Genomic DNA, 226696 nt, shown 5'->3' on the forward strand with positions numbered 1-226696 from the left:
GGTCGTGTTCGCCAGGGACGCCAGCGGCGCCGTCCACGAGAGCTTCCAGTCCGGGCCCGGGCGCACCGGGTGGAAGGAGTGGAAGGACCGCGGCGGCGACGTCGTCGAGCTCACCGCGGTGGCGCGGGACTTCTCCAAGCGGCTGTGCGTGTACGGCATCGGCTCGGACGGCTCGCTCACCCGCATCCGGCAGAGCGGCCCGGCCGCGGGCCCGTGGACCTCGTGGGCGACCGACCTCGCGGGCGACCTGGCCACCGGCTGATCACCCCGCGCCGGGTTCGAGGCGGTACCCGGCGCCCCACACGGTGACCAGGCGCCGCGGGCGGCTCGGGTCGTCCTCGATCAGCTCGCGCAGCCTGCGCACGGTGCACAGCACGGCCGCCGTGCCGTCGTGCTCCCCCACCCCGCGCGCCAGCTCGTCGCGGCGCCACGTCCGGCCCGGGTGGCGCATGAGGAAGGCGAGCAGGTCGAACTCCGGCTCCGCCAGCTCCAGGTCCCGCCCCGCCTTGCGCACGACCCGGGCGTCCCGGTCCAGCACCAGGTCGCCCACGGCGAGGACGTCGGTGGCCGGAGCCGCCTCGTCCGGCAGCGCCTGCCGCACCCGCGACACCAGCTCGCGCGGGCTGAACCGCCGAGGCGGGTCGTCCTCGGCACCACCGGCGAGGGGCAGCAGCAGCGAACCGGGGATCTCCCGCACCTCCTCCCGGAACCGGTGCACGACGATGCCGGGCAACGAGGTGTCGAGCACCACCAGGTCGGGCCGCAGCCTGCGGACCAGTTCCAGTCCGGCGGTGCCGCCGTCGGCGACGACCACCAGGTAGCCGGCCGCGCGGAGGTAGTCGCCGACCACCTCGGTGACCGTCGGTTCGTCCTGCATCACCAGCACGAGCCGCTTCTCGGCGGTGCTCGTGGGCGGCGACGCCGCGGGGTGCTGCGGCAACGGTGCGGCAGTGGTCACGCAGCGATTCCGCGCGCGGCGCCCGAGTCGAGGCGCCCGTGCAGGTTCGCGGCGACCAGCTCCACCCGGGAGTTGCAGCCGGTCCGGGCGAACAACCTGGTCAGGTAGCCCTCGACGGTCTTCTCGCTGAGGTTGAGCGCGGACCCGATCCGGCGGTTGGTGAGGCCGGCGCCGACCATCTCGACGATGCGGGCCTCGGTGCGCGACAGCGTGGGCGCCGGGCGCTCGGTGCGGGCCGCCGGTCGTCGCGGGCCGGGAACGCTGAGCCGGCTCACCGCGACCCCCGCGGCGCGCAGCGCTCGCGGCGCGTCCGGGTCCGCGGCCTCGGCCCAGGCGCCGAGCGCCGGGCACAGGCACGCCACGTCGTCCCAGCTGTCGCCGGTCAGCGCGCCCAGCTCGACGAGCCGGTCGACGATGCGGCCGCATTCGACGAGCTGCTCACCCAGGGCTTCGGCGACCGACGGCAACTCCTCGATGTCGAGCCCGTCCAGCGTGGCCGCGGCGGCGAGCATCCGCGGCCCGAGCGGGCCGAGCTCGCGGACCCGGCGCGGCAGGTCGTGCGCGGCGGGCAGCGCGATCGGCTCGGCCGGGTCGGCGAGCACGAGCCCGCCGCCGCCCCCGTCGACCAGGCGGCCGCGCTCGCGCAGCCCCCGCACCGCCGCCAGCACCGCGCCGGGGTTGCCGTAGAGCGGGCCCAGCGCCGCGCGCAGCGACCGGTGCACGTCCTCGCCCAGCTCGTCCCCGGTCACCGCGGCGACGTGCGCGCCGGACAGCGGCTCCAGGTCGAACACGTCGTCGGCCAGGGCGAGCAGCTCGGCGGCCGCCGGGGAGCCCGCCGCCTCGTCCCGCACCGAGGACAGCACCAGGCAGCCCGGCCTGCGGACCACGAGCATCAGCATCAGCGGGTCGGCGGCGGCCGCCGCGTCGTCGACGAGCACAGCGGTCGGCCCCAGCGCACCGATGCGTTCGAAGACCTCGCCGAACCCGGCGATGACGGCGGAGGCCCAGCCGGGGGCGTCGGCGGGGCTCGCGCACAGCCTGCTCAGCGCGGCGATCCGGTCGATCAGGCCCGCGTCACCGCGCAGCGAGGAGAACTCCCGGCGCACCGCGTCGAGGACCGCGTCGAACCCGTGCCGCGCACCGGCCGCGTTCCACCGCACGTCGATCACCCGGATCCCGTCGGTGCGCCAGCGCTTGCCCGCGGCCTCCATCAGCCGGGTCTTGCCGATGCCCGCCTGGCCGCGCAGGACGACCGACCGGCCGCGGGCGGCGCTGGCGCGCGGGCCGTCCCGCAGCGCCGCGAGCACGTCGTCCCGGCCTTCGACCGATCCTTGTTCGCGTCCCATGCTCCCCTCCCCGGCGCCGCGCGGGCACCACCGGTCCTGTCCTCGCCGGGTCGCAGGTTAGCCCGCGCCGACGGGGCCGGACCCGCACGGCAAGGGCTTCGACCGAGGCATTTAAGAACCGCGAAAGAACTCCGGAAGATCCCGGTCACGTTTAAGGATCGCGTAAGGAATTGATCAGCATCTGCACCCCGTTCCCGCCGGGAACGCCGGGAATACTCGTCTTCGTGAGCAATGCGACGCACCGACCCCGCAGCACGTCGACCCCACCGGAGCACCGCTCGGGCGCGGCGCTCCCCGGCCCGCACCCGCACGGGAGGGAAGAGGTCATCTCCCGGGTCCTCGACGCCTGCGAGTCGGCGACCCCGGTCGTCGCGATCACCGGTCCGCCGGGCATCGGCCGCAGCCTCGTGCTGGCGCGGGTGCGCGCCCTGCTCGCCGAGCAGCAGGTGACCACCGCGGAGGTGCCGCTCGTCCGGCCGGAGAACGACGTCGCGCACCTGGTCGCCTGGGTCGCTGACCAGATCGGGCTGCTGGACGCCTGCGGGCGCACCGCGCCCTCGCTGCACCGGCTGTGCGCCGCGCTCGCCGCGCGCCGCGACCCCGTGGTGGTCCTGGTCGACGATGCCCACCTCATCTCGCCCGAGGTGTTCGCCGCGCTGGCCGGGCCGGTCGGCGCGCTGGCCGGGACCCGGGTCACCTTCGTCTGCGCGTTCCCGACCCCGGTCGACGGCCCCGGCCCCGTCGCCGGGTCGCTGCGGGAACGCGGGCTGCTGCACGAGGAGCGGCTGCGGCCGCTGCGCACCACCGAGGTGGAGCGGATGCTCACCGACCTGCTGTGGTCCGCCCCCGCGCCGGGCCCCGTCGCCCGGCTGCGCGCGTGCTGCCGGGGCCTGCCCGCGCTGGTGCGCGCCGCCGTCGACGGGTTCGCGCGGACCGGGGGCCTGCGCGTCGTCGACCACCACGCGCACCTGGTCGACCAGCGGATCCCCCGGGTTCCGCTGACGCACCCGGTGTTCTCCGGTTTCGACCCGGAATCGTCGAGCTGGGCGGTGGTCAAGGCCCTGTCCCTGCTGCACCCGCTGCGCGGCGACGTCCCGGGCCTGATCGCCGAGTCGACCGGCCTGGAACCGGACCGGGTGCACGAGGCGCTGACCGCGCTGCGCGCCAGGGGCGTGCTGGCGCCGGGGCCCGGCTGGCGGTTGCGGGTGCCGATGCTGGCCACCTTGATCACCGCGTACCTGGGGCCCTACGAACGCTCCCGCACCGCGCAGCTCGCGGTGCAGGCGGTGTGGTCCGGCACCGCGACCTGCACGGACGGCGACCAGCTGGGCGAGCGGCTGGCCGACGCGGGCAAGCTCGTCGACCGGGACCGCGCGACGGCGGAGCTGCTGGCTCGCGGTACCGAGGTCGCGGGCCGGCGCCCCGACTTCGCCGACCGCTGGCTGCGCACGGCCGTCGAGCTGTGCACCGATCCCGCCGATCGGATCGCCGCGCTGCACCGGCACGCCACGACCTGCGCGCTGCTCCAGCGCTTCGCCTCCGCGGCGGGCAGCACCGAGCTGCTGCTGCGCGAACCGGACCGGCTGTCGGACCGGACCCGCCTGGAGGCGCTGCTGGTGCACGTGGTGGCGCTGGCGGGCGCCGGCGGTCCCGCCGCGCTGGAGGAGTTCATCGCCGCACCGTCCCCGTGGGCCGATGCCGCGGAGTGGCCCGTCGTCCGCGCGGTCGCGCTGTGCCTGCTGGACCGCTGGCGGGACGCGCACACCGAGCTCACCGCCGTCGGCGAGCTCGACGCGCTGCCGTTCGGCCGCCTGGTGCGGCGCGCGGCCGCGGCGCGGCTCGGTGTCGACGCTCCCGGGGCCGAGCCGGTCGAGGACGGGGACGTGCGGCGGGTGCTGCTGCGCGCGCTGCTCCCCGCGGTGGAGCGGTCGTGGCCGCAGACCACGACGGCGGCGACGATCGACGCGAGCCGCGCGGGCCGGTGGGACCGCGCGCTGCACCAGGCCCGGCTCGGCATCGCCACCGCCGCCGTGCACGGCAGCGCGCCGGGCGGGACCGCGGCGCTGCGCGAGATGGCGCGGATCCTCATCGCCCGCGGCCAGCTGAACCGGGCCCGCGCCGTCCTCGCCGACGCCCGCTCGCGGCACCTGCTGCTGCCGCACCTGCTCGTGCTGCCCGAAGCGGAGCTGGAGAGCGCGGTCGGCGACCACCAGCGGGCGCGGCACCTCATCGCGGCGGGCATCGCGGCCGCCGAGCGGCAGGGCGTGGTGGCCGGCACCGCCGAGCTGCACCTGTGGCTGGCCGAAGCCGAGTTCGCCTCCGGGCGGTTGGACGCCGCGCGCAACCGCGCCGAGCGGATCGCCGCGGTCGGTTCCCGGCGCCACCGGTTGCTCGCCCGGGTGCTGGTGCACCAGGACCGGGACGCCGCCGCGCGGCTGGTCGCGCTGAGCAGGAACGGCGGACGTTCCCGCGAACTCGCCGAAGCGCTGGTGGCCGTCGCCGTCGCGGGGCTGGGCGCGGAGAAGGCGTTCGTCGAGGCCTACGAGCTGTACGGCGAGCTGGACGCGCTGATCCCCCGGGCGCGGCTTCGGCTGCTGATGCGGGCCCGCAAGGTGACCGTGCCCGGCCGGAAGGCCACCGTCGCCGAGACCGAGCGGTTGCTGGGGGTGCTCATCGCCAACGGCCTCACCAACTCGCAGGTCGCCACCGTGGTCGGGTCCAGCGAGAAGGGCGTGGAGGCGCGGCTGACCAGGTTGTTCCAGCGCACCGGCTACCGCTCCCGCGCGGAGCTGACCGCGGCGACCCTCAGCGCGGAGATCGCGTCCGAGGTCGACGCGCCGTGATCCGGCCGTGCGGCGTCGCAACGGCGGTTCAGATGAGCCCGGCGCGCAGCGCGTGGGCGACCAGCTGCGGGCGGTTCCGCAGCTCCAGGCGGTTGGTCATGCTGTAGATGATGTTCTTGACGGTGCGCTCCGAGTAGCAGAGCTGGTTCGCGATCTCCTCGGTGTCCCGCCCGTCGGCCATCAGCCGCACCACGTCGATCTCGCGCGGGGTGAACCCGGCGGAGTTGAGGCCGCGGGGTGCCAGCACCTCCTGCTGGAGGGTCTGCACCTGCCGCAGGAGTTCGCCGAGCAGGTTCGGCGGCAGCGAACCACCTCCGGCGGCGGCAGCAGCGATGGTGCTGACCAGGCGTTCCTCGGTGGCCGCGGTGAGGTGCACGACGGCGACCACCCGGCATTCGACGACGCTCATCAGGTGGGCCCGCTCCAGTTCGCGCGTCACCAGGACCGCGGGAGCGGTGGAGCCGGCCGCCGTCCGCCGCATGCGGGCCACCACGTCGGAGGTGACCCGGTCGGTCGCGAACACCCACACGTCCACGTCCGACGGCTGGTCGGTGGACCCGACGAACACGTCGAGGCTGCTCACCAGCGTCTCGGTGAGGCCGACCAGCGTGATCGGGTCGGGGGCCCACACCGCCACGCGCGTTCGCTGCCCGCTCTCCCCCGCGGTCCTGGTCCCCGCAGCGTGGGGCTTCGCCTCGACCTCGGTCGCCATGATCACCCTCCGAACGCCCTCGGCCGCGGTGGTGGCGGCGGACCGGTGCGGCCCGACCCGCCGTTCCACGGCGTCGCGTGCTTGCTCCGCAATTCTGCGGCGGCGCGGCGGGCCGGCGGGGTGGTCCGGGGCCGGGTACGGGAATCCCCTCGGCTGCGCTGGTTCGGATGGCCGAGGCCGCACCACCGGTTCCTGCGGCTCGACCGTCCTGGGTGGACTCTTCGGTCGGCGCGGGCGCTCCCGCCGTCGGGTTCCGAGGAGTGCCCGGCCGGTCCGGCACCCCGCCTGCCGGATCGAGCGGAGCAGGGCCCCGCCGCTCGCCCGACTAGCCGGCGGGGGCTTCCACGGCCGGGAACCGCAGCCCGATCAGCTCTTCGGAGGTCGTCCAGATGCGCCGTGCCTCGTCGGTGCTGCGCAGGCCGGGGTACGGCTCCTGCTCGGCGGGCGGACCGGAGAAGTGGCGGAAACCGCTGGGTCCGTAGAACCGGCCGCCTTCCGCGCCGGGTGCCGTGGCGGCGTGCAGCGCGGGCAGCGACGCCGTGTCCACCGTCCCGAACAGGACGCCGCGCGCGGACAGGGCGCGGATGAACCGCGCCTTCGCGGTGTCCCGGCCGCGGCCGACCTCGAGCCGGGCGGCGAGGAGGTTCGTGGGGGACACCCCCGGGTGGCAGAGGTTGCTGCTGATGCCCCAACCGCCCTCCCGGCTGCGCCGGTCGAGTTCCAGGCCGAACAGGCCGAGCGCGATCTTCGACTGGCTGTAGGCCCGGTTCCCGCGGTAGTTCCGCTCCCACTGGAGGTCGTCCCAGTTGATGCCGTGCCGCCCCGCGGCGACGCTGAGCTGCGAGGTGACCCGGGCACGGCCCGCGCGCAGCAGCGGCAGCAATCCGGCGACGAGCGCGACGTGCCCGAGGTGGTTGGTGCCGAACTGGAGCTCGAAGCCGTCCTCGGTGGTGCGCCGCTCGGGCGGGGTCATCACCCCGGCGTTGTTCACCAGGACGTGGATCGGCCGCCCTTCCCCGGCGAGCCGGTCCGCGAGCGCGGCGATGGACGCGAGCGAGGACAGGTCGAGCTCGCGCAGCGACACCTCGGCCCCGGGGTGCCGGTGGCGGATCTTCGCGATCGCGGCATCGCCCTTGCGCGGGTTGCGGACCGGCAGCACGACCTCCGCACCGGCGCCGGCGAGCCGGGTCGCCAGCCCCAGTCCGACGCCGTCGCTCGCTCCGGTGACCACCGCGAGCCTGCCGGTGAGGTCGGGGGCCGGGATGTCCGGGGTGGTCGCCATGTTCGTGCCTCCTGCTGGTCCACGGTATCCTGACACCTGTCAGACACTACCTGACAGGTGTCGGGATTCCACTGCGGAGCGAAAGCGGGGAGGACGAGCGCATGGCGACCGAGGAACCGACCGGCGCGGCACGGCGGCCGGGACGGCCCGGGCCGGGCTCGCGGCCGGCACCGGACGAGGCCGAGGTCCTCCGGCGAGGCGTGGAGGCGTTCGCCGATCTCGGCTACGAGCGCGCCTCGGCGCGGGAACTCGCGCGACGCCTCGGCGTCAGCCACAACTTCATCAACGACCGCTACGGGTCCAAGTCCCGCTTCTGGCGGGCCGCGGTCGATTCCGTCCTCGAAGCCGACCAGCGGGAACGCGAGCGGCTGGCCGGGGCCGGATTGGACGATGCCGAGCTGGTCCGCGCCGTGATCCACCACTTCTACCGGTCCGCCGTCGAAGTGCCGCTGTTCGGGCGGTTGCTCGCCGACGAGTTCGGCCGGGAGTCCGAGCGCCTGGACCACCTGCACGAGAAGTACGTCGCGCCGACGCTGCGCCCGCTGCTCCCGGCGGTCGAACGACTCATGGCTGCGGGACGCCTGCCCCGGGTGCCGGTCGACGTGCTCTTCTTCGCCGTGATCAGCCCGGTCGCCGGGCTGGTGCAGCTGCCGCTGGCGCACCGGCTCGGCCGAGCCGAGCCGGTGACCCGGGACGGCCAGTTGCGCACCGCCCGCCAGCTCGCCGACCTGATCGCGGACGGCCTCCTCGGGCGGCACCCGGAGTCCTGAGCGGACCGAGCGGCACCGCGCGCCGGTCGCGCGGTGCCGGTGGCGGTCAGGCCGCGCCGGGCAGCGCGCAGTCCGGGAGGGAGAGATCGATGCCCGATCCGGGTGTGAGGCACGCGGGGATCGCCGCCGTCTGCTGCGCGTAGCGCCGCTGCGGGTGGACGGTGACCACGCCTTCCTCGTCCACCTCGCACGGGTTGTCCGCGGTGCAGACCTCGCCCGAGGTGTTGCTGGAGTTGTGGATCCCGACGACGGCACCGGTGGCCGGGTCGAGCAGCGGCGAACCGGAACCGCCCGCGTCGGGCAGGCAGTCCTCGGTGTACCGGATCGCCTGCCGCTGGGAGTAGCCCTCCTCGCGCAGCTCCGGCACGATGCCCGCGACGGCGCAGCTCCAGGTGTCCTGCAAGCCGCCCGAGACGACGTCGATCGCGTCGGCCTGCCGCGGGGCCCGGGCGGAGAGCTCGAAGACCTTGACGCCCTCGTCCGCGAGCTGCGCGTAGGTCTTGTCCAACCGGTACAGCGCGACGTCGGTGCCGGTCATGGTGGCGTACACCAGGTCGGTGGTCTTCGCGGTCGTCACCGGCCCGTCGGTGCCGAGGACGCCGACCATCTGCTCCTCGGGGCGTTCGACGACCACGTCGCCGGGCGCGGGACGTGCGCCGCTGGTGCAGTGCCCGTTGGTGAGCACCAGCGCCGGGTCCTGCGGCCTGGTCGCGCCGGTGCGGACGATGGAGGCGGAGCAGTCGCCGACGACCGCCGCCCCTTCCAGGGTGGGGTTGCGGTCGGCGGTCATGGACTCGATCCAGGACCGCATCGCCGCCACGTCCGTGTAGACGACGGGCTGCCCCTTCCCGTTGCTGCCGTGCACGGCACCGGCCAGCGCCCAGCCATCGCCGTCCGCGACGAGCGCGGGCCCGCCGGAATCCATGTTGGTCGCGGCGGTGCTGCCGTCGCGGGCCCCGACGCAGATCTCGTCCGCGCCGATCCCGGACCGTTCGCAGGCGTCGGCGGGCTGCACCTCGGTGTCGGCTTCCCGCAGGTGCGCGGGGAAGCACTCCGGGGCGTTCTCGTCGCAGGTCACTCCCCAGCCCATGATCCGGGTAGGCGTCCCGGCGGGCGGTGTCCGCGCCGCGATCGGGATCGGGGCGCCCTTCGCCGGGGTCCGCAACCGCAGCAGGGCGATGTCGTTGCCCTGCTGCCCGCTGGGGTGGGCGATGAACTCGTCGACGTCGATCAGCTCACCGCCCGAGGCGGGGTCGACCGACCCGAGCCGGACCCGCCAGTCCACCGGATGTCCCGTGGTGGCCTGGTCGTCGGTCCGCGCGCAGTGCGCGGCGGTGACCACCCACTCCGGCGAGATCAGCGTGACCCCGCAGACGTGCCCGTCCGGCCGGGGTGATTCGGGCCGCTGGAGCGACCCCGTGAACGGGTAGGCGTTCGGCGACTCCTCGCCACCGGTGATGGCTGTCGCGGCGGGTGCGGTCAACACCGCCACGGCCAGCGCGACGCCGGTCGCGGCTGCGGCACGGACGCGCATGGGTGGATCTCCTTCGCTTGTGCGGAACCGACGAGGACCACGGTTCCGCCGCGATGTCCGCGCTCCGACCCCGAAACGTCACGAGCGTGGAACAAGATCCGTCGCGGCCGGGGTCGCACGGGCGTTTCCCCGCCGCGAAGGCGGCCGGTCAGCCGAGAGTGCCGACGTTGCGCAGGTAGCAGTTCCCGCACATGGACTCGTAGCCGACTTCGCCGTCGATGGCGACCTGGCTGCCGTCCCGGGTGAACTCGCCGTCGAGGGTGCGCGCGTTGAACGTGGCCTTGCGCCCGCAGCGGCAGACGGTCTTGAGCTCCTCGATGGAGTGCGCCAGTTCCATCAACCGGAGGCTGCCCGGGAAGCCGCGGGTGCGGAAGTCGCTGCGCAGCCCGTAGGCGATGACCGGGATCCCGTCGAGCACGGCGAGCCGGAACAGGTCCTCGACCTGGGGACCGGTGAGGAACTGGGCTTCGTCGACGAGGACGCAGTCCGGTGCGCCCCCGGCGAGCACCGCGTCCCGCAGCAGGTCGTCCTCGCCGGGCACCACGTCGACCTCGCGGGTCACCATGATCCGGGACAGCACCACCGGGCTCTTGGTGTCGAGCTTCGGCTTCACCACGACGACGCGCTGCCCGCGCTCCTGGTAGTTGTGGGCCACCTGGATCAGCGCCGTCGACTTGCCCGAGTTCATCGCGCCGTACCGGAAGTAGAGCTTCGCCACGACCGGGAAGCTAACCACAGCCCCACCGGCCGAGGTCGCGGCACCGGCCGGACGCGGGATGCGGAGGACCGCGGTCACCGCCGCGGGCGGGCGCACGGCGCTGGACCGCGCGCGGCGCGCCCGCCCGGACCCGTTCCAGCGGGTCGCTCGCCCGCTCAGACGGGCTGGCCCACGGGCCGGATGGTCAGGGTGTTGAGGTCGACGCCGGCCGGCTGGTCGAGGGCGAAGCAGATGGTCTCGGCGACAGGTCGGGGCGGCAGGGCGAAGGGGGGAACGCCGGTGCCTTCCCAGAAGGGCGTGTCGACCATGCCGGGGTTGACGAGGGTGACACCGACGCCACGGGCCGTGGCGTGCAGGCGCACGTTCTCGGCGAGCCCGGTGGTGGCCCACTTGGTGGCCGAGTAGAGATTGCCCGGGGAGTTCTTCAGCCCGGCGACGCTGCCGATGAGCACCAGCCGTCCGCCCGCGGCCTCCAGGTGCGGCAGGGAGGCGTGGGCCAGCAGGGCGGGCCCGAGGACGTTGGTGAGGACCATGGGAGCCCACAGCGCCGGGTCGCCGGCGCCGATGGAGTCACCGGACATGAATCCGGCGTTGGCGACCGCCGCGTCGAGGCCGCCGAAGTGCTCCACCGCGCGGGTCACGACCGAGTCGGTGGCCTGCCAGTCCGCCGCATCGCCGACGAGGCCCAGCAGCCGGTCGGGGCAGCCCGCCTCGTCGAGGAACTTCTCCAACTTGCGCTCGTCGCGGCCGGTGACCACCACGCGGTGACCGCGGGCGAGGAGCGACCTCGCGGTGTGGGCGCCGATACCGCTGGTCGCGCCGGTGATCAGTACGGTCTTGCTCGCCATGTGGTCCTGCTCCTGTGCCGGGATCGGTGTGCCGCGGACGGCGTCCCGCGTTGCGGGATCGCGGTTCAGGTCCGCCGATCCCCATGTCACCGGCGCCGTCCGATGCGGGGAAGGTCGCGTTCATGGGGGGTACGAGCACGACCCCTCTTCCGGCCGCGTCACGGATACCCTGGCGCGATGGAATCCGCGTCCGAGAACCACACCGCCGGCCCCGGCGACAACCGCTCGGAGATCCGCGACTTCCTCATCAGCCGGCGGGCCAAGCTCGCCCCGGAACAGGTCGGAATGCCCACCAGCCGTCGCCGCCGGGTTCCGGGGCTGCGGCGCGAGGAGGTCGCGGTCCTCGCCGGGGTGAGCACCGAGTGGTACACGCGGCTGGAGAAGGGCCACATCGGTGGTGTCTCCGAGGAGGTGCTGGAAGCGGTCGCCGGTGCGCTGCTGCTCGACGAGGACGAGCGCACCTACCTGTTCCAGTTGGCCAGAGCGGCTCGGTCAGCCCGCCGCAGGCCGCACGGTTCGCACCGCCGCAAGATCGAGGAGATCCCGCCCTCCATGCAATGGGCGCTGGATTCCATGACCATGGCTCCCGCTTTCGTGCGCAGCGGCCGGTTGGACATCACCGCGAGCAATGCGCTGTGCAGGGCCCTGTACGCACCGATGTTCGACAGCGGCACCACCGTCGACCGGGGCCGGGCCAACTTCGCCCGCTACTTCTTCCTCGATCCCGGCTCGGCCGATTTCTTCGTCGACTGGGAGGAAGGTGCGCGGGCCACGGTCGCGATGCTCCGCGCCGAAGCCGGTCGTGAACCGCACGACCGGGCCCTGCGGGAACTCGTCGGCGAGCTGTCCACGCTCAGCGCCGACTTCCGCACCATGTGGGCCAGCCACGACGTCCGCATCCACCACGAAGGCGCCAAGCGGCTGAACCATCCCGAAGTCGGCCGGTTGGAGATGACCTTCCGCTCCCTGAACCTGCCGCTCTCCCGGCGAGCTGATCACAACCTGATCATCTACGCGGCCGAGCCCGGCTCCCCCGCGGCGGAGCGCCTCGCACTCCTCGCCAGTTGGACGGCGCCGCGGTCCGCGCCGACGGACCCTGCCGCGGCACCCGCGGGCACGCCCTCCGGCACACCGGGCTGACCTGGAGAGCCGATGCCTGGCGTTCCCGTCCACCACTTCAGCGGAACGGGGATCATCAGCCGGATACGAAAACCCCGCTCACCTCATGTTCTCGGTGGTGAGCGGGGTTTCAACGAGGGTGGAGCTGACGGGATTCGAACCCGTGACCCCTTGACTGCCAGTCAAGTGCGCTACCAACTGCGCCACAGCCCCTGATTCACTTGTGCGGTTCCCGGTTCCGGTGTTCCGGCCCCGTTCGCCTCGTGCCTGCATACAGTACAACAGGCCCGCGAAGCCCCCGCGAAGGGGGGTCCCCCTCGATCTTCGAGGGGCGGTCGCGGGACTGTGCGCTGCGCCGACGGTTCACCCGGCGCGGCCGTGCTCGGTGGGCAGGCCCCGGGTGTTGGCGGCCTTGACGAACGCGGACCGCGGGTCGTGGAGTTCGCCGAGGGCGACGGTCTGCCGCCGCAGCGGGATCTCCAGCAGCCAGTCGCCGAGGATGCGGGCCTTCAGCCGCAGCGTCGGCAGCTTCGCCAGGTGGTAGGCGCGGTGCAGCAGCCACGCGGGCAGGCCCTTGAGCTTGATGCCGTACACCTCGGCGGCGCCTTGGAACAGGCCGAGCCCGGCGACGGATCCGGCGTAGCGGTGCCGGTACTCCTGCTGCTTGTGGCCGCGCAGCAGCGCGACGACGTTGTCGGCGAGCACCCTCGCCTGGCGCACCGCGTGCTGGGCGGACGGCCCGCACAGCGCGTCGGCCTTGTCACTGGTCAGGTCGGGGACGGCGGCGCAGTCGCCGGCGGCGAACACGTCCTGGGTGCCGCGGACCTGCAGCTTCGCGGTGCACTCCACCCGGCCCTTGCCGTCGCGGGGCAGGTCGGAGTCCTCCAGCATCGGGTGCGGTTTGACCCCGGCGGTCCAGGCGATCGTGTCCGCGTCGAACTCGTCGCCGTCGGAGAGCACCACGTGCCCGTCGGTGAGGGTCTTCGCGGTGGTGTCGGTCTTCACCTCGATGCGGCGTTCCTCCAGGCGGCGGCGGGTGTACTCGCCCATCGGCGCGCTGACCTCGGGCATGATGCGGCCGGTCGCCTCCACCATGATCCAGCGCATGTCGCCGGGTTCGAGGGTGCGGTAGGCGCGGATCGCCTCCCGGGCCATGCTCTCCAGCTCGGCGATCGCCTCGATGCCCGCGTAGCCGCCGCCGATGAACAGGAACGTCAGCAACCGCCGCCGCAGCTCCGGATCGGAGGTGCTGGCGGCGATGTCCAGCCGGGACAGCACGTGGTTGCGCAGGTAGATGGCCTCGCCGATGGTCTTGAAGCCCACGCCCCGCTCGGACAGGCCCGGGATGGGCAGCGCCCGCGACACCGAACCGGGCACGACGACGAGCACGTCGTAGGTGAGGTGCTCCTCGGTGCCGTCGGCGAGCGTGGCGGTCAGCTCGCGGCTGCGGTGGTCGATGCAGGTGACCTGCGCGGTGAGGACCTCGCTGCGCCGCAACGCCTGCCGCAGCGGCACCACCACGTGCCGCGGTTCGACGGATCCGGCGGCCGCCTCCGGCAGGAACGGCTGGTAGGTCATGTGCGACTGCGGGTCGATGACGGTGATCCGCGCTTCGCCGGGTTCCAGCCGCTTCTGCAGCCGCAGCGCCACGGTCAGGCCCACGTGGCCGCCGCCGACGATGACGATCCGCGGCTTCCGGCCCGGCGAGCCCGGGACGGGCCGGTGGTCGCGGGACGGGTCCGTCTGGTCCGTTTCAGCTGCCATGAACCGGGTCTCCTCTCGCGCCCGCGCGGGTCCGCCGCGGATCCACCTGGCGGTCGGGATGCCTGCGCAGGTACTCCTGTTCCAGTTCGAACGACCGCGCGGTGTGCTCGCGCAGCGCGTCCGGCGCTCCGTGCAGGAACGTCTCGTTGCGGGTGCGGTGCAGCCGTTCCAGCTCGCGCAGCAGGTCCGGCTCGGCGAGCTCGTCGGCGGGCACTCCGGTGGGGGTCATGTCGGCCTCCGCCGGTCACGCCGCGGCGCGCGGCTTCGGCACCCGCTTCGCCAGCAGGTCCTGCCGTTCCCGTTCGCTGAGCCCGCCCCAGACGCCGTACGGCTCCTGCACGGCCAGCGCGTGCTCGCGGCAGGACAGCATCACCGGGCAGCGGTGGCAGATCTGCTTCGCCTGCTCCTCCCGGTTGCTGCGGGCGCTGCCGCGCTCGTTCTCCGGGTGGAAGAACGTGCTGGTGCTCAGGTCCCGGCAGGCGGCTTGCAGCTGCCACTCCCAGGTCTCGGCCACCGGTTTGGGCAGCCGCATGGTCGCCGTCATCGTGATCACCACCTCGCCGCGGGACGGCACTGCGTTCGCCAGCACCACAGACGTCATACCCACGGCCCCCGCGGCGGACACATGCGCCCGGCGCCACCCGGGCCACATCCGCACCAGGCGTCAGTCGAGCAGCTCGTCCACCCGCCGCGCGTAGGCGGTCACCGGGTAGACGGCCTCGAACCCGCACTCGTCGGCGAAGCGCTCAGCCGCTCCCCCTTCGTCGCCGTGCGCGGCGACGAGCCGCGCCCCGCGCGCCCGCACCTCGTCGACGACCTCCGCGACCAGGGACGAACCGATGCCGCGCCGCCTGCGCCCCGGCCGCACCACGACCTGCTCGACGAGGCCGACGCCGCGTTCCGCGAAGCCCTGCGCGAATCCGGCGATGCGGTCGGCTTCCGGGTCGTCGACGACGCGCAGCACGCAGCGGGGGTCGTCGCCGCGGTGCGCGAGGGTCCGCACCAGCCGCCGCTCCCCGTCGTCGGACAGGCCGGCGTCGTCGCCGATGAGCTCGGCGATGCCGCGCAGGTCGTCGTCGGTGGCGGGCCGGACGTCCCGGCTGGGCGTCTTGTCCTCGCGGTGCAGCAGCGCCATCTGCTCCTCGACGGCGCGCCAGCCGGAGTCGTCGGCGATGCCCTCGATCTCGGCGACCGTGGTCGGCGAGGCGTACACGATCGCTTCGGGCCGCCCGGCGTCCGCGAAGGACCGCTCCAAGGTGAGCAGCGTCGTGGCGACCTCGGCGAGCGTGCCCCACAGGCCGACGGCGTGGTTGCCCGCGGGCAGCGGGTCGTCCTGGTTGAGCACCACGGTGGCGGCTCCGACGCGGCCGATGCGGCCGTAGCGGATGGCGCCGGAGGCGAGGCGGGCGGTTTCGACGAGCCCGGCGAGTTCCCGCGCCTGTCGCGGGTCGAGCAGGGCTTCGTCGTCCGGATCGTGCAGCGGGTCCACACGTCCATTGTGGAGGTGGTGACGCCCGGTTTCGCACCGCCCTGCGACATTGAGGTGATCCCGCTTCGCAGGTCTCGTTTTCCGCGCGGAAGACCGTAATGTCGGTAGAGCACCTGCGTGCGAACCGGGGAGTCTCCGTGACAGGGACCTACGATCACCACCGCGAGCGGCTGCGGCGCGAGGCCGACGAGCAACTGCGCGCCCGACCCCCGTTGCCGAGCTGGCAGAAGCGGGTCGTGGAGCGGTTCGCGGTGGAACGCGGTTCCGGCTGGTACACGCTGCTGAACCAGTTCGCCCCGCACACCCCGGACAACCGGCCGGACGCGGTGCTGGTCGGGCCGGGCGGGGTGCTGGTGGTGCTGCTGTGCGAGCACGAACCGCCGGTGGCGGCGGCGCGGGCCGCGTTCGTGTGGACCGCGGAACTGCTCGCGGGCCTGGCCACGCCGCACGGGCTGCTCACCGAAGCGGTCGTGCGCACCGTGGTGGTGTTCCCGGAGGGCGGGCGCGCCACGGCCGAGGACGGCGAGCACGTGGTGGTCGCGGAGTCCGAGCTGGACCGGGTCCTGGTGTGCGCGGAACCGGTGCTGGACGGGGCGGATGCGCTGGCGGCGGCCCGGCAGCTGGACAACGGCACGTTCGACCTGACGCCGATCGCCTGGAACCCGCAGCGGATCCCGCGGCCGCGCGGCGCGGGCCAGGTCGGGGCCTCGGACCGCTCCTCCGGCCTGTTCGAGGTGCGGCGGCTGCGGGACGAGCAGGCCGAGCGGGCCCCGCACGTCGCGGTGCCGGACTGGCGCCTGTTCCTGGACGACGCGCAGCTCGGCGCGGTGCGCAGGCAGTACGGCGGCCCGGCGCGGATCTCCGGCCCGGCGGGCACCGGCAAGTCGACGCTGGCGCTGCACCGGCTGGCGCACCTGGCGCGGCGCGGCCCGGGGCGGCTGCTGTTCACCTCGCACCTGGAGTCGCTGCCGGAGCTGGCGCGGGAGCAGTTCCGCGCGCTGGCCCCGCAGGTCGCGCACCGGGTGGAGTTCCGGAACCTGCACGAGTGGGCCGCGGAGCTGCTCGCCGAGCGCGGCCGGGACACGGTGGTCGACGAGCAGCGGGTGGACGCGGCGTTCACCGCGGTGTGGGAGCGATCCGGGCGGTCCGGGCCGCTGGCGGCGGCACGACCATCCAGGCACTACTGGAAGGACGAGATCGACCGGGTGATCAAGGGCCGCGGGCTGGGCACCTTGGAGTCGTACCGGTCGGCGACGCGGCGCGGGCGCGGCGGTCAGCTCAGCCCCGCGTTCCGCGCGCACGTCTGGGAGTTCTACTGCGAGTACGAGCGGGAGCTGTGCGAGCGCGGCATCTACGACCGCAACGACGTGCTGATCCGCGCGCTCGACGAGCTCGGCCGCACGCCGCTGGGCCGGGTGTACTCGGGGGTCGCGGTCGACGAGGTGCAGGACCTGACGCTGGTCGGGCTACGGCTGGTGCACGCGGTCAGCGGGGACGGGCCGAACCGGTTGCTGCTGGTCGGGGACGGGCAGCAGCAGGTGTTCGCGGGCGGCTGGCGGCTGTCCGAGGCGGGGATCTCGTTGCGCGGCCGCAGCGAGGTGCTGCGGCGCAACTACCGGAACCGGCCGGCGATCGTGGAGGCCGCTGGCGAGCTGGACGCCGTGAACCGGTTCGACGACATCGACGGGGCCCCGGCGGTCACGTTGCGCTCCTCGCTGCCGGTGCTCAGCGGCGGTGAAGTGGTGCGCTGGAACGGGGCCGCGCAGCGGGACGCGGTGCTGGCGGCGCTGCGCGGGCTCGACGCGGGTGCGGGCACCGCGGTGCTGACCCGCTCCCGGGCGGCGGCGGAGGAGTGGACCGAGGTGCTGCGCCGCGGTGGTGTCCCGGCGCGGCGGCTGGCGCCGTGGTCGCCCGATCCGGCGGCGGTGCTGGTGGGAACCCTGCTGGAGGCGAAGGGTTTCGAGTTCCGGGCGGTGTTCCTGCCGGACGAGCGCAGGCCGATGGGCTTCTACCGCGACGAGCTGGAGGCGCTGCAACGCCAGCTCCTGGTCGCCACCACCCGGGCCCGCGACTACCTCTGGATCGGAGCCCTGGAGGAATCCGACGAGTGACGGCCGGCGGCCCATCCTGTCAGCGGCGAAGCCGCTGAGCAGCAACCACGCACGCACCCGGCACCGCCCCCTTCTCAGAAGGAGCCGACGGGCCGTTCACCCGAGCAGGTCGCGGAGTTGGGTCCTGGTGCTGACGCCGAGCTTCGGGAACGAGCGGTACAGGTGCGACCCGACGGTGCGGGGGGACAGGTACAGCCGATCGCCGATCTCCCGGTTGGTGAGGCCGCGGGCGGCGAGCCGGATGATCTGCTGCTGCTGCGGGCTGAGCCCGGCGAGCACGTCCGGCGCGGGTGCGGCGGGTTCGGCGCCGCCGGAGGCGCGGAGTTCCGCTTCGGCGCGGGCGGTCCACGGTTCGGCGCCGAGCCTGCGGAAGGTGTCGAGCGCTTCGGCGAGCGGCGCGCGGGCTTCGCTGATGCGGCGGGCCCGGCGCAGCCACGCGGCCTGGTCGAGCAGCGCGCGTGCCCGCTCGAACGGCCACCGGCCGGTGCGGGGGTCGGCGAGCGCCGCCGCGTAGTGCGGTTCGGGGTCGGTGGCGAGCTGCGCGCGGGCGTGCTGCAGCAGCGCCCGCTGCCGCGGGGACGCGCCGCCGCCGAGCCTGCGTTCCGCGGAGTCCACGACGTGCTCGGCGTCGTGCCCGGAGCCGAGGCGGTTCGCGGCGGCGGCCAGGTCGGGCAGGGCTGCGATGGACTGGTGGTAGTGCTCGAACCCGCCGTCCGCGGTGAAGGCGCGGCGCAGTTGCGCGTAGGCGGTGGCGTGGTCGCCGTCGGCCGCGGCGACGAGACCGAGCACGTAGCGGGCGCGGACGGCCACCATCCGGCTCACCGACGGGTCCACCGTGGACAGTGCTTCGGCGGCGAGTTCCCGCGCCCGCGCGGTGTCCCCGCGCAGCGCGAGCACCGCGGCGTCCATGGTGCGGGAGTCGGCGATGACGTGCGGGAGTTCGGCGCGGGCCCCGTTGTGCACCGAGTCGGCGGCGATGGCGCGCGCCTGCGTCCAGTGCCCGGCCTCGAACAGCGCCCACCCGTGGGCGCAGCCGAGCCCTTCGGGCAGCGGCCCGCGGACCCGCCACCGGTCGAAGGCCTGCTCGAACAGCCGCAGCGCGATCGGCGCCTCGTCGAGCAGCCAGGCGATGGTGGCGACGGCGATGGCCCGCCCGGGCCCGGAGTCGGCGTCGGCGAGCGCGGGTAGCCGCGGCAGCACGTCCTCGCGGCTGCCGATCGGGTCGGCGACGGCCCGCACCCACGCTTCGGTGACCGGGTCGTGCGGCCCGTCGATCTCGGGGAGGGCGGCGATGACCTCGTCGCCGCGGCCGGGTTCCGCCCAGTAGTAGGCGACGACGGCGGCGGTGCCGAGCGCGTCGAGCGCGGTCGCCGGGTCGCGGTGCGCGAGGTCGGTGGCGGTGCGGGTGAGCTGGGCGAACGCGGCGGCGTGCCGATGGCTGACGGTGAGGGCCTGCCCGGCGCGCAGCGCGGCGACGGCGAGCAGCCCGGGGTCGTCGGTGCGGTCCACGACGCGGGCGGCGAGGTCTTCGACCCAGCCGGAGCGGGCGGTGAACAGCGCGGAGTTCGCGGCGAGCACCAGCCGCCGGGCCTGGTCGGCGCGGTCGGGGCTGAGTTCGGCGGCGCGTTCCAGCGCGGTGGCGGCGGCCGCGTAGCCACCGCGCCGCCGGGCCCGTTCGGCGGTGTCCTCCAGGCGGGCGGCGACGTCCTCGTCGGGTCCGGTCGCGGCGGCGGCGAGGTGCCAGGCGTGCCGGTCCGGTTCGGCGCGGGTGGCGTCGGCGAGGACGAGGTGGGCGCGGCGGCGCTGCTCGAACGGCGCCGAGTGGTACAGGGCGGAGCGCACCAGCGGGTGCCGGAACCGGAACCGGGTGCCGTCCCAGCGCACCAGCCCGACGCGTTCGGCCGGGGCCCACCCGTCACCGGGCGCGTGCACCGGGTCGGGCGTGTCGGCGGCGGCGAGTTCCAGCAGGAGTTCCCTGGTGCGCTCGGGCAGTTCCTGCGCCCGCGCCGCGAAGATCTTCTCCAGCCGTTCGGTGGTGGCCAGCGGCCCGGGTCCGGTCTCCTGCGGCACGGCGGCGAGTTCGACGAGCGCGAGCGGGTTGCCACCCGCTTCGGCGAGGACCCGCATCCGCCGCGCGCCTGCCGGGGGCTGCGGCAGCGCGTTGAGGACGCGGTTCGCGTCGAGTTCGCCGAGCGGTTCGAGGTGCAGCGTCGGCAGCCCGTCCATGCCGGGCAGCGGTTCGTCCTCGCGGGCGCCGATGAGCAGGCTCAGCGGTTCGGTCCCGATGCGGCGGGCGAGGAACGCGAGCAGGTCGAGGCTGGCCCGGTCGAGCCAGTGCGCGTCGTCGACGACGAGCGGGCCGCCGTGCTCGGCGAGCAGTTCCAGCGCGGCGAGGCCCAGCCGCAGCACGTCGGGTTCGCCGTCGCCGCGGTCCATGCCGAACGCGCAGCGCAGCCGAGCGGTCTCCGGGCGGTCCGGGGCGCGGCGCAGCAGCGGCGCGAGCAGCCGGTGCAGCCCGGCGAAGGCCAGGTTCGCTTCGCTCTCGCTGCCCGCGATCCGCAGCGTGCCCGGTCCGGCGACGGCGTCGAGCAGCGTGGTCTTGCCCATGCCGGGGTCGCCGGTGACGACCAGCACGTGCCCGGCGCCGTGCGCGGTCCGGCGCAGCTGCGCGAGCTCCCGCTCCCGGCCGATGATCTCCTGCATCCGCGGCCTCCCGGCCTCCGACTCTAGCCCCGCCCCGGCAGGTGCAGTCACGTGACGGATACCCCGCGACCTGGTGCGCGGCGCATGGTCGACGGCATGGAGAGCATCATGCTGGGAGACGTCGAAGTCACGCGCGTGCTGGAGATCAACGGCCGCGCGATGGGCATGGACGAGTTCTTCCCCGACATCCCGACCGAGGTGTTCGAGGCCGAGCGGGATCTGCTGGATCCGGACTTCTGGTCGCCCGCCGACAACGGTTTCATGGCCGCGGTGCAGACCTGGGTGCTGCGCAGCGCGGGCCGCACGATCCTGGTGGACACCGGGGTCGGCAACCACAAGGAACGGCCGTACTCGCCGCACTGGCGGCACTTGAACACCGGCTACCTGGACGCCCTGCTCCGCGCCGGGGTGCGGCCGGAGGACGTCGACATCGTGATCAACACGCACCTGCACGTGGACCACGTCGGGTGGAACACGCGGCTGGTGGAGCGGGACTGGGTGCCGACGTTCCCGAACGCCACCTACCTGCTGCCGCGGGTGGACTTCGAGTTCTGGAACCCGCTGGGCGAGCACCGGCCGAAGAGCGCGCGCAGCCACCAGAACGTGTTCGAGGACAGCGTGGCGCCGGTGCACCGGGCGGGGCTGGCGGAGCTGTGGGAGGGCGAGCGGGTCATCGACGAGAACCTGCGGCTGCTGCCCGCGCCGGGCCACACCCCGGGTTCGTCGGTGCTGCACCTGGAGTCGGGTTCGGACCGGGCGGTGTTCATCGGCGACCTGCTGCACACCCCGGTGCAGCTGCTGGACCCGGCGCACAACTGCGGTTTCGACGAGGATCCGGCGGCGGCGCGCGCGTCCCGGCGGCGGCTGCTGGAGTTCGCGGCGGACCGCACCGCGCTGGTGGTGCCCGCGCACTTCGGCGGGCACGGCGCGGCCGAGGTCAGCCGGGACGGGGACCGCTTCGCGATCGACGCCTGGGCGGCGTTCGAGCGGCCGCGCTGGACGAACCGGTGAGCGCCGTGGTGCGCACCGGCGCGGGCCGGGTGCGGGGTGCGCGGACCGCGGAGGGCCTGGTGTTCCGCGGCATCCCGTACGCGGCGGCCCCGCTGGGTCCGGCCCGGTTCGCGGCACCGAAGCCCGCGCCCGGCTGGGACGGGGTGCGGGACGCGACCGCGCCGGGTCCGACGGCGCCATCGCCGCACCGGGACTTCGGCGGGCTGGACATGGGTCCGTTCTTCGGCCCGGGCTGGGTGCGCGGCGACGACTACCTGTCGGTGGACGTGTGGACGCCGGACGCGGCGACGGGCGGGCTGCCGGTGCTGGTGTTCGTGCACGGCGGCGGTTTCGTGTCGGGCGCGGCGCAGGCGTCGCTGTACGACGGGACCGGGTTCTCCCGGGACGGCGTGGTGCTGGTGTCGGTGGACTACCGGATCGGGGCGCCGGGCTGGTTGTCGCTGCCGGGAGCGCCGGACAACCGGGGGCTGCTGGACGTGCTGGCGGCGCTGCGCTGGGTGCGGGCGGAGATCGGCGCGTTCGGCGGCGATCCGGACAACGTCACGGTGGCCGGCCAGTCGGCCGGGGCGACCGTGGTGGGCGCGGTGCTGGCGGAACCGGCGGCGCGGGGCCTGTTCCGGCGGGCGGTGGTGCAGAGCGGCAACGGGCTCGGCGCGTTCGTGCCCGCGCAGGCGGAGCTGGTCGCGAATTGGCTGGCCGGGGTGCTGGGCGTGCCGCTCGCCGAGGTGCCGGAGGTGCCGGACGAGCGGCTGGTCGACGCGGTCTCCCGGTTGGGCAAGCCGGATCTGCGGGTACCGGGGCACCACGATCCGCTGCTGCGGTTGACGCCGCTCGGCGTGGTGCTGGAGCGGCAGCCCGCGGTGTCGGTGGCGGCCGGGGACGGCGCCGAGGTGGAGCTGCTGATCGGGAACAACACCGAGGAGGGCAACCTGTACCTGTCCGCCGCCGAGCTCGATTCGTCCACTGTGGAGGACGCGCTTTCGGTTGCGGCGCAAGCACATCCGGAGCCGGAGCGGCTGGTCGAGGCGTACCGTCGGCAGCGCCCGGCGGCCTCCGGCGGCGAGTTGCGGTCGGCGGTGCTCGGCGACGCGTTGTTCGGGGCAGGCACCCGGGCGCTCGCCGACGCGCACGCGGGGCGCGGGCTGCCGACGTTCCGCTACGAGTTCGCGTGGCGGTCGACGGCGCTGGGCGGGCGGCTCGGCGCGGCGCACGGGGTGGAGCTGCCGTTCGTGTTCGACTCGGCGGACGGCCCGCGGCTGCGCGGGGACGGCGCCCTGCTGGGCGACGGCGCTCCGCCGGAGCTGGTGCGGGAGGTGCACGCGGCGTGGGTCCGGTTCGCTGCCACCGGCGATCCGGGCTGGGAGCGCCACATCGCACCGCAACGCCGCGTCCGCCGCTTCGCGACCCCGTCGGCCACCGTCACCGACCCCCGCCCCCTGGAACGGGAGGCGTGGTGACGCCCGGGTGAACGGCCCGCGCCTCGGGCGACCGGGCCGTCCACCCGGGAGGTCACCCGTCCGCCGCGAGGGACAGCGCGGCGCTGGGGCAGATCTGCACGGCGGTCCGCACCTGCTCCACCCGCTCCCCGTCCACGTCCTCGGCGAGCAGCACCACGAGGCCGTCGTCGTCCTGGTCGAACACGTCCGGTTCGGTCAGCACGCACTGCCCCGCCCCGATGCAGCGCCCGGTGTCCGCGTTGATCCGCACGCCGGCCCCCGTCACCAGGTGACCGGCAGCGAGTACACGCCGTAGATCACGGCGTCGTCCTTGAACGGCAGCTCGGCGCGGGGTCCCGCGAGCGCGAGCGTCGGGATCCGGCGGAACAGGGTGTCGAACACGATCTGCAGCTCCAGCCGGGCGAGGTTCTGCCCGAGGCACTGGTGCGGCCCGTAGCCGAAGGCGACGTGGTGGCGGGCGCCGCGGCCGATGTCGAACTTGTCCGGATCGGAGAAGGCGCCGGGATCGTGGTTCGCGGTGTGGCCGAGGGCGATGACCCCGTCGCCCTCGCGGATGAGCGTGCCGCCCACTTCGACGTCGGCGGTGGCGACCCGCGAGGTCACGGTCTCGACGATGGTGAGGTAGCGCAGCAGTTCCTCCACCATCCCGGGCGTGCGCTCCGGGTCCGCCTTGATCGCGGCGAGGTCGTCCGGGTTCTCCAGCAGCGTCAGCGTGCCCAGCGAGATCATGTTCGCGGTGGTCTCGTGCCCGGCGACGAGCAGCAGCGTGGCCATCGCGACGAGGTCTTCGACGTCCTCCTCGCCGTTGTCGCGCATCTTGACCAGCTGCCTGCCGAGCAGGTCGTCGCCGGGGTCCTCCCGCTTGGCGAGGATCAGGTCGTGCAGGTAGCCGCGGACGGCACCGGCGCTGCGCAGCCGCTCGTCCGCGGGGGTGTTGCGGCTGAGCATCGCGGTGGAGCAGCGCTGGAAGAAGTCGTGGTCGTCGTAGGGGACGCCGAGCAGTTCGCAGATCACCAGCGACGGCACCGGCAGCGCCAGCGAGGCCACCAGGTCGGCCGGGTGCGGTCCGGTCAGCAGCTCGTCGATGCAGTCGTCCACGATCCGCTGGATGCGCGGGCGCAGCGCCTGCATCCGCCGCACGGTGAACTCGCCGAGCACGGAGCGGCGCACCGGGCCGTGCTCGGGTTCGTCGAGGGACAGCATGTTGGGCCGGAACTCGCTGATCGATTCCTGCTGGCCGGCGACGAAGAACGGGAACGCGGGGTTGCGCCGGTCGGAGCTGAACCTCGGGTCGGAGAGCACGAATCGGACGTCCTCGTGCCGGGTGAGCACCCACGCTTCGCCGCCGATCGGTGTCCGGACGCGGGAGATGGGGTTGGTCTCGCGCAACCGCACGTACTCCTCGGGCGGGGCGTGCGGACACCGCCTCGCGACCGGGAAGTCCCGCACGGCTTGTTCGGTGGTGTCGGGCATGGGCGCTGCCTCCCAGGCGGAGATACGGAAGGAAATCTTCCGGTTATGGCTCCCACGGTACTGAAGCGGAAGATTTCCGTCCACCTCCGATCGGGCGGATGCGACAATACGAGCCGTGACCACGGACTTCTCGGCTTCGCCGGGCGAACCACCGCTGCGCGCCGACGCCCGCCGCAACCGGGACCAGATCATCGGCGCGGCCAAATCGCTGTTCACCTCGGACGGCCCCGAGGTGCCGATGGAGGAGATCGCGCGCAGCGCGGGCGTCGGCGTCGGCACCCTCTACCGGCGGTTCCCGGACCGCGAATCGCTGATCCGGGCGGTGGCCAGGGACAACTTCGCGAACACGCTCGCGCAGGCCGAAGCGGCGGCCGTGGAAGAACCCACCGGCTGGGACTCGCTGGTCCGGCTCCTCAAGAGCTCCGACGAGCTGCAGCTCAGCGTGCACCTCGGCATGTCCTCGCCGCGCGCCTGGGAGATCGTCAAGGGCGACGAGATCACCCAGCGGCTGCGGAACTCGTTGCTGGCCACGCTCGACTCGGTCGTCGCCACCGCGCAGGCCGAGGGGTCGCTGCGGGCCGACGTGGGCGCGGGTGACATCGCCGCGATCTTCGCGATGCTGCTGCGGCGTCCCGGGCCGGACCACCCCGACTCGCAACGCCTCGCCGAACGCGCCCTGCAGGTCATGCTCGACGGGCTCCGCACGCCCGGACGCCCCGGCGCCGGGCTGCCCGGCGAACCGATCTCGGTGTCCGAGATCCCCCTCCTCAAGCGCGACAAGCGACCCGCCCGCGACGGGTGAGCCGCACCCGGGTGGAGACGGATCTCCACCCGGAATACGGTTCGCGCCCCACGACTCCGGCCGCCGGAATTCCTAACGTCATCGACGACACGAGGAACTCCGAACGGGGAGGTGCGGATCCGTGAGCGGTCCCATCGAAATTATCTTGATCGTCGCGCTGATCGGCTACGTGCTGGTCCGACGGTTCACCGGAGAACCGGTCGAGGGCAAGCGGATGCTGCTGGTGCCCGCGGTCATCGCGGTGGTGGGCGCGGTGAACCTGCGGGAGGTGCCGCACTCGCCCGCCGCCATCGGGATGCTGGTGGCCACGGCCGTGATCAGCGTGGTGCTGGGGGTGCTGCGCGGGTTCAGCGTCCGCATCTACGAGCGGGACGGCCACGCGATGATGCGCTACACCTGGGTGACCGCGGTGCTGTGGGTGGTGAACATCGCCGTGAAGCTCGGTTCGGGGCTGCTCGCCGGAGCCGTGGGGCTGCACGCGGGCGGCGGCATCACGTTCAGCCTCGGGCTCACCGTGCTCGCCGAGGGCGTGGCGATCCTGGCCAAGGGCGTGCGCGGCACCGGGCGGATCCCGTGGTCGCGGGGGCGCGGCGACGCGGCACCGACCCCCTCGCCGATGCTGGACTCGATGCAGCGCAAGGCGCGGGACGCGGGTGACCTGCGCGGGATGCGGAGCTTCGCCCCGGTGCTCGACGGACTCCGCGACGCCGCCGCCGACCGGCGGAACGCGCACCCCGGTGCCCGGCGGTGACGAGCCCCGGAGGAACATCGCGGCCGATGACCACGACCTCGCCCGGCCAGCGCGCGCTGCGGGCCACCGATCAGCTGCTGCGCCCCCTGGTTGTCGTCTTCCTCGCCGCGCTGCTGGTGGTCCAGCTGCGGGAGGCCCCGCCCGCCCACTTCACCGGCCTGGTCTGGGTGACAAGCGCGGTGACGGTCGTGGCGGCGTGCGCGGCGGCGGTGCCGTGGCGCGGCGGACCCGAGTGGGCCCGGGTGGCGCTGGTGGCGGTGTACGCGCTGGCGGGCGCGATGGTGTTCGCGCTCGCGCCCCGGACCGTCGGCGCCGCGTTCGTGTTCATCGCCTGCGCGACCGCCGGGGACAAGCTGAGCTCGCGCCGCGCCGCGCTCCTCGTCGCCGTGGCGAGCACGGTGGCCGCCGCCGCGGCCACCTGGACGCTGGAGTTCTGGTTCCAGGTGCCCGACGGCCCGCCGTGGTGGCTGGCGCTGATGGTGAGCCTGCCGCTGTACATCGGCATGGCCCGCCGCGAGCGGGTCAACGCCCGCGCCGCGTCGCTGCTGGCCGCCGAGCAGACCCGGCGCGCCATCGCCTCCGAAACGCGGGAAGCCGCCCTGGAGGAGCGCAGCCGGATCGCCCGGGAGATCCACGACGTGCTCGGCCACTCGCTGTCCGGCGTCGCCGTGCAGCTGGACATGGCCGACGCCCTGCACGTCGGCGGCCGCTCCGACGAGGCGAACGAGGCGGTGCGCCGGGCCAGGGCGCTGGCCGTCACCGGGCTCGGCGAGACGAAGCGCGCGGTGCACGCGCTGCGCGAAGGCGCGCTGCCGCTGGCGGACACGCTGACGCGGCTGGCGCAGGACGGTGCCGCCGAGCTCGCGGTGCGGGGCGACGCCGAGGACGTGCCGGTCGAGATCGGGCAGGCGGTCATCCGCACCGCGCAGGAAGCGCTCACCAACGCCCGGCGGCACGCCCCCGGATCCCGGGTGGAGCTGCTGCTGGAGTGCACCGCGGACTCCGTCCGGTTCACCGCCACCGACGGCGGCGCCACCGGGCAGGCCCCGGACGGCGACCAGGGCAGCGGCATGGGCCTGGTGGGGATGCGGGAACGCGCCGAGCTGCTCGGCGGCACGCTGCGGGCCGGACCGCGCACCCCGCCCGAAACCGGTTGGACCGTGCGGATGGAGCTGCCGCGATGAACCCGATCAGACTGCTCGTCGTCGACGACCAGGCCGCCGTGCGCGACGCGATGGCGGTGATGCTCGGCCTGGACCCCGGCATCGACGTGGTCGGCACCGCCGAGAACGGCGAACGCGCCCTCGCCGCCGCCGCGGAGCACGCCCCGGACGTGGTGCTGATGGACCTGCACATGCCGGTGCTGGGCGGGGTGGAGGCCACCGGGAAGCTGCGCGCGACGCGGCCCGGCGTGCCGGTGGTGGTGCTGACGACCTTCGAGGACGACGAGTCGATCCTCGCCGCGCTGCAGGCGGGCGCGCAGGGCTACCTCACCAAGGACGCCGACCGGGCCACCATCGTGCAAGCGGTGCGCAGCGCGCACGCCGGGCATTCGGTGCTGGACCCGCAGGTGCAGTCCCGGCTGCTGGAGCTCGCCACCCGCCGGGCCGCCCCGGCGCCGGAACCGCCGATCGCGCTGACCGCCCGCGAACGGGAAGTGCTCGACCTGATCGGGCAAGGCCTGCGCAACGGGGAGATCGCCCGGCACCTGCACATCAGCGAGGCGACGGTGAAGACCCACATTAACAACCTGTTCGGCAAGGCCGACCTGCACTCCCGGGCCGACGCGGTGCGGCTCGCGCTGACCCTGCGCGGCTGACGGGCGCTGCCTGGGTCCCGGCCACCGGGTCATCCGGCGCGGAGCAGCACGGGACTGCCGGTGACCTCCATCCGCTCCCCCGGCCGCAAGCGGTCGCGGGAGCCGTCCAGCCGCTGCACCACCGCCATGCCCGGGTCCGGCGCCATCTCCGCGGTCCCCTCGTGCGTCCAGCGGATGACGAAGGCCCGGCCGCCCCGGTCGAACCGGCACTGCCAGACGTTGTCCGGCAGCAGCGCCTCCGCCCCGTGCCCGCAGGAGCTGATCCGCGCACCGCGCAACCACTCCCGCAGCTCACCGACGTACCGGCCGGCCTCGGTCGGCTGGAAACCGGCCACCTGCAACGGGATCGGCACCTCGTCGCCGCCCCAGCCGTCGAAGTAGACGCGGTCGTAGTCCATCCACAGCCCGATCAGGTACCAGCGGACCGCGAAGTCGGCGGCGAGCTCGGCGGGGACCTGCGGCTCGTACGGGTCGTCGGAGCCGGCCCCGGTGTTCCACATCCGCGGGCTCGCGCCGCCGCGGTGCAGGGTCGCCTCCACGCGGGTGGCGAGCTCGGTCGTGGTCTCCGGCGGGTCGCTCGTCCGGCGCGGGCGCAGCTCCACCGGTGCCGCGTCGCAGTGGTCGTAGCCGTGCAGCGCCGCGAACCGCTCCAGGTGCGCGTCGGCGGCCGGATCCCACAGCTCGCCGAAAGCCGGGCAGACCACCTGCGCGCGCGGGTCCAGCTCCCGCACCACCCGGCTGCCGATCTCGGTCATCTCCACCAGGACCTCCGCCGTGCCGTCGAAGTGCGGCGGCCCGAGGTCCCACAGCTCGTAGGCCTCCACCCGGCCCGCGGCACGGGTCGCGACGGCGGTGACGAACCGCTCCCAGTCGGCGAGGTCGTCGGGCGGTCCGGTGCGCGCATCATCGCGGTAGGCGGAGCGCTCACCGCGCGGACTCGCCCAGCTCGGTGTCCCACCGAAGGTGAACACCACTGGCAATCCCGCGTCCTGGGCGGAGTCGAGCAGCCGGTCGAGGGTCCGCCAGTCGTAGCGCCCGCGTTCCGGTTCGAGGTCCTGCCAGCGCGTCCCCGAGTCCCACAGCCGCACGGAATCGACCGGGAAGCCGGGCATCCCGCCGGTGGAACTGCTCACGGTGACGCCCACGAAGTCGGGATCGATCTCCGCGGGCACGTCGGTCCAGTTCGGCGGGAGGCTGTGCAGCGGCTGCGGCCCGGGCCCCGCGCGCAGCGAGTACGCGAGCAGCGCGAGCACCAGCAGCGCCGCGACCGCCGATGCCGGTAACCACCAGCGGCGGAGGCGTCGCGCGAGGGTCGTGGTGGCGGCAGCGGGCTCGGCGCGGGCGGACTGCGCCTCGGAAACGGGGTCCCGGCGCGGCACCGGACCGGTCGCCGAGCCGGTCGCCGAGCCAGTCGCCGAGCCGGTCGCCGAGCCGGTCGCCGGGCCAGTCGCCGGGCCGCCGCGGGTTGCCGTGCCCGCCGGAGGCCCCGCGGTGCTCGGCGCCTGCCAGGCGGCCGATCCTCCGGCGGGCGCCGGGACTCCGTCGGCGTCACCGGTCCCCGTCGCTCCGGGATTTCCGGCGTCTCCGGAACTTCCGGCCGCTTCGGAGCTTCGGGCAACTCCGGAGCTTCCGGCCGCTTCGGGACTTGCGGTCACTTCCGGACTGCCGGTCATTTCAGGGCTGCCGGGTGCTTCGGGACTCCCGGGTGCGCCTGAGCTTCCGGTTGCGCCCAGACCCCCGAAAACTCCTGGACTTCCGGCTGCGCCCAGGGCCCCGGTGGCGTGCGTGATCCCGCTCGCTTCCGGAATCCCGGTCGTGCCCCACCCGGTCGCATCGGAAATCCCGGCCGCTTCCGCACTTCCGGCCGCCACGGCGTTCCCGGGGGCGACGGTGGACATCGCGGCCCGCACCCCGCGCGGCACCGGATCCGCCGCTCTCGCCCGGCGTTCCGCTTCCCAGCAGCGGTAGAGCCGGTCGAGCTCCGACCCGGTCGCGCCGCAGGCGGTGGCGATCGCTTCGACCGCGGCGAAGGTCTGCGGTGCGCTCTGCCCGCTGCAGTACCGGTGCACCGTCGATCTGCTCAGGAAGGTGCGCGCCGCGATCTGCTCGTAGCTGCGACCGCTGCGCCGCTTGAGCTCGTCGAGCCGCCGCGCGACCTCCCCGCCGAGTCCGGCCATCCCCCAGGCTCCCCTCTGCTTCCGATGGCCGGGAAGTCTTGCACGGGACGACGTCCCGGTGATCCCGATTCGTCCCAAGATGACCCGATCAATCCTGGTCACGAAGGCCCTTTCATCCCAACGTCCCAGGGACGTCCCACCCGGTTGTCCCAACGCGGACGATCTCGCGAACCTGGGTCCACGCGGCTCGACGCCGCGCACCGGGGGTCGCTGGGGGCGGGGCCGGGTGATCGCGGGACGTGTCGTGCACGCCGCGGTCGCTCGGCCGGGATCCGCTGCCGTTCCTCGGCAGGGACGAACGACGGGACATTCCCGCGGGAACAGGGGGAACACCATGAACAAGACGAAGCGCCTGCTCGTGGCCGGGGCCATGATGGCCGGTTTCGCGGGCACGCTCACCGCTCCGGCGGTGGCCGCGCCGGCACCGGCGGACGACGCCTCGATCGCGGCCGTGTGCGGGAAGACCTACACGGCACGGACGTCGTGGGCCACGACCACGTTCCGGGTCACCTGCAAGTCCGGCAAGATCACCGTTCGCGGCACCGTCACCGACACCAAGGCGGACGGCAAGTGCGTGCGGGTCAGCGGCAAGGCGGGCAACAAGTCCTTCCGCAGCGGCAAGGCCTGCCCGAAGGGCACGTCCAAGAGCTACGGCGCCACCGGCACGGGCAACTCGGTGCGGATCACCTTGGAACGGCTCTGACGGACGAGTGCCGCCCCTTCCGCGCGGAAGGGGCGGCACTCCACCGCGGTGCTCCGATCACGGGGTCAGTGGATGTCCATCCGCTCGGACAGCTGCGGCAGCAGCGGCTGGTTCTCGTCCACCGGGATCTCCGGGTCGGCCGGGGCCTGGTCGGTGCTCCCGCAGTTCGGCTCGGTGGGCTTGCCCGCGACCCGGTCGTCGATCCACTGGAACGCGCGCGGGAAGGAGGCCACCGCGCCACCGATGTGCGTCGGGCCGAGGTTCGGCGCGAACTGCACGTCGGCGCCGGCACCGCACCAGTCGTCGGCCAGCGTCTTGGACTGCTCGAACGGGATCACGTCGTCCAGCCGGCTCTGCGAGACCAGCACCGGGAAGTCCGGGGCGGTGCGCCCGATCCGCTGCTCGGCGACCACGTCGGCGAACGGTGCCTCGTCGAGGTAGTCGGTCACCGGCCTGCCGTCGGCGCTGTAGTCCGCCGACTTGGCGAAGGCGAACTTGGCGATGCCGTCGATGGTGCAGGAGTTCTCGACGTCCTCGCGGAACTGCTTGCCGGTGTCGTTCAAGTACGGGTCGAGGTCGATGTCGTAGCCGGCGGCGACGCCGACCAGCGCGTAACCGAGGAACGCGGCGTAGGGGCCGCCGTCGAGGTTCTCGCCCACCCCGCCGAGCTCGGCGGGCACGGCACCGGCCGCGGCGCCCTTGATGTCGAGTTCGGGGGCGTAGCTCCCGGCGAGTTCGGCGGCCGACGCCGAGCCCCCGCCGCCCTGCGAGTAGCCGTAGAGGACCACCGGTCCGTCGTCCGGCACGTCCGTGTCGGGCAGCCGCTGCGCGGCCCGCACCACGTCGAGCACCGCGTTCCCGGTGACCTCGCGGTTGACGTAGGTGTGCGAGCCCGGCGTCCCGAGGCCTTCGTAGTCGGTCATCGCGACGGCGTAGCCCTTGCTGAGCATGGCTTTGATGAAGAAGCCCTCGTACTCGGTGCCGTTGGCGAGCTGCCGGGACGGCGCGCAGTGGTCGGCCATGCCCTGGGTGCCCGGCGCGTAGCCGATGACGGGGCGCTCGCCGTCGCCCTTCCAGTCGTCCTTCGGCGTGATGACGGTGCCGGTCACCGCGATCGGCCCGCCGTCGCCGTCGGTGGAGCGGTACATGACCCGCTGCACGTCGGCGTCGACGGGGATGGTCTTCAGCGGGTCGAGGAAGTACTCGGACGGTTCGGATCGGACGACGTCACCGTTGCCCCCCGGCAGTTCCGCGGGTGGCTCGTAGAACGGTGGCCGCTCCTCGGCGGACGCGGCGGACGCGGTCGCGACGGCGAACGAGACCCCGACCACGGCTGTCAGCGCGGTCGTGGCCGCGCGGTGGAACGGACGGAGGTTCACGGGCTACTCCTCGTTGAGTGGCGAACCGAATCGACCTACCGCTGAGTAGGTCGACGTCGAGCGTGACCCGCGACACGAAGTAATGACAATCACTCCGACTACCCGAAGGTAACTTCGCAACCTCTTCGCAACCGAACATGCACCCACCGTGACGTCAGCTCACGATCAGTGCTCCCGGGGAAGCCGGCTCCCGGATCACCGAGCCCCGTCGGCGACCGCCGCGTCCACCATGGCAATGAGGTCGGCCTCCAGCCGCGCCCGCGCCCGCGGCTCCAGTTCGGAGGCCCACAGCGGCCGGTCGCCGACTCCGTCGGCCGCGGCGATCACGAGCACCTGGGTCGCCTCGGGCACGCCGTCGGCGTCGAGGTCCCGCTGCCAGCGCAGGTCGTCCTCCTTCGCCAGCTCGACCACCTCGGGCACGACGTAGAGCTGCGCGATCAGGCTGAACCGCTCGCGGATCTCCTCGCCGTCGACGGCCGCGGTGCTCGCGCGCACGTAAGCGCGGGTGAGCCGGCCGGGAACACCCTCGGGTTCGACGAGCTGCGCGTCCACCTCGCCGCGGAAGAGATCGATCTGCTCCTGCGCGAGCGCCACCAGCAGGGCCTGCTTGCTCGCGAAGTGGTACACGAGGCCACCTTTGGACACCCCGGCCTCGCGGGCGATCACGTCGAGCGTCGCGCCGATGCCGTGCTCGCGGATCACCCGCTTCGCCGCGTCGAGCAGGATCCGGCGGGTGTCCTCGGGTGCGCGCCCGGTTGTTCGCCCCATGCCGCCCATCCTTCCGCACGCCCCGCGGAGAGCAGCACCACCTGAGAACTGCACCGACTGGTCAGTACAGTAATGCTCATGCAGCTGGATTCGGAAGCGCGACCGCAGGTGCGTTTCCCGCGCGGGCGGTGGGCGGCGCTGGCGGTGCTGGCGATCGCGGTGCTCGTGCTGGCGATCGACAACACCGTCCTGTACCTGGCGGTTCCCGCGTTGACCGCGGACCTCGCCCCGTCGGCCGCGCAGGTCCTGTGGATCGGCGACGTCTACTCGCTGGCGCTGGCCGGGCTGCTGGTGGTGATGGGCTCGCTGGCGGACCGGGTGGGCCGCAAGCGGCTGCTGCTGGTCGGTTCGGCCGCGTTCGGGGCGGCGTCGCTGCTGGCGGCGCTGTCGACGAGCGCCGCGATGCTGATCGCGGCGCGGCTGCTGCTCGGGGTGGCGGGGGCGACGTTGATGCCGTCGACGTTGTCGTTGCTGCGCAACATCTTCCCGGACCCCGTCGAGCGGACCAGGGCGATCGCGGTGTGGTCGGCCGCGGCGGGCGGCGGCGCGGCGGTGGGCCCGCTGGTCGGCGGGGTGCTGCTGGAGAACTTCGCCTGGGGATCGGTGTTCCTGATCAACGTGCCGGTGATGGCGGCGCTGGTGGTGAGCGGGATGTGGCTGCTGCCGGAGTCGCGGGATCCGCACCCGGGCCGGTTCGACCTGGTGTCGGCGGGGCTGTCGATGGTGGCGATCGTGCCGGTGGTGTGGGCGATCAAGCACACCGTGGCGTCCGGCGCCGACGCCGCGGGCGGGTGCGCGCTGCTGGCCGGACTGGTGGGCGGCTGGGCGTTCGTGCGCAGGCAGCGGCGGCTGGAGGTGCCGCTGATCGACGTGTCGTTGTTCGCCCGCCCGGCGTTCAGCGGGTCCGTGTTCGCCGGTTTCATGGCGGTGTTCGCGTTGATGGGCCTGTTGTTCTTCTTCTCGCAGTACCTGCAGCTGGTGCGCGGCTTCGGGCCGCTGGCGGCCGGCCTCGGGGAGCTGCCGAGCACGGTGTCGGCGATGGCCGCGGTCGCCGTGGTGGGCTGGGCGTCGCGCCGCCTGGGCGCCGGCCGGGCGATCGCGGTGAGCCTGCTGCTGGTGGCGGCCGGGCTCGTCGCGGTGGCGGTCGCGGAGGGCGCCGGTTCCTACTTCTGGCTGGGCCTGGCGCTGGTGCCGACCGGGCTGGGCGTGGGGATCGCGCAGACGCTGACGACCGACGTGGTGGTGTCGGCGGTGCCGCCGCACAAGGCGGGGGCGGCATCGGCCATCTCGGAGACCGCGATGGAGCTGGGCGTGGCGCTGGGGATCGCGATCCTCGGGTCCCTGGTGTCGCTGCTGTACCGCTCGGCGCTGCCGCCGGCCGAAGGGCTCTCCGCCGCGGGGCGGGCGGCGTTCGCGGATTCGCTGGCGTCGGCGTCGTCGGTGCTGCCACCGGATTCACCGCTGCTGGCGGCCGCGCGCGACGCGTTCACCGGGGCGATGCAGACCACGTCCCTCGCCGCGGCCGCGATCACCTTCGCGGCGGCGCTGGTGGCGGTGCGGACGATCCCGCGAGGCTGAGCGCGGCGAAAACGCCTGGGATCCCGCGGAGGTTTCCGGAAGCATCCCCGGCATGGGCGACGAGTTCGCGGTGAAGGCCACCTACGGCCAGGTCTTCGCGGTGGCGCAGTTCCGCGCGCTGTTCGCGGCCCGGCTGCTCGGCGTCCTGTCGGACGTGGTGCGGTCGGTGGCGCTGGCGGTGCTGGTGCACGACCGGACGGGTTCGCCGCTGCTGACTGCGGTGGCGTTCACGATCGGTTTCCTGCCGCAGGCCGCGGGTGGGCTGTTCCTGGCCGCGATGGCGGACCGGTTCGCGCCGCGCACGCTGATCGCGACGGGCTACGGCGTGCAGGCCGCGGTCGGGTTGCTGCTGGCGTTCGGGCGGCTGCCGGTCGGGGCCTGCCTGCTGCTCGTCGCGGCCGCCGCCTGCCTGACCCCGGTCACGACGGGCGCCGCGGCCCGCGTCCTCGCGGCGGTCCTGGCCGGGGACGTCTACGTGCTGGGGCGCTCGCTGTCGTACCTGGTCGCGGTCGCGGCGCAGCTGGTGGGCATGGCGGCGGGCGGTGCGCTGGCGGCGTGGCTGGGCGTCGAGCGGACGATGCTGCTCACCGCGGGGGCGCACCTGGTGGCCGCGGTGCTCAGCGCCCTGTTCCTGGCGCGCAGCGAGGTGGTGCGGCCGCGCGGGTCGATCGTGCGCGACACCGTGCGGGGCAATGCGGCGCTGCTGGCCGCACCGGGCGTGGCGAGGCTGATCGCGGTGCAGTGCCTGCCCGCCGCGTTCCTCGCCGCGGGCGGCAGCCTGATCATCCCGTACGCCGCCGAGCGGGGGTTCACGCCCGCGGAGACGGGTGTGCTCCTGGCCGCGATCTCGGCGGGCATGCTCATCGGGGACGTGGTGGTGGGGAGGGCGTTCGACCCGCGCACCCGCGAGCGCCTGGTCCGCCCGCTGCTGCTGGTCATGGGTTCACCGCTGATCGTCCTGGCGGCGGACCCGCCGCACCCGGTGGTGGTGGCCGCCTACGTGTTCACCGGCACCGGCTCCGCCTACCTGCTGGGCTTGCAGCGCCGCTACTTGGCGGCCGTCCCCGAAGCCCTGCAGGGCCAGGGCTTCGCCCTGCTCAACATGACCACCATGACGGTCCAGGGCGTGGGCCCCCTCCTGTTCGGCCTGGCAGCCGAACACCTCCCCCTGAACCACACCCTCGCCCTCATAGGAGCAACGAGCACCCTGACCGCCCTGCTCCTCACACCCCCACACCCCCACTGACCACCCAACCCCCACCCACACCCACAACCCCAAACACCCGAAACCCACCCCAAAACAACGCCCGAAAACCGAGCAAACCAACCCCGAAGACCAAAGGCCAAACCCCCGCATCGATGGCCGAAGGCCGAGCCAACCCCCGATGGCCGAAGGCCGAGCCCCGCACACGATGGCCGAAGGCCGAGCCCCCACACCGATGGCCGAAGGCCAAGCCACACCCCGAAGGCCGAAAACCGAGCCCACACCCCGAAGACCGAAGGCCAAGCCCACGCACCGATGGCCGAAGGCCGAGCCCCGCACACGATGGCCGAAGGCCGAGCCAACCCCCGATGGCCGAAGGCCGAGCCCCGCACCGGCTGGTCCCCACCCAGCCCAACCCCCACCCGAGGCAAGGAGCCCCACGATCCGCACCACCGCACCGTGGGGGCCTACGGGGGCTCGGCCCCCGTACAGATGAAAAGGAGCCGGGAAGACGCCAAAAGCGTCAACCAGGCTCCATGTGGAGGTGCCGGGAATCGAACCCGGGTCCTCCGTCGCTTCACCAAGACTTCTCCGTGCGCAGTCCGCTATGCCTCTGCTTGGCTCCCTCGGTCTCGCGAACTAGCCGAGGTGACGAGCCCAGCCGCTGTTCGATGTCCCACCAGGTCCCGCGGCCGGACCTGGCGGTAAGAGCCCCCTAGTCGATGCCGGATTCCGGGACGGAGGCGTTCCCGGTCCGACAGAGTCGCTCCTCGCTCAGGCGGCGAGGGCGAACTCGCGCTGACTCTTGTCGGCGCTTATTAGATTGCGGCGACGCTCTCGGTGGTCTCCCGCCTGCACCGGCACGCTTCCCTTGGATCACCGTACGGAGTCGAAACCGTTCACCCCCTCGTTGCGGCCGTTCCTTCTCGACCGCGCGGTCCGTACAGCATAACGTCCGCTCCCCCGCGGATCATTCCACTATCGGCCTACGAGATTTCCGCAGGTGGGAGCTTCAGCAGCCGGGCGGGTGCGTCGTGCAGGACGCTGCGCAGGAACGGGGTGCCGAGCCGTTCGTCGGCGGCGGCCCACCCGGCGATGGCGGCGAGCTGCTCGGCGTACGGGTAGGGGATGTTGGGGTAGTCGGTGCCGAGCACGACGCGGTCCTGCACGGGCACGAGCCGGGCCGGCCAGTCGGCGGGCAGCGGGCTGAACCGCTCGGTGAAGGCGACGCCGACCATGGTGGTGTCCAGGTGCACTCGCGGGTGCTCGTGGACGAGCCGGAGCGCGGTGTCGTACTCGGGCATGCCCGCGTGGGCGAGGACGGCGGTGAGCAGCGGGTGCCTGCGCAGCACTTCGCCGAACACGTCGAGCCCGGTGTGGTCGCCGCGGATGGGTCCGTGCCCGCAGTGGATGACGACGGGAGTGCCCGCTTCGGCGAGCACGCCCCAGGTCTCGTCGAGCAACGGGTCCCGCGGGTCGAACTTCCCGACCTGCACGTGGACCTTGATGCAGCGCGCCCCGGCCGCGAGGGCGTCGCGCATGGCGCGTTCCATGCCGGGTTCGGGGTAGAGCGTCGCGGTGGGCACGGCGCCCGGCGTGCGGTGCCCGAAGTCGAGGGCCCACTCGTTGAGCCAGGCGGCCATGCCGGGCTTGTGCGGGTAGACGAGCGGCGCGAACGCGGTCACCCCGAGGTCGCGGAGCAGCCGCAGCCGGGTCGGTTCGTCGTGCCGGTAGGTGACGGGCCAGTCCATGCCGTAGTGGGTGCGTGCCTGGTCGAAGTAGGCCCACACCTTGTGCAGCACGCGTTCCGGCAGGAAGTGCGTGTGCAGGTCGACGAGTCCGGGGAGGCCGAGCCGGTCCAGCCAGGGCCGCACTTCCGCGTCGGAGGCGGGCCCGGCCGGGATGCTCACCGGCGGCCCTTGCGGATGCGGCCGATGTGGCGCTGCATCTCGCGGTCGGCGTCCCGCTTGGCCATGTCGTGCCGCTTGTCGTGCGCCTTCTTGCCGCGGGCGAGGGCGAGTTCGACCTTGGCCTTGCCGTCGGAGAAGTACATGGACAGCGGGATGAGGCTCAGCCCGCTCTCCTTGATCTTCCCGACCAGGCGGAGGATCTCGCCGCGGTGCAGCAGCAGTTTGCGGGAGCGCCGTGGTTCGTGGTTGGTCCAGGTGCCTTCGGTGTACTCGGGGATGTGCGCGTTGCGCAGCCACACCTCGCCTTGGTCGACGGTGGCGAAGGCGTCGACGAGGGAGGCCTTGCCCTGCCGCAGGCTCTTCACCTCGGTGCCGGTGAGCACGATCCCGGTCTCGTAGGTGTCCAGCACCGACCAGTCGTGCCGCGCCTTGCGGTTCTGCGCGATCTGCTTGCGCCCGCGTTCCTTCACCATGCTTGCAACCTTAGCTACCCGTGTCTCGTGCGCGGCGGGACCGCGGCACGGCGCCGGTCGTGCTCGGCCCGCGCCGGGCGTAGAGCGAAGCAGCCGCCGAGCCTCGTGGTCAACCGGGTTTTCCCGGTCTGGAACGCGAGGAGCGGCCGCGCTCGACGAGCACGGCCGCTCCTCGCGGTGGTCTCCGGGGTCAGAGCCGCACGTACAGCCGCAGCGTCACGTACCCGGTGGTCGCCGAGATCGCGGCCGCGACCAGCAGCATGATCGGCGAGACGGCGGCGATGTCGCCGTAGCCGATCTCCGGGATGATGCCGGTGCCGAACACCGGCGACATGACCCTGTCGATGAACGCCGCCTTCGAGATGAGCAGCCCGATGATCGCCAGCAGCGCGCCGATCAGGCCGGACACCATCGCTTCCAGGAGGAACGGCAGCTGGGTGTACCAGCGGGTGGCGCCGACGAGCCGCATGATGCCGGTCTCGGTGCGCCGGGTGAACGCGGAGAGCTGGATGGTGTTGGAGATCAGCAGCAGCGCCGCCATCGCCTGCACCAGCGCGATCGAGAAGGTCGCGTTGCGCACGCCGTTGAGCACGCCGAACAGCCGGTCCAGGTAGTCGGCCTGGTCGACGACGCTGTCCACGCCGGGCTGGCCGTCGAACTTCTGCTGGATGGCCCCGAACCGCTCCTGGTCGGTGAGCTTGATCCGCAGCGAGGCGGGCATCGCTTCGACGCGGGCCACGTCGCGCAGTTCCGGCATGGTCTCGAAGACCTTGTTGAAGTTCTCGAACGCCTGCTCGCGGTTCTCGAACTTGACGGATTCGACGCCGGAGGAGCGGGTCAGCTCGGACTTGAGGTTCGCGCAGGGCTGCTGCGTGCAGTCCGCGTCGTTGGCGCTGACGTCGTCGGTCATGAACACGACGACCTCGACGCGGTCCTGGTAGACCTCCTGCATCCGGTCGATCAACCGGACGACCAGCAGACCCCCACCGAGCAGGCCGACCGAGATGGCCGTGGTGAGGATCATGGCGATGGTCATCGTGACGTTGCGCCGAAGGCCGTTGACGACCTCGCTGAATACGAAGCTCGCGCGCATCTTGGTGTGTGCTTCCTGGCTGGGTTCGGGGGTGCGGGGCTGCTCAGCGACCGACGCCGTAGACGCCGCGGGCGTCGTCGCGGATCACTCTGCCGAGGCTGAGCTCCACGACGCGGCGCCGCATCGAGTCGACGATCGAGTGGTCGTGCGTCGCCATGACCACCGTGGTGCCGGTGCGGTTGATCCGCTCCAGCAGCAGCATGATGTCCTGGCTGGTGTCGGGGTCGAGGTTGCCCGTGGGCTCGTCGCACAGCAGCACCAGCGGCCGGTTCACGAAGGCGCGCGCGATGGCGACGCGCTGCTGCTCACCACCGGAGAGCTCGTGCGGCATCCGGTCGGCCTTGCCGTCGAGGCCGACGAGCTGCAGCACCTCCGGCACCACCTTGCGGATGGTGTGCCGGGGCTTCCCGATGACTTCGAGCGCGAACGCCACGTTCTCGGCGACCGTCTTGTTGTTGAGCAGCCGGAAGTCCTGGAACACGCAGCCGATCCGCTGCCGCAGCCTCGGCACCCGTCGTCGCGGTAGCTTCGCGACGTTCCAGTCGGCCACGAACACCCGGCCTCGGGTGGGCACGTCCTCGCGGAGCAGCAGCCGCAGGAACGTGGACTTCCCCGAGCCGGAAGGGCCGATGAGGAACACGAATTCGCCCTTGCCGACGCTCACCGAGACGTCGTCGAGCGCGGGACGGGTCGAGGTCTTGTATCCCTTGGACACGTGCTCAAGCCGGATCACGGGGCGTGAGTTTACCTGCGACCTTTCGGGGGACCGGCGCTCACCCGGACCAGTCACCAGGAGCGCCGGTACCGGGTCCATCTCCGCTGGTCAGCTCGTGATCAGCTCACGCACCGCAGCTTCCGGACGGAGCAACGCCCTCACCCGTGCGGGCGGCACGCGTCGCGGTCCGCCCGGCGGCCTCAGGCCGCGGAGTCCTGCTGGCGGCGCCAGCGGATGCCCGCTTCGAGGAACCCGTCGATCTGGCCGTCGAGCACGGCGTCCGGGTTGCCGACCTCGAACTCGGTGCGCAGGTCCTTGACCATCTGGTACGGGTGCAGCACGTAGGAGCGCATCTGGTTGCCCCAGCTGGAGCCGCTGTCCTTGAGCGCGTTGAGCTCGGCGCGCTCCTCCTCCCGCTTGCGGGCGAGCAGCTTGGACTGGAGCACGCGCAGCGCGGCCGCCTTGTTCTGCAGCTGCGACTTCTCGTTCTGGCAGGACACCACGATGCCGGTGGGGATGTGCGTGATGCGCACGGCGGAGTCGGTGGTGTTGACGCTCTGCCCGCCGGGACCGGAGGAGCGGAACACGTCGACGCGGATGTCCTTCTCCGGGATCTCCACGTGGTCGGTCTCCTCCACTACGGGGAGGACTTCGACGCCGGCGAAGGAGGTCTGCCTGCGACCCTGGTTGTCGAACGGCGAGATCCGCACCAGCCGGTGGGTGCCCTGCTCGACGGACAGCGTGCCGTAGGCGTAGGGGGCGTTGATGCGGAAGGTGGCGGACTTGACGCCGGCTTCTTCCGCGTAGGAGGTGTCGTAGACCTCGACGGGGTATTCGTGGCGTTCGGACCAGCGCACGTACATCCGCATGAGCATCTCGGCGAAGTCGGCGGCGTCGATGCCGCCCGCTTCGGCGCGGACGGTGACGACGGCTTCCCGCTCGTCGTACTCGCCGGAGAGCAGGGTGCGGACTTCGAGGGCGTCGAGCTCCTTCTTGAGCCGCTTGCGCTCCTCGTCGGCCTCGTCGAGCCCGGCCTGGTCGCCTTCGTCCTCGCTGAGCTCGTAGAGGACTTCGACGTCCTCGACCCGCTGCCGCAAGTCGCTGATCTTGCGCAGTTCGGCCTGCCGGTGCACCAGCTGGCTGCTGATCTTCTGCGCGTACTCGACGTCGTCCCACAGGTTCGGCTTGGCCGCTTCGGTTTCGAGTTCGGCGATCTTCGCCCGCAACGCGTCTAGGCCCATGACGCTCTCGATGCCTTCGAGCGTGGTGGACAGGTCCTTGATATCTGCGGCGACGTCGGGATTCACAGTGTTCGAGGGTACTTCACCGGCGGGCGGCTTCCCACGAGGACGGCCCCGGTCGGCGCCGGTGTCCCCGCCCAGGGCTGCGGTGGTGCTCGCGGGCGGGGTTCCGGATCATTCCCCAGTGCTCATTCCGGAATGCTGTCGAGCAGTTTCACGATGGCCCGGTTGTGGGCGACGGTGAAGTCGGCCGCGGCCTTCTCGTAGGGGTCGGTGGCGGCCTTGGCGGCGTTCTTCGCTTCGTCGAGCCGGGCGGTGTACTGCTCGCGGGCGGATTCGACGAGGGCGGCGCGCTGCTTGGGCGTGAGCGATCCGGCGTGGACGAGCCGCAGGATCAGCGGGCTGCGCACGTTGTCCGGGCCGGGTTCGGTGTTCAACCAGGACTTGAAGGCGCGCTTGCCGGCGGCGGTGATCGCGTACTGCTGGCTGGAGCGCGGTCCTTGCTTGCCGAGGCGCAGCAGCCCGGATTCGGTGAGCGCGGGAAGTTCCCGGTACACCTGGCTGCGGGTCACGCTGAAGAATCCACCGAATCGTTCGGTGGCGGCAGCGACGAGCTGCCCCCCGGTCTTCGGGCCGTCGTGCAGCAGCCCCAGCAGTGCGGCGGATGTCGAGTTCAGCTCAGTCACGAATCCACCGTGCCACGGCCCTCGCAGGCTGTCCACAATGGTCGGCCTCTCTGTCCACTGTGGTTGCAATGGGCTGGTCCGAGTGGACCATCCGTTGTGGCGCAGCGTGAGCGGGTGCCGCCGTTCCGGCGTGCTTCAGCGCACATCGCTCTGCCATCGAGGGGAACGTTCGTGGGCGCGGGCGCCGTGGCGGGCCGCGCCGGGTGTCGCGCGCGGTGGTGATCGCTACCTGATCGTGCGGTCTACCTGCACGAAACGGTGCGTTGCCGCGGCGGGGCCGCCGATTACCGGGAGTGACGTCCATGCTGCGGCGGTGCGCCGGCGCCCGCCGGTCGCGTTCGGACGGAGGTCGTGCTGCCCGGAACCGAGCCCCACCAACGCTTTTCCGCTTGCCCCGGCAAGGATCCCCCCGCTCGCCAGCCCCGCTGCACCGTCTGCCGTCCCCCGTACTCCCCTCCCCGGCACCCCACCGAGCAACCACCCCCGCTCCCCCACCCACCAAAACCCCGGCAACCCCCCAAACCACTAACCGCAAGCCCCCACCCCCACCGCGACGCGCGAAGCGCGAGCCCCACCCACCGCAAAGCGCGAAGCGCGAGCCCCCCCCCCCCCCCCCCCCCCACACAAAACACAAACCCCACCCACCACGACCAACCGCACCAACCGCACCAACCCACCCGACCCCACCACCGCACCGTGGGGGCCTACGGGGGCTCGGCCCCCGTACAAAACGAGGACAAACGGAAAGAGGCCCCCTCTCGCCAGAGAGGGGGCCTCGAACACACCACGAGTAGCGGGGACAGGATTCGAACCTGCGACCTCTGGGTTATGAGCCCAGCGAGCTACCGAGCTGCTCCACCCCGCGCCAAGCACGACCATCAACTTCAGCCCGTGCCGTATTTCCTTGTGAACAGAACTCTACACCCCCCCGAAACCACCCCCGAACCCACCCCCCACAAACCACCCCCACCAGCCAAAACCCACCCACCCCCACCGCGACGCGCGAAGCGCGAGCCCCACCCACCGCAAAGCGCGAAGCGCAAGCCCCCACCCACCGCAAAGCGCGAAGCGCGAGCCCCACGAAACACAAACCCCACCCACCACACCAACCACGATCAACCGCACCAACCCACCCGACCCCACCACCGCACCGTGGGGGCCTACGGGGGCTCGGCCCCCGTACAAAACGAGGACAAACGGAAAGAGGCCCCCTCTCGCCAGAGAGGGGGCCTCGAACACACCACGAGTAGCGGGGACAGGATTCGAACCTGCGACCTCTGGGTTATGAGCCCAGCGAGCTACCGAGCTGCTCCACCCCGCGCCAAGCACGACCTTCAACTTCAGCCCGTGCCGTATTTCCTTATGAAGAGAACTCTACTGGAGGGGTCCGGCACCGCCGCAGGCGGGGTCCCTTGAGGACGTTTCCGCTGGTGGCGGCGCGGGCCGGCCGCGTCGGGCCGGCCCGCGGCCGATCAGCCGCCGTTGCCTTGGAGTTGTTCGAAGCGTCCGACGGCGCCTTCGAGCCGCTGGAGCGCCCCGCCGAGGTTGCCGAGGTCGCCGGACTGCTGCGCGGTCCGCACTTGTTCGAGCGCGCTCTGGATGTCGTTGACGGCGCTGCGGAGTTCGGGCGTCGGCTGCTGCCCCGGGGCTTGGGGCTGCCCGCCGGGCTTCTGCTCCGGCGGTTTCTGGGCCTGGCCGTCGCCGGTGGCGTCGCCCGCGCCCGCGCCGAAGACCTGTTCGAGTGCCTTGGGGAGGGTTTCGGCGAAGCCGACGTTGCCGCCGAAGGAGACGAGCACGCGGGCGAGCTGCGGGTAGGAGTCCTGCTCGTTGCGCTGGATGTAGATCGGTTCGACGTAGAGCAGTCCGCCCTTGACGGGCAGGGTCAGCAGGTTGCCGAAGATCGCGTTGACGTTGGGGTTGTTGAACAGGGTCCGGTTCTCGGTGACCTCGGGGGTGGACTCCATCTGGTTCTGCACCTGGTTGGGCCCGGGGGTCTGGGTGTTGGTGGGCAGGCGCAGGACGGTCAGCTTGCCGTAGTCGCGGGGGTCGGAGGACGCGGAGACCCAGGCGGCGAGGTTCTGCCGCCGCAGCGCGGTGAGGGCGCTGGTGAGCTGGAAGGTGGGCTGCTGCTGTCCTTCGACCTGGGCGAGCACGTAGTACGGCGGCTGCTGGTTGCCTTCGTCGGCGGCGCCGCCCTGGCCTCCGCTGGTGGGGTCCGGGGGCACTTCCCAGAAGGTCTGCGTGGAGTAGAAGTCGGACGGGTCGTCGACGTGGTACTCGGTGAGCAGGGAGCGCTGCACCTTGAACAGGTCTTCGGGGTAGCGGAAGTGGTCGCGCAGCTGCGGGCTGATCTCGGAGCTGGGCTTGACGACGCCGGGGAACACGCCTTCCCACGCCTTGAGGACGGGGTCGGGCTTGGTGTCGTCGGTTTCGTAGAGCTCGACGTTGCCGTCGTAGGCGTCGACGGTGGCCTTCACCGAGTTGCGGATGTAGTTGATCTGCTGGTTGGGCTGCCGCTGGACGCCGGGGAGGGTGTCGTTGGTGGCTTCGCCGAGTTCGGTGAGCTCGGAGTACGGGTAGTTGTTGAGCGTGGTGTAGCCGTCGACGATCCACTTGATGCGGCCGTCGACGACGGCGGGGTACGGGTCGCCGTCGACCTTGAGCCAGGGCGCGACCTTCTGCACGCGGTCGCGCGGGTTCCGCTCGTAGATGATCTTCGAGTTCTCGCCGATGGCCTGGTTGAACAGGATGTTGCGCTCGGTGTAGTGCGCGGCGAACACGAGCCGGTTGAACCAGTTGCCGAGGGGCACGCCGCCCTGGCCGGTGTAGGTGTAGGCGCTGCTGTCGGTGTCGTACTCGCGGGGCGCCTCACCGGGGTCGCCGCCGACGATCGCGTAGGTCGAGGCGAGCTCGCCGAAGTAGGACCGCGGCTGGTCGACGGGGATCTCGCCGCGACCGTCGTTGGCGACGTCGCTGACGGAGAACACCGGGTAGCCGCCCTGGGTGCGGCCTTCTTCGAGCGTGGAGTCGACGCGGTCCGCGGGCGCGCTGACGAACCCGTTGCCGTGGGTGTAGACCATGTGCTGGTTGATCCACGACTGCTGGTTCGCGGCCAGCCCGGCGGTGTTGATCTCGCGGAGGGCGACGAGGTAGTCCTGCAGCTCACCCTTGGCGTCCCGGTACCGGTCGACGTCGAGCTTGTCGGGGAAGCCGTAGAAGTTGTACTGCTGGGTGAGCTGGGTGAATGTGTCGGACAGGACGCTGGGGTCGAGCAGCCGGATGTTCGGGATGGTGCCCGCGTCGTCGGCGACCTGTTCGGGCCGGAGGTTGGTGACGCCCGGGTAGTCGTGCACCTCGACCTTGTCCTCGCCGATGTCGAAGGCCTGCCTGGTGGCGGCGATGTTGCGGCGGATGGATTCGGCTTCGCGCTGGTTGGCGTTGGGGCGCACGGAGAACTGCTCCAGCAGCGCCGGCCCGACCGCGCCGACGAGCACGCTGGAGAGCACCAGCAGCACGGTGGCGAGCGCGGGGATCCGCAGGTCGCGCAAGAACACGGCGGCGAAGAACGCGAGGGCGCAGAACACCGCGATGCACAGCAGGATCAGCTTCGCGGGCATGACGGCGTTCAGGTCGGTGTAGGTGGCACCGGTGAACAGCGAGTTCCGCTGGGACAGCAGCAGGTCGTACCGGTCGAAGAAGTAGTCGACCGCCTTGAGCAGCACGAACAGCCCGGCGAGCACGGCCAGCTGCACGCGGGTGGGCGCGGACAGCTGCCCGGCGCGGCCGGCGAGCCGCACGCCGCCGAAGATGTAGTGCGTGACGAGCGCGCCGATGAAGGCGACGGTGATCGCGACGAACGCCCAGGACAGCAGCCAGCGGTAGAACGGCAGCTGGAAGGTGTAGAAGCTGATGTCGTGGCCGAACTCCGGGTCGGTCTGCCCGAACGGCACGCTGTGCAGGAACAGCTGGAGGGTCTGCCAGTCGGCCTGCGCGGCGAGGCCGCCGAGCACGGCGACCGCGGCGGGGATGCCGAGCGCGAACGCGGCGGGCCGGGCGCTGATCAGGGTGCGGTACCGGGCGAGCGGGTCGTCGGGTCCGCTGATCGGCACGAACACCGGCCGGGTGCGGTAGGCGATCCACAGGTTCAGCAGCAGCACGGCGCCGAGGAACAGCGCGGCTCCGACGCCGAGGCCGATCCGGGTGAGCAGCTGGGTGGTGAAGACCCCCCGGTAGCCGACTTCCCCGTACCAGAGCCAGTCGACGTAGGCGCCGACCAAGCTGGACCAGATGATCAGGCCGGCGAGCACGACCACGCCGATGATCAGCAGGATCCGGCTCCGCCGGGACAGTTTCGGCATTACAGGCCGCATGGCCACAGCGCACACTCCAGGCGACGATCGACGGGCCGGGGACGACTCCCCTCGCGATGTTCAACTCTACGATGCCGCCGAGGGTTCCCCCGATCGCACTCGAATTCCGGCGAATCCGACATCGCTTCTCCTGGTCATGGCGGGTCCGCCCGGTCGCGGCGGGTCCGGGCGGCGGGGTGCGCCGGTCGGGCGCGGGACGGCCGGGTGCGGGGTGCGACGATGTGCGGCATGTCAGCCGCTCATGGTGATGACCTCGCCGCCGCCCTTCCCGGCGCGGCCCGCGAGGTCGAGGAGTTCGTGGCCGCAGCGGGCTGGGACCAGCCCACCCAGATCTTCGCGCTGGTGCCGACCGAGCAGTTGCTGGCCGCCCAGCCGTCGCTGGCCGCCGAGCTGGACGCCGAGTCGGTGCTGACCCCGATCGCGCAGGAGTCGCTGCCCGCGGAGGACCTGGCGGAGGCGCTGGCCCGCATCGAGTGGCCCGACCAGGTCGTCGGGTGCGCGCTGGTGCAGGAGATCGTGGTGCTGCCGCCGGAGGCGGAGGCCGGGCTGCCCACCGACGACGACGAGGAGGCCCGCCGCGCGGCGGCGGAGCACCCGGACCGGCAGGAGGCGCGGCTGGTGGCCGCGGTGCTGCGGGTCGGGAACGAGACCTGCGTGCTGCGGCTGCGGGAGAGCGGCGGCGACGGCGAGCTGGTGCAGGACCCGTCGCTGGCGCCGAACCTGCTGCGCGCGCTGCACGAGACCTTCGCGACGGCTTAGCCGGCCCGCGGCGGCGGACCGGCGGCCCGACCGGATCAGCAGCTGGGCGGGGCGCCGCCGTCGCGCAGGGTGTCGAGCGCCTTCGTCGCCTCGTCGAGGGTGCCGACGCGCACCAGCTGCAGCCCCTCCGGCGCGTGCGACTTCGCTTCGGAGCAGTTCCCGGCCGGCACCAGGAACGTGGTGGCCCCGGCCTCCCGCGCCATGGTCATCTTGAACGGGATGCCGCCGATCGGGCCGACGTTGCCGACCGCGTCGATCTCCCCGGTGCCCGCGACGAACTTCCCGCCGTTGAGCTCGCCGGGCGTCAGCTTGTCCACGATCGCCAGCGAGAACATCAGCCCGGCCGAGGGCCCGCCGACGTCGGCGAGGCTGATCTTGATGTCGAACGGCACGTCCGGGCGCCCCACCGCGCCCACGCCGAGGAAGCCCTGCGGGCGGCCGTCGGAACTCGTGCCCAGCACGACCGGCACCGTGCGCTCGGGTTCGTCGCCGTGGCGGAACGTCAGCCGGACCTGCTCGCCGGGCTTGCTGGCGGCGACCGCGGCCTGCAGCGCGGGCGGATCGGTGATCGGCTTGCCGTCGACCGCGATCAGCTGGTCGCCGGGTTCGAGCACCGCGTCGGCGGGGCTGCCGGTGACGACCGTGCCCGCCAGCACCTTCGTCGGGTAGCCCAGGTGGTGCAGCGCCGCGGTCTCCGCGTCGGTCTGCGAGTCGTTGAACGCCTGGGTGTTCTCCTGCTCGATCTGCTGCTCGGTCTTCTCCGGCGGGTAGTACACCTCGCGCGGCGCGAGCGCGTACCGGCCGCTGACCCACAGCCCCAGCGCCCCCAGCATCGACAGGTGGTCGGTCACCGACACCGTGGTCATGTTCAGGTGCCCGGCGGTCGGGTAGGTCCGCTGGCCGTCGATCCGGATGACCGGCGTGCCCGCCTCTTCGCCCAGCGTGTTGTAGGTCGGTCCCGGACCGAGCGCCACGAACGGCACCGGGGCGAACGCCCCGAGCAGCCCGAAAGCGGCCACCAGGATGACGCTGGTCAATAACGTCCAGGTTCGACGGCTCACGAGGCGACAGGGTACGTGGCCGCCTCCGGCGCGATCTCCGGGCGGGTGATCGCGGAACCGAGCCGCACGCTGCGACATCGGCCCCCGCGGGTCGCCGAGCGACTTATCCGGTTCGACGCGATCCGCGTACGGTGGAGGCATGAATGACATGCCGTTCGGGTTCAGCCCGCAGGATCCCGACGACGACCGCGACAAGGGGGAGTCGTCGGAAGGGCGCTCCGGTGGCGCCGGTGACTCCGGTCAGAACCCCGGTCCGGGGTTCGGCTTCGGCGGCGGCGCGCTGCCGGGTGGCGGCATGGGCGGCATGCCCGGCGGGATGAACTTCGACATGGGCCAGCTGGGACAGATGTTCTCCCAGCTGGGGCAGGTGCTGAGCCACTCGGGCGGCGGCGGTTCCGGGCCGGTCAACTACGACCTGGCCAAGCAGCTCGCGGTGCAGCAGCTGCACTCGAACGAGCGCACCGAGCGGCCCAGCCAGCAGGAGGTGAAGGGCGCGCAGGACGCGGTCCACCTCGCGGAGCTGTGGCTCGACCCGACGACGGCGCTGCCCGCGGGCGCGCGCACCACGAAGGTCTGGTCGTCGGTGGACTGGGTGGAGCAGACCCTGCCGACCTGGCAGCGGTTGTGCGACCCGGTGGCGCAGCGGATGTCCACCGCCTGGATGGAGGCGCTGCCCGCGGAGGCCAAGCAGGCCGCCGGGCCGCTGCTGTCCATGCTCGGCCAGATGGGCGGGCTGGGCTTCGGCTCGCAGCTCGGCAACAGCCTCGCGCAGCTCGGCGCCGAAGTGCTGACCTCCTCCGACGTGGGCCTGCCGCTGGCGCCGGAGGGCACCGCGGCGCTGCTGCCCGCGAACGTGGCCCGGTTCGCCGAGGGCGTGGACCGGCCGCTGGACGAGGTGACCTTGTTCCTCGCCGCGCGGGAGGCGGCGCACCACCGCCTGTTCAGCCACGTGCCGTGGCTGCGGCAACGGCTGCTGGCGACCGTGGAGGAGTTCGCGCGCGGCATCCAGGTCGACACCTCCTCGCTGGAGGACCTGGCGAGCAAGATCGACCCGACGGACCCGAGCTCGATGCAGGAGCTGATGGGCTCCAACCTGCTCGAACCGAAGACCACGCCGGAGCAGGAAGCCGCGCTGACCAGGCTGGAGACGCTGCTCGCCCTGGTCGAGGGCTGGGTCGACGTGGTGGTCTCGGACGCCCTCGGCGAACGGCTCCCGGGTGCGAACGCGCTGAGCGAGACCATCCGCAGGCGCCGCGCCAGCGGTGGCCCCGCCGAGCAGACGTTCGCGACGTTGATCGGCCTGGAGCTGCGGCCACGCCGGTTGCGGGACGCGGCGAACCTGTGGCGGCTGATGACCGAGCGGCACGGCCTGGACAGCCGCGACCGGGTGTGGGACCACCCGGACCTGCTGCCGGACGCCGCCGACCTGGACGAGCCGCTGGACTTCGCGGACCGCTGGGGCGGTTCCTCGGACCTGGACGACCCGATCGCGGCGATCAAGCGCGCCGAGGAGGCGGAGCAGGCCGCGGCTTCCGGCGAGCAGGGCTCTGCTCCCGGCGAGCAGGGCACGACCTCCGGCGAGCAGGGCTCCGCGTCCGGCGAGCAGAACCCGAAGAAGTCCGACGACGAGGACGAGTCCGGCCCCGGCTCGAAGTGATAAGACGCGACGGCGCCCCGGAGGTGTGCTCCTCGGGGGCGCCGTTCGCGTTCGGGGCGGTTCAGCCCTCCGGGTCACCGTCCACGGTGAGTCCGAGGTTGGCGGCCGCGGAGAGACCTTCGAGGTAGCCGACGGCCCGTTCGGTCTTCGGGTACCGGTTGACCCACTTCCAGAAGTCGTCGCCGTGCCCGGGGACCAGCAGGTGCGCGAGCTCGTGCACCAGCACGTAGTCCAGCACCCAGCTCGGCACGTCCCGCAACCGCTCGCTGATCCGGATGTGCTTGGTGCTGGGGGTGCAGGACGCCCAGCGGGTGCGCATCGGCGGCACCCAGCGGATCGAGCGGGGTTCGGCGCGGCCGTCGAGGTACTGCTCGGACAGCTCCCGGCTGCGTTCGGCGAGGGCCGCGTCGGAGTCGCGCGCCGGGGAGCGGCGGCGCGTCTCGCTGCGCTGCAGGCGGCTGAGCATCTCCGCCACCCACTTCTTCTCCTCGGCCCTGCTCATCCGGGCCGGAAGCAGCACGACGACCTTGTCGCCGTCCCGGTACGCGCTGACCGTCTGTCGCCGCCGTTTGCTGCGACGCACCTCGACCTGCGGTTCTGCCACGAGATCTGACCTTAGCGAGTGGCACCGACGTCCGGACATCGCAGTGCGGTTTTCCACATGCCTACTGCGCGTGATCACCTAACGAATTACTCCATTCCCCCTAACATGCGATCAGCTCAATGCAGTGATATCGATACGGCCACCTGTACGGTTCCTCCAGCGCGGTCCGGCCGGGCACGCGCCGTAGCGATCACAACACCAAGGAGGACGCCGTGGCCGACACCTACAACGGCTACTGCGTGAAATGCCGGGAGAAGCGCGACTTCAACGGCGAGATCACGGAGACCAACGGCCGACGGATGGCCAAGGGCACCTGCCCCGTGTGCGGGACCCGCATGACCCGGATCCTCGGCAAGGCCTGAGGACCGGTGGTGGAACCCGTGCGGCCCGGCTCGACCGGAGGCCCGCCGCACGTGGAACCGCGTCCCGCCCGCGTCGTGACCGGCGCGTTCCGGGACGGGCCACGACCCACGCGGGGTTCGGGCACCCCACAACCGGTCGGTGAACCACTACGATGTGCTCCGGCCCCGGAATCCGATCCCCTTTCGGAGCCGGGGCGGTTCTCCTGCGCGCGGCAAAGGAGCCCTCGTGACCGACATTCCCCGCCGGGCGGCGCACCGCACCGCCAAACTGGCCAGCCTTCCGCTGGGCGTCGCGGGGCGGATGGCCGCCGGGTGGGGCAAGCGCCTCAGCGGCCAGTCCGCCGACGAGATCAACGCGGAACTCTCGGCGCGCACGGCCGAGCAGCTGTTCGCGGTGCTGGGACAGCTCAAGGGCGGCGCGATGAAGTTCGGCCAAGCGCTGAGCGTGTTCGAGGCCGCGGTGCCCGACGAGATGGCCGAGCCCTACCGCGAGGCGCTGACGAAGCTCCAGTCCGCCGCTCCCCCGATGTCCGGGACCAGCGTGCGGCGGGTGCTGGAGCAACAACTGGGGCGGACCTGGCGGGACCGCTTCGCTGAATTCGACGACGTCCCGGCCGCCGCAGCCAGCATCGGGCAGGTCCACCGCGCGGTGTGGCACGACGGCCGGGACGTCGCCGTCAAGATCCAGTACCCGGGCGCGGGCGAGGCGCTGCGCTCGGACCTGCGCCAGCTGAGCCGGTTCTCCCGGCTGTTCCAGTCGCTGGCTCCCGGCGCGGAGATCAAGCCGCTGCTGGCGGAGCTGCAGGACCGGATGGTCGAGGAGCTGGACTACCGCACCGAGGCCGACAACCAGCGCGCCTTCGCCGCGGCCTTCGACGGGGACGAGAAGGTGCTGATCCCGAAGGTGGTGGCCAGCGCTCCGCAGGTGATGGTCTCCGAGTGGATCACCGGCACCCCGTTCTCCGAGGTCATCGCCGACGGCGAGCGGGAGCAGCGGGACCGGTCCGGGCGGTTGCTGGCCGAGTTCCACTTCTCCTCCCCCGAGCGGTCCGGGCTGCTGCACGCCGATCCGCACCCGGGGAACTTCCTGCTCGCACCGGACGGCCGGCTCATCGTGCTGGACTTCGGCGCGGTGGCGCGGCTGCCCGAGGGGCTGCCCGCGGAGATGGGCCGGATGCTGCGGCTCGCGGTGGAGGGACGTGCCGAGGAGCTGCTGGAGCTGCTGCGCGCCGACCGCTTCGTGCAGACCGGCAGCGAGCTGCGCGCCGAGGACGTGCTCGCCTACCTGGGACCGTTCGTGGACCCGGTGCGGGAGGAGCGGTTCCACTTCACCCGGTCTTGGATGCAGCAGCAGGCCGAGCGGGTCGGCGACCTGCGCAGCCCGGACTTCCGCACCGGGCGGGCGTTGAACCTGCCCCCGGACTACCTGCTGATCCACCGGGTGACGCTCGGCGCCACGGGCATCCTGTGCCAGCTGGACGCCGAGTTCGCGGCCCGCGCGATCATCGACCGCTGGCAACCCGGCTTCGCCGACCCCGAACCCGCCGCCGACTGAGGCCCGTCGAGGCTCCGAGGTCGGAGCGGTGCGCCGTCACCACCGGAGCCGCCACCGGGTCTCCTCGCGCCACGAACCCGTCCGCGGGTCAGCGCAACGTGCCGACGTGGATGGTCTGGGCGAGCAGGTAGTGCACGTCGTCCCGGTTCCCCGCGTAGTGCGGGCCGTCCGGGTCCAGCAGAGCGTCGACCGCGTCGAGGTCGGCCTGCGCGACCCGCCCCTCCGCTCCCCGGCGCAGCCACTCCAGCCTGCGCAGCACCGCGGTCATCGCGGCCCCGGACACCGGGGCGGGGCGGTCCACGAGCTGGGTCCAGGTGAGCACGTCGTCCAGGCCCGCATCGGCCATGGCCTGCGCCCACCCCACCTTCAGCCGCGTCGAACCGGGCATCTGCTCGCGCATCTCGCGGAACCACTCGGCGCGGGCGGCCGCCAGCCGCGCCTCCAGGCCGGGCTCTCCGACGCCGACGTCCCAGGGCAGCACCCGCGGCTCCAGGCCGGATTCGACGAGGGCGAGCCGCCCGCCGGGGCGCACCAGCTTGACCAGCCGCCGCAGACCGGCGAGCTGGTCCGGCAGGTGGTGCACGACGAACGAGGCGAACACCAGGTCGGCTTGGCCGACCGCGGACAGGTCGCCGCGGGCGACGTCGGCCTGCACGGACAGCACCCGCACGTCGGGGCCCGCGGTGGCGGCGGTGTTGCGCGCCGCCTCCGCCAGCAGCTCCGGCGCGGAGTCCACCAGGATCACCGTGCCCCCGGTGTCCCACATGGCGTCCGCGAACGCGGTCGCGGCGCCCCCCGCCCCAGAACCGACGTCGATCACCGTGCGGTCCTGCGGCCGGAGCAGGTCGCGCACCAGATCGGCGGTCTCCGGCCCGGCCAGCTCGTCGCCCTCGCGCAGCCGCGCGATCTTGGCGTCCCAGTCGATTCCGTCGTGCGAGTGAGCCACGAACGTGCACTCTACGGCTCGGTGATCGCCCCCTCCGCGTGGTCCGCGCGCTGCTGCGCGTAGTGCGCCAACCGGCGCCACCAGCGCCCGGCCGTGGCCTGGCGGGCCAGCCGGTGCCGGTGCGCCTCGACCAGCAGGTCGTGATGTCGCATCCGCGCCATGTCTTCGGGCATGAGCATTCGGGTGGTGTCCTTCGCGTTCGGTTCGACCAGGTCGTTCACGTGGTTGCGGGTGCGGGCGGGGAAGGTCATGCCGCGTTCTCCTCGGATCGGGGGCCGCGTGCGGCCGGTTCGGCGGGGGCCGGGTTCTTGCGGGGGCGGCCGCGGGAGCGCTTGCGGGCGACGACCGCGCCGCGTTCGAAGATCTCGCCTCCCCAGACTCCCCACGGTTCGCCGCGGGACAGCGCGCCTTCCAGGCAGCGCTGCTTCAGCGGGCAGTGCCCGCACAGGGTCTTGGCCCGTTCCAGGTCACCGGGGCTCTCGGCGAACCACAGATCCGGGTCCTGCCGGCAGGGCACCCCCTCGCCCTGGTCGGTGACCTCGTCCAGCAGCGCGCCGACCGCGCCGCCACCTCCGGCGTCGTCAGCTCTTCGCTCGGGTGCTACCCGGACGCTGGTGGTCAACATCTCTCCTCCTGACCGTTCAGGGCAGTGCACGTGCCCGGACCGACGGTGGGGAACTCCCCAGGAACACATTCGAATGGCGCTGCTTCGCGAAGTGCGGACGCGAAAAAGGCCGCGAACCCGGTTGCGGGGTTCGCGGCCTCTGAAGAAGAGCCTGGAGCGCGTCCTAGATCAGCGGATCAAGGATCGAGCTCCGCGCGAACCGGCGCGGTGCGGCCATCGACCGGACGGCCGCCGTCCGTCGGACGCGGCGTGGCGATGGCGCGGTCGAAACCGGGCAGGGTCGTGGAACGACCGCGGAACAGCGCGATACCCCCGGACATGAGGAGGCCAGGGGTACCGAGCGTCTGAATGCCGGTCATCGCTGCCACCTCCCCTCCGGATCGCGCCGGGTTCCGAACACCTCGGCTTGTGCTGTGCAGACTATGAGGCGCGGGAAGCGCGCCGCAACCGATTTTCCGAGATTCCGCCGATGGAGGAGAAACTCCTGCTCAGCGGCTAGTTTCGGCCGTGCTCGCGCTGGACGAGCGAGAGCACGTCGTCGCCGAACTTGCGGACCTTGCTCGCGCCGATCCCGGAGATCGCCACCAGCGCCGCCTCGTCGGACGGGCGCTGCTCGGCGATGGCGGTGAGCGTGGCGTCGGTGAACACGACGTAGGCGGGGACCTTCAGCTGCCGCGCCCGGTCGCTGCGCCAGGCGCGCAACCTGTCCAGCAGGCCCTCGTCCACGTCCGACGGGCAGGTCGAGCAGCGGCCCAGCTTGATGTCCATCGTGCTCACCAGCACCGACTCGCAGGTGCGGCAGCGCGGCGTGGCCTGCTTGCGCGGCGGCCCCGGCTCGGGGGTCCTGGTCTTCGCCGGCATCGCCGCCGGGTGCCGGTCCGGGATGACGCCGTAGAGGAACCGGCTGCGGCGGCGGTAGCGGCGCCCGTCGGCGGCCCTGGCCAGCGCCCAGGACAGGTGCAGGTGCTCGCGGGCGCGGGTGACGCCGACGTAGAGCAGCCTGCGCTCCTCCTCGACGCCCGCCTCGTCCTCGGCGTGCTGGATCGGCAAGGTGCCCTCGGCGAGCCCGACGAGGAACACCGCGTCCCACTCCAGGCCCTTCGCCGAGTGCAGCGAGGCCAGCGTGACGCCCTCCACCGTCGGCGGGTGCTGCGATTCGGCGCGCTGCTCCAGCTCGGCGACGTAGCGGGCCAGGTCGGCCTCCGGGGCGACGGCCGCGAGCTCCTCGGCGAGCTCCACCAGCGCGATCAGCGACTCCCAGCGCTCCCGGGCCGACCCGCCCACCGGCGGCTCGTCGGTGAGCCCGACGTCGGCCAGCACCGCCCGCACCGAACCGGGCAGGTCCGCGCCCGGCTCGTCGCCGCGGCCCGCGGCGCCGCGCAGCGCCACCACGGCCTGGCGCACCTCGGTGCGGTTGAAGAAGCGTTCGCCGCCGCGCACCTGGTACGGGATCTCCGCGTCGGACAGCGCCTTCTCGTACACCTCGGACTGGGCGTTCACCCGGAACAGGACCGCGATCTCGGACAGCGGCACGCCCCGGCCGGCCAGCGCGGCGATCTTGCGGGCGATGGCCTCCGCCTCGGCCGGTTCGTGGTCGTACTCGGCGAAATCCGGTTCGGGACCGTCCGGGCGCTGCCCGATGAGCTTGAGCCGGGTGCCCGCCGGGCGGTCGCGGGCGGCGCCGATGACCTTGTTGGCCAGCGCCACTACCTGCGGGGTCGAGCGGTAGTCGCGCTCCAGCCGGACCACGGTCGCGTCCGGGAAGCGCTTCGGGAAGCCGACCAGCCACTTCGGGGCGGCCCCGGCGAACGAGTAGATCGTCTGGTTCGCGTCGCCGACCACGGTCAGGTCGTCCCGGTTGCCGAGCCACGCGTCGAGCACCCGCTGCTGCAGCGGGTTGACGTCCTGGTACTCGTCGACGACGAAGGAGCGGTAGCGGCCGCGGAACTCCTCGGCGACCTCCGGGTGTTCCTCCAGGATGGCGACGGTGTGCAGCAGCAGGTCGTCGAAGTCCAGCATCCGCGCGTCGTTCTTGAGCTGCTCGTAGGTGGCGAACACCTTCGCCAGCTGCTGCGGCACGACCGGCACGTCGCGGCCCGCGCGAGCGGCGGCGGTGGCGTACTGGTCGGGCGAGACCAGGCAGGACTTGGACCACTCGATCTCACCGGCTAGGTCGCGCACCGACTCCTTCTCGGTGGACAGGCCCACCCGGTTCGCTGCCTGCACGACCAGCCGGAACTTGTTGTCCACCAGCGGCCACACCTGGGTGTCGTGCACCCGGGGCCAGAAGTAGCGCAACTGCCGGAACGCGGCGGCGTGGAAGGTCTGCGCCTGCACCCCGGCGGCGCCGAGGGCGCGCAACCGGGTGCGCATCTCCCCCGCCGCGCGGGCGGTGAACGTCACGGCCAGCACCTGCTGGGGGACGACCAGGCCGAGCTGCACCAGGTGCGCGATGCGGTGCGTGATGGTGCGGGTCTTGCCGGTACCGGCGCCGGCGAGCACGCAGACCGGGCCGCGTGGCGCGGTGACCGCCGCCCGCTGCTCCGGATCGAGCCCTTCCAGCAGTCGCGGTTGATCGGCCATGCCGGGCATCCTCGCAGAACCGCCCCGCCCGGCGGCGGCAACCCCACCGCGCGTCGACGCGCGCGGCCCGCTCGGAAGCTCTCCGAAGGAGACGGCCACCTGGAGCGGAGGCCGCGGCACGTTCCAGCGCGTCACGCCGGCCGCGTCGTGGAGCAGGGCACCGGCGGGCGAGGACCGGTCCGAGCCGCGGCGCGGAATGCACGGCGCCTGGTACCGGCGGGCCGGCCGTCCCCGGCCCCGTGCTCGCCGCCGAGCACGGGCGGGGAACCGCCGGACCGCAGGCACGGGCCTAGGCCCAGAACGCCCAGCCCTTCAGCATCCGGTGCGCGATGGACACGCTCGGCGGCAGCCGCAGGCCGGGGATGATGCCGTCCTCGGTGCGCATCGCGGCCTGCACGTCGGCGCGGGACACCCAGCGGGCCTCCTCGATCTCGCCGTCCGCGGGCCGCAGCGGCTCGGTCGGGTCGGCGATCGCGGCGAAGCCCAGCATCAGCGAGCGGGGGAACGGCCACGGCTGGCTGCCGAGGTAGCGCACCTCGGTGGCCAGCACGCCGACCTCCTCCTGGACCTCGCGCCGCACGCAGGCCTCCAGGGACTCGCCGACCTCGACGAACCCGGCCAGCACCGAGAACCGCTCCGGCGGCCACACCGGCTGCCGCGCCAGCAGCACCTGGTCGGCGCCGTCGTGGACCAGGCAGATCACGGCCGGGTCGGTGCGCGGGTACTCCTCGCGGTCGCAACCGGAGCAGCGCCGCGCCCAACCCACCTTCACCCGGTTCGTGGCCGCGCCGCACACCGCGCAGTAGCGGGAGTGGTCGTGCCAGTTCAGCAGCCCGACGGCCGTGGTGAGCAGGCCCGCGTCGGTGTCGTCGAGCTGGGCGCCCGCGACCCGCAGGTCCTGCCAGCCCTCCTGCGCCCCGTCGCGCTCGGTGCGCAGCGCCCAGTAGGTGGTGCCGTCCTGCGCGCCGAGCAGCACCGCGCGCGGCGTGGGCTGCTCGCCGAACACCGCGGCGTCCTCGTAGACGAGCCGCCCGTCCGGTGCGATCTGGGCGCGTCCCTTGCCGTCGACCAGCAGCACCCTGCCCGCGGTCCACTGCTCGGCGGCCGGGCCGTCCCGCAGCAGCTCGGTGCGGTCCACAGTGGAGCGGGACAGCAGCGGCGCCGAGTCCAGCCGGAAGCCCGGGCCGTCGGAGACGGCGGCCGCGCACGCCTCGGTCACGGCAGCACCACCCCGCCCAGCGCCCGCAGCTGGTCGCCGATCTTCGCCGCGTCCCCGACCACCACGCCGGTGAACGAGGTCGGCGCGTACAGCTGCGCCGCCTCCGCGACCTGCTCCGCGGTGACCTCGCGCAGCCGGTCCGGGTGCGCGCTCAGCCAGCGGTGGTCCAGCCCGCAGGCGGCCAGCGTCGACAGCATCGACGCCAGGCCCGACTGGGAGGACGTCGAGGTCAGCAGGCCGCCGATGGCGTACTGCCGGGCCGATTCGACCTCGGCCGCCGTCGGCGGGACCAGCGCGAGGCGGCCGAACTCGTAGCGCATCTCCAGCAGCGCGGCCGCGGTGACCTCGCTGGCGGTGTCGGCGTCCACCAGGATCGTGCCGTTGCCACGGGTGAACTCGAACGACGAGTGCGCACCGTAGGTGTAGCCCTTGTCCTCGCGGATGTTCTCCACCAGCCGCGAGGAGAAGTAGCCGCCGAAGCTGAGGTTCGCGATCTGCAGCGCCGGGTAGCGCTCGTCGGTGCGGTGCAGGCCCTGCGCGGACATCCGCAGCTGCGACTGCACCGCGCCGTCCCGGTGCACCAGCCGCACGTCGCCGCCCTGCAGCCGCGGCAGCGCGGGGAGCTCGGCGGCGGTGCCCGCCGCGTCCCACGGCGCGAGGATCCGCGTCACCTCGTCCACCACGGTGTCCGGATCGATGTCGCCGACCAGCACCAGGGTGGCGCCGCGGGGCAGCACCGCGCGGGCGTGCAGCTCGCGCACGTCCTCCGGGCCGACCTGGCCGACGTCGGCGGCCTGCGGCACCTCGCGGACGAACGGGTGGTCGCCGTAGCGGTGCCGCTGCAGCTCCTCGCGGGCGATGACGCGCGGCTGCGAGCGGGCCACCGCGAGCCGCTCCACCAGCCGGTCCCGCTCCCCCGCGACCTCGTCGGCCGCGTAGGCGGCGCCGGTGAGCGCGTCGCCCAGCACCTCCAGCAGCGTGCCCAGCCCGCTGGACAGGGCGCTGCCGACGAAGCTGAGCCGCTCCGGGTCGACCACGGCGTGCAGTTCGCCGCCGACGGCCGCCAGGTCGGTGTCCACCTGGACCCGGTCCCGGGCGGCGGTACCGGTCAGCACCGTCTCGGCCAGCACCTCGGCGCGCGCCGGGTGCATCGGGTCCTCGCCCGCGAACGGGATGCGCAGCCTGGCCTCGACCATCGGCACCACGCCGTGCCGGGCGGCGATCAGCCGCAGCCCGTTCGGCAGCTCGGTGTCGACCACGTCGGGGGTGCGCAGCGCGCGCGGCTCGCCCAGCGGCGGCAGCGGACGCGGGCCCGCCTCGGTGCGGCCGATCTCCTCGGCGCTGCGGTGGGTGGCCTGGGTCATGCCGCACCTCCTGCGGAGTTCGAGTCGGGCTGCACGCGCAGGGTGGCGCGCGCGTCCGGGGTGAGGGCCTTCGCGGCGGCGGCGACCTCGTCGGCACCGACCTCGGCGATGCGCCGCGGCAGCTCCGAGATCAGCTCGGCGCGGCCGTGGATCAGCTCGGCGCTGCCCAGGTCGAGGGTGCGGGAGATGACCCGGTCGTGTTCGCGGTGCAGCGAAGCGGCCCAGCGGGACGTCACCCGGGACAGCTCCTCCGCCGTCGGACCGCTCGCGGCGATCGACTCCAGCTCGGCGTCCACCGCGGCCACGACCCGCTCCGCGTCCACCTCGGGCGTGTGGATCGCGGTGAGGGTGAAGGTGTCCGGGTCGCGGGCGTCCAGCGGCGCGCCCATCAGGCCGCAGCCCGCGTGCACGTCCACCACCAGCGGCTCCCGGTACACCATGCGCTGCTGCAAGCGGGACGCGTCGCCGTCGGTGAGCACCGCGGCCAGCACGATGTTCGCCAGGTACTGGTCCAGCTCCCCGACCGGGTCCGGCAGCCGGTGGCCCAGCGCGATCGCGGGCAGCGGCGCGTGCGGATCGGTGTGCACGCCGGTGAGCTGCTCGGTCGGGAACGGTTCGGCGAACGACGGGCGGGACCGCACCTCGCGGGCCGGGACGTCGCCGAAGTGCCGGTGCACCAGCTCCGTCGCGTGGTCCACGTCGAAGTCACCGGCGATGGTGAGCACCGCGTTCGCCGGCGCGTAGAAGGTGTCGAAGAACGCGGCGCAGTCGTCGACCGTCGCCTGCTCGAGGTCGGTGAAGTCGCCGTAGCCGTTGTGCGCGTTGGCGAAGGTGGAGTACAGCACCGGCGGCAGCAGGATCCACGGGAACCCGCCGTAGGGGCGGTTGAGGACGTTGAGCCGGATCTCCTCCTTCACCACGTCGACCTGGTTGCGCAGGTTCTCCTCGGTGAGCTTCGGCGCCCGCATCCGGTCGGCTTCCAGGAACAGCGCCCGCTCCAGGGCCGCCGACGGCAGCACCTGGAAGTAGTCGGTGTAGTCCTGGTGCGTCGAACCGTTGAACGTGCCGCCGGAGCCTTGCACGTGGCGGAAGTGCGCCAGTTTCTCCAGGCTCTCGCTGCCCTGGAACATGAGGTGCTCGAACAGGTGCGCGAAGCCGGTGCGGCCTTCCGGTTCGGAGCGGAAGCCCACGTCATAGTGCACGCTGACGCCCACGACGGGGGCTTGACCGGAGGCGCCCTGCGCCGAGTCCGGCGCGAGCACCACGCGTAGCCCGTTCGGCAGGGTGACGCGATGCAGTGGGGGTTCGACCATGCCTCGCAGCCTACGTGCGCTGGGTGACGCGCCGCGTACCCCCTTCGCTGCGCTGCGTGCCCGGCCCCGCTCCGCGGGACGCGCGCCGGGAGGCGCACCCGGCACCACCGACGCCGCAGGCCACGGGACCGCCGCGCCCGGGTGCCCGCCGCCGCGTCCGCACCCGTCGACGAGCGCGGACGACCACGCGCGGTGAGCACCGCGGGCCCGTCGCTCAGCCGCGGACCTGGGCGACCAGGGCGTCCACTTCGCCGCCGATGGCGCGCGCGTCCGCCGGGAGGAGCGCCAGCACCTGCTCGCCCGAACTGCCGCGTTCCACCCGGTTCAGGTAGCGCCCGTCCGGTTCGAGGTTGTCGAACCAGGACACGACCTTCGACCGGTGCTTGCGACCGTTGCGGTCCCGGAAGTTCGCGGCGAGCTGGCCGATGCGGTGGTGCGGGGCCCCGCCGATGGCCTCGTACAGCCGCACCTGCCGGTCACCCGTGCTGCCGCGTTCCTCGGCGACCGAGCGCAGCATGCTCGACCGGTCGAAGTCCTCCTGCTGCGGCGGCACCAGCGAGGTCGCCGGCACCCGCACCGGGCCCTGACCGCCCGGCCGCGCCGGGGGCAGCGTGCCCAGCAGCACCTGCGGCAGCGGCACGTTCTCGTGCACCTCGACGGTGAGCAGCCCGCCCCGGTTCGGGTCCTCGCTCGGGGCCTGCACCCCGAGCACCACCCGGTTCCCCTCGGTGAACGCGGCCAGCGCCCGCCAGCAGTGGTCCGCGCCGACCTGCGGGAACCAGATCGAATCGACCCACAGGAACGGGGTCGCGAGCACCTTCAGCGCCGCCGCGAGCGGCGGTGCGATCTCGTCGGCCACCGCCACGCCGCTCGCGTGCATCCGTTCCAGTTCGGGTTTCGCGATGCGGGTGAACTGCTCGGCGGTGTACCCGGCCGACCTGCTGGTCAACGGCAGCGTCAACCGTTCGATCCCCAGGTACTTGAGCGCCACGTCCAGGTGCACCGGAGGCAACTGCCACGAGCCCAAAGCGGTCACTGCGTTCTCTCCCCTGTGAAGTGCAGATACCAAGCCGCCGACCCTTGGCGGTGGCCGACCGGCCCCCCGCGGCCGGTCGGCGTCGAATCACTCGCCCAGGACCGGCGGTGCGGTCTTGGGCATGTCGTTCATCCAGATGTCGTCGTGCTCCTCCAGCCACGACGGGCGCTCGTGCTCGGCGTCCTCGCCGCTCTGGCCGCGCTGACCGGCGCCACCCATGCCGCCGCCCATGCCACCGCGACCGGCACCCGCACCGCGCGCGCCACCGGCCGCACCCGCGCCCGCACCGGCACCCGTTCCGCCGACACCCGCGCGGCCACCCGCGCCGACGCCGCTCGTGCCCGCACCGCGACCGGCACCGCCCCCCGCACCGAGGCCACCCGCGCCGCGGCCCGCGCCACCGGCTCCGGCGCCGCCCGCGCCGAGGCCACCGATGGCACCGATGCCGCCACCTGCACCGGCACCACTGCCGCCGGAACCGAGACCACCCGTTCCACCGGGAACGCCACCGGCCCCGGGGCCGTACGCCGGCCCGGACCACTGGCTGCCGGACCCGGACGGCGAGCCCGGGTGGCTCCCGGCACCGCCGAAACCACCCGTTCCACCGGAGCCGTAGCCGCCGCCGGGCAGGCCGCCACCACCGGTACCGCCGCCGATACCACCACCACCGGTGCCGATACCACCACCGGTGCCGGGACCGACCCCGTTCGCGCCGGGACCGGTCCCCCAGTCCGTACCGGCCGGCTGCGTCGCCGCGGGCGGTTCCTTCGTCGAACCGTCCGGGCCGGTGTACTGCGGCATGTTCGAGTCGACCTGGGTGAGCGTCGGGCTGTAGACGCGGCCCATCGTCTCCTGCGCGGCCTTCTCCGCCTGCTCGCGCTCCTCCATCTGCCCGAGCGCGTCCAAGCCCGCACCCGCCGGACCGAACGGGATGGAGGCGGCGACACCGCGGCCGACGCTGTAGCCGTCCGGCTGGTCCACCATGTTCCGCGCCTGCCCGGCGGCCTCACCGGCGGCGTTCAAGTTGTTGCCGGTCACCTCGAAGGCGTCGGCGCTCGCCCGCATCCAGTCCGAGGCGGGCTTGCCGACCTCCTTGGCGGTGTTCGCGGCCTCGCCCTCCCAGCCGCCCTCGACGATGCGCTGCACGTCCGTCGCGTAGTTCTCGCCGCGACCGCGCAACTCCTTCGCGAACTCGATCCAGACCTGGGCGACTTCGCCGACCTTGCCCTGGTCGATCGAGTCCTGGTTCGTCGAGTAGATCTGCGCGTGGTCGAAGCCGCCCCAGTTGACGCACTGCGTGATCGCCGGCTTGTCGAAGCCCTGCACGTCCATCCCGGCGTTCTGCTGGGCGAGCTGCGCCTGCTGCTGCTGGGCGATCCGGTTCGCCTCTTCGCCGTGCTCCTTGCGCTCCTTCTCAGCCGAGCTCTCGTATCCGAAGACGCGCGAACCGGCGTTGTCGATCATGCTGATCAGGCCCATGATTCCCCCACATCATTCCGGAAGCCGCGACGCGGTCTGCTCGGCGATCTTCTCGATCTCCCCGCACGGGTCGGCGACGGAGTCGCGCATGTAGGCGGTGAGCTGGTAGAGAGCGACGCCGCCGCCAGCGGACACGACCGTAGTGCAGACGCCCTGCCCACCCCCGCCAGCCGGGATCACGCGAGCAGCTTCCCGACCGCCTACCTGGATTCGAGTGAATTCATCCCAAGAACCCGAGCTGAGACTGTCAATGGTCTCGTCGGCGTTTTTCTGCAAAGCAAGGCTCATGGGCTCACCATCCCACGAGCAGCCAGGCTGAAAGCTGACTAGCGTGAAGTCTTCGGCTTGAGTCGAGACGCCGAAAGATGTCAGCTCTTCAGGCTTGAAGAAGGTGCAGGGATCGAAATTCCCCAGACCAGCCCCCTCCGCCTCCGACGGCGCCCCGGATGGCTCCACTCCGCCACCTTGTCCGCCGAGGGCACACGAAGGCAACGTCACCAAGCAAAGTCCCGCAACAGTCGCGGTGAGCGTCCGGGAAATCTTATTCACTGCATACCTCGCCTGAGATCGTCGGCGTTCTGCTCGTCGGTGGCACGGTAATCGCGGGCCGCCCCGCGAAACGCGTCAGCCTGCTTTTGGAGTTCTTCCTGCAACTTGCGAACAAGTGCGAAGGCTCCCGCGTCAGGATCGGCCGCCTTGTCCTGAAAACGCTTTGCAAGTTGCTGACCATCTGGATAGTCGCCCAAACCTTTTACCAGACTCAGCGAATGAATCTTCTGGGTCAGCTGCTGCAGCGCCTCGATCTCCTCTTCCACCCGCTTGGCCGCGTCCTCGGCGACCTGGGGGTCGAGGGCGAGCTTGCCCGCGCTGACCTGCTGGTTGATCGACTGGGTCTGGGCGCCGATCGCCTTCAGACCTTCCTTCGCCGCGGCGAAGCCGCCCGCCTCTGCGCTTGTCATCCCCAGGCCCCTCTGGACTCCGATGATCTCCCCAGTGAACGGAAGACACTTTAGCGCGACGCCGCTCCGGTGGTCACCGGTTCGAGCGAACCGGATGGCAACCGATACACAGCCCGGCTCCCGGCAGCGCCGTCGTTCGTCCTCCACGAACCCCGGATCACGCAGGAAGCCGCGAGGCGGTCTGCTCGGCGATCTTCTCGATCTCCCCGCACGGGTCGGCGACGGAGTCGCGCATCATTGCTGTCAGCTGGTACAGCACGATTCCGCCACCTGTCGGCACGACCGTGACGCATCCGCCCTGATCGGTGAACCCCGGGGCGATCATGCGAGCCCCCTCGCGCCCCGCGATATCGATCCGCGTGTACTCGTCGTACGAACCGCCCTTTTCGAGACTTTCCACGGTCTCGTCCACGTTCTTTTGGAGGGCGAGGTCCATCTTATCGCCGTTCCACGCACAACCAGGCTGGAAACTCACCAACGTAAAGTCTTCCGCCTGCGTGGAGACTCCGTACGATGTCAGCTCTTCAGGTTTGAAGAAGGTGCACGGGTCGAAACTCTCCAACGCGGCACCCTTCGAAGCCGAAGGCGAGGCCGACTCCGATTCACCATCGCCTGAACCACCAAGAGCGCATCCGGAAAGACCGAGCATCAGAAGACTCGTAGCCAATACGAGCGAAGACCGGAAAACCCTGTTCACTACATACCTCGTCTGAGATCGTCGGCGTTCTGCTCATCAGTAGCCCGATAATCTCGGGCAGCAGCCCGAAACGCATCAGCCTGCTTCTGCAACTCATCTTGCAGATCTCGGATCAGCTGGATGGCTCCAGCTTGACTGTCCGTTGCCTTGTCTTCGAACCGCTTCGCCAGCTGCTGCCCATCCGGGTAGTCACCGAGCCCTTTGACTGTCGACAGCGACTGCGCCTTCCGCAGCAGATTTGCCAGCGCTTCCCGCTCCTCTTCCACCCGCTTGGCCGCGTCCTCGGCGACCTGGGGGTCGAGGGCGAGCTTGCCCGCGCTGACCTGCTGGTTGATCGACTGGGTCTGGGCGCCGATCGCCTTCAGACCTTCCTTCGCCGCGGCGAAGCCGCCCGCCTCTGCGCTTGTCATCCCCAGGCCCCTCTGGACTCCGATGATCTCCCCAGTGAATGACGAACACTTTAGCGCGACGCCGCTGCGGTGGTCACTGGTTCGGGCGAACCGGGCGACGGTCGGTGCGCGGCGGAGCAGGTGCACAGCCGGGCCGCGAACGCGGGCAGCGCCTCCCGCAGGTGCGCCAGGTCGGCGACCGCTCCCCGCTCGCGGTACCAGTGCGCGACTGGCGCGTCCGCGGCGTCGAGGTCCGCCCACGCGGCCAGCCACCGCTCGACCTCGCCGAGCACCAGCGCGTACGGCAGCGCGCGGAAGCACGCCGTTTCCCGATCGGCGGCGGGGAAGGCGGCCACCGGAACCGAACGCAGGTGGGCCCGCAGACCTCGCAGGCGCCCGGCCAGCACGGCGCCCCGCGCGGTGCGGGCGGGCAGCGAGCGGGCAGCGGTGGTCAGCACCAGCCCGCCGACCGCCACCGCGACGCCGATCAGCCCCAGCGGCCCGGTGAGCGCCAGCGGCACCGCGAGCAGCACCCCGGCGAGCGCGGTGCCGAGCCCGCCCCACCAGAACAGGTTCCGCGCCGCGTCGGGCCTGCGGGAGAACCAGCCCCGCGCGACGACCTCCGCGTAGAGCGCTTCCCGCACCGGAGCGAGGTCGCCGCGACCGAGCTCCCCGAGCACCACCTGATCGCGTTCACCCACCAGGAGGTCGTGGACGGCCCGCTCGTGATCGCGCAACGCGGCGTCCGGCGGGTTGCGGCGCACGATGCGCCAGTCCGCGGCCAGCTCCTCGATCCCCAGGTAGTTGCGCACCGCGAGGTCCACGACGGTGCCCGCGACGTCCACGAGCTCCGCCCGTTCGCCGAGCACGGTGCCGACGTGCCCGGGCAGCACCCCGTCCGGCGAGGTGAAGGTGGTCCCGGCTGCGGTCGTGGTCAGCACCTCGGCCGGCCCGGTCACCGCGGTGGCGGTGCGGGCGTCCCGGCGGCGCAGGTGCCGCAGCGTCCCGAGCGCACCGATCAGCAGCAGCCCGACCCCGGCCACGCCCGCGATGGCACCCGGGTGCGGCGAGAACGCGTGGGCCGGGTCGAAGCGCCGTTCGGCGACGGCGTTCGACGGCACCGCGCCGCCCGGGACCCGGATCGACAGCACGAGCCGGTCGCCCGGTGCGAGGCCGAACTGGAGGGCCTGCACCTGCTGGGCGCGGCCGATCTCGTACCGGTCGCAGCGCTCGTCGCCGCCGACCGGCCCGGCCAGGCAGGTGATGTCCTGCGGCACCTGCGGGGCGAGCAGCGAAGCCGAGATCCGGTCCACCGGCACGTCCCAGCCGCCGGAGAACTGCCAGCGGACCTCCTGCTCCGGCCCGTCGTCGGCGACGGCGCCGCGGACCGCGTACCGGAACGTCGCCTCGCCGGGCCGGAGGACCAGCCGCACCGCGTCCGGACCGACCTGCACGTCCCCGCCGTCGAGCCGCACGTCGGCGAGGGAGAACACCCGGTCGCTGCCGTCGGCGGCGGGCTGCCGCAGCGGGATGGTGCGGTGCACCGGATTCCCGGCGGGCACGGTGATCCGCTCGGTGACGGTGAGCGCGCCGTCGCGCTCCAGCTTGGCCCGCACGTCGGTGGCGGCGGTGCCGGGCAGCACGTTCACCGGTTGCGCGGCGGCGGCCGGAGCGGCGGTGAGCAGCGCCGCGGCCAGCACCGCGACCGCGGCGAGCAGCGAGGTCGGCGAGGGTTTCCCACCCGGTCCCGAACGCGGTTCGCGAAACACGGCACGACCCTAGCTCCGCCTGGTTACCCTCGATCTCCGTCCGACCCGACGACCCGACGACCCGACGACCCGACGAGCCGACGACCCGACGAGCCGAGGAGCCGACCGATGACCGGAAGCGCCGGTTCCGACCCGGATCCCGGGACCGCCACCGCCCACCGGACGGCACGCACCGCTCAGTCCACATCGGACGGACCTGGCCGGTCCCGAGCACCCCTGCCGACCTGCGCGCCGGTCCTGGGCGGCGCCGCCGGACCAGCACAGGCGGATCCCGCGCACCCGGATCCGGGCAGGCCGGTGCGCGCCGCCGCTGCGCCGCCACCTGCTCCGATGTGGAGCGATCAGCGCACGGGACCCGGTCCCGGCACCGCTAAGCTCGGTCCGCTCCAGTCGTCGGCGAAGCCGGGAGATCGGTCATGACGCAGCCACAGCCCCCGTGGGGTGAGCGCCCGGTGGGTCCGCCCCCGGCCGCGCAACCGCTGCCCCCGACCGAGTCCGGCGGCGCGCCGGGACCGCACTACCTCCCGCCGCAGCTGCCGCCCCCGCCGCAACCCGACGGGCAGCAGTGGTCCCGCCAGCAGTGGAACGCGCCCCGCCCGGACGAGCAGCAGTGGGGCGGACCGCAGTGGACGGGACAGCAGCGGAACGGGCAGCAGTGGAACGGGGCCCCGCCCTGGCATCGCCCCGGCGGCCACCCGCCCGCGCCGCCGCCTCCGCCGCGCAAGTCCCCGTGGGCGCTGGTGCTGGCGCTGGTGATCACCGCGCTGTTCCTCGTCGGCGTGGGCACGATCAGCGTGAGCGCGCTCACCAAGCGGGACACCGCCGCCGACTACCCCGGCCCGGTGCGCGAGACCGGGGACGGCTCGGCGAACGCGACGACCTCCGCGGCGCCGACCTCCGAGGCGACCAGCTCGGCCCCCACCAGCTCCACCGAGCCGAGCACGTCGGCCTCCGTCGACTCGACCCCGGCCCGCTCGGTCGCGACCCTCGGCGACAACCCGATCAACATCAACGGCAACGGCGCGGTGAACACCCCCTGCCCGCTGCCGCAGTTCGCCACCGACACGGCTTCGCAGTCGGCGTTCTACGAGGCGGCGCTGCCCTGCCTGATGGAGATGTGGACCCCCGCGTTGGAGGAGGCGAACCTGCCGGTGCGGATGCCGGACGTGGTCACCACCGACAGCACCGTCACCAGCCCCTGCGGCACCCGCACCTGGGACCAGACCGCGATGTACTGCCCGGGCAACAACACGATCTACATGACGGCCCGTTACTACGCCGACAAGGAGGGCCGCACCGAGCCGGGCGTGTTCCTCGGCCAGTTCGCGCACGAGTTCGGGCACGCGGTGCAGAGCATGAGCGGCATCAACGAGGCCTACACCCAGGCCACGTACGAGGCGAACGGCACCAGCCCGGCGGGCTTGGAGCTGACGCGGCGCTCCGAGCTGCAGGCCACCTGCTTCGGCGGCATGGCGCTGGCGTCGTTCCAGAACGGCGGGATGGACAACGACATCATCTTCGCGGCGCTGGCGGACGCCCGCGGCCGCGGCGACGAGTACAACCCGCAGCCCGACCACGGCAGCGTCGCCACCAACACCGCCTGGGTGGACCAGGGCTTCTACAAGAACCGCGTCACCGAGTGCAACACCTGGCTAGCCGACCCGGACCAGGTGGACTGACGTCCTCCCACAACGCGCGCTGCTCAACTCTTCTTGTGCGGCGCTGGGGTGGCGGAACCTCAGCGGTCCCCTCGCTGCGGGATCGATTTCCCAAGTGGCTCCGCCACGAGGGAAATCGCTGTCCTCGCGAGGGAACCGCGCAGAACCCGCGGGTGGTCGGCCCGGGTGCGTGGTCGGCGGCTCAGCGGCTTCGCCGCTGACAGGAAACGGACACGACCCGCCGGGTTCAGGGACAGGCGATCAGCCGAGCGCTCGGGGTCGGGTGATGAGGAGGGCGTAGCCACCGCCCGCGATGGCGGCGAGGGTGCCGAGCACCCAGCTGGCCCGCGCGTGCAGCCCGCCGCCGTCGGCGCCCCCGCCGGGCCGGACGGCGCTGCCGTTCGCGGGGACCTGAACCTGCATGGTCTGGCCCTTGGTGTGCCCGCAGCCGTCCAGCCGCAGCTGCCGCGTCTCGCCGTCCACCCGCACTTCGACGAGGTCGCCTTCGGATTCCTCGCCGCACGGGGTGGATTCGAGCACGGTCGCGGTCGCCTGCTGCGCACCGCCGTCGGCCGAGCCGATGTTCGGCAGCCGCCACCAGGAGAACGCCACCACGACGATCCCGAGCAGGCCGAGCGCCACCAGGATCAGCGCCACCGATGCCGAACCGCCTCGTCGCCTCACACCGCAATGTTGCCAGAACTTCGGAAAAGGCCGTCACAGCCCGGCGTTCAGCGCCGGTGACCGGGTGTCACGGCTCGGCGGGGGTGACCTTCTTGACGTAGAGCAGCCGGTCGCCGTCCTCGATGGCGTCGGCTTCGGGGGCGTCCACCCGGAACAGCCGACCGTCGCGGACCACGCCGAGGACGATGTCGGGCAGGTGCCGGGGCGAGCCGCCGACCTCCTGGGCTTCGACTTCCCGCTCCGCTATGGCGAGGCCGACGTCGGGGGTGAGGAGGTCTTCGAACATCTCCACCACGGACGGCGTGGTGGTGGCCATGCCGAGCAGCCGGCCCGCGGTCTCGCTGGAGACGACGACGGAGTCGGCGCCGGATTGGCGCAGCAGGTGCACGTTCTCCGCTTCCCGCACCGCGGCGACCAGCTGGGCCTTCGGCGCGAGTTCCCGGGCGGTGAGGGTGACGAGGACGGCGGTGTCGTCGCGGGCGGGGGCGACCACGATGGCGCGCGCCCGGGTGGCTCCCGCGACGCGCAGCACGTCGGAGCGGGTGCCGGATCCGTTGACGGTGACGAGGCCCAGCGAGGACGCCGTTTCCAGCGCCGCGTGATCGGTGTCCACGACGACGATCCGCTGCGGGTCGGCGCCGTCGCCGAGCAGCGCGGTGACCGCGGAGCGGCCCTTCGTCCCGTACCCGATGACGACCACGTGGTCGCGCACCTTCGTCCTCCAGTGTTGGATCTTGAACGCTTGCCGGGATCGTTCGGTGAGCACTTCGAGCGTGGTGCCGACCAGCACGATCAGGAACAGCACCCGCAGCGGGGTGATGACGAGGACGTTGACCAGCCGGGCGAGCGGGCTGACCGGAGTGATGTCCCCGTAACCGGTGGTCGACAGCGACACCGTCGCGTAGTAGACCACGTCGAGCAGGCTCAGCTCGCCGCCCGCGGTGTCCCGGTAGCCGTCGCGGCCGACGTAGACGATGGCGACGGTGGCGGCGAGCGCGAGGGTGGCGCCGATGATGCGGCGCACGATGGACCGCACCGGGCTGATCGCGGCCTCCGGCATCCGGATCACGCCGACGAGCGTGTGGTCCGGGCGGTCGGTGAGCCGCTCGGTGATCGGGAGGCGCATCCGGCCGCTGATCAGGTGGCTGGCGCGGATGGGCCCGCCGCGCCTCACCACGGCGCCGCCTCGCGCCCGGTTTCGGCGTCTTCGCCCACGATTCCCCCGATTTCCGCTGGATCTGCTGCCGCCGAACATAACCCGCGGGGCAGGCGATCACCGCGAGACCTCCCGTGCGCCGCGTCACCCGGGCCATTGCCGACCGGCGGCGCATCGTGCAACGCTGCGACGCATGAGTTTCCCCCGTTCGGCGCAGCTGCTGTCCGGCGTGCTCGCCACCGCCGGCGTGCTGCACTTCGCGAAGCCGAAACCGTTCGACGGCATCGTGCCGCAGCAGCTGCCCGGATCCGCTCGCACCTGGACCTACCTGTCCGGGGTCGCGGAGCTCGGATGTGCCGCTGCGGTGGCGAATCCGCGGACGCGCCGGTGGGGCGGGCTTCTCACCGCCGGGCTGTTCGTCGCCGTGTTCCCGGCGAACGTGCAGATGGCGTGGGATTACCGGCGGAAACCGCTGCCGCAGCGGGCCATCGCCTACGGCAGGCTCCCGTTGCAACTACCGCTGATCGCCTGGGCCCTGCGAGTTCGCTCAACCGCAACGAAGTAGCCACCGGACGTAGTCCACGACGGGTCGACCGGTTTACCATCTCCCGGTGCAGCAGCTTGAGCACGCCGCCGACGCGCTCGGCTGGCAGGGTCATCTGGTTCCGCACGTCGAGGTGCTCGGAGCGCGGTTCGCGGCCGTGACCCGGATCCGGCGGGACGTGCACCTCTGGCGCCGGGAGCACGGCTGGGCCCCGGAGGACGACCCGATGTGGTTCCGGTCCTGGTCGCAGCCGTCCATGCACGACCACCTGCCGGTCGCGGCCGTCGACGTCGTCGGGATCCTGGTTCCGGTGCGCAAGGCGAAGTACGGGCCGCGGGCGTGCGGCACGTTGATGACGCTGGCGCCGTGCAGCGTGGTGCTGCCGCGCGGCCACCCGTACCGGCCGTGGCCGATGACCGAACTGGACTACTACGGCATCGGCGTGGTGGCCGACCACGGCGGGGAACCGTCCGAAGTGCTGCTGCCGCCGGAGGACCGCTCCCCCGAGTTCAGCTCCTCGCTGTTCGGCCGCTGGTTGCAGGAAGTGCTGTATTCCCTGGTGCTGCAACGGGATCCGGAGCTGGCGGAGAACCCGACGGGCTGAGCCCGCGCAGCGGCGGCCCCCAGCGGTACCGCCGCCGATCGCTCCCCCGGTGCGGGGAGATCAGGCCAGCACGTACTCGTGCCAGTTCATCCCGTGCGGGTTCCAGCCGAGCCCGCGGCCTTCCTTCGCGGCCCGCAGCGCCTGCATGGTGTGCGGCCAGCGGCGGATCACGTTGGCGACCGCGACCGGCGTCATCAGCTCGCTGGTGCGGCGGTGGTCGCCGGGGCCGAGGAACGCGATCCCGCCCGCGGTGGACAGGATGTCGGTGAGCGGCGCCTGCCCGGACAGGGTGGTCTTCTCCACGCTGATCAGCGTGTTCGGGTGCAGGTCCGGCGGCCAGGTGCGCCGGTCCAGGTCGGCGGCGACGGGCTGGTCGCAGTTGCCGCAGCGGCACTCGAACTCGCCGGTCCAGCCGTGCTTGGCCCAGGACCACACGACGCTGCCGCCCGGTTCCAGGTCGGACAGCGCCGCGACGTGCGGCCAGGCGCCGACGACCGCGTTGAGCATGGTCCGCTTGGTGGGCCGGGATTCGCCGCCGGGGCCGGTGAACGACCAGGTGCCCGCGTCGTCGCGGCTCACCCGGACGAGCGGCACGCGCAGCGACAGCACGTCGGTGTCCACGACGACTTCCGCCTCGGGCGGGGTGTTGAGCTTCCACTCCGTGTTCTGATCCATCCCGAGCATGTTCATGCGTCCGAACGGGCTACGACAAGATCCGCCACCCGAAGGTGTGGATCTCACCCGTGTCGTGGACGGTCTCGACCCGATCGTGCTTCACACGTCCGGCACCGAGGTGAGCAGCTCGCGCAACCCGTCCCCGTCGAACAGGTCCGCGGGGCTGAGCGTCGTGTCGTGCCGGACGTAGTGGAACGCCGCGCGCACCCGCTCCAGCGGCACGCCGGCGAGTTCCGCCCACGCGATCCGGTAGGCGGCCAGCTGCACGGCCAGCGCGGGCACCTGGTCGTCGGCGGGGACGGCGCCGGTCTTCCAATCGAGCACCGTCCAGCCGCCGTCGGCGTCGGCGAACACGGCGTCCATCCGGCCGCGCAGCACGACGCCTTCGACCTGGGTCTCGAACGGCACCTCCACGCGGTGCGGCACCCGGTCGGCCCAGGAACCGCGCAGGAACGCCTCCTGCAGCCCGGCGAGGTCCTCGCGCGGCGGCGCGGTCTCGTCGGCGGCGCCGGGGAGTTCGTCCACGTCGAGCAGCGCGCTGGAGGTGAACCGGTGCTCCAGCCAGGCGTGGAACGCGGTGCCGCGGCGGGCCATCGGGTTCGGCGGCATCGGCAGCGGTCTGCGCAACCGGCGCGCGAGCGCCTCCGGGTCGGCGGCGAGCTCGACGAGCCTGCTGACCGAGAGGTGCCCGGGCAGCACGACCTGCTCGCGGCGGCGGGCGGCGGCGTCGCGTTCGGCTAGCAGCACGTCGACGTCGCGGGCCCAGCTGAGCTCGTCGGGATCGACCTCGGGGTCGTCGAGGGGAGCCGGCCCGGGGTCGTCGGAAACCCTTGCTGCTCCGGGGAGTTCGGGCTCGGCCGGGACGTCCGGTGCGGCGGGCTCGGCGAGGGTTCCGGGCTCCTCGGGAGGCGCCGGCTCGTCGAGGAAGTCGGGTTCCGGCGGTGGTTCGGGGTCGTCCGGCGGTTCCAGGTCGTCCGGCGGTTCCAGGTCGTCCGGTGGTTCCAGGTCGTCCGGTGGTTCAGGCGCGTCGAGGAACTCGGGCTCTTCGGGGAAGTCCGGTTCTTCGGGGAAGCCGGGCTCCTCCGGGAAGCCGGGCTCCTCGGGGATCGGCTCCTCGCCGAGCCGGCCCGCCACCACCGACCGGCCCGCCCCGGCCGGGACGCTCCGGTCCGCCGCGGGCTCCGGCGCGGCCATCGCGGCCCGCACCAGGTCCGCCCCCGCCGCGACCGCGCTGCGCCGCTCCCCCAGCGGATCCGCGGGCCAGGACATCGACAGCAGCGCGTCGGCGAGCGGGTTCTCCGCGTCCTCGCCGGGTTCGTCCGCCCACCGCTGGATCTCGCCCGCGCCGGTGCCGCGCAGCACGTCGGCCAGTTCGGTGAGGAACGGCGACGGCCCCTTCGGCTTCTTGCCGCCTTCCTGCCACCAGTGCCCGGACAGCAGCAGCACGCGTTCGGAGCGGGTCAGCGCCACGTACAGCAGCCGCCGCTCCTCGGTGAGCCGCCGGTCCTCGAACTCGCCGTCGTGCCGCTTGAGCTCGTCGGCGATCTCCTTGCGGTCCATCCCGCCCAGCCGGTCCAGGTCCAGGTCGGGCAGGTCCTGCGCGTCACCCCGCATCGTCGCGGGCAGCTGGGTGACGGAGGTCAGCCACGAGCCGGAGTGCCTGCGGCCGGGGAACACCTGCTGCACCAGGTGCGGGACCGCGACCACCTCCCACTCCAGGCCCTTCGCGGCGTGCGCGGTGAGCACCTGCACCCGGTCCTCGGCGACCTCCACCTCGCCGGGTTCGAGCCCGTCCTCGGCCCGTTCGGCGGCGGTGAGGTAGTCGAGCAGCGAGGACAGCGGGGCGGACGGGCTGGCGGTGGCGAAGTCGGTGACGACGTCGGCGAACGCGTCCAGGTGGATGCGACCGGCGCCGACGGGACGGGCGAGGCTCTCGATGTCCAGCAGCAAAGTGCGTTCGACGTCGGCGACGAGCTCCGGCAGCGGCTGGTCCAGCCTGCGGCGCAGCGCGGCCAGTTCCTTGCCGAGCCGCCGGATCCGCTCGTACCCGGCGGCCGAGTAGCCCTCCGGCGCGCCGGGGTCGTCGAGCGCGTCGACCAGCCCGGCCTGTTCGGCGTGCTCGCCGGGCAGCTGGTCGGCGACCTCCTCGCCGCCCTCGGCCGCGCCCGCGCCGAGCCGCCGGGCCCGGTCCCACAGCGCGGCCACGTCGGCGGCGCCGAGGCGCCAGCGCGAACCGGTGAGCAACCGCATCGCCGCCGACCCGGCCAGCGGTTCCACGAGCACGCGCAGCGCGCTCACCAGGTCCCGCACCTCCGGTTCGTCGAGCAGCCCGCCGAGCCCCACGACCTCCACCGGCAGCCCTCGTTCGCGCAGCGCACCGGCGAGCCCGGCCATGTCGGAGCGCCGCCGCACCAGCACGGCCGCGGTCGGCGGGGCGCCCGTCTCGTCGAGCGCCGCGCGCCACTGCTCGGCGATCCGGTCGGCCACCCAGTCCCGTTCGGTGCGCACGTCCTCGACCAGCACGGCGCGGATGTCGCCCGCCCCGGCCCCGTCGCGGGCGCGCAGCTCGTCGACCTCCAGCCCGGCGGCGCGCAGCGGCTCGGAGGCCGCGTTGGCGAGGCTGAGCACTTCCGGCGGGTTCCGGAAGCTGGTCAGCAGCCCGTAGCGGCGGGCGGGCACCGGGGTGCCGTCCTCGGCGCGCGGGAAGTCGGTGGTGAACCGGGGCAGGTTCGCGGCGCTCGCACCGCGCCAGCCGTAGATGGCCTGAGCCGGGTCGCCGACCGCGGTGACCGGCAGCGGATCGGTGCCGGGCGCGGCGCCGCCGAACAGGGCGCGCAGCAGCACGCGCTGGGCGTGGCCGGTGTCCTGGTACTCGTCGAGCAGCACCGCGCCGTAGCGCTCCCGCTCACCCGCCACCACCTCGGGGTGCTCGGTGGCGAGCAGCGCGGCCAGCGACATCTGGTCGGCGAAGTCCATCGCCGCTTCGCGCCGCTTCTGCTGCTGGTAGGCCTCCAGCAGCGGCAGCAGCGCGGCCCGCAACCGCTGCGCCGCGATGATCTTCGTGAGCTCCTGCGGGAGTTCGGCCCGCTGCCGCTTCGCCCGCGGCGCGTCCTCGATGAGGCGGCTGAGCCGTTCGGCGTGCTCCCGCAGGTGTTCCGGGCGCACCAGGTGCTCGGCGAGCTCACCGGCCAGCGACAGCAGGTAGCTCGTGACGGTGGACGGCACCTTCTCGGTGTCCAGGTCCTCGGTCCAGGTGGACACGACCCGGTGCGCGAGCTGCCAGGACGCGGTCTCGGTGAGCAGCCGCGCGCCCGGCTCCACCGGGATCCGCAGCCCGTGCTCGCCGACGAGCCTGCCCGCGTAGGCGTGGTAGGTCAGCACGGTCGGTTCCTCGGCGAGGACCTGGGTGCGCAGCGCCCCGCTCGGGTCCACCTCGTCGAGCAGGCCCGATCCGGCGAGCCGCCGCAGCCGCGCCCGCACCCGGTCGGCGAGCTGGCGGGCGGCCTTGCGGGTGAAGGTGAGGCCGAGCACGTGCTCCGGGGTGACGAGCCGGTTCGCGACCAGCCACACCACGCGGGCGGCCATCGTCTCGGTCTTGCCCGCGCCCGCGCCCGCGACGACGAGCGCCGGTTCCGCGGGTGCGGCGATCACCGCGGCCTGCTCGGGCGTCGGCGGGTGCAGCCCGAGCCCTTGGGCGATGCGGTGCGGGCTGAGCAGTTCCGACACGCCCCGATCCCCTTCCACGCTCACGTCACCGGTTCCCCGCCGGTTCTAGCACTCACCACCGTCGCCGCAGCTGAGCGCCCCGCCGGCGGCGCCGTCCGGGCGGGGCATCCGATCTTGCGGGGAGCCTGCGGCCGGCCCGCGCGGGACGACCGGCCGCACCGGCGGGCTCAGCGGCGCTTCTTGGTGGGGGACACCGGCTTCAGCTGCCGCTCGCACTCGCAGTTGCTGTCGTACACGGCCTCCGCGGTGATCGTCGGCCCGTCGTTGAGGCCGGTCACGATCGTCTCGCCGCGCCGCGATTCGGCGAGCCAGATCTCGGTCTCGTCGGTGAACGCGACCTCGTCCTCGGTGAGTCCCATGGCGGCGCGCAGGGTTCCGGCGAGCCAGGCGGCGACCTCGTCGGGCGAGTGCATGACCTCGTCGGGGTCGAGCATCCGCCGTTCCGCGGCGCTCAACGCGTGCGTCAGCGCGGACCGCTCGACGTATCCGTGGTGGTGCAGGCCGTTCGAGTGCTGCGCCATGACTTCCCCTTCATTGCCGGATCCACGACCAACGTAGCGGCCCGCCGCGCCCCCTTTCGAGCTCCGGCCCGACCTGATCGCGAATCTCACCCCGCAGGCGGGGTGGCCGGCGGCGCGCCGGGGGTGTCGCGAGGAGTGTCGGCGGAATCGCGCCGAGTCCGGGAGGTGATCGCTACCCCGCCACGGCGGGGCATGGAACGTACCTCACCGAGCGCATCAGACCGTGACTCCCAGTCGTCCCGCCAGCCGGCGGGCCTCGGTGCGCACCATCCCGCCGCCGGAGGTGACCAGCTCACCGGCGATGCCGCGGGCCAGCGGGTGGCAGCGCATCGACTCCTCCCCCGCCTGCACCGCCCGCTGGAGCACGTGCAGCGTCGCGGCGCGGTCCTTGCGCTGGTGGTAGGCGCGGGCCGTTTCGAGCCACAGCCGGGCGCGCCGGTCCACCGAGGGCACCGAGTCCGGGTCGACCTGCTCGGCGGCGTCGATCGCGCTCGCCGAGCGGTGCAGGTCGACCTGCACGGACACCGAGGTCACCGCCGCATTGGCCCGGCCGAACAGCGTCCACGGGTGCGCGTACCGCTGCGGCAGCCGATCCGCCATCGCCTCGGCCTGGTCGAGCCTGCGCAGCGCGTCGCCTTCGCGACCGGTCCGGGCCGCGCTGATCGCGCCGTGCAGCCGGCAGGCGCCCCACAGCGCGCGAAGCGAGTCGTCCGCCGAATCCAGCCGCGGTTCGAGCAGCGCGGCCGCTTCGTCCACGAGGCGCACGGCGTCGTCCTCGCGACCGGTCGCTCGCCACACGTTGCCCACCACCCACGCGGCCCCGGCGAGCGCGGCCGGATCGTCGGCCAGTTCCGCCGACGTCATGCACCGGTCGGCCGCCAGCCACAGCAGCGCCGAGTCCGCCACCCACGCGAGCAGCTGCTCGGCGAGGGCGTACGCGGCGGACAGCGCGACGTGCGCTTCGCGCCGCTGCGCGCCGTCGAGCATCCGGACCGCGGTGCGGCCGTCCCGGATGATCTGCGGCAGCACCCGACCGACCGATTTCCGCGGTGTGGGCGAGGAATGCCACAGCGCCCAGGCATCCGCGACCCGCTCCCGCAACGCGGCCGGTGCCGGGCAGGACTCCGCCGACACGGTCAGCGCGGTCTCCTCGATGGCCTCGCGCACGGCGGGAACGGCGTCGTGCGAGCAGCGCTCGGTGAAGCCGCCCAGCGGCGCGCCGCCGGTGAGCTCGGCGACGTCCCGCACGCCCAGCGCGCTCGCCAGCTCGACGAGCTTCTCCCAGCGGGGTGTGTGCAGCCGTCCCTTCTCCACCGCCTTCAACCACTCCGGTGATCGCCCGACGAGACCGGCCACGACCGGCCGGGATTTGCCGCGCCGCTCCCGGATGATCTGGATGCGTTCGCCGATGGTCTTCCCTGCGAGTTCGTCGGCCACTGCGACCACCTCTTCGCGGTATCGAGCTGCGCGCGGCCGACCGAGCCGATCACCCGCGGGATCACCAGGCTAGCGAGCCGGACGTGACGCAGGCCATAGCGGTCGAATCCCCGTCACTGCCCGACCTGGCGGCCTTCCGGGTGGACGGGGCAGGACGGGCGGGCCGGGCAGCGCGGGCAGTCGGAGTTCTCGGCGGCGACGTAGGCGGGACCGACGCTGGCGGCGCCCGCGTCCTGCACGACGTCCAGCCACACCCGCAGCCGTTCCTCGTCGAGCCCGTCCTGCGCGCGTTCGGTCCACCCGCCTTGCCGGGACGGCTTGGCGACGTAGAGCAGCCGGGCGCCGCCGGGTTCAGCGCGCTCGTCGTCCCCGTCGGAGTCCCCGGACTCCCCGGCGAAGGCGCCGAGCGCGGCGGCCAGCTGGTACACGGCGAGCTGCGGGTGCTCCTGCGCTTCATCGCCGCTGACCGCGGACTTGCTGGTCTTCACGTCCACGACGACGGGCCTGCCGTCGCCGTCGGCTTCGAGCCGGTCGACCCGGCCGCGCAGCCGCAGCCGCGGGCCGCCTTCGCGGCTCGGCACCTCCAGGTCCAGGTCCCGCTCCACGCCGAGCTGGGTGAGTTCGGCGCGGGAGCTCTCCAGCCAGCCGAGGAACGCGTCGAGCATGCCCTCCACCCGGCGCCGCTCGTGCCGGGAGAACCAGGGCGCCCCGGCGTCGACGTGCTGCCACGCCTCGTCGAGGGCGGTGCGGAGCTGTTCGCGGTCGGCGCCTTCGGCGGCCTTCTCCACCAGCGCGTGCACCAGGGTCCCGGTGACGGAGGCGAGTTCGGCGGCGTCCTCCCCGCCGTGGCGCTGCACCATCCAGCGCAGCGGGCACTTGCTCAGTACGTCCACTGTGGACGGTGAGATGCGGACCGCTTCGCCCGGCCCGGTCAGCGGCTGCGCGGTGGAGCTCTCCAGCAGGCCGTACCAGGAATCCGGGTCGGCGCCGGGAACTCCGGCGCGGGCGAGGCGGGCGAGCTGGGTCGCCGCGCGCTCCCGGCGGCCCGGCTTGGCCTCGCCGTCGCACACCACCTTGCGCAGCTCGGCGACGAGTTCGCCCAGCACCAGCCCGCGTTCCGGGCGCAGCAGCGGGCGCTGCTCGGCGTCGGTGCTGACGCCCTCCAGCTCGTCGAGGAACCGGGACGGCTGCTCGTCCTCGCCGCGCACCGCGCTCACCAGCAGCGTCCGCCGCGCGCGGCCCGCCGCGACCAGCAGCAGCCGCCGCTCCTCGGCCAGCAGCGGCGCGGTCGCCGACACCCGCTCCTGCTCGTCGACCCCGGCCAGCAGGTCCACCAGCCGGCCGGTGTGCAGCAAGGACCCGCGCAGCCGCAGGTCCGGCCAGGTTCCCTCCTGCACGCCGGGGATCGCCACCACCTCCCACTCGCGGCCCGCCGACGCGTGCGCGGTCAGCACCGACACCGCGTCGCCGGCCGGGGCGGTCGCGGCGAGGCTGCTGCCGGTGATGCGCTGCTTGCGCAGCTCCTCCACGAACCCGGCGATGTCGGAACCGGGTTTGCGGTCGGCGTACTGGGCGGCGGCGTCGAACAGCGCCACCACCGCGTCCAGGTCCCGGTCCGCCTGGGCGCCCGCGATGCCACCGCGCTCCGAGGCGGCGACCCAGCGCCGCTCCAGGTCGCAGGCCTTCCACACCCGCCACAGCGCCTCTTCCACGCCCTTGCCGGACACTTCGGCGGCGGTCGCCAGCAGCGCGGCGACCTGCCGCGCCGGGCGGGCCGCGGCGTCCTCCAGCCCGGCGAGCCGGTCCCGGTCGTGCAGCACCTCCACCAGCAGCTCACCGCTGGAGCGCTGGCCGCCGGTGGCCTTCTGCAGCCGCAGCAGCCCGCGCCGCAACCGGCGCAGCGCCAGCGGATCGGCCCCGCCCAGCGGGGAGGTCAGCAGCTGCTCGGCGGCGTCCGGGTCCAGCGCCGCCGGGTTCGCCGCGCAGTGCACCAGGGTCAGCAGCGGCCGGACCGCGGTGCGGTGCGCGAGCGGCACGTCGTCCACCGGCAGCACCAGCGGCACGCCGGCGGCGAGCAGCGCGCGGCGCAGCACCGGCAACGACTGGCCGGTGGAGCGCACGATCACCGCCATGTCGGACCACGGCACCTCGTCCAGCAGGTGTGCGCGGCGCAGCTGGTCGGCGACCCACGCGGCCTCCTGGGCCTGGGTGCCGAGCAGCCGGACCTGCACCGAGCCGCCGTCGCCCTCCGGCGGGCGCAGCGCGCGCTGCGGTCCGGCACCGGGCAGGCCGTCGATCAGCCTGCCGACGGCGGCGTGCACCGCGGGGGACATCCGGTACCCGGTGGTGAGCACCTCGGTGCGGTCCGCCGCGGCTCCGGTGAGGCAGCCGGGGTCGGCGCCGCGGAAGGAGAACACCGCCTGGTCCGGGTCCCCGGCCAGCAGGAACTCGCGGGCGGTGCCGCCGAGCCTGCGCAGCAGCGCGAACTGCTGCGGGTCGAGGTGCTGGGCGTCGTCGACGAGCAGGTGGCGCACCCGGTCCCGCTCGGCCGCCAGCAGCTCCGGGTCGGTGTCGAAGGCCAGCAGCGCTTGGGCCACGAGTTCGGCCGCGTCCAGCTCGGCGCCGCCGTGCCCGCCACCGCGCAGCAGCGTCACCTGCTCGTACTGCACGCCGAACCGGCCGGCCGCCACCCACTCCGGGCGGTGGTGCCGCTCCCCCAGTTCGATCAGCTCGGCGGGGCCGATGCCGCGTTCGGCGACCCGCAGCAGCAGGTCGCGCAGTTCCCCGGCGAAGCCCTCCACCGGCAGCGCGGCGCGCAGCGACTCCGGCCAGTCCCGCGCGCCGCCTTCGACGTCCCCGTCGAGCAGTTCGCGCACCAGCGCGTCCTGGTCGGGTCCGTTGAGCATCCGGGGCGGTGGGGCCCCGGTGCGCACCGCCTGCAGCCGCAGCACCGCGAACGCGTACGAGTGCACGGTGCGCACCAGCGGTTCCGGCGCGGTGCGCAGCCCGGCTCCGGCGGTGAGCCGCCGGGTGATCTGCGCGCGCATCCGGGTCGCGGCGGCACGGCCGGAGGTCAGCACCAGCACGTTCTCCGGGTCGGCGCCGCCGCGCAGGATGCGGTCGGCGGCGGCCTCGGCCACCAGCGAGCTCTTGCCGGTGCCGGGCCCGCCGAGGACCCGCACGAAGCCGCCGTCACCGTCCAGCACGCGCCGGGCGGGCTCGTCCCAGCGCAGCCGCCGCTCCCCGCCGGAACGGCGCACCAGGACGGGCGCGGAGCGGCGGTGCTGCTCTCCCGGCGCGGAGCGGCGGGACGTCTCGCGCTCCCGGCCGGGGGCGCTGTTCGAGGCGGGCATGCCCCCGATGGAATCACGGGCCGCCGACACCGAAGCCGCAGGCCACGCCGTGCGCCTTGGCGAACCGCACGCGGGACCGGGGTTCCGCGAGCCGACCCGGGGCCGCGCGGCGCGGTGCCGCCCACCGCGCGGTCGGGCAAACGGTAATTTCCCACCCTTTTCCCATTCTGCTGTGAATGCGGATCAGGAACTCCCTTGTGGACACATCAATTCGCTGGCCAGGGCCGATACAGAACAGGACAGAAAAGCGGTGCCGAGACCCCGAAGCGCCCAGGCGAATAATTCTTTTGGTGGTACGAACCAATTTTGGGTTCTGCGAGAGTCCCGCTGTGCCGCGGACCCCGACCGCGGCCCCAGAACACGCCGAACCCCGAAGGAGGACCAGTGGGCAAGCTCCGCAAGAACGTGCTCACCCTGGCCGGTACCGGTGTCGCCGTCGCCTGCGCGGCCACCCTGTCCGCCGCGCCCGCGCTCAGCGCGAACCAGGACGTCGCGCCGAAGGCCGAGAGCCCCGTCGCGGCCTCGCCCTACCTCTACAACGGCTGGGGCAACCCGCCGTCGCCGGGCGAGGTGCAGCAGGCCAGCGGGGTCAAGGACTTCACGCTCGCCTTCATCAACGCCGACGGCACCTGCAACCCGGCCTGGGACGGCACCCGGCCGCTGGACGGCCAGGACAAGGCCACCATCGACGAGATCCGCGCCGGCGGCGGCGACGTCGTCCCCTCGATCGGCGGCTGGAGCGGCAACAAGCTCGGCGAGGTCTGCACCGACGCGCAGTCCCTGGCCGGCGCCTACCAGAAGCTGATCGACGCCTACGACCTCAAGGCCATCGACGTCGACATCGAGAGCACCGAGGTCGAGAACCCCGCCTCCCGGGACCGCGTGATCGAGGCCCTGAAGATCACGAAGGAGGCGAACCCGGGCATCAAGACCGTCGTCACCTTCGGCACCACCACCACCGGGCCGAACGAGAACGGCATGGCGATGCTGGCGAAGGCCGCCGAGATCGGCGCGGACATCGACGTGTGGACGCAGATGCCGTTCGACTTCAACGGCACCGACATGGCGCAGGACACCATCACCACCACCGAGGCGCTCAAGGAGCAGGTGGCGACGACCTTCGGCTACGACGAGGCCGCGGCCTACGCGCACGTCGGCATCTCCTCGATGAACGGCGACACCGACCAGGAAGCCGAGCACGTCGACGTGGCCGCCTTCCAGAAGATGGCGGACTACGCCAAGGAGAAGGGCCTCGGCCGCTTCACCTTCTGGTCGGTCAACCGCGACCGGCCGTGCGACGGCGGTGGCGACGCCAGCAGCTGCAGCGGCGCCGAGCAGCAGCCGTGGGAGTACTCGTCCATCGTGGCGGGCTTCGCCGGCTGATCCGGCAGCTCGCGCGGGACTGCGCCGCACGGTCCAGCACCGGCTGGGCCGTGCGGCGCTACGCCGCTCCACCGTCCCACCAGTTGATCTTGCCGTGCTATCATCGCGGCGGTTTCATGCGGGAACAGCGAAGTCGGGGGACACCGGGCCGCGCGTCCGATCGCCACGCCCCGCGAACCCGTCTCCCTCAGCACGACGTCCGCTCAGGACGGCGTCGGTGCCTCGCACGCCGCCGAGACCACCGCGACGCGCCTCGTCGCGGGCACCGGCACACACGGGTGGGACGTAGTGCAGAAGCTCGATGACTGGCGCAAGGGCCGCCGCAGCATCCGCGACCGCCTCTACGGCGTGGTCCTCATCCCCGGCATCGCGCTGCTGGTGCTGTGGACGACGATCAGCGGCGTCACCCTCTACGACGGGTTCCACCTGCGCGGCATCGCCGCCGGGGTGCGCGACGTGTCGCTGCCCGCGATGCGGGTGCTGGCCTCGGCGCAGAAGGAACGCACGCTGAGCCTGCTGTACGCGACCGCGCCGGACCAGGCCGCGCCCGGCTCGGTGCGCGACCGGCTCGACCGGCAGCGCGCCGCCACCGACGGGGCGCTGACCGCGATGCGCGAAGCCGCCGACCCGACGCTCCAGCAGGCGCCGGACGCGGTCGCCGACCGGATGCGCTCGCTCGACGGGATCATCGCCGAACTACCCGTGATCCGGGCCGAAGTGGACGGTGCGCAGACCGACCGGGCGCGGATCCACGGTTACTACAACGGGTTCGTCGACGCCGGGTCCGCGCTGTTCGAGCAGCAGGCGCGGTTGTTCCCCGACTCGACGGTCACCCAGGGCGGGCTGCGCGCGGCCGGGTTCTTCACCGCCGCCGACCGGATGTCCCGGGCCGCCTCGCTGGTCACCGACGGGCTGCGCGGCGGCACCTTCACCGCCGCCGACCACCTGGAGTTCACCCGGCTCAGCGGCGCCTACCACTTGGAACTGCGGTCCCAGGCCGACTCGGCGCCGCCGGGCGTGCGGGCCCGGTACACCGAGATCACCTCCGCCCCGCAGTTCCGGCACCTCGCCGAGCTGGAGGAGCAGCTCGTCGCGCTCGGGCCGTGGTCCGATTCGGACCCGTCCGTCGCGGGGCCGCCGTCGATCGACGTGAACGACTGGCTGATCACCAGCGACCTCGTCGCCGACGACCTCACCACGCTGGCCTCCACCCAGGCGCAGCGCACCGCCGCGGCCGGGATGGAGGCCGGGGACCGCAACCTGCTCCAGGTGGCCGTGGGCAGCGTGCTCGCGCTGCTGGTGGTGCTGGCGGCGATCCTCGTCGCGCTGCGGGTGTCCCGCGGGCTGTCCCGGCGGCTCAACGGCCTGCGCGACGACACGCTGGTGCTGGCCGACGGGCAGCTCCCGGAGATCGTGGCCCGGCTGCGCCGCGGCGAACGCGTCGACCTCGACCGCGAAGTCGCCCACCTCGACTACGGCCGCGACGAGATCGGTCAGGTCGCCGAGGCCTTCAACACCGCGCAGCGCACCGCCGTGTCCGCGGCGGTGCAGGAGGCGCAGGCCCGCGAAGGCGTGCACACCGTGTTCCTCGGCATCGCCGGGCGCAGCCAGGCGCTGGTGCACCGGCTGCTCACCACGATCGACCGGCTGGAGCGCGAGGAGCAGGACCCGGACCGGATGGCGCTGCTGTTCGGCCTGGACCACCTCGCCACCCGGGCGCGGCGCAACGCCGAGAACCTGATCATCCTGGGCGGTGGCCGGCCGGGCCGCCGCTGGTCCCGCCCCATCGAGCTCGCCGACGTGCTGCGCAGCGCCGTCGCCGAGACCAAGCACTACGCGCGGGTGCGGGTGCAGCGGCCGCCGGACCTGGCGCTGCACGGCGACGCGGTCGCCGACACCGTGCACCTGCTGGCGGAGCTGCTGGACAACGCCACCTCGTTCTCCCCGCCGGAATCCCGGGTGAACATCCACAGCCACACCGTGGCCCGCGGCGTCGTCGTCGAGGTGGAGGACCGCGGGCTCGGCCTCGCCGACGAGGACCTGGAGGCGGCGAACGCGATGCTGTCCGGGCCGCCGGAGTTCGACGCGATGGCGCTGCGCTCCGACAGCAGGCTCGGGCTGTTCGTGGTGGCGCGGCTGGCGGACCGGCACGAGATCTCGGTGGAGCTGCGCACCTCCGCCTACGGCGGGACGCGGGCGGTCGTGCTGCTGCCGTCGAAGCTCATCGTGGAACCGGTCGAGCCGGACCCGGCGGAGGCGCACACCTCGCAGCTCCCGCGGATCCGCGCGGAGGAGGCGGCGACCGCCGGGGCGATCGAGCTCGCGGACACCGGCTTCGAGACGGCGCTGCCCGCGGACGCCTGGCCCGCGGACGCGGAGACCGCGAGCACCGGCGTCGCGAACACCGCGGACGCGCGGTCGGACGAGGTCTCCGCACCGGAATCCGGCGCGGCCGCGGCGGAATCCACCGGCAGCGCGGCGAACGCCGACCCCGTCGGCACGACCACCGCCGACGCCGAGAGCACCGATCCGGCGTTCCCGACGGCAGAACACCCCGATGCCGGCCCGGCCGCCGACGACCGGGCCGCCGACGAAGCCGGGCCCGAGGACTCGACCGCGGCGGACGCGGCGGCCCCGGACCCGGCGGACGTCGAGCCGGCCACCGCGAACCCCGCTCCCGGCTCCCGGGACGGCGAAGACGCCCCCGCCGCGGGAGGAACCCCGGCGGCCGCGGACTCCGACGAGCATCCCTGGCCGTCCGACGCGGAGGATCCGGACCTAGCGGGCACCCGCGCCGACGACTCCGCGACGCTGGAACGAACGCCACCCGAGAGGTCAACCGAAGTCACCGCTTCGGGCGACGACTCCCCGCCGGAGCGCGGCTACCGTGCGGACGGAGGGGAACCGATCGAGCCCGGGCAGCACGCCGAACCGGCGCTCGACGCGGCATGGCCGACCGAGGAACCCGCCGGCGACGCGGATCCGGTCACCTGGCCGGAAGACCCGGATCCGGCGATCACCGATCCCACCGGGCATCGGTCGATCACCGACCCCGCGCCCTCCGGCGCCACCGACGCGGACCAGGCCACGACCGACGACGCTGCAGCGGACGGCGCCGCGGAACCGGGCGCTGCACCGGTCCCGCTGCCGCGCCGCCGCAAGAAGGCCAGCCTCGCCCCCGAGCTGGCCCGCGAACGACCCGAAGAGGAGGACCCGTCGACAGCGGGATCCCGCTCCGCCGCGGAGATCAGGTCCCTGATGTCGGCGATCCAGCGCGGCACCGACCGCGGCCGCAAGACCGACCCGGACTCGGGCACGACCGATGAGTGAGGGATGCGCAGTGCAGGACATGAGCACCACGACCGACTTCGAGCTGGGCCGGTTGCTGGGTGATCTGGTCGGCCGCGTCGCGGGGGCCCGCCACGCCGTGGTGCTCTCCACCGACGGCTTGGTGGTCGAGCACTCGCCGGAACTGTCCGCTGTGGACGCCGAGGCGCTGGCGGCGACGGCGTCCGCGCTGCACGGGCTGGCGCGCGGCACCGGTCGCCGGTTCGGCGGCGGCTGCATCCGGCAGACCGTGGTGGAGATGGATCACGCGTTCCTGTTCGTCACCGCCGCCGACAACGGTTCCTGCCTCGCGCTGCTGGGCGAGGAGCACGCCGACGTGGGCCTCATCGCCTACGAGATCAACCTGTTCGTCCAGCGGGCGGGCCGGGCCATCGAGTCCGCGCCCCGCTCCCGGCTCACGCCGACGGCGACGTGACCTCGCGGCGGACGGGCGGGGACGGGTGGCGCGACAGCGCCGCCGGCCCGCTCGTGCGCCCGTACGCGATGACCCGCGGCCGCACCCGCGCGGCCGCCGCCGAGCTGGACCGCGGCACCCTCATCGTCGCGGTCCCGGAACCGGACGACGCGGCCGAGTGGGATGCCGACCGGGAGCGGATCCTGCTGCTGTGCGCGCGACCGAGGTCGATCGCCGACCTGGCCGCGGCGCTGGAGATCCCGGTGGTGGTGGCGAAGGTCCTGGTCTCGGACCTGCTCGACGAGGGTGCGCTGAGCGTTCCGCTGACCCCGCAGCGCCAACCGGACCACGCCCTGCTGCAGGCCGTGCTCGATGGCATTCGCCGCTTGTAATAGCGGCTGTTCCCCGGCGCCGGTCCGCCGCTCCGATCACCTGGTCCTGCCGGGCCCGTTGCTCTGCGAGACTGCCCGGGTGGACGAGGAAACCTTGGAACGGGTGCGAGCCGTGGTCGTCTCCATCCCCGCCGGATCGGTGCTCGGCTACGGCGACGTCGCGGAGCTGGCCGGTCTGCGCTCCGCGCGGCTGGTCGGCCGGATCCTCGCCGAGGACGGTGCCGACATCCCCTGGCACCGGGTGCTGCGCTCCGACGGCAGGACCGCCGAGCACCTCCGCAGGCGCCAGCTGGAGCTGCTGCGGGCGGAGGGCGTGCTCGCCGACGGCCCGCGCGTCAACATGCGCCGCTACCGCTGGTCCGGCCCGGCCTGATCGTCCCCGCCGCCGGGACCGAGCGCCGCGGGATCAGCCGTCCCGGTGGACCGGCCGCCGCAGCAGTCGGGCCGTCGCAGCGCCGACCGCCCCGTGGACCGACCGCCGCAGTGGATCGGCCGCAGGGTCAACCGCCGAGGTGGATCGAGCGCCGCGGGATCAGCCGTCGCCGCGGGCGAAGCGGGGTGCCTCGTCCGCGATCAGCCGGACCAGGGCCGCGGTGCGGGCGCGCTCCGGCAGCACGTGCGGCAGGTCTTCGCGGGCGATCGGGGCCGCCGTGACCGGGCCGACGCAGGCGATGAGCACGTTCGTCCGCAGCGCCGCCAGCAGCGCCTCGCCGCGGCCGGTCCGCCGCGCCCGCGCCAGGAAGTTCGTCGCGGCGGGCGCGCTCGTCAGCGGCAGCACCCGCACCTCGCCGTCGATCACCGCGTCGATCAGCGCGTCCAGCGGCCCGAGGTCGACCGGGTCGGTCCAGCGGTACACCACGATCGGCAGCACCTCGGCGCCCGCCGCGCGCAGCCGCTCCCGGAAGCCGGTCATCGGATCGCCGTGCAGCTGCACCACGACCCGCGCCCCGGCCACGCCCTGCGCGAGCAGCCGGTCGAGCACGTCGGCGACTTCCTCGGTCGGCGCCGTGTAGCTCTCGCGCAGCCCGGCGCCGCGGATCGCGCCGCGCGCCTTGGCGCCCCGCGCCAGCAGTTCCGCCGAACCGAGGTGCGCCAGCAGCCGCTCCCCCGCGCCCTGCGCCCGCGCCGACTCGATCCAGCCGCCGAACCCGCTGCCGGTCACCGCGACCACGTGCTGCACCGGCCGGGCCAGCACCGCTTCGGTCGCCGCGGTCAGCTCGGCGTCGTCGTCGACCGGGACGGTGTGCATCGCCGCGCCGTAGCGCACCCGGGCGCCGCGGCGGGCCAGCAGCGCGCCCAGCTCCGCCGCCTTGCGCTCGGCAGTGATGCCCGCGGTGAACCCGCGCAGCGGTTCGGTGTCCTCGACGTCCTCTGCCACCGCACCATCGTCACACCCGCGCGGGCGGGCGCGCCGGGGCGGGTCAGAGCACTTCGAGCACCATCTGCGACGCGTGCTCCAGCCCGCCGAGCGAGGCCGTGGTGGACCGCGGGTGCAGCGCGTGCACCGCGAGCCGGAACAGCAGCGCGCGCAGCAGCGCCTGCGGCCAGTCCGTCAGGTGCGACCAGCGCTCCACGATCGCCGCGTCCGAGCCGCCCCAGGACAGCGCGTCGATCACCGCGACCGCCGCCGCCCACTCCGCGGGCCGCCAGAACGGGGAGAAGTCGATGATGCCGGGCGGGGCGTTGCCCGCGAACAGCACGTTGCCGAACAGGTCGCCGTGCACCACCTGCGGGCGCAGCTGGGTGCGGCGCCGCGATCCGGCGAGCACGTCGTAGAGCCGGCCGCCCTTGTCCAGCGGCAGCGGGTAGTCCTCCTCGCCCCACGACATCCGGTCCGCGAGCGCGTAGATGTCCTGCCGCGCGTCGAGGAACCGGGGCCGGGTGAGCACGCTGCTCGCCGCGTGCAGCCGCAGCGACATGGCGACGACCTCGTCGTGCCGCGGTTCCGGCCGTCCGGTGATGTCGCGGCTCGCGGACCAGCCGGAGACCACCCAGCGGCCGTCGGTGGAGCGGACCGGTCTGCCGACCCGCACCTCGTCCGGTTCCAGCAGGTCCAGGGTCTGCGCCACCCAGGCGGCTTCGGCGGTGTTCGCGGCCGGTTTGAGCACGACCTCGCCGCAACGCCAGGCGACGCCGCCGTTGAGCAGTTCGGCGTCCTCCCCGCGCGCACCGAACGCCGCTCGTACGTGCGACGGGGGCGGCTCCGGAGTTCCAGTCACGGCGCAGACGCTACATCGGAGATCCCCGAATGGGGGTCAGGCGCTCCGCAGATCATGGTCCGGGGGAAATCGTGATCCGGGCGGCTGCGCGGCCCGACGACGACCGGCCCGGCCCCCTCGTGTGCGGGGGCCGGGCCGGTACCACCTGCGCTGAGCAGGGGATGTCGCCGTTCTTCGCGCGGCGGCTCGGCCACCGCGCACCGCCCGGACGCGGGCGGCGGGGTCGATCAGTAGGTCGGCAGGCTCGGGTCGACCTCGTTCGCCCATCCGAGGACACCGCCACCGACGTGGACCGCGTCCGAGAACCCGGCCTTGTGCAGCGCGGCGAGCGCCTCGGCGGAGCGGCCACCGGACTTGCAGTGCAGCACGATCTGCCGGTCCTGCGGGAGTTCCGCCAGCGCGGAGCCGGACAGGATGCGGTCCTTCGGGATGAGCGTGGAGCCGTCGATCTTGACGATCTCGTACTCGTGCGGCTCCCGGACGTCGATCAGCTCGAACTTGTCCCCGCGGTCGAACTTCTCCTTGAGCTCACGCGGAGTGATCGTGCTGTTCACCGCGGCCTGCTGCGCGTCGTCCGAGACGACGCCGCAGAACGCGTCGTAGTCGATCAGCTCGGTGATCTTCGTCGCGTTCGGATCCTTGCGGATCTTCACGGTGCGGTAGCTCATCTCCAGCGCGTCGTAGATCATCAGGCGCCCGAGCAGCGTCTCGCCGATGCCGGTGATCAGCTTGATCGCCTCGGTGACCATGATCGAACCGATGGAGGCGCACAGCACGCCCAGCACGCCGCCCTCGGCGCAGGACGGCACCATCCCGGGCGGCGGCGGCTCGGGGTAGAGGTCCCGGTAGTTCGGGCCCTTCTCCTCCCAGAACACGCTGACCTGGCCCTCGAACCGGAAGATCGAGCCCCACACGTAGGGCTTGCCGGACAGCACCGCGGCGTCGTTCACCAGGTAGCGGGTCGCGAAGTTGTCGGTGCCGTCCAGGATCAGGTCGTAGTCGGCGAAGATGCCCAGCGCGTTGTCCGAGGACAGGTGCACCTGGTGCAGGTTGACCTGGACGAACGGGTTGATCTCGGCGATCGAGTCGCGCGCGGACTCCGCCTTCGGCCTGCCCAGGTCGGACTGGCCGTGGATCACCTGGCGGTGCAGGTTGGACTCGTCGACGGCGTCGAACTCGACGATGCCGATGGTGCCGACCCCGGCCGCGGCCAGGTACAGCAGCGCGGGGCTGCCGAGCCCACCGGCGCCGATCACCAGGACCTTCGCGTTCTTCAGCCGCTTCTGCCCGTCCATCCCGATATCCGGGATGATCAGGTGGCGGCTGTAGCGCGCGACCTCTTCCTTGGTCAACTCCGCCGCCGGCTCGACGAGCGGCGGTAGCGTCGTTGCCTGGGCTGAATCGCCGGACATCTCCCAGCTCCTCCTCAGTGGTCCTCACCTCGTCGTTCACCCGCTGACGCGAGCACGACGAGCGTCCGCGCCCGAGTTCGGCGGGGCCGGACGGGCGCGGAAGGTGCAACGCCAGAGTGGCGGATGGTCTTCCCGCTTCCCAAACTACTCCCACCATGCGGGAACGGAGTGGTCGAGCGCACCCGCCTCAGCTGCCGGATCCGCCGACGGGGAACGGCCAGGCGTTGTACTTACAGACGAAGCCGTCGGCGGGGATCTCGGTGCCCTGCGGCACCGCCTTGTTCAGCTCGTGCAGCTCGTTGTTCGACGTGCTGAACGTCTGCTGCATCATCACCGGCGCCAAGCCGCCCTGCTGCCCGCACGGCACGTGCCCGTTGCCGAAGACGTGGCCCACCTCGTGGTTGATCGCGTACCGCCGGTAGGTGCCGATGTCGCCCTCGAAGGCGACCGCGCCGCGCACCCAGCGGGCCGCGTTGATGTAGACCCGGTCGGAGATCCGGCAGGACGTGTCGAACGGCAACCCGCTGCCGTAGCCGCAGATCTCCCGCGCCGTGTTCTGGCTGACCAGCGTCACCCGGAAGTCCGGGGACGCCGAGCCGTCCACCCGCTGCAGCGCGATGTCGCCCGCCTCCGGGTTGGTCCAGCTGCGCGGGTCGGCGAGGGTCTCCTGGGTGAGCTGGGCGAACGAGTCGTTGCCCTCCGCGAGCTTCACCCCGACCTCGACCTCCACGGTGTAGCGGTACAGGTCGCCGCCGGTGCCGACCTTCGGCGAGGTGCCGGGCAGCACGGTGAAGGTGCGCCCGCCGACCTCCGGCACCGGGGAGCCCGGCGGGAGTTCGGCGGAGAACATGTCCGCGCGGTAGGTCCGGCCGGGCGGCGCCTCGGTCACGACCGGGGCCTCCGGCACGTCCGGTGCCCGCAGGTGCGAGGTGCCGCCCTCGCCGAGCTGCTGGGCGTCCGGGTCGACGGACTGGAACACGGCCAGCGCGGTGACCACCACCAGCAGCGGGACCGCGTAGATCCGCCAGCCGTACAGCGACCAGGCCCCGTTCCGCGTGCGCCGCGGCGGTTCCGGCTCGTCCAGGTCGTAGTCGCGCTCGTCGAACGGCCGCCACGAGGCCGCCAGCGGTTCGTCGGGGCGGGGCGTGCGGCGCGCGTGGGGGGCGGCGGAACCGCCCGCCGGGTCCGAACGGCCTGCGGCGGCGTCACGGGGTCGTCTCGGGGGGCGCGGCACGGTACAAGCCTGCCACAGCACGATCGTGGCCAACGAGGCTGTGGCCAGCGGGATCCGCCGCCGATTCGAAGATCACCCGTTTCGGGGCGGCTGGTCACCATTGCCCGAGTTCCACCTCGTCGAGCATGCCGAGCACCGCCGCGGCCACCACCCGCGGCCGCTCCAGCTGGGCGACGTGCCCGGTGCGCGGCAGCACCAGCAGCCGTCCGCGCCGCAGCTCGCGGGCGGTGCGCGGCGCCTTGCGGACGCCGACGACGCGGTCGGCGGCACCCCACACCACCAGGCTCGGGGCCTGCACCAGCGGCAGCAGCCGCCACGGGGAGCGCCACGGCGGCGCGAGCCAGGAGCGGACCAGCCCGGTCGTGGTGCGGTCCAGCGCGGCCTCGGCCCAGTCGAACCCGGCGCGCTCCCGGAACTCCTCGACGACGGCGTCCAACCGGTCCGCGGGCACCGCGTCCGGCTCGGCGAAGCACAGCTCCAGCAGCCGCCGGGCCCGCTCCCCCGGCGGTACCGCGGCCAGCCTGCGGCGCACCGCCGGGCCGAGCAGCGGCAGCCGGGTCAGCGGGATGCGCGGGTCCGACATCCGCCGCGGGTCCGGGCGCAGGTCGGGCACGGCCGGGGAGATCAGCGTCAGCGAGGCCACCAGGTCCGGCCGGTGCGCGGCGACGAACACCGCCACCGCTCCGCCGAAGGAGTTGCCCACCAGGTGCACCGCGCCGGCCCCGGACTCCTCCAGCAGCCGGATCACCACGTGCGCGTGCTGCTCGCCGGAGTAGTCGAAGCGGTCCGGCGGCACCGAACGCCCGAACCCGGGCAGGTCCACGGCGAGGCCGCGCAGGTTCGGCGCGAGCGCCGCCGCGAGGTCCGTCCAGTTCGAGGCGGAACCGGCGAGTCCGTGCAGGTAGACGGCGGTCTCCGCGCCCGGCCCGCCCGTCTCGCGGACGTGCACCCGCAACGGACCGGATTCGGTGATCAACGGCACGTGCCTGCCGGGCGACGGCACGCCGGGCAACCGCGCCGGGACGGCGCCGAGCCGGAGCGGAACCCTGGTCAGCCCGCCGCCGGGTGCCGCCGCGTCGAGGTGTCGCGGGCTCGTCCGCATGGTTTCAGCATGCCCCGGGAGTGCGACGCGGCGCCGGATGAGGTCGAGAACGGCCTTTACCGGCGAGTAAGGTTGTGCTTCCCCGGCTGGAGAAGCCCAGCACGTGACGGAAGGACGGGTGGAGGCAGGCATGACGGAGACCGCCGCGCAGCCGAGCAGGGGCGTTCGGCTGCCCCGCGACGCCCGCCGGGCACAACTGCTCACCGCTGCCCAGCACGTGTTCGTCACCAACGGCTACCACGCGGCCGCGATGGACGACATCGCCGAGCACGCGGGCGTCAGCAAACCCGTCCTCTACCAGCACTTCCCCGGCAAGCTGGAGCTGTACCTGGCGCTGGTGGAGATGCACGGCGGCGAGCTGGTGCGCCGGGTCCGGCAGGCGATCGAGACCACTCCGGACAACAAGCAGCGGGTGCGCGCGGCGGTCGGCGCGCTGTTCGAGTTCGTCGACGGCGAGGGGCAGGCGTTCCGGCTCGTCTTCGAATCGGACCTGCGCGGGGAGCCGTCGGTGGACAAGGCGGTGGACGGCGCGCTGTCGGACTGCGTGGACGCGGTCGCCGAGGCCGTCACCGCGGACGCGGGCCTCGACCCGGAGCGGGCGCGGCTGCTGGCGTTCGGCCTGGTGGGGCTGAGCCAGGTGACCGCGCGCTACTGGCTGGACGAGACCGAGTCGGTGCGCCGCGACGAGGCGATCACGCTGATCACGACGCTGGCGTGGAAGGGCCTCTCCGGCTTCCCCCTCCAGAACGGCTGAGCCGCGGACGGCCCGCCCGGCCGAGGTCGAGCGGGCCGTTCATCCGGCGCGGGCGCGGTCCCGCTCAGCCGGGGATCAGCTCGACGATGCGGTCGGCGACCTCGTCGGTGCGCTCCAGCGGCAGCATGTGCCCGGCACCGGAGTAGAGCAGCAGGCGCGCGTCCGGCAGCGCGTCGGCGATGCGCCGGGCGTGCGGCAGCGGGCACAGCCGGTCCTCGAGCCCGGCGAGCACCACGACGGGGATGTCCCGCAGCGCGGCGAGCGCGTGCACCCGGTCGTGCTCGGCGAGTGAGGCGCGGAACCCGGCGAGGCTCGCGGGGTGGCAGGCCGCGACCCAGTCGGCGGTGGCGGCGACGTCCTCCGCGGCCGGGGAACCGCCGAACAGCAGCCAGCGCATGCCGGGCCGCAGCGGCCGGGAGTTCCGCGCCAGCCGCCCGCCGCCCGCCTTCGCCAGCAGGCCGCGCACGCCGAGCTCGGCGCGGTTCGCGACGGCCGCGACCGGCGCGGGCAGGCCGAGGGTGGGTGCGACCAGGTCGCCGCTGGAGGTGGCGACGAGTGCGGCGCCGGCGATCCGCGCCGCGAACAGCTCCGGGTGCCGCTCGGCCAGGGCCATGATCGTCATGCCGCCCATGGAGTGCCCGGCGAGCACGATCGGCCCGGTGGGCACCCGCTGCTCGATGAGCTCGGCGACGTCGTCGGCGCAGCGCTCGATGGTGGCCGAGCCCGCGGGCGCCGGATCGGATTCGCCGTGCCCGCGCAGGTCGAACCGCAGCACCCGGACGTCCGCCTGGTGCAGCACTTCGTCGATGACCCGGTCCCAGGTGTGCGTGGTGAGGGTCCAGCCGTGCACGAGCAGCAGCGTGCTGCCCGCGTCGGCGGGGCCGTGCTCGTGCACCCGGAGCCGGACGCCGTCGCCGGTGGTGAAGGTGCTCGTGTCCGCGCCGGAGGCGGTGGTGGTCATGGCGGTCCTGTTCTGGGAGGAGGGGTCAGCGGATGAGGAACGACTTGCGCCAGAAGGGCATGCCGGGCCCGCCGATCAGGCCCGCCTCGTCCAGGAAGCCCATGATCTTCTCGCCACCCCAGTGCAGGGTGTGCTGGAAGTGCGGGTTCCGCCACGCCGCGGCGTGCGCGTCCCTGGGCCGCAGGCCGACGGCCGCGTACACCCGCGGGTTGATCAGGCTGAAGCAGATCGCGTAGGAGACCAGCGCGGTCGCGAACTGGTGCCAGGCTCGTTCGGCCGGGCCGCACCCGGCCATCCGCCGGACCACCTCCTCGCGGGCGAAGGTGACGTGCCGCGCCTCTTCGAGCACGTGGATGCGGTTGACCATGCGCACCAGCGGCTGCACGGACTCGTCGTTCATCTGGTCGCGCTGGAAGCGGTCCAGGATCTCCTCGGCGACGAGGATCGCGGCGTACGCGGAGGGCCCCTTGAGGATCGCGGGCAGCACCCGCCCGGCCTGGCGCAGCAGCGGCACCGGCCCGTAGGCGGGGGCGCCGACGCGGCGGACGGCCTTGCCGAACATGGTGGAGTGCCTGCACTCGTCGGCGATCTCGGTGAGCGCGTAGTGCGCGTGGTCGGTGCGCGGGTCGGAGTCGTAGAACTCCTTGAGCAGGATCTGCATCAGCAGCACTTCGAACCACAGGCCGTTGGAGGCGATGCTGGCGAACTCGTGCTTGGTCAGCTCGACGCGCTGCGCCCGGTCGAGGCGTTCCCACAGGTCCGTGCCGTAGAGGCTGCTGCGGTGGAACGGGATGTAGGGGGCGTCGTCGAGCAGCGGCGCGTCCCAGTCGATGTCGACCTCGGGGTCGTAGCTGTTCTTCGCCGACGACTTCAGCAGCCGGGCGGCGGTCTTCTCCCGGTCGTTCACCTGCGCGGTCCTGGTCATCTCGGGGCCTCCCTGGCTGCCACCGGCATTGCATGTTACTTCTAGTAACAGCTACCTTGGGTAGCGTGAGCCACCACACCCGGCCTGTCAAGGTCGTCCCGGACCCACCGCCGCGCGGCGACGCCCGCCGGGAGCGCTGGCGGGAGCACCGCGAAGCCCGCCGCGCCGAATTCGTCGAAGCCACCGTGCGCGCCATCGGCCAGCACGGCGCCGACGTCGGCATGGACGAGATCGCCGCCGAGGCCGGCGTGAGCAAACCCGTGCTGTACCGGCACTTCCACGACAAGAGCGACCTCTACGTCGCCGTCGGCGAATGGGGCACCGAACTGCTGATGCAGCGGCTCGCCCCCGAGATCGCCGCCGACGGCAGCCCCAACGAGCGCATCCGCCGGATGCTCGACGCCTACCTCGGCGTCCTGGAGCAGTACCCGGACCTGTACCGGTTCGTCGTGCGCCGGACCTTCACCGACAAGCCGGTGCGCTCCGACCCGGTCACCGCGGAGAAGACCGAGATCGCGAACTCGCTGTCCCGGCTGCTCGGCGAGTACCTGCGCGCGCTGGGCCTGGACTCCGGCGGCGTGGAGCCGTGGGCGCACGGCCTCGTCGGCATGGTGCAGGCCAGCGGCGACTGGTGGCTGGAGCGGCAGTCGATGAGCCGGGACGACCTCACCGACTACCTGACCCGCATCATCTGGCACGCCATCGACGGGGTGCTGCGCTCCGGCGGCATCGTGCTCGACCCGGACGAGCCGCTGGAGCCGAGCACCGGCCTGCGGCTGATCACCGACACCGGCGGCGGGAGCTGACCGCGGAAGGAGCGACCATGTCCGAGGAGACCACCGTCGACGCGGGCCCCGACGAGGAGTACGAGGGCGAGGCGGTGCTGTTCACCGCCGAACGCGAAGTCCCGGTGTCGGTGGTGCTGCGCGGGCACTTCCAGCCGATCGACGGCCGCTTCCACTGGTACGGCCGGGTCGCCGCGGACGACGCGGTCGCCGAGCTCGCGGCCGGGCGCCGGACCGAGGTCGTGGTGCGCACCACGCGCGGCGAGGCGGCGGGCAGCCTGTCCGACCCGGACCCGTGGCACCGCTACCGCATCACCGGTGTGGGCCGACCGCCGTTCTGACGGAACCCCGGAGTCCGATGTGGACGACCCCGGGCACGACGATGCCCCCGGCGGAGCGCTCTCCGACCGGGGGCATCGCGGCAGATCACTGGACGCCGAAGCCGACCCGCGGGGATTCCGAGGGGCCGATCTCGACGTAGGCCAGCTTGGCGGCGGGCACCAGGTAGCGCCGGCCCTTCTCGTCGGTCAGCGACAGCACCCCGTCGGTGGTCTTCAGCGCGTCGGCCACCAGCGACTCGACCTCGGCCGAGGACTGACCGCTGGCCACGGTGAGCTCACGCGGGCTGTCCACGACGCCGATCTTGACCTCCACGCTTGACCTCCACAATTCGCGAACCGATGCGTACGTCCGAGAGGTTATCCCAGTCCACGCCGGACCCGCCTTCGCCGGTGGCGAACATCGGGAACCCGTCAGCCCAGGCCCAGCCGCGCCATCCGCTTCGTGTGGTTGTTCTGCAAGCGGCGGAACAGCGCGACGATGCCGGTGAGATCGCCCGACCCGGTGATGATCAGCTCGGCGAGCGCGTCCCGCTCGGCCACCACGCGCTGCGCCTGGGTGACCGCCTCGCCCAGCAGTCTGCGGCCCCACAGCGTCAGCTTGTCCCGCAGCGAGCGGTCCTCGGCGCAGGCCGCCAGCACCTCGCGCTCGGCGAACGCGGAGTGCCCGGTGTCGGCCAGCACGTCCAGCACCAGCGTCCGCGTCGAATCGTCCAGCCACTCCGCGACCTCGCGGTAGAAGTCGGCCGCGAGCCCGTCGCCCACGTACGCCTTCACCAGCGACTCCAGCCACGAGTGCGGGGCGGTCGAGGCGTTGAACGCGTCGAAGGGCTCGGCGAACGGGGCCATCACCTCGTCCACCGCGACCCCGCGGCGGGCGAGCGCGTCGTCCAGCATCCGGTAGTGGCCGATCTCGGCGGCGGCCATGCTGGCCAGCGCGGCCCGGCCGGACAGGGTGGGTGCGGTGCGGGCGTCCTCGGCGAGCCGGTCGAAGGCGGACAGCTCGCCGTAGGCGAGCGCGGCCAGCAGGTCCACGACCCCCTCGGCGTAGGTGGTGGAGTCGGTGGATCCGGCGGCGGAGGGGTCGAGCTCGCTCATACCGGGCACCTTAACCGCCGCCCCGCGCGCCCGGTCCGCGCAGCGGCACGGGCCGACACGCGCGGCGGCCGACGGGCGCTCCGGGGGCTCGCCGCTGGTGGTGCGGGACGTTCCGCGAAAGCTCATCGCACATCGCCGACCTCGATCCGGTTCGGACCAGGTATCCTGGCGGACGCAGAAGCCATGCGGCATCAGGCAACCGGCAGTGGACCCCTCTCCCCGCGCGGGACCCGGCAGGGCTCGACGCGGGCCACGGTCCCACCCCGTGAGCAGCCGGTCGCCCGGGGTCCGTGCGGGAGGCCCGGGCGCGGGCGCCACCTGTGCCCGGCTCATCGGCCGGAGCAGCCGGGGGCGTGGGCGACGGCGTGAGCCGCACCACGATGCCGACCGAACCAGCAGCGGACAACCGCTGATCGAACAGGGGCGCGCGACCATCGCACCGGTGACCACGAGCATGCAGCACGCGAACAACGCGGCCGGCCGCGGCTCGAACGCGGCCACCATGCCGGAGGACGTCACCACGAGTGCAGCCGAGCGATCGGCCGCAGCGCGCCGGTACTGAGAGAGGCGATCACTCTGACCCTCAGCAACGAACGGGCCCCCGAGGCCCCGAGACCACCAGCACAACCGAGGACGTGCACGCGATCGAGCACAGCGAGAACGGCGCCCCCGCCGTGGAGGCCGCACCGCTGCACGCGGAGAGCACCGTCCCGAACACCCCGACCTTCGCCGAGCTGGACGTGCACGAGGAGATCGTGCGCGCCCTCCGCGAGGCCGGCATCGAGCACACCTTCGCGATCCAGGAGCTGACGCTGCCGCTGGCGCTGCGCGGCGAGGACCTGATCGGGCAGGCCCGCACCGGCACCGGGAAGACGTTGGGCTTCGGCGTTCCCCTGCTGCAGCGGTTGCAGGTTCCCGGCGACGGGACGCCGCAGGCGCTCGTCGTGGTCCCCACCCGCGAGCTGTGCGTGCAGGTCGCCCGCGACCTCACCGACGCGGGCAAGCACCTCGGCATCCGCACCCTCGCGGTGTACGGCGGCCGCCCCTACGAGCAGCAGATCGACGCGCTCAAGCAGGGCGTCGACCTGGTGATCGGCACGCCGGGCCGGTTGCTGGACCTGGCCGAGCAGCAGCACCTGGTGCTGGGCAAGGTCCGCGGCCTGGTGCTCGACGAGGCCGACGAGATGCTCGACCTGGGCTTCCTGCCGGACATCGAGCGGATCCTCGGCATGGTCCCCGAGCAGCGGCAGACGATGCTGTTCTCCGCGACCATGCCGGGCCCGATCATCACGCTGGCCCGCACCTTCCTGAACCAGCCCACGCACATCCGGGCGGAGGAGGCGGACGCGAACGCGATCCACGAGCGCACCAAGCAGTTCGTGTACCGCGCGCACGCCATGGACAAGTCGGAGCTGCTGGCCCGGGCGCTGCAGGCGCAGGACCGCGGCCTGACGATGATCTTCACGCGGACCAAGCGGACCGCGCAAAAGCTCTCCGACGAGCTCGCCGAGCGCGGTTTCGCCGCGGCCTCGGTGCACGGCGACCTCGGCCAGGGCGCCCGGGAGCAGGCGCTGCGCGCGTTCCGCTCCGGCAAGGTCGACACCCTCGTCGCCACCGACGTCGCCGCTCGCGGCATCGACGTCGCCGGGGTGACGCACGTGGTGAACCTGCAGTGCCCCGACGACGAGAAGACCTACGTGCACCGCATCGGCCGCACCGGTCGCGCGGGCCGGGAGGGCGTCGCCGTCACCCTCGTCGACTGGGACGAGGAGAGCCGCTGGAAGCTCATCAACGAGGCGCTCGACCTGGGCAAGCCGGAGCCGGTGGAGACCTACTCCACCTCGAAGCACCTGTACGAGGACCTGAACATCCCGGCGGACGCGACCGGCAGGCTCCCGCTGTCCAAGCGCACCCGCGCCGGCCTCGGCGCCGAACCCGACGAGGACGCGAAGCGCTCCAGCAGCCGCAAGCCGCGCCGCCGCACCCGCAGCGGTTCCGGTGGCGAGCAGTCCGGCGGCGAGTCCGCGGCGGGCGAGACCCGTCCCGGCGGCCGGTCCCGGCAGCGCAGGCGCACCCGCGGCGGTGTGAACCCGGACGGCGAGGCCCAGCCCGCCGAGTCCACCGCGCAGAGCGACGGCACCGCGGAATCCGCGGACCGTCCCCGCAAGCGGCGCCGCAGGCGTCGTGGCGGCGGCGGTGGCGCCGGTTCCGGCGGCGGCGAGTCGTCCGGCGACTGATCCCGTTCCGCGAGCGGGCTGCCCGGGAGCGGGTGGCCCGTGGACCGGCCGGGCTTTCCGAGAGCAGTCAGTGAGGAGTGCAGTGGTACGGCCGGAACGGCGGACGCGGTCCGACCTCGTCGCGGTGGTGCTGATCCTGGTCGTGGTCCTCGCGGCCGCCGCGGTGATCTGGTGGCGCAGCGACGCCCGTGCCACCACGTCCGAGCCCGCGGCCGCACCGGCCCCCGTCCTCACCTCCCCCACCCGGGTACCGGCCGCGCTGCACGAGCTGTGGCGCGCGCCGAGCCCGGCGACCCCGGTCCCGGTGGTCGCCGGTTCGACCGCGATCACCGGCGACGGCGGCACCGTGTCCGGCCGGGATCCCGGCACCGGCGCGGTGCGCTGGCGCTTCTCCCGCGACCTGCCGCTGTGCACCGTCGGCGAGGGGTGGGACCGCGCGGTGGCCGTGTACCGGAAATCGGCCAACTGCAGCGAGGTCAGCTCGTTGCAGGGCGACACCGGGGTGCGCGGGCCCGCGCGCAACGCCGACGCCCCGTTCGGCACCCGGCTGCTCGACGACGGCAAGTACCTCACCGCGACCGGTGAGCGGGTGCTGGAGAGCTGGCGCTCCGACCTGGTCCGCACCCAGCAGTACGGGATCATGCCCGCGCTGAAGAACGCGGGGAACAACCTCCGCCGCCCGAACTGCACCTACCCGTCGGTGGCGGTCGGCAGCGAGCGGATCGCGGTGGTGGAGGACTGCCCGGACGACCCGGCGCAGCGCATCACCGTGCTCAAGACCAAGCCGGAGGACGACGAGGAGCCGGAGGAGGTCAGCAGCGCCGTCCTCGGCGGCTCCGAGGCGACCGCCGTCGCGGTCTCCACCAAGCAGACCGCCGTGTACGTGCGCGACCGCGGTTCCCTCGTGGTCTACGCGAACTCCACCGGCGGCATCGAGGCCGAGTACCCGCTGCCCACCGCGGGCGCTCCCTTCCCCGACGCCGGGGTGGAGGCCGTCGCGGCCGACCGGGTGTGGACGGTGAACCTGCGCCCCGTCCCCGGTCCGGAGCAGGCCGGGGCCGCGCGGTCGATCTCCGCCGCGCTGCACCGGTTCGACCCGGCGATCACCGAGCAGCGCGTGCTGGACGGGCTGGCCACCGCCGGACCGGACCGGCCGTTCCGCGTCGCGGTGCTCGACGACGACCAGTACCGGCAGGTCAAGGACAAGATCGGCGACGTTCCCGGGGCCACCTTCGGCGGCCTGCTGTACTGGAACAACGGTGCCACGACGGTCGCGCTGGACGCCGCCACCTTCGCGCCGCTGTGGGAGGTGCCGGGCGCGCTCGGGCCGGGTGCGCTGCACGGCGGGAAGCTGCTCGTCCCGATGCCTGCGGGCATCGCGGTGCTGGACCGGTTCACGGGCGCGCGCGAGCGGCTGATCCCGGTGGACCGGCAGGGCTGGGACGGTCCGGTGCGCTTGGACTCCGCGGGCACGACCGTCCTGGAACAGCGCGGGCCGAACCTGGTCGCGCTGGGCTGATCGTCCGGCGCTGAGCTGCTGGACTGCTCGGCCGGTGCTGGCCCGGCCGGTGCTCGACTGCCCGGCCGGTACTGGACTTGCCCGGCCGGTGCTGGACTTGCGCGGCCGGTGCTGGAGTTCGTCCGGTCCCGGCTTCAGCCAGGGATGCCGGATTCGCCGCCGGTGCTCGGGACGAGCGCGGCCCGCGGCGTCCCCGCACCGCCCGCACCAGGATCGCCCAGCCGGTCGGCGGTGGCCCCGCAGCACCTGCGGACGACGCCGAGCGCGGATCTCGAGGGCCTTACAGCCACCACCAGAACCAGAGGGTGCCGAACACCGCCACCAGCAACGCCAGCAGCGCCGCCGCGCCGCGGCGGTCCCGGTTCCGATCGGCGAAACGCTGCAGCACCAGTGCCAGCACCGCCGCCACCGCATGCGAAATGATCATGGTGGTGCCGGGGCCGTCCTGCCCCTGCCGGGTCGCCCACACCTGCACGCCGATCAGCGCGAGCGCCACCAGCAGCAGCCCCAGCGCCAGCGACCCGGTCAACCCGCGGAACCAGGTCCCGATCCGGGTGCCCGCGCCGCCGCGGTGCCCGCGCACCGTCGCGGCCTCGGCGCCGTCCGCGTCGAACTCGTCCTCGTCGTGCCACTCGACCCGCTGCCGCCGGGGGCGGGTCGGGGACTCCGAGCGGAACGGCACGGTCCCCGGCTGCTCCGCGCCCTCGGCCGGCCGGGATCCGGCCGCCGGGCGCGGGCGGCGCAGCGTCTGCGGCGCGGGCCGGTGCCGAGCACCTCCGCGCGCGGCCTCCTGCTGCGCTCGGCGGGGCATGTCCATGTCGTCGTTCCTCTGGTCCGTCACTCGGCCAACCCGGCCCACGGTTCGGCGGCGGGCGCGGCCTGCTGTCCTTCCGGGCAGTGCGCGCGGAACTCGCACCACGCGCAGCGCCCGCCGGGGTTCGCCGGGAACACGTCCGGCCCGGTCGCTCCCCCCTCGAACGAGTCGGAGGCGGCCTGGAGTTCCCCGGCCAGCCGCTCGGCCCGTTCCACGTGCTCGTCGAGGGAGGCCCGGGTGTGCTCCCACGCCCCGACCTGCCCGCTGGGCAGGTGATGCAGCTCGACCCGCCCGGTCGGTGCGCGCAGCGTCCGCCGCGCGGCGACCGCGTACAGGGCGAGCGCCCGCGATTCCCGGGCGTCCTCGTCGGTGGCCGCGCGCCTGCCGGTCTTGTAGTCGACGATGACCAGCTCGCCGTTACGCCGGTCGATGCGGTCCACCCTGCCCTCGGCGATGATCGAGCCCACCGAGGCCGAGACCCACCGCTCCACCGCGACCGGTTCCGTCCCGGGGGCGAGCCGTTCGACGTAGTCGGCGACCCACCGCTCGGCGCGTTCCCGGTAGCGGGCGGCCTGGACCCGGCCGGCGAAGCCGTCGTCCTTCCAGCACTGCCGGACCAGCAGCACCGCCTTCTCGGCGGTCCGCTGGGCGGGCGGGAGTTCGAAGAACGCCTTCAGCGCGTTGTGCACGACGGCGCCGAGCGTGGCGTTGGCCCGGGCACCGGAACGCGCCGGGGCGGGCCGGTCCAAGTAGGCCATCCGGAACTTGCGCGGGCAACCTTCCCAGTTCGCGAGCTTCGCGGGAGTGACCCGGACGAGCTTGCCGGGGATGCCTTCGAGGCCGAGCTGTCCCTGCACTCGCACCACACTACGCAGCCGGACCGTCGCGTCGCGTTTCCCCCCGCGCGGCGCTCGGAACTCACCGGATCAGCTGATCACGGCGGTCATCCCGCGGTGAACACCTCGCTGCCGCTGCTCTTGTCGATCAAGCGCCGCAGCGATTCCGGGGCGGTGGTCTCCTGCCCGATCCGGATCGTCTTGTTCGTGCCGTGGTAGTCGCTGCTGCCCGTCGGCACCAGGTCCAGTTCGGTGGCGAGCTCCCGCAGCTCCTGCCGGGTCGGCTCGTCGTGGTCCGGGTGGTCCACCTCGATGCCGGTCATGCCGCGCGCGGCCAGCTCCGCCACCACCTCGGCGTTCACCACCCGGCCGCGGGCACGCGCGAACGGGTGCGCCAGCACGGTGACCCCGCCGGCGTCCGCGATCATCTCGATCGCCCGCAGCACGGGGGTGTCGGTGCGCGGCAGGTAGTAGCGGCCGCTGCTGCCCAGGTACCGGGCGAAGGCCTCGTCGACGCTGGCCACCATGCCGGCGCGCACCAGCTGCCGCGCCAGGTGCGGCCTGCCGCCCGGCGAATCCGGCGGCAGGCCCGCCATCAGCTCGTCCGCGTCGACCGGGAAGCCCTCGGCCTCCATCCGCTCGGCCATCTCCCGCAACCGGCCGCGCCGCTCCGCCCGCAACCTCGACTGCTCGGCGACCAGCGCCGCGGACGTCGGGTCGAACAGGTACGCCAGCAGGTGGACGGTGATGTCGCGGCCGGTCCCGTCCGGGCACGTGCAGGACAGCTCCGCTCCCGGGACGACCCGGATCCGGCCGGCACGGGCGGCCACGGTGTCCGCCGCCTCCGCCCAGCCCGCCGTGGTGTCGTGATCGGTGATCGCGACGACGTCCAGCTCCGCTCCGATCGCCGCGTCGACGAGCTCCGCGGGCGTGTCGGTGCCATCGGACTCGGTGGAATGGGCGTGCAGGTCGATGCGCAAGCGTGGCCTTTCCGTTCGGGCCGGTCCGTCGACCGGCGGCGGGCTGCGGTCGCCGCGGAGGTCCCGCCGCTGCGGCGAAGGCCCGGCTGCTCGACCGGCCCGGCGGACCGGTCTTCCGCTGGGCACAGTCTCGCCGATGGTCCCGGTACCTCCCGAACCAGCCCACGAAGAAGAGCCGGGGCCGCGGGAGATCCCGCGACCCCGGCTCGGCAGCGACCGGTTCAGCTCGGAAGCTTGGCCTTCTTCTTGCCCACCGCCGCGCGACGGGCCTTGAGCATGGAGAAACGCTCTTGCTGGGCCTTCTTCTCCCCGAACACCAGGTAGGAGATCGCGTCCTCCACCTCGTCCGGGTTGGGCACGTACTCGATCCGGTTCAGCGCCTGGATCTGCCCGGCCGACTCGACCACCAACGTGCCGTAGCCGAACATGCGCCCGGCGAGGGTCCGCTGGAAGGTCAGGTCGGTGACCTTCCCGATCGGCATCATCGCCACGTTGGTGGTGAAGATGCCCTCCGCGATCAGGAACCGCTTGTCGGTGACGACGATCCGCTCCACGTACCAGTCCAGCACCTGGTAGGTGAACCGGAGCAGCACGACGAGGCCCGCGTACCAGAGCACGTTCTGCGGCAGGCTCGTGTCCTGCGGCAGCAGTTGGGACACCATGACCACGCCGACCAGCAACCCGATCGCCTCGAACAGTTCCCAGACCAGGCTCGCCCAGTGTCTGCGGAGCCGGATGACCCGGCGTTCGGTGTCGAGCAGGTACTCGTCGGGATCCCTCGGCGCGAACACGTCAACCGCCCTTCGGCGCTGCTACACGAAGATGTTCTGCATGAAGGTGATGACCGCCTGCGCAGCCTCTTGGAGGCTTCCCAGGATGTTGTTCACCAGGTCACCGGCTTGCTGTGGGGCGGAGAAGAGGAAGAAGAGGAGGAACGCGACCCCGGCCCAAGTCAGGATCTTCTTAAGGTTCACTGCGATACACCCCGTCCGAAAAGCCATTGAACACGCTGGCGCCTGCCGATCTGTTGTACCGCACTCGGCGGCTGTAGGGCAGCATTGTCCCGCACTTGGGTCAGTCGTTAGCCGAACCGTCCGGATCAACTACCCTCCGTGTCGGTGAGCATAACCAACGGACCGCTGATCCGGTGCGTCGGCGCCGTCGTGCATGACCCGCGCGGACGATTGCTGCTGGTGAAAAGGGCCAACGAACCCGGCAGGGGCCGGTGGTCGGTGCCCGGCGGCAAGGTGGAGCCCGGAGAAACCGATCGTTCGGCGGTACGGCGCGAACTATCGGAGGAAACGGGACTCTCCGTGATCGTCGGCAGGTGGCTGGGGCGGGTGCTGCGCCCGGCCCCGACCGGGACGTTCGACATCCACGACTACGCGTGCCGGGCCGATGACGTGGTGCTTTCGCCCGGCGACGACGCGGCCGACGCGATGTGGGCGGACGCTGCGAGCTTTGCCACACTCGACGCCGAACACCGGTTGACCGACGGGCTCGCCGCGGCCTTGCGGGGTTGGGGGCAGCTCCCGGGCCCGTCCGCCCGGAGCTGAAACCGGCGGATCCGGCAGTTCGCACAATCGGCGCGATCCGGGCGAAATCCAGGGCGTTCCCGGCGTGCGCGCGGCAGAAGTTCACCCGTTTCGCCGTGTCCCAGCACACCCGGCACCGCCGCCGCCCGTACCGAGAACGACGAGTATCGTGAACCGTTGGCCGGTCCGGACCACTCGCGCACGGCGAGTCGGGCAGAAGGAGGTGAGGGATTGTGAGCGGCGGTGCCGACAGCGCGCTTCCGAGCAGTACCAACCGCATCCCCGCCTGGGAGGCCTGCGGCTAGGCCGGTTCCAGGTGCCCATCGGCGCCGGTGGGGATGCGCGGTCGAGATCACCCGAGATCCGATTCCCGCCCTTGGAGGTCGCCGTGCCCAGCCTTCCCTCGCTCGGCCTGCGCAACCGCGCAGCGCGCCACAGCGGTCGCACCGCGCCCGCTCCCGCTCCCCCGCCCGCCTACGTCGTCGACTGCGGCGTGTACGTGGACGGAGTGCGGCTGCCCGGCGACCGGTCGCACGCCGAGGCGATCGACGAGGTGCGCAGGCGCGGCGCCGGGTTCGTCTGGATCGGGCTGCACGAGCCGGACGAGGCGCAGCTCAACGGGCTGGCCGAGACGTTCGGGCTGCACGAGCTGGCCGTCGAGGACGCGGTGCACGCCCACCAGCGGCCGAAGCTGGAGCGCTACGACAGCACGCTGTTCATGGTGCTCAAGACGGTGCGCTACATCGCCAACGAGAGGCTCACCGCGACCAGCGAGATCGTGGAGACCGGTGAGCTGATGGCGTTCGTGGGCCGCGACTTCGTGATCACGGTCCGGCACGGCAAGCACGCCAGCCTCGCCCAGGTCCGCTCGCAGCTGGAGACCGACCCGGAGCAGTTGCGGCTGGGTCCGGCCGCGGTGCTGCACGGCATCGCCGACCACGTGGTGGACACGTACCTGGAGGTCACCGAGGCCATCCAGGACGACATCGACGAGATGGAAGCCGCCGTGTTCGCGCCGCGCACCAAGATCGAGGCCGAGCAGATCTACCTGATGAAGCGCGAGGTCATGGACCTGCGCCGCGCGGTGATGCCGCTGGCGAAACCGCTGCAGCGGCTGGCCGAGGGCTACACGCCGATGGTGCCGGAGGAGGTGCGCTCCTACTTCCGCAACGTCGAGGACCACCTGACGACGGTGTCCGAGCGGGTGGCCTCGTTCGACGAGCTGCTGACCACGCTGGTGGACGCGACGCTCGCCAAGATCACGCTCCAGCAGAACACCGACATGCGCAAGATCTCCGCGTGGGTCGCGATCGTGTCGACGCCGACGATGATCGCCGGGATCTACGGGATGAACTTCGAGAACATGCCGGAAGTGAAGTGGACGTTCGGCTATCCGGCGACGCTGCTGGTGATGATGCTGGCCTGCCTGACGCTGTTCAAGATCTTCCGGCGGAACAAATGGCTGTGAGCGCGTGCCGTAACGTTTTCGATCATCCGGGCGATGTAGTCCGCAGAGGTTCGACCGCCGCGGTTGCGCGCCGCGAGCGCTCTCCCCGAACGATTCGCCGCCGTGAGGATTCCGGTGCGCGCCGGGAAGAAGTGAGGAGGTAGTCATGTCGATCGTCGTGCGCCGCAGTGCGATGGGGCGGCGGGTGTTCACCCGCAGGCTGCCGCTGAGCGGATCGGGGAACGTGGCGCCGGAGCGAAGTCCCAGGTCGCCGCGCCGGGGGCGAAAACCCGGCGCGATGTGGGACGCGCTGTCCGCCTCGCCGCGCACGCCCGCCGTGCGCTGATCACCGTTGCGGCACCGCCGCCCCCACATCGTGAGACGACATTCGCATCGATCATTCTCACGCTGCCGGGAGGCACCGCCATGACTCGTCTCGCCACCAACAAGCTCGCCCTGCTGACCACCCTGCTGATGGGGTGGATCCTGACGCTGTTCATCATCATCGCGCAGCAGGGCTGAATTCCTCGGGTCCACTGTGGACCCAGTCGATCGAATTCCCGTTCGGGTGATCCGCACGCGTTCGCGGATCACCCGTTGCGTGGATTTCCCGGCCGCCGCGCCGAAAAGCGGGTTAGAACTGTCCGCACCTGGAACCCCTTGGACCCGAGGAGTGGTGCGGATGTTCGCCCGGCACGCCCGATCGATCCTGCTGTGCTCGCTGCTGCTCGTCCCCGGCGCGCCCGCCCACGCGGACGAGTCCCGGCTCGACGCGCTCACCGCCGAGATCGTGGACCGCACCAACCAGGTCCGGGCCGAGGCCGGTTGCGGCCCGCTCGCGCCCGCACCCGAGCTGGAGCACTCCGCGCAGGCGCACGCGGCGGACATGGCCGAGCAGAACTACTTCGCGCACTCCGACGCCGTCTCCCCCGTCCGGGCGCTGCCGCGCGCCGAGGTGCTGCCGCGCGCCGAGGTACTGGGCGAGAACATCGCCGCCGGCAACGCGGCCGCCGCCGAGACCTTCCACCAGTGGATCACCAGTCCCGGGCACCGGGCGAACATCCTCGACTGCAGGTTCACCGGCATCGGCGTCGGGCACGCCTACGACCCGAGCAGCACCTACGGGCACTACTGGGTCCAAGAGTTCGCCGGCACCACCTGATCGCGCGGAGCGCGGACGGCCCGTTCGGCCGGCGGTCGGGCGGGCCGCGCTCACTCCTTGACCGCCCCGGACGTGAGCCCGGAGACGATCCGCCGCTGGAACAGCAGCACGAACAGCACGATCGGCACCGTGATCACCACGGCCGCGGCGGCGATCGTCCCGGTCGGGTCCTCGAACTGCGAGTCGCCGGTGAAGAACTGCAGCGCCACCGGCACCGTGCGGGACGCCTCCGTCGAGGTCAGCGAGATCGCGAACAGGAAGTCGTTCCAGCAGAAGATGAACACCAGGATCGCCGTGGTGAACACCCCGGGCGCGGCCAGCGGCGCGATCACCTTCCGGAACGCCTGTCCCGGGGTGGCGCCGTCCATCGTGGCCGCCTCCTCCAGCTGCCACGGGATCTCGCGGAAGAACGCGGACAGCGTGTAGATCGCCAGCGGCAGCGAGAACGTGGTGTACGGCAGCACCAGCCCCGGCCAGGTGTCGAACAGCCCGAGGGTCCGCTCGACCTCGAACAGCGGCGAGACCAGCGAGACCTGCGGGAACATCGCGATGAGCAACGACACCCCGACCAGCGCCCGCTTGCCGGGGAAGTCCAGCCGGGCGATCGCGTAGGCCGCCATCGCGCCCAGCACCACCGCGATCGTCGTGGCGATCAGCGCGATGCCGATCGAGTTGGCCAGCGCGCGCAGGAACTCGCCGGTCTGGAAGATCGCCGCGTAGTTCGCCAGCGTCCACTCCGCCGGGATGAACCGGCCGTCGCTGAGACCCGCGGAGGTCTTGAACGACAGCGACACGATCCACAGCACCGGCACCAGCGCGTACGCCACCACCACCGCGTTGAGCACCGTCCACTTGGCGGTGTCGGCCGGTTTCCGGCTCATCGGCGGCCCCCGTCCTCGTCCGCGCCGGGCGCGGCCGCACCGAACAGCTTCACGAACAGGAACGCGATCAGCGCCACCGCCAGGAAGATCAGCACGGACATGGTGGAGCCGATGCCGAGGTTCAAGCCCTTGATCAGGTTGTTGTAGGCCAGCACCGACACCGAGGAGGTGTCCTGCGCCCCGTCGGTGAGCACCACGATGTTGTCGAAGACCCGGAACGCGTCGAGCGTCCGGAACAGCACCGCCACCAGGATCGCCGGCTTCATCACCGGCAGCATCACCTTCGTGAACCGCTGCCACCGGGAGGCGCCGTCGATCTGCGCCGCCTCCAGCAGGTCCTCGGACACCAGCGCCAGCCCGGTCATCAGCAGCAGCGCCATGAACGGCGTCGTCTTCCACACCTCGGCCAGCACGATGATCGCCAGCGCGCTGCCGCGCTCGGTCAGCGGCGCGCCGTCCGCGGCGAACAGGTTCGCCAGGTAGCCGGTGTCCGGGGTCCACGCGTAGCGCCAGCTGAACGCGGCGACGACGGTGACGATCCCGTACGGGATGAGGCTGGCGGTGCGCACCAGGCCGCGCCCGATCACCGCCCGGTGCATGATCAGCGCCAGCGCCATGCCCAGCACGAACTCGATCACCAGCTGGGTGGCGACGATGAGCAGCGTGGTGCCGAACGCCGTCCACCAGTACTGGTTGGACAGCACCGTCAGGTAGTTCTCCAGGCCCACGAACTCGCGCTGGTCCGGGTACTTGAGGTCGTAGCGCTGGAACGACAGCCACACCGCGTGCAGGATCGGCCAGCCGGTGACCGCGAGCATCACCAGCGCGGCCGGGGCGCACAGCGCCCAGCCGAGCCTGCGCTCGGCGCGCTTCGCCTCGTCGACGGCGGACATCACGGCAGCACCCCCCGCGAGTCCAGGGCGTCCTGCACCTCGGTGCGGATCCGCTCGGCGGTGCGCGGCGGGTCGATCCGCGACGCCGGGGACAGCAGCTTGGACAGCACCGTGGACACGTTCTGGTAGGCGGGCGTGATCGGGCGGATCGCCGGGTCCCGCAGCTCTTCCAGGATGGTGTCGCGCATCGGGTACTCGGCGGCCATCTCCGGGGCCGCGTAGACGGATTCGATGGTGGGCGGCACCCCGTCGTGGATCGCGGAGAACCGCTGGCTGTCCGGGCTGCGCAGGCACAGCGCGGCGGCGAAGGACGCCTGCGGGTTCGGCGAGTGGGCGCTGACGGCGAGGTTGAACCCGCCGAGGGTGACCTTGCTGGGCCGCGCCGGGTCGGAGCTCGGGTAGCGGGCCCAGCGCACGTTCCGCGCGATGTCCGGCGCGTCCTCCTGCATCGACGGGTACGCGAACGGCCAGTTCAGCTGGAACGCCGCGTCGCCCTGCTGGAACTCCAGCCGGACGTCGTCCTCCTGCGAGTTCGACATGGACGGGCTGGTGAGCCCGGAATCGGCGAGGGCCTTGAGCTGCTCCAGCGCGCGCACCGCGCCCTCGTCGACCACGGCGCGGGTCCCGTCGTCGGAGATCAGCTTCCCGCCGGCGGAGGCGAGCAGGGTGTTGAACTGCACCACGTAGCCCTCGAACTGGGCGCCCGGGATGAGGATCGTCGACGGCTCGCCCGCCGCCTCGAAGCGCCGGGCCTGCTCGATCATCTCGTCCCAGGTGCGCGGCGGCCGGTCCACCACGTCGGAGCGGTACCAGAGCAGCTGCACGTTGGTGTTCTTCGGCGCCCCGAACAGCTTCCCGCCGTAGCGGGCCGAGGCCAGCGGCCCGGCGAGGGTGCCCGCCTCGGCTTGCCGCCGCTCCGCGCCGGTCCACTCGCGGACCCAGCCGGCGCGGGCGAACTCCGCGGTCCAGGTGGTGTCCAGGCCGAGCACGTCCATGCCGTCGTCCTGCGCGGCGAGCCTGCGCACCAGCTGCTCCCGCTGGCCGTCCGCGTCGCGCGGCAGCTTGTGGTAGACGATGCGGTACCGGCCGTCGGCCTGGTCGTTGCACCGGTCGACGACGGTCTGGAGGTGCTCCTCCGGCGCGTAGTACAGGTTGACGACGTCGTCGTGCCGCGGGGCCGCGCAGGCGCTCAGCGCCGAAGCCGCCACCACCGCCGCGCCCCACGCCGCGATCGACCGGACCGCGCCCCCACCGCGTCTGCGCACCCTCACCGTGGTCGGACCTCCCGGTCTGCTCGCGCAGGTGCGCCCGAGGCCGTGTGCCCGCGCCCCGCCGCACGCCACCGCCGCACCGATGATCAGTGCGGTGCCAGCAACCTAGGGCGCCGCCGACACCCGCGACAAGCCCCCATCAGTGCGGACGTCCCGGACGGCGCGGGGTCCCGATACGAGACGAAGAGGCGTACAGTTTTCCGTACGTCATGGAGGTGACCGATGAAGACCATGTCCTACTCCGAGTCCCGCGCGAAGTACGCCGAAACGCTGAACTCCGTGGTCGACGACCGCGAGGAGGTCGTGATCACGAGGGCCGGGCACGAAGCGGTCGTCATGGTCGCGCTGGACGACTACGAGTCGCTGAAGGAAACGGCCTACCTGCTCAAGAGCCCGGAGAACGCCCGCAGGTTGCTGGCCTCGATCGAACGGCTGGAGCACGGCGGGGGCACCACGCGGGACCTCGTCGAATGAAGCTGGTCTGGGACGAGAACGCGTGGGCGGATTACGTCTGGTGGCAGACCCAGGACCGCAAGGTCCTCAAGAGGATCAACACGCTGCTCAAGGACGTCGAACGGAACGGGAACGAGGGCATCGGCAAACCGGAACCGCTCAAGCACGGGTTCTGGTCGCGCCGCATCACCGATGAGCACCGCTTGGTGTACCGGGTCCACGAAGACCAGATCCAGATCGCCGCCTGCCGCTACCACTACGGCAGCTGACCGCCGCCCGCGGCGATGCTCCGCCGCGGCGGGGCCGCGAACGCGTTCCGGGCGGACGCTACGCCGCCCGCGCCGGACGAGCTCACGGGGAGGCTTGCGGCCGCATCGCCAGGTGCGCGAGGAGGTTCCGGCCGTGCTCGGCGTGCCGGGGCTGGGCGAGCACGTCGTAGCGCCCCGCGACCAGCTGGCTCGCCGAGGAGAAGTCCCGCCGCCCGCGCATCGCCGCGTACCCGGCGGCGGCGAACCCGACGCCGATGAGGATGCCGCCGCCCAGCCCGGCCAGCATCGAGCTCAGCGCGCCGGTGCCCTGCGGCGACGCGATGCTCATGACCAGGCCGATGAGCAGCCCGATCCACGCCCCGGAGGCCGCTCCACCGGCCAGCACCTTGCCCCAGGTCAACTTGCCGGTGACCCGCTCCACGAGCATCAGGTCGACACCGACGATGGTCACCTCCCGCACCGGGAAGTCCGAGCCGGCCAGGTGGTCGACCGCGCGCTGCGCCTCCTCGTACGTGCCGTACGAGCCGATCGGCCACCCCGTCGGCGGGGTGGGCATGCTGCTCGGTGAACCCGGCGCCGGCCGAGCCGAGCCGGAAAACGGGTAGGACACCGCTGACACCTCCGTGGAGCGCACTTCCTGGCGGGACCGGCAGGAGCCCGATTCGTCCCCTATCGTCCCCACCTCCAGGCTACCCCGACACCTCGGGCCGGAGATCGTCTTGGGTGGCGGGGCGCAGCGACCACGGCCGCAGCTCCACCCGGCCGCCGGTGACGTTCCACGCGCCGCGGCGCGCCGCCCGCCGATCCACCCACCAGGCGTAGGCCAGGATCGCCGCGATGAACGGCAGCACGTCGCCGACGGGGAAGTCCCCGGCCTGCTCGATACCGGGTACCCCGCCGAGGCCGCCGACGAGCAGGCTCAGCGAGTTGTTCACCACGTGCAGCGCGATCGCCGCCTCCAGGCCGCCGGTGCGCACCACCAGCCAGCACATCGACACCGCCATCACCAGCAGCTGGCACCACACCAGCGGATCGGTGTAGCCGTGGCCGAGCAGGAACAGCAGCGAGGTCAGTGCGATCGCGGGCCACGGGGTGCGGAACCAGGCGCTCACCGCCTGCAGCAGGAACCCGCGGAAGGCGAACTCCTCGGCGGCGCTCTGCACCGGCACCACCACCAGCGCCAGCAGCGCCACCCGCCCGTAGTCGGCCCAGCCGGGGAACCCGGGGCCGAACGAACCCCCGGTGATCCAGGTCAGCAGCGCCGAGACCGCGAACGCGACGGCGAACACCGCGAGGGCGGCGAGCAGGCACTCCGCCGACCACCGCCGGCGGAACCGGCCGGTGACCCCGATCAGCTGCCGCGGGCTGCGCCGCTGCACCCACAGCGCGGTGAGCACCGCCGCCGGGATCAGCGAGACCAGCGCCCCGAAGGAGACGAACAGCAGCACGAACGGATCCCGCACCAGCGTCTCGACCGACTCCGGGTCCCGCACGAGCGCCGCGATCCGCACGTCCCCGAAGCCCGCCGGGTACAGCACGAACGCGGCCAGCACCAGCATGGCGACCAGCAGCAGCACGAAGGCCAGCACCGCGAACACCAGCAGCGCCACCAGCGGCCGCCACCAGCGGTGCCGGGCGTCGCGGGCGAGCAGCTGGTACGGGACGCCTGCCTGCACCGGGCCGGCCGGGTAGTCGCTCACCTCGCTGATCATAGTGTTCGGGGGCCTGCGGCCGGTTCGCCGCGAACCACCTCCGATCGGGCGGAACCGGCGCCGCCCGCCGTCCCGGACCGCTCGGCGCCGTGCTCGGGGCGCGGGCGGGGCCGCAGCAGGTCCACCGTGGACAGCAGCACCATGTGCGCGTAGGCGGCCGCGATCGCGGTGGGCACCAGCCACCCGACCTCGCCCACCGGCGGGTCCACCAGCCACAGCGCCGTGGTGAACACGGCCGCCGACAGCAGCGCCGCCACGGCCCGGCCCCACGGCCGCAGTCCCAGCGAGAGCAGGAAGTTCACCGCCACGGCCGTAAGCACCAGCCCCTGCGGTCCGAGCGTCAGCCCGGTGTCGGCGATCCACACCACCGCCGCGGTCACCACCACCGCGGTGAGCGCGGCGGGCAGCCAGCGGGCCGCGCCCCGGCCCCGGCTCAGCGACCGGAAGCCCAGCCACAGCGCGGAAGCGGCGACCACGATCAGCGCCAGCAGCACGCCCGCGTTCATCTGGAACGGGTCGAAGGTGAACGGCCGCAGCGCCGCGACCGCCGAGGAGTCCGGCGGCAGCACCGCGATCCGGTCCCCGGCCGACGCGCCCGGGTACCAGCCCATGCAGTAGGTCGTGCCGTCCGGATCCGCTGGCGGCACGGCCGGGCAGCTCAGCGAGACTTCCCGCGGGAACAGCGCATCGGATCCGGCCGGGGCCACCCCGCTGAGCACCACGGCCGTCGCGCCGAGCAACGCCGCCAGCGCCACGCGGCGCGGCGCGGCGACCGCGAGCACCGCCAGCAGCAGCACCGGCTTCACCACGGTCGTCGCCACCCGCCCCAGCAGCCGCAGCACGCCCGCCGTGCCCGGCCGCACCGCGCGGTAGGCCACCAGCCCGGCCCGGGTCGCCATCGAGGCGAGCCGGGGCTCGCCGAGGTCCGCCACCCGCTCGCGGCCGACCGAGTAGCGCCGCACCTCGTCGGCGAGCGGCTCCGGTTCGGGGATGTCCGGCAGCGCGGGCTCGCCCGGGTCGGCGCCGGGTGCGACGGTCGCGACGAACGGCACCTCCTGGGCGGCGATCGTCCAGTGCAGCCGTTCCACGACGAGTTCCTTGGTGCGGGTCAGCGGGTGCTCGTCGACCGGGTCGGCGAACATGGCCGCCAGCTCGGCGCGCACCTGGTCGGCGTGCCGCTCCCACAGCTCGGCCAGGAACGCCCGCCACCGCTCGGAACCGGCGGCGTCGCCGAGCTCCGCGCGGGTCGGGGTGGTGACGATCTCCCGCAGCCGGTCCGCGATGCCCTCCGGGCCGAGGCCGCCGCTGTGCCGCAGCAGCCGCGCCGGGACCAGCAGCAGCCCCACCAGCGCCGACGCCGAGTCGAGCCGCCCCCACATCCAGTCGTTCGCGCGCCACCGCGCGGACAGGAACGCGCCGAAGTTGCCCAGGTCGCCACCGCGCACCTTGTCCTCGACCTGCAGCTCGCCGCCGGTGCGCAGCGCGTCGAACGGCAGCGGGGAGCGCGCATCGCTGACGACGCGCAGCAGGTTGATCCGGTCGCCCGGCGAACGGCCGACGTCCAGCGGCGCGGTCAGCACCACCAGCGCGCGGAGCACGGCGGGGCGCCGCTCGGTGCGCTCCAGCAGCGCGTAGCCGACCTGCTCGGGGGAGGCGGCGCGCTCCGGGGAGTGCCCGGGCGAGCGCGCCCCGAACCGCTCGCCGTCCCCGCGCGGCGGGGCCGCGGCGGCGAGCCGGTCGGCGATGCGGTGCAGCACCACCCGCGCCTCCGCCACCGCGTCCACCCCGTGCTCGTCCTCGGGCACCGCGTCGGCGCCGGAGGACTCGGCGATCGACGCGAGCTCGGCGGCGAACTCCTCCAGCGCGCGCTGGAACCGCTCCCCCCGGCCCACCTCGTCGAGCACCGCGCCCAGCAGCGGCCGCACCGGGGACGGCAGCCGGTGCTGCAGCCGGTCCCGGCGGTCGGCGACCCGCAGCACCCAGTCCGACATCTCCCCGAGCTCGACGATCGGTTCGTGCCGGGCGCCGTCCACCCAGTACCGGTCGGCGTGGCCCTCCAGGACCTGGGCGAAGGTGCGCAGCCGGTACAGCTCCGATTTGCAGCGCCCGATCACCGGCAGCTGCTCCGCCTCGGCCCAGCGGCCGATGTCCCGCGCCCAGTCCAGGCACTCCTGCACCCCGGAGTGCAGCCCGCGCACGTCGTCGAACACCCGTCCCGGGTCCGCGGCCGCCAGCCCGGCCAGTCCCGCGCCCAGCCGGCGCCCCAGCACGGTGCGGACCTGCGGGGACCAGCCTTCGAGGGGTTCGCCCACCACCGGCGGCAGCAGCCTGCCGTCCTCGCTGCCCGCGGGTTCGACCAGCAGCCGCACCACGGCCTGGGCGTCCAGCTCCGCGCGCACCACCGCGTACTCCGCTTCGACCCGCGCGGCCTGGGCCAGCAGCTCCGCTTCGCGGACGGCGGGGGCGGCGGCCAGCAGCGGCGCGAACACGGACCTGCGGCGCAGTTCGGTGCGCTGCACCGCCGCGTTGTGCTCGTCGAGCGCGTGGATGTCGGCCAGCAGCGACTCCTGCGACATGCGGGCGCTCATCGCGGTGGAGGCCACCGGTAGCGCCAGCTGCCTGCTCAGCGGCCTGCCCTCGCCGACCGTCTCCGGTTCCGGGTTGAGGTACAGCAGCCAGCGCGAGCTGGGCCGCTCGGTGGGCACCGCGGCCATCGCCTCCACGGCCGCGGTCACCGGGATGTTGTCCAGCACCCCGCCGTCGATCACCCGGTACGGGCGCGGATCGGTGGTCGTCTCGGAGAACACCCCGAGCATGTCCGGTTGTCCGGCCGGTGCCCCGCCGATGCTCGCGTGCACCTGCGCGGGTTCGAACGCGAACGGGAACGAGGAGGTGGCGCGCGCCGCCTGCGCCATCCGCAGCGCGGTCGCCGGGAAGTCGGGTCCGGTGCCGAAGTCCGACAGCGGCTGCCCGGAGCGACCGCGGTGCCGGAACCGGAACATGGCGGTGCGGCGCTGCTCGACCAGCGGCCCGGAGCGGCCGTCGAAGTGCCGCTCCAGCACCGGGTCCAGCAGGGTCGCGGTGAGCAGCAGGTCCAGCCGGGACCCGAGGTTGCGGGCGTCCCGCGGGTGCGGGGTGAGCTCGGTGATCAGCCGGGCCAGTTCGGCGCGGAAGTAGTCGTCGCCCTCCAGCAGCGAATCGGGCCTGCGGTGCCAGAACTTCGGCACCGCGCGGCTCATCGCCTCCAGGTCGGCGAGCCGCACCCACAGCTCGCGCATGTCCTCGAACGGCATGCCGTAGACGATCGAGGCGGCCAGCAGCGTCGCGTTCAGCCCGCCCGCCGACGCCCCGGCGAGCACGTCCACCGACACCGAGTCGTAGCCGGCGAGCCCGGCCAGCGCCGCCCACGGGTGCTCGACGTCGTCGTCGGTCCGCTCCGCCCGGGGCGGTTCGACCCGTCCCGCCCGGTCCGCGGCCGCCCGGTCCACGGCCGGCCGGTCCGACCGGGACGTCGCGCAGCGCAGCAGGTCGATCTCGGCGACGGCACCGCCGATCCACACCGCGAGGCTCGCCCCGCCGCGCATCGCCAGCGCCAGCCGGAGCTCCTGGTCGTTCTCCGCGCCGGTCCGCGCCGCGTCCGGTTCGCGCTCTCCCGGTTCGCCCACCGGTTCCCGATCCGCCACGTCGCCGCCCCCTCGGTCGACCCGCACGCCGGGGCCGGTTCGTCCAGCGGCGGCTCCGGCGATCACTGTTGATCAGAACGTACCGCGCCGCACCGGCCCCGGGATCGCCCACACGGGCGGTGCGGCGCAGGTCATCACCCGGTGGGCGGGGTCCAGCGGTCGGTGCGGGACATGCCCGCGGCGCGGCCCTTGCCCGCGATGACCAGCGCCATCTTCCGGGAGGCCTCGTCGATCATCTCGTCGCCGAGCATCGCCGCGCCGCGCATGCCGCCCGCCTCCGAGGTGTGCCACTCGTAGGCGTCCAGCACGTTCTCCGCGTGGTCGTAGTCCGCCTGGCGCGGCGAGAACAGCTCGTTCACCGCGTCCACCTGCGCCGGGTGCAGCACCCACTTGCCGTCGAAGCCCAGCGCCGCGGAGCGGCCGCCGACCCGCCGCAACCCCTCGACGTCCTTGATCGCCAGGTACGGCCCGTCGATCGCCTGCACGTCGTGCGCCCGCGCCGCCACCAGCATCCGCATCAGCACGTAGTGGTAGGCGTCGCCCACGTCGTAGCCGGGCGGCTGCTCGCCGACCACCATGGACCGCACGCCGATCGAGGCCATGAAGTCGGCGGGGCCGAACACCAGCGCTTCGACGCGCGGCGACGCCGATGCGATGGCGTCCACTTCGGCCAGTCCGCGCGCGTCCTCGATCTGCGCCTCGACGCCGATCCGGCCGACTTCCAGGCCGGTGGCGCGCTCCACCTGGGTCAGCGTCAGGTCCAGCCAGCGCACGTGGTCCGGCGTGGACACCTTCGGCAGCACGATGGTGTCCAGGTTCTCCCCGGCGGTCTCCACGACCTCCACCACGTCCCGGTAGGTCCACTGCGAGGTGAGGTCGTTGACCCGGACCGAGCGGATCTTGCCGTCCCAGCCGCCCTCGTTCAGCGCGGCCGCGACCCGGCCGCGGGCCTCCGCCTTCGCCAGCGGGGCCACGGCGTCCTCCAAGTCCAGGAAGAACGAGTCCACCGCCAGCCCGCGGGCCTTGTCGATCATTTTGGCGCTGGAACCGGGAACGGCCAGGCAGCTGCGGCGGGCACGTCGGCGATCGACCACGGGGAACCTCCTCATCGGGCACGGGCACCCAGCTCTCTACCACGGACCGCACCGCACCGGCTGTGACCCCGGTCGCCGCGACTGCCCGGCACCGGCCCGGCGACTAGCCTGATCAGCGTGGCAGCCACAACCAGGGTCTTCGCGGCGCGGGTCGCCGGGCTCGCCGTGTTCGGCCCGGACGGCGAGTCCATCGGCAAGGTGCGCGACGTCGTCGCCGGGCTGCGCGCCGCCGGGCAGCCGCCGCGGATCCTCGGCCTGGTGATGGAGATGGCGGCGCGGCGGCGGATCTTCGTGCCGATGCTGCGGGTGGTGCGCGTCGAGCCGAACGCGGTCACCCTCGCCACCGGCTCGGTCAACACCCGCCAGTTCCACCAGCGGCCCAACGAGGTGCTGGTGCTCGGGCAGCTGCTGGACGCGAAGGTCACCCTCGCCGCCACCGGCGCCTCGGCGGTGCTGGTGGACGCGGCGCTGGAGCAGACCCGCACCCGCGACTGGCGGATCAGCAGGCTCGCGGTCCGGGAGCGCACCGGGCGGCTCGGCAGGCGCGGTCCGGTGCAGGTGGTGGAGTGGGACCAGATCACCGGGCTCGCCGCCGCGGAGCTCACCGACCGGCCGCAGGGCGTGGCGCAGCTGCTGGCCCTGCTGGACACGATGCGCGCCGTGGACGTGGCCAGCACGCTGCACGAACTTCCCGCGAAGCGCCGCTACGAGGTGGCCGAGGCGCTCGACGACGAACGGCTCGCCGACGTCGTGGAGGAACTGCCCGAGGACGACCAGAAGGACCTGATCGGGCACCTCGGGGAGGACCGGGCCGCGGACGTGCTGGAGGCCATGAGCCCCGACGACGCCGCCGACCTGCTCGCCGAACTGCCCGAAGTGGACAAGAACCGGCTGCTGGAGCTGATGGAGCCCGCCGAGTCCGCCCCGGTGAAGCGCCTGCTCGCCTACTCGGCGGACACCGCGGGCGGCCTGATGACACCGGAGCCGGTGGTCCTCGGCCCGGACGCCACCATCGCCGAGGCGCTCGCGATGGTGCGCAACGCGGAGCTGCCGGTGGCGCTGGCCAGCATGGTCTTCGTCTGCCGCCCGCCGTCGGCGACGCCCACCGGCCGCTACCTGGGCTGCGTGCACATCCAGCGGCTGCTGCGCGAACCGCCGTCGACGCTGGTGGCGGGCGCGCTGGACACCACCCTGGCGAGCCTGCCGCCGACGGCGACGCTGGCCGAGGTGACCCGCTACTTCGCCGCCTACAACCTGGTGTGCGGGCCGGTGCTCGACGACCAGGAGCACCTGATCGGCGCGGTCACGGTGGACGACGTGCTCGACCACCTGCTGCCGGAGAACTGGCGGGAGAGCGGGCTGCCCGACGACCGGAACTCCCCGGACGCACCGAAAGCGAGCGACGATGCCTGAACTGCTGTCCCGGCGGCGGCTCGACCAGCCCCGGATGCCGCGCCGGTTCACCGTGGACTTCGACCCGGAGCTGTTCGGCCAGATCTCCGAACGCGTGGCCCGCTTCCTCGGCACCGGGAAGTTCCTGTTCTGGATGACGGTGTTCGTGATCAGCTGGATCGCGATGAACCTGTTCGCGGTGGGCCTGCGCTGGGACCCGTACCCGTTCATCCTGCTGAACCTGGCGTTCTCCACCCAGGCCTCGTACGCGGCGCCGCTGATCCTGCTGGCGCAGAACCGGCAGGACGACCGGGACCGGGTGTCGCTGGAGGAGGACCGCGCGCGGGCCGAGCAGACGAAGGCCGACACCGAGTACCTGGCGCGGGAGCTGGCCGCGCTGCGGCTGGCGATCGGCGAGGTCGCCACCCGCGACTACCTGCGCGGCGAGCTCGACCGGTTGCGCGACGAGCTGCCCGGCACCGAGAGCGCGGGCGCGCGGCGCCGCCGCCAGGGCGCGGAGGGCCGCGAGGACGCGTGATCGCGGCGGCGGGCGCGCGATCAGGCCTGGGCGCGTTGCCCCGGCGGGGCCGGAACGCCGCCGGCGGCGAGCTTCTCGCAGGTCCGGGCGAACTCCTCCAGCTCCCGCGGCTCAGTCACCGAAAGGAAGTACTGGGTCACTCCACCGAGGTGCGTTCTGGATGCGGTGCGCAACCGGCCTTCGCCGGCCTCGGTGATCACCGCGAGTACCCCCCTGCCGTCCGAATCGACCCGGACGCGACTGACCAGACCGATCCGCTCCAGGCGGTCGACCAGTCTCGTCACGCCGGACCTGGACAGCAGCACGGCGTCCGCGAGCTCGGTCATGCGCAGCCTGCGCTCGGGCGCTTCGTAGAGCGCCTGCAGCACGTCGTAGGCGGCCAGCGTCAGCCGCTGCTCGGCGATCAGATCTCCTTCCAGGCAGCGCGTGACGCGGGCGTGCGCGCGCAGGAAGGTTCGATAGGCCAGCAGCTCGCCACGAGTGGGTAATCGATCAAGACCCGTCTCGGTCACGATGAGTGATACTACGGAGGGCAGTCACACGAATGCGAAGCGCCCCCGCATTTCCCAGATGTGAGCACGTCGGGACCGGTGCCTGGAATAAACCAGCGCACAGGGCTGTTCCGCCACCTCCGAGCGCACCCGCGGACGCGATCCGGACGCCCCGGTGGGCCGTCACACGCTGCGCACCTCGCCGGTGTTCCCGGAGCTACCGGCCCGTAACATCGACGGTCGGTCCGTAGCATCGAGGGCAAGCACAGCCGCAGGAAGGGTCGGTGTCACCGCAACCGTGACCAGCACGCACTCCGCTCCCACCGAAGAGGCCGTCCGCCAGGCCCTCACCCAGGTCGAGGACCCGGAGATCCACAAGCCGATCACCGATCTCGGCATGGTCAAATCCGTGGCCGTCGAGGACGGCGCGGTCGCCGTCGGCGTGTACCTGACCGTCCAGGGCTGCCCGATGCGGGAGACGATCACGCAGCGGGTCGAGACCGCGGTCGGTGCCGTCGAAGGCGTGCGGGCGGTGACCGTCGAGCTCGACGTGATGAGCGACGAGCAGCGCTCCGAGCTGCGCAAGAAGCTGCGCGGCAACGCCGACGAACCCCGCATCCCGTTCGCCGAACCCGGCTCGATGACCCGCGTGTACTGCGTGGCCTCCGGCAAGGGCGGCGTCGGGAAGTCCAGCGTCACGGTGAACCTCGCCGCCGCGATGGCCAAGCGCGGGCTGTCGGTCGGCGTGGTCGACGCCGACATCTACGGCCACTCGGTCCCGCGGATGCTCGGCTCGGGCGGCAAGCCCACCCAGGTCGAGAAGATGATCATGCCGCCGCAGGCGCACGGCGTGAAGGTCATCTCCATCGGCATGTTCACCCCCGGCAACACGCCCGTCGTGTGGCGCGGGCCGATGCTGCACCGCGCCCTGCAGCAGTTCCTCTCCGACGTCTTCTGGGGCGACCTGGACGTGCTGCTGCTGGACCTGCCGCCCGGCACCGGGGACATCGCGCTGTCCACCGCTCAGCTCATCCCGAACGCCGAGATCCTCGTCGTCACCACTCCGCAGCAGGCCGCGGCCGAGGTCGCCGAGCGCGCGGGCGCCATCGCCATGCAGACCCGGCAGCGGCTCGCCGGCGTCGTGGAGAACATGTCCTGGATGGAACTGCCCGACGGGCAGCGCATGGAGGTCTTCGGCAGCGGCGGCGGCCAGATCGTGGCCGACTCGCTGAGCCGCGCCGTCGGCTCGGAGGTCCCGCTGCTGGGCCAGGTGCCGCTGGACACCCGGCTGCGCGAGGCGGGCGACAGCGGCACTCCGCTGGTCGTCGAGGCCCCCGAGTCCCCCGCCGCGCAGGTGCTCACCGACGTCGCCAAGCGCCTGTCCACCCGGGCCCGCGGCCTCGCCGGTCAACTCCTGTCGGTCTCCCCGGCCTGATCGATCCCGCGAACGCCCGCCGCCCCGGTTCCGGGTCGGCGGGCGCTCGCGCGTTCAGGGGAGGTCACCGCCGCGCGGCTGCCGCTCGCGCGGTCACCGCTGCTCGGCGGTCACGACTGCTCGGTGCGGGCGATGGCCAGCAGGCCGTCGCCGACGGGCAGCGCCACCGGCACCAGCGACTCGTCCGCGCGCACCGCCCTGGTCAGCTCGCGCAGCGCCTGGGCGCGCGGCTCCTGCCGCTGCGCGGCGTCGACCGGCCCGGCGAACACGATGGCCCCGCCCGGACGCAGCAGCGGTGCGCCGAGTTCGAGGAACGCCGGGTACTTGGCCGGCATCGCGTCGACGAACACCAGGTCGTAGGCGCCCTCGGTGAGCTTCGGCAGCACCCGCTCGGCCAGCCCGGCGATGAACCGGGTGCGGGACCGGGGGACGCCTTGGGCCGCCAGCGCCTCGCGCGCGATGTGCTGCGCGGCGGCGTCGATGTCGATCGAGGTCAGCACGCCTTCGGGCACCATGCCGCGGAGCAGCCAGCTCGCCGAGGCTCCCGTGCCGGAGCCCACCTCGACGACGGACTTCGCGCGCAGCACGGTCGCCAGGAAGCGCAGCGCGGCGCCCGCGGACCCGTCGATGGACTCTTCCGCTGGGTCGGCCGCGTGCCCGATGGATCCGCGGGCGTCGCCGAGCATGCTGCCCGGCCGGTCCAGGGGACCGGTGCCGATCGACGTCTCGGGTATCACGAGGCGCAAGATTATCTTCAGCGGCCGGTTCGGTTGCCCCCGTTCGGCACATCGTTAGACGGCTGTTTCCGGCATCACGTCGGATCTTGCGCCGATCAGGTGAACGTCAGGTTCTCAGGCTGCTCTCAGGGCCTTTTCATCCGTCCCTCACGAGCGCGCGCGAGAGTGGGTATCGACCGGGAGCGGACCGCCGCTCCCAGCAACGAGGGCAGCACGCGGAACGCGCGCCCCACCGGCCACGCCCGGCCTCCGCCGGGGAACAAACCGGCGGCCGCGTTCGTTCCCCGGATGCACACGCCGCAGGAGGTGGCTTCTCGTCCGATGCCAACACAGTCGATGAGTCCGGCCGTTCGAACCGACCAGCACGCCGTCGCCACCGCACCCGTCGCGGAGGCGGCGTGGACGCCGCCGTCCTGGGACGAGGTGGTCCGGGAGCACGCAGACCGGGTGTACCGGCTGGCGTACCGGCTCACCGGCAACCAGCACGACGCGGAGGACCTCACGCAGGAGACGTTCATCCGCGTCTTCCGCTCCTTGGCGTCCTACAAGCCCGGCACGTTCGAGGGCTGGCTGCACCGGATCACCACGAACCTCTTCCTGGACATGGCCCGGCGCCGCTCCCGGCTGCGCATGGAGGGCCTGCCCGAGGACACCGACCGGCTGCCCAGCACCGGCCCCAGCCCCGAGCAGGTGTTCTACGACACGCACCTGGACCCGGACCTGCAGGCCGCGCTGGACGAGGTGCCGCCGGAGTTCCGCGCGGCCGTGGTGCTGTGCGACGTGGAAGGGCTGTCGTACGAGGAGATCGGGACCACCCTCGGGGTGAAGCTCGGTACTGTGCGCAGCAGGATCCACCGCGGCAGGCAGATGTTGAAGGCCACGTTGGAAGCTAGGCGGGAGCAGGCTCGGGAGGACTCGGCATGACGGTTCGGCGGGGGTGGGGGCTGTCCGAACAGCACCTCGCACTGGACGCGCTCGTGGCATTCGTGGACGGAGAGCTGACCGCCGGCGCCCACGACCGCGCGGCCGCCCACCTCGCCAGGTGCCCGGCCTGCGCGGCCGAGGCCACCGCCCAACGGCAGGCCCGGGCGGCGGTGCGCTCCGCGTCGTGCCCGTCGATGTCCGCCGGACTGCTGCAAGCCCTGCAGTCGATACCGTCGAGCGCCGAACTCCCCGCGCAGCCCGACGGGCTCGCGCTGACCGAGGAGGGGCAGCTCGTCGCGGTCAACCCGGGCGCGCGCCCCGGCCGGTTCGGTTCCGGCGCGGCGCTCGGTTCCAGCACTCCCCTCGGCGGTGGCAGGCAGCCGATGGGGTCCAGCGCACCGCTCGGCTCGACCCGGCCCGATGAACCGCGCGGTGGCCGCGGCAGGCGAGCGGGTGCGGGGGTCGTGTTCTCCGGCCTGGTGCTCGGCGCGCTGGCGCTGGTGAGCATCCCGGACGACCAGCTCCCACCGACCGACGCGGGCCCGCCGCTGCCGCTGCCCGGCGAGGCCTACGACTCGGCGCTGATCCCCGCTTCGGCGCGCTTCGACGAGCGAGGTGGAACTCCGCCCTCCGAGGCGCCCGCCTCGACCACGACGCCGGTGCCGCCGCCCGATGCGACGCCGGGCGCCGACGCCCCGGTGACGCCGTCCGGCGCGCCGCTGCTCTCCGCTTCCGCGCAGCCCTGATCACCGGGCCGTCGCCCCGCTCCTACGCGGACTTCACCTGGCACTGGGCAGGATGAGGACGTACCGGTGCGCGGGCGGTCGCCCTCGTGTGATCCACTCGCATGCCGATGTGTCGACGACTTCGCAGGCCCGGGGAGCGATGAGCGAGCAGCCGAGGAAACCCGCGCAGGGATCCGACCCGGTGCGACCCGATCAGGCTCGGCCGCAGGACGACCAGCGCCACGAGATCCCCTCCGCGCCCGACGGCGACGCGGTGCACCCGTGGCAACCGGGTTCGGCCGCCCCCGCCCGCGGAGTTCCCGCGGCGGACGTCTCCCGCCCGGCCCAGGACGCGCCGCCGCGGCACCCCGAGGTCGATCCCGCCCAGGCCGCCGTCTTCGGCAGGCCCGCCGGCGTCTCCGGCAGCTTCCAGCCCGGGGCGGACGAGCGCGCACCCGGCGTCGAGCAGGCCCCGCCCCCGCCGGACGCGCTGGTCAAGGCGTTCGGCCGTCCGCAGGGTTCCGCCGAATCGCTGCAGCGCGAACCCGGGGAGACCCCGCCCGCTCCCCCGGCCGACGAACCCGCCTCGTTCTGGAGCGACCGCGGCGACCAGGACCCGTGGCGCAACCCGTCGGCGAGCTCCGTGATCGGCCCGCCCGCGGTCTCCGAAGCCGCTCCGGAAGCGGCGCCCGAGCCCGGGCCCGGTCCGCTGCTGAGCGCCCGCGAGGTGCTGTTCGGCCGCCGGGTCCGGCCGCGCTCGCTGGCCGCGCTCGCCGGGGTCGCCGTGCTGCTGGCCGGGGTCGGCGGTTTCGTCGGCCGGATCACCGCCGAGGAGGGCAATCCGCTGACCAACCCGGACGTGACGCTCGCCGAGGTGGAGCCGGGCGTGGACCGGCCCAGCGGCGGGGTGTCCGCCGTGGCCCGCCGCATCGTGCCCGCCGTGGTCTCGGTGGAGGTGCACGTCGGCGCGCAGGGCGGCAGCGGTTCCGGGGTGGTCATCGACGGCGACGGCTACATCGTCACGAACAACCACGTGGTGTCGATGGCCGCGGACACGCCGGGGGCCACCGTCTCGGCGGTGTTCAGCGACGGCAGCCGGGTGCCCGCGCGGATCGTGGGCCGGGACGTGAAGACCGACCTCGCCGTGATCAAGGTGGAGGTGGCGAACCCGACGGTGGCGCAGCTGGGCCGCTCCGGCGACCTCGCGGTCGGCGACCAGGTGATCGCCGTCGGTTCTCCGCTGGGCCTGGCCAGCACGGTCACCACCGGCATCGTCAGCTCGGTGCACCGGCCGGTGCGGCTGGCCGGGGAGGGCACCGACACCAACGCGGTGGTGGACGCGATCCAGACGGACGCGGCGATCAACCCGGGCAACTCCGGTGGCGCGCTGGTGGACGGCAACGGCGCGGTGGTCGGGATCAACAGCGGTATCCGCACCATCGGCTCCGGTGGCGAGGGCGGTTCGATCGGGCTGGGCTTCGCGATCCCCATCGACGACGTGCGGCGCATCGCGCAGGAGCTGATCCGCACCGGGCGGGCCGCGCACGCCGACCTCGGCGTGAACGCCAAGTCCGTGAACGACGGCACCACCGACGGCGCCCAGGTGCTCAACGTGCGCGACGGCGGTTCCGCCGCGGGGGCGGGCATCGCCGAGGGCGACGTGATCATCCGGGTCGGCGACCGCAAGGTCAGCACCGCGGACGAGCTGGTGGTGGCGGTGGACCGGCACCGCGTCGGCGAGACCGTGCCGGTGACGGTGGTGCGGCAGGGACGGGAGCTCGTGCTGGACGTGGCGCTGCGCTGATCGCGCGCAGTTCTGGGAAAAGTGGCGTTTCCACCGGGCACCACCCGATGGGTAGGCTGGGCGGCGCGCGCAGCGCGAAGCACGGGAGTGAAAGGTGATCCGAGGTGTTCGACAGCATCGGCTGGGGTGAGATCCTGGTCCTCATCGTCGCCGGTCTGTTCATCCTCGGCCCGGACCGGCTGCCCGAGGGCGCCGCGTGGCTGGGCCGCACGATCCGCCAGGTCAAGCAGTACGCGACCGGAGCCAGGGACCACCTCCGCTCCGAACTGGGCCCCGAGTTCGACGAGCTGCGCAAGCCGCTGGAGGACCTGCGCGGCATCCGCGACTTCAACCCGCGCAGCGCCGTCACCAAGCACCTGTTCGACGGGGAGAACCCGCTCGACCCGCCGCTGAACGGCAACGGGAACGGGAGCGGGACGAACGGCGGCACCACCGCACCGAAGCCGCCGCAGCCCCCGAAGCCGCAGCGCCCGCTGGAACAGGGCGAGCGGCCGCCCTACGACTCCGACGCGACCTGAGCCGGAGCCACCACCGGCTCCGCCCGTCGGCGCTCGGAGCGCCTGCCGCTCAGCACCGCGATCCCGGCCAGCAGCAGCGAGCAGCCGAGCACGGCCGACATCCCGTTCCAGCCCCAGGCCGCGTAGGCGACGCCGCCGACGACTCCGCCGACGCTGCTGCCGCCGTAGTAGGCGAGCTGGTACATCGCCGAGGCCTGGCCGCGCGCCGACGGTGAGGCGAGCAGCCCCACCCAGCCGCTGGCCACCGAGTGCGCCGCGAAGAACCCGCCGGTGAACACGACCAGCCCGACCAGGATCACCACCAGGTTCCCGGCCAGCATCAGCAGCAGCCCCAGCAGCGCGGTGCCCAGCCCGGCGAGCAGCACTCGGGGCCTCCCCCACCGGTCGGCCAGCCGGCCGGCGACCGCCGAGGTCACGGTGCCCGCCGCGTAGGCCAGGAACGCGAGCGCGGCGAGCGCGGGCGGCACCGACAGCGGCGGCTCGACCAGCCGGAACCCGAGCACGTTGTAGACGGCCACGAACGCCCCCATGCCGAGCGCGGCGACGAGGAACGGCGGCCGCAGCGCCGGATCGGTGGCGGCGGCCCGCACTCCGACCAGCAGCGGCTTCCACCGCAGTTCCTGGCGCCGCTGGTGGCGCTCCTGCGGCAGCAGCAGGACGAACCCGACGGTGCAGATCGCGCCGAGGACGGCGACGGCCGCGACGCCACCGGCCCACCCCGCGTAGTCACCGGCGATCCCGCCGAGCAGCCGGCCGGACATGCCGCCGACGGTGGTGCCCGCGACGTACAGGCCCATGGTGGTGCCGAGGTCCCGTCCTCCCGTCTCGTCGGCGAGGTAGGCGGCGGCGACGGCGGCGATGCCCGCGACGGCGGCCCCCTGCACGAGCCGCAGCCCGACCAGCAGCGGGAAAGACCCGATGAACGGCAGCAGCACGCCGATCGCTTCGGCGAGCAGCAGCGAGCCGACCATGATCCGCCGCCTGCCGTACACCTCGGACAGGGTGCCGAGCGGGATCGCCGCGATCGCCAGGCCGAGGGTGCCCGCCGACACCAGCAGCGCCACGGTGCCTGGCGCGAGGCCGAAGGCGTCGGAGAACTGGGGCAGCACCGGTTGCGGCGCGTAGAGCAGCGCGAACAGGGCCAGGGCGCCGATGAGCAGCGCGATCCTGATGCGGCGGATCCGGTTCAGGTCGTCGGTGAGCACGTGGGCGACCGTAAGCCGGGCTAATTAATGCGTCCAATGCGCGAGGAGGGCACGATTCATGCCGTGCCGCATGAGTCCGAGCTGCCGCTGGACGCCGCCCAGCTCACCGCCGATCTCGCCCCGACGCTGAACCTGCTGCGCACCGTCGCCGCCGAGGGCCATCTCACACGCGCGGCGGCGCGGCTCGGCGTCCCGCAGCCCACGGTGAGCCGCGCGCTGGCCAGGATCGCCGACCGCCTCGGCACCGACGTCGTCACGAAGGAGGGGCGCGGGGTCCGGCTCACCCGCACCGGCGCCCAGCTCGCTGCCGCGGCCGAGCACGCCTACGCGGAGCTGGCGGACCGGTGCCGCGAGGTGGTCGAGGAGCTGGACCCGGACCGCGGCCGCATCTCGCTCGGCTTCCAGCACACCATGGGCAGCGCCCTGGTCCCGGAACTGATCCGCGGGTTCCGCGCCGGGCATCCCGGGGTGCGGTTCCGGCTCGTGCAGGGCGCCAGGGACGACATGCTGGCGGGCGCGCTGGACGGCCGGCTCGACCTGTGCCTGGTCTCGCCGCTGCCGACCGGAGCCGAGTGGGAGTCGGTGGCGGTGGCGCGCGACGAGCTGGTCGCGGTGGTGCCGCCCGCCCATCCGCTGGCCGAGCGCGCGGAGGTGCGGCTCGCAGAGCTGGCCGCCGAGGAGTTCGCGCTGATGGGCCCGGGCTACGGGCTGCGGCACATCGTCACCGAACTCGCCGAGGCGGCCGATGTTCCGCTGCGGCCCAGCTGGGAAGCCGAAGAGGTCGACACGCTCCGCGGCCTGGTCGCCGCCGGTCTCGGCGTCACGCTGCTGCCCCGGGCCGTCGGTGGCGAGGTGGCGGGCACCGTGGAGATCTCGCTGTCCCCGGCCGCGCACCGCACGGTGGGGATGGCCTGGCCCGCGGGCCGCACCCCGCCGCCGGTGGTGCGCGCGTTCCGCGACCACGCCACCTCCCGGCCCTGACGCGCGACGATCCCGCGGGGACCAGGTCCACCGCGGGATCGTCGGAGCAGCGCTTACCTCACGCGGCGAGGGAGGCGGCCAGTTCGACCAGGGTGCGGGCCGCGAAGCCGGTCGCGCCCGGCACGACCTCGTCGTAGGACTTGTCCGCGCGTCCCGGGCCCGCGATGTCCAGGTGCGCCCACGGAACGTCGCCGATGAACTCGCGCAGGAACAGCGCGGCGGTGATCCCGCCGGGCCCCTGCGGCGCCTGCCGCACGTCGGCGAGCTCGCCGCGCACGTCGGCCGCGTGGTCCTCCAGCAGCGGCATCGGCCACCAGGACTCGCCGACCCGCTCGCCCGCGTCCCGCAGCGCCGTCCCGAGCCGCTCGTCGGTGCTGAACAGGCCACCGGTGCGCAGCCCGAGCGCGACCTTCATCGCTCCGGTCAGCGTGGCCACGTCAACCAGGTAGTCCGGTTCGAGGCGGTCCACCGCGTACGCCAGCGCGTCCGCCAGGACCATGCGGCCCTCGGCGTCGGTGTTGCCGACCTCGGTGGTCTTCCCGCCGTAGTGCCGCACCACGTCACCGGGCCGGTAGCTGCTGCCCGACACGTGGTTCTCCGCGGACGGCACCAGCGCCGTCACCCGCACCGGCAGCCGCAGCCGGGCGATGGACAGCAGTGCGCTGAGCACCGCGCCGCCCCCGGCCATGTCGGTGCGCATCAGGTGCATGCCGTCGGCGGGCTTCAGCGACAGCCCGCCGGTGTCGAAGGTGATGCCCTTGCCGACCAGCACCAGGTGCGGGCCGGACTTCACGCCGTCCGGACGCCACGCCAGCTCCAGCAACCGCGGCGGGCTCACCGAACCGCCCCCGACGGCGAGGACTCCGCCGAACCCCTTGTCCGCCAGCCACTTCTCGTCGCGCACGGTCGCGGTGACGCCCTGCAGCGGACCGGCGAGCGCGGTGCCCGCACCGGCCAGCCAGGCCGGGTTCTTCACGTTCGAGGGGGCGTTGGCGAGGTCCCGGGTCAGCGAGGTGGCCGCGGCCAGCTCCTCCGCCCGGGCCACGGCCACGCGGAACGCGTCCGCGTCCGCCCCGCCGGGAACCACCAGCAATGCCTTGCGCATCCGCGGCGCGGCCGGTTCCGCCGACACCCGGAACCGGTAGTCGCCCAGCGACAGCCCGAGCGTCAACGCCGAGACGAGCTCGACGCCGGCGTCCGCGGGCAGCAGCACCTGGACGTACTCCGCGTCCGCCGCGTCGCCCAGGTCGGCGGGGTCGTCGTCCGACGCGACCCCTTCGCCGAGCTTGGCGCGCGCCGCCCGTGCGATCGACGCGCCGATCGCGCGCCAGTGGCCGGGCTCGCCGGAGCCCGCCCCGACGACCCAGCCGAACCGCCCGTCTGGCAGCGGCACGGTGCGCACCTCGCCCACGGACGCGGTCACACCCAGCGCTTCGAGCAGCGAGACGTCCGCTCCCCACGGTTCGGCCGCGGCGGCCAGGTCGGGCCCGGAGGCCCCGTCGAACACCGGCACCGCCGTCGGCACGCCGTCCCGCCACCGCGAGACCACGTCCACTTCGACCAGTGCCGTCGGGATCACCGGGAGCGCTGCCTGCTCCGGCGACCGCGACGAACCGAACACCGAGGAATCGGACACGGATTGAGATCCTTCCCGCATTCAAAGAGACAAGGCCGTCTCGGCCACTCCACGGACACCGGCTCCGGCATCGAACTCGGATGCCAGAGCCGGTGAGACGATCGGGTGCACGCCGATCGCTTGCGCAGCGGCCTCAGCCGGTGGCAGATTCCAGGGCATCGCCCAGGTTCTTTGCCTCCTCCACCGACATCTCGACGACGAGCCGCCCACCGCCCTCAAGGGGGACGCGCATTACGATGCCGCGACCCTCCTTCGTCACCTCGAGGGGACCGTCACCGGTCCGGGGCTTCATGGCCGCCATAGCGTGCTCCCTCCGTGAACTCTTCCCACCCACTGATCGCCCACAACCAGCCGGGTCCGGCTCCATTCTCCCCCATCCGGACGCAGCCGCGAAACCGAACCGATCAACTCGTGTCGCTGTTGCGCTGGTCGAATGCCCGTGGCAGGTGGCAGACTCAGCCGTCGTGCGGGCGTTTTCCGGGCTTTTCGGCTCTCCGCACGGCCACCCGTGCGGGCGTCGTGCGGCGGCAGCGGCATTTCCGGTCGACCGTCCAGTCAGGACCGCCCCGGAACCGCGCTCCGTGATCGACCCGGCACCGACCGTGCGCGGTCCACTGTGGATGCGCTGGTCAGGGCGGGCGCGGCCCGCACCTCCCAGGCGACGAAAGGGCGAGAAGTGTCCGATGTACTGCTGACCCGCGACACCGGTGGCGTGCGACTGATCACGCTCAACCGGCCGGAGTCGTTCAACGCGCTCAACGTCGAGCTGAAGCTCGCGCTGGTCGGCGCGCTGCGGGAGGCCGCGGCCGACGACGCGGTGCGCGCGGTGGTGCTCACCGGCAGCGGGCGCTCGTTCTGCGCCGGCCAGGACCTCAAGGAGCACATCGCGCAGCTGCAGGCGGACGACCCCAGTCCACTGAAGACGGTGGAGGAGCACTACAACCCCCTGATCCGCGCGGTGGCCACCATGCCGAAGCCGATCATCTCCGCGGTCAACGGCAGCGCCGCCGGGGCGGGCGCCTCGCTGGCGTTCGCCAGCGACCTGCGGATCGCCGCGGCGGACGCGAAGTTCCTGATGGCCTTCGCGAACGTGGGGCTGTCGACCGATTCGGGCGCGTCCTGGACGTTGCCGCGGCTGATCGGCTACGGACGGGCGATGGAACTGCTGCTGCTGGCCGAACCGGTCGCCGCCGACGAGGCGCTGCGCATCGGCATGGTCAACCGGGTGGTGGACGCGGGCCAGGCGACCGAGGCGGCGATGGAACTCGCCGCGCGGATGGCGACCGGCCCCACCAGCGCCTACGCGCGGATCAAGGAGACGATGCGGGCGGCCGCCGCAGAAGGCCTCGACGAGGCGCTGGACGTCGAGGCGGGCGCGCAGAACGAGGCGGGCAGCACCGCCGACCACCGCGAGGCGGTGGCCGCGTTCGTGGAGAAGCGGACGCCGAACTTCACCGGGCACTGATTCCGCGCCGCGGGCCGTCCGCCGGGCGGCCCGCGCCGGATCACCGGTCAAGATCACTCGGCCGGCGCCGGATCACGCCGGATCACCCGGTGCGCGGCCGGTACTCCGGGCAGAAGTCGGCGAACCGGTCCAGCGACCTCCGCAGGCCCCAGCTGAACGCGGGCCGCACCACCGGCCACAGCGCGCCGGTGCCGGTGGGCGCGGACAGGTCCTCCCACCACACGAAGGTCGACTCGTCGGCCTGGCAGTGCCCGATCACCCGGAAACCGCCCTCGCCGGACACGAGGCCACCGGTGTGGCGCACCCGGCAGCACAGCGGCCGCCGCATCTCGATGATCTCCATGGTGTCCAGGAAGCCGACGCCGCGCAGCCCGGTGAACGCGGCCAGCGTGGTGCCGAGGCCGCCGTCACCGCTGACCACGTGCACCGAGGTGCCGAGCATCCACTCGCCCTGCCGCGACCAGTCGGTCGCCGCCGCCCACACCTGCTCCGGTGCGGCGCGCACCGGCACCTCCAGCCGCAGCTGCGCGTTGCCCACCCGACTCACTCCTCCCGGTCGACCGACCGGGCGCGCTGCAGCTGATCCCCCGCGATGTCGAGCTGCCGCTGCAGGACGGCGACCTGGCCGCGCAGGTCGTCGATCTCGTTGGCCAGCCGCTCCAGCGCCCAGTCCACCTCGGCAGCCTTGTACCCGCGCAGCACCTGTTGAAACCGCAGCGAGCGCACATCGGCGCCCTCGACGTCGACGGCGGGCAGTCTGGTCGGCGTCGCTCCGGGCGGCAGCGCCTCCAGCTGCTCCCCCCGGCCGAAGACCAGGGCAGCGAGCAGGTAGATCACCGCGGCGACCACGAGCACGACGAACAGGTAGATCAGCGCACTAGCCACGCTCCGATCGTGGCACGCCCGCCCCGCCGGGCGGCAGCAGACCTCGGCACGGCTCGCGTGGCGCTGCTCGTGCCCCGGCGGCCGGCCGTCCCGAATCGACGGGCGATCAGGCCTTGGCGGGCGCCTGGGCGGGAACGGCCTTGCCTTCGAGGACGCCTTCGATGGCGCAGGTGAACTCGCGCCAAGCCCGGCGTTCCGCGTGCAGCGCCTCCACGCCGGAGGAGGTGAGCCGGTAGGTGCGGCGCTGCCTGCCGCCGACGGTGCTCCAGGCGCTGGTGACGTAGCCCGCGCGCTCCAACCGGCGCAGCGCCGGGTACACGGTGCCCGTGGGAAGGTCCAGCGCGCCGCCGCTGCGCTGCTGCAACGCCTCGATGATCGCGTACCCGTGCAGCTGTCTGCCGTCGAGGGTGGCCAGCAGCAGAGCGTCGAGGTGGCCGCGGAGCGCATCAGCCTTCACAGGTAGCGACTCTACGGTCATTCGCCACCACTGTCACCGTCCCGATACAAGGGGACCTTGGTCCTTTCCCGATTCCCCTGCGGGTGAGTTCGATCACTCACCCGGGTGGCCGGAGTTCGCGGCGAACGGAGTCGCCCCGGTTCGGCCGAGCGGCGGGCAGGTAGATCGCGGTTCGTGACCGGGCCCGCGGCACCATCGCCCCGTTCGTGGGGCATTGCTCGACCGAACGAGTGGATCGATTCATGAGGCCCTCATCGCCGCCGCCCGGCGGCAGCACACTGCGGATCACCAGACGCGCCCTTGAGCCGGGCGCGTGCCGACGAGGAGGCCAGGAGGTCGGCGTGCGCGACGACAGCGAACGACAAGCCACCGGTTCGATCGGCGACCGGGAGGTCGTCCTGCCCGTGCCCCGCCGCCAGCCCGACGCCGCACCGGCACCGAGCGCGCTGTCGGTCCGGTCGAGCCTCGATGACCTGCGAGTTCGCATCGCCGCGCTGGTGGAGGCGGTGCACAACCTGCCCGCGACCGGCCTGGAGCTGGACGAGGCGCAGTGGCGGATCGACGAGCTCGCCCAGGAGATCAACCGGCCGTACCCGAGCCCGCCGCGGGTGCGTTCCCGCTGGCTGCGGCTCGCCCCGCTGCTCACCGAGCTCGATGCCGCGCTCCCCGTCGCCGCCACCGGGCGCATGATCGACGACGCCTTCTGATCCGCTGAACCGCCCGCCGTCGAACGCGCGCGGCGGATGCGGCGCCTCCCCGGTGCGCGCCCGGTCGACCGGGCCGGGCGTGCGAACCCGCGGGCTCAGGCGAGGGCGCGCAGGACCTGGTGCGGCGGCCGGGTGCCCGCGATGGCGGCGACCATGTCCACCACCCGCCGGGTCGCGGCGACGTGGTGCGCGCGGAACACCCGGGCGCCGCCCCACGCGGCGATCGCGGTGGCGGCGAGGGTCCCCTCCAGCCGCTCGGACACCTCGGCGTCGAGGGTCTCGCCGATGAAGTCCTTGTTCGACAGCGCCATCAGCACCGGCCACCCGGTGTCCACGAGCTCGGAGACGCGCCGCACCAGTTCCAGCCCGTGCCAGGTGTTCTTGCCGAAGTCGTGGGTCGGATCGATCAGCACGCCGCCGCGCGGCACGCCGAGCGCCACCGCGGATTCGGCGCGTTCCACCAGCTCGGCGACGACCTGCGCGACCACGTCCGAGTAGCGCACCCGGTACGGGTCGGTGCGCGGCGGCAGGCCGCCGGTGTGCGAGCACACGACGCCCACGCCGAACTCGGCGGCGACCCGCGCCACCTCCGGGTCGGCGCCGGCCCAGGTGTCGTTGAGCAGGTCGGCGCCCGCCTCGCACACCCGGCGGGCGACGGTGCCGCGCCAGGTGTCGACGCTGATCACCAGGCGGGGGTGCCGCTCGCGGACCGCGGCCACGAACGGCACCACCCGGCGGGACTCCTCGTCGGCACCCACCCGTTCGCCCTGCGCACCGGCGCGGACCCCGCCGATGTCGACGATGTCGGCGCCGTCGGCGACGGCGGCGTCCACGGCCGCCAGCGCGGCGTCGGCGGCGAACGTGGCGCCGCGGTCGAAGAACGAGTCGCGGGTGCGGTTGACGATGGCCATGACCAGCGGCCGGTCCGCCGCCACGTCCTTGTCCCCGAAGCGCAGCGCGGGCTGAGGCGTCATGCTCCCGATCCTGGCACGTCCACCGCGCGGCCCGGCTCGGACCGGCGGCGGCCGGATCAGCGGGCCGGCACCGCGCAGGCGTCCAGGGCGGACTCGACGTCGGTGACGACGACCAGCGAGTCCAGCGAGCGCTGCGAGGCGAAACCGTCGGCGACGAGCCCGCGCACCCACTCCAGCATCCCGCGGTAGTGGTCGTCCGGGTCGAGGATCACCACCGGCTTGTCGTGCATGCCGATGTACCGGGACGTCCACACCTCGAACAGCTCCTCGCAGGTCCCGATGCCGCCGGGCAGCGTCAGGAACGCCGAGGCGTGCGCGTCCATCAGGCCCTTGCGCTCGCGCATGGTGTCGACCACGAGCAGTTCGTCGGCGTCGTCGTCGGCGACCTCCCGGTCCACCAGGGCCCGCGGGATGACGCCCACGGTGCGGGCGCCGCCCGCGCGGGTCGCGCGCGCCACCTCACCCATCATGGAGACGCGTCCGCCGCCGGAGACGAGCGTCCAGCCGCGCTTGGCGATGCCGGTGCCGACCTCGGCGGCGAGGGCCAGGTACCGCTGGTCCACCGGCCCGGAGGCGCAGTACACGCACACCGCGTTCCCGGTGGTCTCCTCCGCACTCAATGCGCCTCCTCCCAGGCCTGGTAGGCCTCTTCCACGATGCGCACCGCATCCTCCACATCATCGGTCAGGTGCAGCAGGGCCAGGTCCTTCTCTCCGACCTTGCCGGACGCGAGCATCGTGTCCCGCACCCAGTCGTAGAGGCCCTGCCAGTAGGACCGGCCGAACAGCACCACGGGGAACTTCGTGACCTTCTTGGTCTGCACCAGGGTGAGCGCTTCGAACAGCTCGTCCATCGTGCCGAACCCGCCGGGCAGGCAGACGAAGGCCTGGGCGTACTTGATGAACATGGTCTTCCGGGCGAAGAAGTACCGGAAGTTCACCCCGAGGTCCACCCACGGGTTGAGCCCCTGCTCGAAGGGCAGCTCGATGCCGAGGCCGACGGACAGCCCGCCCGCCTCGGAGGCGCCCCGGTTCGCCGCCTCCATGGTGCCCGGCCCGCCACCGGTGATCACGGCGCAGCCGATGTCGGCCATGGCCGCGCCGAGCCGCACCCCCATCTCGTACTCGGGGTGCTCGCGCGGGGTCCGGGCGGAGCCGAAGATGGTCACCGCGCGCGGCACCTCGGCCAGCGCGCCGAACCCCTCCACGAACTCCGACTGGATGCGCATGACCCGCCACGGGTCGGTGTGCACCCAGTCGGTGGGGCCGCGCGAATCGAGCAGGCGTTGATCGGTCGTCGTCGGTTCGTGCAGGCGGGAGCGGCGGAGCACGACCGGCCCGCGCCGCTTCTCCTGCGGGCGCTCGGCGCCGTTCGGTGAACCCTCGATGGTCATGGTTCGAGGGTATGCAGCCGCCGGAGAACACCGGGTGCCGCGCCGGTGACCACGTGGTGCCGTCCGGTGCCGGCAGGGCCTAAGGGCCGTGCTGACCTGCGCCGACCTGCCCGCGAAGCGGTTCCCGGGAGTACCGTGGGCGGTACGACGGGACCCGAGCGGTGCCCCGGTACGTCGGCGGCGCCGCGGTCAGGGGGCGGCCATGCTCATCGAACTGCTCGTCATCGTCCTGGTCATCGGAGTGATCTGCACGGCCTCCGCGGCGCGGATCATCACGCAGTACGAGCGGGGCGTCGTGTTCCGCTTCGGCAGGCTCCAGGAGTCGGTGCGCGGGCCCGGCCTCACCTTCGTGATCCCGGGCGTGGACCGGCTGCGGAAGGTGAACCTGCAGATCATCACCATGCCGGTGCCCGCGCAGGAGGGCATCACCCGGGACAACATCACGGTGCGGGTGGACGCGGTGGTGTACTTCAACGTCACCGATCCGGCGCGCGCGGTGGTCAACGTGGAGGACTACCTGTTCGCGATGGGCCAGGTCGCCCAGTCGTCGCTGCGCTCCATCATCGGCAAGAGCGACCTGGACGACCTGCTGTCGAACCGGGAGCGGCTCAACCAGGGCCTCGAAGTGATGATCGACAGCCCGGCGCTGCACTGGGGCGTGCACATCGACCGGGTGGAGATCAAGGACGTCTCGCTGCCGGAGTCGATGAAGCGCTCCATCGCCCGGCAGGCCGAGGCGGAACGGGAACGGCGCTCCCGGATCATCGCGGCCGACGGCGAGTACCAGGCGTCCCGCAAGCTCTCCGACGCGGCGGGCGTCATGGCCGACGCCCCGGCGGCGCTGCAGCTGCGGCTGCTGGAGACCGTGGTGGAGGTGGCGGCGGAGAAGAACTCGACGCTGGTGCTGCCGTTCCCGGTGGAGCTGCTGCGCTTCGTGGAGCACGCCCAGTCCCAGGCCGGGCAGCAGCGCCCCGACGAGCGGCCCACCCGGCGACCCACCGCGGATCCCGCCGCGCTCGACCAGATCCCGGACCCCGCCGGGGTTCCCGACGTCGAGGGCGTCCCGCAGGTGCGCGACGCCCGCATCGCCCCCGGCCTCAGCTCAGGAAGCGGGTGAGCGCCTCGGCGCAGCTCCGGATCTGGGCGGTGGGCACGTTCTCCTGCTGGGTGTGCGCCAGGGTCGGCGAGCCGGGGCCGAAGTTCACCGCGGGCAGCCCCCGCGCGGCGAACCGGGCCACGTCGGTCCAGCCGAGCTTCGCCACCGGTTCCCCGCCCGCGGCCGCCACGAGTTCGGCCGCGGCGGGCGAACCCAGGCCGGGCAGCGCGCCGCCGGAGCCGTCCACGACGGTGAGGTCGAAACCGTCGAACACCTCGCGGACGTGGGCTTCGGCCTCCGCCAGCGACTTGTCCGGGGCGAAGCGGTGGTTGACCGCGACCAGGCACGAGTCGGGCACGACGTTGCCCGCGACCCCGCCTTCGATCCGCACCGCCTGCAGGCCTTCGTGGTACTGGAGGCCGTCGATCACCGGCTGCCGCGGCACGTAGTCCAGCAGCCTGCGCAGGATCGGCTCGGCCCCGTGGATCGCGTTCTCCCCCATCCACGCGCGCGCGGTGTGCGCGCGGGCACCGCTGGTGCGGACCTCCACCCGCAGCGTGCCCTGGCAGCCCGCTTCGATGCTGGCGTTGGACGGTTCGCCGACGATCGCCAGGTCGCCGTCCAGCCAGTCCGGCAGCTCCCGCTCGATCCGGTTCAGCCCGTTGTGCTCGGCCGCGATCTCCTCGCAGTCGTAGAACAGGAAGGTGAGGTCGTGGCGCGGTTCCGGCAGCGCCGCGGCCACGTGCAGCAGGACGGCGTCGCCGCCCTTCATGTCCACGGTCCCGCAACCGTGCAGCACCTCGTCGGCCCCGGAACCGGTGCGCCGGGACGGCAGGTTGTCGTTGATCGGCACGGTGTCCAGGTGACCGGCGAGCAACACCCGGGACGCGCGCCCGAGGTTCGTGCGGGCCAGCACGGCCTCGCCGTTGCGCACCACCTCCAGGTGCGGTGCCTGGGTGCGCAGCGCGTGCTCCACGGCGTCGGCGAGGCGCCGCTCGTCCCGGGAGACGCTGGGGATGTCCACCAGCGCGGCGGTCAGCTCGACGGGATCGGCGCGGAGATCGAGGAGGTCGGTCACCCGAGGCAGGCTACCCGCGGCGGTGCCCGGACCGCCGCGCCGACACCGCCGCACCCGCGGAGTCCACGGTGGACGGTCCAGCGGCCGGAATCCGCGCTCGCTCCCGGCAATCGCGTGATCACGAACAGTGCCGGTGCCGCCTGCCGAGCCGACCCCTGCAGGGCGGTGCCGGAATGCGCCGATTACCGTTTTTCGCATGAGCGCGCAGACACCCGACCCGCAGAGCACCGGCGCCCACGGCATCGGCCTGGCCACCGTCACCGACGACGGCACCGTGCTGGACACCTGGTTCCCCACCGTCAAGCTCGGTGAGCCCGGCGAATCCCGCACCACCCGGCTGACCGGCGAGGAAGCGGTGCGGTCCCTGGGCGAGGCCGGGGCCGCACTGCTCGGCCGCGACGACGCCCGCGGCGTGGAGGTCGTCGCCGTGCGCACCGAGATCGGCAGGCTCTCCGACGAGCCCGCCGACACCCACGACATCTACCTGCGCCTGCACCTGCTCTCGCACCGCCTGGTCCGCCCGCACGGGCAGAACCTGGACGGCATGTTCGGGCTGCTGTCCAACGTCGTGTGGACCAACCACGGCCCCTGCCCGGTCGAGGGCTTCGAGGCGACCCGGCTGCGGCTGCGGTCCCGCGGCCCGGTCACCGTCCACAGCGTCGACAAGTTCCCCCGGATGGTCGACTACGTGACGCCGTCCGGCGTGCGCATCGGCGATGCGGACCGGGTGCGGCTGGGCGCTCACCTGGCCAGCGGCAGCACCGTCATGCACGAGGGCTTCGTGAACTTCAACGCGGGCACGCTCGGCGCGTCGATGGTCGAGGGCCGGATCTCGGCGGGCGTCGTCGTCGGGGACGGCTCCGACGTCGGTGGTGGGGCGTCCGTGATGGGCACCCTCTCCGGCGGTGGCAAGGAGGTCATCTCCATCGGTGAGCGCTGCCTGATCGGCGCCAACGGCGGCATCGGCATCACCCTCGGCGACGACTGCGTCGTGGAGGCCGGGCTGTACGTCACCGCGGGCACCAAGGTCTCGCTGCCGGACGGCACCCTCACGAAGGCGCGCGAGCTGTCCGGTTCCGACGGCCTGCTGTTCCTGCGCAACTCCGCCACCGGCGCGGTGGAGGTCCGCCCGCGCACCGGCGGCAAGGTCGAGCTGAACGCGGCGCTGCACGCGAACGACTGACCACTACGCCGATCCGACCGCCGAAGGGCGGGGGTTCACCGGGCCCGGATCGGCGACACTGGTGGTATGGACCGCCCCGCAGGTACGCCCGGCCTGCCACCCGAACCGCTGGTGGCGGGCCGGGCGGACCCGATCGCCGAGCACGTCCGCGCCGCGCTGGACCTCAGCACCCGCGCCCTGCTGGACGGCGAAGCAGGGGCCGGCCGCGGGGAGACCGCCGAACCGGTGCACCGGATGCGGATCTCGGTGCGCCGGATGCGAGTGGTCCTGCGCTCCGCCGCCCCCTTCCTCGACCAGCGCTGGTCGGAACCGCTGCGCGCGGAGCTCGGCTGGCTCGGCCGCGAGCTCGGCGTGGTCCGCGACCTGGACGTGCTGCTGGCGCGGCTGCACCGGGACGCAGCCGATTTCGACGCGGCGCAACGGGAATCGGCGGGCAGGCTGTTCGACGCCGCGAGCCGCGAGCACCGCGCCGCGCGGGAGGCGCTGCTGGCCGTGCTGGCCGGGCAGCGCTACCGGGCGCTGGTCGACGCGCTCACCTCGGCCGTGCGCGAACCGCTGCCCGCCTCCGCCGTGGAGCAGAGCGGGATGCGCGAGCTCCGCGCCCTCGTCGCCGAGCAGTACCGCCGGCTGCGCCGCGCGGTCGACGAGGTGGGCCCCGGCGCGACCGACGAGGAGCTGCACGAGCTCCGCCTCCTCGGCAAGCGGCTGCGGTGGACCGCGGAACTCGCCGAGCCGGTGTCCGGCAAGCCGATGCGGCAGCTGCTCGCCGCCGCGAAGCGGTTCCAGGACGTGCTCGGCGAACTCCACGACGCTCGCAACGCCGAAGAACAGGTGCGGCGACTGCTCGCGGACCTCGGGCCGGACGTCCGGCTCGCGTTCGTGGCCGGCCGCCTCGTCGAACGGGAGCACGCCCGCCGGGTCGACCACCGGGAGCAGTGGTGGGAGCGCTGGCGCGAGCTGCGCAGCAGTGCCGCGAAGGTGTGAGCGGGCGGCGCGCTCGACCGGCGGCCGCCCGCCGCTCAGCCCAGCCGCGCCGCGGCCGCCTCGATCCGCTCGTCCGGTGCGGTCAGCGCGATCCGGACGTGCCGCTGCCCGCCGGGACCGTAGAACGTGCCGGGCGCGACGAGGATGCCGCGCTGCGCCAGCAGGCCCACCGTCTCCCAGGCGTCGTCCCCGCACGTCGCCCACAGGTACAGGCCCGCGCGCGAGTGCTCGATGGTGAACCCGGCGGCTTCCAGCGCGGGACGCAGCACCGCGCGGCGGGCCGCGTACAGCTCGCGCTGCGCCTCGACGTGCTCGTCGTCGAGCAGCGCCGCCGTCATCGCCTGCTGCACCGGCCGCGGCATGATCATGCCCGCGTGCTTGCGCAGCTCCAGCAGCCGCGCCACCAGGTCCGGGTCACCCGTGATGAACCCGGCGCGGTAGCCGGCCAGGTTCGAGGACTTCGACAGCGAGTGCACTGCCAGGACCCCGGTGGGGTCCTCGCCGGTCACCGACGGGTGCAGCACCGACACCGGCTCGGCTTCCCACCCCAGCGCCAGGTAGCACTCGTCGGAGGCCACCACGGCCCCTGCCTCGCGCGCCGCGCGCACCGACTCGGCCAGCGCGGCCGCGTCCAGCACCCGGCCCGTCGGGTTGGACGGCGAGTTCAGCCACACCAGCGCGGTCCCCGCGGGCGGGGCCTCCCCGGGCGCCAGCCGCACCACCTCGGCGCCGGCGATCTTCGCACCGACCTCGTAGGTCGGGTACGCCAGGTCCGGGATCGCCACCACGTCACCGGCCCGCACGCCCAGCAGCGTCGGCAACCAGGCGACCAGCTCCTTGGAACCGATCGTCGGCAGCACCGCCGCCGGGTCGACGGTCACCCCGTGCCTGCGGGCCAGCGCCTCGACGGCTGCGGCGCGCAGTTCCGGCGTGCCGTGCGTCGCCGGGTAGCCGGGCACCTCGGCGACCGAGGCCAGCGCCGCGCGCAGCGGCTCCGGCACCGGGTCGACCGGGGTCCCGACCGACAGGTCCACCAGCCCGTCCGGGTGCGAGCGGGCCGTCGCGGTCTGGGCGGCCAGGGAATCCCACGGGAAATCCGGCAGCCGCGGACCGCGCGGCTCGCGCGTCCCGGAGCTCATTCTCCCTGCGGCGGCAGGCTGGTCACGGGCTCGACGTCCTTGTCGACCTTGCCGACCTTGGCCGCGCCGCCGGGCGAACCGAGCTCGTCGAAGAAGTCCACGTTCGCCTTCGTGTAGGCGCCCCACTCGTCCGGGACGTCGTCCTCGTAGTAGATGGCCTCCACCGGGCAGACCGGTTCGCAAGCACCGCAGTCGACGCACTCATCGGGGTGGATGTAGAGCATCCGCCCGCCCTCGTAGATGCAGTCGACAGGGCATTCCTCGATGCATGCCTTGTCGAGCACGTCGACGCAGGGCTCGGCGATCACGTAGGTCACGGTTGCTCTCCTGCTAGTTTCGATCCGGACCAGGCTTCCGCTACCCGGCCGATGCCAGTATCCCCCGGGCCCACCGCCGCGGGCCAAGGTGGTCCCGTCGCGCGGGCACCATTTCGACCATACTTCGGGGCGCCGAGGGCGGTAAACGCCATGAACTCCTCGGATCGCTAGCGTCCCGCCCCGTGGGCGTCCGCCCGCAACCACTTCGCACCTTGCTTCGCGATGCGGCGCAGCGCGGACCGTTCGCCCAGGTAACCACCCACGACGCCGACGACGGGCACGTTGCCGATCCACTCGTGGTAGAAGCGGCCCTGCGGCCGCTTGTCCAGCTCGGAGTCGATCTCCCAGAGGGCACGTGCCATTCGCCACACCGTGCGCACCACCGCCCGCACCCGGGTGCCGCCGGTGCGGCGGGCCTCGTCGAGCTCCTCGGTCAGCTCGGCCGTCATCGCGTCCTCCTCGGCCTGCGCACCGCCCCGCTCCCCGGACGCGACCTCCGGGGCCAGATCGCGGTCCAGCAGCACCTTCGCCATCAGCCGCACCCGGGTCGCCCGGTCCGCCACGCCGTGCTCGGCGGCGATCGCCGAGAGCACCAGGCCCTGCCCGGCCATCCCGAGCGCGTTGCGGATCGGCAGCCGCGAGGTGAGCGCGCCGCCGAACCGCGGCAGGCCCGCCACGACCGCGACCAGCCTGCCCACCCGCTGCGCCCACCAGTCGCAGCGCTCGTCGACGCTCATCGCGTCCCAGGTGGAGCTGCCCGGCAGGCGCATGCCGTCCAGCTGGCGCAGCAGCTTGTGCAGCACCCCGGGCGCGTCCGCCGCGGAGTCGTCCGGGGTGCGGGACGGCTCGTCCGCGGCGGGTCCGCTCTCCAGCGACTCGTCCGGTGCCGGGGTCCGCGGGGCGGTGGAAGAGGTCTCGTTCTCGGCGCCCGCGTTCACGGCGTCCGCGTTCCCGGCACCTGCGTTCTCGGCGCCCGCGCTCTCGGCATCCGCGGCCTCGGCTCCCGCGGCGGCGTCGGCGAACCGGCCGCGCAGCCGCAGCGGATCGGACTCCCGGAGCACCTCCAGCAGCGGCGTCGTCGCGCGCACGAACGGGCGCAGCACCACCGCGACCCGCTCGTCGGTCAGCACCTCGGCCACGGCCGCCCCCTCACCTGCCGGCGGACCTGCCCAGGACGATCCCGAGCATCATCGCCGACGGCAGCGTCCCCGCTCCGATCAGCAACAACGTGCGCCAGTCGTTGCCCATCAGCATGACGTCGCCGCCGGGGCCGAAGAGGCCGAACACGAAGATGGTGGCGAACCACACCACCAGCGGGGCCGCCGCCACCCGCCTGCTCGGCGCGAGCCGGCCCGCCGCCGAGACCAGCATCGGCGTCGTCACCGCCGCCACCGCAGTGGTGATCGGGAACGGCGTGCTCCCGATCCACAGCGGCAGGTACAGCACCTCCACCAGCGCCAGCACCACCGCGTCGAGCAGCAGGAAGCCGAACACCAGCCGGTCGAGGCCGCTCACCTCGGCTCCACCGGTTCGGTCCCGCTCACCCCGAGCCCGCCGAACAGGTCCTGCTCGCCGCCCGCCGGATCACCGGTGGCCAGCACGTAGTGCTCGGTCCCGGTCAGCGGGTGCGCCACTCCGTTCGACAGCGCGTAGGCGCCGGGGCCGTCCTCGTTGTTCCACTCGTCCACCCACACCCGGACCTGGGTGCCGTGGGCGCGCAGGGCGCGGATCTTGGCCGGGAGGTGGTCCGCGACGTCGATCACCGTGGTGATCGATTCGTCGGGCACGCTCGCCAGGTCCGCCGGGTCGGGGAGCTCGAACGGCAGCGCTTCGGCGGTGGCCAGCTCGGCCAGCCCGGCGCGGATCCGGTCCCGGGACGGCACCGCGTGGAACACCCGCAGCACGTCCGGGACGCGTTCGGCCGCGGCCATCGTCACCTCGTGCGCGCGCACGTGGTCGGGGTGGCCGTAGCCGCCGTCGGCCGCGTACGTCACCACGACCTGGGGCCGCACTTCGTGCAGGATCTCGGCGAGCGCATCGGTCTGCTCGGCCAGGTCGCCGACGGCGAACGCCCGCGGGTGCGCCGAGGGCAGCGCCCCGGCGCGGCCGGGTTCCTCCCACAGCATCCCGGAATCCCGCCACCGCCCGATGCCGCCGAGGAAGCGGTGGTCGGCCACCCGCAGCGCCGCGCAGGCGGAGCGCAGTTCGCCCACCCGGTAGCCGCCGAGCTGGTCGGCCTGGTCGGCGGCCAGTCCCCGCAGGCTCTCCGGGATGACCTCGCCCTCTTCACCGAGGGTGCAGGTCACCACCGTCACCTGGACACCGCGCGCCGCGTAGCGGGCGATCGTCCCGCCGGTCCAGAGGGTCTCGTCATCCGGATGCGCGTGCACCAGCAACAACCGGGGAGGAGCCGTCAGCGTCACCTGCACAGCGTAATCGGCGCGGCGCGCCCCTCCGCGCGGTGGTCGAGCAGCCGGCGACGCGCCCTGTCAACCAGCGTCGATCAACTTTCACCCGAGCCGGTGGACCGGATCCCCCGGACGATCAGCTCAGCGGCCCTGCAGCGCGTCCAGCGCGACCGCCTGCGCGAACACCACCCGCCGGTCCAGCCGGTCGTCCCGGACCGTGATCACGTAGCGGTCCCGCAGCGCGAACTTCTTCTCCACGGACAGCACGACCTCCCCGTCCACGGTGAAGTCGAAGTGGTAGGGGAAGAAGAACGGGATGTTCTCGATGAACGGGATGAACTCCCACCCGCGGCGCAGCAGCGCGATCGCCTTGCTGCGCTCGTGCCCGACGCAGCCGGGGTGGCCGGGCTGCTCCACGTGCCAGGTGGACCGGGTCAGCGACTTGCGGAAGTCCTTGCGGAACGAGCCGATCGGCGCGCCCGCCGCGTCGGTGACGTCGTAGCCGGAGGCCAGGTCCATCACCTTCCGCGCCCGGAAACCCGCCACCGGCCGGGTCTTGTCGGTGTCCGCGTAGAGCGTGACCTGCTCCTTGAGCGCGACCCGCTTCTGCTGCGCGAACGCGACGAGCTCGCCTTCGCCGCCGTGGCCGTCGTCGGCCCGGATCTCGTACCGGTTGACCATCAACGTCATGCGCTGGCGCATGTGGAACGTGCTGATCTGCTGCAACGGCCCCGAATCCACGTTCTCTCCTCGCTCCCGGCCCGGCCGGAGGTCAGTACCCGTCGTTGTCGCTGGGGGTGCCCTTCCAATCGGCCGCGGTGGAGAACGGGCCCGACAGGCCGTTCCCGCGCTGCACCCCGGTCACGTCCCGGCCGAACGCCAGCACCTGCGCCTGCTGGTACAGCGGCAGCGCCACTGCCTGCGACCACAGCACCGATTCGACCTTCGCCGAGGCTTCCGGGAACGGGAGCGCCCCGCTGAGCGCGGCGTCGATCGTCGGCTGCAGCAGCTGGTCGCAGAACCCGGTGGCGGTGAACGGGAACGGCTGGTCGTCCGAGTCGACGCCCGGGCAGCCGTAGGAGGTGGCCATCATCGCCGCCGGATCTCCGTCGGCCGGGCGCGGCGCGATCGCCATGTCCACCGAGCTCGCCGCGCCGGGTTCCTCCGACAGCGGATTCGCCGGCAGCATCTCGCCGAAGAGCTGGTCGCCGGTGGGGGTGACCACGGTGGCCTGGATGTCCTGAGCCCGCAGCTGCGCCGCCGCGTCCTCGGCGATCCGGATGTACTGCTCGTGCTCGAACGGGGCCGCGATCACCAGGTTCAGCGTGCGGCCGTCCTTGGTCCACGCCCCGGCGCGGTGCTCGTACCCGGCTTCGGTGAGCAGCCGCTGCACGCGCGCCGGATCGGGTCCGTCGGTGCCGGGCGGCTCGGTCGGGGTGTACCCGCGTTCCGAGGGCGCGAGCACCTGGGCGTGCGCGTGCAGCTGGTCCCCCGGCCCGCCACCGCTGCCGACGTCGATCAGCGCCTCGCGGTCCAGACCGGCCACGACGGCATTCCGCACCCGGGCGTCGGCGAGCTGCGCGCTGGTCGGCCGCAGCAGCACCTGCATCGTCGCCGGGCGGGGAACGGTGCTGACCTGAACCGACGACCCCAGGTCGCGCAACGCGCCCATGGTGTTCCGGTCCGCTCCGAACACCGCCATGTGCAGGTCCCCGCTGCGGAGCGCGGCGACCTGACCGGCCTGGTCGCTGGCCCGCAGCACGATCCGGTCGGACACCGCGGGCTTGCCCCAGAACCGGTCGTTGCGCTCCAGGATGATCTCCCCGCGCTGCAGGTCGACCTGGCGGATCGCGAACGGCCCGCCCGAGGCCGGGTAGCCGTTGTCCAGCGCCGTCGTCCACCCGCGCGGCGCGTCCCGCAGCAGGTGCGCGGGCAGCAGGTTCGCGAACAGGCTCTGCCAGCCCGGGTAGGGCCGTTCGAAGGTGACCTCGACGGCCTTGCCGCCGTTGCGCGACTGCACGTCGTCGATCAGCTGGTACCCGGCGGGATCCGACACGCCGGGCTGGGAGCGCAGCTGCTCCCACAGGTAGACGAAGTCCTCGGCGGCGATCGGCGCGCCGTCCGACCAGGCCGCCTCCTTGCGGATCCGGTAGCGCACCGTGAACCGCTCCGCCTCCGGCACGACCTCCGCCGACTCCATCAGCGTCGTGTCCAGCGCGTTCGCCCCGTCCGGTCCGGGCCGGAACACCGAGGGCAGCATCAGGCTGGACAACGCCGAGCTCGTCGGCGACAGGTCCGCGAGCGTGTGCGGGTTGAACCCGCCCTCCAGCGAGTCGACGCCGACGACGACCTCGGTCGGCATCGGCTGCGTCGACGGAGCCGTCTGCGGACTCGGCTCCGGCGGCGCGACCAGCGGAGGCGGCGGCGCGTCGGTGCACGCCACCACCAAGCTCCCGATCGTCACCAGCAAGCTGACCACGGTGAGCGGACGTCGACCCTGGTGCACGCTGCCGAACCTCCCCTCGTTCCCGGTCGCCGATCGCAGGCGGACGCGGTGTCCCCCTGTCGGAGGACGCGCGGAAGCACTCATGGTTCCGCGCGTCCTCGCGGCGCCGCACACCGGGGTGGAAACGCTCAGCTTCTGCTCAGGGAACTCAGCCGTTGTCGCGAGCCTTGGCCCGGGAACGCTCCCGGCCGCGGGTCGTCGCGTCCAGCACGACCTTGCGGACCCGGATCGCGTCCGGCCCGACCTCGACGCACTCGTCGGCGGAGCAGAACTCCAGCGCTTCCTCCAGGCCCAGCGTGCGGGGCCGGGCCAGCCGCTCCAGCTCGTCGCCGGTGGCGGAGCGCATGTTGGTGAGCTTCTTCTCCTTGGTGACGTTGATGTCGAGGTCCTCGGCGCGCGGGTTCTCGCCCACGACCATGCCCTCGTACACCTCGGCGCCGGGCTCCACGAAGAACGTGCCGCGGTCGGCCAGCTGCATCATCGCGTAGCTGGTGACCGGGCCGGTGCGGTCCGCCACCAACGAGCCGCTGTGCCGGGTGCGCAGTTCGCCGACCCACGGGAAGTAGCCCTCGAAGACGTGGTTGGCGATGCCGGTACCGCGCGTCTCGGTGAGGAACTCGGTGCGGAAGCCGATCAGGCCGCGCGAGGGGATCACGTAGTCGAGCTTGATGCGGCCGGTGCCGTGGCCCTCCATCGTCTCCATCTTCCCCTTGCGCCCGGCCAGCAGCTGGGTGATCGCACCCAGGTGCTCCTCCGGCGAGTCGATGGTGAGCCGCTCGAACGGCTCGCACAGCTTGCCGTCGATGGTCTTGGTGACCACCTGCGGCTTGCCCACGGTCAGCTCGAAGCCCTCGCGGCGCATGGTCTCCACGAGCACGGCCAGCGCCAGCTCGCCACGTCCCTGCACCTCCCAGGTGTCGGGGCGCTCGGTCGGCACGACCTTGATGCTGACGTTGCCGATCAGCTCGGCGTCGAGGCGGTTCTTCACGAACCGCGCGGTGACCTTCGTGCCGCCGTTGCGGCCGGTCATCGGCGAGGTGTTCACGCCGATGGTCATCGAGATCGCCGGGTCGTCCACGGTGATCCGCGGCAGCGGCTGCGGGTCGTCGGCGTCGGCGAGGGTGTCGCCGATGGTGATGTCCGGGATGCCCGCGATCGCCACCAGGTCACCGGCGTGCGCCTCGGCGGCCGGCACCCGGTCCAGGTTCTCGGTGATGAGCAGTTCGGTGATCCGCACCTTCTCCACGGACCCGTCCTCGCGGCACCAGCCGACGGTCTGGCCCTTGCGCATGGTGCCCGCGTGGATGCGGCACAGCGCGATGCGGCCCAGGAAGGCGGAGGCGTCGAGGTTGGTGACCAGGGCGCGCAGCGGTGCCTCGTAGTCGCCGACCGGCGCGGGCACGTGCTCCATGAGCACGTCGAACAGCGCGGTGAGGTCCTCGTCCTCGGGCAGGTCGCCGTCGGCGGGCTGGGTGAGGCTCGCGCGCCCGGAGCGGGCGGAGGCGTAGATCACCGGCAGGTTCAGCACGGCGTCCATGTCCACCGAGCCCTCGCCGTCGTCGAGCTCGGAGGCGAGGTCCAGCAGCAGGTCGTGGGCCTCTTCGACGACCTCGGCGCAGCGCGCGTCCGGGCGGTCGACCTTGTTCACCACGAGGATCACCGGCAGCTTCGCGGCCAGCGCCTTGCGCAGCACGAAGCGGGTCTGCGGCAGCGGGCCTTCGCTGGCGTCGACCAGCAGCACCACGCCGTCGGCCATGGACAGGCCGCGCTCGACCTCGCCGCCGAAGTCGGCGTGGCCCGGGGTGTCGATGACGTTGATGGTGACGGGACCGTCCTCGGTCTCCCGCCGGACGGCCGTGTTCTTGGCCAGGATCGTGATGCCCTTTTCCCGTTCCAGGTCATTGGAGTCCATGACCCGGTCGACGAGTTCGGCACGTTCGGAGAAGGCGCCGGATTGCCGCAGCATGGCGTCCACCAGGGTGGTCTTACCGTGGTCGACGTGCGCGACGATCGCGACGTTGCGCAGATCATTGCGGATCCGCTGGTTCGGTTCGGCGACGCTGGTGGCGGGCACGCGAGCACTCCATGAGTTGGAAGACGAAGATCAGGTCTGGCGGCGGGCGCTAGTCGACCTCGGCCGGCCGCCGTCCCGCTGCCGCCGCTGCGGGAAGTTGCGGCCCCCGGCGCGGACCCGCGTTCCGAGAACCCCGTGCTCCGGCAGGCTCACCCATCGTGAGAAGGCGGCCGATCGCGGACGGCGGGGCCGTCATTGTCGAAGGCCCGACACTTGCTGAGGCTCGGTGCGTTGTCGACACGCGGCCTAGTCCAGCGTAGAGCACTTCCCGAACGGGGCCGCGGACAGGTGTTGAGCGCAACACCCGCGGCCGCTGGTTCGCCGGAACCACCGGGACCGACCTAGGGTGGCGGTGTCCGGTCCCCGAGCGGACCCCTCCGGCAGCGGGAAGCCAGTCGTGGGCAAGAAAACGATCAAGGTCAAGCGGAAGTGCTGCCTTTCGAAACCGCCGTGCAAGCAATGCCCGATCGTGGTGCTGCGGGAAGCGTTGAAGGACGCGAAAGCACGCGAAGCCAAGAAAGCGCAGAAGAAGGCGAAGAAGGAGTCGAAGGAAAAGGGATCGCATTGATCCGCTCCTCGGCGCGGCAGCCCAGGCGCGGATCAGCGCGAACGCTCTATTCGCTGGTCGGGACGAGCTGGTCGGCGTACTTCGCCATTTCCGGCACGGTGCGCAGCGCCTGGAATTCGATCACTTCGTGCCGGGCGAGTTTTCGCAGCTCGAAGGGATCGGTGGCGAGGATGGCCTCCAGCCTGCCGCGGGACATGGATCTGGCGATGAGCACGCCCCCGGTCAGCGGGCGGCCCGGTTCCGGAGTGCGGTGGCCGGTCGTGATGAAGTCACCGGCCTCGTAATGTCTGCTCACCCACTCATAGTGATCCACCAATGCGCCGTCGATGTCCGATTGCGGAGCCGTGTAGTTCAGCAATACGACGAACATGAATCCACGATAGTCCTCCTCCGGCACGAGTGCCCATACCCTTCTGATAATGTGCGTGCCGTACACGAAATGTCGCATCCGCGTCTGAGCATGTGGTGGGCCGCCCCAGGGCGGCCCCGGCTCGTCGTGCGCTGAACCGCACGCACATCGGTCGCCACCAGGCGACCGGGCGATGCGCGGTGCAGGCTGGTGAGCGGCCGTCGATCCGAGGAGAGATCGTGACCCGCTTGTCCGGCATCACCCCGTCCGGCCACGTCCACCTGGGCAACCACCTCGGCGCGCTGCGCCGCTGGGCGACCGGGGGCAGCCCGGAGGACCTGTACTTCATCTCCGACCTGCACGCGATGACGCTGCCGTACCGGCCCGAGCGGCTGCGCGCCCTCACCAGGGAGAACCTGGCCGTGCTGCTGGCGAGCGGCATCACCGCCGACTCGGTGTTCGTGCAGTCCGACCTGGCGGGCGAGCTCGGCGCGCTGAACTGGGTCCTGGAGTGCACCTGCGGCTTCGGCGAGGCCGCCCGGATGATCCAGTTCAAGGAGAAGGGCGCCGGGCAGGACAGCGCGCGCCTCGGCCTGCTCACCTACCCGGTGCTGATGGCGGCGGACATCCTGCTGCAGGGTGCCACCGAGGTTCCGGTCGGAGTGGACCAGAACCAGCACGTCGAACTGGCGCGCACGCTGGCCAGGCGGTTCAACGGCGGCCGCGGGGAGGTGTTCGTCGTCCCGCGCGCCGTGGTGCCGAAGACGGCCGCCTCGGTCCGGGACCTGTCCGATCCGGCCCGCAAGATGGCGAAGTCCGCGCAGCAGCAGGCGGGCGTCGTGTTCGTGCTGGACGAACCGGACGTGGTGCGCCGCAAGTTCCGCCGCGCCGTCACCGACGACCGGGCCTCGGTCCGCTACGACCCGGACGAGCAGCCCGCGGTGGCGAACCTGCTGGAGATCCTCGCCGCCTGCACCGGTGGCAGCCCGTACGCGGCGAGCTCGGCCGCGAGCACGTACGCCCAGCTCAAGGACACCGTGGCGGAGGCGGTGGTCGAGCTGCTGCGGCCGGTCCGGGACGGCGCCCGCGAGCTGCTGGACGACCCCGCCGAGCTGGACCGGGTGCGGGAGAAGGGCGCCGCCCGCGCGGCCGAGCGCGCCCGGCCGCGGCTGGACGCCGCGATGCGGGTCGCCGGGTTGCGTTGAACGTCCCCTGATCGAACGAGCCGAGGCCGGGGGCCCGGGATCGGGCGCCGCGCGCCCCACGGGCCCCTGACCTGGGTTCTCGACCCGTACCGCCGAATCGCCTCCGCCCGGGCGTTCGTTCGCCAGTTCGAGTAGTTCGGACTGGAAACGTGGCGAACAGGTGGTCGAACGCGGCAACCTTGCTGCATGAACGCAGCGAACGCACACCACGGCCGGAACGGCTTCCGACGCGGCGGCCGAGACCTCACAGCGGCAGCTCGCGCAGCGAGTGCGCCAGCACCTGGTCGGCTTCGAGCCAGTCCAGCCCGCCCAGTTCGGACCGGGTCGCCCAGCGCACCGCCCGGTGCTCCACCGCCCGCGGCTCGACGCCGGGGTCGGCCAGTTCCGCGGTGTGCACCCGCAGCAGCATCCCGCCGCGCAGCGGCACGTCGGTGCCGACGCGTCCGGTCGGCACCACCTCCACGTCCAGCTCCTCCTTGCACTCCCGGACGACCGCGTCCTGCTCGCTCTCCCCCGGCTCCACCCGGCCACCGGGCAGTTCCCACCGACCGGCGTCCCGCGCGGGGAACCGGCGCTGCTGCACGAGCAGCCGCCCCCGCCGCGTGATCGCCGTCCCCACCACGACCGGCCGCGCCGCCCAGGACTCGGCGAGCGCACCGACCGCGCGCATCCGGCGCGCCAGCACCGCCAGCACCACGCGACGGGCCAGCGCCACGTCGACCAGCCGCCCGAGCGCGCCGAACGGCGTCGTCCAGCGCAGCGAGTCGGTCAGCAGCGTGTGGCCACCGGCTTCGGCCAGCACCGATTCGTGCCGCAACTCCTGGAGAGGACCAGCGATGAGCACCGATTCCAACCGATCCGCGTCGGCCCGCACGATGCGGGTGCGCAGCCGTGCCGCCGGGAACTTCGTCCACCGGAAGGCGAGGTCGTCCCCCGGGACGAGGAGTTCGGCGGCGGGCGTCAGCGCCCGGCCCTGGATGCCCAGCTGCCGCAGGCCCTCCTCCGCGGTGCGGGTGTGGCGCAACGCCGCCCCGACCGTTCGCAGCGGGGCCGCCACCAGACCTGTGCTTCGCAACACCGACACGTGGGGACATCCTGCCGCACGCCGCGCGGGGCGGTCCCCGGGGTGGTTCCCGTTCCGGGAGGCGTCCCGCGCCCGAGCCCCGGGCGCGTTCCACCGGCTGCGCGCGGTCGCCTGTCGGCTGCGCGGCGCGCTCGCGACGGTCTCAACCCCCGCGGGGCGCGGGGCGCAGCGGGCCGGGCAGCGGCCAGCGAATCTCGATGCGGGCACCGCCTTCGGGCGACTCCGCCGCGTGCACCGAACCGCCCCGGCCGCGCACGGCTTCGGCCACCAGAGCCAGTCCCAGCCCGGCGCCGCCGGTGCGGCGGGCCCGGTCCGGCTGCACCCGGTGGAACCGGTCGAACACCCGCGTCCGGTGCTCGGCGGGGATCCCCGGTCCGTCGTCGTCCACGACCAGCCGGACGCTCTCGGCCGCCGGGAGCAACGACACCCGGACCAGCGCCCGCGCGTGCCGCAGCGCGTTCCCGATCACGTTGTCCAGCACGGTGGCCACCTCGGCGGCACCGGCGAGGATCACGACGCTCCCGGTGGGCGCGGTGACCTGGACCCGGGGCCGGCCGCCCCGCAGGTTGGCCCGGTCGGCGGCCGCGCGCACGGCGCTGCCGAGCTCGATCGGCTGCTGCGGCGGCTGGGAACCGGACTCGGCCCTGGCCAGCGCGAGCAGTCCGTCCACCAGCTCCGACATCCGCTGCGCCTCGGCGGCGATGTCCTGGAGGGTCTCCTGCGCGAGCTCCGGGTCGGGGTGCACCACGGCGACCTCGGCCTGCGCCCGGATCGAGGCGACCGGGTTGCGCAGCTCGTGCGCGGCGTCGCCGGTGAACCGGCGCAGCCACTCCGTGTCGCCGTCGCGGCGGGCCAGCATCTCGTTGAGCGCTTCCGCGAGCGCGCGCAGCTCGTCGTCGGCCGCCGGCACCGGCAGTCGACGCCCCTCCGGCAACCGCACCGCGGCCACCCGCATCCGCTCCACCGGGCGCAGCGACCGGCGCACCACCAACCAGGTCGCGACGCCGACAGCACCCGCGGCGATGATCGAGCCGAGCGCCAGGGCGCGGCCCGCCGAGCGCACCGTGTCGGAATGGCCGATCAGGTGCGCGCCGCCCAGCACCAGCCGCGGATCGCCCGCCGGGTCGGGCACCACGGTCCCGACCCAGCGGTAGAGGCCACGGGCCGGGCCGTCCGCGGACCACTCGACGACGCCCTCGCCGCTCTTGAGCTCGCTGATGTTCGACCGCCCCAGCCGCGGGTCCGGCAGGGAATCGACCGGGACGCCCGAGGTGTCCAGCACCCGGACCTCACCGCCCGCCACCTCGCGCGGCGGTGTCCCGGTGGCGACCTGCCGCGCCGCGACCTCGACCTTGCCGTTCAACTCCGCGTCCACGGATTCGACGAGCAGCCAGCTCATCAAGCCGACGCCGAAGTGCGCGAGCACGCCGAACCCGACGAGGGCCACCGCCGTCGCGACCGCGCTGGTCCGGAACCGGAGGGTGCGGCGCGACCACCACGTCCGCAGCCGCCGCAGGGGCGACCAGTTCACCGGGAGCCGTCCCCACCGCGTGGCTTCGTCGGTTCGGCGGCGGCGACCTCGTCCTGGTCCGGTTCGACGCTGACCTGGTAACCGTGGCCGCGGACCGTGCGCACCAGGTGCCCAGCGCCCGCCGCGGTGAGCTTGCGCCGCAGGTAGCCGACGTAGACCTCGACCACGTTGCGGGTGACGAACTGGTCCGCGCCCCACACCTGGCGAAGCAGGTCCTCCTTCGGCACCACGGTGCCCGGACGGCTCGCCAGCGCGACCAGCAACCCGTACTCGCGCGGGGAGAGCGCCACCGGTGATCCGGCCCAGCTCACCTCACGGGCATCGCGGTCGATCTCCAGCTCGCCCACGCGCAACCTGGCGTGCCGCGCGGAGCTCTCGCCGCGACGTGCCAGGGCCCGGACTTGCGCGGTCAGCACCAGGAAGGAGAACGGCTTGACCAAGTAGCCGTCGGCACCGAGGTCCAGCCCGTCGGCTTGATCGACCTCGCCGTCCTTCGCGGACAGCAGCAGGACCGGGGTCGTGATCCCCTGGCCGCGCAGGCGCTCCAGCACGCGGTACCCGGACAGGCCGGGGAGCATCACGTCCAGCACCACGACGTCGAAGGACCCGGTGGCGGCGAGCCGCAACGCCTCCACTCCCTCGACCGCGACCGCGACCTCCATGCCCTCGGCGGTCAGGCCGCGCCGCAGCGCGGTCCGGACTCCCGGTTCGTCGTCGACCACCAACACCCGCGGCTGCATCTGCTCAGCATGCCGTCGCCGCACCACCGCGCGCAGCCACTCCTGAGATCCTTCTCAGCTCGATCGGACCGCTCTCAGGACCATCTCAGCTGCGCGGGATCACGCTCGGGGCAGCGGATCGGATCACCAGGAGGACCGCATGAAACGCAGGAACGTCGTAGTCGCCGCGTCGGCGGGCGGGCTGGCCGGGTTGCTCGGCCTCACCGCACTGAGCCTGCCTGCCGGCGCGGACGAGGACCCGCAGCTGCCGCCGGTCGCGCCCGAAGCGCTGGTGGAATCGGTGCTGACCTCGACTCCCCCGGCGCTGACCGGAACGGTGCGGGTGGACAACGCGCTCGGCCTCCCGGCGCTGCCCGGCGTCGACGGCGGCGCCGGCTCGATGTTGGGCGACGGGACCAGCACGCTCCGGGTGTGGAACGACGGGCAGGGGCACAAGCGCGCCGCGCTGCCCTCGTCCTCCGGCGAGGTGACCGTCGTCGACGACGGGACCGCGCTGTGGAAGTGGGACTCGGAATCCCGCACCGCGACCCGGGCCACCAAACCCGCGAACGCGGGGGACGAGGATGTTCGCGGCCCGCTCGGCCACGGCCGCGGTGCGGCGGACCAGGACCCGGCGGCGCTCTCCCGGAGCATCGTCGAACAGCTGCGGCAGACCAGCGACGTCGCCGTGGACGGCACCGCGACCGTCGCGGGCCGGGACGCCTACGAGCTCGTGCTGACACCGAAGCCGACCGAGCGCACCGTGCTGCGGGAGGTCCGGCTGGCGGTGGACGCGGAGACCCGCTCGCCGCTGGAGGTCACCGTGCTGACCAACGGCTCGGACGAACCGGCGCTGCGCGCCGGGTTCTCCGAGCTCGACCTGTCCCAGCCGGACCCGGCGATGTTCCGCTTCACCCCACCGGCCGGCACGAAGGTCGAAGAGGCCCCGGCCGGGGATCGGCACCACCGGGAAGGCCGGCCGGAGGGCCGCCCGGAGCACGCCGGGCAGCACCCGACCGTCGTCGGCGACGGCTGGGACACGGTGCTCGTCGCGCACCTGCCGCAGCAGCCGGAGCGGGCCGAGTCGCCGCGCGGCGAGGACGGGCAGCGCGGTGGCGAGCGGGCGAACCCGCAGGCGCTGGCGCAGCAGCTGGGCAAGCCGGTCAGCGGACCGTGGGGCGACGGCTGGCTGATCAGCACGAAGGTCGGGTCCGCCCTGGTCACCTCCGACGGCCGCGTCGCGGCCGGTGCGGTTCCCGAGCAGGTGCTCACCACCGCGGTCGGGACTCCGTGATGACCGGAGTGGCCGAACAGGCCGAGCAGGCGGGGGCGGCCACGTCCGCCCCCGCCGCGGTCGAGGTGTACGCCGCGCGGACCTCCGGCCTGCGCAAGACCTACGGCGACACCGTGGCCGTCGCGGGCATCGACCTCGCCGTTCCCCGCGGCGCGGTGGTCGGGGTGCTGGGTCCGAACGGATCCGGCAAGACCACCACGATCCGGATGCTGCTGGGCTTGATCAGGCCCACGGCGGGCTCGGTCGAACTGCTGGGCCGCGCGCTGCCGGACGAGGCCGACCGGGTGCTGCCCCGCGTCGGGGCGCTCGTCGAGGGACCGGGCTTCCACCCGTTCCTGTCCGGCCGGGAGAACCTGCTGCGGTGCGCCGCGATGGAGCCCGACCTGGCGGGTGCCGACATCCGGGCGGCGGTGGACGGAGCGCTGCACCGCGTCGGGCTGACGGCCGCCGCGGGCCGCCGGTTCCGCGGCTACTCGCTGGGCATGAAGCAACGGCTGGGGTTGGCCGCGGCCCTGCTGGTGCCGCGGGAACTGGTGGTGCTCGACGAGCCCACCAACGGGCTGGACCCGGCGGGCACCAGGGAGATCCGCCAGATCATCGCCGAGCTGCACGCCGTCGGCACGACCGTGCTGGTGTCCTCGCACCTGCTGTCCGAGGTGGAGGCGACCTGCACCCACGTGGCGGTGCTGCACCGGGGCACGCTGGTCGCGCAGGGTGAGCTGGCGAGCCTGCTGGAATCGGGCGGACCGCACCTGATGATCTCCACCCCGGACCTCGATGCCGGGCTGGACGCGCTGCGGGACAGCGGGATCTCCGCCCGGGCGGAGCAGGGCGCGCTGCGCGTGGATCTGTCCGAAGTGGACGCTCCAGAAGTGGTGGCGACGCTGGTCCGCGCCGAAGTCGGGGTGCACGAGGCACGACGCGGACGTGCGGGCCTGGAAGACCTGTTCGCCCGGCTCACCGAGGAGGAATCATGACCGCCACCGCACCGGCCGAGGTGGCCGAGGCGCCGAAGGCGCGCCGCTCGGCACCGCTGGGGCGGGTGCTGTTCGCGGAGTTCCGCTGGGTGCTGCGGCGACCGCGGAACCTGCTCGCACTGCTGATGCTGGCGGGGCTGCCGGTGCTGATCGGCGTGGGCATCGCGTTGACCGGCGGGCCCGGTGGTGGCGGCGGGCCGTCGGTGTTGAGCGCGGTCGCGGGCAACGGGCTGGTGCTGCCGGTGGCGAGCATCGTGCTGGCGCAGACGATGCTGCTGCCGCTGGTGGTGGCGATGGTCGCGGCGGACGCGATCGCGGGCGAGGCTTCGCACGGCACGCTGCGAGGGCTGCTGATCGCGCCGATCGGCCGGGTCCGCTTGGTGGGTGTGAAAGCGGCGGGCGTGCTGCTGATGGTGCTGCTGTCGGTGCTCGTGCTGGCGGTCAGCGGCCTGCTCACCGGTTTGATCATCGTCGGCGGTGACGGCCTGGTGACGTTGTCCGGCACCACGCTGTCGATCGGGGCGGCGCTGGTGCGCATCCTGCTGGCGGTGCTGTGGTGTGCGGCGCAGATGGCTGCGGTCGGGGCGGTGGCGTTGGCGCTGTCCTCGTTGACCGAGCACCCGCTGGTGGTGATGACCGGGACGATGGCGGGGCTGATCGTGTTCGGCGTGCTGGGGACCGTGCCTTCGCTGGAGTGGATGCGTCCGCTGCTGATCACCACCGACTGGTCGGCCGTGATCGACGTGCTGCGGGACCCGATCTTCACGGACACGTTGTCCACGGGACTGCTGCGCGCGGGGTGCTACCTGGCCATCGGCCTCTCGGCGACGGTGCTGCGCATGGTCACCCGGGACGTCTGACCCGGGCGGGACCGGCGCGGTGGGGCCACGACCGGGGACCACCGCGCCGGTGCGCGTACCCCATCGGGCACGCGAGGCCGGGACGATCCGGCTCGGTCAGTCGCCACCGACGAGCGCGACGCCGTCGGGATCGAGGCGCAGTCCGACCTCGTCGCCGACCGCGGGGGCGTCGGCGATGTGCGCGACGGCCTCCACCTGACCGAGTTCCGGTACGGCGACCGCGAGCCGGACGTGGTCGTGCCGGTGCACGCGTTCCCGCACCTCCCCCAGCGGACCCGTCGCATCGGGATTTCCGGGCCGGGTGCCCCGGGCGCGAACCCCGGCGGCGCGCAGCCCGAGCCGCGCCGGACCGTCCTTCGCGGTCACGTCGACGGTGCCCAGCGCGCACGTCGCCACGCCGTCGCGGACCTCCGCGGGCAGGAACGTGGTGCAGCCGAGGAACGCGGCCACCTCCTCGTCCGCCGGGTGCCGCCACAACAGGTCGGGAGTGTCGGCCTGCAAGATCGTGCCGCGGGACATCACGGCGACCCGGTCGGCGAGGGTGAACGCCTCGTCGTGGTCGTGCGTGACGACGAGTGCGGTCGAGTCGCCGCGGCCGAGCAGCGCCGCCAGGTCCACCGCGAGCCGTTCCCGCAGCATCCGGTCCAGCGCGGAGAGCGGTTCGTCCAGCAGCAGGAGCTCCGGATCGGCGGCGAGCGCGCGGGCCAGCGCGACCCGCTGCGCCTCGCCTCCGGACAGGTCGGTGACCCGGCGGTCCTCGTAGCCGGCCAGCCCGACCAGCTCCAGCAGCTCGGCGACGCGCGCCGTTCGCTCCGCACCGCCGACGCCGCGCATCCGCGGCCCGAACCCCACGTTGCCCGCCACGTTCCGGTGCGGGAACAGCTGCCCGTCCTGGAAGACCAGCCCGAACCGGCGGCGGTGCACCGGCACCGAGGCGAGGTCCCGCCCGTTCCACCGCACCTCGCCCGCGGTGGGCCGTTCGAGCCCGGCGACCGCTCGCAGCAGGGTCGACTTCCCGCAGCCGGACGGTCCGAGCAGCGCCAGCACTTCGCCGTCCAGCACGGAGAGCCGCACGTCGCGCACCGCCGTGGTGTCGCCGAAGCGGACGGTGAGCCCTTGCACTTCCAGCCCCATCAGAAGTCCTCCACGGCGTCGGTGCCCACCCGCAGCCGCTCGATGAGCACCACGCCGAGCACGGTGACGACCATCAGCAGCGCGCAGGCGGCGTAGGCGAGTTGCGAGTTGAGCTCGCCCGGCCTGCCGAGCAGCCGCGCGATGGCCACCGGCAGCGTCGGCGCGTCGGGCCGGGCGAGGAAGCTGGTGGCGCCGAACTCCCCGAGCGCCACGACGAAACCGAATCCGGCGGCGGCCAGCACCGAGCGCACCGCCAGCGGAAAGTCGATCTCGCGGCGCACCCGCCACGGTCCGGCGCCGAGCGTCGCCGCGGCCTGCCGCAGCCGGTCGTCGATGGCCCGCAGCACCGGCAGCACGGTGCGGATCACCAGCGGTGTCACCACCAGGGCCTGCGCGAACGGCACGAGCAGCGGCGAGGTGCGCAGCTCGCCGGGCAGCGAGCCGAGCGTGATCAGGTAGCCGAAGCCGACCGTCACCGCGGACACCCCCAGCGGCAGCATCAGCGCGAGGTCGAGGCTCTCCGCGACGAACCTGCGGCGCACGGCGACGAGCACGAACGAGGCGAGCAGCCCGAGCAGCAGCGCCATCCAGGTGGCGTCGACCGCGGTGCGCACCGAGTTCAGCGCGGCTTCGAGCCCGGTGACCTCCAGGGTCCCGGGCTGCCCGGTGCCCAGCAGCGCGCGGTAGCCCGCGAGGCCCCACCCGTCCCTGGTGGACACCGACCGCACCAGCAGGGAGGCGATCGGCGCGAGCAGCCCGCACAGCACCGCACCGGCGAGCCCGACGATCCACCACTCGGCGCCTTGCGGCGGCCGGGCGGTGGTCGCGGGCGCGCGCAGCCGCAGCGCGGTCTCCCGGCGGCGGCGCGCGATGGTGGCCACGAGCAGGGCGGCGACGACGGCGACCAGCTGCAGCAGGGACAGCGCCGCGGCGCCGGGCAGGTCCAGCAGCTGCACGGTGCGCAGGTAGATCTCCGTCTCCAGGGTGCGCAGCCGACCGCCGCCGAGCACCAGCACCACCCCGAAGCTGGTGGCGCTGAACAGGAACACGACGGCCGCCGCCGATCCGAGCGCGGGCAGCAACGCGGGCAGCGTCACCGAGGTGAAGGTGCGCAGCCGCCCGGCTCCCAGCGATCGGGCGGCGTCCTCCATCCGCCGGTCCAGGTGCCCCCACAACCCGCTGACGGTGCGCGCGACGACGGCGACGTTGAAGAACGCGTTGGCCAGCACGATCGGCAGCACTCCCCCGTCGGCGCCGAACAACGCGCGGAAGGCCATGCCCACGACGATCGTCGGCAGCACGAACGGCACGGTCACCGCGACCCGCAGCAGCCCTGTACCGGGCAGGACGAGCCTGGCGAGCACGTAGGCGAGCGGCAGCCCGCAGAGCAGCGCGACCGCGGTGGACGCGGCGGCCTGCCCGAGGGTGAAGCCGACGAGCCGCCAGGTGGCCGGCTCGGCGAGCACCGCTCCGACGTCGCCGCGCACGCCCAGCCCGATGATCGCCGCGACGGGCCAGGCGAAGAAGACCCCGAGGAAGCCGAGGACGACCGCCGCGGCCAGCGCCACCGCAACCCGGCGGCGGAGTTCGCCGGTCATCCCCGGACCAGCGTCCGCCACTGCTCGACCCACCGGTCCCGGTTGTTCTCCACCTCGTCGGCGGGCAGTTCCGCGGGCCGCGGCGGCAGCGGCGCGCTGGCCGCCCAGCCTTCGGGCAGCGGCACCCCGTCGACCGCGGGGTACACGTACATCTGGTCGGCGACCTGACCTTGGAACTCGGACGAGAGCAGGAAGTCCACCACTTCCCGCGCCGCCTGCGGGTCCTTCGCGCCGGTGAGCACGCCCGCGTACTCGACCTGCCGGTAGCAGGTGTCGAGCAGGGCCTTGGTGCGCGGCGCACCGTTCTCGTCGACCTCGGCGGCGGGCGAGGACGCGTAGGACAGCACGATCGGTCGCGGCCCCTGGCCGGTGGAACCGGAGAAGTCCTGGTTGTAGGCCTCTTCCCAGCCGGAGGACAGCCGCACGCCGTTGGCGTCGAGGGCGCGCCAGTAGTCCTGCCAACCGGGCTCGCCGAAGGCGTCGATGGTGCCGAGCAGGAACGCCAAGCCAGGGGAGGACGTCGTCGGGTCCGGCATCGAGGTCAGGTCTCGGTAGCGGGGATCGGTGAGGTCGCGCAGCGTCGTCGGCTCCGGCAGCCGGTGCGCGGCGAACCAGGCGGTGTCGATGTTCAGGCACACGTCGGCGACGTCGACGGCGGTGAGCCGGTTCTGCTGGTCCTGGGCGTAGCGCTGCGGTCCGCGGTCGGCGGCGGCGGGCCGGTACGGGGCGAACACGTCGGCGCGCAGCGCGCGGGAGGCGAAGGTGGAGTCCACGCCGTAGGCGACGTCGCCGAGCGGTGCCGCCTTGGACAGCGCCAGCTTGTTGGTCAGCTCTCCGGCGTCACCGCTGTTGCGGATCTCCAGGTGGATGCCGCTGCGCTTCTCGAAGTCGGCGAGCAGCGCCGGGTCGGCGACGAACGAGTCGTGCGCGACGAGGGTGACGGTGCGCGCCGCGGTGTCCTCGCCGGAGCTCCCGATGAGCGAACATCCGGTGGTGAGCGCGGCGGCGGCGAGTGCCGCGGCCCAGCGCAGTAAGGGGTTCAACGGTCCTCCCGAGTAGCACACCGGTCTCGGCCACGCGTGCGAACTCGAGCTGATCGCGACACCTCCCTGCGCCGGCATGATCCGGTTCAGGTGCGGACGGTCGAGGGGATGCGCCCCTCCTCTCAGCCCAGCGCGCTGGACTCCCGTGGCGACCGGCAGTCTACGTGCCGCCACCGAGCCGGGGGTCGACGGTCGCGTTCCGGCCGTCCGACGACCACCATGTGGGCATGACCGAACTGCTGAACGACACCCAGGTCGCCGAATCGCTGTCCCGGCTGCCGGAGTGGGCCCAGGACGGCACCACGATCGTGCGGAGCGTGGAGTTCGCGAGCTTCCCGCAGGCCATCCAGGCGGTGAACCGGGTCGCGGAGATCGCGGAGAGCGAGAACCACCACCCGGATCTGGACATCCGCTGGCGCACCGTCGTGTTCGCCCTCTCGACGCATTCGGCGGGTGGCCTCACCGCGAAGGACTTCACGCTGGCGGAGGAGATCGACGGGGTGGTCGACGCGTTGGCGTGAGCCGGTCAGCGCACCGGTCGGCCGAGGACGAGCCCGGCGGCTTCGGCGGCGCAGCCCCAGGACAGCGACACCCCGCAGCCGGAGTGCCCGTAGTCGTGCACGACGGTGGCGCCGCCGAACCGTTCGGTTTCCAGCCGCACGGCGTCGCGCCCGGGGCGCAGTCCGACGGTCTCGCCGAGGACTTCGGCGCCGGCGAGCAGCGGTTCGACCTGCGCGCAGCGGCGCAGCACGGCGGCGCTGTCGTCGCGGTCGGGTGCGCGGGACCAGTCGTGCTCGCCCGCGACGCCGCCGAGCACGACTCGGTCGCCGTGCGGGACGTACGAGGTGAACTCGGGTCCGGCGCCGACTTCGACGAAGTACTCGCTGATGCCGGGGTTGCGGACGAGGACGTGCTGCCCCCGCACGGGCCGCACGCCGGGGTCGCCGACGAGCTCGTGCGCGCCGACCCCGGTGCAGTTGACGATGCGGTCCGCTTCGGCCGCGGCGTCGGCCAGCGAGGACACCGGGCTGATCAGCAGTTCGCCGCCGGCGGCGAGCAGTCTCCCGGTGAGGTGTTCGAGGTAGCGCGGCATGTCGATCAGCGGGAGCGTCGCCCGGTAGCCGCTGCGGAACCCGGCGGGCAGCTCGTCCGGGGTGCAGCGGCGCAGGTCGGGCAGCAGCAGCGCTTCGGGCGGCAGCTGGTCGCCGAGGTCGACGCGGGCGGCCATCCGCCCGGTGGCGAGGTGCACTCCGCTGGTGTCGTCGGCGGCCAGTTCGACCAGCGCGCGGTAGGTGTCGGCGACCCACCGGCGCACCCGGTCGGCAGGTTGCAGCAGCGCCGGCCCCCAGATCGCGCCGGCGACGGCGGAGGTGGTGTCGGCGGGTGGCTCGTCGGTGCGCACGCGCACCGGCACGCCGGATTCGGCGAGGATCACGGCGGTGCTGAGCCCGATCACCCCGGCTCCGATGACCAGGACGGTCCCGTTGGCGGCCATTTCGGCACGCTAGCAGCGCTGCCCGCCGCGCACGGCCTGCTCGGGGCGGGTTTCGCGGCCGCTCGGCGCGGTCCTAGTCCTCGACGATGGTGATCGTGCCGGTGCCGCCGCAGTTGCTGCACCCCTTGCCGTTGCAGTCTCCGCAGATCAGGGTGATGTGCTGCATGCGCACAACGTAAATCGCCTGGTCACGGCGTGCGACTCAGCTGTTCCGGGGTGCGCCGCCCGCAGTTCGCGGCGGGCCGCGCTGCGCTACCGACCCCGCAGCGCTTTCACTCGGACGTGCCCGGGTCGGTGCGGTGGCGGGCGCCGGAATCGCGGTCGCCCCGCCGTTCGTCCTCGATCGAGGGTCAGCCGATCGGCAATCATCGCGATCCGGCACCGGTCCCGATGCGCACCGGTCGACCGGAACTATTCGGCGCGGTGGCGGTGTTCCTCCGGTCGAACCTGCTCGCTCTCCGCGGCGCCGTGCCGCTCTCGAACGGTGTGATGCGATGTCGAACCGTCCGGATCCGCTGCCGGTCGAGGGGCCCCGCCGCGCGAGCCCCGTCGAAGCGGAGTTCGCGCTGGCGACCGCCGACCTGCCCTGGTCGGTGCGGATACCGCCACCCGCGGACGGGTTCCGCGCCTCGCTGCACCGCCACCGGATCGACGACCTAGCGCTGGTCGAGTGCGCGACCGCGCCGTTCAGCGGGGTGCGCGGTGCCCGCCAGCTCGCCGGGACCGACGGCGACTTCGTCGTCGTGCTGCTCGTCGACGCCGGGGGTGTCCGCTTCGAGCAGGGCGGTGCGGAGTGGTCGCTGGTCCCCGGGGACGTGCTGGTGTGGGACAGTCGCCGCCCGGCGCGGTGCAGCGCGGACCGCCCGTTGACCGCGCGCAGCCTCGTCGTGCCGCGCGGGATCCTCGACGACGTGGGCTGTCCGCTGCGCGTCGGCGAACCGGCGGGCGGCCGGGTTCCCGGGGTGCGGCTGCTGCGCGGCTACCTCGACGCGCTCCATCCGGTGCTGCCCGAGCTGCCCGCAGGGTCTGCGGTGGCGGCGCGCAACGCGCTGCTCGAACTGGTCTGGGGCGCGCTGCACCCGGGGACGCCGCTCGATCCGCTGGCGCTGCTGCCCGCCCGGCGAGCCGCGGTGGAGCGCTACCTGGACGAGCGGCTGGGCAGCAGCGGCCTGTCCGCCGAGGAGGTGGCGGCCGCGCACAACATCTCGGTGCGCACCCTCGGTCGGCTGTTCGCGGAGGTGGGCGAGACCTTCTCGGGCGTGCTGCGCGCCAAGCGGATAGCCCGGGTGCGCGAAGAACTGCTGACCGGCGACGTGACGATCGCCGCCCTGGCGCGGCGCTGGGGCTTCTTCGACACGAGCCACCTGAACCGGCGGTTCCGCGCCGTGCACGGCGTCTCCCCGCACGAGTACCGCCGCGGCCACCAGTCGTGATCGAGCGGACGGCCGCCCGGTACTCCCCGATGGCGCGCAGGTACGCGGCGCGTCGGCCCGCGCCGAACCGAGACTCGCCTCGACGTCCCGAACAGCGGGACGTGCGCCCCGGATCAGCGGGGCGAGGCGACCCGGCGGCGGGTCGGACCGAGGAGAGGGCGATGGCAGTGATCCAGCAGAACCGGGCGTTCCGGTTGCGCAGGCGGCCCGCGGGCGTGGCGGACGCACCCGAACTGGAGCTCGTCGCGGAGCGAACACCGGAGTTGGCCGACGGGCAGGCGCTGGTCCGCACCCTGGTGCTCTCCGTCGACCCGTCGAGCCGCGTGTTCCTGAGCGACTTCCGCAGTGAACTCCCGCCGGTGGAGGTGGGAGCGGTGGTGCGCGGCCTCGGCGTGGGCCGGGTGGTCGCCTCGCGGCGAGCGGACCTGCCGGTCGGCGCGCACGTGCTGGGCTGGACGGGTTGGCAGGACTACCAGGTCGCCGACGATGCCGCGCTGGTCGAGCCGTTCACCGTGCTGCCCGACCCGCTGCCCGCGTCCCCGGAGGACCTGCTGGGCGTCTTCGGGCTCACCGGCATCACCGCGTGGCTGGCCGTGGAGATCGCGGCGCCGGAGCCGGGCGCGACGGTGGTGGTGTCGGCGGCGGCGGGTGCGGTCGGCTCGGTCGCCGGCCAGCTGGCGCGCGAGCGCGGGGCGCGGGTGGTCGGCGTGGCGGGCGGGCCGGACAAGTGCCGCTACGTCGTCGACGAGCTCGGCTTCGACGCCTGCGTCGACCGGCACGATCCGCGGTGGCGCGAACTGCTCGACGCGGCCACTCCCGACGGGATCGACGCGGACGTGGAGAACGCGGGCGGCGAGATCCTCGACCACGTGCTGAGCAGGATCAACACCGGGGCGCGCCTCGCGATGTGCGGCATGATCGCCGACTACAGCGCCGACCCGGCACAGCGCCACGGCCTGCGGAACCTGGTGGAGCTGGTCGAGCAGCGCGCCACCGCCCGCGGTTTCCTGGTCACCGATCATGCCGACCGCTTCGCCGAGATCACCGCCGAGCTGGCCGCGCGGGTGGCCGACGGCAGGCTCCGCCACAGCCGGGACCTGGTGAACGGCTTGGAGAACGCCCCGGTCGCGCTGGACCGGATCTTCCGCGGCGACAGCCGGGGCAAGGTGATCGTGCGGGTCGCGCCGATCCTCACCTGAGCGCCGCCCGACCGGCTACGTCCTGGGCGGCTCGCGGCGGGACATCCGCAGCAGCGGGTACGGCCGCCCCGCGTCGTCGAGCTCGCTGCGCCCGGTGACGGTGAACCCGTGCCGGAGGTAGAACCCGACGGCCTGCTCGTTCTGCTCGTTGACGTCCACGGACGTCACCCCGAGCTCGGCCACCGCGTGCGCGAGGAGGGCTCGGCCCACTCCTCGCCCGCGGTGCGCCGCGTCGACGAACAGCATCTCCAGGCTCGGCCCGGACGTGCCCGCGAAACCGACCGGCGCACCGCCGAGTTCGGCAACGCCGAGCCGCACCTGCGGGAAGTGCTCGACGGGCAGGCGTTCCTCGATCTCGGCGCGATCCCGCGGATCGAGGAAGTCGTGGGTGGCGTCGACGGCGCTGCGCCAGATCCGCACGAGCACCGGGAACTCGTCGGCCCCGGTCGACTCGCGGATCGTCGGCTCAGCCACGTCGGACCGCGCGGCGCGGCGGAACGACTCGCCGCACCTCCGCCACCCGCGGCGGAAGCACGAAGATCATCGTGCCCCCTGACCAGCGGTAACGCCGCCGATCACACGTTGAAGCGGAACTCGACGACGTCTCCGTCGGCCATGATGTAGTCCTTGCCCTCCATGCGGACCTTGCCGCCGGAGCGCGCGGTGTTCATCGAACCGGCCTCGATCAGGTCGGCGAAGGACACGATCTCGGCCTTGATGAAGCCGCGCTCGAAGTCGGTGTGGATCACGCCCGCGGCCTGCGGGGCGGTCGCGCCCTGCGGGATGGTCCAGGCGCGCGCCTCCTTCGGGCCCGCCGTCAGGTAGGTCTGCAGGCCGAGGGTGTGGAACCCGGCGCGGGCCAGGGCGTGCAGGCCCGGCTCCGGCTGGCCGACCGATTCCAGCAGTTCGCGGGCCGATTCCTCGTCGAGCTCGATCAGCTCGGACTCGACCTTGGCGTCGAGGAACACGGCGTCGCCGGGGGCGACCAGGTCGCGCAGCTCCTGCTTGCGGGCCTCGTCGGAGAGCACGCCTTCGTCGGCGTTGAACACGTACAGGAACGGCTTGGTGGTGAGCAGGTTCAGCTCGCGCAGCTCCGGGACGTCGGCCAGCTTCGCGGCGAACAGGGTGGTGCCCTCGTCGAGGACGCGCTTCGCCTCGTTGGCCGCGTCCAGCGCAGGACGCTTGTCCTTGTGGGTGCGGGCTTCCTTCTCCAGCCGCGGCAGCGCCTTGTCCAGGGTCTGCAGGTCGGCGAGGATCAGCTCGGTGTTGATCGTCTCGATGTCGCTGGACGGGTCGACGTTGCCGTCGACGTGCACCACATCCGGGTCGTCGAACACGCGGATGACCTGGCAGATCGCGTCGGCTTCGCGGATGTTCGCGAGGAACTTGTTGCCGAGGCCCTGGCCTTCGGAGGCGCCCTTCACGATGCCGGCGATGTCGACGAAGGACACGGTGGCGGGCACCAGCTTCTCGGAGCCGTACAGCTCGGCGAGCTCGGCCAGTCGGGGGTCGGGCAACGGCACCACACCCACGTTCGGCTCGATCGTCGCGAACGGGTAGTTCGCCGCGAGCGCGTCGTTGCTGGTGAGGGCGTTGAACAAGGTGGACTTGCCGACGTTGGGCAGCCCGACGATTCCGAGGGTGAGGCTCACGGGCCGTGAGTCTAAGTGGTGCGGGCGGCGATCGACGCAGGTGGCCCGCACCCGATCCGTGCGCGCCGGGTTCGGCCGCACGCCCGGTCCGCGGCGCGGGAACGGGGCGTGCGGCCGATCCGGGTGACGACGTCAGTCGTCGTCCTGCTCGCCGTCGCCCTGGTCGTCCTCGTGGTCGTCGTGCCGGTGGTCCTGCTGGTCGCCGTCGCGCTGGTCGTCCTGCTGGTCCGGGCGGTCGCCGTCCTGCTGGTCGCCGTCCTGCTGGTCGCCGTCCTGCTGTTCCTGCTGCTGCTGCTGCGGCGGCGGGGCCGGGTCGTTGCAACCCGCGGTGACGGTGAGCGCGAGGAGCGCGCCCGCCGCGCCGCCGACGAGCTTGCCGACGCGGGAACGCATGATCGTGGAGTGAGCCATGACTCCGACATTAGGGAGCAATCCCCCAGCTGTCATCCGGTCGCCGCCCGTACCCGCTGCGAGTCCGGGCGGGGGTCAGGTGTCGAGTTCGATGGTGGAGCCGTCGTCCCGCGACTTCCGGATCCGCAGCCGCACCCCGATCCGCTGGCGCATCTCGTCCACGTGCGAGACGAGGCCGATCACTCGGCCACCGGCGCGCAGCTCGTCGAGCGTGTCCATCACGAGGTCGAGGGTGTTCGCGTCGAGCGTGCCGAAGCCCTCGTCGATGAACAGCGTGTCCAGCAGTGCCCCACCGGTCTCGGCGGCCACCACGTCGGCGAGGCCGAGCGCCAGCGACAGCGAGGCCATGAACGATTCGCCACCGGAGAGCGTCTTCGCCGAGCGGGTCTGCCCGGAGTAGTCGTCGAGCACGTCGAGCCCGAGCCCGCCCCGGGTGCCCCGCGCGCCCGCGGCGTCGGAGTGCACGAACGAGTAGCGGCCGTCGCTCATCCGCCGCAACCGCCGGGTCGCGGTGACCGCGACCTCCTCCAGCCGGGCGGCGAGCACGTAGGAGCGCAGGGACATCTTCCGCGCGTTCTGCCCGCGCCCGTTGACGACGTCGGCGAGCGCTTCGAGTTCGGCGTGTTCGGCGAGCGCCGGGCCGAGCTCGTCCCAGGCCGCGCGCAGCCGGGTCGCGAGCCGCCGCACGTCCTGTTCGCGCTGTTCGACGCGTTGCGCGGTGATGGCGGCGCGTTCGGCGGCTTCGCGGGCGGTGGTGGCGGCTTCGGCGGCGGCGTCGAGCCCGACCTCGGTGTCGGCGTCGATGCCGAAGAGCTCTTCGCCGCCGAGCGCGGCCTGGGCGGTGGCGCGTCGCTGCTCGGCGCGGGTGAGGGCGTCGGCGAGCTCGGTGCGCCGGCTCTCGTCCCGTTCGGCGCGCAGCGCCTCGTCGACGTCGGCGAAGCCCGCGTCGACCGCCGCGGCCCGCAGGGCTTCGCGCTGCTTGGCGAGCCGGGCGTCCGCGTCGTCGCGGGCGGTGCGGGCGGCGACGAGGCGGTCGAGCCGTTCGACCTGCTCGAGCAGGTGCGCGCGGTGCGCGTCGATGTCGGGGTGCTCGCCGCGAGCGGCGTCCAGCCGGGCGGCACGGGCCTCGATCGCCTCAGCCAGGCCGGTGCGTTCGGTGCGCGCGGCGGCGATGCGCCGGTCCAGCTCGCCGCGCTGCTCGGTGAGCCGTTGCGCGGCGGATTCCAGTTCGGCGAGTTCCCGGCTGCGCGCCGGGGTCTGGTCCGCGAGCGCGCGCACCGCGTCGCGGCGTTCGGTGGCGGAGGTGGTCTCGGCGGCGAGGTCGTCGGTGCCGCGGTCGCCGAGGCGGTGCCGCAGCAGTTCGAGGTGCCTGCGCGCGTCGGTCTCCGCCGCGGCGGTGCTGTCGCGGCGGGCTTGGGCGCGTTGTTCGGCCTGCTGGGCGCGTTCCTCGTCCTCGGCGCCGACCGAGTCGTCCACGGCCGAGCGCGGTTCGGGGTGGTCGGCGGACCCGCACACCGGGCACGGATCCCCCGCGGTGAGTCCGGCGGCGAGTTCGGCGGCCATCCCGGCGAGCCTGCGGTCGCGCAGGTCCAGCACGGTCTCGCGGGCGCGCTGGTGCTCGTCCACGGCGCGGCGGGCGGCTTCGGCGGCCTGTTCGTGGGCCTGCTGCGCGGCGGGCACGGCGCGGGCGGTGCCGAGCAGGTCGGCGAGTTCTTCGACCTTCGCCTCGACCTGGTCGCGGCGGGTGGCCGCTTCCTTGGCCTCGTCGAGCCGGGTGCGGGCGGTGCTGATGCGGTCGGGCAGCGCGGCCTGCTGCTCGTCGAGCTCGGCGGTGGCGCGTTCGTCGGCGTCGATCCCGCGGTCGAGCTCGGCGAGCCGGGCGCGGTCGGTGTCCTGCTTGCGGGCTTCGGGGAGCAGTTCGGCGAGCGCGCCCGCGCGTTCGCGGTGTTCGCCGGAACGCCTGCGCAGCTCGTCGAGCGGGGCGTCCGGGTCGGGGCAGCCCGTTTCGGCGTGCGCGGCTTCCCCGGCGGCCCGGTCGAGTTCGGTCTCGGCTTCGGTGACGGCACGGCGCGCGGTGAGCACCGGCAGCACCCGCTGGGCGGCGTCGAGTTCGGTGCGCCACCGCCGGTGTTCGGCCTGCTGCGCGTCGAGTTCGGCGAGCTCGGCGTGGGCGCCGCGCACCCGGCGGACCTTGTCGGCGAGCTCGCGGCGGGCGGTGAGCTCCTGTTCCGCGGCGTCGCGGCGGGCGGCGAGTTCGACGTGCTGCCGCCGGGTCTCGTCGAGCTCGGCGGCGAGGTGCTTCTCCCAGCTCTCCAGCCAGTGCCGCTCGTCGGCGCCGTCCTCCGGGTCCTGCCCGACGACCTGGGCGGCGCGGGCGAGCAGTTCCCGCACCTGCTGCTGGTGTGCTTCGACGTCGCGGCCGCGTTCCCGGCGGTGCTCGACGAACCACCGCTCGACGTCGGCGAACCGCTGGGTGCCGAACAGCTTCTCCAGCAGCTTCTCGCGTTCGGTGGTCTCGGCGCGCAGGAAGTTCGCGAACTCGCCCTGCGGCAGCAGCACGACCTTCGTGAACTGGTCGACGCTCATCCCGAGCAACCGCTGCACGCTGCGGTTGACCTCGTCGATGCGGCTGGATCCTTCGGAGGGAGCGTCGCCGGGCGCGTCGCCGATCCAGGTCAGCGAGGCCTTGGCGTTGCGGGTGGTGGTGCCTTCACCGCGCTTCTTGCGCTGGTCGTACTTGGGGCTGCGCACGACGCGCAGCCGGTGGCCCTGCACGGTCAGCTCCAGCTCGACCGAGGTGGCCACGTCGTCGGCGGCGGTGTCGCAGCGCAGCTGCTTGACCTGTTCGCGCGCACCGGGCACCGCGCCGTAGAGGGCGAAGCAGATCGCGTCGAGCAGGCTGGTCTTGCCCGCGCCGGTGTCGCCGTGCAGCAGGAAGAGGCCGTCGGTGCCGAGCGCGTCGAAGTCGACGTCGACCCGGTCCCGGTAGGGCCCGAACGCGGTGATCGCGAGCTGGTGCAGCCTCATTCCCGCACCTCCGCGACCTGCACGGCGTGCAGCGCTTCGGCGAGCAGCGCGCGTTCGCCACCGGTGGGTTCGGATCCGCGGCAGTCGGCGACGAACCCTTCGGCGATGGTGGTGTCGTCCCGCCCGCGCACGGCTTCGGAGTAGCGCAGTTCCGCGGTGGCGCGGCCGTTCTCCGGCTGCCATTCGAGGTGGACCGCGTGCGGGAACCGCTCCTGCAGGGCGCGCATCGCGTCGACCGGCCGCACGTCGTCGGTGAGCGTGGCGGACAGGAAGCACTCCTCGAACTCGGCGTACTCGGGTTCGGCGAGCAGCGCGTCGAGCCGGCCGCGGACGGTCGCGAGCGCGCGCGGCACGGGCAGTTCGTGGCGGCGCACCTCGTGGAGCCCGTCGGCGTCGAGGTCGACGAGCCAGGCGGATTTCCGCTGCCGCGCCTCGGAGAACGAGTAGGCGAGCGGGCTCCCGGAGTAGCGCAGGTGCTCGGCGAGGGTCTGCGGCCCGTGCAGGTGCCCGAGCGCCACGTAGTCCACGCCGTCGAAGACCGAACCGGGCACGGTGTCGACGCCGCCGACGGCGATGGGCCGTTCGGATTCGCTGGCGTCACCGCCGACGACGAAGGCGTGCGCGAGCACGACGGACCGGGTTCCGGCGGGCCGGCCCGCGAGGTCGGCGCGGACGCGGTTCATCGCCTCGGCGAGCACCGGTTCGTGCCCGCGGCCCTGAACCGGGGCCGCGCCGGGCACGTCGGGCAGCGAGTCGAGGACCTGGCGCGCCGGATCCGGTTCCAGGTAGGGGATCCCGTAGAACGCGACGGGCCCGTGCTCGTCGTCGAGCAGCACCGGTTCGTGCAGCCGGGAGATGCGGGTGCGCAGGTGCAGCCCACCCGCGGCGGCGAACTCGCCGAAGGCGCCGACGCGGGCGGCGGAGTCGTGGTTGCCGGGGGTGACGACGAGCCGCGCCCCGGCCGCGCGGAGCGCGCCGAACACGCGCACGCAGGTCTCCACGGCCTCGCCGGAGGGCACGGCGCGGTCGTAGAGGTCGCCGGAGACGACGACCACGTCGACGTCTTCGGCGGTGACCAGGTCGGCCAGTCCGGTGAGGACCGCTTCCTGCTCGGCGAGCAGGTCTCGGCCGTGGAACGTCCGCCCCACGTGCCAGTCGGAGGTGTGCAGCACCCGCATGGCGGTCAAGTTACCGAACGGCTCCGGCCTCGATCACGCTGCGTCGGGGCCGTCGAGACGCTGCTCGCGACATCGTCTTCGCAGGTGATCGACACCGCGGCGGACTCGCGGCGGGCCCGGCGGCGGTCCGGTGAGCCGCTGCGCCGACACGCGGACGGCGAGTCTGACGTGCGCTCCTGCCAGGGAGAACGCGGCCGATCGGGCCGATCCGGTGGCCCTCGCCCCGATCGGGACCGGATCACCGGCCGGATGCGGAATGATCAGGACCGTTCCCGGCCGAGAGGAGATCGCCATGGGCGTGCTGATCGCCGTCGTGATCGTGCTGGTGCTGCTGTTCGCGGCCGCGCTGGTGCTGATCTGGCGGCTCTACACCGACTCCGCGCACCGCGCCGACGAGGCGTTGCGCATGGTGGAGTCCGAACGCGCCCGCACCGTGGAGCAGCAGGCCGCGCTGCGCCGGTACGAGGTGGCGTTCGCGTCCATCACCGGGCGCGGCGAGCTCGGCGAGCAGGTCCTCGTCGAGACGGCGAAGTCGTTGGGGCTGCGGGAAGGCGTCCACTTCAGCGTGCAGACCGACCTGGCCGGTGGCGGCGCGGCGCGGCCGGACCTGGTGCTCGCCGTCGGCGGCGGCAGGCAGGTGCCGGTGGACGCGAAGGCGAGCCTCGCGGTGTGGGCGGAGGCGATGGAGACCGACGACCCGCAGGAGCGCGGCGATGCGCTGCGGGTGCACGTGCGCAACATCCGCTCGCGGGCGACCGAGCTGTCCGGCAAGGGCTACCAGCGCTGGGCGGACGCGATCTACGGGACGATCATGTTCGTGCCCTCGGACGCGGCCGTGGTCACCGCGCTGGACACCGATCCGAGCCTGCTGTCCTGGCTGCTGGACAAGCGGGTCTTCCTGTGCGGCCCCACGGGTTTCGCGGTGCTGGCCTCGGCCGCGCTGTTCGCGGCGACTGAGCGCACCATCGCGGAGGACATCGAGCAGGTGCGTTCGCAGGCGGTGCGCGCGCAGCGGGCCGCGTCCGGCGCGGTGGAGGCGGTGAACCTGTCCAGCACCCACCTGCAGCGCTTCGTCTCCGCCCGCCGCCGCGAGCTGGACGCGCTGGAGTCGTTCCGCGGCGCGGTGCAGCCGCTCGCGGAGGGCGCGGGCGGTGCCGCCTCGATCGGCACGGTGCGCCGGGAGGAGGAGGGGCTGGTGGGCAGCGACCCGGCCGAGAACTGACCTCGGGTCAGACGTGAGCGGCGAGGAACTCGTCGATCGCGTCCACGATCATCGGCACGCTCGGGCCGGGGGTGAAGCCGTGGTCGAAGTCGTCGTAGGGGTGCAGCGACACGTCCACGCCGAGTTCGCGCAGCTCGGCCGCGAAGTTGAGGCTCTGCGCGATCGGCACCAGCGAATCCTTGGTGCCGTGCTGGATGAGGTACGGCGGCTCGGCGCCGGAGAGGTTGCGGATCGGGCTGGCGGCGGCCGCGTGCTGCGGGCATTCGCTCGGCATGCAGCCGAGGTACTTGCGCACCGTCCGGCGCGAGTAGTCGGACAGCTGCGGGGTCGCCAGCTCCGCTTCGGCGCTCAAGTCCGTCGGCCCGAACCAGTCGATCACCGCGCGGATGCCGGTGAGCCCGCCCCCGGGTTCACCGGGGTCGTCGGTGATCGCGCCGAGCTGCGAGACGAGCAGCCCGCCGGCCGAGGCGCCCCACAGCACCACGCGGTCGGCGTCCAGATCCCACGCACCGGCGTGCGACTGCAACCAGCGGACGGCTTCCGCGACGTCCTCGACCTGCGCCGGGGCGGGGACGAGGTCGCTGAGCCGGTAGTCCACCGTGGCCACCGCGAAGCCCCGGCCGAGCATCCGTTCGGCCGCCAGCGATTCGGCGGCACCGCCGACGGCGCGGTGCCCGTCGAGGCCACGGTCACCCGCGTCCCAGCCGCCGCCGTGCGCGTACACCACCAGCGGGTGCGGTCCGGCGCCTTCGGGCAGGAACAGGTCCAGCGCGAGCGGCCCGGACGCGCGCGTCGCGTACACCTGACCGGTGACGACCCGCGCCGCGCCGAGGTCGGCGGCGGCCGCTCCGATCAGCGTGCCGCTGCCGGATCCGGCGGAGACGGCGCATCCGGCGGTCACGGCCAGCACCGCCGTTCCGGCCAGCACCGCTCGCCAGATCCGCCGTGCCGAGACCATGCCGCCCTCCCGGAACCGTTGGCTCCGTCCACCGGCGCCGACCGCTGAGGACCTTAACAAGGCCCTCACCCGTTCGGGTGGCACTAGTACCACCCGCAAGAAACCAGGACGAACGACGAGCCCGGACGCACGCCCCGCCCGCGAACTCCCCCAGCGCCCCCATAGTCCTTCATGTCAGCGGCGAAGCCGCTGAGCTGCCGACCGAGCACGCAGCCGGACCACCCGCGGGTTCTCAGCTGCCTTCTCGCGAGGACAGCTTTTTCGCATGTGGCGGAGCCACCTGCGAAAAAGATCCCGCAGCGAGAAGGCAGCTGAGGTTCCGCCACCCCACCCCCCGATCAGCAGGGGAAGAAGCGATCACTCGTCAGCAGCGTGCTGCTGACGAGCGAGGAAGTGCTGGATGTCCGCGGTGGCGCGGTAGAGCTCCAGGTAGTGCTGGTAGAAGGCGTCGTAGCGCTCGGTGCGCTCCGGGTCGGGCACGACGGTGCGAGCGACCGGGTTCCACTGCCGCTCGTCCACGGCGGTGCCGGTGGCGATTCCGGCCATCAGGGCGTCGCCGAACGCGGCGCCGACGGTCTCGCTGGGGATCTGCTGTTCCTGGCCGGAGATATCGGAGACGATCTGCGTCCACAGCCCGCCCTGGGTGCCGCCACCGACGGCGACGAGCCGCCCGGCCCGGCCGCCCGCGGAGCTCATCGCTTCGAGGTTGTGCCGCACCCCGTAGCCGATGCCTTCCAGCGCTGCCCGGTACACCTCGGCCCGCCCGTGGCTGGTGGTGAGCCCGAGCAGCGCACCGCGCGCGTCCGGGTCGAAGATCGGCGTCCGCTCCCCCGCGAAGTACGGCAGCAGCAGCAGGCCGCGGCTGCCGGCGGGCGCGCCCGCGGCCTGCTCGACGAGTTCGGCGAAGTCGCCGTCGACGAGCCGCCGGATCCAGTCGGTGACCGCGCCGGAGGTCGCCATGCCCGCGGCGAGCGTGTAGGTGTCCGGGAAGACTCCGCAGGTCCCCCACAGCGCCGAATGCGGCCGCGGGTCGGTGAGCACCTGCACGAAGAACATGGTGGTGCCGTACATCAGCATCACGTCGCCGGGTTCGCGCACGCCGGCGCTGGTGGCCTCGGCCCAGGCGTCGATGGTGCCGGTGGTGACGGGCAGGCCTTCGGGCAGCCCGGTCTCGGCGGCGGCGTGCGCTCCGACGCGGCCGACGACCTCGGTGGGCCAGGCGAGTTCGGGCAGCGGCAGGTCGGGGGCGACGCGCTGCGCCCAGTCCTTCGACCAGTCGCGGGCCCGCAGGTCGTAGAGCGGGTCGCACTGGCTGGCGGAGTGGTGGTCGAGCACGTAGCGCCCGGTGAGCCGGTGCACCAGGTACGAGCTGCACATGAGCAGCTTCTCGGTGCGCGCGTACACCTCGGGTTCGTTCTTCGCGAGCCACCGGATCTTCGGCCCGACGGCCTGGCTGGTCAGCGCGGAGCCGCCGCGGCGCAGGATCTCGTCGGCGCCGAACTCCTCGGTGAGCTCGGCGATCTCGGTGGTGGCGCGGGTGTCGACGCCGTAGAGGATCGCGGGCCGCAGCGGGTTGCCGTCGCCGTCGGCGGGCAGCAGCACCGGTCCGATGCCGCTGACGCCGAGTCCTTCGATCGTGCGTCCCTCGGCGGCGGGCAGCAGGTCCCGCACGATGGCGGTGAAGTCGTTCCACCACACCGATTCCGCGTCGTGCTCGACCCAGCCCGGGTGCGGGTAGGAGGTGTCGTGCGGCTTGGTCGACCTGGCCACGATCCGCCCGTCGGTGGTGACCAGGACCCCCTTGGAACTCGACGTTCCGATGTCGATCCCGATCAGCACGCCCTCAGCCATCGCTGTTCCTCCCGCTCGTCCGGTGTTCCCCGCGGCATCGTAAAGACCCGCCGCCCGGGCGATCCGCACTCCTGTCCGATTCGGGCACGCGCGCGGCCCGCTGGGCCATCGGCGGGAGCCCGGTTCCCGCCGATGGCCGCTGGACCAGCGCTCTGACCTGCGCTTCGATGCGGGACGCGCGCGTGTTTGTTTCGGCCCGTTCCGGCTTGTTCGATCCGGTGCGCCGCTCAGCCGCGGGTCCACTCGTCGAGGCGGACGCCGAGCTGGCCGGCGACGGCGCGGAGCGCGGCGCGGTGGTCGCCGGGCACGGCGTGCACGTGGTTGGCGCCGAACCTGGACAGGAACACCTCGCCGGGCGCGTCGAGCCGGGCGAACGCGTGCGGCCACTCCGGGGTGGACTGCTCGACGAGGGCGCGGTTGGTGTCCTCGTCGTAGTTCTCGAACTCGCCGAGCATCAGCTGCAGCCGGTACTCCCCCGCTTCTCTGGTGAGCCTGCCGAGGGTCATCTGACCGGGCGCGGCGATGTGCTGCACGGAGGCGCCGCCCGCGGGGAAGAAGAACACCTCCGGGTAGAAGTTGACCTTGGCGAGGTTCTCGGCCGGGTCGTCGCTGCGCGCCGCGTACCAGGTGGCGTGCTGGCCGGAGTTGCACAGGTCCCAGATGTCGCGGTCCGCGTGGTAGTGCCGCACGTCCGCGAACAGCACCGGGGTGCGGGCGATCTGCTTGAACAGCTGCATGGTGAGCGCGCCGTCCATGTCCGCTTCGGTGGCGCAGACGTGGGTGTCCTTGGGGCCGTTCCAGTCGTAGGGGTCGTTGAGGAAGGCCTCGGTGACGTCCATCGTCGCGAAATTCTCGGTGAGCTCCGGCTGGCCCTTGATGCCGGAGAAGTCGAGGTGCCGCTCGGCGATGATCTCGCGGACGGCGATGTAGGAGCGGATCTGGCGTTCCAGCAGTTCGGGGGTGAGCTTCGCGCCGTCGTAGTGCACCCCGGCGGCGTGCCGCTCGATCCACTCGCGGGCCTTGCGGGCTTCGGCCGCATCGGCCTTCTCGGCGCGCAGCACGAGTTCGTACTGGTCGATCTCCTCGACGTCGATGCCGAACTGCCGCTGCCACTGGTCGGTGTTGGCCACGGCGGTGTTCATGCCCATGGGCCGGCCGCCGAAGCGACCGAAGGTGGAGCCGCGCAGCGAGCCGACGGCCGCGGCGGCGGTGGCCTGGACCCCGATGGTGGCGGCGAGCTCGGGGTCGTCGGGAGCGCCCCAGGCACGGGTGTGCTCGCGCCCGATCTGGTCGAGCGCACCGCCCGCGGCGAGCATGCCGACGAGGCCCGGTTCGGTGGGGTCGGTGCTGGCGACGAGCACCAGCGGGCTGCGGGTGGCGTCGGCGGCGAGCATCGTGAAGTGCGGGAACGACCAGACCGCGTAGTAGAGGACGGTGACGTCCACGTCGGCGGCCGCGACCTCGCGGGCCACGGTGGTGGCGAGCACGTTGTCGGCGACGAGTTCTCGACCGGCGACGACCTCGTGCCCGGCCGCGGTGAGCGCGGCGACGAGACCGTCCTGCTTGAGCCGGATGAAGTCGGCGTTGCGCGCGTGCACGTGATCACGACCGTCGGAGATGGAGATGACACCGATGCGGGCCACGGGGCCTCCCGGGTTCTCGGAACGTGCTGGGTCCGGACTCGCCGCCGTCCCGGGTTCGGAACGCCGGTTCCTCGACTTGCACCGCTCCCGGCCGGTCGCTCCGGGTCCGCCTGCGCTGGGGTTCCGCGCCTGCCGCCTGCACCCGAGTTCGTGCATCGTTGACCGACCGGGTTATGAGCAATCGATTTCTCGGAAGCTATTCTGGCTTCGTCGGAACTGTCAAGGAATCCGCGCCGCGACCACGCGGCCAGCCGACAGCAGGAGGTCCGGTGGCGACGATCAGTGATGTGGCGGCCAGGGCCGGGGTCTCCACCGCGACGGTGTCGCGGGCGCTGAACGGCAAGAGCACGGTGGACCCGGCGCTGGCGGCGCGGGTGGTGGCCGCGGCGGACGAGCTGGGCTACCGGCCGAACGGCCCGGCCCGGAACCTGCGCAAGCAGGAGACCGCGGTGCTCGCGCTGATCATCTCGGACGTCGAGAACCCCTTCTTCACCGCGATCTCGCGCGGCGTGGAGGACGTGGCGCACGCCGCCGGGTATTCGGTGGTGCTGTGCAACTCCGACGACGATCCGGCGAAGGAACGCGAATACCTGGACGTGGCGTTGCAGGAACGCGTCGCCGGGGTGCTGCTGTCCCCCACCGGCCGGGAGGAGAGCGCCGCGCTGCTGCGGGCGCACGCGGTCCCGGTGGTCGCGCTGGACCGGCCGCTGCCGGGTGGTGGGGACACGGTGCTGGTGGACAGCGGTGGTGCGGCGCGGAGCGCCACGCTGCACCTGGCCGACCAGGGCTACCGCCGCATCGGCTGCTTGACCGGTCCGAGCGGGATGCCGACGGCGGACGCGCGGCTGGCCGGCTACCGGGACGGCCTGCGCACGGCGGGACTCGCGGACGCGGGCCTGGTGCGGCACACCGAGTTCCGCGCGGCGGGCGCCCGGCGCGCGGCGCGGCAGCTGATGGACCGGCCGGAGCCGCCGGATGCGCTGCTGGTCGCGAACAACGCGATGGCGGTGGGCGTGCTGGAGACCTTGGGCGAACTGGGCCTGCGGCCGGGTCGCGACGTAGGCGTGATCGCGTTCGACGACGCGCCGTGGGCGACGCTGCTGGACCCGCCGTTGAGCGTGGTCGCGCAGCCCGCCTACGACATGGGTGCGCTGGGTGCGCAGCTGCTGCTGCGCCGCATCGGGGGTGACGTCGGTGAGCCGGCGACGCGCACGTTGTCGGCCCACCTCGTCGCGCGGGGCAGCACCGCCCGCCGGTGAGTCACCGGGCGGCGGGCAGTGCCACCAGCCGCGCCATCTCTTCGATCTTGGCGGTCAGCTTGCGCCGGTCGGCGGGCGCGACGGTGAACCACTGGCGCCCGTCACCGCCTTCCCGCTTCTGCGTCAGGTAGCAGCCGTCGGCCCCGGTGAAGAACGACACCGAGAACGGTGGCCGGTGCGTGCGCCCGACCCGGCGGTCGTGGCTGCGCGCGGTGAACACCCCGTCCAGTTCGCGTTCCGCGGTGAGCACCGACGCCAGCACCCGCGCGTCGGCGCTCTTCACCCCGGCGCCGGTGAGCGCGCTGAGCAGGCTGCCGGTGGGGTTGCGGCGCATCCGCGCGGTCGCGCCGTCGAGCACTTCGACCGGCACGCTGGCCGTGCCGCCGCCACCCGAGGAGGGCGCGCCGATCAGTTCGACCGCGTTGCCGGCGGGGCCGCCGTACTCGTGCCTGCTGAGCACGATGTCCTGCAGGTCGTCGTTGTTCTCGCCGTCGGCCTGGTACGCGCGCACCGTGGCGCGGCCGTGCTCGACGCAGACCGCGTTGAACGAGGTGCCGCGCTTGGCGTGCACCGCCACCCCGACCGCCAGCGGCGGCCGGGACAGCAGTTGCCACGCGTCGTCCAGGAACGGGTGCAGCTCGTCCCGTTCCAAGTACCCGCGTCGGGCCAGGTCCTGCCTGCCGAGTTCGGCGGCGCGAGCCAGCTCGTCGCGGGTGGGTTCGCCCGCCAGCCTGCCCACCCGCAGCAGCGGGTGGACGTGGCTGTCGAACCGCTCGCACAGGTAGGCGGCGGCCAACGGGCTGATCGACATCCTGCCTCGTGCCATCAGCGGTCCTGGTTCTCCCAGTCGCCGAAGACCGGCGGGGCCACCGCCCGCATGTCGTTGGTGAACACGTCTTCCTCCTCGATGAGCCAGCTCGGCCGCTCGTGCTCGGCGTCCTCGCCCTGCTGAGCACCGCGCTGCCCACCGCCCACGCCGCCCGGCGCGCCCGCACCGCCGCGAGCACCGGCCGCACCGGCGCCACCGGACGCGGACGTCCCGCCACCGGCACCGCCCAGGCCACCGATCCCGGCGCGACCACCGGCGCCCGTGCCCGAACCGGCACCAGCACCGGCGCCGAGGCCGCCCATGCGGCCCCCGGAACCACCAGCACCGACGCCACCGCGACCACCCGCGGCACCACCAGGACCACCGCCCGGTGCCGGAGCCCAGCGACCGTTGTACGGGTTCTGCCGCTCCCACGCCCCGGTCTGCGGGTTCTGCCGGTACAACGTGCCGTCCGGACCGCGCACCACGCCCGGTGCCAGCCCGCCGCCCGCCTGCGGCGACGGAGCCCACGCGGAACCGGACCCGGCCGGAACCCCACCGGAGTTCCCGGTGCCCAGCGACGGAGCCCCACCACCCGGAGTCGGCGACGACGCCCACGACGACGAAGTCCCCGCCGGAACCCCACCACCGTACGAAGACACGCTGCTGAACTGCGAATTCCCCATCGCATCCCGCGCGGACGGAGTGGTCGCGCCGGGGGCCGGGGAGTTCGACTCCTCACCGGGCATGGGCTGGAACTCGGGCACCGAGTTGAGGTTGGCCTCGGTCTCCCGCTGGTACCGCTCCTTGATCTCGACCGCGCGATCGTTGGTGAGCTGGAAGTCCTCCATCCGCTCCTCGTAGTCACTCGCCCAGCCGAGGATCCAGGTGTCGTCCCAACCGCCTTCCTCGACCCAGCCCTTCTGCGGCGGATCGAGCTGCACCTCACGCCCGTTGTTGAGGGTCTCGCCCTTGCCCGGGATTTCGTGGAAGGTCGAGGTTTGCGTGGTGGCCTGGTTCTCCAGCGCCTTGCTCACGGCACCGGCGGTCTCCGCGGCCGCCCGCGCGTGCGGCACGATCTCGTTGATCGACGCCTGCGCGGCATCGGCGGCGCGACCTTCGTGCGCGGACTCGGCCTTGCGCAGCGCCGATTCGACGTCCGTGGCGAGCTGTTCGAACTTCTTCCGCGCCGTATCCCACGCCGCACTACCGTGGTTCAGCGCGCTCGGCAGCGAACCGGCTTCAGGAGAACCACCCATGTCGGCACGCAGCTGCTTCGCGAGACCTGCGAAGCACATGCCGGAGCCGCTGATGACGTCAGATCCCGATGCAGGAGATGTCATTTTCAACCTCTCATTTCACCGAAGGAAGAACGGAAACCGACCGCTCTAGCGCACCTTGCGCATAAGAACACGGATCGAAAGGTTCACCACCGCTAGGTGCATCGAAAGCGAACGAAAACAGGATCTGATCATCCTTCGCGGCGAGATAGATGCCACAGCTTCCATTCTCCGGAAGATCGTCGTTGGCCCGAACAGCAGGGTGGCCAGCAATGTTCAGCTCGGCATAGTCAACGAAGCTCGCAGATGCATCCCGATACTGCTGAATAGTACGATTGGGAATGACACTGAGGGATACGGATGTCGCCCCTTCCGCGGAGCGCCATGTGCAGCCGTCCGGCATGGTCGGATCCAGGTCGTTCGGAGTAACCTTGCCATTGGGACCGAACCCCAACTCCTGGGCATCGGACGCCTTCATCAGCTCACACGGCGGTATGCCGGAAGCATCACGCGGATCGGCGATCCCGGAAGGCTTACCTGTCGAAGATGAGGGGTCACCGCCCTCATTCGGCGAATCGCCACCTACCGCACAGCCGGACACCAGCACCACAGAAGCTGCGGTGACCACCAAGGACCGCATCACCGGCGAGTTCAACAATTGCATTCCTTACGCTCGCCCAACCCGGTCAGCATCAACCGTCGCGTTATCGTCAGCAATCCTGTATTCTTCGAGCGTTGAACGATATGAATCGATCTTCTCGTTCAGCTTCTTAACAATCTCAGCGGCAGCTCCCTGCAAAGAGGAGTCAGCGCCGCCTGCACGTTCCCGGAATAGATCACGAGCAGTCGCAGTGGTGGCGTCTTTCGCCGTCAATTCCCCAGGCATGGCCGTACGCGAGTTCTGCGCGAGCGCCTCTGCATTCTCCCGCGCATCCTCGAGTTCTCGGATCGCCGCCTCGAGCGCCTCTGGGTCTATCCTGAACCCGGTCATGCTTCCTCCCCTGGCATGTCCACGCGTCAGCTGAGCATGGTGCCCGCCCGCCCCTCCCCGCGTGCGGGAACCTACTCAACCACCTGTATGACGATCAACACAGTAGCGGGTGACGCTCCTCGCGCACTCGCCACCCGAACGGCCCATCCTCTTCCCCGGAAACGAATAGACCGAAGCGCTAGCCGGTGCCAATACTCACGCCGGGACCAGCATCAAGCGAAACCACTTGAACCCGCCCTATTCTGCTGCAGGCAGCGTCGGAACCGAAGCCTCTAGTGCACTTTTGGCCAGAGGACACGGGTCATACGGCTTTTCAGCCTTGGTGAAGTCGATCGCCACAGCCAAGAGCACTTGATCGTCCTTCGTGCCAAGGAAGATCCCGCAGCTACCCCCTTCCGGGGGGCTCGCGTTCGCCTGCACAGCAGGATGCCCCGCGATGGTCATCTCAGAAAAATCGACATAGCTATCAGAGTTGTCGCGATACTGCTGAATAGACCGATCGGGAAAAACGGTCATGGCAATCGATTTTTTCCCATCACCGGATTGCCAAGTGCAATTGTCCGGCATACTGGGATCGATCTCGTTCGGCTTAACTTTCCCATCCGGAGACAACCCCAGCGCCTGAACATCTTCCGACTTCAACAAGGCGCACTGCTCCACCGCAGCCGCATCGCGCGAATCGCCCATCTCCGACGCCGGCTGGGAATCCGTTCCAGACTCCTCGCCAACACTTGACCCCCCAACGGCGCATCCAGAGGCCAGGAAAGCCGCCAAGACAGCGACACCAAAACGAAACGAAAGTGCCATATCTAGACTACGACCGCCTATCGATCTTATCTGCATCCACCGACGCATTATCGTCAGCGAGGTGATACTCATCCAACGTTGCCCGGTAAGATTCAATCTTAGCTGTGAGCTTCTGAGTAATTTCCTCAGCAGCAGCCTGCAAAGAAAACTCGGCCCCACCGGCCCGGTCGCGGAATAGTTCACGAGCCTCTGAAGTTACAGAATCTTTGGCGGTCAGCTCACCTGGCGTCGCCGCGTGCGCCGCATTCACCAAGCCAGCCGCCCGTTCACGCGCATCTTCGAGTTCTCGGATCGCCGCCTCGAGCGCCTCTGGGTCTATCCTGAACCCGGTCATGCTTCCTCCCCTGGCATGTCCACGCGTCAGCTGAGCATGGTGCACGCCCGCCCCTCCCCGCGTGCGGGAACCTACTCAACCACCTGTATGACGATCAACACAGTAGCGGGTGACGCTCCTCGCGCACTCGCCACCCGATCGGCCCATCCTCTTTCCCGGAAACGAATAGACCGAAGCGCTGACCTGCATCAACACGCGAGAGTCGCACCCGCGGCGCGACCACTCCATTCCAGCCGCCCCGGCTCACCCCGCCCCGAGCAGACCTACCTCCTGCAGCCGAGACCACCTGCGCTGGTATTCGCGACCACGAATAGGAAATTGATCAGCAACGGCTCGCTCGGTTTCGCCGGCTCCGAGAAGCGGAGCGCCCCATCATGATCGGCGTTCCGGCCGCAGGCACTTGAACATCTGCACGCAGCAGACCAGCGCCATGATCATAGGAAGAGCCGCGATCACCAGGTAGAATGAGATGCTCGCGTCCAACTCGTCCGCGCGGTCCGCTGAAACGAACACCAAGAAGAACAGGCTGAACGCGTTCACCGACGCGGTGCCGAGGCACAACACCACAGCCTGTCGAAGGAGTGGCCGGACACCCGCGATGTCGACGGCTCCCCGCTTGAAGTACGACTGGCTGAGCACCGAGCACAATCCCAACAACCAGCAGAACAGCGCCGCCGTCCCGGTCAGGAGCAAACCCAACCAGGAGAACGGATCGTCGCTGATGGGCAGGAAGTACATCCACAACGCCTCGACCACCGCCACGACCGGCGACGCGATCAACAGCACCAGTCCCGTCAGCAGCAAGCGCACCTTGCGAGCGCGCTCCCACTCAGGCGACACCGGAACGAGGTTCGGCCGAGGTGGCGGGCCGGTAGGAATCGGAATCATCGAGCCTCCCCATTCGACGGGTCCCCATCGCTGACGCCGCCATCGCTCAAGTCGACCCCGTTGTCCGGCTTCGCCCAGCTGTCCCCGATCCCGTCGACTGCACTGCGGAGAACCTCGATCTGAAAGCTGATCGGCTCCCGCGTGCAAGCGTGCAGTGACCGGTTCTCGTGTCCTGGGTTCACCATCGGATCTTCTGAACGACCGTCGTCCATGCGGCGCCGCACATCGCCGCGGGCAAGATCGTCGCGAGGAAACACAGCGCGGTCGCCACGTTCGGTGCAGCTCCGTCGCGTGCTGCCGACGCTGTTCCCAGCGCCAAGACGGCCGCTCCAAGCACTCCGCCGATCACGGAGAAGATCCACACAACCAGCGACGAGCGCCACAGCCCTTGGGCCGCGGTGAGGTTGAGCCAGCCGTTCTTGATGTACGACACCCCGAGCAGGCACAACACGCCCATCCCGAAGGAGAAGAACACGGACACGGCGAGGAATCCCATCCACAGGATCTCGGCTACACCACCCATGTCCGGGAGCGAGAACACCAGCGGAATTCCCGCCCCTGCGACCGCCAACGACACGAGCACCAGCACCGATCCGGTCAAGCCGAGCTGCCGCCGCCGCTTCCGCGACCACTCGATCGACACCGGAACGTACTGCGGAGGTGGTTGGGGGACCGGAATCGGGATCATCGCCGCACTTCCCAGTTCGACCCGTCGCCATCACTGACGCTGCCGTCACCCAAGTCAACGCCGTTGTCCGCAACGGACCACTTGCCACCGAGTTCGTCGATCGTCTTCTGCACCGACTTGGTCTGCGTGTTGATCGGTTGCACGGTTGCGTAGAACGCGCTGATCGCCGCGGTGATGAGCCCGACCGCGACGGTGGCGAAACTGAAGAAGACCACGATTCCCGGAGGTGCCGTGACGACCCCTGCTACTCCGGCGATGGCTGCTCCCAGGCCGACCAGGAAAGTCACCACCGCAATGATGACCGATACCCAGAACATCTCGACGGCGTTGGCCAATGCGTCCAATGCATCGACCATCTTGTCGGCAGCGCCCTTGACACCGTTCACGGCGTCGACCTGTCCGGGTACCAATGCCTTGTACGCTTCCGCCGCCCGTCCTTCCCATTCGATGGTGCTGCGGTGCTGGTCGAGCTTGAGAGCGCCGGCCACGGAGCCGAGCTTCCCGGATACCAGGTCGCTCCACTGCTGGGATTTCTCCCGAAGCAGACTCGGGCTGCCGCAGCGATCCCAGATCCGCCTGAGGTCGTCGAACATCTGCCGGTGGAGCTTCCCGACCTCCTCCATCCCTTTCTTGATCGGTTCGATCAAGTGGACGAAGGCTTCTGGGACCCAGCTGAGCAATTGGTCGACACCGTCGTAGAGCTTCTGCATCAACTCTTGGGCTTCGGTGATCTTCCCGCTGACTTGGTGGAGCACATCATCGCCGGTTGAAGTGGTCATGGATGCTCTCCCAGCAATTGGTTCAGCCCGTGCATAGCTGCCTCGTCGTCGGCCTGGTACTGCTCGGCTGCCGCGGTCAGGTCGTCCGCGATCTTGCCGAAGTACTGCTGCCCTTGCGTTAGCAAATCTCCGATGGCGAGCCGCAGACCGTCCAGGGTCTCGTCCAAGCCGAGTTCGTCGCTGAGAGCGAACCTGTCGCCCGCGCCGATCGCCACTACGTCTACGGCTTGCCGCGGAGCTCCCATGGCCGCAGCCTGTTCACGCCACAGGGCGGCGTCCGAGTGCATCGCATCGAGGGCCGTCTTGATGCCCTGGTCCGTGGGTGGTGTCATCAGAGCTCTCCTTTTCGCTCTTCAGTGACCAAACCCAGGCGGCGCAACAACCGTTGCGGATCACTTGCCAACGCGAACAGCTGCGAGATCGCCGGGCTGTCGGGGCCACCGGCCAGTTCCGGCGGGCTCGTGCGGTGCCGCAACGATTCCAAGGTTTGGGCGAGTTCTCCTTCGATCTCGGCGTTGCGGGCGGAGCTGCACCAGGTCGCGTCGACGACGAGTTCCAGGAGTTGCCCCTGCCGCGCGGTTCCACGCACGTGTCCGCCGGAGCTTTCAGCCGAGGCCGTCGAGCCAACGGTGGCCCCCAGCCGCTGCTGGAAGGCGTCGAGGTCGGCGGACACCGCGGAGATGAGCTGCATCGCGTCGTCCTTGGTGATCGGATCGTCCGATGCGGCGATACCGCCTGCCTCCTCCGCGGAGCGGGCCGCCGACGCGGGCGTGTCGACGGGAGTGCGTTCGGCCTGGACCGTCGCGGCACGCAGCGTCGCCTCGTTCGCCGCCGCCACAACGTGCGTGGACAGGCGCCGCGGGTCGACGCGGCGCTTCCAGTCCGCGGCGAGCGCGACCGAGAGGACCTCGCCTTCGTCGCTCACCTCGATCGACACGACACCGTCCGGGTCCTGCCCGCGCAGTGGTTCCGGCTCGTCGACCGGTCGTTGCGGAGCGTCGAGTCCCGGGTCTTCCTCGTTCAACTGCCACCGGTGATTCACGAGCCGGGACCATACCCAGACCGCGCCGCTCCACGCTCGGGTTCGTGCTCACCGGACGGGGTTCGGTGGCAGCGATCCGCGTCACTCGGCCGCGATCACCGCGTGCCGGGCGACCCGGAATTCGGCGGCGGTCGGCGGGTGGCCGGCGCTAGCGTCCCGGGCCGTGCGTCGTCGTGGTACAGGAACAGGGGGAGCGAGTCCTATGTGGACGACTCGGGTGGAGCGGCCCGCTGATGTCGCGGACGTGCGCGCGGTGAACGCCGCCGCGTTCCCGACCGAGGAGGAAGCGGACCTGGTGGACGCGCTGCGGGCCGATCGGGACGCGTGGATCGACGGGCTCTCGATCGTCAGCGCGGACGGCAGCGGCTCGGTCGTCGGGTTCGCGCTGCTGACCCGCTGCCACGTGGACGACGCACCCGCGTTGGCGCTCGCACCGTGCGCGGTGCTGCCCGCGCAGCAAGGCCGGGGCGCCGGATCAGCGGCGATCCGAGCCGGGCTCGACGCCGCCCGCGAGCTCGGCGAGAACCTGGTGATCGTGCTGGGGCACGCCGGCTACTACCCGCGGTTCGGGTTCACCCCGGCCTCCGGGTTCGGGGTGCGCGCACCGTTCGAGGCGCCCGACGACGCGTTCCTAGCCCTGTCCCTCGACACCTCGCGCCCCACCCCGACCGGGCTCGTCCGATACCCGGCGGCGTTCGGCGTCTGAGCGTCAGCGATCGAGGCGACCGGCCTTGAGCTCATACAGGAACGTGCTGAAAGCGGCGGGGGCGAAGGCCAGCACCGGGCTCGCCTGGCCCAACTTCGAGTCGCGGATCGCAGAGCTCTCCGCGGACAACGCCACTTCGACGCAGGCACCGCCGTTCGTGTTGCTGTAGGTGGACTTTCGCCAGTTCGCATCCGGCTGCACGTGGGCGATCAAAGCTGCCACCTTCTTCGACGGCTATGGAAGCGTTTCGATTGCATCCCGGATGAGTGCTGCCGATGCGTGCTCGCTGAGCGCGGCCACCCTGAGCCGGTTGAACACGAGCGTATAAGACTTCAGGTGCTGCGAACCAGCTAGGTAATCCGCGTTCGTCAGTCCTTCCAAGTACAGGATGGTTTTGACCGGTTCCGCGAGGCTGATGATCGTGAACGACGAGTCCAGCGAAGGATGCGCCCAGTCCGCGAGCGGCAGCACCTGAAGGGTCACGTGCTTGAGCCGAGCGAGCTCCAGAAGCGTCTCCAGCTGCTCCTTCATCACCTCGCCGCCACCCACCACGCCTCGGATCGCAGGCTCGCCGAGGATCACCGACAGCTCAGGCGGATTCTCGGACGTCAGCCTCGCGCGCCGCGCGACTCGGCTGTCCGCGATCCGCCCCACGTCCTCTTGGCGAACCGAGATCGCCTGCGCGAGCAGCGCTTCGGCGTACGCCTTCGTCTGCATGATGCCGGGGATCATGTCGCCGTAGTGGATCAGAAGTTCGCTCGCCACCGACTCCATGCCGACGTACGACCGGGCCCAGTCCTGGACGCGCCCGTAGCTGCCGCGCTTGCGGGCTTCCTTGGCGAGCTGGTGAACGCGTTCGGTGCGATCATGGTCGATGCCGCAGCGCTCGGCGATCCGGTCGAGCTCCGCGGCCGAGATCGTGCGCGCCCCGTTCTCCAGCTTCGACACCTTGGAGACGTCCCAGCGCAGCAGTTCCGCGATCTCCTTCGGCTCCACACCCGCGGCTTCGCGCATGCGGCGCAGTTCCAGGCCGAGTTCCAGCCGCCGGATGACCGGTCCGGGATTCGTCACGATGCCTCCTCGATCGTTCGCCGAGGAGTCTGCCGGATCTCCGCCACGACCAAGATCCCCCTAAAGGGCGACTATCTACATGGCAATGCCGCTTATACATTCGACGTAGCGACAACCTCCCGTCGCCGGCGCGGAACCGGTGGCCTCCCCCTCCCCGACCGGGCCACCGGTTCCGCGTCCCACCATCGGATTTCGGGAGTGGCGCATGTCCGCGCCGGAACCGCGCGGCTGGCGCGGGGTGTTCACCAGCGACCGGGTGCACCGGGTCTCACCGGGCAACGAACGCCGGATCTCGCACGGCGACCGGGCTCGGCTCGGGCTCGCCGACTGCGGCGCGGTGTGCGTGCCGCCGACGCCGAACGAGTGGCCGCTGGAGTCCTGCGCGCACTGCTACCCCCGGACATGACGGTGCCCGGCGGTCGACGGACCACCGGGCACCGCGTGCGCTCAGCGGATCAGAACGCGACCACCGAGTACTCGGACGCGGTCCACGCCGGAGCGCCCCGCACCGGGATCAGCTCCACCCGCACCGACTCCTTGCCCTCGGTCAACGCCACCGGCAGCTCGAAGCCGTCCTCCAGCCAGCGGTGCGACTCGTTGCCCAGCGGCTGCAGCCAGGTGCCCGCCGGCTCGCCGTCCACCCGCACCTCCACCTGCTGGTAGGCCTGCGCCTGGTCACCGATGCGCCGCAACCGGGCGCCCTGGTTGTCCTCGCCGAGCTCCACGTCGAAGCCCACCGGCCCCGTCGCGGCCGCCACCGGCGCGCTGCGCTGCTCGTCGGTGCCCTCGAAGCGGGAGTCCAGCGGGTTCACCACCTCGCCCTCGGCGCGGTAGCCGTGCTCGTCCCGGCTGCCCTCGTCGGACAGGTCGATCCGGTCGACCTCCTCCTGCGACGCCGGTCGACCGCCGTACCAGTAGGCGGTGGAGCTGTAGTCGCCCGGCTCGTCGTTGTCCGGGCCGTGCTCGATGCCCGCGACCAGGCCGTCGTTGAACGGCACCGCGTCCGGCACCTGCAACCGGTAGGCGCCCGTGCAGTCGTACCGGCAGCCGTCCCCGTTCAGCTCGTGCGCCGGGTTGCCCGCCAGCGGCATCGAGAACGTGGTGCCGTCCCGGAAGTACCAGCCCGACTCGTAGTAGTCCTCGCTGCCGGTGCCGTACCAGGCGGGGCTGCGCTCGCCGTTGACGTAGAAGCGCTCGTCGCCTTCCAGGTAGTTGCGCTGGTTCGCCACCGCATTCGTCTCCGGCATGGACAGCGGCTGGTTGCGGTGCGTCGCCGTCGCGTTCGGCGGGATCAGGCCGCGCATGGTGTGCGTGACCCCGTAGAACGTGCCCGAACCGTCCACGTCGAGGAAGTTCCAGTCCTCCCCCTCCACGGTCCGGTCGCGGTGGTGGGTGGCGTGGAAGTAGCCGGCGTTCTCGTCGGCTTCGCGGGGTGCGACGGAGACCTCGGCGGTCATGCCGTCGATCGGGACGCCACCGCCGTTGACGATCTCCACGGTGGCGCTCTCGTCGAACGGCATCGGCCACCAGGCCGTGTACCAGCCGTCCTCGCCCGGGTCGATGGAGCTCATCATGGTGCGCACGTCGTGCTCGCCGAGGCCGGAGCCGAAGAACTCGCCGATCGGGGCGTCCACCGTGGTCTGCCCGTCGAAGGTGATCCGCAGCCGCGCCGACTCCAGCACGTGCTCGGAGGCGGTGACCTCCTCCGGGCCGAACCCGTAGCGGCCCACCAGCTTCTCCCTGGCGAACACCGCGTTGTCGATGCGGTAGCCGTGCGCGGCCTCCTCGCCGGGGTGGCCGGGGCCGACGTCGAGCACGTCGGTGCGCACCCATTCGCCGTCGACGAGGCTCTGCACGTCGTAGCGGAACTCGTTGACGTCCACCGAGGAGGACGTGAAGCGGTTCGCCACCTCGATCGAGGACTTGCCCGCCGTCAGCTCCGGGGGCACGTCGATCGCCTGCACTCCCCAGCCGCCCGGTGCGGCGGCGCCGCTGCGCCACTCGCCGGCCGGTGCGCCGTCCACGCTGAGGCCGGCCACCTGGTCGGCGATCTGCGGGTCGAAGCGGCGCACGATGCGCACGCCCGCGTTGCGCGGGTGCACCGCCGCGTCGAACCGGCTGCCGCCGCCCTCGCCGAACGCGCGGCCGTCGTCGATCACCCGCGGGCTCGGCACGACCTGCGGGATGCGCAGCCGCAGCTCGTTGATCTGGCCGGGCCCGTCCAGCTGCGCCACCGGTGCCGCCGCTCCCGGGGGCACCGCGAAGTCACGGCGCGTCGGCTGCGCCGCCGGGTCCACGCCCTTCGGGTCGGCGATGCCGAACTTGCGCAGCCGCTCCAGCACGTCCCGCGCCGGATCCGAGGGGTCGAAGGTCCGCACGCCGTCCGCGTCGCCGAACGAGCGGTAGTCCACGTGGTAGAAGTCCGGGTTGTTCTGCACCGTCACCCGCATCGACTCGCGGTACGGCATCGGCACCTTGATCACCGCACCGCCCGCGGCGTCGTCGCCGTTGCCGACCAGCGGCCATTCGAACGGCGCGCCCACCCGGCCGCTCACCACGTCGATCAGCGGGGCGTCGAGCACCGTGCGGCCGTCCAGCTCGACCACGATGTTCCCGGTGCCCGTCACGTCGCCCCACGGTTCGCGGGTGAACCAGATGGAGGAGATCTCGCCGGCGCCCGCGCGCTCCGCGATCACGCAGCCGCGCTCGGCCTGCCGCAGGCAGGAGTAGGTTCCGTTGAACCCGTCGTCGTTGCTGCCGTCCCTCGCGAAGCTGGAGAACTGCCCGGTGTGCTCCGAGCCGCGCAGCTGGGCGAGGCCGCCCGGTTCGCGGAACGTGTCCCACCCGACGCTGCCCTTGCCCGCCGCCCGCGGCTGCGCCTGCTCCTGCTCCTGCGCCGAGGCCCGGGCCGCGCCGTGGGCGGCCGCGTCGGCGACCAGCGCGGCGGCCGCCAACGACGCCACGCCGAGCACCGCGCCGAACTTCCTCGGCAGCCGTCTCGCAGCGCGCAGCGCATCACTCCTGCGGTCTCTCATCAAAGCTCGCCCTCCCCACATCACTATCCACAATGGACAGCGTTGTCCTGGTCACTCGACGGTGGTGCGCGGTCGGGAACGGATGGGTCGGTTCCCCCGAACGCGGGCGCACAAGATCGCACGCTCGGTTTCACCCGAAGCGTAGGAAGAGGTCGCACCGGCTCCAAGGAACATCGCGGAACCACGGGAATCCGGACTCCGAAATTCACTCATTAAGATGGTCACCGGGACTGCGCGGAGACCACTACCACCATCCAGGTGGATTTGATTTCTCTTCGGCGACAGCTCGCTTTGCTAAAGAAAAAGTCGCACGCCAGGACGAGTTTCGCCCTAGCGCGCGACCTGCACCTTCACCGAATCAGAAGTGAGATGTGGTAGCCCCGGAAGTCTCAGCCCTGATTCAACCGGGCGTACACCTCACCCGCGTTCTCCTTCGTGATCAATTCCGTGGGAAGGGTTTGGTGCTTCTCCGTCGGCTGGCAATCGACCAGGATCTTCTTGGCCGCTTCCACGGCCTCCTCGCCGCCGGTCGGATTCAGGAACGTGGCCTGCAACCGGCCCTGCTCCACCGCTTTGATGCCGCCCGCCTCGATCGGCAGCCCGTCGATGCCCACGAACTTCAGCTGATCGGCCTTGCCCGCGGCCTGCGCGGCCAGGTAGGCGCCCTCCGCCATCGGATCGTTGTGCGAGTACACCGCTTGCGCGTCCGGGTGCGCCTTCAGCAGCGCGTCCATCTTCTCCTGGCCCTCCGCCCGCTCCCAGCCACCGTCGTCGGCACCGATGATCTCGATCTTCGAGCCCGCGATGCCCTGCATGAAGCCGTCGTGCCGCTCGTGCGCCGGCGTCGAACCGGACAAGCCCTTGATCTCCAGGATCTTGCCGCCGTCCGGGAACAGCACGTTCTTGAAGTACTCGCCGGCCTGCCTGCCGATCGCCTCGTTGTCCACGCCGACGTAGGTGGTGAACGCGTCCCCGTTGACCTTGCGGTCCAGCAGGACCACCGGCGTCCCCGAGTTGTAGGCCCGCCGCACGATGTCCGTCAGGGGCGCCGCCTCGTTCGGCGAGATCATCAGGAGGTCCACCTGCTTGGTCAGGAACGACTCCACGTCCGAGACCTGCTTGGCGTTGTCCTTGGCCGCGTCGGCGAACTGCACGTCCTTGAACTGCGGCACCCGCTCGGCGGCCTTGCGGATGTCGTCGTCCATCCGCACGCGGTAGGGCTCGGCGAGGTTCGCCTGGCTCATGCCGATCGTGTACTGGCCGTCCGGGCCGCCGCACGCCGCCTGCGGATCCTGCGGCTGCGCCGCACCGCTGTTCTCGCTCGTCGTACCGCACGCGGCGGCCGTCACCGCCAACACGGCGCAGGCGGCGGCGAACGCGGACCTCGTCGTCTTTCGCATGGTGCTTCCTTCCCGCGGAACTACCAGGGACGCTTCGAGCGGACGGGCGGATCGGGGAACGGACCGGTCACGCGGCCGGGCGCAGCCGCTGCAAGGCCGCGGCTGCCACGATCACCAAGCCCTTGATCAGCAGCTGCATGTCGGTGTTGACGCTGTTCAAGCTCAAAATGTTGTTCAAGATCCCCAGCAGCAGCGCGCCCGCGATGGTGCCCACCACCGAACCGCGCCCGCCGGCGAGGCTCGTGCCGCCGACCACCACGGCCGCGATGCCGTCCAGCTCGTAGGCGAGGCCGTCGTTCGGGCTGCCCGCGTTCAGCTGGCCCGCGTGCACGATGCCCGCCAGCGCCGCGCAGAACCCGGACAGCGCGAACGCGATGATCTTCACGCGGTTCACCGGGACGCCGGACAGCCGCGCCGCCTTCTCGTTGCCGCCGATCGCGTACAGGTGCCGCGAATAAGCGCTGTAGCGCAGGAACAGGATCGCCGCGACCGCCACCACCGCGAAGATCAACGCCGGGATCGGGACCACGCCGCCGAACGTCCGCTCCCCCAGCAGCGAGAACAGCATCGGCGCCTGCCCCGCGCCGTCGCCGTAGGAGATCTGCACCGTCTCCCCGCCCGACCACATCCGCGCCAGGCCGCGGGCGATGTTCAGGCCCGCCAACGTCACGATGAACGCCTGCACGCCCAGCACCGCGACCGCGGCGCCCTGCAGCACCCCGAAGACCAGGCCGATCAGCAGCACCAGCAGCGCCGCCACCAGCACCCCGAAGTCGTCGTTGACCAGCAGCACCGCCGACCCCACCGCGGCCAAGCCCAGCACCGAGCCCACCGACAGGTCGATGCCGCCGATCAGGATCACGAACGTCAACCCGACCGCGATGATCCCGATCTCCGAGACCGCGCGCACGATGTTGAACAGGTTGTCGCCGGTCAGGAACAGGATCTGGCCGTCGTCGCCGCGCGGGGACAGCACGATCGCCGCCAGGAACACCGCGACCAGGCCGAAGAAGCTCTGGAACCGGAACAGGGTCTCGACCCGCTGCCGCCTCGACCGGCCGGGCACCGGCTCCGGCGCGCCGGGCGCGACCTCCTGCCGCGTCTGCTCGCTCATCGCGCTCCTCCCCCCGCGACGGGGCCGCGCCCCGTCTCGACAGCCGATGAATCACCTTCCGGCGACACCTTTTCCCCCATCGCGGCGGCCAACAATTCGGCTTCACCGGCCCGGGTGGTGTCGAACTCGGCGACGCTGCGGCCGTGCCGCAGCACCACCACGCGGTGGCACACGCCGGTCAGCTCCGGCAGCTCCGAGGACGCCAGCAGCACGCCGATGCCGCGCGCCGCGATCTCGCCCAGCAGCTCGTAGATCTCCGCCTTCGCGCCGATGTCCACGCCGCGCGTCGGCTCGTCCAGCAGCAGCAACCGCGGCTCGGTCAGCAACATCCGGCCGAACACGACCTTCTGCTGGTTCCCGCCGGACAAGGTGCCGACCGGGTCGGCGATGCGCCCCAGCTTCACCTTCAGCCGGTCCACGCTGCGCTCGGTCGCCGCCACCTCGGCGCGGCCGCGCACCAACCCGGCGAAGCCGAGCCGGTGCACCACCGACAGCACCGTGTTCGCCCGCACCGAGTGCCCCAGCACCAGCCCCGAGGCGCGGCGGTCCTCCGGCACGAACGCGATGCCCCGGCGCAGCGCGTCCCGCGGCCCGCGCGGGCGCACCGGTTCGCCGCCCAGCTCCACCGAGCCCTCCCAGCGACCGGCCGGACCCGCGCCGAACAGCGATTCCAGCAGCTCGGTGCGGCCCGCCCCCAGCAGCCCGCACAGGCCGACGATCTCGCCCGCGCGCACCGACACGTCGATGCCGTCCGGTTCCCGCCTGCCCACCCGGTACCGGCGCGGCAGCACCCGGAGACCCGCGACCGAGAGCAGCTCCTCGCCGGGCGGCCGGTCGTCCGCGGTGCGGAACAGGGTGCGCACCGAGCGGCCCACCATCGCCGCCGCGGCCTGCTCGGCGGTGAGGTCGCGGGCGTCGAACTCGGCGACCCGGCGCCCGTTGCGCAGCACCGTCGCCCGGTCCGCGACCGCACCGATCTCGTCCATCCGGTGCGAGATGTAGACGATGCCGGTGCCGCGCCTGCGCAGTTCCGCGATCACCGCGAACAACCGGTCCACTTCGGAGTGCGACAGCGCCGAGGTCGGCTCGTCCATGATCAGGACCTTGGCGTCGAGGGACAGCGCCCGCGCGATCGTCACCAGCTGCTGCTCACCGACCCGCAGCTCGCCGACCGGCCGGGCCGGGTCCAGTTCGATGCCGGTGCGGGACAGCAGTTCGCGGGTGCGCTGCGCCATCGCGCGGCGGTCCACCACACCCGCGCGGCGCAGCTCCCGGCCCAGGTACAGGTTGTCGGCTACCGACAGCGCGGGCACCAGGTCCAGCTCCTGGTGGATCATCGCGATGCCCGCCTGCTGCGCGTCCGAGGGCTTCGCGAAGCGCACCGGGGCGCCGTCCACCGCGATCGAGCCCTCGTGGTCGGCGATGTCGCCGGAGAGCACGCGCATCAACGTGGACTTGCCCGCGCCGTTCTCCCCCAGGAGCGCGTGGACCTCGCCCGCGTGCACGGTCAGGTCGATCCCGTCGCACGCCAGGACACCGCCGTAGCGTTTGGTGATGCCGGTCAGCTCTACCAGTGGCGCTGCCATGGTTCCCCCCGTCACCCGAGCGCTGTCATTCCGGAGCAACCGCGCGGAGCCGAGAAAACGATTGCTCGGACGCTAAGAGTTTCCAGTTGCCTGTGTCAAGGTTCACAGTCCACCCGCGGGCCGCCCAGCCGCCATTCGGCCGCGCGCGGACCTCGCAACGGTCACGAGGGCAGGAAGCACCGCAGCTAGGGGAACAACTTCCGGAGAGGTCGTTCCGCGGGCGTTCCTGACCGTTACGGTTGTGGCCGTGACCGCCACTCGCGAGCGCCAGAGCGCACCCTCTCCCGACAACGGCGCCCCACACTGGGCAGAACGGTCCGCTTTCCGCACCCGCGGCGTCCCGCTATGGGCGGCGGTGCTGATCGCCGCCGGCGGCACCGCGCTCGGCGCCGGGCTCGACCTGCTCATCAGCGGCACCCCCGGACTGATCTTCAAGATCGGCCTGTTCCTCGGGTGCGTGGCCGGGGTGGCGCTGGTGCGGCGGGAGAGCCTGTTCGGCCCGATGGTGCAGCCGCCGCTGGTCGCCACCGTGGTCATGCCGCTGCTGGTGCTGTTGTTCGGCGGCGGGGGCGGCAGCGGGATGATGGGCAAGGCGCTGGGCGTCGTGCAGCCGATCATCGCCGGCTTCCCGATGATGGCGATCACCACCGCGCTCTGCCTCGCGTTCGGGCTCGCCCGGATGTTCTGGCTGGAACGCCACGACGCCGAGAACGACCTGGACCCGGCCGACCAGCCCACCAAGAAGCGCAAGCCGGTGAAGCCGCCGAAGGAGGCCGCGGAGCGGCCGGCCCGCAAGCGGCGGCCCGCCGAGGACGAGAAGCGCCCCTCCGCCCGCTCCCGCGACGGCTCCGGGCGGCCCCGCCGCCCCGCCGAGCAGGGCGGCCGCCCCCGCGACGCCGCGGCGGGCAAGCGCGAACCGCGCCCCGACCGGGGAACTCCGCCGGCGCGCGGCGAACGCGGCACGCCCCCCGCTCGCGGCGGCACCCCCGGACGCGGCGCCCAGCCCGGCCGGGCCCCGCGCGGCGAAGGCCGCGGTGAAGGCCGTCCCCGTCCCGCCCCCGGGCGCGGACGCCCCGAGCCGAAGCGGGACGACCCGGCGCGCAGGCCCCGCCGCCCGCGCCGCGACGACGACTTCTTCGACTGAAGGACGCTGGAGCCCCTGCCCAGCGCAGCAGAACGGCCCGCCGACCGATCAGGTCGAGCGGGCCGTTTCGCGTTCGCGTGCTCGCCAGGTGGTCGCGCTCCCTCAGCGGCGGACCACCCGGCCCCTCCCGCGGGAGGGAGCGGTCAGCGGACGCCCTTCGGCGCGTCCGGGTTCTCCTTGAGGTCCTTGCGGAGCTCCCGCGGCAGCGCGAAGGTGATCTTCTCGTTGGCGGTGGTGACCTCTTCGACCTCGCCGTCCCAGCCACGCTCGGCGAGGTGCTCCAGCACCTGCATCACCAGCACGTCCGGCACCGAAGCACCGCTGGTGACGCCGACCGTGCCGACGCCCTCCAGCCAGGAGTCCTCGATCTGGTTCGCGTAGTCGATCAGGTGCGAGTCGTTCGCGCCCGCCTGCAGCGCGACCTCGACGAGCCGCTTCGAGTTCGAGGAGTTCTGCGAGCCGACGACCAGCACCAGGTCGCACTCGGCGGCCATCGCCTTCACCGCGAACTGGCGGTTCGAGGTGGCGTAGCAGATGTCGTCGCTCGGCGGCGCCTGCAGATCGGGGAAGCGCTCCTTGATCTGGTCGACCCGCTCCATCGTCTCGTCGACGCTGAGGGTGGTCTGCGACAGCCACACGACCTTGTTCGGGTCGCGGACGTGCACCTTGTCCACGTCCTCCGGCTTGTCGACGAGCTGCACGCGGTCCGGCGCCTCACCGGCGGTGCCTTCGACCTCCTCGTGGCCCTCGTGGCCGATCAGCAGGATGTCGTAGTCGTCGCGGGCGAACCGGTTGACCTCCTTGTGCACCTTCGTGACCAGCGGGCAGGTCGCGTCGATGGTGCGCAGGTTCCGGGTCTTGGCCTCCTCGTGCACCGCGGGGCTGACGCCGTGCGCGGAGAACACCACCAGCGCGCCCTCGGGGACCTCGTCGGTCTCGTCCACGAAGATCACGCCGCGGTCCTGGAGCGTCTCCACCACATGCTTGTTGTGCACGATCTCCTTGCGCACGTACACGGGCGGGCCGTAGGTGTCCAGCGCCTTCTCGACCGTGATGACCGCGCGGTCCACGCCTGCGCAGTAGCCACGGGGCTTGGCGAGCAGGACGCGCTTGGTGCGTCCGCCCTCGGAAGTGCCCTGGTCGGAGGTGCCTTGGTCAAGGTCACTCGGTGCGAGGCGATCGGCGGCCTGCGGCGAGGTGCTCATGCCGTCCAGGGTACGGACCACCCCGCGACGGGTCAGCCCTGCGGTCACCTGCCGAGGCGGTACCGAGCGTCACCCTCCCCGCTACCGGTGGACACCCGTGGCGCGGGACGCGGCGGTCAACGGTGACCGACCGCCACCGGGCGCCCCCGGGGTACCGCCGGAATCCGCAACCGGCCCGCACCTCCGGGCGAAGCTGCGGTGCCCGGCCGATGGTTTCCGCGGCGCGAGTGCGGGAGGCTGGGGCCATGTCGACGTACCCCTTGCCGATCCGCGTCGCGGCCGGACTCGCGGCCGTCACCGCCGAGCAGACCCGGCGGCTGCCCGCCCAGCTGCTCGGGTTGCCGCTGACCGTGGCCAGCCAGGCCCTCCAGCTGTCGATGCGGATGCAGCAGCAGATCACCGAACTGGCCATCCGCGGCGACGAGGCGCTCGGCGCCTGGGACCGCGGCGAGGACCAGCCGGAGTGGGCCACCTTCGACGAGGACGAACCCGCGCCCGCCGCACCCGTCCCGGACGACGCGGGCGTGCTCGCCGGCTACGAGGGCATCACGCTGCCCCAGCTCCGCGGCAGGCTGCGCGGCTTCTCCACCGCCGAGGTCGAGGCCATGCTCGACCACGAGCGGGCGAACCAGCAGCGCCCCGAGTTCCTGCGGATGCTCGGCAACCGGCTCGAACGCCTCCGCACCGAGAACTGACGCGCCGCCCCGCCCCGACGGGGAACGGCCGTATGATCGCGCCGCCCAAGCCCGGACGTGGAAGGAGCGGTCCTGAACGCCCCCGCCAACCCACCGCCGACCAGCGCGGAAGACCCGTGGCCGGTGCGCACCGTGGCCCGCAAGATCGCCGACTGGATCCACCGGCTCGGCACCATCTGGGTCGAAGGCCAGATCACGCAGATCTCGCAACGGCCCGGCGCCGCCACCTCCTTCCTCACCCTGCGCGACCCGTCCGCCGAGGTGTCGCTGACGTTGACCTGCGCGTCCTCGCTGCTGCGCAAGCAGGACCCGCCGCTGACCGACGGCAGCCGCGTCGTGGTGCACGGCAAGCCCACGTTCTTCACCGGCCGCGGGACGTTGAGCCTGCGGGTGGACGAGATCCGCGCCGTCGGCATCGGTGAACTGCTCGCCCGCATCGAACGGCTCCGCCAGCTGCTCAAGGCGGAAGGCCTGTTCGACCCGGCGCGCAAGCGGCGGCTGCCGTTCCTGCCGAACAAGGTCGGCCTGATCACCGGGCGGGCGTCCGCGGCCGAGCACGACGTGCTCAGCAACGCGCGGCTGCGCTGGCCGTCGGTGCGCTTCGAGATCCGCAACGTGGCCGTGCAGGGCTCGACCGCGGTGCCGCAGATCCTCGACGTGCTGGGCGAGCTCGACCGCGACCCCGAGGTGGACGTGATCGTGCTGGCCCGCGGGGGCGGCAGCGTCGAGGACCTGCTGCCGTTCTCCGACGAGGCGCTGTGCCGCGCGGTGTCGACCTGCCGCACGCCGGTGGTCAGCGCGATCGGGCACGAGCCGGACTCGCCGCTGCTGGACCACGTCGCCGACGTCCGCTGCTCCACCCCGACCGGCGCGGGCAAGCGCGTCGTTCCGGACATGGCGGAGGAGACCCAGCGGGTGCACCAGCTCCGCGACCGCGCGCGACGAGCGCTACACGGATGGGTGGATCGCGAGCGCAGGCTGCTGGATTCGCTGCGCAGCAGGCCCGCGCTGGCCGACCCGCACGGCCCGCTGGACCGCAGATCAGAACAGGTCCAGGTCGGACGGGACCGCGCGCGGCGCGCCATCACGGGCGTGCTCACCGCCGAAGGGCATGCGATGACCGCGACTCGATCTCGCTTGACGACCCTCGGTCCTGCGGCCACTCTTGCTCGCGGGTACGCGATCGTGCAGCGCGTCGAGCCCGACGGGGCCGACGGAGTGCTGCGCTCGATCGACCAGGCCCCGGCGGGAACCACGTTGCGGGTCCGCGTCGTTGACGGAGCGGTGCACGCCGTGGTGCCCGGCGGAACGGAGTAGTGGAACGAGGGAGGTCGTGGTGCGGGGACAGCAGGAGCCCACATTCCTCCCCTTGACGGTGGCCGTCACGCGCTCGCCGAAGTTGCACGACGCCGAGCAGGTCCGGCGGTGCGCGCGGGAGGCCGACCTGGCCGCCGCGCGTTGCTGGAACGCGCTGCTCGGCGGTTGCGACTCCACCGAGCGCCGGACGCTGCCGCTGAAGCTGCGGGCGCTGGCCGACGCCACGTCCGAGTACGCGGGCGGCCGGTGGTGGGTGGGCCGCGGATCCGCCCACCGACGTAGGGTCGTCGAAGCGCAGTTGCGCATCAACGACGCGGTCCGGGAAGGCGACGGCGCCGAGTTCGCCGAGGCGTTCATCGGCTACGACCAGGCCATCGCGACCGCCGTGGTGTCCGTACCCAGCAAGCTGGAGAGCCCCACCCCGTGACGAAGAACGAGCAGGACGAGCACTTCGACCCGGTCGCCGACCACCCGGACGTCGCCGAGCTGGGCTACGAGCCGGCGCGGGACGAACTGGCCGACGTGGTCAAGCGGCTCGAAGCCGGTGGCCTGTCCCTGGAGGAGTCGCTGTCGCTGTGGGAACGCGGCGAAGCCCTCGCCGCCGTGTGCGAGCGGCACCTCGCGGGCGCGCGCGAACGCGTCGACCGCGCCCTCGCCTCCGTGGAGGAGCCCGGCGAAGACCGGTAGTGGGCTCGCCCACGTGCCCCGGCTCCGAGCTGCGCGATCTGCGAAGATCCGACGAGCAGGGCGCGCGGAGCCGGCGCGTGCTGCCGATGGAGTCAGCTCGCCATACCGGGAGGCGCGATGAGCACGTCCACCACGCAGGGCCGCCACGAGGCGCCCGACCGCAACCTGGCCATGGAACTGGTCCGGGTCACCGAGGCCGCGGCGATGGCCGCGGGACGCTGGGTCGGTCGCGGCGACAAGAACTCCGGTGACGGCGCCGCGGTGGATGCCATGCGCAAGCTGATCGGCACCGTCTCGATGCAGGGCGTCGTCGTCATCGGCGAGGGCGAGAAGGACGAAGCGCCGATGCTGTTCAACGGCGAGGAGGTCGGCAACGGCGCAGGCCCCGAGGTGGACGTCGCCGTCGACCCGATCGACGGCACGACGTTGCTGAGCAAGGGCATGCCGAACGCGCTGGCCGTGCTCGCCGTCGCCGAGCGCGGCGCCATGTTCGACCCGTCCGCGGTGTTCTACATGGAGAAGCTCGCCGTCGGGCCGGAGGCCGCCGGGGTGGTGGACCTGAACGCGCCGACCGCGGAGAACATCCGCCGCGTCGCGAAGGCCAAGCACATCGACGTCTCCGACGTCACGGTGTGCATCCTGGACCGGCCGCGGCACGAGGACCTGGTCCGCGAGGTCCGCGAGGCGGGCGCGCGCATCCAGTTCATCTCCGACGGCGACGTGGCCGGGGCGATCGCCGCGGCCCGCCCGGACAGCGGCGTCGACATGCTCATCGGCATCGGCGGCACGCCGGAGGGCATCATCACCGCGGCCGCGCTCAAGTGCATGGACGGGGAGATCCAGACCCGGCTGTGGCCGAAGGACGACGCGGAGCGGCAGCAGGCGCTCGACGCCGGGCACGACGTGGAGCAGGTGCTGACCACCTCGGACCTGGTGCGCGGGGACAACGTGTTCTTCTGCGCCACCGGCATCACCGACGGCGCGCTGCTCAAGGGCGTGCACTACCGGGCGAACCGGTGCAGCACCCAGTCGATCGTGATGCGGTCGAAGTCGGGCACGGTGCGGGTGATCGAGGGCCTGCACAAGCTGACGAAGCTGCGCGAGTACTCGGACGTGGAGCTGGGCGGCGACGAGGGCGGCAGGCACGGCCTGCTCCCCTGATCGCCGCGACCGGACCGCCCGTCCCGCACGCCGGGGCGGGCGGTCCGTCGTGTCGCGGGGAGCTGTTTTTCCCGGTATTTCCCCGAATCGGCCATCAGGCCGGTGTTGACCTGCACCGGAGCCGCGTTCGGCCGGGTGGGTACCGTCGTTGGAGCGACGTGAAGACCCACCTAAGTGGGTGCCTCGGATGAGTGAAGATCCTTACCGTCAGTGGTCACTCGGCCCGCCGCACCGGACCGAGCACCACCCCGGACCGTCCCAGGACCGGGCACACGGAAGGACTCGTCCCCCATGCGCACACGCTCCCTGCTCACCGGAGTGCTCGCCGCCGGCGCCGCGCTCGCGCTGGCCACGCCCGCTTCCGCGGCCCAGGACCCCACGCCCATGGTCGTGGGCGGCCACGACGCCACCGAGACCTACTCGTTCATGGTGTCGCTGCAGTCCGGCGGCGGGCACATCTGCGGCGCTTCGCTGATCAAGGCCGACTGGGCGGTCACCGCCGCGCACTGCGTCCAGGGCAGCCAGCCCGGCGACCTGTCCGTCCGCGTCGGCAGCCTGGAGCACGCCTCCGGCGGCGAAGAGGCCGGGGTCAGCGACATCAAGGTGCACGACTCGGCGGACATCGCCGTGATCAAGCTGGACACGCAGGTCTCCGCGCAGCCGATCTCCATCGCCCCCGAGTCGGGCGCCACCGGCACCGAGACCCGCATCATCGGCTGGGGCCAGACCAGCCCGGCGCCGGGCGGCGAAGCCCCCGCCACGCTGCAGGAGCTGGACACCGCGATCGTCGACGACGCCGACTGCTCGGGCATCGAGGGCGAGACCGAGATCTGCACCTCGAACCCCGGTGGCGACTCCGGCGCCTGCTACGGCGACTCGGGCGGCCCGCAGATCAAGGGCACCGAGGGCTCCTGGGAGCTGATCGGCGCCACCAGCCGCGCCGGGAACAACGACTCGAACTGCGCGACCGGCCCGTCGATCTACACCGACGTGTCGGCGCTGTCCGACTGGGTCGAGGAGAACACCGCCGCCTGATCGGCACCCGCAGACCGGCCGCCCTCCTCCTGGGGAGGGCGGCCGTTCCACGTTCAGCTCCGGTCGGAGGAGTGGCCCGGGAAAAGGTGGGCCGCCGGGTCCAGGGCGACCGCGATGTTGTTGACCGCGGTGGCGGCCTCGCCGAAGCCGGTGGCGATCAGCTTCACCTTCCCCGGGTAGGTGGCCACGTCGCCCGCCGCGTACACCCGGTCCCGGCTGGTGCGCATCGTGCTGTCCACCCGGATCGAGCGCCCGGCCAGCCCGAGCCCCCAGGACTCGATCGGCCCCAGCGAGGCGGTGAAGCCGAGCGCGGCGACCACGGTCCGCGCGGGCAGCACCCGCCGCTGCTCGCCGACGGCCAGCTCCACCTCGTGCACGCCCGCGGAGTCCCCGCGCACCGCCACCACCTGCGCCTCGGTGATGATCTCGACGCCGAGCTCGGCGACCTCCCGCACCAGGCCCGGGTGCGCGCGGAACCGCGCCCGGCGGTGCACGAGGGTCACGCTGCGCGCGATCGGGTGCAGCGCCAGCGCCCAGTCGAACGCCGAATCGCCGCCGCCGACCACCACCACGTCCTGCCCGCGGTGCACCGCCAGGTCGGGCACGAAGTGCACCACTCCCCTGCCGAGCCAGTCCCCGCCCGCGGGCAGCGGCCGGGGCGTGAACTCGCCGATGCCCGCGGTGATCAGCACGGCTCGCGCGCGCACCGGGTCCGGGCCCGCCAGCACCCGCAGCCGTCCATCCACTTCGGACAGATCGGTGGCGTCCCTGCCCAGCAGGTAGCGCGGTTCGCGCGGCGCGGCCTGCTCCACCAGGGCCGCCACCAGGTCGCGGCCGCGCACCGCGGGGAACCCCGGCACGTCGAAGATCAGCTTCTCCGGGTACATCGCCGCGACCTGCCCGCCCGGTTCCGGCAGCGAATCCACCACCGCCACCGACAGGCCCCGGAACCCCGCGTAGTACGCCGCGAACAGCCCCGCCGGCCCCGCGCCGACGACCAGCAGATCGACCTCGTGCTCGGCCATGCCCCACCCCGCTCGCGCCGGTGCAACGCGGATCACCTCCGAGCCCGGCGCGCCCGGCTCGGCGACGATCTCCGTCACCTTTCTCGGTCCAGCACCCGGAGGACTGCCCGGAAGTGGGCCGCCCCATACTGACCGGCCCCGCTCGGGCGGTGGACACTTCGGTCATGGCTGAACAGGACTACCGGATCGAACACGACACCATGGGCGAGGTCAGGGTTCCCGCCGACGCCCTGTACCGCGCGCAGACGCAGCGCGCCGTGGAGAACTTCCCGATCTCCGGCCGCGGGCTGGAGCGCGCGCAGATCCGCGCCCTCGGACTGCTCAAGGCCGCCACCGCGCGGGTCAACGGCGAACTCGGCATCCTCGACGCCGACATGGCCGAGGCCATCGCCGCCGCCGCCGACGAGGTCGCCGAGGGCCACCACGACGCGCACTTCCCGATCGACGTGTTCCAGACCGGCTCCGGCACGTCGTCGAACATGAACGCCAACGAGGTCATCGCGACCCTCGCGACCCGCGGACTCGGCCGCGACGTGCACCCGAACGACCACGTCAACGCCTCGCAGTCCTCGAACGACACGTTCCCCACCACCATCCACGTGGCCGCCACCGAGGCCGTGCTCACCGACGTCATCCCCGCCCTGGAGCACCTGGCGGGCGTCGTCGAGGTCCGCGCCGCCGAGTGGGCCGAGGTCGTCAAGTCCGGCCGCACCCACCTGATGGACGCGGTGCCGATCACCCTCGCCCAGGAAGCGGGCGCGTGGGCCTCGCAGGTGCGCTTCGGCGTGGAGCGGCTGCGTTCCGGGCTGGACCGGCTCGGTGAGCTGCCCATCGGCGGCACCGCCGTCGGGTCCGGCCTGAACGCGCCGGACGGCTTCGGCGCGGCCGTCGCCGCCGAGCTCGCCCGCGTCACCGGACTGCCGCTGACCGAGGCCCGCGACCACTTCGAGGCGCAGGCCACCCAGGACGGCGTCGTCGAGACCTCCGGGCACCTGCGCACCGTCGCGGTGAGCCTGAACAAGATCGCCAACGACGTGCGCTGGCTCGGGTCCGGCCCGCGCACCGGCCTCGCCGAGCTGGCGCTGCCCGACCTGCAGCCCGGTTCCTCGATCATGCCGGGCAAGGTGAACCCGGTGATCCCGGAGGCCACCCTCCAGGTCGTCGCGCAGGTCATCGGCAACGACGCGGCCGTCGCGTTCGCCGGCGCGCAGGGCAACTTCCAGCTCAACGTGAACCTGCCGGTGATCGCCCGCAACGTGCTGGAATCCGCGCGACTGCTCGCCGCCGTGTCCCGGCTGCTCGCCGACAAGGTGTTCGCCGGGGTCGAGGCCAACGTCGAGCGCGCCCGCGAGTACGCCGAGGGTTCGCCGTCGATCGTCACGCCGCTGAACCGCTTCATCGGCTACGAGGAGGCCGCCTCGATCGCGAAGCAGGCCCTCAAGGAGCGCCGCACCATCCGCGAGGTCGTCCTCGAACGCGGCCACGTCGACTCCGGCAAGCTCACCCTGGAGCAGCTGGACACCGCGCTGGACGTGCTGGGCATGGCCAAGGCCAAGTGAGCCGGTGGGCCGTGCGCACCGCCACCCGGCGAGCGCACGGCCCGATCCGGAGCACCCCCAGCGGTTCCGGATCACGACTACGACGCCGCGCACCGCCCCACCGGTTCCCCGTTCCTCCGGCGAGTTGCGGGGCAGCGCGCGCACCATGGACGCATGGTGCCGCTGAACGCGGTCGTCTCCGCGTCCGCCGAGGTCGCGGGGACCCGCGCCCGCAACGCGAAGATCCGCACCCTCGCCGAACTGCTCACCCGCCTGCGCGGCGCCGAGATCCGGCCTGCCGCCGCGCTGCTCGCCGGCGAGCTGCCCGGGGGCCGCGCCGGGGTCGGCTGGTCCACGCTGAACGCGCTGCGCGCCGAACCCGCCGCGACCCCCGGACTGACCGTGCTCGACGTGGCCGCGACCGTCGACGAGCTGCGCGCCACCACCGGCACCGGATCCGGGCAGCGCCGCCTCGACCTGCTGCACGCGTTGCTCGGCCGCGCCACCACCGACGAGCAGCTATTCCTGGTCCGGCTGCTCGGCGGCGAACTCCGGCAAGGCGCGCTCGAAGGCGTGCTGCTGGCGGCCGTCGCCCGCGCCGCCGACGTGCCCGCCGAAGCGGTGCGCCGGGCGTTCATGCTCTCCGGGCGGCTGCCCGCCACCGCCGAGGCCGCGCTGACCGGCGGTTCCGCCGCGCTCGCCGAGTTCCGGCTCGAAGTGGGCAGGCCGCTGCGACCGATGCTCGCCTCGCCCGCCGACACCCTCGCGGCGGCGCTGGACGAACTCGGCGACTGCGTGGTCGAGCACAAGCTGGACGGGGCGCGGATCCAGCTGCACCGGGACCGCGAGCAGGTCCGGGTGTTCACCCGCACGCTCCGCGAGATCACCGGGCAGGTCCCGGAACTCGTCGAACTGGGCCTGGCGCTGCCCTGCACGTCGGTGGTGCTGGACGGGGAGGCGCTCGCCCTCACCGACTCCGGCAGGCCCCGCCCGTTCCAGGAGACGATGTCCCGCTTCGGCGCCCGCGGTCCGCGCGACGAGGTGCTGCGGCCGCACTTCTTCGACTGCCTGCACCTGGACGGCGCGGACCTGGTGGACGAGCCGCTGCACCGGCGGCTGGCGGCGCTGGCCCGCGTCGCACCCGAGCACCGCATCCCCGGGGTGTGCCCCGGGAACGCCGAGGACGCGGACGCGCTGCTGGACGACGCCCTCGACGCCGGGCACGAAGGGGTCGTGGTGAAGGACCTCGACTCGATCTACGCGGCGGGGCGCCGCGGCCGGGCCTGGCGCAAGGTCAAACCGTCGCACACGCTGGACCTGGTGGTGCTCGCCGCGGAATGGGGCCACGGGCGGCGCAGCGGGACGCTGTCCAACCTGCACCTCGGCGCTCGCGACCCGGCGGGCGGACCGCCGATCATGGTGGGCAAGACGTTCAAGGGCCTCACCGACGAACTCCTCGCCTGGCAGACCGCCGAATTCCCCCGCCACGAGACGCACCGCGACCGGAGCACCGTGCACCTCGCCCCGGACCTGGTCGTGGAGGTCGAACTGGACGGGGTGCAGGTCAGCACCCGCTACCCCGGCGAGGTCGCGCTGCGCTTCGCCCGCGTGCTGCGCTACCGCCCCGACAAGGACGCCGCCACCGCCGACACGATCGACGCGGTGCGGGCCATGCTGCCGGGGGCCTCCTCGGCGGATGAGAAGGTGGAGCCATGACCACCCCCAGCGACGACGAGCAGGTCGGCTCGATCGACATCGGTTCGGGCAGCATCGACCCCCGCGACTTCCAGGCGAGCACCTCCTCCGCCGAGGCCGAGTTCTACGTCGCGGTGCTGCTCATCGAGATCTCCTCCGCGTCGGCCACCGAACCGGAGCTCTACGAGGAATCGTTCGTGCTGGTCAAGGCCGAATCCGACGAGGAGGCGCGGGAGAAGGCCGTCGACTGCGGCAAGCAGCAGGCCGCCAGCTACCCGAACGAGGACGGCGAGATCGTCACCTGGAAGTTCAAGGAGCTCGTCGAGGTGAAGAAGGTCGAGGACGCCACCTTCGACGACGGCTCCGAGCTGTACAGCCGCTTCTTCCGCAACTACACCGCCTACCGCTCCTTCGAACCCCTGCTCAGCGGCGAGGACATCTGACCGCTCGTCCCTCGACTCGTGGCGCGTAGCACTCGGTAGCGGAACCTCGTTCCGGCGGGCCGGGCGCGCGCGTCCACCCCGCCGGTGATCTTCCGACCCGTTCGGGTGCCGTGGCTTGCCTTCGAACGCGCGTTCCCGGTGCAGTACGACGCGTGTGCTTAGCCGCCTTCGCCGACGAGTCCTACGACCTGGACCTCGGGGTGTACGTCCTCACCGCCAGCCTGATCGACCAGGCCGAGGCCGAGCCGATCCGCGCCGCGCTCACCCGACTGCGCAAGGGCGGGCGGAAGCTGCACTGGAGCAAGGAACCCGACCGTCGTCGCGACGAGATCGCGAAGGTCACCAGCACCTTCGCCTCGACCAACTTGGTGGTCGTCGGCTCGGCATCGCCGATGAACGCTGAGCGCGCCCGCCGCAAGTGCCTCGAAGCACTCCTACCGGAAGTCGAGGCGGCGGGTGCATCCGTGCTGACGCTGGAATCCCGTCGGCCGCGCAACGACAAGCTCGACCAGCAGACCGTCGCGGTCTGCAAGCGCAAGCGCGCGATCTCGATGAAGGTCCACGTCGAGTTCACGGCCGGCGACGCCGAGCCGATGCTCTGGTTGCCGGACATCGTGTGCGGGTCGGCATTGGCCGCCGCACGCGGGAACCGGCGGTACTTGGAGCAGCTGGCCGATGCCGCGCGCCTGCTCGAAGTGGATGCATCGTGAGCGGAAAAGGCCCCAGAAAACGCAGAGGCCGGGGTCCCGCCTCCGGCGGGTAGTCCCGGCTTACTTCCACGCACCTCGGTGCGCAGCTGTCCCCAATCTAGCCCGGTGGCGAAAACCCCCGCAACCACACTTCCGGATGATCCGCGCCCGGGCCGGCGGCTCGCTCGATCCGACCGGCGGGGGCCGTCCGGCACGTAGGGTGGAACCTCGTGCGGTTCTTGAACGGGCAGCAGCCCTCCACAGACCTGACCTACGACGACGTCTTCCTGGCCCCGCGCCGCTCCGGCGTCGAGTCCCGGTTCGACGTCGACCTCGCGACCTCCGACGGCTCGGGCACCACGCTCCCGGTCGTGGTCGCCAACATGACCGCCGTCGCGGGCCGCCGCATGGCGGAGACGGTGGCGCGGCGCGGTGGGATCACCGTCCTGCCGCAGGACGTCGCCCCCGAAGCCGTCGCGGAGATCGTGTCCTGGGTGAAGGACCGGCACCCGGTCTGGGACACGCCGCTGGTGCTGCGCCCGGACGACGCGGTCGCGGACGTGCTGAACCTGCTGCCGAAGCGCTCGCACGGCGCGGTCGTGGTCGTCGACGAGGACCGCAGGCCGGTCGGCGTCGTGGACGAGGCCGCCTGCTCCGGCGTGGACCGGTTCGCCCGGGTCGGTGAGGTCGCCGACCGCACCCCGCTGGTGCTGCCGCTGGGCACCGAACCCCGCGAGGTCTTCGAGCAGCTGCACGGCCAGGGCAAGCAGGTGGCGCTCGCGGTCGACGGAGACGGCAGGCTCGCCGGGATCCTCACCGGGCGCGGCTCGCTGCGCGCCGAGATCTACGCGCCCGCGCTGGACGGGGCGGGCCGGCTCCGGGTCGCCGCCGCGGTCGGCGTCAACGGCGACGTGGCGGGCAAGGCGGCCGCGCTGCTCGCGGCGGGGGTGGACGCGCTGGTCGTGGACACCGCGCACGGCCACCAGGAGAAGATGATCAGCGCGTTGCGCGCGGTGCGGGCGCTCGACCCGTCGGTGCCGGTCGTCGCGGGCAACGTGGTCACCGCCGACGGCGTGCGGGACCTCGTCGAGGCGGGCGCGGACGTGATCAAGGTCGGCGTCGGCCCGGGCGCCATGTGCACCACCCGGATGATGACCGGCGTCGGCCGTCCCCAGTTCTCCGCCGTCGCCGAGTGCGCCGCGGCCGCGCGGGAGCTCGGCAAGCACGTGTGGGCCGACGGCGGCGTGCGGCACCCGCGGGACGTGGCGCTGGCGCTGGCCGCCGGGGCGGCCTCGGTGATGGTGGGCTCCTGGTTCGCCGGCACCCACGAATCGCCCGGCGACCTGCTGCGCGACGAGCACGGCCGCGCCTACAAGGAGTCCTTCGGCATGGCCTCCAAGCGCGCCGTCGGCGCCCGGACGCGCACCGACAGCGCCTTCGACCAGGCGCGCAAGGCGCTCTACGAGGAGGGCATCTCCAGCTCCCGGATGAAGATCGACCCGAAGCGCCCCGGTGTGGAGGACCTGCTGGACGAGATCAGCTCCGGACTGCGCTCCTCCTGCACCTACGCGGGCGCGCGGAACCTCGCCGAGTTCCACGAGCGCGCGCTGGTGGGCATCCAGTCCGCCGCCGGGTTCGCCGAGGGACGCCCGCTGCCCAGCGGCTGGTGATCCCGGAGGCCGGTGGCGCCCGCGCGGACGCCACCGGCCGGTTCGGGCATCAGGGGGTGAACTCCCCCTCCAGCATCTCCGTCACCAGCGCCGCCACCGGCGAGCGCTCGGACCGGGTCAGCGTGATGTGCGCGAACAGCGGGTGGCCCTTCAACTTCTCGATCACCGCGGCCACGCCGTCGTGCCGGCCGACGCGCAGGTTGTCCCGCTGCGCCACGTCGTGGGTCAGCACCACCCTGGAGTTCGCCCCGAGCCGGGACAGCACCGTGAGCAGCACGTTGCGCTCCAACGACTGGGCCTCGTCCACGATCACGAACGAGTCGTGCAGCGACCGGCCTCGGATGTGGGTCAGCGGCAGCACTTCCAGCATGCCCCGGTCGGTGACCTCGTCGAGGACGTTCTCGCTGGCCAACGCACCGAGGGTGTCGAACACCGCCTGCGCCCAGGGCTGCATCTTCTCGTTCTCGCTGCCCGGCAGGTAGCCCAGCTCCTGGCCGCCGACCGCGTAGACCGGCCGGAAGACCACGACCTTGCGGTGCTGCTGGCGTTCCAGCACGGCTTCCAGACCGGCGCACAGCGCCAGCGCCGACTTGCCGGTGCCCGCGCGTCCGCCGAGGGAGACGATGCCGACGTCCGGGTCCAGCAGCAGGTCCAGCGCGATGCGCTGCTCGGCGGAGCGGCCGTGCAGCCCGAAGGCCTCCCGGTCGCCGCGCACCAGCTTCACCTGCTTGTCCGCGGTGACCCGGCCGAGCGCGCTCTGGGTGCCCGCGAGCAGCCGCAGCCCGGTGTTCGCGGGCAGGTCCTTGGCCTCGTCGAGGTCGGCCTCGCCGTCCTTGAACAGCGCGTCCACCTGCTCCGGCGGCAGGTCGAGGTCCGCCATGCCCGACCAGCCGCTGGACACCACGTCCTGCGCCCGGTACTCGTCGGCTTCCAGCGCCACCGAAGCAGCCTTGACCCGCAGCGGCATGTCCTTGGTGACCAGCGTGACCCGGTGCCCGTCGGCGGCGAGGTTCAGCGAACACGCCAGGATCCGGGCGTCGTTGGAGTCGGTGCGGAAACCTGGCGGCAGCACCTGCGGATCGGAGTGGTTGAGCTCGACGTGCAGCGTGCCGCCGTCCTCACCGATCTCGACCGGCGCGTCCAGCCGGCCGTGCTCGATGCGCAGTTCGTCGAGGCCCCGCAGGGCCTCGCGGGCGAACCAGCCGAGTTCCGGGTGATGCCGCTTCGCTTCGAGTTCGCTGATCACGACCAGCGGGAGCACCACGCGGTGCTCGGCGAACCGGGTCATCGCCCACGGATCGGACAGCAGCACCGAGGTGTCGAGCACGTACGTGCGGACATCCGTTCGGGCTGCGACGCCTGCGGAGTCCTCGGCCTGGGCCGAGGTTTCCGCTGCGGCTTGGGAACGTCGTGTGGTCACGGCTACTCCCTCGCGGGCGTGGGGCACACGCCCGCTCGTCGGCGGGCCGGGCCGCCCCTGCCCTGGCCTGGCCGGACCGGCAGGCGGTCCGGCGCAGCCACCGAGGCCGCGCACCGGCCCCGAGCGACCACGGAGGACGGTGGTACCGTCCGATCCAGCCAACAGCCACGGTCAGGGCCTCCCCGGACGGGCCATTTACGCGTCGACCCGTCACTTCGGACGCTACCTCCGAGATTCGCTTCTGGGCAGGCGACCAGCCAGGTGATTCGCCAGAACGTCAGCCGGGTGTCACGTGCGCACCGGATTCGGTGCACCCGGACGCCACCCGGCCGTCGCTCGGCGGTTCCCCGGAACCGGCCGACCCGCTGGTCACAGCGCCGCGGACGGGTCGGTTCGACTTTCCCGCGGCGCGTCATCGCGACCACCCGGACGTACGCACGTGCCGTGATCAACGCAGCGTCCACTTTGGTCTGTTCGAGTGAACAACAGGACTTTTCGGGCTTCCGCCGAGATTTCGCCGAGTCCGCCGATCGGCCCAACCCGCGCACCGCCGCCCGAACCGGTCAGCCGCCGGGAGCCCACGGCTCGTCCAGCAGCCGCCCCACCGCTTCTCCCGCGGCGAGCCTGCGGGCGACCACCGGCGGCCCTTCCGCGTAGGTGACGACGTGCAGCCGCCAGCACGGGTCGGCGGCGAACCGGAGGAACGCGCGGACGCCCTCCTCCGGCAGGCACGACCACCGGCGCAGGTGCGCCGCCGCAGCAGCGGGGCCCGGGCCGTCGTGCAGCAGCAGCGCCGCGTCCGACCGCACCCGGCGCAGCCCGTCCAGCGCGTCGAGCACCCGCTCCGCCCGGTCCCCGTCGAAGGCGATGCCCACCTCCGCCAGCACCTCCTGCGCCCAGCGGCCCCAGCCGGGGCCGACCGCGATGCGCAGCCCCGACTCGGCGATCCCCTCCGCGAGCAGCGACTGCGGGCTGTCCCGCACCTCGACGCCGTGCTCGGACCAGCCGCGGGTGCCGACCAGCACCCGCTCCTTGCGGCAGTGCTCCGCGTGGTGGCCCGGGTAGGACTCGTGCGCGACCAGCCCCGGGAGCCGCCCCGCCCACACCTGCCGGTCCGGGTCCACCGCGACCAGCGACCGGAAGTCGCCGAGGTAGCGGTGCAGCGCCGACCACGAGCGGCCCCGGACGTAGCGGTAGTCGACGCCCTCCTGCACCGGCAGCCCCGGCTCGGCCCGCACCCGAGCGCGCAACGCGCGGGAGAGCGCGGCGACCCCGCGCGCCAACCGCGCCGGCGGCACCCGTTCCCGCGCCGCCAGCAGCGCCAGCCGGTCCGCCGCGGGACCCGAGCCGGGCAGCAGCTCCGCCAGCTCCGCGTGCGCGCTGCGGTACCGGTCCGGTTCGCCGAACTCGACGCGGAGCCCGAAGCACGCCGCGGCCTCCGCCCGGAACGACGTCCGCCGCCCGGCGATCCGGTGCGCGCGGCACTCCAGCGCGGCCAGCTGCCCGGCCAGGAACGCGGCCCGCGCGGGGACGAACCCGACATCGGGGACGACCGCGCACAACAACGCGGCTCGTTCTGCAAGTACACCAGGGGCTGATACGGGCTCGCGATCGATGACGCTGCGCGATCGCCGTTCGACGGCGCGGGCACTCGCGGAACCGGGGTCGAGCCGCCCGATCCGCAACCCGAGCCGCACGTACTCGCGAACCAGCTCGGCGGCGTCCACCACCGGACGGTACGACCTCGCTAGCTGCGACGAAAGGCTTCCGAGACCATTCCGCGGCACCCGGATCGCGAATCCCGCCCGACCGATGTTATGGAGCACGATTCCTTACCGGCGAGTAGCCGGGTTCCGCACCGGCGCCCCGACTTGAGGGGCAAAAGATTTGCTTACACGATGGTGTTAACCAGCTGTGCTTACACCTTCAGGAATGGTTAGGTTTTTTTCGCGGTCGCCTCCCTGGGCGAACTTCCGGGGTGCTCGTGAACGAGGGACCGCGACCGCCACACCCGAAACAACAAGGAGCATCCAAGTGCTGAAGAAGGCAGTGGTCGTCGCCGGTGCGGCGGCGGGTCTGATGGCGCTGGCACCGATCGCCAACGCGGACAGCGCGGACAACGACGGCGTCAACCTGCTGAACGACAACAACCTCAGCGTGCTGCCCGTCCAGGCCTGCGGGAACAACGTCGCGGTCCTCGGCGCCGTCGTGCCGATCCTGTCGCCGCAGACCAGCGACTGCGTCAACGCGCCGGTCGTGGACCACCCGTCCGTCAAGGGCTGAAACGGCACCACCCGGTAACCGGCGCATTCCACCGGAGCGGTCCGCGAGAGACGATCTCAATTCGCTCCGAGCGTGTCGAATTCGCCGAACCACCTGTTTTCGAGGTAACGTCGCCGACGGACCCGGAATCCACTTGGACCTTTTCGAGCGGAAGCCATTCTCCGGCGACATCTCGTTCGCCCCGAACCGGTCAACCCACGTGTTCGCACACCGGTAATCGTGCCGCTTCGGGGCATCCCGCGGCAATACACAAGGAGAGTGAACGCAATGCTGAAGAAGGCAGTGGTCGTCGCCGGTGCGGCGGCAGGCCTGATGGCCCTCGCCCCCATCGCCAACGCGGACAGCGCCGACAACGACGGCGTCAACCTGCTCAACGACAACAACATCAGCGCCGTGCCGGTGCAGCTCTGCGGCAACAACGTCGCCGTGCTGGGTGCGGTCGTGCCGGTCCTGTCGCCGCAGACCAGCCAGTGCGTCAACGCCCCGGTCGTCGACCACCCGTCGGTCAAGGGCTGACACACAGGCGCTCGTGTGGATGCATGAAAAGGCCAGGCCCTTCGGGACCTGGCCTTTTCGCTGTCCTGGTGCGGGACCAGCCCGGGCGGTCTTCAACCGCCGTGGTCTTCAGCCGCCGTAGCGGCGGTGCCGCGCCGAATACTCGCGCAACGCGCGCAGGAAGTCGACGCGCCGGAACGCCGGCCAGTACGCCTCGCAGAACCAGAACTCCGAATGCGCGGACTGCCAGAGCATGAACCCGGACAACCGCTGCTCCCCGGAAGTCCGGATCAGCAGGTCCGGGTCGGGCTGGCCCGAGGTGTAGAGGTGCTCGGAGATGTGGTCGACGGTGAGGAACTCCGCGAGCTCCTCGATGGTGGTGCCCGCCTCCGCGTGCTGCTGCAGCAGCTTGCGCACCGCGTCGGCGATCTCCTGCCGCCCGCCGTACCCGGCGGCGACGTTCACCTGCATCCCCGTGCGGCCCTCGGTCCGCAGCGCGGCGGCCGACAACCGGGCCGCCGTCTCGGTGGGGAGCATGTCCAGCGCGCCGACGATCCGCACCCGCCACGGGTTGGCCGCGTCGGTGAGCTCGTCCACCACCCCGGCGATGATCTCCAGCAGCGCGTCCAGCTCGGCGCTGCTGCGGTTCAGGTTGTCGGTGGAGAGCAGCCACAGCGTGACCACCTCGACATCGGCTTCCCGGCACCAGCCGAGCAGCTCGCTGATCTTGCGCGCACCGGCGCGGTGGCCGTGCGCGATGTCGAGCCCGGCCTCCTTGGCCCAGCGGCGGTTCCCGTCGAGGATCACGCCCACGTGCCTGGGTGCTCTGGCACCTCTGAGCTGACGGCGCAGCCGTCGCTCGTACACGTCGTAGATGAGTTCCCGCAGACGAACCTTGAGCGCCACGCTCCCTGAGAGTACGCGGGCCCCTGCGCAGCCCCGACGGTCCCTCCGTCGAATGCGGACCGCGCTGCTCCGAACGCTGCCGCGGGCTGCAACGGACGTCACCGCCATCGGGGGACTGCGCAGAACCTACGGTCCCGTAATCTTGCGGTCGTGACTAGCGCCTTGACCGCTCGACGCAGCACCGCCTCCATCAAGCCGCGGATGCGCGGCTGGATCCACCTCTGGTCACTGGTGGGAGCAGTGGCCTCGGGTGCCACGCTGATCTCCCTGGCCGCCGCCACCGTGGGTGCCTCCGCCGCGCTGGGGACCTCCGTGTACGTGGCCACCGTGCTCGGCCTGTTCGGGGTCAGCGCGCTGTACCACCGCAAGACGTGGAACTCGGTGGGCGCGCGGACCTGGATGCGCCGCCTCGACCACTCGATGATCTTCCTGTTCATCGCGGGGACCTACACGCCGTTCGCGATGCTGGCGATGCAGCCGACCACCGGAGCCGTCGTGCTCGCCGTGGTGTGGGGCGGCGCGCTCGGCGGCGTGGTGCTGAAGCTGGCGTGGCCGAACGGGCCGCGCTGGGTGGGCGTGCCGGTCTACCTCGCGCTCGGCTGGGTCGCCGTGTTCGTGCTGCCGGAGCTGCTGGTCCACGCGGGCGTGGCGGCGTTCGTGCTGCTGGTGGTCGGCGGCGTGCTCTACTCGCTGGGCGCGATCTGCTACGCGAGCCGGTGGCCGGACCCGTGGCCGAAGACCTTCGGCTACCACGAGTTCTTCCACGCGGCGGTGACCGTGGCGGCGATCTGCCACCACGTGTCGATCTGGCTGGCGCTGTACGCCTGAGCCACCACCGCCCGCTGCTCAGCGGGCCAGCGCGGCCACCAGGTCCTCGGCCGAGGTGACCGGGCGGTCGCAGACGTAGCCGCGGCACACGTACGCGGCGGTGGCCCCGTCCACGAGCCCGCGCCCCGCCAGCAGCGGCACCGCGGCGGCGTCCGGCGGGCCGGCCACGGCCACCGCGCCGCCGGGGGCGTTCCGGCGGGCCACCGCCAGCAGGTCCGCGCGCTCCGCCGCCTCGTCGCCCGCCACCGCGATCTGCACCGGGCCGTGCGACAGCGCCTCCGCCGCCGCCAGCCAGTGCCCGGCGAAGCGCGGCGCTCGCTGGACCAGCAGCCCGGCCCGGGACAGCGCCTGCTCGGCGGCCGCCCGGTAGCGGGTCGCGCGGTCCGGTCCGGCCAGCGCGGCCGCGGTCAGCAGGGCTGCCGCGGTCGCGGACGCACCGGACGGGCTCGCGTTGTCCGTCGGATCGGACGGCCTGCGCACCAGCGCTTCCGCGTCCGCCGCCGTGTCGAAGAAGGAACCCGGGTGCTCCGGGTCGGCGAACTGCTGCAGCGCCGTGTCCAGCAGGGCGCACGCGGCGTCCAGCCAGCTCTGCTCACCCGTGGCCTGGTGCAGCGCGAGCAGGCCCTCGGCCAGGCAGCCGTGGTCCTCCAGCACGCCCGCCGCCTGCCCCACCACGCCGTCGCGGGAGCTGCGGCGCAACCGTCCGTCCACCACGTGCCGCTGCACCAGCAGCTCCGCGGCGCGGCGCGCGTCCTGCACCCACTGCGGCTCGTCGAGGGCCGCGGCGGCCTCCACGAGCGCGGTCAGCGCCATGCCGTTCCACGAGGTGACGACCTTGTCGTCGATGCCCGGCTGCGGACGGCGCGAACGGGCCTCGGCGAGGACGTCGCGCACCCGCCGCCACCGCTCCACGTCGTCCGGGTCGGCGGGCAGCCGCAGCGTGGACGCGCCCTGCTCGAAGGTGCCCTCCGGAGTGACGACGAGCAGTTCCGCGGCCCACCGGCCGTCCTGCTCGCCGAGCACCGCCACCAGCTCCTCCGGCGTCCACACGTAGGTCAGCCCCTCCACGCCCTCGGTGTCGGCGTCGAGGGAGGCGGCGAACGCGCCGTCGGAGGTGCGCAGGTCGCGCAGCAGGAACTCGGCGGTCTCCCGGGCGACCCGACGCGCCAGCCCCGACGCGTCCACGTCCAGGCGGGCCAGGTGCGCGTACGCGCGCAGCAGCAGCGCGTTGTCGTAGAGCATCTTCTCGAAGTGCGGCACCACCCACGCGGCATCGACGCTGTAGCGCGCGAAACCGCCCGCGAGCTGGTCGTACAGGCCACCGCGGGCCATCGCCCCCGCGGTCGAGGTGGCGAGGCGCAGCGCCTCGGCGGAACCGGTCCGCTCGTGGTGGCGGAGCAGGAACTCCAGCACCATCGACGGCGGGAACTTCGGGGCGTCCCCGAACCCGCCGTGCACCGCGTCGAACTCGGAGCCCAGCCGGGACACCGCCGCGTCCAGCGCCGCGTCGTCCACCCCGGCCTCGGGCAGCGCCGACGGCTGGGAAGCCAGCTGCTCGACGACCCGGGTCGCGGCCGCGCGCACCTCCGCACCGCGCTCGGACCAGGCGGAGGCCACCGCCTCCAGCAGCTGCGGGAACGAGGGCATGCCGCGCAGCGGCTTCGGCGGGTAGTAGGTGCCGCAGTGGAACGGTTCGCCGTCCGGGGTCAGGAAGCAGGTCATCGGCCAGCCGCCCTGCCCGGTCATGGCCTGCGTCGCCTCCATGTAGACCGAGTCGACGTCCGGGCGCTCCTCCCGGTCCACCTTGATGTTCACGAAGTGCTCGTTCATCGCGGCCGCGATCTCGGCGTCCTCGAACGACTCGTGCGCCATCACGTGGCACCAGTGGCAGGCGGCGTAGCCGACCGACAGCAGCACCGGCACGTCCCGGCGGCGGGCCTCCTCGAACGCCTCCGGCGTCCAGAGCCACCACTGCACGGGGTTGTCCGCGTGCTGCAGCAGGTAGGGGCTGGTCGCGTCCGCAAGCCGGTTCATGCCGCCAGCCTCCCACCCGCCGATGATCGCCGCACCCACCACCGGCGAGGAACGGATCACGGCACCGCGGGGCTTCCGCCGACCGGGAGGTCACCCCGCTGTGGCCGCGAAGCCGACGCCGGAGCGGGACACCGGTCGACCGCCACCGCGCGGGCGCGGTTTAGCCGCCGACGCCCCGGACCGGAAGCGACCGGCCCCGCGCCGGCCCGGCACCGCCCGAGAGTCAACGGCCGGACGCACCACCGCGTCCGGGTTCGACCGGCGTTTCCCCGGCCGCCTCCGGTTCCCCGCCGGCAGCGGAGTCCGCCTCGTCGGCGGAGTCGGCGGAGTCGGCGGGTTCGGCGGAGTCGGCGGGTTTCGCGGCCGCCTCGGCGCGGCGGGCCCGGGCCGGGGCGGCCTGGGCGGCGCGCTGCTCGTCGAAGCTGGTGGGCAGCTTCTTCAGGTGCTTGGTCATCGAACGGATCAGGAACGCCACCGCGATGGCGAACAGCACCAGCAGCAACAGCCCCACCGGCGAGGACTTGCCGAAGTCCTCGCCCTGGCCGCCCGGGTCCGCCGGCGGAGCGGGCGCCTGCGCGACCACCCAGGTCAGCGCCTCGTGCGCGTTCATGCCGACACCTTCTCCCGCACGCCGGAGAACAGGTCGTCCTCCGGCAACGTCGAATCGACCAGGGAGCGCACCAGCTCGTAGTCCTCGGTCGGCCACAGCGCTCGCTGGATGTCCAGCGGGACCGCGAACCACCGGCTGTCCGGATCGATCTGGGTCGCGTGCGCGCGCAGCGCGTCGTCCCGCGCCTCGAAGTACGCCCCGCACTCGACGCGGGTGGTGACCCGCTCGTCGGTGTCCGGACGGGTGCCGTCCCACTTGGCCAGCCAGTCGCCGTAGGGCGACTCCAGGCCGCGCTCCAGCAGCGCGTCGTGGAACAGCTGCATCTTCTTCCGGGAGAAGCCGTGCGAGTAGTACAGCTTCAGCGGCTGCCACGGCTCGCCCGCGTCCTGGTACAGCTCCGGGTCGCCCGCCGCGTCGAACGCCGCCATCGACACCTCGTGGCAGCGGATGTGGTCCGGGTGCGGGTAGCCGCCGTTCTCGTCGTAGGTGATGACGACGTGCGGGCGGAACTCGCGCAGCAGCGCGACCAGGTCGGCGGTCGGCAGCGCCGGGTCCACCGTGGCGAAGCAGCCCTCCGGCAGCGGCGGCAGCGGGTCGCCCTCGGGCAGGCCCGAGTCGACGTAGCCGAGCCAGCGGTGCTGCACGCCGAGGATCTCGGCGGCCTTGGCCATCTCGGCGCGGCGGATCTCGGGCATGTTCGCCAGCACGTCCGGTCGTTCCATGGCCGGGTTCAGGATGCTGCCGACCTCACCGCCGGTGCAGGTGACGACCATCACGTCGTGACCTTCCGCCACGTAGCGCGCGGTGGTCGCCGCACCTTTGCTGGACTCGTCGTCCGGGTGCGCGTGCACCGTCATCAGACGCAGCTTCTCGGCCATCGGAGGCATGTTCCTTTCCCGCTCACGTCACACCCGGCCCCGCTCTTCGCCGGCCGGACACCCACAGGGATACTCAACGCGGGTGTCGCCACCCATTGTTCCCAACGGGCCGACATCCTCGAACGGCCGGGCAGGCATCGTCCGATCCGGCCAACCCCGATCGGAGCAGGGAGGCGGCGCGCGGTGAGCAACCAGGTCCCCGCAGGGCGGTACGGGTCACGGGCCCGTCGCACCGCTCCGCCGGCGGTCCGCTGGGGGCTCGGGATCCTCGCCGCCGTGGTGCTGCTCGGGGTGGCGCTGCTGGGGTACCAGAACCTGGGCAGCGCCCCGATCGAGGGCAAGCAGGTCGCGTTCGAGGTGATCGACGACGGCTCGGTCCACGTCACCGCCGAGGTCCGGCGCGACGATCCGGCGCGGTCGGCCGCGTGCGTGATCCGGGCGCGCGCCGAGTCCGGCGAAGAGGTCGGGCGGAAAGAGATCTTCGTGCCGCCCGCCACCGGAACGGTCCAGCAGGGCACGGTGCTGCGCACCTCTCATCGAGCGACCATCGGGGAGGTGTACGGCTGCACCTACCGCGTTCCTGAATATTTGTCCACCCACCAGCGGCCAACCGGGTGAACAAGACCTAACGGCCCCGGATGCTGAGAAAATGCACTCCATCGGTGGGCTGATTTGTGCTATCGTCAACGCCAGCACGGTCCCGCGCGGGCCGTGTTTTTTCCGTTCCTAGCAGTACCCGGAATTCGCGAGGACGGAAGTAGTCGGCCCGCGGAAGGCGGGTCGCCGTCGACGAGGAGTGGTGACCGTGAGCGATACCCAGGTGACCTGGCTGACCCAGGATGCTTATGCGCGGCTCAAGGGCGAGCTCGACGAGCTCGTGGCCAACCGCCCGGTGATCGCCGCGAAGATCAACGAGGCCCGGGAGGAAGGCGACCTCAAGGAGAACGGCGGATACCACGCCGCCCGCGAGGAGCAGGGCCAGCTCGAGTCGCGCATCCGCCAGCTCCAGGAGCTGCTGCGGACCGCGCAGGTCGGCGACGTGCCCACCGAGTCCGGCGTGGCCAAGCCCGGCTCCGTGCTGACCGTCCGCTACGACGGTGAGGACGACACCGAGAAGTTCCTGCTGGCCAACCGGGAAGAGGGCGCGCACGGCGACCTGGAGGTCTACTCCCCCAGCTCCCCGCTGGGCCAGGCGCTGCTGGACGCCAAGGAAGGCGAGACCCGGGAGTACGAGCTGCCCAACGGCGGCACCATGAAGGTGACCCTGGTCCAGGCCGAGCCCTTCTCCGGCTGAGCAATAGCGGAGGCGGGCGTGCTCCGACCACGCCCGCTCCGCATATCGGCCCCGCTTTATCGCCGCGCACGGCCCTCGTCGAGCGACGCGCACCTCCGCGCACAACGCCCCCATTACCCGGAGCGAGCCGCGATGCGCACTCGAGGACCGGCGGCCGCTGGTTCCGGCCGGATTCTCCGCCGAATCGAACCCATTCATCCCCGCGCATTTTTCGTTCCGTTTTTCCGCGCGCCGAATTCGGTTTTCCCGAATGGCGCCGGCATGCGCGCGCCCGCCGCCGCGGCGCGGCCGCAGACGGCCGATCCGCCCGCGCCGCACGGAGTTCCGCGCACCGAGCCGTGCGGGGAGCGCCGTGCCCCGCGGCGGCGCGGTCCCCGGACCCGGGCCGGTTCAGCTCCGTTCCAGGAGGGCGCTGACCGGGCGGATCGGGTTCCGGCACCCCGGGAAGGTCGTCGCCCGGATCGGTCCTCTTGTCCGGACAGGTAAATTCACCCCGTTCCGAGAACGACCGGCGCGGCACCCGCCGGGAATCCACCGCGGACCGTCACGGTTCCTCCCCCGCCAACCGCTCCAGCAGCGGACGCACCCGCGGCGGCACCGGGGTGGACAGCGCGATCGACGTGGAGGTCCGCAGCACCTGCGGCGCGGCCACCACCTCGTCGATCACCCGCTGCAGGTCGGCGTTGGACCGCGCCACCACCCGCACCCACAGGTCGCCCTCGCCGGTGGTGGTCTGCACCTCGCACACCTCGTCGATCGCGGCCAGCCGCCGCACCACCGCGTCCCGCTGCCCCTGCGCGATCTCCAGCACCGCGAACGCGGTCAGCCCGTAGCCCATCGCCGCCAGGTCCAGGTCCGGCGGGAAGCCGCGCAGCACCTCGCGCCGCCGCATCCGGTCCAGCCGGGCCTGCACGGTGCCGCGGGCGACGCCGAGCCGCCGCGAGCACTCCAGCACCCCGAGGCGGGGTTCGTCGGCCAGCAACAGCAGCAGCCGGGCGTCGAGCGCGTCCAGCTCCGAGTCCTCGTGCTCCACCGATCCTCCTGCGCAACTTGACCGACCTGCCGAGCACCGCCGCCGCTCGACCGGACATGTTGTCCAGTGAACTCGACGTCCCTTGTGCAGCATGCCCGATGACCTCACCCTTCGTGACACACACCTCGCACAACGCAGGGAGGCACCGTGACCGGCACCGTTGACCACGGCGAGATCGGCAGCACCGGCAAGCTCGACGACGTCACCTTCGACCAGATGCGCAGGCTCGTCGGCCTCGTCGACCACGACTCCAGCCGCGACCCGTTCCCCGTGCGGGCGATGGACGCGGTCGTGTTCGTCGTCGGCAACGCCACCCAGAGCGCGTTGTTCTACCAGGTCGCGTTCGGCATGGAGCTCGTCGCTTACCGCGGCCCCGAGCAGGGCGAGCGGGACCACAAGGCGTACGTGCTCAAGTCCGGCTCGGCCCGGTTCGTGCTGCTCGGCGCGGTCGACCCGGACAGCCCGCTCGCCGACCACCACCGGGCGCACGGCGACGGCGTCGTCGACCTGGCGCTGGAGGTGCAGGACGTGGACCGGTGCGTGGAGCACGCCCGCTCCCAGGGGGCCACCGTCCTCGAGGAGCCGCACGAGCGCTCCGACGAGCACGGCGTGGTGCGGGTGGCCGCCATCGCCACCTACGGCGAAACGCGGCACACGCTGATCGACCGCAGCCGCTACACCGGGCCCTACCTGCCCGGGTACGTGGCGCGCAGCGGCGGCTACACCAAACCGGCGGGCGCGCCGAAGCGGCTGTTCCAGGCCGTGGACCACTGCGTCGGCAACGTCGAGCTCGGCGAGATGGACCGGTGGGTCGGCTTCTACAACCGGGTGCTGGGCTTCGTGAACATGGCCGAGTTCGTGGGCGACGACATCGCCACCGAGTACTCGGCGCTGATGAGCAAGGTCGTCGCCAACGGCAACCACCGGGTGAAGTTCCCGCTCAACGAACCCGCGGCCGGGCGCAAGAAGTCGCAGATCGACGAGTACCTGGAGTTCTACCGGGGCGCCGGCTGCCAGCACATCGCGCTCGCCACCGGGGACATCCTCGGCACCATCACCGCGATGCGCGCCGCGGGCGTGGAGTTCCTGAACACGCCGGACTCCTACTACGACGACCCGGAGCTGCGGGCCCGCATCGGGCAGGTGCGGCTGCCGATCGAGACGTTGAAGGAGCACGGCATCCTCGTGGACCGCGACGAGGACGGGTACCTGCTGCAGATCTTCACCAAGCCGATCGGGGACCGGCCGACGGTGTTCTACGAGCTCATCGAGCGGCACGGCTCGCTGGGCTTCGGCAAGGGCAACTTCAAGGCGCTGTTCGAGGCCATCGAGCGGGAGCAGGACCTGCGCGGCAACCTGTGACGCCGGGCGTCCCGCCGCGTGCGCGCGGCGGGACCGCTCACCGCTCGGAGGTGACGGTGTAGCCGGCGCGGGTCAGCTCGGCGACCACGTGCTCGCGGTGCTCCGGCCCGCGGGTCTCCAGGCTCACCTCCACGTCCACCTGGCCGAGCGCCAGCGCCCCGGAGATCCGGGAGTGCTCGATGTCCAGCACGTTCGCCGCCAGGTCGCCGAGCCTGCCGAGCAGCTCCGCCAGCGAGCCCGGCAGGTCCGGCAGCCGCACCCGCAACGACAGGTAGCGGCCCGCGGAGGTCATGCCGTGCCGGATCAGCTGCAGCAGCAGCAACGGGTCGATGTTGCCGCCGGAGAGCACCGCGACCGTCGGCGGCGCCAGCAGGTCGGGGCGTTCCAGCAGGCCAGCGACGGCCGCGACCCCGGCCGGTTCGGCGACGAGCTTCATCCGCTCCAGGCACAGCAGCAGCGCCCGGGACAGGGCCTGCTCGCTCACCGCGATCACGTCGTCGACGAGGGCGGACACGTGCTCGAAGGTGACCTCCCCGGGCTGGGCGACGGCGATGCCGTCGGCCATCGTGCGCGTGTCGGACAGGCGCACCGGAGCTCCCTGCGCCAGCGAAGGCGGCCAGGCCGCGGCCTGCTCGGCCTGCACCCCGATGACCCGGACCTGCGGGCGCAGCGCCTTCACCGCGGCCGCGACCCCGGCGACCAGGCCACCGCCGCCGGTGGGCACCAGCACGGTGCCGACCTCCGGCAGCTGCTCCAGCACCTCCAGCCCGACGGTCCCCTGCCCGGCCAGCACGTCCGGGTGGTCGAACGGGTGGATGAACTCGGCGCCGGTGCGGGCGGCGTGCTCCTGCGCCAGCGCGAGGGTCTCGGACAGCACCGCGCCCTCCGCGCGCACCTCGGCGCCGTAGGACTGGGTCGCGGCCAGCTTCGGCAGCGTCGCGCGCTCCGGCATGAACACCGTGGACTCGATGCCCAGCAGCGAGGCCGCCAGCGCCACGCCTTGCGCGTGGTTGCCCGCGCTGGCCGCCACCACTCCCGCCGCCCGGCGCTCCTCGTCCAGGGCGCGCAGCCGGACGTAGGCGCCGCGCAGCTTGAACGACCCGGTGCGCTGCAAGTTCTCGCACTTCAAGTGCACGTCGGCACCGACGTGGTCGCTGAGCACCCGGGAGTGGGCGAGCGGAGTGCGGCGGGCCACGTCCGCCAGGTCACCGGCGGCGGCGCGGATCCGGTCCAAGCTGATCAGGGACATGCGCCAATCGTGCCCCAGCGCGAAGCCGGACCGCCGACCGAGGTGTTGGGTACGCTGCTCGGTACGCGTGATCCGCCCGCGGCATCGGGGGTCTGCCGGGGCGCGCGCACCCACGACGGCGCAACGGCGCGCGGAGCGGCGGCTCCGGGGAGGACACGGATGGCACCGGCGATGGCATCGACGGGAACGCTTCCACTGGTCGGCGGGATCGCGGTGGCGGCGGTCCTGTCGGCGGGCGCCGTGTTCGCGGTCGCCCAGGCGGGCTGCGACGAACCCGGTTCGTACCGGCAGCAGGACGGGGTGGTCGAGCTGATCGGCGGCTGCGTGCAGGCGGAAGACCTGCCGGTCTCCCCGGAAGCCCAGGACGGCAACCCCCCGCACACCACCACGGGCACCTCGGTCGCCCCCTGACCCCGTCCCGGACCCGGCGAACCGGGCCCCGCTTCGTCCTGTCAGCGGCGAAGCCGCTGAGCAGCGACCACCAGAGCAACGGGACCACCCGCGGGTTCTCAGCTGCCTTCTCGCGAGGACAGCGTTTTCTCATGTGGCGGAGCCACCTGTGAAAACGATCCCGCAGCGAGAAGGCAGCTGAGGTTCCGCCACCCCACCCCCGCGCAACAGGGGAACGGGCAATTACCCGCTCAGAGGGCGGACAGGAGGTCTTCCACCAGGTCGTCGGGGTCCTCGATGCCGACGGACAACCGGACCAGCTCCGCGGGCACCTGCAGCACCGAACCGGCGGTGCTCGCGTGCGTCATCTTGCCGGGGTGCTCGATCAGCGACTCGACGCCGCCGAGCGACTCGGCGAGGGTGAACAGCCGGGTCTTCGCGCACACCTCCAGTGCGGCCTGCTCGCCGTCCACGTGGGTGAACGAGATCATGCCGCCGAAGCCGTGCATCTGCTTGGCCGCGACCTCGTGGCCCGGGTGCTCGGGCAGGCCCGGGTAGTAGACCTTCGAGACCTTCGGGTGCTCGCGCAGCGCGGCGGCGATGCGCCCGGCGTTCGCGCTGTGCCGGTCCATCCGGGCCGCGAGGGTCTTCACTCCGCGCAGCGTCAGCCACGCGTCGAACGGGCCCGGCACCGCACCGGCGGTGTTCTGCAGGAACGCCACCGAGCTCGCCAGCTCGTCGTCGGAGGTGAGCACCGCGCCCCCGACCACGTCGGAGTGGCCGCCGAGGTACTTGGTGGTGGAGTGCACCACCACGTCCGCGCCCAGCTCCAGCGGGCGCTGCAGGTACGGCGAGGCGAAGGTGTTGTCCACCACGAGCTTCACCCCGGCGTCCCGCGAGACCTGGGCCAGCGCGGCGATGTCGGCGATGGTCAGCAGCGGGTTCGTGGGCGTCTCGACCCAGAGCACCTTCGTCTCCGGCCGGACCGCCGCGCGCACCGCGTCCACGTCGGACACCGGCACCGGCGTGTACTGCACGCCCCACTCGGTGAGGACCTTGTCGATCAGCCGGAACGTGCCGCCGTAGGCGTCGTCCGGGATGATCACGTGGTCGCCGGGGCGCAGCGCGCCGCGCAGCACCGCGTCCGTGGCCGCCATCCCCGAGGAGAACGCCCTGCCGTGCTTGGCGCCCTCCAGCTCCGCGAGGCACTGCTCCAGCGCGGTGCGGGTGGGGTTGCCGGTGCGCGAGTACTCGTACCCGGCGCGCATCCCGCCCACGCCGTCCTGGGCGTAGGTCGAGGTCGCGTGGATGGGCACGATCACCGAACCGGTCGTCGGATCGGGTTGCTGTCCCGCGTGAATCGCGCGGGTGGCGAAGCCATCACTCATGCACCGCAGCGTACGGACCACACGGGCATCCGCCGTTCGGCAGGTGGCCGTCCCACCGGTGCCCGCGCAGGACGACGGCCCACGACCGGAGGGTCGTGGGCCGTCGCGGCTGGATCAGCGGATCACCACTGCGGGGGCTGCTGCCCCGGCTGCTGCGGATACCCACCGGGCTGCTGCCCGTACTGCGGGGGCTGGCCGTACGGGGGTTGTCCGGGCTGCGGCTGGCCGTAGGGCTGGCCGTACTGCGGCGGCTGGCCGTACGGCTGCTGGCCCGGCTGCGGCTGGCCGTACTGGGGCTGGCCGTACGGCTGGCCCGGCTGCGGCTGCCCCGGCTGGCCGTACGGGTTCGGCTGCCCGAACTGCTGGCCGGGCTGGCCGTAGGGGTTCGGCTGGCCGTACGGGGGCTGGCCCGGCTGCCCGAACTGCGGCTGGGCCGCGTAGGGCTGCCCGGCGAAACCAGGCTGCGGGCCGCCCTCGGCGGCGGGCGCGGCGGCGATCCACTCGCGGGTGGCGGGCAGCACCGCCAGCACAGCAATGGCGATCGGGATGATCGCGCCGAGGATGTAGCCGATGAGCAGTGGCACGGTCGTGGCGAAAGCGATCGCGGTGATCAACGAGATCAACGCGGTGAGACCCGCTCCGCCTGCGGTCAAGTACGGCCCGAGCTGCTGGCGCAGGATCAGGAACACACCGCCGACCGTCATCACGATCACGCCGAGGAGGCTCAGCAGCGCCAATCCGCCCGGGAACCCGATCCCGGGGATGAACATCCCGATGAGGGAGAAGAGCACGTTGAGCCCACCGAGGACGGCGGCCACCCAGCCGGTGACCTTGGCGAGCATGCCGTTCCCCGCACCCGGCTGCCCGTAGCCACCCGGCCCGGCCTGCGGCGGCGGCGCGCCGAAGCCGGCCTGCGGCGCCGGGAACCCACCGCCGGGAGTACCGGCCTGCGGGGGCTGCTGCGGGAAGCCACCGGGCTGGCTCTGCGTGCCCGGCTGGCTGTACATCGGCTGCGGGGGCTGAGCCGACGGCGGCACCATCTGGGTGGCGGCCTCGCCGCCCTGCCCGGCGAGTCCCGGCTGCTCGTACATCGGCTGCGCGGGCTGCATCGACGGCGGCACGACCTGGGTGGAGTCCCCACCGGTCTGCTGCGGGCGCACCACCTGCGTGGCGTCCGCGGACGGCTGGTCCGCGGCCTGCTCCGTCTGCGCGGGGCGGACGACCTGAGTGGCGTCCGCGCCGGAGGACTGGTCGGTGGCCGGGGTCTGCGGGTCCAGC

General features: G+C 72.7%; 215 protein-coding genes, 3 tRNA genes, 1 other RNA gene, 1 pseudogene and 1 riboswitch (2 of these 221 only partly in view). Of the genes and pseudogenes, 81 read left to right on the forward strand and 139 right to left on the reverse strand.

Going from position 1 to position 226696, the window contains the following annotated elements:
• Positions 1-262: the final stretch of a hypothetical protein gene (locus H1226_RS23725; protein WP_258342762.1), read on the forward strand. Its footprint begins 821 nt before the window's first position; only the last 262 of its 1083 coding nucleotides appear in the window; its start codon lies beyond the left edge, outside the window; it ends in the stop codon at positions 260-262.
• On the opposite strand, the gene H1226_RS23730 is transcribed toward H1226_RS23725, so the two are convergent.
• Positions 263-958 carry a response regulator transcription factor gene (locus H1226_RS23730; protein ID WP_258342765.1) on the reverse strand — a complete coding sequence of 232 codons (696 nt, stop codon included), beginning with the start codon at positions 956-958 and terminating at the stop codon, positions 263-265. It lies immediately after the preceding gene.
• Complete coding sequence (locus H1226_RS23735) at positions 955-2304, reverse strand: helix-turn-helix transcriptional regulator (RefSeq protein WP_258342772.1); 1350 nt, start codon at positions 2302-2304, stop codon at positions 955-957. Before H1226_RS23735 ends, H1226_RS23730 begins: the two co-directional genes overlap by 4 nt.
• Before the next feature lie 224 nt (positions 2305-2528).
• Here H1226_RS23735 and H1226_RS23740 point away from each other — a divergent pair, with 224 nt between their 5' ends.
• Positions 2529-5147, forward strand: coding sequence for an AAA family ATPase (locus tag H1226_RS23740; protein ID WP_258342781.1), 2619 nt, complete (start codon positions 2529-2531; stop codon positions 5145-5147).
• A 28-nt stretch (positions 5148-5175) separates the two neighbouring features.
• On the opposite strand, the gene H1226_RS23745 is transcribed toward H1226_RS23740, so the two are convergent.
• Complete coding sequence (locus H1226_RS23745) at positions 5176-5859, reverse strand: helix-turn-helix transcriptional regulator (protein ID WP_258342783.1); 684 nt, start codon at positions 5857-5859, stop codon at positions 5176-5178.
• A gap of 325 nt (positions 5860-6184) precedes the next feature.
• Positions 6185-7141 (reverse strand): SDR family oxidoreductase, encoded by a 957-nt coding sequence (locus H1226_RS23750; protein WP_258342785.1) that lies wholly within the window; start codon positions 7139-7141, stop codon positions 6185-6187.
• 101 nt (positions 7142-7242) lie between these two features.
• On the opposite strand from H1226_RS23750, the gene H1226_RS23755 reads away from it, so the two are divergent.
• Positions 7243-7911 (forward strand): TetR/AcrR family transcriptional regulator, encoded by a 669-nt coding sequence (locus H1226_RS23755; protein WP_258342788.1) that lies wholly within the window; start codon positions 7243-7245, stop codon positions 7909-7911.
• Between the two features lie 46 nt (positions 7912-7957).
• Here H1226_RS23755 and H1226_RS23760 read toward each other — a convergent pair whose 3' ends face one another.
• From H1226_RS23760 to H1226_RS23770, 3 genes are all read right to left on the reverse strand, one after another.
• Entirely contained in the window at positions 7958-9445 is a 1488-nt protein-coding gene (locus H1226_RS23760) for a trypsin-like serine protease (RefSeq protein WP_258342797.1), read from the reverse strand.
• A gap of 148 nt (positions 9446-9593) precedes the next feature.
• Positions 9594-10163 (reverse strand): thymidine kinase, encoded by a 570-nt coding sequence (locus H1226_RS23765; protein ID WP_224961799.1) that lies wholly within the window; start codon positions 10161-10163, stop codon positions 9594-9596.
• Positions 10164-10318: 155 nt separating this feature from the next.
• Positions 10319-11011, reverse strand: a complete 693-nt coding sequence (locus H1226_RS23770; RefSeq protein WP_258342799.1) for an SDR family oxidoreductase — start codon at positions 11009-11011, stop codon at positions 10319-10321.
• Positions 11012-11188: 177 nt separating this feature from the next.
• Here H1226_RS23770 and H1226_RS23775 point away from each other — a divergent pair, with 177 nt between their 5' ends.
• Positions 11189-12151: a helix-turn-helix transcriptional regulator gene (locus tag H1226_RS23775; protein WP_258342806.1), complete on the forward strand. Its 963-nt coding sequence runs from the start codon at positions 11189-11191 to the stop codon at positions 12149-12151.
• Positions 12152-12270: 119 nt separating this feature from the next.
• Here H1226_RS23775 and H1226_RS23780 read toward each other — a convergent pair.
• The 5 genes from H1226_RS23780 to H1226_RS23800 all read right to left on the reverse strand — a co-directional run bounded on the left by H1226_RS23780 (position 12271) and on the right by H1226_RS23800 (position 15383).
• Positions 12271-12343 (reverse strand) — tRNA-Ala (locus H1226_RS23780).
• Positions 12344-12493: 150 nt separating this feature from the next.
• A complete protein-coding gene (locus tag H1226_RS23785) occupies positions 12494-13894 on the reverse strand; it encodes an NAD(P)/FAD-dependent oxidoreductase (protein ID WP_258342807.1) in 1401 nt (466 codons plus the stop codon).
• Positions 13884-14123 carry a DUF6158 family protein gene (locus H1226_RS23790; protein WP_224960918.1) on the reverse strand — a complete coding sequence of 80 codons (240 nt, stop codon included), beginning with the start codon at positions 14121-14123 and terminating at the stop codon, positions 13884-13886. The genes H1226_RS23785 and H1226_RS23790 overlap by 11 nt, the downstream gene beginning before the upstream one ends.
• A 15-nt stretch (positions 14124-14138) precedes the next feature.
• Positions 14139-14483: a WhiB family transcriptional regulator gene (locus H1226_RS23795; RefSeq protein ID WP_309148759.1), complete on the reverse strand. Its 345-nt coding sequence runs from the start codon at positions 14481-14483 to the stop codon at positions 14139-14141.
• A 75-nt stretch (positions 14484-14558) separates the two neighbouring features.
• The gene (locus H1226_RS23800; RefSeq protein WP_258342808.1) at positions 14559-15383 is read right to left on the reverse strand and encodes a GNAT family N-acetyltransferase; all 825 of its coding nucleotides are present in this window, start codon (positions 15381-15383) and stop codon (positions 14559-14561) included.
• A gap of 137 nt (positions 15384-15520) precedes the next feature.
• On the opposite strand from H1226_RS23800, the gene H1226_RS23805 reads away from it, so the two are divergent.
• Positions 15521-17494 carry a UvrD-helicase domain-containing protein gene (locus H1226_RS23805; protein ID WP_258342809.1) on the forward strand — a complete coding sequence of 658 codons (1974 nt, stop codon included), beginning with the start codon at positions 15521-15523 and terminating at the stop codon, positions 17492-17494.
• Positions 17495-17590: 96 nt separating this feature from the next.
• Here H1226_RS23805 and H1226_RS23810 read toward each other — a convergent pair whose 3' ends face one another.
• Entirely contained in the window at positions 17591-20197 is a 2607-nt protein-coding gene (locus H1226_RS23810) for an AAA family ATPase (RefSeq protein WP_258342810.1), read from the reverse strand.
• A gap of 96 nt (positions 20198-20293) precedes the next feature.
• Here H1226_RS23810 and H1226_RS23815 point away from each other — a divergent pair, with 96 nt between their 5' ends.
• Together H1226_RS23815 and H1226_RS23820 are read left to right on the forward strand one after the other, a co-directional pair.
• Positions 20294-21208: an MBL fold metallo-hydrolase gene (locus H1226_RS23815; protein WP_258349490.1), complete on the forward strand. Its 915-nt coding sequence runs from the start codon at positions 20294-20296 to the stop codon at positions 21206-21208.
• Positions 21205-22665 (forward strand): carboxylesterase/lipase family protein, encoded by a 1461-nt coding sequence (locus H1226_RS23820; protein ID WP_258342813.1) that lies wholly within the window; start codon positions 21205-21207, stop codon positions 22663-22665. The genes H1226_RS23815 and H1226_RS23820 overlap by 4 nt, the downstream gene beginning before the upstream one ends.
• Positions 22666-22717: 52 nt before the next feature.
• On the opposite strand, the gene H1226_RS23825 is transcribed toward H1226_RS23820, so the two are convergent.
• Together H1226_RS23825 and H1226_RS23830 are read right to left on the reverse strand one after the other, a co-directional pair.
• Positions 22718-22915 carry a ferredoxin gene (locus H1226_RS23825; RefSeq protein ID WP_258349491.1) on the reverse strand — a complete coding sequence of 66 codons (198 nt, stop codon included), beginning with the start codon at positions 22913-22915 and terminating at the stop codon, positions 22718-22720.
• A gap of 11 nt (positions 22916-22926) precedes the next feature.
• Positions 22927-24138 carry a cytochrome P450 gene (locus tag H1226_RS23830; RefSeq protein ID WP_258342816.1) on the reverse strand — a complete coding sequence of 404 codons (1212 nt, stop codon included), beginning with the start codon at positions 24136-24138 and terminating at the stop codon, positions 22927-22929.
• Between the two features lie 115 nt (positions 24139-24253).
• Here H1226_RS23830 and H1226_RS23835 point away from each other — a divergent pair, with 115 nt between their 5' ends.
• The 4 genes from H1226_RS23835 (at position 24254) to H1226_RS23850 (ending at position 27510) form a co-directional block, all read left to right on the forward strand.
• Positions 24254-24940, forward strand: coding sequence for a TetR/AcrR family transcriptional regulator (locus tag H1226_RS23835; protein ID WP_258342818.1), 687 nt, complete (start codon positions 24254-24256; stop codon positions 24938-24940).
• A 121-nt stretch (positions 24941-25061) separates the two neighbouring features.
• Positions 25062-25691, forward strand: coding sequence for a DUF1453 domain-containing protein (locus H1226_RS23840; RefSeq protein ID WP_258342821.1), 630 nt, complete (start codon positions 25062-25064; stop codon positions 25689-25691).
• 26 nt (positions 25692-25717) lie between these two features.
• Complete coding sequence (locus tag H1226_RS23845; RefSeq protein ID WP_258342822.1) at positions 25718-26875, forward strand: sensor histidine kinase; 1158 nt, start codon at positions 25718-25720, stop codon at positions 26873-26875.
• Positions 26872-27510: a response regulator gene (locus H1226_RS23850; RefSeq protein WP_224977965.1), complete on the forward strand. Its 639-nt coding sequence runs from the start codon at positions 26872-26874 to the stop codon at positions 27508-27510. The genes H1226_RS23845 and H1226_RS23850 overlap by 4 nt, the downstream gene beginning before the upstream one ends.
• A 29-nt stretch (positions 27511-27539) precedes the next feature.
• On the opposite strand, the gene H1226_RS23855 is transcribed toward H1226_RS23850, so the two are convergent.
• Positions 27540-28889 (reverse strand): beta-galactosidase, encoded by a 1350-nt coding sequence (locus H1226_RS23855; RefSeq protein WP_258342826.1) that lies wholly within the window; start codon positions 28887-28889, stop codon positions 27540-27542.
• Between the two features lie 600 nt (positions 28890-29489).
• Positions 29490-30059: pseudogene (locus H1226_RS28390) on the reverse strand (helix-turn-helix domain-containing protein); the annotation flags it as partial.
• On the opposite strand from H1226_RS28390, the gene H1226_RS23860 reads away from it, so the two are divergent.
• Positions 30022-30390 carry a hypothetical protein gene (locus tag H1226_RS23860; RefSeq protein ID WP_258342827.1) on the forward strand — a complete coding sequence of 123 codons (369 nt, stop codon included), beginning with the start codon at positions 30022-30024 and terminating at the stop codon, positions 30388-30390. The pseudogene H1226_RS28390 and the gene H1226_RS23860 overlap by 38 nt on opposite strands.
• A 65-nt stretch (positions 30391-30455) precedes the next feature.
• Here the strand turns inward: H1226_RS23860 and H1226_RS23865 are convergent, their stop codons facing one another.
• A complete protein-coding gene (locus H1226_RS23865) occupies positions 30456-31769 on the reverse strand; it encodes a lipase family protein (protein WP_258342828.1) in 1314 nt (437 codons plus the stop codon).
• 195 nt (positions 31770-31964) lie between these two features.
• Positions 31965-32537, reverse strand: a complete 573-nt coding sequence (locus H1226_RS23870) for a TetR/AcrR family transcriptional regulator (protein WP_258342829.1) — start codon at positions 32535-32537, stop codon at positions 31965-31967.
• A 78-nt stretch (positions 32538-32615) separates the two neighbouring features.
• Here H1226_RS23870 and H1226_RS23875 point away from each other — a divergent pair, with 78 nt between their 5' ends.
• Together H1226_RS23875 and H1226_RS23880 are read left to right on the forward strand one after the other, a co-directional pair.
• Positions 32616-34115: an MFS transporter gene (locus tag H1226_RS23875; RefSeq protein ID WP_258342831.1), complete on the forward strand. Its 1500-nt coding sequence runs from the start codon at positions 32616-32618 to the stop codon at positions 34113-34115.
• A 52-nt stretch (positions 34116-34167) separates the two neighbouring features.
• Entirely contained in the window at positions 34168-35361 is a 1194-nt protein-coding gene (locus H1226_RS23880; RefSeq protein WP_258342833.1) for an MFS transporter, read from the forward strand.
• A 494-nt stretch (positions 35362-35855) separates the two neighbouring features.
• Here H1226_RS23880 and ssrA read toward each other — a convergent pair.
• From ssrA to H1226_RS23930, 10 genes are all read right to left on the reverse strand, one after another.
• Positions 35856-36226, reverse strand: a transfer-messenger RNA (tmRNA) gene (gene ssrA / locus H1226_RS23885).
• 79 nt (positions 36227-36305) lie between these two features.
• Entirely contained in the window at positions 36306-37223 is a 918-nt protein-coding gene (locus H1226_RS23890) for an amidohydrolase family protein (protein ID WP_258349492.1), read from the reverse strand.
• A 2-nt stretch (positions 37224-37225) separates the two neighbouring features.
• The gene (smpB, locus tag H1226_RS23895; protein WP_224963001.1) at positions 37226-37702 is read right to left on the reverse strand and encodes an SsrA-binding protein SmpB; all 477 of its coding nucleotides are present in this window, start codon (positions 37700-37702) and stop codon (positions 37226-37228) included.
• A 190-nt stretch (positions 37703-37892) separates the two neighbouring features.
• Positions 37893-38795, reverse strand: a complete 903-nt coding sequence (ftsX, locus tag H1226_RS23900; RefSeq protein WP_224962997.1) for a permease-like cell division protein FtsX — start codon at positions 38793-38795, stop codon at positions 37893-37895.
• 43 nt (positions 38796-38838) lie between these two features.
• Positions 38839-39528: a cell division ATP-binding protein FtsE gene (gene ftsE, locus H1226_RS23905; RefSeq protein ID WP_224962995.1), complete on the reverse strand. Its 690-nt coding sequence runs from the start codon at positions 39526-39528 to the stop codon at positions 38839-38841.
• A gap of 182 nt (positions 39529-39710) precedes the next feature.
• Entirely contained in the window at positions 39711-40817 is a 1107-nt protein-coding gene (prfB, locus tag H1226_RS23910; protein ID WP_258342846.1) for a peptide chain release factor 2, read from the reverse strand.
• A gap of 122 nt (positions 40818-40939) precedes the next feature.
• Complete coding sequence (locus tag H1226_RS23915; protein WP_224962991.1) at positions 40940-41437, reverse strand: PadR family transcriptional regulator; 498 nt, start codon at positions 41435-41437, stop codon at positions 40940-40942.
• Positions 41438-42228: 791 nt separating this feature from the next.
• Positions 42229-42302 (reverse strand) — tRNA-Met (locus tag H1226_RS23920).
• 382 nt (positions 42303-42684) lie between these two features.
• Positions 42685-42758, reverse strand: a tRNA-Met gene (locus tag H1226_RS23925).
• A 151-nt stretch (positions 42759-42909) separates the two neighbouring features.
• Entirely contained in the window at positions 42910-45795 is a 2886-nt protein-coding gene (locus H1226_RS23930; protein ID WP_258342847.1) for a UPF0182 family protein, read from the reverse strand.
• Between the two features lie 240 nt (positions 45796-46035).
• On the opposite strand from H1226_RS23930, the gene H1226_RS23935 reads away from it, so the two are divergent.
• Positions 46036-46566: a PPA1309 family protein gene (locus H1226_RS23935; RefSeq protein ID WP_258342849.1), complete on the forward strand. Its 531-nt coding sequence runs from the start codon at positions 46036-46038 to the stop codon at positions 46564-46566.
• Between the two features lie 35 nt (positions 46567-46601).
• Here the strand turns inward: H1226_RS23935 and H1226_RS23940 are convergent, their stop codons facing one another.
• Positions 46602-47603 carry a YlbL family protein gene (locus H1226_RS23940; protein WP_258342852.1) on the reverse strand — a complete coding sequence of 334 codons (1002 nt, stop codon included), beginning with the start codon at positions 47601-47603 and terminating at the stop codon, positions 46602-46604.
• A gap of 163 nt (positions 47604-47766) precedes the next feature.
• Here H1226_RS23940 and H1226_RS23945 point away from each other — a divergent pair, with 163 nt between their 5' ends.
• Positions 47767-49284: a zinc-dependent metalloprotease gene (locus tag H1226_RS23945; RefSeq protein ID WP_258342854.1), complete on the forward strand. Its 1518-nt coding sequence runs from the start codon at positions 47767-47769 to the stop codon at positions 49282-49284.
• A gap of 61 nt (positions 49285-49345) precedes the next feature.
• On the opposite strand, the gene H1226_RS23950 is transcribed toward H1226_RS23945, so the two are convergent.
• On the reverse strand, positions 49346-49888 hold the full coding sequence (locus H1226_RS23950) for a M48 metallopeptidase family protein (protein ID WP_258342856.1): 543 nt from the start codon (positions 49886-49888) through the stop codon (positions 49346-49348).
• A gap of 212 nt (positions 49889-50100) precedes the next feature.
• On the opposite strand from H1226_RS23950, the gene H1226_RS23955 reads away from it, so the two are divergent.
• Together H1226_RS23955 and H1226_RS23960 are read left to right on the forward strand one after the other, a co-directional pair.
• A complete protein-coding gene (locus tag H1226_RS23955) occupies positions 50101-50250 on the forward strand; it encodes a DUF5679 domain-containing protein (protein ID WP_224955974.1) in 150 nt (49 codons plus the stop codon).
• A gap of 226 nt (positions 50251-50476) precedes the next feature.
• The gene (locus tag H1226_RS23960; RefSeq protein ID WP_258342860.1) at positions 50477-51805 is read left to right on the forward strand and encodes an ABC1 kinase family protein; all 1329 of its coding nucleotides are present in this window, start codon (positions 50477-50479) and stop codon (positions 51803-51805) included.
• An 88-nt stretch (positions 51806-51893) separates the two neighbouring features.
• Here the strand turns inward: H1226_RS23960 and H1226_RS23965 are convergent, their stop codons facing one another.
• The 15 genes from H1226_RS23965 to H1226_RS24035 all read right to left on the reverse strand — a co-directional run bounded on the left by H1226_RS23965 (position 51894) and on the right by H1226_RS24035 (position 66184).
• Positions 51894-52751 carry a class I SAM-dependent methyltransferase gene (locus H1226_RS23965; RefSeq protein ID WP_258342862.1) on the reverse strand — a complete coding sequence of 286 codons (858 nt, stop codon included), beginning with the start codon at positions 52749-52751 and terminating at the stop codon, positions 51894-51896.
• A gap of 11 nt (positions 52752-52762) precedes the next feature.
• Positions 52763-53002: a hypothetical protein gene (locus tag H1226_RS23970; RefSeq protein ID WP_224955977.1), complete on the reverse strand. Its 240-nt coding sequence runs from the start codon at positions 53000-53002 to the stop codon at positions 52763-52765.
• Positions 52999-53376 carry a WhiB family transcriptional regulator gene (locus tag H1226_RS23975; protein WP_258342875.1) on the reverse strand — a complete coding sequence of 126 codons (378 nt, stop codon included), beginning with the start codon at positions 53374-53376 and terminating at the stop codon, positions 52999-53001. The genes H1226_RS23970 and H1226_RS23975 overlap by 4 nt, the downstream gene beginning before the upstream one ends.
• 176 nt (positions 53377-53552) lie before the next feature.
• The gene (locus tag H1226_RS23980; RefSeq protein ID WP_224955979.1) at positions 53553-53735 is read right to left on the reverse strand and encodes a hypothetical protein; all 183 of its coding nucleotides are present in this window, start codon (positions 53733-53735) and stop codon (positions 53553-53555) included.
• Between the two features lie 136 nt (positions 53736-53871).
• A complete protein-coding gene (locus H1226_RS23985) occupies positions 53872-55959 on the reverse strand; it encodes an ATP-dependent DNA helicase UvrD2 (protein ID WP_258342878.1) in 2088 nt (695 codons plus the stop codon).
• A gap of 289 nt (positions 55960-56248) precedes the next feature.
• Positions 56249-57178 carry an NAD(+) diphosphatase gene (nudC, locus tag H1226_RS23990; RefSeq protein WP_258342880.1) on the reverse strand — a complete coding sequence of 310 codons (930 nt, stop codon included), beginning with the start codon at positions 57176-57178 and terminating at the stop codon, positions 56249-56251.
• Positions 57175-58542, reverse strand: coding sequence for a M16 family metallopeptidase (locus tag H1226_RS23995; protein WP_224955982.1), 1368 nt, complete (start codon positions 58540-58542; stop codon positions 57175-57177). The genes nudC and H1226_RS23995 overlap by 4 nt, the downstream gene beginning before the upstream one ends.
• Positions 58539-59855, reverse strand: a complete 1317-nt coding sequence (locus H1226_RS24000; RefSeq protein WP_224955983.1) for a M16 family metallopeptidase — start codon at positions 59853-59855, stop codon at positions 58539-58541. Before H1226_RS24000 ends, H1226_RS23995 begins: the two co-directional genes overlap by 4 nt.
• Positions 59856-60069: 214 nt before the next feature.
• Positions 60070-60891, reverse strand: a complete 822-nt coding sequence (locus H1226_RS24005; protein ID WP_258342883.1) for an ESX secretion-associated protein EspG — start codon at positions 60889-60891, stop codon at positions 60070-60072.
• Positions 60892-60978: 87 nt separating this feature from the next.
• Entirely contained in the window at positions 60979-62370 is a 1392-nt protein-coding gene (locus H1226_RS24010) for a PPE domain-containing protein (RefSeq protein WP_258342885.1), read from the reverse strand.
• A gap of 12 nt (positions 62371-62382) precedes the next feature.
• Positions 62383-62826 (reverse strand): DUF3558 domain-containing protein, encoded by a 444-nt coding sequence (locus H1226_RS24015; RefSeq protein WP_258342887.1) that lies wholly within the window; start codon positions 62824-62826, stop codon positions 62383-62385.
• 89 nt (positions 62827-62915) lie between these two features.
• A complete protein-coding gene (locus H1226_RS24020) occupies positions 62916-63329 on the reverse strand; it encodes a hypothetical protein (RefSeq protein ID WP_258342889.1) in 414 nt (137 codons plus the stop codon).
• A gap of 157 nt (positions 63330-63486) precedes the next feature.
• On the reverse strand, positions 63487-63978 hold the full coding sequence (locus tag H1226_RS24025) for a DUF3558 domain-containing protein (protein WP_258342892.1): 492 nt from the start codon (positions 63976-63978) through the stop codon (positions 63487-63489).
• Positions 63979-64025: 47 nt separating this feature from the next.
• A complete protein-coding gene (locus H1226_RS24030; protein WP_258342894.1) occupies positions 64026-64436 on the reverse strand; it encodes a hypothetical protein in 411 nt (136 codons plus the stop codon).
• A gap of 50 nt (positions 64437-64486) precedes the next feature.
• A complete protein-coding gene (locus H1226_RS24035) occupies positions 64487-66184 on the reverse strand; it encodes a DUF2207 domain-containing protein (protein ID WP_258342896.1) in 1698 nt (565 codons plus the stop codon).
• A gap of 416 nt (positions 66185-66600) precedes the next feature.
• Between H1226_RS24035 and H1226_RS24040 the strand changes: the two genes are divergently transcribed.
• Positions 66601-67863, forward strand: a complete 1263-nt coding sequence (locus tag H1226_RS24040; protein ID WP_258342897.1) for a neutral zinc metallopeptidase — start codon at positions 66601-66603, stop codon at positions 67861-67863.
• Between the two features lie 240 nt (positions 67864-68103).
• Here the strand turns inward: H1226_RS24040 and H1226_RS24045 are convergent, their stop codons facing one another.
• Both H1226_RS24045 and H1226_RS24050 read right to left on the reverse strand, forming a co-directional pair.
• On the reverse strand, positions 68104-68526 hold the full coding sequence (locus tag H1226_RS24045) for a hypothetical protein (protein ID WP_258342899.1): 423 nt from the start codon (positions 68524-68526) through the stop codon (positions 68104-68106).
• A gap of 67 nt (positions 68527-68593) precedes the next feature.
• The gene (locus H1226_RS24050) at positions 68594-69652 is read right to left on the reverse strand and encodes a potassium channel family protein (protein WP_258349493.1); all 1059 of its coding nucleotides are present in this window, start codon (positions 69650-69652) and stop codon (positions 68594-68596) included.
• Between the two features lie 223 nt (positions 69653-69875).
• Between H1226_RS24050 and H1226_RS24055 the strand changes: the two genes are divergently transcribed.
• Both H1226_RS24055 and H1226_RS24060 read left to right on the forward strand, forming a co-directional pair.
• Positions 69876-70247, forward strand: coding sequence for a DoxX family protein (locus tag H1226_RS24055; RefSeq protein ID WP_224955990.1), 372 nt, complete (start codon positions 69876-69878; stop codon positions 70245-70247).
• A 46-nt stretch (positions 70248-70293) separates the two neighbouring features.
• Positions 70294-70830 (forward strand): hypothetical protein, encoded by a 537-nt coding sequence (locus H1226_RS24060; protein ID WP_224955991.1) that lies wholly within the window; start codon positions 70294-70296, stop codon positions 70828-70830.
• Between the two features lie 60 nt (positions 70831-70890).
• Here the strand turns inward: H1226_RS24060 and H1226_RS24065 are convergent, their stop codons facing one another.
• The 5 genes from H1226_RS24065 to H1226_RS24085 form a co-directional block, all read right to left on the reverse strand.
• The gene (locus tag H1226_RS24065; RefSeq protein WP_224955992.1) at positions 70891-71505 is read right to left on the reverse strand and encodes a hypothetical protein; all 615 of its coding nucleotides are present in this window, start codon (positions 71503-71505) and stop codon (positions 70891-70893) included.
• A 99-nt stretch (positions 71506-71604) separates the two neighbouring features.
• Positions 71605-75231 (reverse strand): ATP-dependent helicase, encoded by a 3627-nt coding sequence (locus tag H1226_RS24070; RefSeq protein ID WP_373689981.1) that lies wholly within the window; start codon positions 75229-75231, stop codon positions 71605-71607.
• 167 nt (positions 75232-75398) lie between these two features.
• Positions 75399-75752 (reverse strand): hypothetical protein, encoded by a 354-nt coding sequence (locus H1226_RS24075; RefSeq protein WP_258342906.1) that lies wholly within the window; start codon positions 75750-75752, stop codon positions 75399-75401.
• Between the two features lie 216 nt (positions 75753-75968).
• Complete coding sequence (locus H1226_RS24080; protein ID WP_258342907.1) at positions 75969-77189, reverse strand: helix-turn-helix domain-containing protein; 1221 nt, start codon at positions 77187-77189, stop codon at positions 75969-75971.
• Positions 77190-77302: 113 nt separating this feature from the next.
• Positions 77303-80542: an ATP-dependent helicase gene (locus H1226_RS24085; protein ID WP_258342909.1), complete on the reverse strand. Its 3240-nt coding sequence runs from the start codon at positions 80540-80542 to the stop codon at positions 77303-77305.
• Positions 80543-80926: 384 nt separating this feature from the next.
• Between H1226_RS24085 and H1226_RS24090 the strand changes: the two genes are divergently transcribed.
• The 5 genes from H1226_RS24090 to H1226_RS24110 all read left to right on the forward strand — a co-directional run bounded on the left by H1226_RS24090 (position 80927) and on the right by H1226_RS24110 (position 86432).
• Positions 80927-81925, forward strand: a complete 999-nt coding sequence (locus H1226_RS24090; RefSeq protein WP_258342918.1) for a chitinase — start codon at positions 80927-80929, stop codon at positions 81923-81925.
• A 288-nt stretch (positions 81926-82213) separates the two neighbouring features.
• On the forward strand, positions 82214-85255 hold the full coding sequence (locus H1226_RS24095) for a sensor histidine kinase (RefSeq protein WP_258342920.1): 3042 nt from the start codon (positions 82214-82216) through the stop codon (positions 85253-85255).
• Between the two features lie 19 nt (positions 85256-85274).
• Positions 85275-85688, forward strand: a complete 414-nt coding sequence (locus tag H1226_RS24100) for a roadblock/LC7 domain-containing protein (RefSeq protein ID WP_224955999.1) — start codon at positions 85275-85277, stop codon at positions 85686-85688.
• On the forward strand, positions 85685-86059 hold the full coding sequence (locus H1226_RS24105; RefSeq protein ID WP_258342921.1) for a DUF742 domain-containing protein: 375 nt from the start codon (positions 85685-85687) through the stop codon (positions 86057-86059). The genes H1226_RS24100 and H1226_RS24105 overlap by 4 nt, the downstream gene beginning before the upstream one ends.
• Before the next feature lie 79 nt (positions 86060-86138).
• Complete coding sequence (locus tag H1226_RS24110) at positions 86139-86432, forward strand: MGMT family protein (RefSeq protein WP_224956001.1); 294 nt, start codon at positions 86139-86141, stop codon at positions 86430-86432.
• A 159-nt stretch (positions 86433-86591) separates the two neighbouring features.
• Here H1226_RS24110 and H1226_RS24115 read toward each other — a convergent pair whose 3' ends face one another.
• From H1226_RS24115 to H1226_RS24135, 5 genes are all read right to left on the reverse strand, one after another.
• Positions 86592-87437, reverse strand: a complete 846-nt coding sequence (locus tag H1226_RS24115; RefSeq protein ID WP_258342931.1) for a uroporphyrinogen-III synthase — start codon at positions 87435-87437, stop codon at positions 86592-86594.
• Between the two features lie 43 nt (positions 87438-87480).
• Positions 87481-88278, reverse strand: a complete 798-nt coding sequence (locus tag H1226_RS24120; protein WP_224956003.1) for a TIGR02569 family protein — start codon at positions 88276-88278, stop codon at positions 87481-87483.
• 227 nt (positions 88279-88505) lie between these two features.
• A complete protein-coding gene (moeZ, locus tag H1226_RS24125) occupies positions 88506-89690 on the reverse strand; it encodes an adenylyltransferase/sulfurtransferase MoeZ (RefSeq protein WP_258342934.1) in 1185 nt (394 codons plus the stop codon).
• Between the two features lie 187 nt (positions 89691-89877).
• On the reverse strand, positions 89878-90924 hold the full coding sequence (locus H1226_RS24130; RefSeq protein WP_258342936.1) for a DUF3152 domain-containing protein: 1047 nt from the start codon (positions 90922-90924) through the stop codon (positions 89878-89880).
• A gap of 94 nt (positions 90925-91018) precedes the next feature.
• Positions 91019-92026: an alpha/beta fold hydrolase gene (locus H1226_RS24135; protein WP_309148761.1), complete on the reverse strand. Its 1008-nt coding sequence runs from the start codon at positions 92024-92026 to the stop codon at positions 91019-91021.
• A 130-nt stretch (positions 92027-92156) separates the two neighbouring features.
• Here H1226_RS24135 and H1226_RS24140 point away from each other — a divergent pair, with 130 nt between their 5' ends.
• Positions 92157-92780, forward strand: a complete 624-nt coding sequence (locus H1226_RS24140) for a TetR/AcrR family transcriptional regulator (protein WP_224956006.1) — start codon at positions 92157-92159, stop codon at positions 92778-92780.
• Between the two features lie 64 nt (positions 92781-92844).
• On the opposite strand, the gene H1226_RS24145 is transcribed toward H1226_RS24140, so the two are convergent.
• The gene (locus H1226_RS24145; RefSeq protein WP_258342947.1) at positions 92845-93741 is read right to left on the reverse strand and encodes an alpha/beta fold hydrolase; all 897 of its coding nucleotides are present in this window, start codon (positions 93739-93741) and stop codon (positions 92845-92847) included.
• Between the two features lie 25 nt (positions 93742-93766).
• A complete protein-coding gene (locus H1226_RS24150; protein WP_224956008.1) occupies positions 93767-94666 on the reverse strand; it encodes an AurF N-oxygenase family protein in 900 nt (299 codons plus the stop codon).
• A gap of 65 nt (positions 94667-94731) precedes the next feature.
• Here H1226_RS24150 and H1226_RS24155 point away from each other — a divergent pair, with 65 nt between their 5' ends.
• Positions 94732-95472 (forward strand): TetR/AcrR family transcriptional regulator, encoded by a 741-nt coding sequence (locus H1226_RS24155; protein WP_258342948.1) that lies wholly within the window; start codon positions 94732-94734, stop codon positions 95470-95472.
• 17 nt (positions 95473-95489) lie between these two features.
• Positions 95490-95792, forward strand: coding sequence for a DUF4873 domain-containing protein (locus tag H1226_RS24160; protein ID WP_258342949.1), 303 nt, complete (start codon positions 95490-95492; stop codon positions 95790-95792).
• A gap of 85 nt (positions 95793-95877) precedes the next feature.
• On the opposite strand, the gene H1226_RS24165 is transcribed toward H1226_RS24160, so the two are convergent.
• The gene (locus H1226_RS24165) at positions 95878-96105 is read right to left on the reverse strand and encodes a DUF3107 domain-containing protein (protein WP_224956011.1); all 228 of its coding nucleotides are present in this window, start codon (positions 96103-96105) and stop codon (positions 95878-95880) included.
• A 98-nt stretch (positions 96106-96203) separates the two neighbouring features.
• Positions 96204-96887 carry a ferritin-like fold-containing protein gene (locus tag H1226_RS24170; RefSeq protein ID WP_224956012.1) on the reverse strand — a complete coding sequence of 228 codons (684 nt, stop codon included), beginning with the start codon at positions 96885-96887 and terminating at the stop codon, positions 96204-96206.
• Positions 96888-97522: 635 nt separating this feature from the next.
• On the opposite strand from H1226_RS24170, the gene H1226_RS24175 reads away from it, so the two are divergent.
• Together H1226_RS24175 and H1226_RS24180 are read left to right on the forward strand one after the other, a co-directional pair.
• Positions 97523-99124: a DEAD/DEAH box helicase gene (locus H1226_RS24175; protein ID WP_258342952.1), complete on the forward strand. Its 1602-nt coding sequence runs from the start codon at positions 97523-97525 to the stop codon at positions 99122-99124.
• 82 nt (positions 99125-99206) lie between these two features.
• Positions 99207-100643: an Rv3212 family protein gene (locus tag H1226_RS24180; protein WP_258342956.1), complete on the forward strand. Its 1437-nt coding sequence runs from the start codon at positions 99207-99209 to the stop codon at positions 100641-100643.
• 280 nt (positions 100644-100923) lie between these two features.
• Here H1226_RS24180 and H1226_RS24185 read toward each other — a convergent pair whose 3' ends face one another.
• From H1226_RS24185 to H1226_RS24205, 5 genes are all read right to left on the reverse strand, one after another.
• Positions 100924-101484 (reverse strand): hypothetical protein, encoded by a 561-nt coding sequence (locus H1226_RS24185; protein WP_258342959.1) that lies wholly within the window; start codon positions 101482-101484, stop codon positions 100924-100926.
• Positions 101481-102314, reverse strand: coding sequence for a RecB family exonuclease (locus tag H1226_RS24190; RefSeq protein ID WP_258342960.1), 834 nt, complete (start codon positions 102312-102314; stop codon positions 101481-101483). Before H1226_RS24190 ends, H1226_RS24185 begins: the two co-directional genes overlap by 4 nt.
• Before the next feature lie 86 nt (positions 102315-102400).
• Entirely contained in the window at positions 102401-103273 is an 873-nt protein-coding gene (locus H1226_RS24195; RefSeq protein WP_258342962.1) for a PHP domain-containing protein, read from the reverse strand.
• A 221-nt stretch (positions 103274-103494) separates the two neighbouring features.
• Positions 103495-104064 (reverse strand): PH domain-containing protein, encoded by a 570-nt coding sequence (locus H1226_RS24200; protein WP_224956019.1) that lies wholly within the window; start codon positions 104062-104064, stop codon positions 103495-103497.
• Between the two features lie 21 nt (positions 104065-104085).
• A complete protein-coding gene (locus H1226_RS24205; RefSeq protein ID WP_224956020.1) occupies positions 104086-104247 on the reverse strand; it encodes a hypothetical protein in 162 nt (53 codons plus the stop codon).
• A 144-nt stretch (positions 104248-104391) separates the two neighbouring features.
• Here H1226_RS24205 and H1226_RS24210 point away from each other — a divergent pair, with 144 nt between their 5' ends.
• From H1226_RS24210 to H1226_RS24225, 4 genes are all read left to right on the forward strand, one after another.
• Positions 104392-104829 (forward strand): NUDIX hydrolase, encoded by a 438-nt coding sequence (locus H1226_RS24210; RefSeq protein WP_258342971.1) that lies wholly within the window; start codon positions 104392-104394, stop codon positions 104827-104829.
• Between the two features lie 367 nt (positions 104830-105196).
• Complete coding sequence (gene corA / locus H1226_RS24215) at positions 105197-106276, forward strand: magnesium/cobalt transporter CorA (protein ID WP_258342973.1); 1080 nt, start codon at positions 105197-105199, stop codon at positions 106274-106276.
• A 145-nt stretch (positions 106277-106421) separates the two neighbouring features.
• Entirely contained in the window at positions 106422-106601 is a 180-nt protein-coding gene (locus H1226_RS24220) for a hypothetical protein (protein ID WP_224956023.1), read from the forward strand.
• Positions 106602-106937: 336 nt separating this feature from the next.
• Positions 106938-107417 (forward strand): CAP domain-containing protein, encoded by a 480-nt coding sequence (locus H1226_RS24225; RefSeq protein ID WP_258342975.1) that lies wholly within the window; start codon positions 106938-106940, stop codon positions 107415-107417.
• 50 nt (positions 107418-107467) lie between these two features.
• Here H1226_RS24225 and H1226_RS24230 read toward each other — a convergent pair whose 3' ends face one another.
• Genes H1226_RS24230 through H1226_RS24240 form a run of 3 tightly spaced genes read right to left on the reverse strand, consistent with a single transcriptional unit; the run spans position 107468 to position 110462 of the window.
• Entirely contained in the window at positions 107468-108298 is an 831-nt protein-coding gene (locus H1226_RS24230; RefSeq protein ID WP_258342978.1) for a carbohydrate ABC transporter permease, read from the reverse strand.
• Positions 108295-109191 (reverse strand): carbohydrate ABC transporter permease, encoded by an 897-nt coding sequence (locus H1226_RS24235; protein ID WP_258342980.1) that lies wholly within the window; start codon positions 109189-109191, stop codon positions 108295-108297. The genes H1226_RS24230 and H1226_RS24235 overlap by 4 nt, the downstream gene beginning before the upstream one ends.
• A complete protein-coding gene (locus H1226_RS24240) occupies positions 109191-110462 on the reverse strand; it encodes an ABC transporter substrate-binding protein (RefSeq protein WP_258342981.1) in 1272 nt (423 codons plus the stop codon). The genes H1226_RS24235 and H1226_RS24240 overlap by 1 nt, the downstream gene beginning before the upstream one ends.
• A gap of 222 nt (positions 110463-110684) precedes the next feature.
• On the opposite strand from H1226_RS24240, the gene H1226_RS24245 reads away from it, so the two are divergent.
• Together H1226_RS24245 and H1226_RS24250 are read left to right on the forward strand one after the other, a co-directional pair.
• Positions 110685-110936, forward strand: a complete 252-nt coding sequence (locus tag H1226_RS24245; protein WP_258342982.1) for a type II toxin-antitoxin system Phd/YefM family antitoxin — start codon at positions 110685-110687, stop codon at positions 110934-110936.
• Entirely contained in the window at positions 110933-111184 is a 252-nt protein-coding gene (locus H1226_RS24250; protein WP_258342983.1) for a Txe/YoeB family addiction module toxin, read from the forward strand. Before H1226_RS24245 ends, H1226_RS24250 begins: the two co-directional genes overlap by 4 nt.
• Before the next feature lie 82 nt (positions 111185-111266).
• Here H1226_RS24250 and H1226_RS24255 read toward each other — a convergent pair whose 3' ends face one another.
• The 4 genes from H1226_RS24255 to H1226_RS24270 form a co-directional block, all read right to left on the reverse strand.
• Positions 111267-111794 carry a general stress protein gene (locus H1226_RS24255; RefSeq protein WP_224956030.1) on the reverse strand — a complete coding sequence of 176 codons (528 nt, stop codon included), beginning with the start codon at positions 111792-111794 and terminating at the stop codon, positions 111267-111269.
• A gap of 79 nt (positions 111795-111873) precedes the next feature.
• Positions 111874-112884, reverse strand: coding sequence for a CPBP family intramembrane glutamic endopeptidase (locus H1226_RS24260; protein ID WP_258342985.1), 1011 nt, complete (start codon positions 112882-112884; stop codon positions 111874-111876).
• An 8-nt stretch (positions 112885-112892) separates the two neighbouring features.
• Positions 112893-116561: a patatin-like protein gene (locus H1226_RS24265; RefSeq protein ID WP_258342986.1), complete on the reverse strand. Its 3669-nt coding sequence runs from the start codon at positions 116559-116561 to the stop codon at positions 112893-112895.
• Between the two features lie 152 nt (positions 116562-116713).
• On the reverse strand, positions 116714-117688 hold the full coding sequence (locus tag H1226_RS24270) for an HpcH/HpaI aldolase/citrate lyase family protein (protein WP_373689982.1): 975 nt from the start codon (positions 117686-117688) through the stop codon (positions 116714-116716).
• A gap of 102 nt (positions 117689-117790) precedes the next feature.
• Here H1226_RS24270 and H1226_RS24275 point away from each other — a divergent pair, with 102 nt between their 5' ends.
• Positions 117791-119086 (forward strand): magnesium transporter MgtE N-terminal domain-containing protein, encoded by a 1296-nt coding sequence (locus H1226_RS24275; RefSeq protein ID WP_224956034.1) that lies wholly within the window; start codon positions 117791-117793, stop codon positions 119084-119086.
• Positions 119079-119603 (forward strand): DUF1003 domain-containing protein, encoded by a 525-nt coding sequence (locus H1226_RS24280; protein ID WP_224956035.1) that lies wholly within the window; start codon positions 119079-119081, stop codon positions 119601-119603. The genes H1226_RS24275 and H1226_RS24280 overlap by 8 nt, the downstream gene beginning before the upstream one ends.
• A gap of 20 nt (positions 119604-119623) precedes the next feature.
• Here the strand turns inward: H1226_RS24280 and H1226_RS24285 are convergent, their stop codons facing one another.
• The gene (locus H1226_RS24285) at positions 119624-120115 is read right to left on the reverse strand and encodes a MarR family winged helix-turn-helix transcriptional regulator (protein WP_258342998.1); all 492 of its coding nucleotides are present in this window, start codon (positions 120113-120115) and stop codon (positions 119624-119626) included.
• Between the two features lie 277 nt (positions 120116-120392).
• Here H1226_RS24285 and H1226_RS24290 point away from each other — a divergent pair, with 277 nt between their 5' ends.
• A complete protein-coding gene (locus H1226_RS24290) occupies positions 120393-121529 on the forward strand; it encodes an Mrp/NBP35 family ATP-binding protein (protein WP_224956037.1) in 1137 nt (378 codons plus the stop codon).
• 110 nt (positions 121530-121639) lie between these two features.
• Here the strand turns inward: H1226_RS24290 and H1226_RS24295 are convergent, their stop codons facing one another.
• Positions 121640-122266, reverse strand: coding sequence for an O-methyltransferase (locus H1226_RS24295; protein WP_258343001.1), 627 nt, complete (start codon positions 122264-122266; stop codon positions 121640-121642).
• Between the two features lie 336 nt (positions 122267-122602).
• Here H1226_RS24295 and sigE point away from each other — a divergent pair, with 336 nt between their 5' ends.
• The 4 genes from sigE (at position 122603) to tatB (ending at position 126237) form a co-directional block, all read left to right on the forward strand.
• Positions 122603-123190, forward strand: a complete 588-nt coding sequence (gene sigE / locus H1226_RS24300; RefSeq protein ID WP_258343003.1) for an RNA polymerase sigma factor SigE — start codon at positions 122603-122605, stop codon at positions 123188-123190.
• Positions 123187-123936 (forward strand): zf-HC2 domain-containing protein, encoded by a 750-nt coding sequence (locus H1226_RS24305; RefSeq protein ID WP_258343005.1) that lies wholly within the window; start codon positions 123187-123189, stop codon positions 123934-123936. Before sigE ends, H1226_RS24305 begins: the two co-directional genes overlap by 4 nt.
• Positions 123937-124075: 139 nt before the next feature.
• Positions 124076-125719, forward strand: coding sequence for a S1C family serine protease (locus H1226_RS24310; RefSeq protein WP_258343014.1), 1644 nt, complete (start codon positions 124076-124078; stop codon positions 125717-125719).
• Between the two features lie 104 nt (positions 125720-125823).
• Entirely contained in the window at positions 125824-126237 is a 414-nt protein-coding gene (gene tatB, locus H1226_RS24315) for a Sec-independent protein translocase protein TatB (protein ID WP_224956042.1), read from the forward strand.
• On the opposite strand, the gene H1226_RS24320 is transcribed toward tatB, so the two are convergent.
• Positions 126216-127442 (reverse strand): MFS transporter, encoded by a 1227-nt coding sequence (locus H1226_RS24320; protein WP_258343016.1) that lies wholly within the window; start codon positions 127440-127442, stop codon positions 126216-126218. The genes tatB and H1226_RS24320 overlap by 22 nt on opposite strands.
• 63 nt (positions 127443-127505) lie before the next feature.
• On the opposite strand from H1226_RS24320, the gene H1226_RS24325 reads away from it, so the two are divergent.
• On the forward strand, positions 127506-128423 hold the full coding sequence (locus tag H1226_RS24325) for a LysR family transcriptional regulator (protein WP_258343018.1): 918 nt from the start codon (positions 127506-127508) through the stop codon (positions 128421-128423).
• Between the two features lie 58 nt (positions 128424-128481).
• Here the strand turns inward: H1226_RS24325 and H1226_RS24330 are convergent, their stop codons facing one another.
• Positions 128482-130080 carry a leucyl aminopeptidase family protein gene (locus tag H1226_RS24330; protein WP_258343020.1) on the reverse strand — a complete coding sequence of 533 codons (1599 nt, stop codon included), beginning with the start codon at positions 130078-130080 and terminating at the stop codon, positions 128482-128484.
• Positions 130081-130192: 112 nt separating this feature from the next.
• On the reverse strand, positions 130193-130360 hold the full coding sequence (locus H1226_RS24335; protein ID WP_009949794.1) for a DUF3117 domain-containing protein: 168 nt from the start codon (positions 130358-130360) through the stop codon (positions 130193-130195).
• A gap of 375 nt (positions 130361-130735) precedes the next feature.
• On the opposite strand from H1226_RS24335, the gene H1226_RS24340 reads away from it, so the two are divergent.
• A complete protein-coding gene (locus H1226_RS24340; RefSeq protein WP_258343030.1) occupies positions 130736-131524 on the forward strand; it encodes an enoyl-CoA hydratase-related protein in 789 nt (262 codons plus the stop codon).
• Between the two features lie 82 nt (positions 131525-131606).
• Here H1226_RS24340 and H1226_RS24345 read toward each other — a convergent pair whose 3' ends face one another.
• The 3 genes from H1226_RS24345 to H1226_RS24355 form a co-directional block, all read right to left on the reverse strand.
• Entirely contained in the window at positions 131607-132062 is a 456-nt protein-coding gene (locus H1226_RS24345) for an SRPBCC family protein (protein ID WP_258343032.1), read from the reverse strand.
• A 5-nt stretch (positions 132063-132067) separates the two neighbouring features.
• Positions 132068-132409: a DivIVA domain-containing protein gene (locus H1226_RS24350; protein ID WP_224956048.1), complete on the reverse strand. Its 342-nt coding sequence runs from the start codon at positions 132407-132409 to the stop codon at positions 132068-132070.
• A gap of 106 nt (positions 132410-132515) precedes the next feature.
• Positions 132516-132866 carry a PadR family transcriptional regulator gene (locus H1226_RS24355; protein ID WP_224956049.1) on the reverse strand — a complete coding sequence of 117 codons (351 nt, stop codon included), beginning with the start codon at positions 132864-132866 and terminating at the stop codon, positions 132516-132518.
• Between the two features lie 341 nt (positions 132867-133207).
• Here H1226_RS24355 and H1226_RS24360 point away from each other — a divergent pair, with 341 nt between their 5' ends.
• On the forward strand, positions 133208-133573 hold the full coding sequence (locus H1226_RS24360; RefSeq protein WP_258343035.1) for a hypothetical protein: 366 nt from the start codon (positions 133208-133210) through the stop codon (positions 133571-133573).
• Positions 133574-133668: 95 nt separating this feature from the next.
• Here the strand turns inward: H1226_RS24360 and folP are convergent, their stop codons facing one another.
• Genes folP through H1226_RS24375 form a run of 3 tightly spaced genes read right to left on the reverse strand, consistent with a single transcriptional unit; the run spans position 133669 to position 135940 of the window.
• Complete coding sequence (gene folP, locus H1226_RS24365; RefSeq protein ID WP_224956051.1) at positions 133669-134547, reverse strand: dihydropteroate synthase; 879 nt, start codon at positions 134545-134547, stop codon at positions 133669-133671.
• A 56-nt stretch (positions 134548-134603) separates the two neighbouring features.
• Positions 134604-135167, reverse strand: a complete 564-nt coding sequence (locus H1226_RS24370) for an LOG family protein (protein ID WP_224956052.1) — start codon at positions 135165-135167, stop codon at positions 134604-134606.
• Positions 135164-135940 (reverse strand): LOG family protein, encoded by a 777-nt coding sequence (locus tag H1226_RS24375; protein ID WP_224956053.1) that lies wholly within the window; start codon positions 135938-135940, stop codon positions 135164-135166. Before H1226_RS24375 ends, H1226_RS24370 begins: the two co-directional genes overlap by 4 nt.
• A 202-nt stretch (positions 135941-136142) precedes the next feature.
• Between H1226_RS24375 and H1226_RS24380 the strand changes: the two genes are divergently transcribed.
• Positions 136143-137057 carry a slipin family protein gene (locus H1226_RS24380; protein ID WP_258343045.1) on the forward strand — a complete coding sequence of 305 codons (915 nt, stop codon included), beginning with the start codon at positions 136143-136145 and terminating at the stop codon, positions 137055-137057.
• On the opposite strand, the gene dapE is transcribed toward H1226_RS24380, so the two are convergent.
• Positions 137038-138114: a succinyl-diaminopimelate desuccinylase gene (dapE, locus tag H1226_RS24385; RefSeq protein ID WP_258343046.1), complete on the reverse strand. Its 1077-nt coding sequence runs from the start codon at positions 138112-138114 to the stop codon at positions 137038-137040. The two genes, H1226_RS24380 and dapE, sit on opposite strands and share 20 nt — an antisense overlap.
• A 196-nt stretch (positions 138115-138310) precedes the next feature.
• On the opposite strand from dapE, the gene dapD reads away from it, so the two are divergent.
• Together dapD and H1226_RS24395 are read left to right on the forward strand one after the other, a co-directional pair.
• The gene (gene dapD / locus H1226_RS24390; RefSeq protein ID WP_258343047.1) at positions 138311-139297 is read left to right on the forward strand and encodes a 2,3,4,5-tetrahydropyridine-2,6-dicarboxylate N-succinyltransferase; all 987 of its coding nucleotides are present in this window, start codon (positions 138311-138313) and stop codon (positions 139295-139297) included.
• Positions 139298-139363: 66 nt separating this feature from the next.
• Positions 139364-140281, forward strand: a complete 918-nt coding sequence (locus H1226_RS24395; RefSeq protein WP_258343058.1) for a CHAD domain-containing protein — start codon at positions 139364-139366, stop codon at positions 140279-140281.
• 35 nt (positions 140282-140316) lie between these two features.
• Here H1226_RS24395 and dapC read toward each other — a convergent pair whose 3' ends face one another.
• The 8 genes from dapC to typA all read right to left on the reverse strand — a co-directional run bounded on the left by dapC (position 140317) and on the right by typA (position 148725).
• Complete coding sequence (dapC, locus tag H1226_RS24400; RefSeq protein WP_258343071.1) at positions 140317-141420, reverse strand: succinyldiaminopimelate transaminase; 1104 nt, start codon at positions 141418-141420, stop codon at positions 140317-140319.
• A complete protein-coding gene (gene fdxA / locus H1226_RS24405) occupies positions 141417-141737 on the reverse strand; it encodes a ferredoxin (RefSeq protein WP_224956059.1) in 321 nt (106 codons plus the stop codon). The genes dapC and fdxA overlap by 4 nt, the downstream gene beginning before the upstream one ends.
• 167 nt (positions 141738-141904) lie before the next feature.
• Positions 141905-142876: a hypothetical protein gene (locus tag H1226_RS24410; protein ID WP_258343072.1), complete on the reverse strand. Its 972-nt coding sequence runs from the start codon at positions 142874-142876 to the stop codon at positions 141905-141907.
• A 10-nt stretch (positions 142877-142886) separates the two neighbouring features.
• The gene (locus H1226_RS24415) at positions 142887-143252 is read right to left on the reverse strand and encodes a hypothetical protein (RefSeq protein ID WP_224956061.1); all 366 of its coding nucleotides are present in this window, start codon (positions 143250-143252) and stop codon (positions 142887-142889) included.
• The gene (mshB, locus tag H1226_RS24420) at positions 143249-144160 is read right to left on the reverse strand and encodes an N-acetyl-1-D-myo-inositol-2-amino-2-deoxy-alpha-D-glucopyranoside deacetylase (RefSeq protein ID WP_258343074.1); all 912 of its coding nucleotides are present in this window, start codon (positions 144158-144160) and stop codon (positions 143249-143251) included. The genes H1226_RS24415 and mshB overlap by 4 nt, the downstream gene beginning before the upstream one ends.
• 126 nt (positions 144161-144286) lie before the next feature.
• Positions 144287-144886 (reverse strand): LURP-one-related/scramblase family protein, encoded by a 600-nt coding sequence (locus H1226_RS24425; protein ID WP_224956063.1) that lies wholly within the window; start codon positions 144884-144886, stop codon positions 144287-144289.
• Between the two features lie 31 nt (positions 144887-144917).
• Positions 144918-146651, reverse strand: coding sequence for an ABC transporter family substrate-binding protein (locus tag H1226_RS24430; protein ID WP_224956064.1), 1734 nt, complete (start codon positions 146649-146651; stop codon positions 144918-144920).
• 148 nt (positions 146652-146799) lie between these two features.
• Entirely contained in the window at positions 146800-148725 is a 1926-nt protein-coding gene (typA, locus tag H1226_RS24435; RefSeq protein ID WP_224956065.1) for a translational GTPase TypA, read from the reverse strand.
• Positions 148726-149122: 397 nt separating this feature from the next.
• Between typA and H1226_RS24440 the strand changes: the two genes are divergently transcribed.
• Positions 149123-149293, forward strand: coding sequence for a hypothetical protein (locus tag H1226_RS24440; RefSeq protein ID WP_258343085.1), 171 nt, complete (start codon positions 149123-149125; stop codon positions 149291-149293).
• 46 nt (positions 149294-149339) lie between these two features.
• Here H1226_RS24440 and H1226_RS24445 read toward each other — a convergent pair whose 3' ends face one another.
• Positions 149340-149663, reverse strand: coding sequence for a YciI family protein (locus H1226_RS24445; RefSeq protein WP_258343088.1), 324 nt, complete (start codon positions 149661-149663; stop codon positions 149340-149342).
• A gap of 218 nt (positions 149664-149881) precedes the next feature.
• Here H1226_RS24445 and trpS point away from each other — a divergent pair, with 218 nt between their 5' ends.
• The gene (gene trpS / locus H1226_RS24450; RefSeq protein ID WP_258343090.1) at positions 149882-150847 is read left to right on the forward strand and encodes a tryptophan--tRNA ligase; all 966 of its coding nucleotides are present in this window, start codon (positions 149882-149884) and stop codon (positions 150845-150847) included.
• A gap of 244 nt (positions 150848-151091) precedes the next feature.
• On the opposite strand, the gene H1226_RS28210 is transcribed toward trpS, so the two are convergent.
• The 3 genes from H1226_RS28210 to H1226_RS24465 form a co-directional block, all read right to left on the reverse strand.
• On the reverse strand, positions 151092-151931 hold the full coding sequence (locus H1226_RS28210) for an NUDIX domain-containing protein (protein WP_309148762.1): 840 nt from the start codon (positions 151929-151931) through the stop codon (positions 151092-151094).
• A 142-nt stretch (positions 151932-152073) separates the two neighbouring features.
• Positions 152074-153462: a sensor histidine kinase gene (locus tag H1226_RS24460; RefSeq protein WP_224966084.1), complete on the reverse strand. Its 1389-nt coding sequence runs from the start codon at positions 153460-153462 to the stop codon at positions 152074-152076.
• Positions 153459-154202 (reverse strand): response regulator transcription factor, encoded by a 744-nt coding sequence (locus H1226_RS24465; protein ID WP_224956070.1) that lies wholly within the window; start codon positions 154200-154202, stop codon positions 153459-153461. Before H1226_RS24465 ends, H1226_RS24460 begins: the two co-directional genes overlap by 4 nt.
• Positions 154203-154341: 139 nt before the next feature.
• On the opposite strand from H1226_RS24465, the gene H1226_RS24470 reads away from it, so the two are divergent.
• Genes H1226_RS24470 through H1226_RS24480 form a run of 3 tightly spaced genes read left to right on the forward strand, consistent with a single transcriptional unit; the run spans position 154342 to position 157312 of the window.
• A complete protein-coding gene (locus H1226_RS24470) occupies positions 154342-155475 on the forward strand; it encodes a LolA family protein (RefSeq protein WP_258343093.1) in 1134 nt (377 codons plus the stop codon).
• Positions 155475-156452, forward strand: coding sequence for an ABC transporter ATP-binding protein (locus tag H1226_RS24475; RefSeq protein ID WP_258343095.1), 978 nt, complete (start codon positions 155475-155477; stop codon positions 156450-156452). Before H1226_RS24470 ends, H1226_RS24475 begins: the two co-directional genes overlap by 1 nt.
• Positions 156449-157312, forward strand: coding sequence for an ABC transporter permease (locus H1226_RS24480; RefSeq protein WP_224956073.1), 864 nt, complete (start codon positions 156449-156451; stop codon positions 157310-157312). The genes H1226_RS24475 and H1226_RS24480 overlap by 4 nt, the downstream gene beginning before the upstream one ends.
• A 96-nt stretch (positions 157313-157408) precedes the next feature.
• Here H1226_RS24480 and H1226_RS24485 read toward each other — a convergent pair whose 3' ends face one another.
• Genes H1226_RS24485 through H1226_RS24495 form a run of 3 tightly spaced genes read right to left on the reverse strand, consistent with a single transcriptional unit; the run spans position 157409 to position 161087 of the window.
• Positions 157409-158446, reverse strand: a complete 1038-nt coding sequence (locus H1226_RS24485; RefSeq protein WP_258343098.1) for an ABC transporter ATP-binding protein — start codon at positions 158444-158446, stop codon at positions 157409-157411.
• Complete coding sequence (locus H1226_RS24490; RefSeq protein ID WP_258343100.1) at positions 158446-160044, reverse strand: ABC transporter permease; 1599 nt, start codon at positions 160042-160044, stop codon at positions 158446-158448. The genes H1226_RS24485 and H1226_RS24490 overlap by 1 nt, the downstream gene beginning before the upstream one ends.
• Positions 160041-161087, reverse strand: a complete 1047-nt coding sequence (locus H1226_RS24495) for a thiamine ABC transporter substrate-binding protein (RefSeq protein ID WP_258343102.1) — start codon at positions 161085-161087, stop codon at positions 160041-160043. The genes H1226_RS24490 and H1226_RS24495 overlap by 4 nt, the downstream gene beginning before the upstream one ends.
• 46 nt (positions 161088-161133) lie before the next feature.
• A riboswitch (TPP riboswitch) is annotated at positions 161134-161244 on the reverse strand.
• A gap of 70 nt (positions 161245-161314) precedes the next feature.
• On the opposite strand from H1226_RS24495, the gene H1226_RS24500 reads away from it, so the two are divergent.
• Positions 161315-161608, forward strand: a complete 294-nt coding sequence (locus tag H1226_RS24500; RefSeq protein WP_258343104.1) for a 4a-hydroxytetrahydrobiopterin dehydratase — start codon at positions 161315-161317, stop codon at positions 161606-161608.
• Between the two features lie 5 nt (positions 161609-161613).
• Here H1226_RS24500 and H1226_RS24505 read toward each other — a convergent pair whose 3' ends face one another.
• Positions 161614-162582 (reverse strand): FAD-dependent oxidoreductase, encoded by a 969-nt coding sequence (locus tag H1226_RS24505; protein WP_258343105.1) that lies wholly within the window; start codon positions 162580-162582, stop codon positions 161614-161616.
• Positions 162583-163076: 494 nt separating this feature from the next.
• On the opposite strand from H1226_RS24505, the gene H1226_RS24510 reads away from it, so the two are divergent.
• Together H1226_RS24510 and H1226_RS24515 are read left to right on the forward strand one after the other, a co-directional pair.
• Positions 163077-164015, forward strand: a complete 939-nt coding sequence (locus tag H1226_RS24510; protein WP_258343106.1) for an AraC family transcriptional regulator — start codon at positions 163077-163079, stop codon at positions 164013-164015.
• A gap of 161 nt (positions 164016-164176) precedes the next feature.
• A complete protein-coding gene (locus tag H1226_RS24515) occupies positions 164177-165214 on the forward strand; it encodes an MDR family NADP-dependent oxidoreductase (RefSeq protein WP_258343107.1) in 1038 nt (345 codons plus the stop codon).
• A gap of 15 nt (positions 165215-165229) precedes the next feature.
• Here the strand turns inward: H1226_RS24515 and H1226_RS24520 are convergent, their stop codons facing one another.
• The 5 genes from H1226_RS24520 to H1226_RS24540 form a co-directional block, all read right to left on the reverse strand.
• Complete coding sequence (locus H1226_RS24520; RefSeq protein WP_373689983.1) at positions 165230-165688, reverse strand: acetyltransferase; 459 nt, start codon at positions 165686-165688, stop codon at positions 165230-165232.
• A gap of 101 nt (positions 165689-165789) precedes the next feature.
• On the reverse strand, positions 165790-166866 hold the full coding sequence (gene ychF, locus H1226_RS24525; RefSeq protein WP_224956083.1) for a redox-regulated ATPase YchF: 1077 nt from the start codon (positions 166864-166866) through the stop codon (positions 165790-165792).
• A 132-nt stretch (positions 166867-166998) separates the two neighbouring features.
• Complete coding sequence (locus H1226_RS24530; protein ID WP_258343108.1) at positions 166999-167277, reverse strand: hypothetical protein; 279 nt, start codon at positions 167275-167277, stop codon at positions 166999-167001.
• Between the two features lie 75 nt (positions 167278-167352).
• Positions 167353-170304 (reverse strand): AAA family ATPase, encoded by a 2952-nt coding sequence (locus tag H1226_RS24535; protein WP_258343113.1) that lies wholly within the window; start codon positions 170302-170304, stop codon positions 167353-167355.
• A complete protein-coding gene (locus H1226_RS24540) occupies positions 170301-171482 on the reverse strand; it encodes an exonuclease SbcCD subunit D (protein WP_224956086.1) in 1182 nt (393 codons plus the stop codon). The genes H1226_RS24535 and H1226_RS24540 overlap by 4 nt, the downstream gene beginning before the upstream one ends.
• Before the next feature lie 292 nt (positions 171483-171774).
• Between H1226_RS24540 and H1226_RS24545 the strand changes: the two genes are divergently transcribed.
• Positions 171775-172704 carry a DNA recombination protein RmuC gene (locus H1226_RS24545; RefSeq protein WP_224956087.1) on the forward strand — a complete coding sequence of 310 codons (930 nt, stop codon included), beginning with the start codon at positions 171775-171777 and terminating at the stop codon, positions 172702-172704.
• Between the two features lie 7 nt (positions 172705-172711).
• Here the strand turns inward: H1226_RS24545 and H1226_RS24550 are convergent, their stop codons facing one another.
• From H1226_RS24550 to H1226_RS24560, 3 genes are all read right to left on the reverse strand, one after another.
• Complete coding sequence (locus H1226_RS24550) at positions 172712-173662, reverse strand: alpha/beta hydrolase (protein ID WP_258343116.1); 951 nt, start codon at positions 173660-173662, stop codon at positions 172712-172714.
• Positions 173663-174019: 357 nt separating this feature from the next.
• Positions 174020-175513, reverse strand: coding sequence for an FGGY-family carbohydrate kinase (locus H1226_RS24555; RefSeq protein ID WP_258343118.1), 1494 nt, complete (start codon positions 175511-175513; stop codon positions 174020-174022).
• Positions 175514-175740: 227 nt separating this feature from the next.
• The gene (locus H1226_RS24560; RefSeq protein WP_258343121.1) at positions 175741-177156 is read right to left on the reverse strand and encodes an L-fucose/L-arabinose isomerase family protein; all 1416 of its coding nucleotides are present in this window, start codon (positions 177154-177156) and stop codon (positions 175741-175743) included.
• A 269-nt stretch (positions 177157-177425) separates the two neighbouring features.
• On the opposite strand from H1226_RS24560, the gene H1226_RS24565 reads away from it, so the two are divergent.
• Positions 177426-178415, forward strand: a complete 990-nt coding sequence (locus tag H1226_RS24565) for a LacI family DNA-binding transcriptional regulator (protein ID WP_224960761.1) — start codon at positions 177426-177428, stop codon at positions 178413-178415.
• A 1-nt stretch (position 178416) separates the two neighbouring features.
• On the opposite strand, the gene H1226_RS24570 is transcribed toward H1226_RS24565, so the two are convergent.
• The 11 genes from H1226_RS24570 to H1226_RS24620 form a co-directional block, all read right to left on the reverse strand.
• Complete coding sequence (locus tag H1226_RS24570; protein ID WP_225043699.1) at positions 178417-179241, reverse strand: ESX secretion-associated protein EspG; 825 nt, start codon at positions 179239-179241, stop codon at positions 178417-178419.
• The gene (locus H1226_RS24575) at positions 179241-180566 is read right to left on the reverse strand and encodes a hypothetical protein (RefSeq protein ID WP_258343130.1); all 1326 of its coding nucleotides are present in this window, start codon (positions 180564-180566) and stop codon (positions 179241-179243) included. The genes H1226_RS24570 and H1226_RS24575 overlap by 1 nt, the downstream gene beginning before the upstream one ends.
• 10 nt (positions 180567-180576) lie before the next feature.
• Entirely contained in the window at positions 180577-181158 is a 582-nt protein-coding gene (locus tag H1226_RS24580) for a DUF3558 domain-containing protein (protein WP_258343131.1), read from the reverse strand.
• Positions 181159-181170: 12 nt separating this feature from the next.
• Positions 181171-181494 (reverse strand): hypothetical protein, encoded by a 324-nt coding sequence (locus H1226_RS24585; RefSeq protein ID WP_258343135.1) that lies wholly within the window; start codon positions 181492-181494, stop codon positions 181171-181173.
• Positions 181495-181731: 237 nt separating this feature from the next.
• Positions 181732-182373 (reverse strand): DUF3558 domain-containing protein, encoded by a 642-nt coding sequence (locus H1226_RS24590; RefSeq protein WP_309148763.1) that lies wholly within the window; start codon positions 182371-182373, stop codon positions 181732-181734.
• Positions 182309-182635: a hypothetical protein gene (locus H1226_RS24595; RefSeq protein WP_258343139.1), complete on the reverse strand. Its 327-nt coding sequence runs from the start codon at positions 182633-182635 to the stop codon at positions 182309-182311. Before H1226_RS24595 ends, H1226_RS24590 begins: the two co-directional genes overlap by 65 nt.
• A gap of 372 nt (positions 182636-183007) precedes the next feature.
• Complete coding sequence (locus H1226_RS24600) at positions 183008-183475, reverse strand: hypothetical protein (RefSeq protein ID WP_258343140.1); 468 nt, start codon at positions 183473-183475, stop codon at positions 183008-183010.
• Between the two features lie 226 nt (positions 183476-183701).
• Positions 183702-184166 carry a hypothetical protein gene (locus H1226_RS24605; RefSeq protein WP_258343142.1) on the reverse strand — a complete coding sequence of 155 codons (465 nt, stop codon included), beginning with the start codon at positions 184164-184166 and terminating at the stop codon, positions 183702-183704.
• A gap of 41 nt (positions 184167-184207) precedes the next feature.
• Positions 184208-184990: a hypothetical protein gene (locus H1226_RS24610; RefSeq protein WP_258343144.1), complete on the reverse strand. Its 783-nt coding sequence runs from the start codon at positions 184988-184990 to the stop codon at positions 184208-184210.
• Complete coding sequence (locus H1226_RS24615; RefSeq protein ID WP_258343145.1) at positions 184987-185322, reverse strand: hypothetical protein; 336 nt, start codon at positions 185320-185322, stop codon at positions 184987-184989. Before H1226_RS24615 ends, H1226_RS24610 begins: the two co-directional genes overlap by 4 nt.
• Entirely contained in the window at positions 185322-185927 is a 606-nt protein-coding gene (locus H1226_RS24620; RefSeq protein WP_258343148.1) for a hypothetical protein, read from the reverse strand. Before H1226_RS24620 ends, H1226_RS24615 begins: the two co-directional genes overlap by 1 nt.
• Positions 185928-186234: 307 nt before the next feature.
• Here H1226_RS24620 and H1226_RS24625 point away from each other — a divergent pair, with 307 nt between their 5' ends.
• Positions 186235-186738 carry a GNAT family N-acetyltransferase gene (locus H1226_RS24625; protein WP_258343150.1) on the forward strand — a complete coding sequence of 168 codons (504 nt, stop codon included), beginning with the start codon at positions 186235-186237 and terminating at the stop codon, positions 186736-186738.
• Between the two features lie 3 nt (positions 186739-186741).
• Here the strand turns inward: H1226_RS24625 and H1226_RS24630 are convergent, their stop codons facing one another.
• Both H1226_RS24630 and H1226_RS24635 read right to left on the reverse strand, forming a co-directional pair.
• Positions 186742-186951 carry a DUF397 domain-containing protein gene (locus H1226_RS24630; protein ID WP_258343152.1) on the reverse strand — a complete coding sequence of 70 codons (210 nt, stop codon included), beginning with the start codon at positions 186949-186951 and terminating at the stop codon, positions 186742-186744.
• A 21-nt stretch (positions 186952-186972) separates the two neighbouring features.
• Positions 186973-187809, reverse strand: a complete 837-nt coding sequence (locus H1226_RS24635; RefSeq protein WP_258343154.1) for a helix-turn-helix domain-containing protein — start codon at positions 187807-187809, stop codon at positions 186973-186975.
• A gap of 205 nt (positions 187810-188014) precedes the next feature.
• On the opposite strand from H1226_RS24635, the gene H1226_RS24640 reads away from it, so the two are divergent.
• A complete protein-coding gene (locus H1226_RS24640) occupies positions 188015-188215 on the forward strand; it encodes a hypothetical protein (protein ID WP_258343155.1) in 201 nt (66 codons plus the stop codon).
• Positions 188216-188264: 49 nt separating this feature from the next.
• On the opposite strand, the gene H1226_RS24645 is transcribed toward H1226_RS24640, so the two are convergent.
• From H1226_RS24645 to H1226_RS24660, 4 genes are all read right to left on the reverse strand, one after another.
• On the reverse strand, positions 188265-190844 hold the full coding sequence (locus H1226_RS24645; protein WP_258343157.1) for a glycoside hydrolase family 172 protein: 2580 nt from the start codon (positions 190842-190844) through the stop codon (positions 188265-188267).
• A gap of 389 nt (positions 190845-191233) precedes the next feature.
• Positions 191234-192244 (reverse strand): substrate-binding domain-containing protein, encoded by a 1011-nt coding sequence (locus tag H1226_RS24650; protein ID WP_258343159.1) that lies wholly within the window; start codon positions 192242-192244, stop codon positions 191234-191236.
• A gap of 67 nt (positions 192245-192311) precedes the next feature.
• Positions 192312-193358, reverse strand: coding sequence for an ABC transporter permease (locus H1226_RS24655; protein WP_258343160.1), 1047 nt, complete (start codon positions 193356-193358; stop codon positions 192312-192314).
• On the reverse strand, positions 193355-194944 hold the full coding sequence (locus H1226_RS24660) for a sugar ABC transporter ATP-binding protein (RefSeq protein WP_258343161.1): 1590 nt from the start codon (positions 194942-194944) through the stop codon (positions 193355-193357). Before H1226_RS24660 ends, H1226_RS24655 begins: the two co-directional genes overlap by 4 nt.
• A gap of 247 nt (positions 194945-195191) precedes the next feature.
• Here H1226_RS24660 and H1226_RS24665 point away from each other — a divergent pair, with 247 nt between their 5' ends.
• Positions 195192-196088, forward strand: a complete 897-nt coding sequence (locus tag H1226_RS24665) for a DUF6542 domain-containing protein (protein ID WP_309148764.1) — start codon at positions 195192-195194, stop codon at positions 196086-196088.
• Positions 196089-196231: 143 nt separating this feature from the next.
• On the opposite strand, the gene H1226_RS24670 is transcribed toward H1226_RS24665, so the two are convergent.
• Positions 196232-197293: a 4-hydroxy-3-methylbut-2-enyl diphosphate reductase gene (locus tag H1226_RS24670; RefSeq protein WP_224960232.1), complete on the reverse strand. Its 1062-nt coding sequence runs from the start codon at positions 197291-197293 to the stop codon at positions 196232-196234.
• A gap of 245 nt (positions 197294-197538) precedes the next feature.
• Here H1226_RS24670 and H1226_RS24675 point away from each other — a divergent pair, with 245 nt between their 5' ends.
• From H1226_RS24675 to H1226_RS24700, 6 genes are all read left to right on the forward strand, one after another.
• Positions 197539-197988, forward strand: coding sequence for a lipid droplet-associated protein (locus H1226_RS24675; protein ID WP_258343174.1), 450 nt, complete (start codon positions 197539-197541; stop codon positions 197986-197988).
• Positions 197989-198045: 57 nt separating this feature from the next.
• Positions 198046-199305, forward strand: coding sequence for an exodeoxyribonuclease VII large subunit (gene xseA, locus H1226_RS24680; RefSeq protein WP_224960234.1), 1260 nt, complete (start codon positions 198046-198048; stop codon positions 199303-199305).
• Between the two features lie 58 nt (positions 199306-199363).
• Entirely contained in the window at positions 199364-199732 is a 369-nt protein-coding gene (locus H1226_RS24685) for a hypothetical protein (RefSeq protein ID WP_308011318.1), read from the forward strand.
• On the forward strand, positions 199729-199992 hold the full coding sequence (locus H1226_RS24690) for an exodeoxyribonuclease VII small subunit (protein ID WP_224960236.1): 264 nt from the start codon (positions 199729-199731) through the stop codon (positions 199990-199992). Before H1226_RS24685 ends, H1226_RS24690 begins: the two co-directional genes overlap by 4 nt.
• A gap of 117 nt (positions 199993-200109) precedes the next feature.
• Complete coding sequence (gene glpX / locus H1226_RS24695; RefSeq protein WP_258343175.1) at positions 200110-201153, forward strand: class II fructose-bisphosphatase; 1044 nt, start codon at positions 200110-200112, stop codon at positions 201151-201153.
• A 291-nt stretch (positions 201154-201444) separates the two neighbouring features.
• A complete protein-coding gene (locus tag H1226_RS24700) occupies positions 201445-202188 on the forward strand; it encodes a S1 family peptidase (protein WP_224960239.1) in 744 nt (247 codons plus the stop codon).
• A 53-nt stretch (positions 202189-202241) separates the two neighbouring features.
• Here H1226_RS24700 and H1226_RS24705 read toward each other — a convergent pair whose 3' ends face one another.
• The gene (locus H1226_RS24705; RefSeq protein WP_258343177.1) at positions 202242-203213 is read right to left on the reverse strand and encodes an NAD(P)/FAD-dependent oxidoreductase; all 972 of its coding nucleotides are present in this window, start codon (positions 203211-203213) and stop codon (positions 202242-202244) included.
• 164 nt (positions 203214-203377) lie between these two features.
• On the opposite strand from H1226_RS24705, the gene H1226_RS24710 reads away from it, so the two are divergent.
• The 5 genes from H1226_RS24710 to H1226_RS24730 all read left to right on the forward strand — a co-directional run bounded on the left by H1226_RS24710 (position 203378) and on the right by H1226_RS24730 (position 209248).
• Complete coding sequence (locus tag H1226_RS24710; protein WP_258343179.1) at positions 203378-204772, forward strand: class II fumarate hydratase; 1395 nt, start codon at positions 203378-203380, stop codon at positions 204770-204772.
• A 153-nt stretch (positions 204773-204925) separates the two neighbouring features.
• Entirely contained in the window at positions 204926-206467 is a 1542-nt protein-coding gene (locus tag H1226_RS24715; protein WP_258343181.1) for an ATP-dependent DNA ligase, read from the forward strand.
• Positions 206464-206889: a DUF4288 domain-containing protein gene (locus tag H1226_RS24720; protein ID WP_258343183.1), complete on the forward strand. Its 426-nt coding sequence runs from the start codon at positions 206464-206466 to the stop codon at positions 206887-206889. Before H1226_RS24715 ends, H1226_RS24720 begins: the two co-directional genes overlap by 4 nt.
• Positions 206890-207089: 200 nt before the next feature.
• Entirely contained in the window at positions 207090-207599 is a 510-nt protein-coding gene (locus H1226_RS24725; RefSeq protein ID WP_258343184.1) for a hypothetical protein, read from the forward strand.
• A gap of 209 nt (positions 207600-207808) precedes the next feature.
• Entirely contained in the window at positions 207809-209248 is a 1440-nt protein-coding gene (locus H1226_RS24730; RefSeq protein WP_258343187.1) for a GuaB1 family IMP dehydrogenase-related protein, read from the forward strand.
• Between the two features lie 49 nt (positions 209249-209297).
• On the opposite strand, the gene H1226_RS24735 is transcribed toward H1226_RS24730, so the two are convergent.
• Both H1226_RS24735 and H1226_RS24740 read right to left on the reverse strand, forming a co-directional pair.
• Complete coding sequence (locus H1226_RS24735) at positions 209298-210575, reverse strand: PhoH family protein (RefSeq protein WP_258349496.1); 1278 nt, start codon at positions 210573-210575, stop codon at positions 209298-209300.
• A 656-nt stretch (positions 210576-211231) separates the two neighbouring features.
• The gene (locus H1226_RS24740; protein ID WP_258343189.1) at positions 211232-212395 is read right to left on the reverse strand and encodes a DUF885 domain-containing protein; all 1164 of its coding nucleotides are present in this window, start codon (positions 212393-212395) and stop codon (positions 211232-211234) included.
• Positions 212396-212702: 307 nt separating this feature from the next.
• Here H1226_RS24740 and H1226_RS24745 point away from each other — a divergent pair, with 307 nt between their 5' ends.
• Both H1226_RS24745 and H1226_RS24750 read left to right on the forward strand, forming a co-directional pair.
• A complete protein-coding gene (locus tag H1226_RS24745) occupies positions 212703-212951 on the forward strand; it encodes a hypothetical protein (protein WP_258343190.1) in 249 nt (82 codons plus the stop codon).
• A gap of 267 nt (positions 212952-213218) precedes the next feature.
• Positions 213219-213467, forward strand: coding sequence for a hypothetical protein (locus H1226_RS24750; RefSeq protein WP_258343191.1), 249 nt, complete (start codon positions 213219-213221; stop codon positions 213465-213467).
• A 108-nt stretch (positions 213468-213575) separates the two neighbouring features.
• On the opposite strand, the gene H1226_RS24755 is transcribed toward H1226_RS24750, so the two are convergent.
• Positions 213576-214352: an isoprenyl transferase gene (locus tag H1226_RS24755; protein ID WP_224960253.1), complete on the reverse strand. Its 777-nt coding sequence runs from the start codon at positions 214350-214352 to the stop codon at positions 213576-213578.
• A gap of 201 nt (positions 214353-214553) precedes the next feature.
• Between H1226_RS24755 and trhA the strand changes: the two genes are divergently transcribed.
• The gene (gene trhA, locus H1226_RS24760; protein WP_224960263.1) at positions 214554-215180 is read left to right on the forward strand and encodes a PAQR family membrane homeostasis protein TrhA; all 627 of its coding nucleotides are present in this window, start codon (positions 214554-214556) and stop codon (positions 215178-215180) included.
• An 18-nt stretch (positions 215181-215198) separates the two neighbouring features.
• On the opposite strand, the gene H1226_RS24765 is transcribed toward trhA, so the two are convergent.
• The 3 genes from H1226_RS24765 to mca all read right to left on the reverse strand — a co-directional run bounded on the left by H1226_RS24765 (position 215199) and on the right by mca (position 218702).
• Positions 215199-217214, reverse strand: a complete 2016-nt coding sequence (locus tag H1226_RS24765; protein ID WP_258343192.1) for a thioredoxin domain-containing protein — start codon at positions 217212-217214, stop codon at positions 215199-215201.
• A gap of 223 nt (positions 217215-217437) precedes the next feature.
• Positions 217438-217824, reverse strand: a complete 387-nt coding sequence (locus H1226_RS24770) for a hypothetical protein (RefSeq protein WP_258343193.1) — start codon at positions 217822-217824, stop codon at positions 217438-217440.
• Positions 217821-218702 carry a mycothiol conjugate amidase Mca gene (mca, locus tag H1226_RS24775; protein ID WP_258343206.1) on the reverse strand — a complete coding sequence of 294 codons (882 nt, stop codon included), beginning with the start codon at positions 218700-218702 and terminating at the stop codon, positions 217821-217823. The genes H1226_RS24770 and mca overlap by 4 nt, the downstream gene beginning before the upstream one ends.
• A gap of 183 nt (positions 218703-218885) precedes the next feature.
• Between mca and H1226_RS24780 the strand changes: the two genes are divergently transcribed.
• Complete coding sequence (locus tag H1226_RS24780; RefSeq protein WP_258343207.1) at positions 218886-219320, forward strand: DUF4307 domain-containing protein; 435 nt, start codon at positions 218886-218888, stop codon at positions 219318-219320.
• 187 nt (positions 219321-219507) lie between these two features.
• Complete coding sequence (gene greA / locus H1226_RS24785; protein ID WP_224960259.1) at positions 219508-219996, forward strand: transcription elongation factor GreA; 489 nt, start codon at positions 219508-219510, stop codon at positions 219994-219996.
• A gap of 544 nt (positions 219997-220540) precedes the next feature.
• On the opposite strand, the gene H1226_RS24790 is transcribed toward greA, so the two are convergent.
• Positions 220541-221029: an Lrp/AsnC family transcriptional regulator gene (locus H1226_RS24790; RefSeq protein WP_224960260.1), complete on the reverse strand. Its 489-nt coding sequence runs from the start codon at positions 221027-221029 to the stop codon at positions 220541-220543.
• A gap of 216 nt (positions 221030-221245) precedes the next feature.
• On the opposite strand from H1226_RS24790, the gene hppD reads away from it, so the two are divergent.
• Positions 221246-222391, forward strand: a complete 1146-nt coding sequence (hppD, locus tag H1226_RS24795) for a 4-hydroxyphenylpyruvate dioxygenase (RefSeq protein WP_258349497.1) — start codon at positions 221246-221248, stop codon at positions 222389-222391.
• 37 nt (positions 222392-222428) lie between these two features.
• Here hppD and ilvA read toward each other — a convergent pair whose 3' ends face one another.
• Positions 222429-223640, reverse strand: coding sequence for a threonine ammonia-lyase (gene ilvA, locus H1226_RS24800; RefSeq protein ID WP_224960261.1), 1212 nt, complete (start codon positions 223638-223640; stop codon positions 222429-222431).
• A gap of 171 nt (positions 223641-223811) precedes the next feature.
• Between ilvA and H1226_RS24805 the strand changes: the two genes are divergently transcribed.
• Positions 223812-224051: a hypothetical protein gene (locus H1226_RS24805; RefSeq protein ID WP_258343219.1), complete on the forward strand. Its 240-nt coding sequence runs from the start codon at positions 223812-223814 to the stop codon at positions 224049-224051.
• Between the two features lie 230 nt (positions 224052-224281).
• On the opposite strand, the gene H1226_RS24810 is transcribed toward H1226_RS24805, so the two are convergent.
• Entirely contained in the window at positions 224282-225418 is a 1137-nt protein-coding gene (locus H1226_RS24810) for a cystathionine gamma-synthase (protein ID WP_258343238.1), read from the reverse strand.
• A 122-nt stretch (positions 225419-225540) separates the two neighbouring features.
• A protein-coding gene (locus H1226_RS24815) for a hypothetical protein (protein WP_258343240.1) crosses the window boundary here: on the reverse strand, positions 225541-226696 show its 3' portion. It continues 98 nt past the right edge of the window; 1156 of the gene's 1254 nt are visible here — the last part of the coding sequence; its start codon lies off the right edge, out of view — the gene reads right to left on this strand; it ends in the stop codon at positions 225541-225543.

The organism is Saccharopolyspora gregorii, from assembly GCF_024734405.1.
Taxonomy (GTDB): domain Bacteria; phylum Actinomycetota; class Actinomycetes; order Mycobacteriales; family Pseudonocardiaceae; genus Saccharopolyspora_C; species Saccharopolyspora_C gregorii.

Excerpts from the sequence above, each read along its gene's own strand:
- H1226_RS23735 (WP_258342772.1), bottom strand. The coding sequence starts at position 2,304 with ATGGGACGCGAACAAGGATCGGTCGAAGGCCGGGACGACGTGCTCGCG.
- H1226_RS23745 (WP_258342783.1), bottom strand. The coding sequence starts at position 5,859 with ATGGCGACCGAGGTCGAGGCGAAGCCCCACGCTGCGGGGACCAGGACC.
- H1226_RS23750 (WP_258342785.1), bottom strand. The coding sequence starts at position 7,141 with ATGGCGACCACCCCGGACATCCCGGCCCCCGACCTCACCGGCAGGCTC.
- H1226_RS23755 (WP_258342788.1), top strand. The coding sequence starts at position 7,243 with ATGGCGACCGAGGAACCGACCGGCGCGGCACGGCGGCCGGGACGGCCC.
- H1226_RS23760 (WP_258342797.1), bottom strand. The coding sequence starts at position 9,445 with ATGCGCGTCCGTGCCGCAGCCGCGACCGGCGTCGCGCTGGCCGTGGCG.
- H1226_RS23770 (WP_258342799.1), bottom strand. The coding sequence starts at position 11,011 with ATGGCGAGCAAGACCGTACTGATCACCGGCGCGACCAGCGGTATCGGC.
- H1226_RS23775 (WP_258342806.1), top strand. The coding sequence starts at position 11,189 with ATGGAATCCGCGTCCGAGAACCACACCGCCGGCCCCGGCGACAACCGC.
- H1226_RS23785 (WP_258342807.1), bottom strand. The coding sequence starts at position 13,894 with ATGGCAGCTGAAACGGACCAGACGGACCCGTCCCGCGACCACCGGCCC.
- H1226_RS23790 (WP_224960918.1), bottom strand. The coding sequence starts at position 14,123 with ATGACCCCCACCGGAGTGCCCGCCGACGAGCTCGCCGAGCCGGACCTG.
- H1226_RS23810 (WP_258342810.1), bottom strand. The coding sequence starts at position 20,197 with ATGCAGGAGATCATCGGCCGGGAGCGGGAGCTCGCGCAGCTGCGCCGG.
- H1226_RS23815 (WP_258349490.1), top strand. The coding sequence starts at position 20,294 with ATGGAGAGCATCATGCTGGGAGACGTCGAAGTCACGCGCGTGCTGGAG.
- H1226_RS23830 (WP_258342816.1), bottom strand. The coding sequence starts at position 24,138 with ATGCCCGACACCACCGAACAAGCCGTGCGGGACTTCCCGGTCGCGAGG.
- H1226_RS23845 (WP_258342822.1), top strand. The coding sequence starts at position 25,718 with ATGACCACGACCTCGCCCGGCCAGCGCGCGCTGCGGGCCACCGATCAG.
- H1226_RS23850 (WP_224977965.1), top strand. The coding sequence starts at position 26,872 with ATGAACCCGATCAGACTGCTCGTCGTCGACGACCAGGCCGCCGTGCGC.
- H1226_RS23860 (WP_258342827.1), top strand. The coding sequence starts at position 30,022 with ATGAACAAGACGAAGCGCCTGCTCGTGGCCGGGGCCATGATGGCCGGT.
- H1226_RS23870 (WP_258342829.1), bottom strand. The coding sequence starts at position 32,537 with ATGGGGCGAACAACCGGGCGCGCACCCGAGGACACCCGCCGGATCCTG.
- H1226_RS23875 (WP_258342831.1), top strand. The coding sequence starts at position 32,616 with ATGCAGCTGGATTCGGAAGCGCGACCGCAGGTGCGTTTCCCGCGCGGG.
- H1226_RS23880 (WP_258342833.1), top strand. The coding sequence starts at position 34,168 with ATGGGCGACGAGTTCGCGGTGAAGGCCACCTACGGCCAGGTCTTCGCG.
- smpB (WP_224963001.1), bottom strand. The coding sequence starts at position 37,702 with ATGGTGAAGGAACGCGGGCGCAAGCAGATCGCGCAGAACCGCAAGGCG.
- ftsX (WP_224962997.1), bottom strand. The coding sequence starts at position 38,795 with ATGCGCGCGAGCTTCGTATTCAGCGAGGTCGTCAACGGCCTTCGGCGC.
- H1226_RS23930 (WP_258342847.1), bottom strand. The coding sequence starts at position 45,795 with ATGCCGAAACTGTCCCGGCGGAGCCGGATCCTGCTGATCATCGGCGTG.
- H1226_RS23935 (WP_258342849.1), top strand. The coding sequence starts at position 46,036 with ATGTCAGCCGCTCATGGTGATGACCTCGCCGCCGCCCTTCCCGGCGCG.
- H1226_RS23945 (WP_258342854.1), top strand. The coding sequence starts at position 47,767 with ATGAATGACATGCCGTTCGGGTTCAGCCCGCAGGATCCCGACGACGAC.
- H1226_RS23970 (WP_224955977.1), bottom strand. The coding sequence starts at position 53,002 with ATGACCTTCCCCGCCCGCACCCGCAACCACGTGAACGACCTGGTCGAA.
- H1226_RS23975 (WP_258342875.1), bottom strand. The coding sequence starts at position 53,376 with ATGTTGACCACCAGCGTCCGGGTAGCACCCGAGCGAAGAGCTGACGAC.
- H1226_RS23980 (WP_224955979.1), bottom strand. The coding sequence starts at position 53,735 with ATGACCGGCATTCAGACGCTCGGTACCCCTGGCCTCCTCATGTCCGGG.
- H1226_RS23985 (WP_258342878.1), bottom strand. The coding sequence starts at position 55,959 with ATGGCCGATCAACCGCGACTGCTGGAAGGGCTCGATCCGGAGCAGCGG.
- H1226_RS23995 (WP_224955982.1), bottom strand. The coding sequence starts at position 58,542 with ATGACCCAGGCCACCCACCGCAGCGCCGAGGAGATCGGCCGCACCGAG.
- H1226_RS24000 (WP_224955983.1), bottom strand. The coding sequence starts at position 59,855 with ATGGTCGAACCCCCACTGCATCGCGTCACCCTGCCGAACGGGCTACGC.
- H1226_RS24010 (WP_258342885.1), bottom strand. The coding sequence starts at position 62,370 with ATGGGCCTGATCAGCATGATCGACAACGCCGGTTCGCGCGTCTTCGGA.
- H1226_RS24020 (WP_258342889.1), bottom strand. The coding sequence starts at position 63,329 with ATGACAAGCGCAGAGGCGGGCGGCTTCGCCGCGGCGAAGGAAGGTCTG.
- H1226_RS24025 (WP_258342892.1), bottom strand. The coding sequence starts at position 63,978 with ATGCTCGGTCTTTCCGGATGCGCTCTTGGTGGTTCAGGCGATGGTGAA.
- H1226_RS24030 (WP_258342894.1), bottom strand. The coding sequence starts at position 64,436 with ATGACAAGCGCAGAGGCGGGCGGCTTCGCCGCGGCGAAGGAAGGTCTG.
- H1226_RS24040 (WP_258342897.1), top strand. The coding sequence starts at position 66,601 with ATGACGCAGCCACAGCCCCCGTGGGGTGAGCGCCCGGTGGGTCCGCCC.
- H1226_RS24050 (WP_258349493.1), bottom strand. The coding sequence starts at position 69,652 with ATGCGCCTCCCGATCACCGAGCGGCTCACCGACCGCCCGGACCACACG.
- H1226_RS24055 (WP_224955990.1), top strand. The coding sequence starts at position 69,876 with ATGAGTTTCCCCCGTTCGGCGCAGCTGCTGTCCGGCGTGCTCGCCACC.
- H1226_RS24065 (WP_224955992.1), bottom strand. The coding sequence starts at position 71,505 with ATGGATCAGAACACGGAGTGGAAGCTCAACACCCCGCCCGAGGCGGAA.
- H1226_RS24075 (WP_258342906.1), bottom strand. The coding sequence starts at position 75,752 with ATGGCGCAGCACTCGAACGGCCTGCACCACCACGGATACGTCGAGCGG.
- H1226_RS24085 (WP_258342909.1), bottom strand. The coding sequence starts at position 80,542 with ATGCCCGCCTCGAACAGCGCCCCCGGCCGGGAGCGCGAGACGTCCCGC.
- H1226_RS24100 (WP_224955999.1), top strand. The coding sequence starts at position 85,275 with ATGAGCACCACGACCGACTTCGAGCTGGGCCGGTTGCTGGGTGATCTG.
- moeZ (WP_258342934.1), bottom strand. The coding sequence starts at position 89,690 with ATGTCCGGCGATTCAGCCCAGGCAACGACGCTACCGCCGCTCGTCGAG.
- H1226_RS24135 (WP_309148761.1), bottom strand. The coding sequence starts at position 92,026 with ATGCGGACGAGCCCGCGACACCTCGACGCGGCGGCACCCGGCGGCGGG.
- H1226_RS24140 (WP_224956006.1), top strand. The coding sequence starts at position 92,157 with ATGACGGAGACCGCCGCGCAGCCGAGCAGGGGCGTTCGGCTGCCCCGC.
- H1226_RS24145 (WP_258342947.1), bottom strand. The coding sequence starts at position 93,741 with ATGACCACCACCGCCTCCGGCGCGGACACGAGCACCTTCACCACCGGC.
- H1226_RS24150 (WP_224956008.1), bottom strand. The coding sequence starts at position 94,666 with ATGACCAGGACCGCGCAGGTGAACGACCGGGAGAAGACCGCCGCCCGG.
- H1226_RS24160 (WP_258342949.1), top strand. The coding sequence starts at position 95,490 with ATGTCCGAGGAGACCACCGTCGACGCGGGCCCCGACGAGGAGTACGAG.
- H1226_RS24170 (WP_224956012.1), bottom strand. The coding sequence starts at position 96,887 with ATGAGCGAGCTCGACCCCTCCGCCGCCGGATCCACCGACTCCACCACC.
- H1226_RS24220 (WP_224956023.1), top strand. The coding sequence starts at position 106,422 with ATGTCGATCGTCGTGCGCCGCAGTGCGATGGGGCGGCGGGTGTTCACC.
- H1226_RS24225 (WP_258342975.1), top strand. The coding sequence starts at position 106,938 with ATGTTCGCCCGGCACGCCCGATCGATCCTGCTGTGCTCGCTGCTGCTC.
- H1226_RS24230 (WP_258342978.1), bottom strand. The coding sequence starts at position 108,298 with ATGAGCCGGAAACCGGCCGACACCGCCAAGTGGACGGTGCTCAACGCG.
- H1226_RS24235 (WP_258342980.1), bottom strand. The coding sequence starts at position 109,191 with ATGTCCGCCGTCGACGAGGCGAAGCGCGCCGAGCGCAGGCTCGGCTGG.
- H1226_RS24245 (WP_258342982.1), top strand. The coding sequence starts at position 110,685 with ATGAAGACCATGTCCTACTCCGAGTCCCGCGCGAAGTACGCCGAAACG.
- H1226_RS24250 (WP_258342983.1), top strand. The coding sequence starts at position 110,933 with ATGAAGCTGGTCTGGGACGAGAACGCGTGGGCGGATTACGTCTGGTGG.
- H1226_RS24270 (WP_373689982.1), bottom strand. The coding sequence starts at position 117,688 with ATGAGGAGGTTCCCCGTGGTCGATCGCCGACGTGCCCGCCGCAGCTGC.
- H1226_RS24280 (WP_224956035.1), top strand. The coding sequence starts at position 119,079 with ATGCCTGAACTGCTGTCCCGGCGGCGGCTCGACCAGCCCCGGATGCCG.
- sigE (WP_258343003.1), top strand. The coding sequence starts at position 122,603 with ATGAGTCCGGCCGTTCGAACCGACCAGCACGCCGTCGCCACCGCACCC.
- H1226_RS24305 (WP_258343005.1), top strand. The coding sequence starts at position 123,187 with ATGACGGTTCGGCGGGGGTGGGGGCTGTCCGAACAGCACCTCGCACTG.
- H1226_RS24310 (WP_258343014.1), top strand. The coding sequence starts at position 124,076 with ATGAGCGAGCAGCCGAGGAAACCCGCGCAGGGATCCGACCCGGTGCGA.
- H1226_RS24330 (WP_258343020.1), bottom strand. The coding sequence starts at position 130,080 with ATGCGGGAAGGATCTCAATCCGTGTCCGATTCCTCGGTGTTCGGTTCG.
- H1226_RS24335 (WP_009949794.1), bottom strand. The coding sequence starts at position 130,360 with ATGGCGGCCATGAAGCCCCGGACCGGTGACGGTCCCCTCGAGGTGACG.
- folP (WP_224956051.1), bottom strand. The coding sequence starts at position 134,547 with ATGACGCCTCAGCCCGCGCTGCGCTTCGGGGACAAGGACGTGGCGGCG.
- H1226_RS24375 (WP_224956053.1), bottom strand. The coding sequence starts at position 135,940 with ATGACCATCGAGGGTTCACCGAACGGCGCCGAGCGCCCGCAGGAGAAG.
- H1226_RS24380 (WP_258343045.1), top strand. The coding sequence starts at position 136,143 with ATGCTCATCGAACTGCTCGTCATCGTCCTGGTCATCGGAGTGATCTGC.
- dapD (WP_258343047.1), top strand. The coding sequence starts at position 138,311 with ATGAGCGCGCAGACACCCGACCCGCAGAGCACCGGCGCCCACGGCATC.
- H1226_RS24395 (WP_258343058.1), top strand. The coding sequence starts at position 139,364 with ATGGACCGCCCCGCAGGTACGCCCGGCCTGCCACCCGAACCGCTGGTG.
- dapC (WP_258343071.1), bottom strand. The coding sequence starts at position 141,420 with ATGAGCTCCGGGACGCGCGAGCCGCGCGGTCCGCGGCTGCCGGATTTC.
- H1226_RS24445 (WP_258343088.1), bottom strand. The coding sequence starts at position 149,663 with ATGTTCGTCGTATTGCTGAACTACACGGCTCCGCAATCGGACATCGAC.
- H1226_RS24465 (WP_224956070.1), bottom strand. The coding sequence starts at position 154,202 with ATGCAGCCGCGGGTGTTGGTGGTCGACGACGAACCGGGAGTCCGGACC.
- H1226_RS24470 (WP_258343093.1), top strand. The coding sequence starts at position 154,342 with ATGAAACGCAGGAACGTCGTAGTCGCCGCGTCGGCGGGCGGGCTGGCC.
- H1226_RS24475 (WP_258343095.1), top strand. The coding sequence starts at position 155,475 with ATGACCGGAGTGGCCGAACAGGCCGAGCAGGCGGGGGCGGCCACGTCC.
- H1226_RS24480 (WP_224956073.1), top strand. The coding sequence starts at position 156,449 with ATGACCGCCACCGCACCGGCCGAGGTGGCCGAGGCGCCGAAGGCGCGC.
- H1226_RS24485 (WP_258343098.1), bottom strand. The coding sequence starts at position 158,446 with ATGGGGCTGGAAGTGCAAGGGCTCACCGTCCGCTTCGGCGACACCACG.
- H1226_RS24490 (WP_258343100.1), bottom strand. The coding sequence starts at position 160,044 with ATGACCGGCGAACTCCGCCGCCGGGTTGCGGTGGCGCTGGCCGCGGCG.
- H1226_RS24500 (WP_258343104.1), top strand. The coding sequence starts at position 161,315 with ATGACCGAACTGCTGAACGACACCCAGGTCGCCGAATCGCTGTCCCGG.
- H1226_RS24505 (WP_258343105.1), bottom strand. The coding sequence starts at position 162,582 with ATGGCCGCCAACGGGACCGTCCTGGTCATCGGAGCCGGGGTGATCGGG.
- H1226_RS24510 (WP_258343106.1), top strand. The coding sequence starts at position 163,077 with ATGTCGAACCGTCCGGATCCGCTGCCGGTCGAGGGGCCCCGCCGCGCG.
- H1226_RS24515 (WP_258343107.1), top strand. The coding sequence starts at position 164,177 with ATGGCAGTGATCCAGCAGAACCGGGCGTTCCGGTTGCGCAGGCGGCCC.
- H1226_RS24530 (WP_258343108.1), bottom strand. The coding sequence starts at position 167,277 with ATGGCTCACTCCACGATCATGCGTTCCCGCGTCGGCAAGCTCGTCGGC.
- H1226_RS24535 (WP_258343113.1), bottom strand. The coding sequence starts at position 170,304 with ATGAGGCTGCACCAGCTCGCGATCACCGCGTTCGGGCCCTACCGGGAC.
- H1226_RS24540 (WP_224956086.1), bottom strand. The coding sequence starts at position 171,482 with ATGCGGGTGCTGCACACCTCCGACTGGCACGTGGGGCGGACGTTCCAC.
- H1226_RS24545 (WP_224956087.1), top strand. The coding sequence starts at position 171,775 with ATGGGCGTGCTGATCGCCGTCGTGATCGTGCTGGTGCTGCTGTTCGCG.
- H1226_RS24550 (WP_258343116.1), bottom strand. The coding sequence starts at position 173,662 with ATGGTCTCGGCACGGCGGATCTGGCGAGCGGTGCTGGCCGGAACGGCG.
- H1226_RS24555 (WP_258343118.1), bottom strand. The coding sequence starts at position 175,513 with ATGGCTGAGGGCGTGCTGATCGGGATCGACATCGGAACGTCGAGTTCC.
- H1226_RS24570 (WP_225043699.1), bottom strand. The coding sequence starts at position 179,241 with ATGGCACGAGGCAGGATGTCGATCAGCCCGTTGGCCGCCGCCTACCTG.
- H1226_RS24575 (WP_258343130.1), bottom strand. The coding sequence starts at position 180,566 with ATGACATCTCCTGCATCGGGATCTGACGTCATCAGCGGCTCCGGCATG.
- H1226_RS24585 (WP_258343135.1), bottom strand. The coding sequence starts at position 181,494 with ATGACCGGGTTCAGGATAGACCCAGAGGCGCTCGAGGCGGCGATCCGA.
- H1226_RS24590 (WP_309148763.1), bottom strand. The coding sequence starts at position 182,373 with ATGAGTATCACCTCGCTGACGATAATGCGTCGGTGGATGCAGATAAGA.
- H1226_RS24595 (WP_258343139.1), bottom strand. The coding sequence starts at position 182,635 with ATGACCGGGTTCAGGATAGACCCAGAGGCGCTCGAGGCGGCGATCCGA.
- H1226_RS24610 (WP_258343144.1), bottom strand. The coding sequence starts at position 184,990 with ATGACCACTTCAACCGGCGATGATGTGCTCCACCAAGTCAGCGGGAAG.
- H1226_RS24615 (WP_258343145.1), bottom strand. The coding sequence starts at position 185,322 with ATGACACCACCCACGGACCAGGGCATCAAGACGGCCCTCGATGCGATG.
- H1226_RS24625 (WP_258343150.1), top strand. The coding sequence starts at position 186,235 with ATGTGGACGACTCGGGTGGAGCGGCCCGCTGATGTCGCGGACGTGCGC.
- H1226_RS24640 (WP_258343155.1), top strand. The coding sequence starts at position 188,015 with ATGTCCGCGCCGGAACCGCGCGGCTGGCGCGGGGTGTTCACCAGCGAC.
- H1226_RS24645 (WP_258343157.1), bottom strand. The coding sequence starts at position 190,844 with ATGAGAGACCGCAGGAGTGATGCGCTGCGCGCTGCGAGACGGCTGCCG.
- H1226_RS24650 (WP_258343159.1), bottom strand. The coding sequence starts at position 192,244 with ATGCGAAAGACGACGAGGTCCGCGTTCGCCGCCGCCTGCGCCGTGTTG.
- H1226_RS24655 (WP_258343160.1), bottom strand. The coding sequence starts at position 193,358 with ATGAGCGAGCAGACGCGGCAGGAGGTCGCGCCCGGCGCGCCGGAGCCG.
- H1226_RS24660 (WP_258343161.1), bottom strand. The coding sequence starts at position 194,944 with ATGGCAGCGCCACTGGTAGAGCTGACCGGCATCACCAAACGCTACGGC.
- H1226_RS24670 (WP_224960232.1), bottom strand. The coding sequence starts at position 197,293 with ATGAGCACCTCGCCGCAGGCCGCCGATCGCCTCGCACCGAGTGACCTT.
- H1226_RS24675 (WP_258343174.1), top strand. The coding sequence starts at position 197,539 with ATGTCGACGTACCCCTTGCCGATCCGCGTCGCGGCCGGACTCGCGGCC.
- glpX (WP_258343175.1), top strand. The coding sequence starts at position 200,110 with ATGAGCACGTCCACCACGCAGGGCCGCCACGAGGCGCCCGACCGCAAC.
- H1226_RS24700 (WP_224960239.1), top strand. The coding sequence starts at position 201,445 with ATGCGCACACGCTCCCTGCTCACCGGAGTGCTCGCCGCCGGCGCCGCG.
- H1226_RS24705 (WP_258343177.1), bottom strand. The coding sequence starts at position 203,213 with ATGGCCGAGCACGAGGTCGATCTGCTGGTCGTCGGCGCGGGGCCGGCG.
- H1226_RS24710 (WP_258343179.1), top strand. The coding sequence starts at position 203,378 with ATGGCTGAACAGGACTACCGGATCGAACACGACACCATGGGCGAGGTC.
- H1226_RS24715 (WP_258343181.1), top strand. The coding sequence starts at position 204,926 with ATGGTGCCGCTGAACGCGGTCGTCTCCGCGTCCGCCGAGGTCGCGGGG.
- H1226_RS24720 (WP_258343183.1), top strand. The coding sequence starts at position 206,464 with ATGACCACCCCCAGCGACGACGAGCAGGTCGGCTCGATCGACATCGGT.
- H1226_RS24750 (WP_258343191.1), top strand. The coding sequence starts at position 213,219 with ATGCTGAAGAAGGCAGTGGTCGTCGCCGGTGCGGCGGCAGGCCTGATG.
- trhA (WP_224960263.1), top strand. The coding sequence starts at position 214,554 with ATGCGCGGCTGGATCCACCTCTGGTCACTGGTGGGAGCAGTGGCCTCG.
- H1226_RS24765 (WP_258343192.1), bottom strand. The coding sequence starts at position 217,214 with ATGAACCGGCTTGCGGACGCGACCAGCCCCTACCTGCTGCAGCACGCG.
- H1226_RS24770 (WP_258343193.1), bottom strand. The coding sequence starts at position 217,824 with ATGAACGCGCACGAGGCGCTGACCTGGGTGGTCGCGCAGGCGCCCGCT.
- mca (WP_258343206.1), bottom strand. The coding sequence starts at position 218,702 with ATGGCCGAGAAGCTGCGTCTGATGACGGTGCACGCGCACCCGGACGAC.
- hppD (WP_258349497.1), top strand. The coding sequence starts at position 221,246 with ATGCGCAGGCTCGTCGGCCTCGTCGACCACGACTCCAGCCGCGACCCG.
- ilvA (WP_224960261.1), bottom strand. The coding sequence starts at position 223,640 with ATGTCCCTGATCAGCTTGGACCGGATCCGCGCCGCCGCCGGTGACCTG.
- H1226_RS24805 (WP_258343219.1), top strand. The coding sequence starts at position 223,812 with ATGGCATCGACGGGAACGCTTCCACTGGTCGGCGGGATCGCGGTGGCG.
- H1226_RS24810 (WP_258343238.1), bottom strand. The coding sequence starts at position 225,418 with ATGAGTGATGGCTTCGCCACCCGCGCGATTCACGCGGGACAGCAACCC.